General features: G+C 72.7%; 219 protein-coding genes, 2 tRNA genes and 2 riboswitches (2 of these 223 only partly in view). Of the genes, 121 read left to right on the top strand and 100 right to left on the bottom strand.

Features of this window, described 5'->3' with window-relative positions; all coding sequences use genetic code 11:
* Nucleotides 1-299, top strand: the 3' end of a protein-coding gene (locus tag L6241_RS07370) for an ABC transporter ATP-binding protein (protein WP_368245563.1). It extends 394 nt beyond the left edge of the window; 299 of the gene's 693 nt are visible here — the last part of the coding sequence; its start codon lies off the left edge, out of view; it ends in the stop codon at nucleotides 297-299.
* A gap of 11 nt (nucleotides 300-310) precedes the next feature.
* Here L6241_RS07370 and L6241_RS07365 read toward each other — a convergent pair whose 3' ends face one another.
* From L6241_RS07365 to L6241_RS07355, 3 genes are read right to left on the bottom strand one after another with little or no spacing between them, the layout of a single operon-like run.
* Entirely contained in the window at nucleotides 311-988 is a 678-nt protein-coding gene (locus tag L6241_RS07365) for a hypothetical protein (protein ID WP_368245562.1), read from the bottom strand.
* On the bottom strand, nucleotides 982-1461 hold the full coding sequence (locus L6241_RS07360) for a DUF427 domain-containing protein (RefSeq protein ID WP_368245561.1): 480 nt from the start codon (nucleotides 1459-1461) through the stop codon (nucleotides 982-984). The genes L6241_RS07365 and L6241_RS07360 overlap by 7 nt, the downstream gene beginning before the upstream one ends.
* Before the next feature lie 35 nt (nucleotides 1462-1496).
* The gene (locus L6241_RS07355) at nucleotides 1497-1949 is read right to left on the bottom strand and encodes a MarR family winged helix-turn-helix transcriptional regulator (protein WP_368245560.1); all 453 of its coding nucleotides are present in this window, start codon (nucleotides 1947-1949) and stop codon (nucleotides 1497-1499) included.
* Between the two features lie 48 nt (nucleotides 1950-1997).
* Here L6241_RS07355 and L6241_RS07350 point away from each other — a divergent pair, with 48 nt between their 5' ends.
* The gene (locus L6241_RS07350; RefSeq protein WP_368245559.1) at nucleotides 1998-4010 is read left to right on the top strand and encodes an MMPL family transporter; all 2013 of its coding nucleotides are present in this window, start codon (nucleotides 1998-2000) and stop codon (nucleotides 4008-4010) included.
* A gap of 254 nt (nucleotides 4011-4264) precedes the next feature.
* Here L6241_RS07350 and L6241_RS07345 read toward each other — a convergent pair whose 3' ends face one another.
* From L6241_RS07345 to L6241_RS07335, 3 genes are read right to left on the bottom strand one after another with little or no spacing between them, the layout of a single operon-like run.
* Nucleotides 4265-4948, bottom strand: coding sequence for a DNA-binding response regulator (locus L6241_RS07345; RefSeq protein WP_368245558.1), 684 nt, complete (start codon nucleotides 4946-4948; stop codon nucleotides 4265-4267).
* A complete protein-coding gene (locus tag L6241_RS07340) occupies nucleotides 4945-6201 on the bottom strand; it encodes a hypothetical protein (protein WP_368245557.1) in 1257 nt (418 codons plus the stop codon). The genes L6241_RS07345 and L6241_RS07340 overlap by 4 nt, the downstream gene beginning before the upstream one ends.
* 31 nt (nucleotides 6202-6232) lie before the next feature.
* Nucleotides 6233-6937 carry a GntR family transcriptional regulator gene (locus L6241_RS07335; RefSeq protein WP_251719697.1) on the bottom strand — a complete coding sequence of 235 codons (705 nt, stop codon included), beginning with the start codon at nucleotides 6935-6937 and terminating at the stop codon, nucleotides 6233-6235.
* 146 nt (nucleotides 6938-7083) lie between these two features.
* On the opposite strand from L6241_RS07335, the gene L6241_RS07330 reads away from it, so the two are divergent.
* The 11 genes from L6241_RS07330 to pknB all read left to right on the top strand — a co-directional run bounded on the left by L6241_RS07330 (nucleotide 7084) and on the right by pknB (nucleotide 19129).
* Complete coding sequence (locus L6241_RS07330; RefSeq protein ID WP_251719698.1) at nucleotides 7084-8322, top strand: NRAMP family divalent metal transporter; 1239 nt, start codon at nucleotides 7084-7086, stop codon at nucleotides 8320-8322.
* Nucleotides 8323-8330: 8 nt separating this feature from the next.
* Complete coding sequence (locus tag L6241_RS07325; RefSeq protein WP_368245556.1) at nucleotides 8331-9098, top strand: LamB/YcsF family protein; 768 nt, start codon at nucleotides 8331-8333, stop codon at nucleotides 9096-9098.
* A gap of 5 nt (nucleotides 9099-9103) precedes the next feature.
* Nucleotides 9104-9775: an allophanate hydrolase subunit 1 gene (locus L6241_RS07320; protein WP_368245555.1), complete on the top strand. Its 672-nt coding sequence runs from the start codon at nucleotides 9104-9106 to the stop codon at nucleotides 9773-9775.
* Nucleotides 9772-10641 (top strand): biotin-dependent carboxyltransferase family protein, encoded by an 870-nt coding sequence (locus tag L6241_RS07315; RefSeq protein ID WP_368245554.1) that lies wholly within the window; start codon nucleotides 9772-9774, stop codon nucleotides 10639-10641. Before L6241_RS07320 ends, L6241_RS07315 begins: the two co-directional genes overlap by 4 nt.
* A gap of 131 nt (nucleotides 10642-10772) precedes the next feature.
* Nucleotides 10773-11384 (top strand): transcriptional regulator, encoded by a 612-nt coding sequence (locus L6241_RS07310; protein ID WP_368245553.1) that lies wholly within the window; start codon nucleotides 10773-10775, stop codon nucleotides 11382-11384.
* Between the two features lie 126 nt (nucleotides 11385-11510).
* Entirely contained in the window at nucleotides 11511-12494 is a 984-nt protein-coding gene (locus L6241_RS07305; RefSeq protein ID WP_368245552.1) for an FhaA domain-containing protein, read from the top strand.
* A gap of 81 nt (nucleotides 12495-12575) precedes the next feature.
* Nucleotides 12576-13058, top strand: coding sequence for an FHA domain-containing protein (locus tag L6241_RS07300; RefSeq protein WP_251719704.1), 483 nt, complete (start codon nucleotides 12576-12578; stop codon nucleotides 13056-13058).
* Between the two features lie 3 nt (nucleotides 13059-13061).
* Nucleotides 13062-14306 carry a Stp1/IreP family PP2C-type Ser/Thr phosphatase gene (locus L6241_RS07295; RefSeq protein WP_251719705.1) on the top strand — a complete coding sequence of 415 codons (1245 nt, stop codon included), beginning with the start codon at nucleotides 13062-13064 and terminating at the stop codon, nucleotides 14304-14306.
* Nucleotides 14303-15679, top strand: a complete 1377-nt coding sequence (locus L6241_RS07290; RefSeq protein WP_368245608.1) for an FtsW/RodA/SpoVE family cell cycle protein — start codon at nucleotides 14303-14305, stop codon at nucleotides 15677-15679. Before L6241_RS07295 ends, L6241_RS07290 begins: the two co-directional genes overlap by 4 nt.
* Entirely contained in the window at nucleotides 15676-17130 is a 1455-nt protein-coding gene (locus L6241_RS07285) for a peptidoglycan D,D-transpeptidase FtsI family protein (protein WP_368245551.1), read from the top strand. The genes L6241_RS07290 and L6241_RS07285 overlap by 4 nt, the downstream gene beginning before the upstream one ends.
* 67 nt (nucleotides 17131-17197) lie before the next feature.
* Nucleotides 17198-19129: a Stk1 family PASTA domain-containing Ser/Thr kinase gene (gene pknB, locus L6241_RS07280; protein ID WP_368245550.1), complete on the top strand. Its 1932-nt coding sequence runs from the start codon at nucleotides 17198-17200 to the stop codon at nucleotides 19127-19129.
* A gap of 13 nt (nucleotides 19130-19142) precedes the next feature.
* On the opposite strand, the gene L6241_RS07275 is transcribed toward pknB, so the two are convergent.
* The 3 genes from L6241_RS07275 to L6241_RS07265 are packed head-to-tail and all read right to left on the bottom strand — an operon-like array spanning nucleotide 19143 to nucleotide 21699.
* Complete coding sequence (locus tag L6241_RS07275; protein ID WP_368245549.1) at nucleotides 19143-20222, bottom strand: YihY/virulence factor BrkB family protein; 1080 nt, start codon at nucleotides 20220-20222, stop codon at nucleotides 19143-19145.
* Nucleotides 20223-20234: 12 nt separating this feature from the next.
* Nucleotides 20235-20891 (bottom strand): aminodeoxychorismate/anthranilate synthase component II, encoded by a 657-nt coding sequence (locus tag L6241_RS07270; protein WP_252975589.1) that lies wholly within the window; start codon nucleotides 20889-20891, stop codon nucleotides 20235-20237.
* 19 nt (nucleotides 20892-20910) lie between these two features.
* Nucleotides 20911-21699, bottom strand: a complete 789-nt coding sequence (locus L6241_RS07265; protein WP_368245548.1) for a DUF881 domain-containing protein — start codon at nucleotides 21697-21699, stop codon at nucleotides 20911-20913.
* A 98-nt stretch (nucleotides 21700-21797) separates the two neighbouring features.
* Here L6241_RS07265 and L6241_RS07260 point away from each other — a divergent pair, with 98 nt between their 5' ends.
* Complete coding sequence (locus L6241_RS07260; RefSeq protein ID WP_368245547.1) at nucleotides 21798-22142, top strand: cell division protein CrgA; 345 nt, start codon at nucleotides 21798-21800, stop codon at nucleotides 22140-22142.
* Nucleotides 22143-22468: 326 nt separating this feature from the next.
* Here L6241_RS07260 and L6241_RS07255 read toward each other — a convergent pair whose 3' ends face one another.
* Nucleotides 22469-23203: a rhomboid family intramembrane serine protease gene (locus L6241_RS07255; protein ID WP_368245546.1), complete on the bottom strand. Its 735-nt coding sequence runs from the start codon at nucleotides 23201-23203 to the stop codon at nucleotides 22469-22471.
* Between the two features lie 153 nt (nucleotides 23204-23356).
* Nucleotides 23357-23875, bottom strand: a complete 519-nt coding sequence (locus L6241_RS07250) for a peptidylprolyl isomerase (RefSeq protein WP_191564195.1) — start codon at nucleotides 23873-23875, stop codon at nucleotides 23357-23359.
* A gap of 145 nt (nucleotides 23876-24020) precedes the next feature.
* On the opposite strand from L6241_RS07250, the gene L6241_RS07245 reads away from it, so the two are divergent.
* Entirely contained in the window at nucleotides 24021-25124 is a 1104-nt protein-coding gene (locus L6241_RS07245; RefSeq protein ID WP_368245545.1) for a hypothetical protein, read from the top strand.
* A 287-nt stretch (nucleotides 25125-25411) separates the two neighbouring features.
* On the opposite strand, the gene L6241_RS07240 is transcribed toward L6241_RS07245, so the two are convergent.
* Complete coding sequence (locus L6241_RS07240) at nucleotides 25412-25786, bottom strand: PH domain-containing protein (protein WP_368245544.1); 375 nt, start codon at nucleotides 25784-25786, stop codon at nucleotides 25412-25414.
* A gap of 175 nt (nucleotides 25787-25961) precedes the next feature.
* On the opposite strand from L6241_RS07240, the gene L6241_RS07235 reads away from it, so the two are divergent.
* From L6241_RS07235 to L6241_RS07220, 4 genes are all read left to right on the top strand, one after another.
* Nucleotides 25962-26762, top strand: coding sequence for a DUF4397 domain-containing protein (locus L6241_RS07235; protein WP_123093221.1), 801 nt, complete (start codon nucleotides 25962-25964; stop codon nucleotides 26760-26762).
* Between the two features lie 35 nt (nucleotides 26763-26797).
* Nucleotides 26798-27505 carry a class F sortase gene (locus tag L6241_RS07230; RefSeq protein WP_368245543.1) on the top strand — a complete coding sequence of 236 codons (708 nt, stop codon included), beginning with the start codon at nucleotides 26798-26800 and terminating at the stop codon, nucleotides 27503-27505.
* 64 nt (nucleotides 27506-27569) lie between these two features.
* Nucleotides 27570-28094, top strand: coding sequence for an RNA polymerase sigma factor (locus L6241_RS07225; protein WP_368245542.1), 525 nt, complete (start codon nucleotides 27570-27572; stop codon nucleotides 28092-28094).
* Nucleotides 28087-28908, top strand: coding sequence for an anti-sigma factor (locus tag L6241_RS07220; RefSeq protein ID WP_368245541.1), 822 nt, complete (start codon nucleotides 28087-28089; stop codon nucleotides 28906-28908). The genes L6241_RS07225 and L6241_RS07220 overlap by 8 nt, the downstream gene beginning before the upstream one ends.
* A gap of 13 nt (nucleotides 28909-28921) precedes the next feature.
* Here L6241_RS07220 and L6241_RS07215 read toward each other — a convergent pair whose 3' ends face one another.
* The 3 genes from L6241_RS07215 to L6241_RS07205 all read right to left on the bottom strand — a co-directional run bounded on the left by L6241_RS07215 (nucleotide 28922) and on the right by L6241_RS07205 (nucleotide 30947).
* Entirely contained in the window at nucleotides 28922-29284 is a 363-nt protein-coding gene (locus L6241_RS07215; protein WP_368245540.1) for a tRNA-binding protein, read from the bottom strand.
* 50 nt (nucleotides 29285-29334) lie between these two features.
* Entirely contained in the window at nucleotides 29335-30162 is an 828-nt protein-coding gene (locus tag L6241_RS07210) for an SGNH hydrolase domain-containing protein (protein WP_368245539.1), read from the bottom strand.
* Between the two features lie 89 nt (nucleotides 30163-30251).
* Nucleotides 30252-30947: a hypothetical protein gene (locus L6241_RS07205; protein ID WP_368245538.1), complete on the bottom strand. Its 696-nt coding sequence runs from the start codon at nucleotides 30945-30947 to the stop codon at nucleotides 30252-30254.
* A gap of 93 nt (nucleotides 30948-31040) precedes the next feature.
* Between L6241_RS07205 and L6241_RS07200 the strand changes: the two genes are divergently transcribed.
* From L6241_RS07200 to L6241_RS07170, 7 genes are all read left to right on the top strand, one after another.
* Nucleotides 31041-31346 (top strand): DUF6308 family protein, encoded by a 306-nt coding sequence (locus L6241_RS07200; protein WP_368245537.1) that lies wholly within the window; start codon nucleotides 31041-31043, stop codon nucleotides 31344-31346.
* Nucleotides 31255-31545, top strand: a complete 291-nt coding sequence (locus L6241_RS07195) for a DUF6308 family protein (protein WP_368245607.1) — start codon at nucleotides 31255-31257, stop codon at nucleotides 31543-31545. Before L6241_RS07200 ends, L6241_RS07195 begins: the two co-directional genes overlap by 92 nt.
* 143 nt (nucleotides 31546-31688) lie before the next feature.
* The gene (locus tag L6241_RS07190) at nucleotides 31689-32213 is read left to right on the top strand and encodes a PadR family transcriptional regulator (RefSeq protein ID WP_368245536.1); all 525 of its coding nucleotides are present in this window, start codon (nucleotides 31689-31691) and stop codon (nucleotides 32211-32213) included.
* Nucleotides 32206-33279: a BtrH N-terminal domain-containing protein gene (locus tag L6241_RS07185; RefSeq protein ID WP_368245535.1), complete on the top strand. Its 1074-nt coding sequence runs from the start codon at nucleotides 32206-32208 to the stop codon at nucleotides 33277-33279. The genes L6241_RS07190 and L6241_RS07185 overlap by 8 nt, the downstream gene beginning before the upstream one ends.
* Before the next feature lie 94 nt (nucleotides 33280-33373).
* On the top strand, nucleotides 33374-35017 hold the full coding sequence (istA, locus tag L6241_RS07180) for an IS21 family transposase (RefSeq protein ID WP_368245534.1): 1644 nt from the start codon (nucleotides 33374-33376) through the stop codon (nucleotides 35015-35017).
* Nucleotides 35014-35793, top strand: a complete 780-nt coding sequence (istB, locus tag L6241_RS07175; RefSeq protein ID WP_368245533.1) for an IS21-like element helper ATPase IstB — start codon at nucleotides 35014-35016, stop codon at nucleotides 35791-35793. Before istA ends, istB begins: the two co-directional genes overlap by 4 nt.
* A 91-nt stretch (nucleotides 35794-35884) precedes the next feature.
* Nucleotides 35885-36133: a DUF6308 family protein gene (locus L6241_RS07170; protein ID WP_368245532.1), complete on the top strand. Its 249-nt coding sequence runs from the start codon at nucleotides 35885-35887 to the stop codon at nucleotides 36131-36133.
* Between the two features lie 76 nt (nucleotides 36134-36209).
* Here the strand turns inward: L6241_RS07170 and L6241_RS07165 are convergent.
* The 15 genes from L6241_RS07165 to L6241_RS07095 form a co-directional block, all read right to left on the bottom strand.
* A tRNA-Ala gene (locus L6241_RS07165) sits at nucleotides 36210-36282 on the bottom strand.
* Between the two features lie 24 nt (nucleotides 36283-36306).
* Nucleotides 36307-36489 carry a DLW-39 family protein gene (locus L6241_RS07160; protein ID WP_068270957.1) on the bottom strand — a complete coding sequence of 61 codons (183 nt, stop codon included), beginning with the start codon at nucleotides 36487-36489 and terminating at the stop codon, nucleotides 36307-36309.
* 38 nt (nucleotides 36490-36527) lie between these two features.
* Nucleotides 36528-36601: transfer RNA gene (locus L6241_RS07155), tRNA-Ile, on the bottom strand.
* A gap of 141 nt (nucleotides 36602-36742) precedes the next feature.
* Nucleotides 36743-37204: a DUF3566 domain-containing protein gene (locus L6241_RS07150; protein ID WP_224766930.1), complete on the bottom strand. Its 462-nt coding sequence runs from the start codon at nucleotides 37202-37204 to the stop codon at nucleotides 36743-36745.
* Nucleotides 37201-39798 carry a DNA gyrase subunit A gene (gene gyrA / locus L6241_RS07145; protein ID WP_368245531.1) on the bottom strand — a complete coding sequence of 866 codons (2598 nt, stop codon included), beginning with the start codon at nucleotides 39796-39798 and terminating at the stop codon, nucleotides 37201-37203. Before gyrA ends, L6241_RS07150 begins: the two co-directional genes overlap by 4 nt.
* A gap of 50 nt (nucleotides 39799-39848) precedes the next feature.
* The gene (gyrB, locus tag L6241_RS07140) at nucleotides 39849-42062 is read right to left on the bottom strand and encodes a DNA topoisomerase (ATP-hydrolyzing) subunit B (RefSeq protein WP_368245530.1); all 2214 of its coding nucleotides are present in this window, start codon (nucleotides 42060-42062) and stop codon (nucleotides 39849-39851) included.
* A 115-nt stretch (nucleotides 42063-42177) separates the two neighbouring features.
* Nucleotides 42178-43077, bottom strand: a complete 900-nt coding sequence (locus tag L6241_RS07135) for a hypothetical protein (RefSeq protein WP_368245529.1) — start codon at nucleotides 43075-43077, stop codon at nucleotides 42178-42180.
* 7 nt (nucleotides 43078-43084) lie between these two features.
* The gene (locus L6241_RS07130; RefSeq protein WP_368245528.1) at nucleotides 43085-44041 is read right to left on the bottom strand and encodes a hypothetical protein; all 957 of its coding nucleotides are present in this window, start codon (nucleotides 44039-44041) and stop codon (nucleotides 43085-43087) included.
* 124 nt (nucleotides 44042-44165) lie between these two features.
* Nucleotides 44166-45614, bottom strand: coding sequence for an aldehyde dehydrogenase (locus L6241_RS07125; RefSeq protein ID WP_368245527.1), 1449 nt, complete (start codon nucleotides 45612-45614; stop codon nucleotides 44166-44168).
* Nucleotides 45611-45835 carry a tautomerase family protein gene (locus L6241_RS07120; RefSeq protein WP_191565088.1) on the bottom strand — a complete coding sequence of 75 codons (225 nt, stop codon included), beginning with the start codon at nucleotides 45833-45835 and terminating at the stop codon, nucleotides 45611-45613. Before L6241_RS07120 ends, L6241_RS07125 begins: the two co-directional genes overlap by 4 nt.
* Complete coding sequence (locus L6241_RS07115; protein ID WP_368245526.1) at nucleotides 45835-46638, bottom strand: 2-keto-4-pentenoate hydratase; 804 nt, start codon at nucleotides 46636-46638, stop codon at nucleotides 45835-45837. Before L6241_RS07115 ends, L6241_RS07120 begins: the two co-directional genes overlap by 1 nt.
* On the bottom strand, nucleotides 46638-47717 hold the full coding sequence (dmpG, locus tag L6241_RS07110) for a 4-hydroxy-2-oxovalerate aldolase (RefSeq protein WP_123093253.1): 1080 nt from the start codon (nucleotides 47715-47717) through the stop codon (nucleotides 46638-46640). Before dmpG ends, L6241_RS07115 begins: the two co-directional genes overlap by 1 nt.
* A 5-nt stretch (nucleotides 47718-47722) precedes the next feature.
* Nucleotides 47723-48721 carry an acetaldehyde dehydrogenase (acetylating) gene (locus L6241_RS07105; RefSeq protein WP_368245525.1) on the bottom strand — a complete coding sequence of 333 codons (999 nt, stop codon included), beginning with the start codon at nucleotides 48719-48721 and terminating at the stop codon, nucleotides 47723-47725.
* 14 nt (nucleotides 48722-48735) lie between these two features.
* On the bottom strand, nucleotides 48736-49530 hold the full coding sequence (locus L6241_RS07100; RefSeq protein ID WP_368245524.1) for a 2-keto-4-pentenoate hydratase: 795 nt from the start codon (nucleotides 49528-49530) through the stop codon (nucleotides 48736-48738).
* Between the two features lie 1021 nt (nucleotides 49531-50551).
* On the bottom strand, nucleotides 50552-51364 hold the full coding sequence (locus L6241_RS07095) for an IclR family transcriptional regulator (RefSeq protein WP_354588665.1): 813 nt from the start codon (nucleotides 51362-51364) through the stop codon (nucleotides 50552-50554).
* Between the two features lie 78 nt (nucleotides 51365-51442).
* Here L6241_RS07095 and L6241_RS07090 point away from each other — a divergent pair, with 78 nt between their 5' ends.
* Nucleotides 51443-52195 carry an IclR family transcriptional regulator gene (locus L6241_RS07090; RefSeq protein WP_368245523.1) on the top strand — a complete coding sequence of 251 codons (753 nt, stop codon included), beginning with the start codon at nucleotides 51443-51445 and terminating at the stop codon, nucleotides 52193-52195.
* Here the strand turns inward: L6241_RS07090 and L6241_RS07085 are convergent.
* Genes L6241_RS07085 through L6241_RS07055 form a run of 7 tightly spaced genes read right to left on the bottom strand, consistent with a single transcriptional unit; the run spans nucleotide 52192 to nucleotide 57897 of the window.
* A complete protein-coding gene (locus tag L6241_RS07085) occupies nucleotides 52192-53064 on the bottom strand; it encodes an alpha/beta fold hydrolase (protein ID WP_368245522.1) in 873 nt (290 codons plus the stop codon). The two genes, L6241_RS07090 and L6241_RS07085, sit on opposite strands and share 4 nt — an antisense overlap.
* An 8-nt stretch (nucleotides 53065-53072) precedes the next feature.
* Nucleotides 53073-54167 (bottom strand): NADH:ubiquinone reductase (Na(+)-transporting) subunit F, encoded by a 1095-nt coding sequence (locus L6241_RS07080; RefSeq protein WP_368245521.1) that lies wholly within the window; start codon nucleotides 54165-54167, stop codon nucleotides 53073-53075.
* Nucleotides 54168-54209: 42 nt separating this feature from the next.
* On the bottom strand, nucleotides 54210-54548 hold the full coding sequence (locus L6241_RS07075; RefSeq protein WP_123093632.1) for a phenol hydroxylase subunit P4: 339 nt from the start codon (nucleotides 54546-54548) through the stop codon (nucleotides 54210-54212).
* 1 nt (nucleotide 54549) lies between these two features.
* Complete coding sequence (locus L6241_RS07070; RefSeq protein ID WP_368245520.1) at nucleotides 54550-56148, bottom strand: YHS domain-containing protein; 1599 nt, start codon at nucleotides 56146-56148, stop codon at nucleotides 54550-54552.
* A 14-nt stretch (nucleotides 56149-56162) separates the two neighbouring features.
* Entirely contained in the window at nucleotides 56163-56453 is a 291-nt protein-coding gene (locus L6241_RS07065; RefSeq protein ID WP_252976056.1) for an MmoB/DmpM family protein, read from the bottom strand.
* A 10-nt stretch (nucleotides 56454-56463) separates the two neighbouring features.
* The gene (locus tag L6241_RS07060) at nucleotides 56464-57471 is read right to left on the bottom strand and encodes a hypothetical protein (protein ID WP_368245519.1); all 1008 of its coding nucleotides are present in this window, start codon (nucleotides 57469-57471) and stop codon (nucleotides 56464-56466) included.
* A gap of 24 nt (nucleotides 57472-57495) precedes the next feature.
* Nucleotides 57496-57897, bottom strand: a complete 402-nt coding sequence (locus tag L6241_RS07055) for a hypothetical protein (protein WP_251720055.1) — start codon at nucleotides 57895-57897, stop codon at nucleotides 57496-57498.
* 345 nt (nucleotides 57898-58242) lie between these two features.
* On the opposite strand from L6241_RS07055, the gene L6241_RS07050 reads away from it, so the two are divergent.
* Nucleotides 58243-59190, top strand: coding sequence for an AraC family transcriptional regulator (locus L6241_RS07050; RefSeq protein ID WP_368245518.1), 948 nt, complete (start codon nucleotides 58243-58245; stop codon nucleotides 59188-59190).
* Nucleotides 59191-59389: 199 nt separating this feature from the next.
* Here the strand turns inward: L6241_RS07050 and L6241_RS07045 are convergent, their stop codons facing one another.
* From L6241_RS07045 to dnaA, 8 genes are all read right to left on the bottom strand, one after another.
* Complete coding sequence (locus tag L6241_RS07045; RefSeq protein WP_123093627.1) at nucleotides 59390-59827, bottom strand: heme-binding protein; 438 nt, start codon at nucleotides 59825-59827, stop codon at nucleotides 59390-59392.
* The gene (locus L6241_RS07040; protein WP_368245517.1) at nucleotides 59824-60753 is read right to left on the bottom strand and encodes a catechol 2,3-dioxygenase; all 930 of its coding nucleotides are present in this window, start codon (nucleotides 60751-60753) and stop codon (nucleotides 59824-59826) included. The genes L6241_RS07045 and L6241_RS07040 overlap by 4 nt, the downstream gene beginning before the upstream one ends.
* A gap of 3 nt (nucleotides 60754-60756) precedes the next feature.
* The gene (locus L6241_RS07035) at nucleotides 60757-61125 is read right to left on the bottom strand and encodes a 2Fe-2S iron-sulfur cluster-binding protein (RefSeq protein ID WP_123093625.1); all 369 of its coding nucleotides are present in this window, start codon (nucleotides 61123-61125) and stop codon (nucleotides 60757-60759) included.
* A gap of 152 nt (nucleotides 61126-61277) precedes the next feature.
* Entirely contained in the window at nucleotides 61278-61901 is a 624-nt protein-coding gene (locus L6241_RS07030) for a DUF721 domain-containing protein (RefSeq protein WP_368245516.1), read from the bottom strand.
* Nucleotides 61898-63106, bottom strand: a complete 1209-nt coding sequence (gene recF / locus L6241_RS07025; RefSeq protein ID WP_191681612.1) for a DNA replication/repair protein RecF — start codon at nucleotides 63104-63106, stop codon at nucleotides 61898-61900. The genes L6241_RS07030 and recF overlap by 4 nt, the downstream gene beginning before the upstream one ends.
* A gap of 1 nt (nucleotide 63107) precedes the next feature.
* Complete coding sequence (gene gnd, locus L6241_RS07020; RefSeq protein WP_368245515.1) at nucleotides 63108-64208, bottom strand: phosphogluconate dehydrogenase (NAD(+)-dependent, decarboxylating); 1101 nt, start codon at nucleotides 64206-64208, stop codon at nucleotides 63108-63110.
* An 81-nt stretch (nucleotides 64209-64289) separates the two neighbouring features.
* On the bottom strand, nucleotides 64290-65423 hold the full coding sequence (gene dnaN / locus L6241_RS07015; protein WP_068270893.1) for a DNA polymerase III subunit beta: 1134 nt from the start codon (nucleotides 65421-65423) through the stop codon (nucleotides 64290-64292).
* Nucleotides 65424-66115: 692 nt separating this feature from the next.
* On the bottom strand, nucleotides 66116-67597 hold the full coding sequence (gene dnaA / locus L6241_RS07010) for a chromosomal replication initiator protein DnaA (RefSeq protein ID WP_123093622.1): 1482 nt from the start codon (nucleotides 67595-67597) through the stop codon (nucleotides 66116-66118).
* Between the two features lie 458 nt (nucleotides 67598-68055).
* On the opposite strand from dnaA, the gene rpmH reads away from it, so the two are divergent.
* The 8 genes from rpmH to L6241_RS06970 all read left to right on the top strand — a co-directional run bounded on the left by rpmH (nucleotide 68056) and on the right by L6241_RS06970 (nucleotide 74435).
* Entirely contained in the window at nucleotides 68056-68193 is a 138-nt protein-coding gene (gene rpmH / locus L6241_RS07005; RefSeq protein ID WP_068270888.1) for a 50S ribosomal protein L34, read from the top strand.
* A 12-nt stretch (nucleotides 68194-68205) separates the two neighbouring features.
* Nucleotides 68206-68583, top strand: coding sequence for a ribonuclease P protein component (gene rnpA / locus L6241_RS07000; RefSeq protein WP_368245514.1), 378 nt, complete (start codon nucleotides 68206-68208; stop codon nucleotides 68581-68583).
* A complete protein-coding gene (yidD, locus tag L6241_RS06995) occupies nucleotides 68580-68942 on the top strand; it encodes a membrane protein insertion efficiency factor YidD (RefSeq protein ID WP_368245513.1) in 363 nt (120 codons plus the stop codon). The genes rnpA and yidD overlap by 4 nt, the downstream gene beginning before the upstream one ends.
* Nucleotides 68939-69988, top strand: a complete 1050-nt coding sequence (gene yidC, locus L6241_RS06990; RefSeq protein ID WP_068270880.1) for a membrane protein insertase YidC — start codon at nucleotides 68939-68941, stop codon at nucleotides 69986-69988. Before yidD ends, yidC begins: the two co-directional genes overlap by 4 nt.
* Nucleotides 69989-70044: 56 nt before the next feature.
* On the top strand, nucleotides 70045-70638 hold the full coding sequence (locus L6241_RS06985; RefSeq protein ID WP_368245512.1) for a protein jag: 594 nt from the start codon (nucleotides 70045-70047) through the stop codon (nucleotides 70636-70638).
* 7 nt (nucleotides 70639-70645) lie between these two features.
* Nucleotides 70646-71311: a 16S rRNA (guanine(527)-N(7))-methyltransferase RsmG gene (gene rsmG, locus L6241_RS06980; RefSeq protein WP_368245511.1), complete on the top strand. Its 666-nt coding sequence runs from the start codon at nucleotides 70646-70648 to the stop codon at nucleotides 71309-71311.
* A gap of 962 nt (nucleotides 71312-72273) precedes the next feature.
* Nucleotides 72274-73332, top strand: coding sequence for a ParA family protein (locus tag L6241_RS06975; protein WP_368245510.1), 1059 nt, complete (start codon nucleotides 72274-72276; stop codon nucleotides 73330-73332).
* A complete protein-coding gene (locus L6241_RS06970) occupies nucleotides 73329-74435 on the top strand; it encodes a ParB/RepB/Spo0J family partition protein (RefSeq protein ID WP_368245509.1) in 1107 nt (368 codons plus the stop codon). The genes L6241_RS06975 and L6241_RS06970 overlap by 4 nt, the downstream gene beginning before the upstream one ends.
* A gap of 92 nt (nucleotides 74436-74527) precedes the next feature.
* Here the strand turns inward: L6241_RS06970 and trxA are convergent, their stop codons facing one another.
* From trxA to L6241_RS06930, 8 genes are all read right to left on the bottom strand, one after another.
* Entirely contained in the window at nucleotides 74528-74854 is a 327-nt protein-coding gene (gene trxA / locus L6241_RS06965; RefSeq protein WP_354588680.1) for a thioredoxin, read from the bottom strand.
* A 59-nt stretch (nucleotides 74855-74913) separates the two neighbouring features.
* Nucleotides 74914-75939 (bottom strand): thioredoxin-disulfide reductase, encoded by a 1026-nt coding sequence (gene trxB, locus L6241_RS06960; RefSeq protein ID WP_368245508.1) that lies wholly within the window; start codon nucleotides 75937-75939, stop codon nucleotides 74914-74916.
* 111 nt (nucleotides 75940-76050) lie between these two features.
* Complete coding sequence (locus L6241_RS06955; protein ID WP_368245507.1) at nucleotides 76051-76866, bottom strand: hypothetical protein; 816 nt, start codon at nucleotides 76864-76866, stop codon at nucleotides 76051-76053.
* Nucleotides 76863-77504 carry an RNA polymerase sigma factor SigM gene (sigM, locus tag L6241_RS06950; protein WP_368245506.1) on the bottom strand — a complete coding sequence of 214 codons (642 nt, stop codon included), beginning with the start codon at nucleotides 77502-77504 and terminating at the stop codon, nucleotides 76863-76865. Before sigM ends, L6241_RS06955 begins: the two co-directional genes overlap by 4 nt.
* A gap of 6 nt (nucleotides 77505-77510) precedes the next feature.
* Nucleotides 77511-79355, bottom strand: coding sequence for a hypothetical protein (locus L6241_RS06945; protein WP_368245505.1), 1845 nt, complete (start codon nucleotides 79353-79355; stop codon nucleotides 77511-77513).
* A gap of 165 nt (nucleotides 79356-79520) precedes the next feature.
* Complete coding sequence (gene murJ / locus L6241_RS06940; protein ID WP_368245504.1) at nucleotides 79521-81167, bottom strand: murein biosynthesis integral membrane protein MurJ; 1647 nt, start codon at nucleotides 81165-81167, stop codon at nucleotides 79521-79523.
* The gene (locus L6241_RS06935; RefSeq protein ID WP_368245503.1) at nucleotides 81164-83188 is read right to left on the bottom strand and encodes a DUF6049 family protein; all 2025 of its coding nucleotides are present in this window, start codon (nucleotides 83186-83188) and stop codon (nucleotides 81164-81166) included. The genes murJ and L6241_RS06935 overlap by 4 nt, the downstream gene beginning before the upstream one ends.
* On the bottom strand, nucleotides 83161-83643 hold the full coding sequence (locus L6241_RS06930; protein ID WP_068270844.1) for an NUDIX hydrolase: 483 nt from the start codon (nucleotides 83641-83643) through the stop codon (nucleotides 83161-83163). The genes L6241_RS06935 and L6241_RS06930 overlap by 28 nt, the downstream gene beginning before the upstream one ends.
* 246 nt (nucleotides 83644-83889) lie before the next feature.
* Here L6241_RS06930 and L6241_RS06925 point away from each other — a divergent pair, with 246 nt between their 5' ends.
* The 22 genes from L6241_RS06925 (at nucleotide 83890) to L6241_RS06820 (ending at nucleotide 110616) form a co-directional block, all read left to right on the top strand.
* Nucleotides 83890-85302 carry a hemolysin family protein gene (locus tag L6241_RS06925; protein WP_368245502.1) on the top strand — a complete coding sequence of 471 codons (1413 nt, stop codon included), beginning with the start codon at nucleotides 83890-83892 and terminating at the stop codon, nucleotides 85300-85302.
* Entirely contained in the window at nucleotides 85299-86306 is a 1008-nt protein-coding gene (locus tag L6241_RS06920; RefSeq protein WP_368245501.1) for a CNNM domain-containing protein, read from the top strand. The genes L6241_RS06925 and L6241_RS06920 overlap by 4 nt, the downstream gene beginning before the upstream one ends.
* 100 nt (nucleotides 86307-86406) lie before the next feature.
* On the top strand, nucleotides 86407-87987 hold the full coding sequence (locus L6241_RS06915; RefSeq protein WP_368245500.1) for a serine/threonine-protein kinase: 1581 nt from the start codon (nucleotides 86407-86409) through the stop codon (nucleotides 87985-87987).
* Between the two features lie 73 nt (nucleotides 87988-88060).
* Nucleotides 88061-89530: a CCA tRNA nucleotidyltransferase gene (locus L6241_RS06910; protein WP_368245499.1), complete on the top strand. Its 1470-nt coding sequence runs from the start codon at nucleotides 88061-88063 to the stop codon at nucleotides 89528-89530.
* A 123-nt stretch (nucleotides 89531-89653) separates the two neighbouring features.
* A complete protein-coding gene (locus L6241_RS06905) occupies nucleotides 89654-90943 on the top strand; it encodes a hypothetical protein (RefSeq protein WP_368245498.1) in 1290 nt (429 codons plus the stop codon).
* 93 nt (nucleotides 90944-91036) lie between these two features.
* Nucleotides 91037-91510: a hypothetical protein gene (locus L6241_RS06900; protein WP_123093606.1), complete on the top strand. Its 474-nt coding sequence runs from the start codon at nucleotides 91037-91039 to the stop codon at nucleotides 91508-91510.
* An 82-nt stretch (nucleotides 91511-91592) separates the two neighbouring features.
* Nucleotides 91593-92066 carry a hypothetical protein gene (locus L6241_RS06895; protein ID WP_068270822.1) on the top strand — a complete coding sequence of 158 codons (474 nt, stop codon included), beginning with the start codon at nucleotides 91593-91595 and terminating at the stop codon, nucleotides 92064-92066.
* Nucleotides 92063-92893, top strand: a complete 831-nt coding sequence (locus tag L6241_RS06890; RefSeq protein ID WP_224767067.1) for a PP2C family serine/threonine-protein phosphatase — start codon at nucleotides 92063-92065, stop codon at nucleotides 92891-92893. Before L6241_RS06895 ends, L6241_RS06890 begins: the two co-directional genes overlap by 4 nt.
* 1 nt (nucleotide 92894) lies before the next feature.
* Nucleotides 92895-95030: an FHA domain-containing protein gene (locus L6241_RS06885; protein WP_368245497.1), complete on the top strand. Its 2136-nt coding sequence runs from the start codon at nucleotides 92895-92897 to the stop codon at nucleotides 95028-95030.
* Nucleotides 95031-95037: 7 nt separating this feature from the next.
* The gene (locus L6241_RS06880) at nucleotides 95038-96723 is read left to right on the top strand and encodes a protein kinase (RefSeq protein ID WP_368245496.1); all 1686 of its coding nucleotides are present in this window, start codon (nucleotides 95038-95040) and stop codon (nucleotides 96721-96723) included.
* Between the two features lies 1 nt (nucleotide 96724).
* A complete protein-coding gene (locus tag L6241_RS06875) occupies nucleotides 96725-97273 on the top strand; it encodes a hypothetical protein (RefSeq protein WP_368245495.1) in 549 nt (182 codons plus the stop codon).
* Between the two features lie 26 nt (nucleotides 97274-97299).
* Nucleotides 97300-97992: a hypothetical protein gene (locus L6241_RS06870; protein WP_123093635.1), complete on the top strand. Its 693-nt coding sequence runs from the start codon at nucleotides 97300-97302 to the stop codon at nucleotides 97990-97992.
* A gap of 7 nt (nucleotides 97993-97999) precedes the next feature.
* A complete protein-coding gene (locus L6241_RS06865; RefSeq protein WP_368245494.1) occupies nucleotides 98000-99259 on the top strand; it encodes a hypothetical protein in 1260 nt (419 codons plus the stop codon).
* 2 nt (nucleotides 99260-99261) lie between these two features.
* Complete coding sequence (locus tag L6241_RS06860) at nucleotides 99262-100230, top strand: AAA family ATPase (RefSeq protein ID WP_368245493.1); 969 nt, start codon at nucleotides 99262-99264, stop codon at nucleotides 100228-100230.
* Nucleotides 100231-100234: 4 nt separating this feature from the next.
* A complete protein-coding gene (locus L6241_RS06855; protein WP_368245492.1) occupies nucleotides 100235-101755 on the top strand; it encodes a DUF58 domain-containing protein in 1521 nt (506 codons plus the stop codon).
* Nucleotides 101752-104133, top strand: a complete 2382-nt coding sequence (locus L6241_RS06850) for a transglutaminaseTgpA domain-containing protein (RefSeq protein ID WP_368245491.1) — start codon at nucleotides 101752-101754, stop codon at nucleotides 104131-104133. Before L6241_RS06855 ends, L6241_RS06850 begins: the two co-directional genes overlap by 4 nt.
* Entirely contained in the window at nucleotides 104130-108521 is a 4392-nt protein-coding gene (locus tag L6241_RS06845) for an FtsK/SpoIIIE domain-containing protein (RefSeq protein WP_191563094.1), read from the top strand. The genes L6241_RS06850 and L6241_RS06845 overlap by 4 nt, the downstream gene beginning before the upstream one ends.
* A gap of 139 nt (nucleotides 108522-108660) precedes the next feature.
* Entirely contained in the window at nucleotides 108661-108933 is a 273-nt protein-coding gene (locus tag L6241_RS06840) for a WXG100 family type VII secretion target (protein WP_368245490.1), read from the top strand.
* A gap of 100 nt (nucleotides 108934-109033) precedes the next feature.
* Nucleotides 109034-109291 (top strand): WXG100 family type VII secretion target, encoded by a 258-nt coding sequence (locus L6241_RS06835; protein WP_191563096.1) that lies wholly within the window; start codon nucleotides 109034-109036, stop codon nucleotides 109289-109291.
* Between the two features lie 274 nt (nucleotides 109292-109565).
* Complete coding sequence (locus tag L6241_RS06830; RefSeq protein WP_123093815.1) at nucleotides 109566-109787, top strand: biotin/lipoyl-binding carrier protein; 222 nt, start codon at nucleotides 109566-109568, stop codon at nucleotides 109785-109787.
* A 199-nt stretch (nucleotides 109788-109986) separates the two neighbouring features.
* Nucleotides 109987-110259, top strand: coding sequence for a WXG100 family type VII secretion target (locus L6241_RS06825; protein WP_368245490.1), 273 nt, complete (start codon nucleotides 109987-109989; stop codon nucleotides 110257-110259).
* Nucleotides 110260-110358: 99 nt separating this feature from the next.
* Nucleotides 110359-110616, top strand: coding sequence for a WXG100 family type VII secretion target (locus L6241_RS06820; RefSeq protein ID WP_191563096.1), 258 nt, complete (start codon nucleotides 110359-110361; stop codon nucleotides 110614-110616).
* A gap of 243 nt (nucleotides 110617-110859) precedes the next feature.
* Here the strand turns inward: L6241_RS06820 and L6241_RS06815 are convergent, their stop codons facing one another.
* Both L6241_RS06815 and L6241_RS06810 read right to left on the bottom strand, forming a co-directional pair.
* On the bottom strand, nucleotides 110860-111951 hold the full coding sequence (locus L6241_RS06815; RefSeq protein ID WP_068270794.1) for an inositol-3-phosphate synthase: 1092 nt from the start codon (nucleotides 111949-111951) through the stop codon (nucleotides 110860-110862).
* 46 nt (nucleotides 111952-111997) lie between these two features.
* Entirely contained in the window at nucleotides 111998-112543 is a 546-nt protein-coding gene (locus tag L6241_RS06810) for a PadR family transcriptional regulator (protein ID WP_368245489.1), read from the bottom strand.
* A gap of 214 nt (nucleotides 112544-112757) precedes the next feature.
* Here L6241_RS06810 and L6241_RS06805 point away from each other — a divergent pair, with 214 nt between their 5' ends.
* The 10 genes from L6241_RS06805 to L6241_RS06760 all read left to right on the top strand — a co-directional run bounded on the left by L6241_RS06805 (nucleotide 112758) and on the right by L6241_RS06760 (nucleotide 123415).
* The gene (locus tag L6241_RS06805) at nucleotides 112758-113339 is read left to right on the top strand and encodes a SigE family RNA polymerase sigma factor (RefSeq protein WP_368245488.1); all 582 of its coding nucleotides are present in this window, start codon (nucleotides 112758-112760) and stop codon (nucleotides 113337-113339) included.
* Nucleotides 113336-114286: a hypothetical protein gene (locus tag L6241_RS06800; RefSeq protein ID WP_368245487.1), complete on the top strand. Its 951-nt coding sequence runs from the start codon at nucleotides 113336-113338 to the stop codon at nucleotides 114284-114286. The genes L6241_RS06805 and L6241_RS06800 overlap by 4 nt, the downstream gene beginning before the upstream one ends.
* A 117-nt stretch (nucleotides 114287-114403) precedes the next feature.
* Complete coding sequence (locus L6241_RS06795) at nucleotides 114404-116770, top strand: transglycosylase domain-containing protein (protein ID WP_368245486.1); 2367 nt, start codon at nucleotides 114404-114406, stop codon at nucleotides 116768-116770.
* 1 nt (nucleotide 116771) lies between these two features.
* Nucleotides 116772-118091, top strand: coding sequence for a hypothetical protein (locus L6241_RS06790; protein WP_368245485.1), 1320 nt, complete (start codon nucleotides 116772-116774; stop codon nucleotides 118089-118091).
* 145 nt (nucleotides 118092-118236) lie between these two features.
* Entirely contained in the window at nucleotides 118237-118524 is a 288-nt protein-coding gene (gene rpsF / locus L6241_RS06785) for a 30S ribosomal protein S6 (RefSeq protein WP_068270775.1), read from the top strand.
* 79 nt (nucleotides 118525-118603) lie between these two features.
* Nucleotides 118604-119230 (top strand): single-stranded DNA-binding protein, encoded by a 627-nt coding sequence (locus L6241_RS06780; RefSeq protein ID WP_368245484.1) that lies wholly within the window; start codon nucleotides 118604-118606, stop codon nucleotides 119228-119230.
* Between the two features lie 81 nt (nucleotides 119231-119311).
* Complete coding sequence (rpsR, locus tag L6241_RS06775; protein WP_068270764.1) at nucleotides 119312-119548, top strand: 30S ribosomal protein S18; 237 nt, start codon at nucleotides 119312-119314, stop codon at nucleotides 119546-119548.
* Nucleotides 119549-119581: 33 nt separating this feature from the next.
* The gene (gene rplI, locus L6241_RS06770) at nucleotides 119582-120028 is read left to right on the top strand and encodes a 50S ribosomal protein L9 (RefSeq protein ID WP_123093497.1); all 447 of its coding nucleotides are present in this window, start codon (nucleotides 119582-119584) and stop codon (nucleotides 120026-120028) included.
* Nucleotides 120029-120170: 142 nt separating this feature from the next.
* Nucleotides 120171-121808, top strand: coding sequence for a hypothetical protein (locus tag L6241_RS06765; protein WP_368245483.1), 1638 nt, complete (start codon nucleotides 120171-120173; stop codon nucleotides 121806-121808).
* A gap of 74 nt (nucleotides 121809-121882) precedes the next feature.
* Complete coding sequence (locus L6241_RS06760; protein ID WP_368245482.1) at nucleotides 121883-123415, top strand: gamma-glutamyltransferase; 1533 nt, start codon at nucleotides 121883-121885, stop codon at nucleotides 123413-123415.
* A 76-nt stretch (nucleotides 123416-123491) separates the two neighbouring features.
* On the opposite strand, the gene L6241_RS06755 is transcribed toward L6241_RS06760, so the two are convergent.
* The 9 genes from L6241_RS06755 to L6241_RS06715 all read right to left on the bottom strand — a co-directional run bounded on the left by L6241_RS06755 (nucleotide 123492) and on the right by L6241_RS06715 (nucleotide 132783).
* Entirely contained in the window at nucleotides 123492-124394 is a 903-nt protein-coding gene (locus L6241_RS06755; RefSeq protein ID WP_368245481.1) for a TauD/TfdA dioxygenase family protein, read from the bottom strand.
* Nucleotides 124391-125749, bottom strand: coding sequence for an LLM class flavin-dependent oxidoreductase (locus tag L6241_RS06750; protein ID WP_368245480.1), 1359 nt, complete (start codon nucleotides 125747-125749; stop codon nucleotides 124391-124393). Before L6241_RS06750 ends, L6241_RS06755 begins: the two co-directional genes overlap by 4 nt.
* A gap of 29 nt (nucleotides 125750-125778) precedes the next feature.
* Nucleotides 125779-126645: an ABC transporter permease gene (locus tag L6241_RS06745; RefSeq protein ID WP_368245479.1), complete on the bottom strand. Its 867-nt coding sequence runs from the start codon at nucleotides 126643-126645 to the stop codon at nucleotides 125779-125781.
* Nucleotides 126645-127490: an ABC transporter ATP-binding protein gene (locus tag L6241_RS06740; protein WP_123093491.1), complete on the bottom strand. Its 846-nt coding sequence runs from the start codon at nucleotides 127488-127490 to the stop codon at nucleotides 126645-126647. Before L6241_RS06740 ends, L6241_RS06745 begins: the two co-directional genes overlap by 1 nt.
* A complete protein-coding gene (locus L6241_RS06735; protein WP_368245606.1) occupies nucleotides 127487-128530 on the bottom strand; it encodes an ABC transporter substrate-binding protein in 1044 nt (347 codons plus the stop codon). The genes L6241_RS06740 and L6241_RS06735 overlap by 4 nt, the downstream gene beginning before the upstream one ends.
* Nucleotides 128527-129108: an NADPH-dependent FMN reductase gene (ssuE, locus tag L6241_RS06730; RefSeq protein ID WP_368245478.1), complete on the bottom strand. Its 582-nt coding sequence runs from the start codon at nucleotides 129106-129108 to the stop codon at nucleotides 128527-128529. Before ssuE ends, L6241_RS06735 begins: the two co-directional genes overlap by 4 nt.
* Before the next feature lie 170 nt (nucleotides 129109-129278).
* Nucleotides 129279-129383 carry a putative leader peptide gene (locus tag L6241_RS06725; RefSeq protein ID WP_354588213.1) on the bottom strand — a complete coding sequence of 35 codons (105 nt, stop codon included), beginning with the start codon at nucleotides 129381-129383 and terminating at the stop codon, nucleotides 129279-129281.
* Nucleotides 129384-129414: 31 nt separating this feature from the next.
* Nucleotides 129415-129529, bottom strand: a riboswitch (SAM riboswitch).
* 140 nt (nucleotides 129530-129669) lie between these two features.
* Nucleotides 129670-131355 (bottom strand): sodium:alanine symporter family protein, encoded by a 1686-nt coding sequence (locus tag L6241_RS06720; protein ID WP_229299724.1) that lies wholly within the window; start codon nucleotides 131353-131355, stop codon nucleotides 129670-129672.
* 102 nt (nucleotides 131356-131457) lie between these two features.
* Nucleotides 131458-132783 carry an MATE family efflux transporter gene (locus L6241_RS06715; RefSeq protein WP_368245477.1) on the bottom strand — a complete coding sequence of 442 codons (1326 nt, stop codon included), beginning with the start codon at nucleotides 132781-132783 and terminating at the stop codon, nucleotides 131458-131460.
* Nucleotides 132784-133096: 313 nt separating this feature from the next.
* Here L6241_RS06715 and L6241_RS06710 point away from each other — a divergent pair, with 313 nt between their 5' ends.
* Genes L6241_RS06710 through L6241_RS06685 form a run of 6 tightly spaced genes read left to right on the top strand, consistent with a single transcriptional unit; the run spans nucleotide 133097 to nucleotide 138145 of the window.
* On the top strand, nucleotides 133097-134089 hold the full coding sequence (locus tag L6241_RS06710; RefSeq protein ID WP_123093486.1) for a MoxR family ATPase: 993 nt from the start codon (nucleotides 133097-133099) through the stop codon (nucleotides 134087-134089).
* A gap of 17 nt (nucleotides 134090-134106) precedes the next feature.
* Nucleotides 134107-134988: a DUF58 domain-containing protein gene (locus L6241_RS06705; protein ID WP_068270743.1), complete on the top strand. Its 882-nt coding sequence runs from the start codon at nucleotides 134107-134109 to the stop codon at nucleotides 134986-134988.
* Entirely contained in the window at nucleotides 134978-135448 is a 471-nt protein-coding gene (locus tag L6241_RS06700; RefSeq protein ID WP_368245476.1) for a hypothetical protein, read from the top strand. Before L6241_RS06705 ends, L6241_RS06700 begins: the two co-directional genes overlap by 11 nt.
* The gene (locus tag L6241_RS06695; RefSeq protein WP_368245475.1) at nucleotides 135439-136419 is read left to right on the top strand and encodes a VWA domain-containing protein; all 981 of its coding nucleotides are present in this window, start codon (nucleotides 135439-135441) and stop codon (nucleotides 136417-136419) included. Before L6241_RS06700 ends, L6241_RS06695 begins: the two co-directional genes overlap by 10 nt.
* Nucleotides 136416-137411, top strand: coding sequence for a VWA domain-containing protein (locus tag L6241_RS06690; protein WP_083968254.1), 996 nt, complete (start codon nucleotides 136416-136418; stop codon nucleotides 137409-137411). The genes L6241_RS06695 and L6241_RS06690 overlap by 4 nt, the downstream gene beginning before the upstream one ends.
* The gene (locus tag L6241_RS06685; RefSeq protein ID WP_368245474.1) at nucleotides 137408-138145 is read left to right on the top strand and encodes a hypothetical protein; all 738 of its coding nucleotides are present in this window, start codon (nucleotides 137408-137410) and stop codon (nucleotides 138143-138145) included. Before L6241_RS06690 ends, L6241_RS06685 begins: the two co-directional genes overlap by 4 nt.
* Before the next feature lie 20 nt (nucleotides 138146-138165).
* Here the strand turns inward: L6241_RS06685 and efeB are convergent, their stop codons facing one another.
* The 4 genes from efeB to L6241_RS06665 form a co-directional block, all read right to left on the bottom strand.
* On the bottom strand, nucleotides 138166-139437 hold the full coding sequence (efeB, locus tag L6241_RS06680) for an iron uptake transporter deferrochelatase/peroxidase subunit (RefSeq protein WP_368245473.1): 1272 nt from the start codon (nucleotides 139435-139437) through the stop codon (nucleotides 138166-138168).
* Nucleotides 139438-139451: 14 nt separating this feature from the next.
* Nucleotides 139452-140588 carry an iron uptake system protein EfeO gene (efeO, locus tag L6241_RS06675; RefSeq protein WP_368245472.1) on the bottom strand — a complete coding sequence of 379 codons (1137 nt, stop codon included), beginning with the start codon at nucleotides 140586-140588 and terminating at the stop codon, nucleotides 139452-139454.
* Between the two features lie 59 nt (nucleotides 140589-140647).
* A complete protein-coding gene (efeU, locus tag L6241_RS06670; protein ID WP_368245471.1) occupies nucleotides 140648-141493 on the bottom strand; it encodes an iron uptake transporter permease EfeU in 846 nt (281 codons plus the stop codon).
* Between the two features lie 424 nt (nucleotides 141494-141917).
* Nucleotides 141918-142658, bottom strand: coding sequence for a GntR family transcriptional regulator (locus L6241_RS06665; RefSeq protein WP_368245470.1), 741 nt, complete (start codon nucleotides 142656-142658; stop codon nucleotides 141918-141920).
* Nucleotides 142659-142792: 134 nt separating this feature from the next.
* Between L6241_RS06665 and L6241_RS06660 the strand changes: the two genes are divergently transcribed.
* The 10 genes from L6241_RS06660 to L6241_RS06615 are packed head-to-tail and all read left to right on the top strand — an operon-like array spanning nucleotide 142793 to nucleotide 153970.
* Nucleotides 142793-143836: a Gfo/Idh/MocA family oxidoreductase gene (locus L6241_RS06660; protein WP_368245469.1), complete on the top strand. Its 1044-nt coding sequence runs from the start codon at nucleotides 142793-142795 to the stop codon at nucleotides 143834-143836.
* An 8-nt stretch (nucleotides 143837-143844) separates the two neighbouring features.
* Nucleotides 143845-144741: a TIM barrel protein gene (locus tag L6241_RS06655; protein ID WP_368245468.1), complete on the top strand. Its 897-nt coding sequence runs from the start codon at nucleotides 143845-143847 to the stop codon at nucleotides 144739-144741.
* Between the two features lie 7 nt (nucleotides 144742-144748).
* Complete coding sequence (gene iolC, locus L6241_RS06650; protein ID WP_368245467.1) at nucleotides 144749-145714, top strand: 5-dehydro-2-deoxygluconokinase; 966 nt, start codon at nucleotides 144749-144751, stop codon at nucleotides 145712-145714.
* On the top strand, nucleotides 145711-146613 hold the full coding sequence (locus L6241_RS06645; protein WP_201468079.1) for a class I fructose-bisphosphate aldolase: 903 nt from the start codon (nucleotides 145711-145713) through the stop codon (nucleotides 146611-146613). Before iolC ends, L6241_RS06645 begins: the two co-directional genes overlap by 4 nt.
* Entirely contained in the window at nucleotides 146610-147569 is a 960-nt protein-coding gene (gene iolB / locus L6241_RS06640) for a 5-deoxy-glucuronate isomerase (RefSeq protein WP_368245466.1), read from the top strand. Before L6241_RS06645 ends, iolB begins: the two co-directional genes overlap by 4 nt.
* On the top strand, nucleotides 147566-149506 hold the full coding sequence (iolD, locus tag L6241_RS06635; protein ID WP_368245465.1) for a 3D-(3,5/4)-trihydroxycyclohexane-1,2-dione acylhydrolase (decyclizing): 1941 nt from the start codon (nucleotides 147566-147568) through the stop codon (nucleotides 149504-149506). The genes iolB and iolD overlap by 4 nt, the downstream gene beginning before the upstream one ends.
* A gap of 34 nt (nucleotides 149507-149540) precedes the next feature.
* On the top strand, nucleotides 149541-150521 hold the full coding sequence (locus L6241_RS06630; protein WP_198150281.1) for a sugar ABC transporter substrate-binding protein: 981 nt from the start codon (nucleotides 149541-149543) through the stop codon (nucleotides 150519-150521).
* Between the two features lies 1 nt (nucleotide 150522).
* Complete coding sequence (locus L6241_RS06625; RefSeq protein WP_068270704.1) at nucleotides 150523-151590, top strand: ABC transporter permease; 1068 nt, start codon at nucleotides 150523-150525, stop codon at nucleotides 151588-151590.
* Entirely contained in the window at nucleotides 151587-152474 is an 888-nt protein-coding gene (locus L6241_RS06620; RefSeq protein WP_368245464.1) for an ATP-binding cassette domain-containing protein, read from the top strand. The genes L6241_RS06625 and L6241_RS06620 overlap by 4 nt, the downstream gene beginning before the upstream one ends.
* Nucleotides 152471-153970: a CoA-acylating methylmalonate-semialdehyde dehydrogenase gene (locus L6241_RS06615; protein ID WP_368245463.1), complete on the top strand. Its 1500-nt coding sequence runs from the start codon at nucleotides 152471-152473 to the stop codon at nucleotides 153968-153970. The genes L6241_RS06620 and L6241_RS06615 overlap by 4 nt, the downstream gene beginning before the upstream one ends.
* Before the next feature lie 137 nt (nucleotides 153971-154107).
* Here L6241_RS06615 and L6241_RS06610 read toward each other — a convergent pair whose 3' ends face one another.
* The 3 genes from L6241_RS06610 to L6241_RS06600 all read right to left on the bottom strand — a co-directional run bounded on the left by L6241_RS06610 (nucleotide 154108) and on the right by L6241_RS06600 (nucleotide 157753).
* The gene (locus L6241_RS06610) at nucleotides 154108-155328 is read right to left on the bottom strand and encodes an NAD(P)/FAD-dependent oxidoreductase (RefSeq protein WP_368245462.1); all 1221 of its coding nucleotides are present in this window, start codon (nucleotides 155326-155328) and stop codon (nucleotides 154108-154110) included.
* Nucleotides 155329-155378: 50 nt separating this feature from the next.
* Entirely contained in the window at nucleotides 155379-156404 is a 1026-nt protein-coding gene (locus L6241_RS06605; protein WP_368245461.1) for a Gfo/Idh/MocA family oxidoreductase, read from the bottom strand.
* A gap of 164 nt (nucleotides 156405-156568) precedes the next feature.
* Entirely contained in the window at nucleotides 156569-157753 is a 1185-nt protein-coding gene (locus L6241_RS06600; RefSeq protein WP_368245460.1) for a phytanoyl-CoA dioxygenase family protein, read from the bottom strand.
* Between the two features lie 196 nt (nucleotides 157754-157949).
* Between L6241_RS06600 and L6241_RS06595 the strand changes: the two genes are divergently transcribed.
* Nucleotides 157950-158183, top strand: a complete 234-nt coding sequence (locus L6241_RS06595; RefSeq protein WP_123093464.1) for a hypothetical protein — start codon at nucleotides 157950-157952, stop codon at nucleotides 158181-158183.
* A gap of 47 nt (nucleotides 158184-158230) precedes the next feature.
* On the opposite strand, the gene L6241_RS06590 is transcribed toward L6241_RS06595, so the two are convergent.
* Nucleotides 158231-159982 carry an alkaline phosphatase D family protein gene (locus L6241_RS06590; RefSeq protein WP_368245459.1) on the bottom strand — a complete coding sequence of 584 codons (1752 nt, stop codon included), beginning with the start codon at nucleotides 159980-159982 and terminating at the stop codon, nucleotides 158231-158233.
* A 108-nt stretch (nucleotides 159983-160090) separates the two neighbouring features.
* Here L6241_RS06590 and L6241_RS06585 point away from each other — a divergent pair, with 108 nt between their 5' ends.
* Both L6241_RS06585 and dnaB read left to right on the top strand, forming a co-directional pair.
* The gene (locus L6241_RS06585) at nucleotides 160091-160366 is read left to right on the top strand and encodes a DUF2277 domain-containing protein (RefSeq protein ID WP_368245458.1); all 276 of its coding nucleotides are present in this window, start codon (nucleotides 160091-160093) and stop codon (nucleotides 160364-160366) included.
* Between the two features lie 282 nt (nucleotides 160367-160648).
* Complete coding sequence (gene dnaB, locus L6241_RS06580; RefSeq protein WP_224766855.1) at nucleotides 160649-162064, top strand: replicative DNA helicase; 1416 nt, start codon at nucleotides 160649-160651, stop codon at nucleotides 162062-162064.
* Between the two features lie 711 nt (nucleotides 162065-162775).
* Here dnaB and L6241_RS06575 read toward each other — a convergent pair.
* Complete coding sequence (locus L6241_RS06575) at nucleotides 162776-163717, bottom strand: GlxA family transcriptional regulator (protein ID WP_368245457.1); 942 nt, start codon at nucleotides 163715-163717, stop codon at nucleotides 162776-162778.
* A 106-nt stretch (nucleotides 163718-163823) separates the two neighbouring features.
* On the opposite strand from L6241_RS06575, the gene L6241_RS06570 reads away from it, so the two are divergent.
* Together L6241_RS06570 and L6241_RS06565 are read left to right on the top strand one after the other, a co-directional pair.
* On the top strand, nucleotides 163824-164135 hold the full coding sequence (locus L6241_RS06570; protein WP_007929439.1) for a putative quinol monooxygenase: 312 nt from the start codon (nucleotides 163824-163826) through the stop codon (nucleotides 164133-164135).
* A gap of 207 nt (nucleotides 164136-164342) precedes the next feature.
* The gene (locus tag L6241_RS06565; protein WP_368245456.1) at nucleotides 164343-165143 is read left to right on the top strand and encodes a serine hydrolase domain-containing protein; all 801 of its coding nucleotides are present in this window, start codon (nucleotides 164343-164345) and stop codon (nucleotides 165141-165143) included.
* 11 nt (nucleotides 165144-165154) lie between these two features.
* Here L6241_RS06565 and L6241_RS06560 read toward each other — a convergent pair whose 3' ends face one another.
* From L6241_RS06560 to L6241_RS06550, 3 genes are read right to left on the bottom strand one after another with little or no spacing between them, the layout of a single operon-like run.
* On the bottom strand, nucleotides 165155-165865 hold the full coding sequence (locus tag L6241_RS06560; protein WP_368245455.1) for a 4a-hydroxytetrahydrobiopterin dehydratase: 711 nt from the start codon (nucleotides 165863-165865) through the stop codon (nucleotides 165155-165157).
* Between the two features lie 45 nt (nucleotides 165866-165910).
* On the bottom strand, nucleotides 165911-166624 hold the full coding sequence (locus L6241_RS06555; protein ID WP_368245454.1) for a transporter substrate-binding domain-containing protein: 714 nt from the start codon (nucleotides 166622-166624) through the stop codon (nucleotides 165911-165913).
* Nucleotides 166621-167199, bottom strand: a complete 579-nt coding sequence (locus tag L6241_RS06550; RefSeq protein ID WP_368245453.1) for a TetR/AcrR family transcriptional regulator — start codon at nucleotides 167197-167199, stop codon at nucleotides 166621-166623. The genes L6241_RS06555 and L6241_RS06550 overlap by 4 nt, the downstream gene beginning before the upstream one ends.
* A gap of 68 nt (nucleotides 167200-167267) precedes the next feature.
* On the opposite strand from L6241_RS06550, the gene L6241_RS06545 reads away from it, so the two are divergent.
* Entirely contained in the window at nucleotides 167268-167939 is a 672-nt protein-coding gene (locus L6241_RS06545) for a CPBP family intramembrane glutamic endopeptidase (protein WP_368245452.1), read from the top strand.
* Between the two features lie 16 nt (nucleotides 167940-167955).
* On the opposite strand, the gene L6241_RS06540 is transcribed toward L6241_RS06545, so the two are convergent.
* Nucleotides 167956-168417, bottom strand: a complete 462-nt coding sequence (locus tag L6241_RS06540) for a GNAT family N-acetyltransferase (RefSeq protein WP_368245451.1) — start codon at nucleotides 168415-168417, stop codon at nucleotides 167956-167958.
* An 86-nt stretch (nucleotides 168418-168503) separates the two neighbouring features.
* On the opposite strand from L6241_RS06540, the gene L6241_RS06535 reads away from it, so the two are divergent.
* Both L6241_RS06535 and L6241_RS06530 read left to right on the top strand, forming a co-directional pair.
* On the top strand, nucleotides 168504-169193 hold the full coding sequence (locus L6241_RS06535) for an alpha/beta fold hydrolase (RefSeq protein WP_368245450.1): 690 nt from the start codon (nucleotides 168504-168506) through the stop codon (nucleotides 169191-169193).
* Nucleotides 169194-169198: 5 nt separating this feature from the next.
* Nucleotides 169199-169678, top strand: a complete 480-nt coding sequence (locus tag L6241_RS06530) for a phage tail protein (protein WP_368245449.1) — start codon at nucleotides 169199-169201, stop codon at nucleotides 169676-169678.
* Between the two features lie 25 nt (nucleotides 169679-169703).
* Here L6241_RS06530 and pdxH read toward each other — a convergent pair whose 3' ends face one another.
* Complete coding sequence (pdxH, locus tag L6241_RS06525) at nucleotides 169704-170384, bottom strand: pyridoxamine 5'-phosphate oxidase (RefSeq protein ID WP_368245448.1); 681 nt, start codon at nucleotides 170382-170384, stop codon at nucleotides 169704-169706.
* A gap of 52 nt (nucleotides 170385-170436) precedes the next feature.
* Between pdxH and L6241_RS06520 the strand changes: the two genes are divergently transcribed.
* Nucleotides 170437-170871 carry a cyclopropane-fatty-acyl-phospholipid synthase family protein gene (locus tag L6241_RS06520; RefSeq protein WP_368245447.1) on the top strand — a complete coding sequence of 145 codons (435 nt, stop codon included), beginning with the start codon at nucleotides 170437-170439 and terminating at the stop codon, nucleotides 170869-170871.
* A 126-nt stretch (nucleotides 170872-170997) separates the two neighbouring features.
* On the opposite strand, the gene L6241_RS06515 is transcribed toward L6241_RS06520, so the two are convergent.
* Both L6241_RS06515 and L6241_RS06510 read right to left on the bottom strand, forming a co-directional pair.
* Nucleotides 170998-171333 (bottom strand): YnfA family protein, encoded by a 336-nt coding sequence (locus L6241_RS06515; protein WP_354588246.1) that lies wholly within the window; start codon nucleotides 171331-171333, stop codon nucleotides 170998-171000.
* Nucleotides 171334-171477: 144 nt separating this feature from the next.
* Nucleotides 171478-172674, bottom strand: a complete 1197-nt coding sequence (locus L6241_RS06510; protein WP_368245446.1) for an NAD(P)/FAD-dependent oxidoreductase — start codon at nucleotides 172672-172674, stop codon at nucleotides 171478-171480.
* 147 nt (nucleotides 172675-172821) lie between these two features.
* Between L6241_RS06510 and L6241_RS06505 the strand changes: the two genes are divergently transcribed.
* Nucleotides 172822-173175: a hypothetical protein gene (locus L6241_RS06505; RefSeq protein WP_123093450.1), complete on the top strand. Its 354-nt coding sequence runs from the start codon at nucleotides 172822-172824 to the stop codon at nucleotides 173173-173175.
* A gap of 361 nt (nucleotides 173176-173536) precedes the next feature.
* On the top strand, nucleotides 173537-174613 hold the full coding sequence (locus tag L6241_RS06500) for an aspartate aminotransferase family protein (RefSeq protein WP_368245445.1): 1077 nt from the start codon (nucleotides 173537-173539) through the stop codon (nucleotides 174611-174613).
* Between the two features lie 27 nt (nucleotides 174614-174640).
* Here L6241_RS06500 and L6241_RS06495 read toward each other — a convergent pair whose 3' ends face one another.
* From L6241_RS06495 to L6241_RS06485, 3 genes are read right to left on the bottom strand one after another with little or no spacing between them, the layout of a single operon-like run.
* The gene (locus L6241_RS06495) at nucleotides 174641-175864 is read right to left on the bottom strand and encodes a glycosyltransferase family 2 protein (RefSeq protein ID WP_368245444.1); all 1224 of its coding nucleotides are present in this window, start codon (nucleotides 175862-175864) and stop codon (nucleotides 174641-174643) included.
* Nucleotides 175861-176847: a hypothetical protein gene (locus L6241_RS06490; RefSeq protein WP_368245443.1), complete on the bottom strand. Its 987-nt coding sequence runs from the start codon at nucleotides 176845-176847 to the stop codon at nucleotides 175861-175863. Before L6241_RS06490 ends, L6241_RS06495 begins: the two co-directional genes overlap by 4 nt.
* Nucleotides 176844-177929, bottom strand: a complete 1086-nt coding sequence (locus L6241_RS06485) for a glycosyltransferase family 1 protein (RefSeq protein WP_368245442.1) — start codon at nucleotides 177927-177929, stop codon at nucleotides 176844-176846. Before L6241_RS06485 ends, L6241_RS06490 begins: the two co-directional genes overlap by 4 nt.
* A gap of 125 nt (nucleotides 177930-178054) precedes the next feature.
* Between L6241_RS06485 and L6241_RS06480 the strand changes: the two genes are divergently transcribed.
* Entirely contained in the window at nucleotides 178055-178894 is an 840-nt protein-coding gene (locus L6241_RS06480; RefSeq protein ID WP_191565033.1) for an FkbM family methyltransferase, read from the top strand.
* Between the two features lies 1 nt (nucleotide 178895).
* On the opposite strand, the gene L6241_RS06475 is transcribed toward L6241_RS06480, so the two are convergent.
* Nucleotides 178896-179252, bottom strand: a complete 357-nt coding sequence (locus tag L6241_RS06475) for a hypothetical protein (RefSeq protein ID WP_123093444.1) — start codon at nucleotides 179250-179252, stop codon at nucleotides 178896-178898.
* 113 nt (nucleotides 179253-179365) lie between these two features.
* Nucleotides 179366-179956 (bottom strand): protein-L-isoaspartate O-methyltransferase, encoded by a 591-nt coding sequence (locus tag L6241_RS06470; protein WP_368245441.1) that lies wholly within the window; start codon nucleotides 179954-179956, stop codon nucleotides 179366-179368.
* 53 nt (nucleotides 179957-180009) lie between these two features.
* Here L6241_RS06470 and L6241_RS06465 point away from each other — a divergent pair, with 53 nt between their 5' ends.
* The 8 genes from L6241_RS06465 (at nucleotide 180010) to L6241_RS06430 (ending at nucleotide 187477) form a co-directional block, all read left to right on the top strand.
* Complete coding sequence (locus L6241_RS06465) at nucleotides 180010-180711, top strand: VOC family protein (protein WP_368245440.1); 702 nt, start codon at nucleotides 180010-180012, stop codon at nucleotides 180709-180711.
* A gap of 24 nt (nucleotides 180712-180735) precedes the next feature.
* Nucleotides 180736-181425, top strand: coding sequence for a response regulator transcription factor (locus L6241_RS06460; RefSeq protein ID WP_368245439.1), 690 nt, complete (start codon nucleotides 180736-180738; stop codon nucleotides 181423-181425).
* A gap of 40 nt (nucleotides 181426-181465) precedes the next feature.
* The gene (locus L6241_RS06455) at nucleotides 181466-182131 is read left to right on the top strand and encodes a type 1 glutamine amidotransferase domain-containing protein (RefSeq protein WP_123093440.1); all 666 of its coding nucleotides are present in this window, start codon (nucleotides 181466-181468) and stop codon (nucleotides 182129-182131) included.
* Nucleotides 182128-183102: a threo-3-hydroxy-L-aspartate ammonia-lyase gene (locus tag L6241_RS06450; RefSeq protein WP_368245438.1), complete on the top strand. Its 975-nt coding sequence runs from the start codon at nucleotides 182128-182130 to the stop codon at nucleotides 183100-183102. Before L6241_RS06455 ends, L6241_RS06450 begins: the two co-directional genes overlap by 4 nt.
* A 2-nt stretch (nucleotides 183103-183104) precedes the next feature.
* Nucleotides 183105-184313: an L-2-hydroxyglutarate oxidase gene (gene lhgO, locus L6241_RS06445; RefSeq protein WP_368245437.1), complete on the top strand. Its 1209-nt coding sequence runs from the start codon at nucleotides 183105-183107 to the stop codon at nucleotides 184311-184313.
* Nucleotides 184314-184378: 65 nt separating this feature from the next.
* Nucleotides 184379-185167, top strand: coding sequence for a siderophore-interacting protein (locus tag L6241_RS06440; RefSeq protein ID WP_368245436.1), 789 nt, complete (start codon nucleotides 184379-184381; stop codon nucleotides 185165-185167).
* A 49-nt stretch (nucleotides 185168-185216) separates the two neighbouring features.
* A complete protein-coding gene (locus L6241_RS06435) occupies nucleotides 185217-185918 on the top strand; it encodes a DsbA family oxidoreductase (RefSeq protein WP_368245435.1) in 702 nt (233 codons plus the stop codon).
* Between the two features lie 113 nt (nucleotides 185919-186031).
* Nucleotides 186032-187477, top strand: coding sequence for a peptide MFS transporter (locus tag L6241_RS06430; RefSeq protein WP_368245434.1), 1446 nt, complete (start codon nucleotides 186032-186034; stop codon nucleotides 187475-187477).
* A gap of 77 nt (nucleotides 187478-187554) precedes the next feature.
* On the opposite strand, the gene L6241_RS06425 is transcribed toward L6241_RS06430, so the two are convergent.
* Nucleotides 187555-188403, bottom strand: coding sequence for an HAD-IIA family hydrolase (locus L6241_RS06425; protein ID WP_229299775.1), 849 nt, complete (start codon nucleotides 188401-188403; stop codon nucleotides 187555-187557).
* Nucleotides 188404-188458: 55 nt separating this feature from the next.
* Between L6241_RS06425 and L6241_RS06420 the strand changes: the two genes are divergently transcribed.
* On the top strand, nucleotides 188459-188770 hold the full coding sequence (locus L6241_RS06420) for a hypothetical protein (RefSeq protein ID WP_368245433.1): 312 nt from the start codon (nucleotides 188459-188461) through the stop codon (nucleotides 188768-188770).
* 116 nt (nucleotides 188771-188886) lie between these two features.
* Here the strand turns inward: L6241_RS06420 and L6241_RS06415 are convergent, their stop codons facing one another.
* Nucleotides 188887-189207, bottom strand: coding sequence for a hypothetical protein (locus L6241_RS06415; RefSeq protein ID WP_368245432.1), 321 nt, complete (start codon nucleotides 189205-189207; stop codon nucleotides 188887-188889).
* 172 nt (nucleotides 189208-189379) lie between these two features.
* Between L6241_RS06415 and L6241_RS06410 the strand changes: the two genes are divergently transcribed.
* From L6241_RS06410 to L6241_RS06395, 4 genes are read left to right on the top strand one after another with little or no spacing between them, the layout of a single operon-like run.
* Complete coding sequence (locus L6241_RS06410; RefSeq protein WP_368245605.1) at nucleotides 189380-190804, top strand: magnesium chelatase; 1425 nt, start codon at nucleotides 189380-189382, stop codon at nucleotides 190802-190804.
* Between the two features lie 2 nt (nucleotides 190805-190806).
* The gene (locus L6241_RS06405) at nucleotides 190807-192873 is read left to right on the top strand and encodes a VWA domain-containing protein (protein ID WP_368245431.1); all 2067 of its coding nucleotides are present in this window, start codon (nucleotides 190807-190809) and stop codon (nucleotides 192871-192873) included.
* Nucleotides 192870-193652 carry a sulfite exporter TauE/SafE family protein gene (locus tag L6241_RS06400; protein ID WP_354588264.1) on the top strand — a complete coding sequence of 261 codons (783 nt, stop codon included), beginning with the start codon at nucleotides 192870-192872 and terminating at the stop codon, nucleotides 193650-193652. Before L6241_RS06405 ends, L6241_RS06400 begins: the two co-directional genes overlap by 4 nt.
* A gap of 44 nt (nucleotides 193653-193696) precedes the next feature.
* The gene (locus tag L6241_RS06395; protein ID WP_368245430.1) at nucleotides 193697-194020 is read left to right on the top strand and encodes a TfoX/Sxy family protein; all 324 of its coding nucleotides are present in this window, start codon (nucleotides 193697-193699) and stop codon (nucleotides 194018-194020) included.
* A 317-nt stretch (nucleotides 194021-194337) separates the two neighbouring features.
* Here L6241_RS06395 and L6241_RS06390 read toward each other — a convergent pair whose 3' ends face one another.
* From L6241_RS06390 to L6241_RS06380, 3 genes are all read right to left on the bottom strand, one after another.
* The gene (locus L6241_RS06390) at nucleotides 194338-195333 is read right to left on the bottom strand and encodes a GTP pyrophosphokinase family protein (protein WP_368245429.1); all 996 of its coding nucleotides are present in this window, start codon (nucleotides 195331-195333) and stop codon (nucleotides 194338-194340) included.
* A gap of 25 nt (nucleotides 195334-195358) precedes the next feature.
* On the bottom strand, nucleotides 195359-197182 hold the full coding sequence (locus tag L6241_RS06385) for a S8 family serine peptidase (RefSeq protein WP_368245428.1): 1824 nt from the start codon (nucleotides 197180-197182) through the stop codon (nucleotides 195359-195361).
* A 109-nt stretch (nucleotides 197183-197291) separates the two neighbouring features.
* A complete protein-coding gene (locus L6241_RS06380) occupies nucleotides 197292-198044 on the bottom strand; it encodes a C40 family peptidase (protein WP_368245427.1) in 753 nt (250 codons plus the stop codon).
* A riboswitch (cyclic di-AMP (ydaO/yuaA leader) is annotated at nucleotides 198040-198231 on the bottom strand. Its footprint overlaps the gene before it by 5 nt.
* Before the next feature lie 208 nt (nucleotides 198232-198439).
* Between L6241_RS06380 and L6241_RS06375 the strand changes: the two genes are divergently transcribed.
* The gene (locus L6241_RS06375) at nucleotides 198440-199858 is read left to right on the top strand and encodes an aminotransferase class III-fold pyridoxal phosphate-dependent enzyme (RefSeq protein ID WP_191682413.1); all 1419 of its coding nucleotides are present in this window, start codon (nucleotides 198440-198442) and stop codon (nucleotides 199856-199858) included.
* A 107-nt stretch (nucleotides 199859-199965) separates the two neighbouring features.
* On the opposite strand, the gene L6241_RS06370 is transcribed toward L6241_RS06375, so the two are convergent.
* On the bottom strand, nucleotides 199966-200463 hold the full coding sequence (locus L6241_RS06370) for a metallophosphoesterase family protein (protein WP_368245426.1): 498 nt from the start codon (nucleotides 200461-200463) through the stop codon (nucleotides 199966-199968).
* 79 nt (nucleotides 200464-200542) lie between these two features.
* Between L6241_RS06370 and L6241_RS06365 the strand changes: the two genes are divergently transcribed.
* Nucleotides 200543-200863, top strand: coding sequence for a putative quinol monooxygenase (locus L6241_RS06365; RefSeq protein ID WP_068270544.1), 321 nt, complete (start codon nucleotides 200543-200545; stop codon nucleotides 200861-200863).
* 50 nt (nucleotides 200864-200913) lie between these two features.
* Here the strand turns inward: L6241_RS06365 and L6241_RS06360 are convergent, their stop codons facing one another.
* Together L6241_RS06360 and L6241_RS06355 are read right to left on the bottom strand one after the other, a co-directional pair.
* The gene (locus L6241_RS06360; protein WP_368245425.1) at nucleotides 200914-201555 is read right to left on the bottom strand and encodes an isochorismatase family protein; all 642 of its coding nucleotides are present in this window, start codon (nucleotides 201553-201555) and stop codon (nucleotides 200914-200916) included.
* 43 nt (nucleotides 201556-201598) lie between these two features.
* On the bottom strand, nucleotides 201599-201901 hold the full coding sequence (locus tag L6241_RS06355; RefSeq protein WP_068270538.1) for a thiamine-binding protein: 303 nt from the start codon (nucleotides 201899-201901) through the stop codon (nucleotides 201599-201601).
* Nucleotides 201902-201970: 69 nt separating this feature from the next.
* Here L6241_RS06355 and L6241_RS06350 point away from each other — a divergent pair, with 69 nt between their 5' ends.
* Nucleotides 201971-202432: a VOC family protein gene (locus L6241_RS06350; RefSeq protein WP_368245424.1), complete on the top strand. Its 462-nt coding sequence runs from the start codon at nucleotides 201971-201973 to the stop codon at nucleotides 202430-202432.
* 196 nt (nucleotides 202433-202628) lie between these two features.
* Here the strand turns inward: L6241_RS06350 and L6241_RS06345 are convergent, their stop codons facing one another.
* Nucleotides 202629-202994, bottom strand: coding sequence for a hypothetical protein (locus L6241_RS06345; protein WP_068270532.1), 366 nt, complete (start codon nucleotides 202992-202994; stop codon nucleotides 202629-202631).
* Nucleotides 202995-203058: 64 nt separating this feature from the next.
* A complete protein-coding gene (locus L6241_RS06340) occupies nucleotides 203059-203859 on the bottom strand; it encodes a GTPase domain-containing protein (RefSeq protein WP_123093424.1) in 801 nt (266 codons plus the stop codon).
* A 154-nt stretch (nucleotides 203860-204013) separates the two neighbouring features.
* Here L6241_RS06340 and L6241_RS06335 point away from each other — a divergent pair, with 154 nt between their 5' ends.
* Complete coding sequence (locus L6241_RS06335; RefSeq protein WP_068270527.1) at nucleotides 204014-204199, top strand: hypothetical protein; 186 nt, start codon at nucleotides 204014-204016, stop codon at nucleotides 204197-204199.
* Between the two features lie 12 nt (nucleotides 204200-204211).
* On the opposite strand, the gene L6241_RS06330 is transcribed toward L6241_RS06335, so the two are convergent.
* Nucleotides 204212-205039, bottom strand: a complete 828-nt coding sequence (locus tag L6241_RS06330; RefSeq protein WP_368245423.1) for a GNAT family N-acetyltransferase — start codon at nucleotides 205037-205039, stop codon at nucleotides 204212-204214.
* Nucleotides 205040-205153: 114 nt separating this feature from the next.
* Between L6241_RS06330 and L6241_RS06325 the strand changes: the two genes are divergently transcribed.
* The 3 genes from L6241_RS06325 (at nucleotide 205154) to L6241_RS06315 (ending at nucleotide 207742) form a co-directional block, all read left to right on the top strand.
* Complete coding sequence (locus L6241_RS06325) at nucleotides 205154-205981, top strand: peptidoglycan-binding protein (RefSeq protein ID WP_368245422.1); 828 nt, start codon at nucleotides 205154-205156, stop codon at nucleotides 205979-205981.
* Between the two features lie 67 nt (nucleotides 205982-206048).
* Nucleotides 206049-206915, top strand: coding sequence for a peptidoglycan DD-metalloendopeptidase family protein (locus L6241_RS06320; protein ID WP_368245421.1), 867 nt, complete (start codon nucleotides 206049-206051; stop codon nucleotides 206913-206915).
* A complete protein-coding gene (locus L6241_RS06315; RefSeq protein ID WP_368245420.1) occupies nucleotides 206912-207742 on the top strand; it encodes a CHAP domain-containing protein in 831 nt (276 codons plus the stop codon). Before L6241_RS06320 ends, L6241_RS06315 begins: the two co-directional genes overlap by 4 nt.
* A 133-nt stretch (nucleotides 207743-207875) precedes the next feature.
* On the opposite strand, the gene L6241_RS06310 is transcribed toward L6241_RS06315, so the two are convergent.
* Nucleotides 207876-210812 (bottom strand): BTAD domain-containing putative transcriptional regulator, encoded by a 2937-nt coding sequence (locus L6241_RS06310; RefSeq protein ID WP_368245419.1) that lies wholly within the window; start codon nucleotides 210810-210812, stop codon nucleotides 207876-207878.
* A gap of 140 nt (nucleotides 210813-210952) precedes the next feature.
* Nucleotides 210953-212407 (bottom strand): YdiU family protein, encoded by a 1455-nt coding sequence (locus L6241_RS06305; RefSeq protein ID WP_368245418.1) that lies wholly within the window; start codon nucleotides 212405-212407, stop codon nucleotides 210953-210955.
* 226 nt (nucleotides 212408-212633) lie between these two features.
* Here L6241_RS06305 and L6241_RS06300 point away from each other — a divergent pair, with 226 nt between their 5' ends.
* Nucleotides 212634-217433, top strand: a complete 4800-nt coding sequence (locus L6241_RS06300) for a DUF4082 domain-containing protein (RefSeq protein ID WP_368245417.1) — start codon at nucleotides 212634-212636, stop codon at nucleotides 217431-217433.
* A 4-nt stretch (nucleotides 217434-217437) separates the two neighbouring features.
* A complete protein-coding gene (locus L6241_RS06295; RefSeq protein WP_368245416.1) occupies nucleotides 217438-218004 on the top strand; it encodes an acyltransferase in 567 nt (188 codons plus the stop codon).
* A 162-nt stretch (nucleotides 218005-218166) separates the two neighbouring features.
* Here L6241_RS06295 and L6241_RS06290 read toward each other — a convergent pair whose 3' ends face one another.
* Both L6241_RS06290 and L6241_RS06285 read right to left on the bottom strand, forming a co-directional pair.
* A complete protein-coding gene (locus tag L6241_RS06290) occupies nucleotides 218167-219018 on the bottom strand; it encodes a glycosyltransferase family 2 protein (protein WP_368245415.1) in 852 nt (283 codons plus the stop codon).
* On the bottom strand, nucleotides 219015-220217 hold the full coding sequence (locus L6241_RS06285) for a glycosyltransferase family 4 protein (RefSeq protein ID WP_368245414.1): 1203 nt from the start codon (nucleotides 220215-220217) through the stop codon (nucleotides 219015-219017). The genes L6241_RS06290 and L6241_RS06285 overlap by 4 nt, the downstream gene beginning before the upstream one ends.
* Nucleotides 220218-220269: 52 nt before the next feature.
* Between L6241_RS06285 and L6241_RS06280 the strand changes: the two genes are divergently transcribed.
* The 3 genes in view from L6241_RS06280 to L6241_RS06270 are tightly spaced (at most 55 nt apart) and all read left to right on the top strand, a layout consistent with a single transcriptional unit that may run on beyond the window.
* Complete coding sequence (locus tag L6241_RS06280; protein ID WP_368245413.1) at nucleotides 220270-221178, top strand: glycosyltransferase family 2 protein; 909 nt, start codon at nucleotides 220270-220272, stop codon at nucleotides 221176-221178.
* A 55-nt stretch (nucleotides 221179-221233) separates the two neighbouring features.
* Nucleotides 221234-223624, top strand: a complete 2391-nt coding sequence (locus tag L6241_RS06275) for a glycosyltransferase (protein ID WP_368245412.1) — start codon at nucleotides 221234-221236, stop codon at nucleotides 223622-223624.
* Nucleotides 223621-224211, top strand: partial view of a hypothetical protein gene (locus tag L6241_RS06270; RefSeq protein ID WP_368245411.1) — the 5' portion only. It continues 351 nt past the right edge of the window; the window shows 591 of its 942 coding nt (coding positions 1-591); the start codon lies at nucleotides 223621-223623; its stop codon lies off the right edge, out of view. The genes L6241_RS06275 and L6241_RS06270 overlap by 4 nt, the downstream gene beginning before the upstream one ends.

Genomic DNA, 224211 nt, shown 5'->3' with positions numbered 1-224211 from the left:
TCGGGCTGGCCGATCAGGCGCACAAGCGGCCCGCCCAGCTCTCCGGCGGTCAACGTCAGCGGGTCTCGATCGCCCGGGCGCTCGTCACCGACCCCTCCGTGCTGCTCGTCGACGAGCCGACGAGCGCCCTCGACCAGGAGCGCGGCGCCGACATCATGGACCTCGTCGCCCGCCTCACCCACGAGCGAGGCACGGCGACCCTGCTCGTCACCCACGACCTCGTCCACCGCGACACGCTCGACGCCCTCGTCACCGTCGTCGACGGCAGGGTCGTCGAGCCCGCCCTCCGCCCCGCGTGATCCGAGATGAGTCAGTCCGCAGGGACGAAGGGGGCGGCGAGGGCGACCACCGCGGCGGCCACCTCGTCGGGGGCCTGGAGGTGGTGCAGGTGCTCGCCGTCGAGGACGCGCACGGGCCAGCCCCACGACCGGGCCGCGGCGATCTCCTCGGCGTAGGTCTGCCCGAAGGCGAGATACGCGCAGGGCCGCGTCGCCCACCCCTTCGGCGCCTCGAAAGTCACGTCGACGTAAGCGACGGGCAGCCTCGGGCAGGCGGCGTCGAGCTCGGCGAGACGGTCGGCGGGCACGACGTCGTCGAGCGCGCCGGAGGGCCACCAGCGGGTCCAGGGCGGCAGCAGCCCGTCGGCGTCCGCGAGCGCGGTGAGCATGTCGCGCAGCGCCGGCGGGGCGAGCGCGTACCGGCCCTCGGCCGGCGGCAGCGCGGCGTCCATCGCGACGAGGGGCACGTCGAGGCCGGTGGTCTCGCGCACGAGCGGGGCGAGGTAGCCGGCGTTGCTGTGGGCGACGAGCACGTCGCTCAGGCCGACCTCGCCGGCCCAGCGCTCGACGAGGTCACCGGCACCCTCCCCTTCGCCGAGGTCCGGCGCGGCCACGCGGGCCGACCAGCCCGCCCGCGTCAGCGCGTCCGCGAGCTCGATATAGGCGAGCGCCGGCAGCAGCGGGCTCGGCAGGACGAGAGCCCTCACCACCCGCGCGTCCCCGGTCCGCCCTTGAAGGGGCCGGTGATCCACGACGTCACCCAGCCGCCGTAGAAGTCGCCCTCCTGCGCGACGACGACCTCGCCGTCGACCCGGCACTCGTCCATGAGCCCCGGCATGAGGGAGACGTGGCCCCGCAGCTCGGCGAAGGCGGGCATCGGGTCGGGATAGGTCCACACCGCGCGGGAGATGACGCGGTCACCGACGACGACGTCGAAGTAGCTCGCGACGCCCTTGAACTCGCAGATCGTGCGCCCGCCGTCGACGGGTCGCAGCAGCGAGGTGTCGACGTCGGCGAGCGGCAGGTAGTACGTCGGCGGGTGGCTCGTCTCGAGCACCCGCAGCGCGGAGGTCGTGCGGGCCAGGCTCTGACCGGCGACGTCGACCTCGACGAGACCGGCGAAGGGGACGAGCGCGGGCGGGCGCGGGTAGTCCCAGACCGACTCGACGGGGTGCTCGCTCATCTGGCGATCGTCGCACCGCGGGGCGGCCGGTGGGCTCAGAGCAGGCGGCGGATGGCCTGGGTGGCGCCGTCGAGGTAGCGCTGCACGGCGGCCCGGTCGGCGTCGGTCATCGCGTCGTCGAGGGCCTGGAGCGGGCCGAGCATCGGCAGCAGGTGGCCGAGCATCTCGGTGCGACCGGCGTCGGAGATCTCGACGAGCGTGCGCCGCCCGTCCTCGGGGTGCGGGGTGCGCACGGCGTAGCCGCGGGCGACGAGCCGGTCGACGATGCCCGAGGCGGCGGCCGAGCTCACCGAGAGGGCGCGCGCGATCTCCGCCGGTCCCTGCGGTGCGTCGCTCAGCAGGTCGAGGACCGCCATCTCGTTGTGCGAGAAGCCGGCACGACGCGCCATCGCCCCCGGCACGCCGGCCGCGACCTGGACGAGGGTGCGCAGGGAGCGGGCTGGACTAGAAGTGGACGGACCACCTCGCCCCGTCGTACCTTCGTTCACGATATAACTCACTTAGTTAGCAATCTTCTTCGACACCAGGAGTCTACGGTGCGTCATCGCGTCGCCGCCCTCATCACGGGCAAGCGGTCCGCCTGGGCCGTCATCGTCCTCGGCCTCGTGCTCATCGGCTTCGTCATGTCGCTCGGGGCCGGCGAGCGACAGGCCACCCCCACCGACTCCCTGCCCCGCGGCTACGACTCGACGGCCGCGGCCGAGCTGCGCGAGCAGCTGCCCGAGCAGGACGGCACCCAGGCGCTCGTCCTCTTCACCGCTGACGAGGGCACGATCGACAAGGCCGAGCTGCCCGAGCTCGCGAAGGCCGCCGGTCTCGGCGAGGACGCGACCGTCGTCCCGAGCGAGGACGGCACCGCGGCGATCACCTTCGTGCCGATCGAGACGACGGACAGCCCGAAGATCCGTGACGCCGTGCGCGACCTGCGCGCCGAGCTCGACGAGCGCACCCCGGACGGCATCACCGCCGAGGTGACGGGGCCCGCGGGCATCACCGCCGATCTCGCCGCGGTCTTCGACGGGGCCGACACCCGCCTGCTGCTCTCGACCGCCTCGGTCGTCGCCGTCCTGCTCATCCTCACCTACCGCAGCCCGGTCCTGTGGATCATCCCGCTGACCGTCATCGGCGTCGGCGACCGCACCGCGACGGTCGCCGCGACCCAGGTCCTCGAGCGTCTCGGGATGACGTGGGACGACTCGACGACCGGCATCCTCTCGGTCCTCGTCTTCGGCGCGGGGACGAACTACGCCCTGCTCCTCATGTCGCGCTATCGCGACGCGCTGCGGGTGACCGAAGACCGCCGCGAGGCCCTCACCGAGGCCCTCGCGAAGACCTTCGAGCCCGTCCTCGCGAGCGCGACGACGGTCGTCGTCGGCGTGCTCTGCCTCCTGCTCTCGCTCACCCCGGGCACCCGTGGCCTCGGCCTGGCGAGCGCGATCGGCATCGTCATCGCCGTCCTGTCGGCGCTCGTCCTGCTGCCCGCGGTGCTCTCGCTCTTCGGGCGCTGGGTCTTCTGGCCGAAGGTCCCCCACGCCGGCGAGACCACCCTCAGCGACGGCCGCTCGCTGTGGCGCCGCATCGGCGACGCGGTCGCCCGCCGCCCCTCCGTCTTCGTCGGCGGTGCCGTCGTGCTCCTCGCGGTGATGTCGGCCGGTGTCGTCTCGGTGCGCCTCGGCCTGCCGCAGTCCGAGCAGTTCCTCGACAAGCCCGAGGCGATCGTCGCCGCCGAGCGCCTCGCCGAGTCCTTCCCCGCCGGCTCCTCCGACCCTGCGGTCATCGTCACGAGGGCCGACCCGGCGGAGGTGTCGAAGGTCGCCGAAGGGGTCGACGGCATCGAGTCGGTCCGCCCCGGGGCCTCGGGTGACGGGGTGAGCGAGCTCCAGGCGGTGCTGCCCGGTCAGCCCGACAGCCAGGAGGCCGAGGACGCGGTCGTCGCGCTGCGGGCGGCCATCGCGGACGCCGACCTCGCCGACACGCACGTCGGCGGGACGACGGCCGAGGCGGTCGACGTCGGCGACGGGGCGCAGCGCGACCGGCTGCTCATCCTGCCGCTCATCCTCGGGCTCGTCCTCGTCGCGCTCATCGCCCTGCTGCGCAGCCTCGTCGCGCCGCTCGTGCTCATCGCGACGGTCATGGCGACGAACTTCGCGGCGATCGGCGTCTCGTGGTGGATCTTCACGAAGGTCTTCGGCTTCACCGCGCTCGACCAGATCACGGTGCTGTACGCCTTCCTCTTCCTCGTGGCGCTCGGCGTCGACTACAACATCTTCCTCGTCACCCGCGCGAAGGAGGAGACCCGCGAGCACGGGACCCGCGAGGGGATGCTGCGTGCGCTGGCCGCCACCGGTGGGGTCATCACGAGCGCGGGCATCCTGCTCGCCGCGGTCTTCGCCGTCCTCGGCGTCCTGCCGCTCGTCGTCCTCGCGCAGATCGGCGTCATCATCTGCATCGGCGTGCTCCTCGACACCCTGCTCGTGCGCACCGTCGTCGTGCCGGCGATCACCCTCATGCTCGGAGACCGCTTCTGGTGGCCGCGCAGGGTGAGCTGACCCGCCCACCTCTTCGCGGTGGACGACGGCCCCGGGTCGCCTGCCGGAGATGCCGCTGATGTGGTGACTAGCACTTGATGGGGCAGCGTCCTAGTCACCGGACGAGCACTTCATGGGGCGCGGGACCGTGGAGAGGGGGCGCGACACCGCCACCACCTCGAATTTCCCTAGGTTTCTGCCATCCGCTCGCGAACGTTCGCGGGCGGATGGCAGAAACCTAGGGAAATGTGGGTCTCCACCAGGACGCGAAGGGGTCAGCGGGGGCGGGCGGGGGACTCGGGCCAGAACTCGAGCAGGTCACCCGGGCCGAGACCGAGCGCACGCTCGATCTCGGCGGGGGTCGTCTGCTGGAGGTGGGTCGAGACGTTCGTCGTGAGGTCGCGCCAGTAGCCGCGCAGGGTCGACTCCGAGAGGTAGAGCTGGGTGCTCAGCTCGGCGTAGGTGAGCCCGCGGGCGCGGCCGGCGAGCACCTGGCGCTGGCGCTGCGAGAGGATCGTCAGGCTCTTGCGACGCACGAGCACCTCGATGAGCCCGATGATCGCCTGCGGCACGACGACCCGACCGGCCGCCGCGTCGACGAAGGCCTCCTGGGCCTCGGCCGTGGGCGACGACTTCGAGACGATGCCCGTCGCCCCCGCCGCCATGCACGCCGCGAGCACGAAGCGGCGCTCCTCCTGGCTGTACACGCACACCCGGTAACCGGCGTCGACGAGCATCCGCACCGCCGCGACGCCCTGGCGCGCCGAGGGCTGAGTGCTGTTGACGAGGTGCAGGTCGAGCACGACGACGTCGGCGACCGGCCGGTCCTCGAGCAGCGTCTCGACCCTCGAGTACTGCCCCACGAAGTCGATCCCCGGCATGAGCGCCGGTATCGACTCGCGGATCACCGTCGCGTCGTCGACGACGAGCGCGCGCACCCGTGGCTGGTCCTGCGTCATCCCTGCTCCACCCCGATCTCCATGGTGCCCATGCGCACCGTCGTCCCGATCCCGGGCTCGGAGTCGATGTCGACCCCGATCCCACGGCTGGCGAGCTCGCCGACGACGACGTCGCCGAGCCCCACCCCCATGTCCGTCACCTGGGGGTCAAAGCCGACCCCGTCGTCGTGCACCGAGAGCACCCAGCGAAGGGGGGTCCCCTCACCCCCGTGGGCACTCCCGTCATGCACGTCGTCGTCTCCCTCGTCCGAGTCGAGGTGGACGACGACGAGCGAGGCCGCCGCGTGCTGACGCACGTTGAGCAGCACGCTCGCGAGCGCCTGCTCGACCGCCTCGGTGTCCTCGGCGGCCAGGCGCACCTGCGCCCCGAGGTCGAGCGAGGTCTCCAGGCGCAGGTCGACGAAGCGCTCGCACACGGCCTGGACACGACCGGCGAGGGCGACCTCGCCCTGCGCCGGGCTCGCACCTGGCGCCGGCCCCTGGAGATAGGCGCGCATCCGGCGGGACTCGACGAGGGCCTGCTGGCGCAGCCGCTCGCGCGTGCTGTCGTCGACGTCGTCGTCGGTGAGCAGGCGCATCACCGCGGCGCCGTTGTGGATCGCCACCCGGGCGCGGTGCTCCTCCTCGCGCCGGCCGAGCTCGGCGGCGAGCGCGCGGGCACGGTCGGCGTCCTGCGCCAGACGCAGGTTGTAGCCGACGAGCAGACGGCCGACGATGCCGAGGGCGATGTAGGTGAGCAGGTTGCCCAGGACCGTGCTCGGGTGGGTGCGCGTGCCGTCGGCCATGTAGACCGAGGCGGAGGCGACGACCGCGGTCATCGCCCCGAGCCACAGGACGTGGCTGCGCAGGGCGCTCGCGGTGAGCAGCACCCCCAGGGCGTACCCGGGCTGGAAGCCCACCCACGTCCCGACGCGGAAGTCGTCGGGCACGGTGAGCGGCCCGAGGACGAGCAGCACGCAGGCGACGGCGAGGTCGACGGCGGTCCACGCCGTCGACAGCGGCCCGCGGGTGGCGATCATCCGCACGCACACCGCGACGGTCATGACGAGAGCGGCCAGCCACGTGAGCGCGGCGGCCCGCTCGTCGGGAGCCACCCGCAGCGCGGAGGTGAAGGACGGCGCCATCTGCACCAGCGTGCCGACGCGCGCGCCCATGACGAGCAGGGCGATGCCCCACAGCGCCCCGGCCTGCGTCGTCGGCAGCGAGCCCGGCCACCACCACCGGCGGTTCGGGGCAGCGCTGTCGTCGGTCACGCGTCGATGATCCCCGACGGCCCGCCCGGGGTCACCCCGCGGAAAGCGCGGAGCCCAGGGCACCGAGGAGGTGGTCGCGGGCGTCGCCGAGGTAGCAGCGAAGGGCGGTCGCGGCCACCCCTCGCCCCTGCACCTCGAGGAGGTCGACGATCTCGACGTTGCGGTCGAGGTAGGGGGTGTGGAAGCCGGGGTCGTCGCCCATGAGGTGGAAGACGAGACGCATCTCGGCGAGCACGCTCTCCATGAGGACGTCGACCCGTCGGCTGCCGGAGAGCCGGACGATCGTGCGGTGGAACTCTTGGTTGCCCTGCGCGACCCCGCTCGTCCGGCCGTCGGCGCGGGCGGCGAGCGCCCCGTCCACGATCGCGCGCAGCCGGCCCGGGGTGTCGTCGGCGTACCCGGGCCCGTGCTCGAGCGCGGCCGGCTCGAGGACGAGGCGGGCGTGGTAGAGGTCGCGGACGTCGGCGATCGTCGGCGTCGCGACGAAGACCCCGCGGTGTGGCTCGCGGACGACGAGACGCTCGGCGGTGAGCAGGGCGAAGGCCTCGCGGATGGTGTTGCGGGAGAAGCCGAGCGAGCTGCTGATCGTCTCCTCGGTGAGGCGCGTCCCGGAGCGCAGCGCCCCGTCGACGATCTGCTCGCGCAGCAGGTCGCTGACCCGCTCCGCCGCGGAGGGCAGCGCCGTGCGTCCCCGGGGGATCCGGCCGAGGGCGTCGGCGAGCGCGCTGTCCGTCACCCGTTCACTGTAAGCGGCGAAGGGCGACCGTTCGTCGGATCGACCCATTGCCGGATTGTTGAACAATCGCTACGTTGTCAGTCGCAGCCCCGACGACGCGGCTGTCCCGCGCCAGGGTCGATGGCGCACGAGAGGCCGGAGCCCCCATGGACGCCAGGACCCCCACCCCCGCCGAGCCGGTCGAGGGAGACACCGCACGGAGCAGCACCGGGCGCAGCGCCCTCCTCGGCGCGATGTTCCTCATGGCCACCTCGGCCATCGGCCCCGGCTTCATCACCCAGACGACGAACTTCACCGTCCAGCTCGGCGCGGCCTTCGCCTTCGCCATCGTCGTCTCGATCCTCGTCGACGTCGCCGTGCAGATGAACGTCTGGCGCGTCATCGGCGTCTCGGGGCTGCGCGCCAACGAGCTGGCCAACCGCATCGCACCGGGTCTGGGCTGGGCGCTCGCCGCACTCATCCTCGTCGGCGGGCTCATCTTCAACATCGGCAACATCGCCGGCACCGGCCTGGGCACGGACGCGATGATCGGCCTGGACCCGAAGGCCGGCGCCGTCGTCTCCGCCGTCCTGGCCGTCGCGATCTTCCTCGTCAAGCGAGCCGGCGCCGCGCTCGACAAGACCGTCGTCGTCCTCGGCCTGGTGATGATCGCGCTCACGGCCTACATCGCCGTCACGAGCGGCCCGCCGGTCGGCCTCGCCCTGAAGAACGCCGCGCTCCCCGAGCAGGTCGACGTCCTCGCCATCACCACCCTCATCGGCGGCACCGTCGGCGGCTACATCACCTACGCCGGTGCCCACCGGCTCATCGAGTCGGGCAGCACCGGCCCGGAGCACGCCGGCGACATCGCCCGCGGCTCGGTCCTCGGCATCATCGTGACCGGCGTGATGCGCTCGATCCTCTTCCTCGCCGTCCTCGGCGTCGTCCACGGCGGGGCGAAGCTCGCCGAGGACAACCCGGCCGCGAGCGCCTTCCAGCAGGCCGCCGGCGACTTCGGGCTGCGGGCCTTCGGCATCATCTTCTGGGCCGCGGCGATCACCTCGGTCATCGGGGCCAGCTACACGACCGTCTCCTTCCTCACGACGCAGGCGACCTCGCCGCGCACCCGCAACCTGGCCACCGTCGCCTTCATCGTCGTGTGCACGGTCCTCTTCCTCGTCCTCGGCAAGGCCCCGGTCAAGCTGCTCGTCTTCGCCGGCGGCTTCAACGGGCTCATCCTGCCGATCGGCTTCACCGTCATCCTCTGGGTCGCCTGGCGCCGCCGCGACCTGCTCCGGGGCTACGCCTACCCGAGGTGGCTGCTCGGGGTCGGCGTCCTCGCCTGGCTGCTCACGCTGTGGCTGGGCTGGCAGTCGATCACCGGCCTCCAGGCGCTGTGGGCCTGAGGAGCGCCATGACGACAGCGACCATCGACCTCAACTCCGACCTCGGCGAGTCCCTCGGCACGTGGCAGCTCGGCGACGACGCCGCGATGCTCGACCTCGTGACGAGCGCGAACGTCGCCTGCGGATTCCACGCCGGCGACAGCCTCACCCTCGCTCGGACCTGCGAGCAGGCCGTCGAGCGCGGCGTCGTCATCGGCGCGCAGGTCGGCTACCGCGACCTCGTCGGCTTCGGCCGCCGCTTCGTCGACATGGACCCCGCCGAGCTCACCGCGGACGTCGTCTACCAGGTCGGCGCGCTGGAGCTGCTCGCGCGGGTCGCCGGCGGGCGGGTCGCGTACCTCAAGCCCCACGGCGCGCTCTACAACGCGATCGTCCACCACGAGGAGCAGGCGGCCGCGGTCGTGCGGGCCGTCGTCGCCGTCGACCCCACGCTGCCGGTCCTCGGCCTGCCGGGCTCGGCCTTCCTGCGGCACGCGGAGCAGGCCGGTCTCACCACCGTCGCCGAGGCCTTCGCCGACCGGGCCTACACGCCCGAGGGCACCCTCGTCTCCCGGCGCGAGCCCGGCGCCGTCCTGCACGACCCGCAGGAGGTCGCGGCCCGGATGGTCCGGCTCGTCACGGACGGGGTGATCACCGCCGTCGACGGCACCGACGTGCCCGTCCACGCCGGCTCGATCTGCACCCACGGCGACTCCCCGGGCGCGGTCACCATGGCGCGCGCCGTGCGCACCGCCCTCGCCGACGCGGGCGTGGGCATCGCCCCCTTCGCCGGGTGATCGCGATGCCCGGTCAGACCTCGGCGAGCGGCGTCCCGGTGCGCTTCCTGCCCATGGGAGAGGCGGCGTGGCTCGTCGAGACCGACGACATCGACGCCGTCCTCGCCCTCGACGCGGTGCTGGCCCCGCTCGCCGAGGCGGGAGAGGGGGTGTGGGCCGAGGTCGACGACCTCGTGCCCGCCGCCCGGACCCTGCTCGTCCTCGCCCGCCGCACGACGAACCTCGCCGACCTCGCCACGCAGATCCGGGCCGCGGCGCACCACGCCGACCGGTCGAGCGCGAGCGAGGCGACGGGGGTCGTGGAGATCGCGGTGCGCTACGACGGCCCAGACCTCGCCGACGTCGCCGAGCACACGGGACTGACCCCGGCCGAGGTCGTCGCCGCGCACACCGGCACGCCGTGGCGCGTCGGCTTCGGCGGCTTCGCCCCCGGCTTCGCCTACCTCGTCGGCGGCGACCCCCGGCTCGAGGTGCCGCGGCGCAGCGAGCCCCGCACGAAGGTGCCCGTCGGCGCCGTCGGCCTCGCCGGCGAGTTCAGCGGCATCTACCCCCGCGAGTCGCCCGGCGGGTGGCAGCTCGTCGGCTCGACCGACGTCGTCCTGTGGGACGCCGACCGTGACCCGCCCGCCCTCCTCGCACCCGGCACGACCGTGCGCTTCACCGAGGTCGGGTCATGAGCACGCGTGCCGTCGAGATCCTCGCGACCGGTCCGCTCGCGCTCGTCCAGGACCTCGGCCGGGTCGGCCACCTCGCCGTCGGGGTCGGCCGGGCGGGCGCCGCCGACATCGGCGCCCACCTCCTCGGCGGGCGGCTCCTCGGCAACCTCCCCGACGCCGCGTCCCTCGAGGTCACCTTCGGTGGTCTGCAGCTGCGGGCGAAGGGGGATCTCCTCGCCTGCCTCACCGGGGCCACCACTCCGGCGACGGTCGACGGGCGAGCGGTGCCGATGGCCTCCCCCTTCGCGATCCGCGACGGCCAGGAGCTCGCCCTCCAGCCGCCGACCGCGGGGCTGCGCACCTATGTGGGCGTGCGTGGCGGGATCGACGTCCAGCCGGTCCTCGGCTCGCTCTCGAGCGACACGATGTCCGGCCTGGGCCCTGCGCCGGTGCGTCCCGGCCAGGTCTTGCCGGTGGGCCGGGTCACCGCTCGCTTCCCGCACGTCGACGTCGCCGGCGTGCCCGGTCCCGACCCCGGCACGGTGACCCTCGACGTGCTGCCCGGGCCGCGGCTGGACTGGTTCGCCGCCCCCGAGCGCCTCGCGAGCACGCCGTGGCGCGTCACGTCGCACAGCGATCGCGTGGGCATCCGCCTCGAGGGCGAGCCGCTGGAGCGTCACCCCGAGCTGCGCGACGCCGAGCTGCCCAGCGAGGGGATGGTCCGGGGCGCGATCCAGGTCCCGCCGAGCGGTCTGCCCGTCCTCTTCCTCAACGACCACCCGGTGACCGGCGGCTACCCGGTCCTCGGCGTGCTGCGCGCGGCCGCGGTCGACCTCGCCGCCCAGCTCGTGCCGGGTCAGGACGTGCGCCTGCGCTGGGACCAGTGACGCCCGACCCACGAGGTCCGCGATTTCGTGGGGTACGCCGGGAGCGGACCTCGCCGACACTGGCAGCGGTGTGCACCGCTGCAGGGGGCGGTGCACCCATCGACGAGAGGGACACCGTGCACATCCGGACCATGACCGCGACGGCCGCCGTCGCGCTGCTGCTCACCGCGTGCGGCGGCGAGGAGAGCGCCGAGACCGACGCGGCGAGCACCGCGAGCGCCAGCGAGACCTCGAGCGCCACCGAGGCGAGCGCCTCGGAGAGCAGCTCGAGCGAGACGAGCGCCTCCGAGACGAGCGCGCCCGCCGGCGAGCTGGAAGAGGTCGAGGTCGGCGAGAGCGTCGAGGACCCCGAGCTCGGCAACACCGTCGAGGTGACGAAGATCGTGCGCGACTTCGCCTCGGAGGACTTCGCCAACATCGCCGAGGACGGCGGCGAGATCGTCCTCGTCGAGATCGACGCGAAGGCCGGCGACGAGTTCAGCGGCGGCGTCAACGGCCCCTTCACGCTCCGCGCCGACGGCACCGACTCCTCCTCGACGAGCATCGTCGACGACGAGCTCGAGGCCGCGGGCATGACCCCCTTCGACGGCCCGAGCCGTGGCGAGGAGGCCACGGGCTGGCTCGCCTTCCAGGTCAACACCCGCGCGGACTCCTACGAGTTCGTCTACACCCGCCTCGCGGCGAAGGTCATCGGCTCCGACAAGACCTTCCCCAAGGAGGAGTGGACCATCGAGCTCCCGTGAGCGAGCGGTGACGAAGGGGGACCACCGCGAGGTGGTCCCCCTTCGCCCGTCCCAGGCTGCGCCCAGGCTGGTGGTTAGGATCGATGACGCACCCAGCCCGCACGCAGACGAAGGGAGGGCCTCGGCATGAGTCTCTTCGAGCGCATGGAGCGCAAGCTCGAGCGCACGGTCAACGGCGTCTTCGCCAAGGCCTTCCGCTCCGAGGTCCAGCCCCTCGAGCTGGCCTCCGCCGTCCGGCGCGCCATGGACGACCGCGCGACCCTCATCGGGCGCGGCCGCACCGCGGTGCCCAACCTCTTCACCATCGAGCTCTCCCCTGGTGACTACGACCGGCTCACGGAGTACGACGAGGAGCTCGAGGACGAGCTCATCGCCGCGGCCCAGGAGCACGCCGAGACCCAGCGCTACCGCCCCGGCGGGCCGCTGCAGGTGATCTTCGAGTCCGACGACGAGCTCGAGACGGGCGTCTTCCGGGTGCGCCCGGCGACCGCCCGGCAGCGCGTCGAGGACCCCTCGGCGGTGCGGGAGTACCGCGAGGAGTACGTCGAGACCGAGGGCGAGGACTACGACGAGTACTCCGCGCCGGTGCCGCAGGGCCGGTCCCAGGCCCCGGCCGCCCCCACCCACGCGCCCGCCCCGGCGCCGGCCGCGCCCTCGGCCGACGAGTGGTGGGACGACGACGTCGAGGACGACGAGTGGGAGGTGCCGACCTCCGCGCGCGGTGCGGCCGCCGCCCCGGCGCCGGCTCCCGTGCCCGCACCTCAGCCCCGCACCCCGGAGCCCGCTCGTGCGGCCGCCCGCCGGCCGCGGGTGCAGGACCTGCCCTGGCTCGAGGTCGACGGCGAGCGTTACCCGCTCATGAGCGCCATGACCGTGCTCGGCCGCGACGAGAGCGCCGACGTCGTCCTCGACGACCCGGGCATCTCACGCCGCCACGCCGAGGTCCGCGTCACGAACGACGGACCGCACCAGGTCGCCCACCTGCGCGACCTCGGCAGCACCAACGGCTCCTACGTCAACGGCGAGCAGGTCGACGCCTGCCCCCTCCACGACGGCGACCGCATCACCGTCGGGCGCACGAGCGTGATCTTCCGGCTGGCGCGTCGCTGAGGTTCGACGACTACCCTGCCCACCTGCGGCCACCCGCGCCGCGGCCATCCCGTCCGACCGCGACATCTCGAGAGGAGCCCCATGAGCGAGCTGACCGTCACCGTGCTGCGCCTCGGCCTGCTCATCCTGCTGTGGGCCTTCGTCCTCTCCCTCGCGGGCGTGCTGCGCTCCGACCTCTACGGCACGCGCGTCATCGCGCGGCAGGGCTCGGCCTCGAGCCGGCGCTCGCGCAAGGAGAAGCGGGCGGCCGACACGCCGCGCCGCAACCCCCGCACCCCGACCCACCTCGTCATCACCGGCGGCGCGCTCGCCGGCACCTCGCTGCCGCTGCGCGACAAGGGCGTGCTCATCGGGCGCAACCCCGAGTGCACCCTCGTCCTCGACGACGACTTCGCCTCGGGGCGTCACGCCCGGATCATCCGCGGTGACGACGGCTGGTACGTCGAGGACCTCGGCAGCACGAACGGCACCTTCATCGGCGAGTTCCGCGTCGGTGAGGCGGTCCCCGTCGAGGCCGGCACGACCGTGCGCATCGGCAAGACCCGCCTCGAGCTGCGGAGCTGACGCATGGCCATCGGACTGAGGTACGCAGCGCGCTCCGACGTCGGGCTGGTCCGCTCGGACAACCAGGACTCGGGCTACGCCGGGCCCCACCTGCTCGTCGTCGCCGACGGCATGGGCGGGCACGCCGGGGGCGACATCGCGAGCGCCACGGTGATCACCGAGCTCGTCGAGCTCGACCACGACTCGCTCGGCGCGTCCGAGGCGAGCGCCCAGCTCGGCAAGGCCATCCGCCGGGCCAACCGAGAGATCGCGCGCATCGCCGAGGAGCGCAAGGAGCTCTCGGGCATGGGCACGACGACGACCGCGCTCATGCGGGCCCGCAACAAGCTCATCCTCGCCCACATCGGCGACTCCCGCGCCTACCTCCTGCGCGACGGCACCGTCACCCAGATCACGACGGACCACTCCTTCGTCCAGACCCTCATCGACGAGGGCCGGATCACCGAGGAGGAGGCCTCGACCCACCCCCAGCGCTCGGTCGTCACCCGCGTCCTCACCGGAGACGAGGACGACGACCCGGACGTCGGCGCCCGCGAGGCCCGTCTCGGCGACCGCTACCTGCTGTGCTCCGACGGCCTGTCCGGCTTCGTCGCCCGCGACACCATCGCCGAGCAGCTCTCCTCGGGACGCACCCCCGCCGAGACCGCCGACGACCTCGTCGCCCTCGCCCTGCGCGCGGGCGCACCCGACAACGTCACCGTCATCGTCGCCGACGTCGTCGACAGCGCCGACGGGACCCCGCCCTCGACCCAGCCGCAGGTCGTCGGGTCGGCCTCGATGCGCTCGAGCTCGACGCGCGCCATCCCGACCACCCCGGCCGAGAAGGCTGCCGCCCTCGTGCGGCCCGAGACCCCCGAGCCCGACCTCGAGCTCGCCGAAGAGGGCTCGACCCGGCGGGGCCGCTGGCTGCGGCGGGTCGCCGCGCTCGGCGTCGTCGCGCTCGTCCTCGGCGCGATCCTCTACGGCGCGTGGGCCTGGACGCAGCAGCAGTACTACATCGCCGGTCAGGACGGCCGCGTGACGATCTACCGCGGGATCGCCTCCGACCTCGGCCCCATCCCGCTGTCATCCGCGGTCGAGCAGACCGACGTCATGCTCTCCGACCTGCCCGACTTCTACCGCGGCAGCATCGAGGAGAGCGTGAGCGTCGACTCCGAGCGCGATGCCCAGAAGAAGGTCGACGACCTGCGCGTCGCCGCGAAGCGGTGCGCCGAGCTGCGCAGCGAGGGCGAGCCGTGCGGTCGCTGAAGACGATCACGACGATCGCCCCGAAGCGCGGCCGCAACGTCGAGCTGCTGCTCGTCGCGCTCGCGATCGGCGTCGTCGTCCTCGCGTACATCAACGTCGAGGTGGCGGCCAACGGCTCCGTGCCGCCGGATCTGCTGGCCCACACCGGCATGCTCGCGGCCATCGCGCTCGTCTTCCACGTCGTGCTGCGCTGGCGCGCGTCGTACGCCGATCCGCTCGTGCTGCCGATCCTCACCCTGCTCAACGGCATCGGCCTGGTGATGATCCACCGCCTCGACCTGGCTGCCGGCCGGGACTTCAGCGAGGGCTACGCCCTCAAGCAGCTGCAGTGGACGGCGCTGGGCGTGGCCCTCGCCCTCACCGTGCTCGTCGCCCTGCGCGACCACCGCGTCCTGCGCCGCTACACCTACACCGCCGGCCTGCTCGGCCTCGTGCTGCTCCTGCTGCCGCTGCTGCCGATCATCGGTCACGACGTCTACGGCGCGAACATCTGGATCAAGATCGGGCCCTTCACCTTCCAGCCCGCCGAGGTGGCGAAGATCTGCTTCGCCGTCTTCTTCGCCGGCTACCTCGTGCAGACCCGTGACGTGCTCGCCCTCGCCGGCCGCAAGGTCCTCGGGCTCACCCTGCCGCGCGGCCGTGACCTCGGGCCCATCCTGGTCGCCTGGGTCGCCTCGGTCCTCGTCCTCGTCCTCGAGACCGACCTCGGCACCTCGCTGCTCCTCTTCGGCCTCTTCGTCTCGATGCTCTACGTCGCGACCGAGCGCGTCAGCTGGATCGCGATCGGCCTGAGCCTGGCGGGCTTCGGCGCCTTCGTCGCCTACCGCCTCTTCCCCCACCTGCAGACGCGCGTCCTGTGCTGGGTCGACCCCTTCAGCGAGGAGGGCACCCGCCAGTGCGGCCAGCTCGTGAGCGGTCTCATGGGGCTGTCCGCGGGCGGGCTGCTCGGCACGGGGCTCGGGCGCGGCCGGCCGTGGTCGACGCCGCTGCCGGAGACCGACTTCATCTTCAACAGCCTCGGCGAGGAGCTCGGGCTCGTCGGGATCATGGCGATCATCGCCCTGTACGCGATCCTCGTCGAGCGCGGTCTGCGCTCGGCCATCGGCCTGCGCGACGGCTTCGGCAAGCTGCTCGCGACGGGTCTGGCCTTCACCGTCGCGCTCCAGGTCTTCGTCGTCGTCGGCGGGGTCACCCGGGTCATCCCGCTCACCGGTCTCACCCTCCCCTTCGTCGCGTACGGCGGCTCCTCGCTCCTCGCGAACTGGACCCTCGCCGCGATCCTCCTGCGCATCAGCGACCACGCGCGCCGTCCCGAGCCCGAGCTGGACCCGGCGTCGATGGACGCCCCGACCGAGGTGGTGAGCACCCGATGAACGAGCCCATCCGACGCCTCTCGATGCTCGCGGCGCTGCTCTTCACCGCGCTGCTCGTCTCCTCGACCTGGCTCCAGGTCGTCGGGGCCGAGGCGATCAACGACCGCCCCGACAACCGCCGCACCGCGCTGAAGAACTACGGCCAGGAGCGCGGCCAGATCCTCCTCGGCGGTCAGCCGATCGCGCGCTCGGTGCCCTCCGATGACGAGCTGCAGTGGCAGCGCGTCTACGCCTCGCCCGAGACCTACGCGCACATCACCGGCTACTACTCCTTCGAGTACGGCGCCGGCGGCGGGCTCGAGGGCGCCGCGAACTCCCTGCTCAGCGGCACCGACGACACGCTCTTCTACGGCCGGGTCTCCGACATCCTCTCCGGCAAGGCCTCGAAGGGGGCCTCGCTCGAGCTGACCATCGACCCGCAGGCCCAGCGGGCCGCGAAGGAGGCGCTCGGCGACCAGCGCGGCGCCGTCGTCGCCATGGACCCGCGCACCGGGGCGATCCTCGCGATGTACTCCTCGCCGACGTACAGCCCGACCCCGCTCGTCAGCCACGAGCAGGGCACGGCGGCCAAGGCGTGGGAGAGCCTCAACGCCGACTCCTCCCGCCCGCTCGTCAACCGCGCCATCGGCGGCAACCTCTACCCGCCGGGGTCCGTCTTCAAGGTCGTCACCGCGGCCGCCGCCATCGAGTCCGGCGACTACGACGAGAGCTCGTCGATCCCCGGGCCCGCGGTCCTCGACCTGCCCCAGACCGACGTCGGCCTCCCCAACAGCCACCCCGGCGCGTGCGGCCCGAACGACCGCGTCACCCTCGCCGTGGCGATGCAGGACTCGTGCAACACCGCCTTCGGCTGGCTCGGCATGGAGCTCGGCGGCGACACCGTCGGCGACCAGGCGAGCAAGTTCGGCTTCGGCGACAAGCTCGAGATCCCCATGGACGTCACGCCCTCGACCTTCCCCACCGGGCTCAACCCGCCGCAGGAGGCGCAGTCGGCCATCGGCCAGTACGACGTGCGCGTCACGCCCCTGCAGGTCGCGATGATGAGCTCCGCGGTCGCCAACGACGGGGTCGTCATGCGGCCCTACGTCGTCGAGCGGGTGCAGGGCGACGACCTGTCGGTCATCTCCGACACCAAGCCCGAGCAGCTCTCGCGGGCGATCGACCCCGAGACTGCCGCCGAGCTCACCGACATGATGAAGCTCGTCGTCGAGCGCGGCACCGGCACCCAGGCCGCGGTCCCCGGCACGAGCGTCGCCGGCAAGACCGGGACCGCCGAGCACGCCGAGGGCGCGGCCCCGCACGCGTGGTTCACCGGCTTCGCCCCGGCGGACAACCCCAAGGTCGCGGTCGCGGTCGTCGTCGAGGACGGCGGCCGGGCGGGCAACGAGGCGTACGGCGGCTCGGTCGCCGGGCCGATCAGCGCCGCGGTGATGAAGGCGGTGCTCGAGTGAGCACTGGACCCCTGACCAGGTCAGACGTCGTGTCGGCCACAATGGCGGCACAGGAAGAGAGGACGTCGTGACGACAAGCACCCCCCGGCTGCTCGGAGGACGGTACGAGCTCGGCGAGCTCATCGGTCGAGGCGGCATGGCCGAGGTCCACCGTGGCTACGACACCCGTCTCGGACGACCCGTGGCGGTGAAGATCCTGCGCAGCGACCACGCGCGCGACACCTCCTTCCTCCACCGCTTCCGCCGTGAGGCCCAGTCGGTCGCGGGGCTCAACCACCGCTCGATCGTCGCGGTCTACGACTCCGGCGAGGACCGCACGACCGAGTCCGGCGGCGCCGGCCTGTCCGTGCCGTACATCGTCATGGAGCTCGTCGAGGGCCAGACCCTGCGCGAGGTCCTCAACGACCAGGGCCCGCTCGCGCCCGCCGAGGCCGCACGGATCTGCGAGGGCGTCCTCGACGCGCTGTCGTACAGCCACCGCATGGGCATCGTCCACCGCGACATCAAGCCCGGCAACGTCATGCTCACCGCCGACGGCACGGTCAAGGTCATGGACTTCGGCATCGCCCGCGCGGTCGCCGACACCCAGGCCACGATGACGCAGACCGCAGCCGTCATCGGCACGGCGCAGTACGTCTCGCCCGAGCAGGCCCGGGGCGAGACCGTCGACAACCGTAGTGACGTCTACTCCGTCGGCTGCCTGCTCTTCGAGCTCATGACCGGCACGACGCCGTACACCGGCGAGCCGATCAGCCTCACCTACCAGCACGTCAACGCGCCGATCCCGCTGCCGAGCTCGCTGGAGCCCACGGTCTCGAGCGACCTCGACGCCGTCGTCGCCGCCGCGCTCACCAAGGACCGCGACGAGCGCTACCAGGACGCCTCGGACATGGCCGACGACCTGCGCGCCGTCCGCGCCGGCCGTCCGGTGAGCGAGCTCGCGCAGGGTGCCCTCGCGACCGTCGCGGGCGCCGGCGCGCTCGAGGCCGACCCCACGGTCGCCCTCGCCGCGGCCGCCCCGGCGCAGCACCTCGGTGACACCTCGACCTTCCGCCCGATCCAGGACCCGCCCACCCCGCTCGAGCCCGAGCGTCGCCGGCGCGGTGGCCTGGGCTGGCTGCTGGCGCTCCTGCTCCTCATCCCCGTCGCCGCCCTCGGGTGGTACGTCTGGGACTCCAACCAGCCGCCGGAGGTCGTCCGGGTCGCCGCGCCGCAGCTCGTCGGGCTCGACGAGGACGCGGCCGAGGCGAAGCTCGCCGACCTCGGTCTCGACGGTGACCGGTCCGAGGCCAACAACGCGGCCCCCGAGGGCCAGGTCTTCGAGCAGAGCGTGCCCGAGGGCCGGATGGTCGACGAGGGGTCGACGATCGCCTACACCGTGTCGCAGGGCCCGGAGCAGGCCACCGTCCCCCAGGTCGTGGGCCAGAGCCGATCGGACGCCGAGAAGGCGATCCGCGACGCCGGCCTGAAGGTCGGCGACGTCACCTTCGAGGACAGCAACGAGCAGAAGAAGAACCGCGTCATCTCGGTGAGCCCCGGCCAGTCCGAGCAGGTCGAGGCCGGCAGCACCGTCGACCTCGTCGTGGCCAGCGGTGACGTCCAGCTCCCCAACTTCGTCGGTCAGCCGATCAGCGAAGCACGCCCCGAGATCTTCGCCCTCGGTCTGCTGACCGAGGAGGTCACCGTCCCCTCCGACGAGCCGGCCGGTCAGATCCTCAGCCAGGACCCGGGCGCCGGGAAGATCGCCCAGGGCCGCACGGTGAAGATCGAGATCGCCGGGCCCCAGGACAAGACGGAGACGACGACGGTCACCCCGCCGCCGCCCTCGACCTCCGAGACGACACCTCCGGAGACGAGCGACCCGAGCACGACGAGCCCGCCGGAGACGACGACGGACCCGAGCGACGGCGAGGAGGGCGACCAGGGCAACGGGACCCCGGGCGGCCCGGCCAGCCCGTCGACGCCGAACCCGCGCTCGACGACGGCGCAGACGCCGTAGCCGGACCCGCCCGTCAGGACGCGGTCGAAGGGGGAGCGTCGGCTCCCCCTTCGTCGTCCTCCGGGACCTCGGGGCGGGGTCGCTCGAAGCTCACGGAGATCTTCTCGAAGCCCTTGAGCCGCTGCGCCCGGGCCTGCCCGCGGTAGGCGCGGCGGTCGGCGTCGGTGAGCTCGACGTCGTCGGTGAAGATCGTGAGGAGCGCGCGCGGCCACAGCCGCTCGGCGAGCACGACGTTGACCTCGACGCACAGCAGGATGACCACGGCGTTGCTGTAGATGAAGATCAGCAGGCCGAGGACGATGGCGAAGACCGAGCTGACGTTGCTCGCGCGGCTGACGACCGTGCCGACGTAGAGCACGCCGACGTTCTGCAGCAGCAGGAAGAGGATCGAGGCGATGACCGCGCCCGGCAGCACCTGGCGCGGCGTGGGGGCGCGGGTCGTCGAGATGATGAAGAGGAAGGTGAAGACGCCGGCGTTGAGCACGACCGACCCGAGGTCGACCGCCAGGCTCTGCCAGGCACCGACGACGAGCCTGTTCGCCACCTGGGTGAGCACGCTCGTCGCGACGACCGCCAGGCCGGCGGTGAGGATGATCATCAGGCCGCGGGCGCGCGAGACGAAGGGGTTGGGCCGCGAGTTGCGCGGGACCATCCACGCGGTGTTCATCGCGTACTGGAGCGCCTGCGCCACACCGAGCCCGCCGTAGATCGCGGCGACCGAGCCGATGATGACGCCGAGGGTGCCACCACCGAGGGTCCCGGTCTGGCGCAGCTCGTCGCCGACGATGGGGAACTCCGACAACGCCGAGTCGAGGATGCGCTGCTGCCACTGCGGGTGCCCCTCGAGGACGATGCCGAGCAGGGTCGACAGGAGCAGCAGCAGGGGGAAGAGCGAGAGGAAGCCGTAGTAGGTGATGAGCGCGGCGAGGTAGCCGCCGAAGTCGTCGAAGAACTTGTAGACGACGGCGATCGGCATGCCGAGGACCGGGTGCTCGCGCTGGAAGCGGTCGACCGGGCCGACCCGGGGCCGCGCGTCCTCTCCCCCGCCCTGCCCGCTGTCGTTGCCCTGCTGCGTCGTCGCCCCCGCGCTCACGGTCGGTGCGCCCTAGCCCGCGGCGACCATGCGGGCGACGCCCTCGGCGTCGCGCACGAGGGGGCTCAGCCCCTCGGAGCGGGCGACCGCGCCGTCGTCGCCGAGCAGCTCGAGCCAGTTGGCGAGGATCCGGTGACCGCCCTGGGTGAGGACGGACTCGGGGTGGAACTGCACGCCGTGCAGGGGCAGGTCGCGGTGGTGCGCGGCCATGACGATGCCGCTCGCGGTGCGCCCGTTGGGCACGAGGGTGTCCGGTATCGTCTCGGGCTCGATCGTCAGCGAGTGGTAGCGGGTTGCGGTAAAGGGCTCGGGCAGCCCGGCGAGGACGCCGGTGCCGTCGTGCTCGACCTGGCTGGTCTTGCCGTGGAGCAGCTCGGGCGCGCGACCGACGGTCGCGCCGCACACGACGCCGAGGGCCTGGTGGCCCAGGCACACGCCGAGCATCGGCTGGGCGCGCTCGGCGCAAGCCTCGATCATCGCCATCGAGACGCCGGCCTGCTCGGGGGTGCCCGGCCCCGGCGAGACGAGCACGCCGTCGAAGTCGGCGCCGTCGGCGGGGCTCACGGCGTCGTTGCGGACGACGGTCGTCTGCGCGCCGAGCTGCTGGAGGTAGCCGACGATGGTGAAGACGAAGCTGTCGTAGTTGTCGACGACGAGGACGGTGCTCACACGTGCAGTATGCCTGCGATCAGCGCGCGGCCCGGGCGTGCGCCAGCTGGCTCTGCCCGGCGTAGGCGGGCAGCGTCGTCTCGTCGCTCGACGTGACCTCGTAGCCCAGACCGATCTGGTCGACGTACTCGCGGTAGATGCTCACCGTCGGGTCCTCGTCGAGCGAGGCCTGCAGGGCGTCGCGGTCGCCGATCGCGGTGATGACGAAGGGGGGCGAGTACACCCGGCCCTGGAGGATGAGGGTGTTGCCGACGCAGCGCACGGCGCTCGTGGAGGTGATCCGCTGGTCCTGGATCATCATCGCCTCAGCCCCGCCGCGCCACAGCGCGTTGACCACGCCCTGCACGTCCTGCTGGTGCACGACGACGTCGTCGACGTCGAAGCCCTCGGGGATCTGGTCGGCGTCCAGCGGCGCGTCGTCGAGGCTCACCGAGACCGAGGGCCCGCGGACCTCCTCGAAGCCGGCCTTCGGCGAGATGTTGGTCGTGTCGCGGCTGATGCGGTCGATCTCCTGGTTGCCCGGCGAGCGCTCCTTCGTGAGCGCGGTGACCGTCGTGCGCAGCTCCTCGGCGCGCCGGGCCTTCACGGCGTTGTCGTGGGTGCGCTCACGGATCAGCGCGGGCAGCGTCGTCACCTCCGAGCGCAGGTCTCCCCCGCGCGCAGTCGTGCCCGAGACGGAGAAGAGCAGGCCGGCGCACAGGGCGATGACGGGCACTCCCGCCGACCACCGGGTGGGCCGGTGGTCGAGGTACCAGCGCACCAGTCGGCGCGGTCCGTGCGGACGGCTCGGGGCCTCGTGCTCCCCCATCGCGGGCACCTCCCTTCGTCACCGGTGCTCAGACCTCTACGCTAAGGCACTGACCCGGCGCGTCCGCGCGCCTCCCCGTGACGAGGAGCACTGACGACGTGGCGCCGTCGAAGAAGAACGAGGACGAGCTCGAGCAGACCGAGAAGGTCGCGAGCACGAGCGCGGGCAAGCGCTCGGGCGACCCCCGGCGCCGTGCGGAGGCGGAGGCCGAGGCCGACAAGCCCGTCAAGGCCAAGCGCGAGAAGGTCAAGGCGCAGAAGATCGGCAACCCCAGCTGGTACGTGCCGGTGATGCTCGGCCTGATGCTCCTCGGGCTCATCTGGGTCGTCACCTTCTACATCACCCAGCAGGAGTACCCCGTCGCCGCGTGGGGCCAGTGGAACCTCGGCGCCGGCTTCGCGCTGATGATGGCCGGCTTCGTCATGACGACCCGCTGGAAGTAGCCCCGGCCGCCTCAGCTTTCCCGCCCAGGGCGGGAACATTCGACCTCGGGCAAGAACATTTCTTTCCCGAGGTCGAACTTTCCCGCCCAGGGCGGGAAAGTTGGGACTGGACCGCCCGATCGTCTTGTCTGGCCCTCTCTAGCGATCGCGCTAGAGGGGGTCAGATGCGTTCATCGACAGGTCACGAAGGGCCCGTCACCCACAGACCTGTGGACAACTTCGCCCGGCCTGTGTGTGGATATCGGGGTTTGTCCACAGGCTTGTGCACACCTGGGGATGAATGACACCCGTGTAAGACGGGCGAAGGGGGACCCGGCCCGCCGGCGTCAGGCGATGGGGATGACGACGGCCGGCGCGAGGATGACGTACTTGACGACGAAGAGCGCGATCGTCAGGCCAGCGACGGCGCCGAGGGTGCCCCACGCGATGGCCGGTGCGCGGCGCTGACGGGCGAGCGCGAAGCCGGCCGCGATGGCGGCACCGGCGACGAGCCCGCCGAGGTGGGCCTGCCAGGCGACGTTGGGGATGACGAAACCGAGGACGGCGTTGATGGCGATCGTGCCGACCATCGCCGAGCTGTCCCGGCCGAGGTGGCGCTGCAGCACGACGAGCGCGCCGAAGAGGCCGAAGACCGCGCCGGAGGCGCCGACGACGCCCTGGGTGGAGCCGACCGGCTGGAAGAGCAGGTAGGTCACCGAGCCCGCGAGCGCGGAGACGAGGTAGAGCCCGAGGAAGCGGGCGCGCCCGAGCAGGCCCTCGAGGTAGGGCCCGACGAACCACAGCGCCATCATGTTGAAGACGATGTGGAAGATCTGCGAGGGCGAGTGCAGGAAGGCCGAGGTCAGCAGGCGCCACGGCTGGTCGACGGCGAGGAAGGCCGCGAGGGCCCCTTCGCCGTAGACCTGCGGGGTCGCGAGCTCGCCGAGGTAGACGAGCACGCAGATGGCGACGATCGCCCGGGTGAGGTAGGGCGTGTCGCTGCGCGAGGCCCGGCCGCCGAGCGGCGTGAGCGTCGGTCGGTCGGCGCGGGCGGCCTCGCGCACGCAGTCGACGCACTGCACGCCGACCGCTGCGGGGCGCTGGCAGTCCGAGCACGCCGGCCTGCCGCACCGCTGGCAGCGGACATAACTGACCCGGTCAGGGTGACGGGGGCAGGTCGGCGGGGGCCCGGAGATGGGCGGCTCGGACATGCGCAGCGCGAAGGGGGAGAGTCGTCAGTCGACGATCTCGACGGACTCCATGACGACCGGCTCGGCCGGCTTGTCGTTGGCGCCCGTGCGGACCGCGGCGATCTTGTCGACGACCTCGCGGCTCGGGCCGTCGGCGACCTCGCCGAAGACCGTGTGCTTGCCGTAGAGGAACTGGGTCGGCGCGACGGTGATGAAGAACTGGCTGCCGTTGGTGCCCTTGCCCATGCGCTTGCCGGCGTTGGCCATGGCGAGCTGGTAGGGCTTGTCGAAGGTGTGCTCGGGGTGGGGCTCGTCGTCGAAGGTGTAGCCCGGGCCGCCGAAGCCCTCGCCGAGGGGGTCGCCGCCCTGGATCATGAAGCCGGAGATGATCCGGTGGAAGACCAGGCCGTCGTAGAAGGGCGTCGGGTTGGTGCGGCCCGCGTCGTCCTTGTACTCCTTCGTGCCCTTCGCGAGGCCGACGAAGCTGTCGACGGTCTTCGGAGCGACGTCCGGGAAGAGCTCGATGGTGATGTCGCCGTGGTTGGTGTGGAGGATCGCCTGCATGTGGCGAGTTTGGCACAGCGACCCGTGCGTGCGGTGAGAGCCCCGGATTCCCTGGACGCCGACGGCGTATCGCCAGGCGATCCGGGGCAGGATGGGTCGTAAGCACCACGCACGAAGCACCACCCACGACATTCGAGGAGGACCGGTGTTCCGCACGGAGAGCAAGGTCGAGAAGGGCCGCGTCGCCGCCCACGAGGGCGCCGAGTCGGGTGTGGCCAAGATCCACACCCTCATCGACAAGGTCGCCGAGGGCGCCGAGACCGGCTCGGACCGGGCGGCCGGGCTCGGCGCAGCAGCGAGCGCGAAGAGCGCCGACCTGCGTGCCCAGGCCGCCGACGCGAGCAAGGACGTCCGCAAGGACGCGAAGAAGACCGGCAAGCAGCTGCGCAAGGATGCCTCGAAGAGCACCAAGCAGCTGCGCAAGGACGCGAAGAAGGCCGGCAAGCGCGCCGGTGACGGCGCCCACGACCTGCGCGACACGATCGTCGACGACGTCCTGCCGAAGGTCGTCGCCACCGCGACCGGCCTGGCCGCCACCGGCGCCGCGACGACGAAGTCGGTCGCGGACGAGGCGGGCAAGCGCGCCCCGGAGGCCTTCCACGCGCTCAAGGACGACCACGACACCCACGCCGCGCTCGCCGCGATCAAGGGCGAGACCCGCCGCTCGGGCCGCAGCTGGAAGGTCCTGCTGCTGGCGCTCGTCGCCGGTGGTGTCGCCTTCTACGTCGCGAAGAAGCAGCAGAAGCCGAAGAAGGACCCGTGGGCAGTGCCCGCCGGTGACCCCTACAAGGCGCCCGACACCGGTCGCGCCTCGAGCGTCACCCCGGCCGCCCCGGTGACCGACGGCGCCGCGGCGACGAGTCAGACCCCGATCGCCGACGAGGTCGTCGCGGACGAGGTCGTCTCGACCGACGACGTGCCGGTCGCGGGCTCCGCGGCCCCCTCGCTCGACGCCGGTGACGGCCCCGTCCTCGGCGAGGGCGACACGACCCACGCCGCGATGACCGGCCACCCGGACGGCGTCGGCGACCAGGGCGCTCCCTCCACGGGCTCGGGCGACACCGGTCTCGGCGAGACCCGCCCGCTGTCCAACGAGGAGATCGACGAGCTCGCCTCCGACGACCCGACCCAGGCCCACGTCGGCTCCCCCGACGAGACCGCTCAGACCAACGGCGAGGGCGGCGACGCCTGGAGCAGCGCCCGCGACTGGGCCGACGACGGCCAGAACCCCGACGACAAGCGGGGCTGACCCAGCACGACCAATGACGAAGGGGTGGCCACGGCATCAGCCGTGACACCCCTTCGTCGTGTCTTGGGGTGGGTTGAGACACGAGCGCCAGCCCCATGGCTGGTCGAATACGAGCGCCAGCCCCATCGCTGGTCGAGGTGCGAGCGCCAGCGAGCCTCGAGACCACCGCACCCAGACTCACCGGGTCTCGAGGCCCAGGCCCTGGGGGGCCTTCGCACCTCGACCACCAACAGCCGCTGGTCGAGGTGCGAGCGCCAGCGAGCCTCGAGACCGCAGAGCCGCATCAATCAGCTCGCGCCGAGCACCGCCCAGGCGATCAGCTGGTCGAGGCGACGGATGTCGATCTTCTTGTCCAGCTTGATCTTGATGTGTCCTGCACGCGTCCACATCTCCAGCTCGGAGTTGAAGTCGAACATGCCCCCGGCGTTCTCGGAGGACCACATGTCGATGCGGCTGTAGGGCAGCGAGTAGACCTCGACCTTCTTCCCCTTCAGACCCTGCGCATCTCGGACGATGAGTCGCTTCGTCGTGAAGATCGCCGAGTCGCGGAAGGTCTTGTAGGCAGCGACTGCCTGCTCACCTTCGACGAGGAGCGACAGGACGTCCTGCGGGATGGGGATCTCTTCGATGAGCGTCCACGAGGTGATGGCTGTGGTTTCCATGGTCCGCACCCTCCCACCTGAACCATGCCCACGACCCCGGATCGTAAAATCTTCAAAAAAGTCTTCGGACAGCTGCATCCGACAGCGCCTCCCCGCGGGAAGTACGAGATGACAGGACGCACAGGGCGTCCTCACTCGAAGGAGAGGTAATCCAATGTCTGCCACCACTCGCGCCATGGGAGTCACCGCAGCGATGGCCCTCGTCGGGCTCTCCGCCGCCGCGCCGGCACACGCCGCCGACGACGCGCACGTCTCGATCCTCCACGCCGTGCCCGGCGCCACCGTCGACGTCTACGTCAACGGCGACGCCCTGCTCACCGACTTCAAGCCCGGCACCCTCACGGACCCGCAGGCCCTGCCCGAGGGTCAGTACGACCTCAAGGTGACCGCCGCGGGCGCCGGTGCCGACGGCGACGCCATCGTCGAGGCCAACGACGTCGACGTCCCCGCCGGTGCGAACATCACCGTCGTCGCCCACCTCGACGCCGACGACCAGCCGGCGCTCACCCCCTTCGTCAACGACACCAGCGCGATCGACGCCGGCAAGGCCCGCCTCACGGTGCGCCACACGGCCGCCGCCCCCGCGGTGGACGTCCGCGCGAACGAGGAGGTCGTCTTCTCGAACCTCACCAACCCCAACGAGGAGAGCGCTGACGTCGCGGCCGGCACGGTCTCGGCGGACGTCGTCCTCGCGGGCACGGACACCGTGGCGATCGGCCCGGCGGACCTGAACCTCGGTGAGGGCACGAACACCATCGTCTACGCGTGGGGCAGCGCGAAGGACAAGAACCTCAAGCTGGCCACCCAGTCGATCTCGGGCATGCACTCCTCCCCCAACGGGGTCCCGAGCGGTTCGGGCGGTCAGGTCGCGGCGGCTGACGAGACCGGTCGCTACGCGATGGCCACCCTGGGCGCACTCGCGGCCGGCGGTCTGGTCTTCTTCGCGGGTCGCCGCAAGTCCCGGGTCCAGGCCTGATCCTGATGACCCGGGCGCGGCACCCACGAGGGCGCGTGATCGGTCTCGCCGCCGTCACCGCGCTCCTCGTGGGTGCCGTCCTGCTCTTCCTCACCCGCCCGTCGGCCGACGACGCCGGCACCGTGGACGCGGCCCTGTCGGGGCCGTCGACGACGGGCGGGTCGAGCAGCACCTCGAGCGCCGCTCCCTCACCGACGTCCTCCGGGACGTCGCCCTCGCCGGGCTCGACGAAGGCTGCGAAGGCTCCCCGGACCGCCGTCGCCACGGCGCCCGCCACCCCTTCGGCCGCCCCTCCCGCACCCACCTCGGTGAGCGTGCCCGAGCTCGACGCGACGCTCCCGGTCCGCCCGGTCGGCGTCGACACGACCGGGGCGATGAGCATCCCCGAGGACCCGAGGCAGGCGGGCTGGTACAAGTTCGGGTCCGCCCCCGGGCAGGACGGGGCGACGGTCATCACCGCGCACGTCGACACCAAGGAGCTCGGTCCCGGGCCGTTGGCCCGTCTCGACACCCTCTCGAAGGGGGATGCCGTCACCGTCAGGACGTCGGCCGGGACGACCACCTACCGCGTGCGCGAGGTCGTGCTCGCCCGCAAGACCGAGCTCGACCTCGACGCCCTCTTCCGCCGCTCCGGACGGCCCGCGCTACACCTCGTGACGTGCGGCGGGGCCTTCGACCCGAAGACCGGGCACTACGAGGACAACGTCGTCGCGATCGCCGAACCCGTCGCAGGGCGTGAATAGGATCGGCGATGTGCCCCCGACGACGCCCCCGCACCGGGACCTCGCTCCCGAGGAACGTGAAGCCATGGCTGTGCAGCTGAGCGAGGGCCAGCCGTCGGCGATCGAGGCGGCCTACCGGCACTACTCGCACCTCGTCTACACGATCGCGCTGCGCGCGCTGGGTGACCGGCAGGACGCCGAGGACGTGACGCAGCAGGTCTTCCTCGCCGCGTGGCGCGGGGCGGAGAACCTCCGCCCGTCGCCCACCGCCCTGCCCGGCTGGCTCGTCGGCATCGCCCGGCACAAGATCGCCGACGTGCTCCAGGCCCGGGGGCAGGAGTCGCGGCGGCTGCGTGCCGTCGCCGACGAGACGGGGCGGATCGGGCCGGAGACCTCGCGCGACCACGCGCTCGAGATCGCCGTCATCGCCGAGCTCGAGGCGATGGGCGACCCGCGCGGCCAGATCCTGCGGATGACGATCATGGAGGGGCTGAGCCACAGCGACGTCGCCGACCGGCTGGACCTGCCGCTCGGCACCGTGAAGAGTCACGCCCGGCGCGGGCTGATCCACCTACGACAGGTGCTCAAGGAGGTGCGAGACGATGACTGAGACCCCCCGCTGGCCCGACGGCCACCCGGACGAGGACGCGCTGGCGGACCACGCCTTCGACGTGAGGGACGGCCTGCCGGGTGACCCGGACGTCGTCGCGCACGTCGCCGGGTGCGCGCAGTGCTCCGCCGACCTCGCCGAGCTGAGCGACCTGGCCCGTGGCCGGGTGCCCGGCGAAGGGGGACCCCTCGCCCGCGCGGTCGACGACCGGGGCGAGATCGCCTGGCAGTACCCCAACGAACGGGTGTGGGACGCGATCGCCGCCGAGATGGGCAGGCCCGCGCTCACGGTGGTCGGCGAGGAGCGGCCGGCCCGTGCCGTGCCGGCCCCGGCCGACCGGGCGGGCGACGGCCCGACCCCTGCTGCGGAGCGGTCCGCCGGCGGCTTCAGCCTGCGGCGCACGGTGCCCTGGCTCGCCGGTGTCGCCGCGCTCGTCGTCGGCCTCGCCCTCGGGCGCGGCATCGGCGACCCCAGCCCCGAGGTCACCGAGGTGGCCCGGCTCAGCACGGTCGACGACGCGAAGGACGCGCGCGGCCAGGCCGAGCTCGTGCGCGCCGGCGACGGCCTGCAGCTGCGGGTGCAGCCGCAGTCGCTGCCGAAGGGGCCCGGCTACCTCGAGGTGTGGCTGCTCAACACCGACGGGTCCCGGATGGTGTCGGTCGGTGTCCTCGACGGTGACTCGCCCCAGGACTACACGGTGACGCAGGACCTCATCGACGAGGGCTACACGGTCGTTGACATCTCGCGCGAAGCCTTCGACGACAAGCCGGAGCACTCCGGCGACTCGCTGGCCCGGGGGACGCTCGGGGCCTGAGAGGCTGCCGGCGTCAGGCGAGCCGGCTGCCGTCGGGCACGGTGCTGGCGGTCGTCGCGAGGACGATATGCCCTTGGTCGTCGGGCGCCCCGGTCACGAGGACCTCAGAGACCACCCCCGCGATGCGCTTCGGCGGGAAGTTGACCACGCACAGCACCTGCCGGCCGACGAGGTCCTCGGGCTCGTAGAGGTCGGTGATCTGCGCGCTGGAGGTCTTGATGCCCAGCGGTCCCAGGTCGACCTGGAGGACGTAGGCCGGCTTGCGGGCCCGGGCGTTCGGCTCGGCCGCCGTGACGGTGCCGACCCGCAGGTCGACTCGCTCGAAGGTCGCCCAGTCGAGGGGCTCCGTGGTCTGTGCGTCCTGGGCCTCGTCCACGGGGGTGATGCTCGCACGCCGGTGACTGGATGGGGCGTCCCGTGCGTGCGTCAGCGGGTGAGGGTCGCGAGCCGGCCGGCGAGGACCTCCCGGGACCAGGTGGCGGTGAGGTGGTTGGAGACGCCCCGGTAGACCTGGACCGGCCCGTCGGTCCCGGTGTGGACGGGCGAGTAGGTCGGGCCCGACCCGCGGGCGGCGATGGGCGTGAGGTCGAGGACGGAGATGCGTGGGCTGGCCTGCCGGGCGGCGGTGAGCGTCGCGGACCGTCCGGCGTCCGCGTCGGTGAGGCGGAAGCGGCAGCGAGTCGTCGGGCTGCTCGACGCGACGACGCACGAAGGGAGCGTCGCGACGTCTGCGGGCAGCGGCGACGCCGTCACGAGGTGGACCGTGGCGCCGTCGGCTCGCAAGCGCCACACGGTCGACCGGATCTGGGTGCTCGTGCCGAGCCCTCGTCCGGCGAGCACGACGATCGGCCGACGGCCGTCGCGGGCCTCGGCCCGGATCTGGCTGCGGACCCGGGCGGACCACCGGCCCGAAGGGGAGTCGCCTGCCGGCAGTCGGAAGATCCCGCCGGACTTCGTACGGGGGAGCAGGGCGCGGTGCTGGCCCGCGGTCGACCGACGCAGGCCATCCGCCAGCTGGCCGGCCATCGAGTCACCGACGAGGAAGACCGGTCGCCCGTACCCGTAACGACGCGTCGTCGGGACCTCGCGCGCGCCTGTCAGGTGATCGCCGGTGGCGTAGTGGAAGGGCTCGTCGAGCTGCGTGGCGCGCACGGTCGACGGGTCGACACCGTCGGCCGACGCTGCGGGTGGAGCAACGACAAGGAGCGAGGCCGCGATGAGTGCGGGCGCGACGAGCAGACGGGCGGCAGGCATGCTCAGCATGGTCCTCCCACCCGGCCGATCCCTCCACCAATGATCGTCGGGCGTCTCCCTTCGTCACGGCCGGCATGGACTCTCGACCGCTACAAACCCGGCGGCAGACGCACTGGGTCGTGGCCATCCCCCAGGACAGCCCGCCCGTCCTCGTCAACGCCGACCTCCACGACAGCGTCGGCCTCCCTCTCCCACCGCCACCGCTGCGTCAGCCGCCAGTCGACGGTGGCGACGACCGCGCACATCTTCTGGCGACTCAGCCGTCGCAGGCCCATCGGCGAGACGTCGAGGGTCAGAGCCTGGTCAACACCCGTCGCTTCCTCGACACCCGCGACGTCGTCGACCAGCCACAGGTCGACCACCCTGGCCGGGTGAGGGACGCCAGAGGCAGGGAGATCATCGAGCCCACGGACCACCAGCGACCCGCCCGCACTCGCCATCTCGCCCAACATCTTGCTTGCGTCGACCTCACGGTCGCTGGGGAGGCGCGTCGCCACCCGACGGCCGACCATCGCTGACGCGCGGGCCACCCCGGTCCACTCGCGGCCGCTGGTGAGCTCGACCGACCGTCCGGATCGCAGCGCCGTCCGGGCGAGCTCGTCGACGACAGTCGACACCTGACCGGGACGCACACCGTCGCCGTACCCGACGACCGTCAACGAGGGCGTCGGGAGATCACCAAGCACGCTCTCGAGACCGGACGCGCGCAGGTCTACGCGTCGCGAGAGGTAGAACTCGATCGCCTCGACGTCGGCCGCGAGCTGTCCTGCGAGCGTCCGATTCATGTCCAACTACTACCGTCGACCCCCGACAGCGAGCTCCTGGAGAGATGTGCTGAAGAGCAGACGGGTACCGCCGTCGCGATCAATACTCACGTGATGACATCACTAGAACCGATCACCGTGACCCCACACCTCCACGAAGACCAGCGGGCGGGGGCGGTCGCGCTGCTGCAGGGATACTTCGCCGGACTGCTGGACAAGGGCCGTGGGTTCGAAGGAGGGTGGTGGGACACCTTCGACCCGAGCGGCACCAGGTCGTCATCACAAGATCGCTTCACCGCAGACGACGTCCTCTCGGCTTCGCTGCTCTCTGCGGACATCCACCCCACCGCCCGTCCAGATCCTTTTCACCTATGCGGACCACTTGAATGCACAGCTCGGCGGTCTGGGAGCGGATCGTGAGCTCGCGTCGCTGTCGGCAGCTGAGGCCCGCGACCTTGAAGAGCAGAACCGTCCGCTGTGGTCGGCCGTCAGAAAACTCCACGATGTGGGCGTGACCCGGACGAGCAAGCTGCTTGCTCGTAAGCGCCCGAACCTGATCCCGATCTACGACTCGGTGATTCTGTCGGTCTCATCGGACACCGATTGTCGGCGGCCGTGAGCACCATTTGGCACCGCCGTCGGGTCGAGTGTCGACGAGATCTGACACCACCGTCCCGGGGGCCTCAGCTGGGGGCGAATGCGCCCGGCCCGGTCTCCAGATGGGTCTCCGATGGGCAACTATCCTAGTGCTAGAATAGTTGAGTGGAATTGACTTCTGCCGAACTGACCGTGCTGGGCCTGATCGTTGAGCACCCCCGGCACGGCTACGACCTGGAACAGGTGATCGAGCAGCGCGGCATCCGACAGTGGACGGACATCGGCTTCTCATCGATCTACTACGTGCTCGCCAAGCTGGAGAAGCGCGGCCTCATCGAGGCCGCCGAGGGCCGTTCTGGCGTGAAGTCTCGGCGGGTGTTCCAGGCCACTGCGGAGGGGCGGCAGATCGCCGCAGATGAAGCCGTTGCGTTCATCGCCGATCTTCGGGCGGTCCCATATCCGGTCCTCGTCGGACTGGCCAACTTGCCGCTGGTCTCGGAGCGCGCCTACGACGAGGCGCTGCGCAGCAGGCTGATTCAGCTCGAGGCCAGGATCGCATCAGTCATGGAAGCCGAGCGGTCGCAAGCTCCCCTCCCACGCCCCGCACGGGAGGTCTTCTCCTACTCCCTCAGCCTCCTGGAGGCGGAAAGGTCGTGGCTCGCCGAACGAGTCCAGGTATCCGATGAGTGACAAGGCCGAGCTCAAACCGCCCGACAGGACGATCATCGACGGAGTCTCCACGGCCGGCGGCTCGCACTGCGAGACGACGGCGCTCGGCGTGCTCCTGCGACATGCCGGACTCGACCTCTCCGAACCGATGCTCTTTGGGTTGGGGAGCGGGCTGTCCTTCATCTACTGGGACTCGAAGCAACAGGAGCTGCCTTTCCTGGGCGGCAGGGTGAAGCCCTTCGTGCTCGCCCAGAACCTGACCCAACGGCTGGGGCTCGAGCTGCGCGTGCAGGAGACCACCTCCGCACGTAAGGCCTGGGACCAGGTCCGCTCCTCGATCGACGATGGGATCCCCGTAGGGCTACAGCTCGACAGCCATGACCTGGAGTACTTCGGATCCCGCGTGCACTTCGCCGGTCACGTCGTCGCCATGTACGGCTACGACGCCGAGCGGGCCTATTTGGTCGACACCGCGCAGCAGGGCGGAGCCGTGTCCACGAGCCTGGAGAGCCTGGCCAGAGCGCGAGCCGCACGCGGGCCGATGTCGGCCCGCCACCGGTCCTTCACCGTGAGGGTGGCGGTGCCGAACATGGATGGCGGGCACCTCATCCCAGCGATCATCTCCGCGATCACCGCGTGCGCTGAGGACCTCCTGACGCCGGCGATCGCCAACCTCGGCAACCGAGGAATCCGCACAGCAGTTAAGCGCGTGCACTCGTGGTTCGATCGAGTCGAGGACCCCGGCCGCAACCTCACAGTCATCGCCACCCTGATGGAACGCGCGGGCACCGGAGGCGCACTGTTTCGCAACCTGTACCGAGACTTCCTGACCGAGTGCCACGGACTACTCGAAGGCAGGCCGGGCGCGGACCTCGTAGAGCAGGGAAGGGATCTCTTCGCCGAATCCGCGCTGCTCTGGACGAGCGTTGCCGAACTCATCGAGAAGGCAGGTGCCTCGGGTAGCCCGGACCATCTCGCCAAGGCGAGTCAACTGCTCGATGACATCGCGACGATCGAGACCTCCGCGATGACTGCACTCGGCTCCCTGACGAAGTCCGGGCCAGACCACTCCCCACGGCGCTCCTAAGCGGGTCGGTCGTGCACGGTCGCCTGCGCCTCCTCGGAGCGATCGCGGTCCCGGCCGCGCGAAAGGCACCTCGTCTGAGGATCGGATCCGCCTGATGGCAGGAAGCCGGGTGGATCTGTATGCCGCGATCCGGCGTGACGCCAGGACGGGCATGTCGAATCGTGCCCTGCAGCGCAAGCACGGGGTCGGGTACCGCACGGTCGCTGCTGCGTTGGAGTCGGCGTGGCCGAAGGCCAGGAAGCCGCCGCCCAAGCGCGGGTCACGGCTCGATCCGTACCGAGACGTGATCGACGGCTGGTTGCGCGACGATCTCGACGCGCCGCGGAAGCAGCGGCATACCGCCAAGCGGATCTTCGACCGGCTGCTGGACGAGCACGAGGCCACAGGCGTCGTCTCTTACGGGATGGTCCGCGACTACGTCGCCACCCGCCGCCGCGAGATCCGCATCGAGGCCGGTCGAGAACCCGCGAACACCTTCATCCCGCAGGAACACCTCCCCGGTCGGGAGGCCGAGGTCGACTTCGGCGAGGTCGCGATCCGGCTGCGCGGCGAGCTGGTCACATGCGCGCTGTTCAGTCTACGGCTCTCCTACTCCGGCAAGGCTGTGCACCGAATCAGCTCCTCGGCTGGGCAGGAAGCCTTCTTCGAGGGCCACGCACACGCCTTCAATGTGCTCGGAGGGGTCCCGACCGGGAAGATCCGCTACGACAACCTCAAGGCCGCCGTCGCGAGCGTGATCGGCTTCTCCCGCCAGCGGGTCGAGGCCGACCGATGGACTGCGTTCCGATCCCACTACGGCATCGAGGCCTTCTACTGTCAGCCTGGCATCCAGGGGGCGCATGAGAAGGGCGGCGTCGATGGGCAGATCGGCTGGTTCCGCCGTAACCACCTCGTCCCCGTCCCCGAGGTCGACTCCCTCGCGGAACTCAACGCCCTCATCGACGTCTGGGACATCCACGATGACTCTCGTCGGATCGGTTCGCGCGCCCACACGGTCGGCGAGCACTTCTCCACCGAGGAACCGCTCCTCGCGCCGCTTCCGACCGAGCCATTCGAGACCGGCCGCTGGTTCACGCCCCGGGTCGACCGGTACGCCCAGATAGCGGTGCGGATGAACAAGTACTCCGTGCCCGCCCGCATGGTCGGACGCCAGGTCCGAGTGCTGCTCCACGCCAGCAACCTGGTCGTGTTCGATGGCAAGACCGAGATCGCCCGCCACGAGCGGCTGATGACCAAAGGCGGCACACGCGTTGATCTCGACCACTACCTCGAAGTCCTGCTCCGCAAGCCTGGCGCACTGCCCGGCGCGACCGCGCTGGAGCAAGCGCGCGCGGCAGGCCGGTTCACGCCGGTCCACGACTCCTGGTGGGCCGCCGCCTGTAAGGCGCACGGTGATGCCGAAGGCACCCGCGCGCTGATCGAGGTGCTGATGCTGCACCGTCATCTGCCCCACGACCAGGTCGTCGCCGGCCTTGCCGCAGCGCTGAATGCTGGCGCGCTCACCGCCGACGCCGTCGCGCTGGAAGCCCGCAAACACGACAACTCGACGGAAGAGGCCGTCATCGAGATCAGCGGCGAGCCATTGGCGTCGCAGGAGGCACCCGCAGTCAGGTCGTTGACCGAGCGCCGGCTCCGTGCCCACCTGCCCGCAGACGATCGGCCGCTGCCGAGCGTGGAGAAGTACGACCAGCTGTTGGCCAGCCGCCGCGAGAACCCGAACGAAGGAGCCGCACCATGACCCCCAAACGCCGTGGAATGACCGAGGAAGCAGCCGACGCCGCGATCGACCAGGCCTGCCGGATGCTCCGGATGCCCACCATCCGCAACTCCTTCACCGACTACGCCGACCGGGCCAGCCGGGAGCAGATGTCCTACCGCGGCTTCCTCGCCGAACTACTGCTCGCCGAATGCGACGACCGCGCCCGACGCCGGTCCGAGCGCCGAATCAAGGCCGCCAAGTTCCCCCGCGAGAAGTCCCTGCGAGCCTTTGACTTCGACGCCAACCCCAACATCGACCCCGCCGTGATCCACACCCTCGCCAAGTGCGAATGGGTCCAGAAGGGCCAGCCACTCTGCCTCATCGGGGACTCCGGCACCGGCAAGTCCCATCTGCTCATCGCACTCGGCACCGAGGCCGCCATGGCCGGCTACCGGGTCAAGTGCACCCTGGCCACCCAACTCGCCAACGAGCTCGTCGAGGCCGCCGACGAGATGACGCTGGCGAAGACCATCGCCCGCTACGGCCGCGTCGACCTGCTGTGCATCGACGAACTCGGCTACATGCAACTCGACCGCCGCGGCGCGGAACTGCTCTTCCAGGTCCTCACCGAACGCGAGGAGAAGGCTTCCGTCGCCATCGCCTCGAACGAGTCCTTCGGCGGCTGGACCAAGACCTTCACCGACCCCCGGCTATGCGCCGCCATCGTCGACCGGCTCACCTTCGGCGGCACCATCCTCGAGACCGGCACCGACTCCTACCGCCTGGCCCAAGCCGCCAAGCAGCGGACGACCTGACCGCTGCCCATGCGCGGGAAGTGATGTCGACCCAGACCTACATCACCAGCACGAATCCGGCCCCAGCGGTGTCAGAACTCACCGACAAGCGGTGTCGGACGAAACCGGCGAAGCCAACTCGGTCATCGGTGACGCTGTGTACGGACGGTCTGCCACGGTCGCCCAGTGGCAGCGGATGCACGCAGCTCTTACAGCCGACGGCGGCCGCTTGCAAGAGCACCTGCTGAGCCTTCGGCAAGATGGCGGATTGCCGGAAAAAGTCAGTGCACTGCGAGTCTTCGACGTCATTGCCTGGCTCGACGGGAGCGGTAAAGCACAGAAAATTCTCGCTCGGCACTAGGCCTTGCTCACGCCGTGCACGCGGCGACACATCACAGCCCTCGCGGGAGACCGCGAGGGCTGTTGGCGTGTTCGGGTGGAGCCAAGGGGACTCGAACCCCTAACCCCCTGCTTGCAAAGCAGGTGCGCTACCAATTGCGCCATGGCCCCTGGATGTGAAGTTGTGCGACCCCGTCAGGCGCGGGAGTCGGTGGCCGCGGCCCACACGTCGCGCGGCGGGGCGGACGCGGTGCCTCCGCGCTGGCCGCCGGCGGCAGCTGCGGCGTAGAGGTCCTTCTCCGAGCGCTGCGCCTCGATCTTGCGGCGGGCGTACGCGGCTCCTGCGGCGACGGCAGCGAGGGCGAGGATCTTCTTCATCGGCTGCTCCGTGGTCGGGCATCGAAGGGGGGATCGGGTGGGCCTAAGAGGACTTGAACCTCTGACCTCTTCCTTATCAGGGAAGCGCTCTAACCGTCTGAGCTATAGGCCCGTGTGCGACCAGATGCGTGGTTTCGAGGCTCAGGCCCTGAGGGCCTTCGCACCTCAACCACCGTGGCTGACGCGACGCCCGAGGTTACCTCACGGCTGGCGTCGCGGCCAAAACGCGGGGGTCCCTGGGGTCGTGCAGCGCTCAGTCGTCGGTGAGGGTGAGGTGGAGGCCGCCGACGAGGCTGGCGACGATGTTGTAGAGGAAGGCGCCCAGGGTGGCCAGGGCGGTCAGCAGGACGACGTCGACGACCGCGACGACGACCGACAGCGAGACGACGCGGCCGAAGCCGAGGAAGTCCATGATGTCGAAGGTCTGGCCCGAGCCGTCACCGATGATCTGGCTGGCCAGGGAGTTGATGGAGTCGAAGACCCCCATCGCCGACATCAGGCTCCACAGCACCGCGCTCATGACGACCATCGCGATGCCCAGGGCCACGGAGAGGAGGAAGCCGACCTTCATCGCCGACCACGGGTCCACCCGCGAGACCATGAGCTTGACCCGACGACCGCCTCGAGCGGGTCGGGATGCCGCGGGACGGGGGGCGCCCGCCCCCTTCGCGCCCTCGCTGCCGCGAGAGGCCTGCATCACCGTCGTGTCGCTCACTGGTCACCTCCGGGGGCCTGGTCCCCGCTGTCAGTCGTGGCATCCGTGGCCGGCTCAGAGCCGTCCTCGGACGCAGGTACAGGCTCCGACGCTACCGCGTCGTCCTCCACCTCTGCTGCGACACCCCGGTCGACGTTGCGCGCGACCGCCACGATGGCGTCGCCCTTGCGGGGGGTGGCGAAGGAGACGCCCATGGTGTTCCGGCCGGTGCGGGAGACCTCGGTGACCGCCGAGCGCACGATGTTGCCGCGCTCCATGACGACCATGACCTCGTCGTCCTCGCTCACGGTGAGCGCCCCGACGAGCTGGCCGCCCTTGCCGGACTTGGCCGCCATGACGCCGAGCGTGCCGCGCCCCTTCGCCGTCCACTCCGAGGCCGGCGTGCGCTTGGCGACGCCGTTCTCGAAGACGACGAAGACGTCGGGGTCGGTGCCCTCCTCGATGACCTGCATCGACAGCAGCGAGTCGCCGTCGCGGAACTTCATGCCCGTCACACCGCTCGTGCCGCGCCCCATCGGGCGCAGCTGCTCGTCGGTGGCGTGGAAGCGCACCGACATCGCGTTGCGCGAGACGAGGAGCAGGTCGTCGGCGGCGGAGGCGAGACCCGCGGTGACGAGCTCGTCGCCGTCGCGCAGGTTGATCGCGATGAGACCGCCGGAGCGGGGGGAGTCGTACTCGGTGAGGCGCGTCTTCTTCGTCAGGCCGTTGCGCGTGGCCAGGACGAGGTAGGGCGCCGCCTGGTAGTCCTTGATCGCCAGGACGGCCGCGATCTGCTCCTCGGGCTGGAAGGCGAGGAGGTTCGCCACGTGCTGGCCCTTGCCGTCGCGCGACGCCTCGGGCAGCTCGTAGGCCTTCGCGCGATAGACCCGCCCGAAGTTGGTGAAGAAGAGCAGCCAGTGGTGCGAGGTCGTCGTGCCGAAGTGCTCGACGACGTCCTCGCCGCGCAGCGTCGCGCCGCGCACGCCCTTGCCGCCACGTTTCTGGCTGCGGTACTCGCTGACCTTGACCCGCTTGGCGTAGCCGCCGCGGGTGATCGTCACGACGACGTCCTCCTCGGGGATGAGGTCCTCCATCGCGACGTCGCCGTCGTAGGGCAGGATCCGCGTGCGCCGGTCGTCGCCGTACTTGTCGACGATCGCCTGCAGCTCCTCGGAGACGATGCTGCGCTGGCGCTCGGGCGTGGCGAGGATGTCCTGGTAGTCGAGGATCTGGGCCTCGAGCTCGTCGTGCTCGTCGATGATCTTCTGACGCTCCAGCGCGGCGAGCCGGCGCAGCTGCATCTCGAGGATGGCGCGGGCCTGCTCCTCGTCGATCTCGAGCAGGTTGATCAGCCCGTCACGGGCCGCCTCGACGGTGCGCGACGCGCGGATGAGGGCGATGACCTCGTCGAGCGCGTCGAGCGCCTTGAGCAGGCCGCGCAGGATGTGGATCGCGGCCTCGGCCTTGGCCAGGCGGTACTTCGTGCGCCGGACGATGACCTCGATCTGGTGCTCCACCCAGTGCCGGATGAAGGCCGAGATCGGCAGCGTGCGCGGCACCCCGTCGACGAGGGCGAGCATGTTCGCGCCGAAGTTCGTCTGCAGCTGGGTGTGCTTGTAGAGGTTGTTGAGCACGACCTTGGCGACCGCGTCGCGCTTGAGCACGATGACGAGCCGCTGGCCGGACCGCCCGGAGGTGTGGTCCTGGATGTCGGCGATGCCCTGGACCCGGCCCTCCTTGACGAGGTCGGCGATCTTCAGCGCCAGGGTGTCGGGGTTGACCTGGTAGGGCAGCTCGGAGACGACGAGGCAGGTGCGCCCCTGCAGCTCCTCGACCTCGACGACCGCGCGCATGATGATCGAGCCGCGACCGGTGCGGTACGCCTCGTCGATGCCCCGGGTGCCCATGACGAGCGCGCCGGTGGGGAAGTCCGGACCGGTGATCCGCTTCATCACCGCCTCGAGGGCCTCCTCGCGGCTGGCCTCGGGGTTCTGCAGCATCCACTGGGCCGCGTCGGCGACCTCGCGCAGGTTGTGCGGCGGGATCTGGGTGGCCATGCCGACGGCGATGCCGGCCGAGCCGTTGACGAGCAGGTTGGGGAAGCGCGAGGGCAGGACGTCGGGCTGCAGCGTCTTGCCGTCGTAGTTCGGCACGAAGTCGACGGTGTCCTGGTCGATGTCGCGCACGAGCTCGAGGGCGATCGGCGCCATCTTGCACTCGGTGTACCGGGGGGCGGCCGCGCCGTCGTTGCCGGCCGAGCCGAAGTTGCCCTGCCCGTCGATGAGCGGGTAGCGCAGCGACCACGCCTGCACGAGGCGCACCATGGCGTCGTAGATCGCGCTGTCGCCGTGCGGGTGGTACTGACCCATGACGTCGCCGACGACGCGCGAGCACTTGTTGTAGCCGCGGTCGGGGCGGTAGCCGCCGTCGTACATGGCGTAGACGATGCGGCGGTGCACCGGCTTGAGGCCGTCGCGCACGTCGGGCAGCGCACGGCTGACGATGACGCTCATCGCGTACTCGATGTAGCTGCGCTGCATCTCCGCGTTGAGGTCGATCGGGTCGATCCGGTCGGTGGTGACCTCGGTGCCGGTGCCGTCGGGGGTGTCAGTCATGTCGTCCTCTAGCTCGCAAGTTCGGGCGAAGGGGGGTGCTCGGGCCCCGGTCAGATGTCGAGGAAGCGCACGTCGCGTGCGTTCTTCTGGATGAAGGAGCGGCGGGACTCGACGTCCTCGCCCATGAGCACGGAGAACATCTCGTCGGCCGCGGCGGCGTCGTCGAGGGTCACCTGGAGCAGCACCCGCGAGTCGGGGTCCATCGTGGTCTCCCACAGCTCCTGGTAGTTCATCTCGCCCAGACCCTTGTAGCGCTGGACGCCGTTCTCCTTCGGCAGGCGCCAGCCCTGGCTCTGGCCGTGGGCGATCATCGCGTCGCGCTCACGGTCGGAGAAGGAGAACTCGTGCTCGTGGTTGCTCCACTTGAGCCGGTACAGCGGCGGCTGGGCGAGGTAGACGTACCCGGCCTCGATGAGCGGCTTCATGAAGCGGAAGAGCAGCGTGAGCAGCAGCGTGCGGATGTGCATGCCGTCGACGTCGGCGTCGGCCATGAGGACGATCTTGTGGTACCTCGCCTTGGCGATGTCGAAGTCCTCGCCGATGCCGGTGCCGAAGGCGGAGATGAGCGCCTGGACCTCGGTGTTGGCCATGACCCGGTCGATGCGGGCCTTCTCGACGTTGAGGATCTTGCCGCGGATGGGCAGGATCGCCTGGTTCTCGGGGTTGCGGCCCGCCTTCGCCGAGCCGCCGGCCGAGTCGCCCTCGACGATGAAGACCTCGGAGATCGTCGGGTCCTTGCTCTGGCAGTCCGAGAGCTTGCCGGGCAGGCCGCCGGACTCGAGCAGGCCCTTGCGGCGGGTGGCGTCGCGCGCCTTGCGCGCCGCGATCCGGGCGGTCGCCGCCTGGACCGACTTGCGCACGATGTCCTTGCCCTTGGTGGGGTTGGCCTCGAGCCAGTGCCCGAACTCGTCGGTCATCGCGCGCTGAACGAAGCCCTTGACCTCGGAGTTGCCGAGCTTGGTCTTCGTCTGGCCCTCGAACTGCGGCTCGCCGAGCTTGACCGAGATGACCGCGGTGAGGCCCTCGCGGATGTCGTCGCCGGTGAGGTTGTCGTCCTTGTCCTTGAGCAGGCCCTGCTTGCGCGCGAAGTCGTTGATCATCTTCGTCAGCGCCGCGCGGAAGCCCTCCTCGTGGGTGCCGCCCTCGTGGGTGTTGATGTTGTTCGCGTACGTGTGGACGGACTCGCTGTACGCCGTCGTCCACTGCATGGCGATCTCGAGGGAGAGCGAGCGCTCGGTGTCCTCGGTCTCGATGTCGATGATCGTGTCGATGACCGGCTCGGCCTTCTTGCTGCCGACGAGGTGGGTCACGTAGTCGACGAGACCGTTCTCGTAGCGGTAGGTGACGGTGCGCGCCGTCTTCGTCGTCGCCTGGCCGCCGTCACCGGCGTCGTCGTCGTGCTCGACCTCGGTGATGTCGGCGTCGACGGCGTCGAGGTCCTCGTCGGCGTCCTGGTCCCGCTCGACCCGCTCGTCGATGAGGGTGACCGTCAGGCCCTTGTTGAGGAAGGCGGTCTGCTGGAAGCGCGCCCGGATCGTCTCGTAGTCGTACTCGACGGAGTCGAAGATCGCGGCGTCGGCCCAGAAGGTGATCGTCGTGCCGGTCTCCTGCGTCTCCTCCATCCGCTCCAGGGGAGCGGTGGCGACGCCGTAGTCGAAGGACATCCGGTGGGCGTAGCCCTTCTGGCGCACGCAGACGTCGAGGCGCGTCGACAGCGCGTTGACGACCGAGGAGCCGACGCCGTGCAGACCGCCGGAGACCTTGTACCCGCCGCCGCCGAACTTGCCGCCCGCGTGGAGCTGGGTGAGCACGAGCTCGACCGCGCTCACGCCCTCGCCCGCGTGCATGTCGGTGGGGATGCCGCGGCCGTCGTCCTTGACCCGGACGGCGCCGTCGGCCATGAGCGTGACGGTGATCGAGGTGGCGTAGCCGGCCAAGGCCTCGTCGACCGAGTTGTCGACGATCTCCCACACGAGGTGGTGCAGGCCGCGCTCACCGGTGCTGCCGATGTACATGCCCGGACGCTTGCGGACGGCCTCGAGACCCTCGAGCACCGTGATCGCGCTCGCGTCGTACGCGGCGGGGTCGTCGCCGGCGGCGACGAGGGCGGCCTCGGCCGCCGCCTCGTGCTCGGCGCGGGCCTGCTCGGCCTCCGCGGGGGTGAAGATCTCGTCGGTGCCTGGGGTGTCGTCCTGCTCGGCCACAGGTCTCCTCGTCGTCATGCCGACGGCGCGCCGTGAGCGCGCCGTCCGACGTATGTCCATGATGTGCCCTCAGTCTACCGCCCGAGCGCGACAACGCATGCACGTGCGCGCCCGTGGCGGCCGATCTGAGCGCCAGAACTCCCCGTCGAGGACTCCCGGTATGGCTCCTACCCCCTCAGCGGCTGTGAGAGGCCTTCTCGCAGCGCCCGCCCGGGAGGTCCCCCGCGTGCTCATCGAGCACCTCCGCCAGCTCGTCCCCCAGCGCGCTGCCGCGCTCGTAGCTGCTCGTCCGGATCGTCATCGTCACGACGACGTGCTCCCCCTTCGCACCCCTCATCACCCCGAGCTGACGGGCGACGTAGCCGTCGTCGGTCGGCCCCCACCCGCCCTTGACGAGGGAGCCGTCGAGCCGGCCGACGCCCCACGCCTGCCAGTCGAGGACCCGACCCATGGGGTCGGTGACGGTCTCCGCGTCGCGCAGGCAGACCGCGCCGGCGACGAAGCGCGCCTGGTCCGAGGCGCGCCACCGCGTCTGCCCGAAGGGGGAGAAGCCCGCCACGGTCGAGCGGCGCTGGACCGTCGTGCGCCGGTCGCCGCCGTCTGCGAGGACGTCCTCGACCGCCCGCTGCGCCCGGCTCGGCGAGCCCAGCCCCTGCCACAGCCGCAGCGCGGCGTCGTTGTCCGAGGCGGTGAGGGCGAGCTCGACGTCCGCCTCGACCGAGCCGTCGTCCGGGGCCGCGCGGGTCGCGGCGAGCGCGAGCGGCACCTTGATCGTCGACCAGGCGGGCAGGGCCTCGTCGCGACCCATGACAGCGGGGGCGCCCGAGCCCCCGACCGGGGCGACGGCCACGCTCACCTGCTCGTCGGGGTGGCGGGAGATGACGGCCCGCAGGTCACGCCGGGTGGCCGTGTCGAGCGTCGCCCGTTCGGGGGCGGGCGACGCGGACCGCGTCGCGGTCGGGCTCGGTGAGGCGGAGGTCGTCGTCGGCCCGGGGTCGGCGGGGCTCGCTGTGCACCCCGCGAGGGCGAGCGCGGCGACGGCCGGGACGAGCGCCCGGCGGGCGCCGCGGCTCACCAGCGGCCTAGTAGAGGACGACCGAGGCGTCGTTGCCCCCGGTGCACGTCGTCACCGTCGCGCCGGAGCAGCGCATCGTGTACGTCTGGTCGGTCACCGGGCTCTTGACGAGCAGGGTGGCCGAGCCGTCGCTGCCGGGCGTGTCGGCGAGGTAGGCGTCGCGGACCGCCTCGGCGAAGGGGCACGACGTCACCTCGGTCGCGGTGCCGGCCCGAAGGCCCTGCTTCGCGGTGCCGCACGCGGTCGCGCCCTCGGGCAGCACGCCCGCGCGGGTCGGCGAGGAGGAGCTGCTCGAGCTGCTGCTCGAGCTGCTGCTGGAGCTGGAGCTGGACGACGAGGAGGACGGCTGGCCGCCGTCCGCGGACGAGGAGGTCGGCGCGGGCGAGCTCGCGGTGCTGCTCGGCTCGTCGTCACCGAGCAGACGCAGCCCGGCGACGGCCAGGAGCGCACCGGCGACGAGGGCGCCGACGAGCAGCAGGACGAGCCCGGCCGTGCGGCCGCCGCCGGAGCGCTGCGGCGACCGGGGCAGCGGCGCGGGGGCCGCGCTCTGCGGGTGGTGCTGGGGGCCGGGCTGGGGCGCGGGCGTCCGGTGGGCTGCCGCGCCGGCCGCAGCACCCGCCCCGAGGCCGGCCGCGGGGGAGACCCCGGTGCTCGGGTCGTCGGGGTGGCGCTCGTAGCCGGGGCGGTAGGCCGCCCACTGCTGCGGGGTCTGCTCAGGGGTCTGCGGGGTGGCCGCCGACCGGCCGGCGGGGGTCTCGGACCCCCCTTCGTCCTCGGTCCACCAGTGCGTCGGGACCGCGTCGGAGGTCGCCTGCGGGGGGCGGGCCATGACCTGCGTCGGGGTGTCCTCGCGGTCCTCGACGCGCGGCAGCTCGGTCGTCGCGTCCGCGCCGTCCTGGGCGCGCTCGGGGTCGCCGAAGAGGACGTCGCCCAGGGGTGTGGGCTCCTCGCCGTCGCGGCTCATCGTCGCCCTCCTCTCGTCTCGGGCAGTCGTCCAGCCTGCCAAGGATCGCCGGAGTTGTCACAACGCAGACGTCCCGGGCACGCATGACGTGTGCCCGGGACGACCCCTGAGGAGGGCTGCTGCGTCAGGCGCTCGTGCGGTCGATCTGCATGACGACGGCCTTGGGCTCGGTGAAGAACTCACGGCTGAAGTCCCCGCCCTCGCGGCCGACGCCGGAGTCGCCGACACCGCCGAAGGGGGTGCGCAGGTCGCGGATGAAGAAGCAGTTGACCCACACGGTGCCCGCCTTGAGCCGGGAGGAGACCCGGTGGGCCCGCGAGAGGCCCTCGGTGAAGAGCATCGCGTTGAGCCCGTAGCGCGTGTCGTTGGCGAGGTGGACGACCTCGTCCTCGGTCGAGAAGCGGTTGACGACGCACACCGGCCCGAAGATCTCCTCGCAGTACGCGGGGGCGTCGAGGGGCAGGTCCTCGATGATCGTCGGTCGCACGAGCCAGCGGCCCTCGCCGTCGACGCCGCCGGTGCGGATCGTGCCGCCCGTGGCCTCGACCCCCTCGACGTAGCCGACGACCTTGTCGTAGTGGCGCTTGGAGGCCAGGACGGAGAACTTCGTCTCGGGGTCGAAGGGGTCGCCGATCGGCAGCGCCTCGGCCGCGGCCTGGAAGCGCTCCATGAACTCGTCGTAGATGCCGTCCTGGACGAAGAGGCGCGAGCCGGCCAGGCAGATCTGCCCGGAGTTGCGGAAGATCGCCTCGACCGCCCAGTGGACGGCGTTGTCGAGATCGGCGTCGTCGAAGACGACGTTCGCGCCCTTGCCGCCGAGCTCGAGGGAGACCGGGGCGAGGTGGGTCGAGGCCGAGGCCATGACCGCCTTGCCGGTCGTCGAGGAGCCGGTGAAGGTCACGCGGTCGACGCGGTCGTCACCGGTGAGGGCGGCGCCGGCGGGCGCCCCGTGGCCGTTGAGCACGTTGAGGACACCGGGCGGGAAGCCGGCCTCGACCGCGAGCCGACCGAGGAGGGTCACCGAGGCGGGGGTGTCCTCGCTCGGCTTGATGATGCACGTGTTGCCCCACGCGATGGCGGGCGCGATCTTCCACGTCGCCATCATCAGCGGGAAGTTCCACGGCGAGATCGCCGCGACGACCCCGACGGGGCCGAACTCGCTGTACGTGTGGTGGCCGCTGTCCATGGGGAAGACCGAGCCGACGTGGTCGCGCTGGTGGTCGGCGAAGAAGCGGAAGTTGTCGGCGGAGCGGGCGACGTCGTGCTTGGCCTGGGCGAGGGGCTTGCCCATGTTCGTGCTGTCGAGGGTCGCCAGCTCGTCGGTGCGCTCCTCCATGAGGTCGGCGAGGCGGTGGATGAGCCTTGCGCGCTCGACGCGGCCCATGCGGGGCCACGGGCCCTCGTCGAAGGCCGTGCGGGCGCTCGCGATCGCGCGGTCGGCGTCGGCCTCGCCGCCCTCGGCGGCCTGGGCCCAGACCTCCTGCGTCCACGGGTTGTAGACGTCGAAACGGCCGCCGTCGAGCGACTCGACCTCGACGCCGTCGATGATGTGACCGAAAAGGGTGTCGCTCATGACGAGCTCCTCTCTGCGGAGGCGTCCTGCGACGCCAGCCGCTCGGCGATCGTCACGTCGCCCGCCGCGAAGTGCTCGCGGGGGATCTCGGTGACGAGCACGCGGATGGTGGGCTTGGGGGCGACCTCGGCCTCGACGATCGCGTCGGTGACCTTCGAGATCATCGAGCGGATCGCCTGCGGCGAGCGGCCCTGGGTGAGGGTGATCTGGACGACGGGCATCAGGCGTCCCCCTTCGTCCCACCGCTGATGAAGACCGAGCCGAGGTTGCTGAAGTGGCAGGCCACGCTCGACCCGGGCGGCGCGAAGACCGCGTCGGTCATGCCGCCGGTGAGCACGACCCAGCCGGCCTCGATGGCGTGGCCGCGGGTCGCGAGGTCGTTCGCGGCGAGCGCGAGCGCCTCGCCGGGGTGACCCTGGACCGCGGCGCCGGTCGCCGAGTCGACGACCTCGCCGTCGACCTCGACGAGGACGGCCTCGAGGGAGAGGTCGACCTCGCTCGGGACGAGCCCGAGACCACCGGTGACGAAGGCGCCCGAGCTCGCGTTGTCGGCGATGACGTCGCCGGCGGCGAACGTGAAGTCCTTGTACCGGCTGTCGATGACCTCGGCGCCGCCGTGCACGGCGGCAACGGCCGCCATGGCCTGCGCACCGGTGACGCCGGGGCCCTCGAGCCGCTCGCCCATGACGAAGACGAGCTCGGGCTCGATGCGGGGGTGGATGAGCGCGTCCTGGGGCACGGGGTCGCCGGCCGGCAGGATCATCGCGTCGGTGAGCCAGGCGACGAAGGGGGTGTCGACCCCCATCCGCTGCTGCTTGGCGCGCGAGGTGAGGCCGAGCTTGACCCCGATGAGCTTCTCGCCGCGCTCGAGGCGCGTGGCGAGGGTGAGGTCCTGGATCTCGTAGCCGGTCGCGACGTCGAGCTCGGGCCACTCGTCGGTGAACTTCACCCGGTCACGACGCTCGTCCTCGCAGGCGAGCAGCTCGGCGGCGACGGACTCGACGTCCCACTGCTGGGCGGCCATCAGGAGGTCGCCCCGAGCGCCTGGAGGTCGCCCATGTCGATCTCGTGCTGCTTCTGCAGCTCCAGCGCCACGTCGATGATCATGTCCTCCTGGCCGCCGACGTAGCCGTACTCGCCGACCTTCGACAAGATCGCGTGGGCCGGCACGCCGTAGCGCTCCGAGGCCCGCTCCGCGTGGATGAGGAAGGAGCTGTAGACGCCCGCGTAGCCCTGGGTGATCGAGGAGCGGTCCATCCACGGCAGCCGGCGGATGTAGGGCCGCACGACGTCCTGGGCCGCGCCGAGGATGCCGTCCATGTCGACCCCGGTGGAGATGCCGAGGCGCTCGAAGGCCACGGCGAGGACCTCGGTGGGGGAGTTGCCCGCCCCGGCGCCGAGCGCGCACAGCGAGCCGTCGATCTGACGGGCGCCGGCGCGGTAGGCGAGCACGGAGTTCGCGACGCCGAAGGACATGTTCTGGTGGCCGTGGTAGCCGACCTGGGCCTGCGAGCCGATCTCGGAGACGAGGGCGCTCACGCGCTCGGAGACGTCCTCGAGGATGAGGGCGCCGGCGCTGTCGACGACGTAGACGCACTGGCAGCCGGCGTCGACCATGATGCGCGCCTGCTTGGCGAGCTCCTCGGGCGTGACCATGTGGCTGAGCATGAGGAAGCCGACGGTCTCCATGCCGAGGTCGCGGGCGGCGCCGAAGTGCTGGATCGAGACGTCGGCCTCGGTGCAGTGCGTGGCGATGCGGGCGATGTCGGCGCCGTTGTCGCGGGCCTGGTGTAGGTCGTGGACGCGGCCGAGACCGGGCAGGAGGAGGACGGCGATCTTGGCCCGCTCGGCCTCGGCCCGGGCGGCCTTGATGAGAGACATCTCGTCGACGGCGGAGAAGCCGTAGTTGAAGCTCGAGCCGCCGAGGCCGTCGCCGTGGGTCACCTCGATGACCTGGACGCCGGCCTGGTCGAGGGCGCGGACCGTCGTGCGGACCTGCTCCTCGGTGAACTGGTGCGACATCGCGTGCGAGCCGTCGCGCAGCGTCGTGTCGGTGAGGCGCACGTCGACGCCGCCGGAGAACTCCGGGATGGGGTGGGTCATCTCGCTCACGCCGAGACCTCCTGCTGCTTCGTGTCGGGCGAAGGGGTGGTGGCGTCGGCGTCGGCGGGGACCCAGCCGGTGTCGACGCCGAGGCGGTGGGCGACCATCATGTCGCCGACGCGAGCGGCGGCCGCGGTGATGATGTCGAGGTTGCCCGCGTAGTCGGGCAGGTAGTCGCCGCGGCCCTTGACCTCGACGGGGACGGTGACGCGCGCCATGCCGTTCCACAGCTCACGGGCGTGGTCGAACTGCGGCTCGGCGCGCAGGTGGTAGCCGGGGACGTACTCCTGGACGCGCTCGACCATGGCGGCGATGGACTCGCGGACCCGGTCGTTGAGCTCGCCGGCCTCGGCGGCCTCCTCGGGGATGGCGCAGAAGACGGTGTTGCGCATCATCAGCGGGGGCTCGACGGGGTTGAGGATGATGATCGCCTTGCCCTTCGTCGCGCCGCCGACGACCTCGAGGGCCTCTGAGGTGGTCTCGGTGAACTCGTCGATGTTGGCGCGGGTGCCGGGGCCGGCGGACTTGCTCGAGATCGAGGCGACGATCTCGGCGTAGGGGACCGGGACGACGGAGGAGACGGCCGCGACGATCGGCGTCGTCGCCTGACCACCGCAGGTGATCATGTTGACGTTCGTCGCGTCGAGGTTGAAGTCGAGGTTGACCGGCGGGCACAGGTAGGGGCCGACGGCGGCCGGGGTGAGGTCGACGGCGAGGATGCCGGCTTCGGCGTAACGCGGGGCGTTGGCCTGGTGCGCCTTGGCCGAGGTGCACTCGAAGACGACGTCGGGCAGCTCGTCCTGCGCGAGGAGCCAGTCGACCCCTTCGTGGCTGGCCTCGAGACCCAGGCTCGCGGCGCGGCGCAGGCCGTCGGAGGCCGGGTCGACGCCGATCATGTAGCGCGGCTCGATGACCTCGGAACGGCGCATGAGCTTGAACATCAGGTCGGTGCCGATGTTGCCGGGGCCGACGATCGCGGCGGTCCCCTTCGTGCGTGCAGTCATGTCTGTCTCGTCTCTCAGCTGTGGGCGAAGCGGGCCGTGACGCTGCCGAGCCCGGCGAAGGTGGCGGTGAAGGTGTCGCCCGGCGCGACCGGGCTCATGGCGGTGACGGAGCCGGGGAGGATGACCTCGCCCGCCTCGAGGGTCGTGCCGAGCGCGCCGAGGGTGTTGGCGAGCCAGACGAGCGAGGTGATCGGCGAGCCGAGGACGGCGCCGCCGGCCCCAGTCCCGATGACCTGGGCGTTGCGGTGGAAGACGCAGCCGACGAGGCGCAGGTCGACCTCGTGCAGGGGGGTCGGCGTCGAGCCGAGGACGTAGCCGCCCGAGCTCGCGTTGTCGGCGATGGTGTCGGCGAGGGTGATCTTCCAGTCCGCGACGCGGCTGTCGACGACCTCGAGGGCCGGGAGCACGTAGTCGACCGCGGCGATCGCCTGGGTCACGGTGACGCCCGGGCCGGCCAGCGGAGACTTGAGGACGAAGGCGATCTCCGGCTCGACCCGCGGCTGCAGGAAGCGGTCGGCGGGGAGCGGCTCGTGCTCGGCGTAGACGAAGTCGGCGAAGAGGTGGCCGAAGTCGGGCTCGGTGACCCCGAGCTGCTTCTGCATCGCGGCGGAGGTCAGCCCGACCTTGTGCCCGACGACCGTGCGCCCGTCCTCGGTCCAGCGGCGCACCTGCTCGAGCTGGATGCCGTAGGCGTCCTCGACCGTGAGCTCGGGGAAGTCCGCGGTGAGCGGCGGGATCGGGGTGTGGGTCTCGTAGGCCCGCAGCAGGCGCTGCGCTGCCTCCTGCTGGACCTGGCTCGGCTCGCCCATGGGTCTCCTTCGACGGTGCGGACTTCGATCAAAACTAGGGATGTCGGGGGCGCGGTGGTCGGCTCGTTCCCTTCGGTGGAACGTGCGCCGGGTGCGTCCCGCAGCGACCTCACGAGGCTCCCGCACCCACCCCGGCCAGGGCTACGAAACCGTCCCGATCAGCGGGACACCCCAGTCAGCGGATGGTCGACGGCCCCTGCTGGTCGAGGTGCGACGAAGGAGCCTCGAGACCAGGCCCCAGCCGTTTGCTGGTCAAGGTGCGACGAAGGAGCCTCGAGACCAGGCCCAGCCGTTTGCTGGTCGAGGTGCGACGAAGGAGCCTCGAGACCAGGCCCAGCCGTTTGCTGGTCGAGGTGCGACGGAGGAGCCTCGAGACCACCCCCCCAACTGCTCGAGAAGCTGGCAGCCGCGCGGGTTGCAGCCCGAGCACGCGCCAACATCTCGAGGAGGCTGGATCCCCCTTCGCCCGGGCCGAGGTGATCCCACGACCCCCAGCACACCCAGATACCTCGACCCGCGCCGCACCCCTCGATGGTCGAGGTGCGACGAAAGAGCCTCGAGACCAGGCCCAGCCGTTTGCTGGTCGAGGTGCGACGGAGGAGCCTCGAGACCACACCCCCCAACTGCTCGAGAAGCTGGCAGCCGCGCGGGTTGCAACCCGAGCACGCGCCAACATCTCGGGAGAGGCGGGATCCCCCTCCGCCGGTCGAGGTATCCCCACGACCCCCAGCACACCCAGGTACCTCGACCCGCGCCGCACCCCTCGATGGTCGAGGTGCGACGGAGGAGCCTCGAGACCACACCGCCCGAGAAGCTGGCAGCCGCGCCGGTTGCAACCCGCGCGGTTGCCAACATCTCGAGGAGGCGGGGTCCCCCTTCGCCCGGGTCGAGGTGCCGCCGCGACCCCCAGCACGCCCGGACACCTCGACCAGCGCATCCCCGTCGCCCGACGAGCAGCCCACGACAGGGGAGACCCCCGCCACCTCACGAGGTGACGGGGGTCCCGGGGGGGGTGGCGGGGTCAGTGGGTCTGGCGGCCGATCCGGCGGGCGGCGGCTCGCAGCAGGGGGACGATGCGGTCCTCGCGGGCGACGACGGACTCGCTCGGCCCGAAGACCGAGATCGAGGCGACGGCGAGCTCGCCGCGCAGGACGGGCACGGCGATCGAGCCCACCCCGTCGAAGGACTCGTCGACGGCCATGGCGTACCCCTTCGAGCGCACCCCGGCGAGCTCGTGCGCCCAGTCCTGCTCGGTGCGCACGGTGCCGCGCACCCGCGGCGGGAAGCCGGCCTCGCGGCGGGCCCGGTCGACGGTGAGGCTGAAGGCGGCGATCGCCTTGCCGGAACTCGTCACGTGGGCGGGGAAGCGTCGTCCGGCGTGACCGAGGATGTGCTCGCCGGCACCGAGCGCGATGCGCTCGAGGAAGACGACATCGGCGCCGTCGGGGACCCCGAAGTTCACGGTGAGCCCGGTCTGGGTGGCCACCTGGCGAAGGGTGGGCAGCGCCCGGTGGCGCAGCTCGTGGCGCCCGATGGTCAGCTCGCCGAGCTCGTAGAGGTGCAGACCGAGACGGTAGAGCCCGGTCTCCGGATCCTGCTCGATGAAGCCACGGCCGGCGAGCGTCGTGAGGACGCGGTGCACGGTGCTCTTGGCGATGCCGAGCCGGCGGGCGATGTCGGAGACGCCGAGCTCGCCGTCGGCCGCGAAGCACTCGAGCACGTCGAGAGCCGTCGTCACCGAGCGCAGGCCACCGCCGTCGGACGGCTTGCGGCGCAACGGGGTCGACGCGCACCAGGCGGTCTCGACGGGCTGGATGACGGGCTGTGCTGACATGGTGCTCTCCTCGGCAACGACGGTGTCGTGAGGTCTGTTGTGTCGACGATCCCGCCGCGTGTGCGGCATGATCAAGGAATGCGTCCCGATGAGCGGAACACCGCTGACGACGGCGTCATCGCCCGTGCCAGCGCGATCCTCGACGCCGTCGCGAAGGGGGCGTCGGGGGTCCGGGCTATCGCCCGCGCGACCGATCTCCCGGTGAGCTCGGTGCACCGGCTCGTCGCCCAGCTCGTCGAGGTCCAGGTGCTCGAGCGTCTCGACGACCGCATCCGCCTGGGGCCCAAGCTCTTCGAGCTCGGCACCCAGGTGCCGGCCCATCGCGACCTGCGCGACGCCGCCGACCCCGTCATGGAGGACCTGCGTCAGGCGACCCACCACCGCGTGCACCTCGCGATGCTCGACGGCGTCGACGTCGTCTACCTCAAGATCCTCGGCCCGAATCTCGGCCTGGACTCCCGGCTCGGCGGTCGCCTGCCGGCCCACGCGACGGGGGTGGGCAAGGTGATGCTCGCGTACTCGCCGATGGCGACCGTGCGGGCCCGCGTCGAGGCCGGGCTGCCGCGCTTCACCCCGCGGACGATCACCACGCCGGGCCAGCTCACCCAGGAGCTGCGCAAGATCCGCAGCGTCGGCATGGCGCTCGACCTCGAGGAGTCGACGGTCGGCGTCTCGTGCGTCGCGGCACCGGTCTTCGGCTCCGACCGCAAGATCCGCGCGGGCCTGTCGGTGACCGGGCCGACCCGCTCGATCGACCCGGCTCATCTGGGCATCGCCGTGCGCACCGCGGCCTTCACCCTCAGCCGGACCCTGCGCGACTCGGGGCTCTAGCCCGGCTGCTGGTCGAGGAAGTCCAGGACCAGCTCGTTGAAGGCGGCGGCGTGCTCGATCTGCGTCCAGTGCCCACACCTGCCGAAGACGTGCAGCCGCGCGTCGTCGATCCACTCGAGCATCGTCAGCGAGGTCGACAGCGGGATGACCTTGTCGTCGCGCCCGTGGACGAGCAGCACCGGGGCCTCGATCCCGCGGATCGAGCCCTCCGGGTGGGCCATCGCGTCGACCCACCGCTGGCGGGGCGCGGGGAACATCGAGGAGAAGGCCTCCATCGTCCCGCTGCGCGTCGAGGCGGCGTACCGGCTCGCGACGAGCTCGTCGGTGATGAGCGAGCTGTCGTAGGCGAAGGTCTCGCGCATGAGCCGGCCCATCGTCTCGACGTCGGGCTCGTAGCCCCACACCGCGTCGAGCCCCTCGGTGATGGCGAAGGGGACGCCGACGCTGCCCATGAGGACGACCGAGCGCACCCGCTCCGGGTGGTGGATCGCGAGCGCGAGGGCCATCGACCCGCCGAAGGAGTTGCCGACGAGGTCGACCCGGTCGACCTCGAGGGCGTCGAGGAGGTCGACGACCTGGCGCAGCCACACCTCGCGGCTGTACTCCTGCCCCTCCGGCACGTCGGTGAATCCGAAGCCGGCGAGGTCCGGCGCGATGACGCGGTGCCGCGCGCCCAGGGCGGGGATCTGCAGGCGCCAGTTCGCGAAGGCGCTCACCCCCGGTCCGGACCCGTGGAGGAGGAGGACGGTCCCCCCTTCGCCCCCCGACGGGGGACCGCTGTCGTGGTAGTTGGTCCGCAGCTGCCCGGTCCGGACGGACAGGCCGATCTCGGGGTTGGTCTGCGCGGTCTGGGTCGTCGTGCTCGTCACTGCTCGGATCACCTCTTGATCAGGGGGGACTTGAGGCCGCCGTCGACCTTGTCGGCCTCGTTGAAGAAGTCCTCGCGGTAGATGTCGCGGGGGAAGAGCCGCTTGGACATGAGGACCTTGAGCGCCGACTCGACCATGAGCGGCGGGCCGCACAGGTACCCGGCGCAGCCGGAGAGCTTGTCGTGGTCGGCGGCGATGACGTCCGTCACCAGCCCGTAGCCGTAGCGGTCGGGGTCGTCGCCCGAGGCGGCGACCTCCTCGGGGGTCTCGTCGGACAGGCACGGGCGGAAGGTGAAGCCCTCGTGCTCCTCCTCGAGCGCCCGGAAGACGTCGACGTCGTAGAGCCAGGCGCGGGAGCGGCCACCGGCGTAGAGGGTCAGCTCGCCCTCGTACTCGCCGTTCTCCAGGGCGTGGCGCACCATCGACTTCATCGGGGCCATCCCGGTGCCGCCGCCGACCATGATCCCGTGGCGGTCGTCGCCGGTCTTGAGCACGAAGCGCCCGTACGGCCCGGAGAGCTTGATCTGCTGGCCGACGGCGAGGTCCTTGAAGACCCAGCCGTCCGACCCGCGCCCGCCCTCGACCTTGCGGATGTGGAACTCGAGGGTCCTCGTCTGCGTGGGCGGGTTGGCCATCGAGTACGTGCGGTCGACCTCGGGGCCGTCCGCGCACGCGGGGACGAGCAGCTTCATGTACTGCCCGGCGTTGAAGCCCATCTCGCGGTCGAGCTCGACGACGAGGCGGCGGGTGTCGGTCGCGATGTCCTCGAGCACGGTGACCGTGCCCGTGTAGTCGTCGACGGGGAAGACCTCGAGGTCCTCGTCGACGTCGAGGTCGGCCTCGATCGTCACGTCGGAGCGAGGCTTGGCGCAGCAGGTGAGCAGCTTCTCCTCGCGCTCGAAGTCCATGAGCGCGAAGGAGCTGGCCTGGCCGTGGTCCACCTCACCGTCGAGCCACTCGCTCTTGCACGTGGCACAGGTGCCGTGGGTGCACGAGTGGGGCAGCCACACGCCGTTGCGCAGGCAGGCCTCCAGGATGGTCTGGTCCTCGTCGCACTCGATCTCGCGACCGAGCGGCTCGACGGTGATGGTGTACCGCGTCATGACAGTCCTCGCTCTTCGTGGGTACCGCCGGGGCGGCCGCGCTCAGGCGGCCGCGCCCCGCATGGACAGCGTGGCCTTGTGGGCGATGCCGAGGTCGGCGAGCGACTTCTGCGGGTCGGGGGCGAAGGGCTCGCCCCCGAGGGTCCACTCGAAGTCGCTCCAGTCCTTGCCCTCGGCGAGCTCCGGGTCGGTGCCCGCCCACGGCACGATGAGCTGCGACCAGAAGTCGCCGAAGGTCATCGAGCGCGGGGCCCGCTGCGTCACCGCGGAGCACAGCCACGGGTTGTCGCGCCACCACACGTGGACCATCTGGTCCTCGCCGTAGAGCTCCTGGCGCGAGCGCGACGGGAAGTCGTACGCACCGATCGTCTTCAGAGCCATCTCAGCTCCTCCCCTCGGCGGCCACGGCGGCCGCGTCGTCGTTGGCGGCAGCTGTGGCGTCGGCGGCGGTGCCGTCGTCGGCGGCGGTGCCGCGGCCGTGCCACTTCTCCCAGTTCTGGTGGTCGACGGAGCCGATGTACTCGCCACCGTCGCCCTCCTGCAGGCCGTACCAGTCGAGGACCTCGGGCACGCTCGGACCGCCGCACGCGCCCTGGAAGATCTGGTGCACGGGCAGCCAGGCCTGGACGTACTTCTCGGGCTCGCGCTCGAAGATCCACTGGCAGCCGTCGGAGCAGGTGTTGTACAGCTCGCCCTCGTGCTCGGACTCGCGCTGGACGATCTCGTCCGAGCCGTCGGTGGCGCGGAAGAGCATCGGCACCTGGCAGACCTGGCACAGCTGGGGCAGCCCGCGGTAGAAGGTGCGCCCGCCCTCGGCGACGATCTTCTTCTCCTTCTCCCACAGCGGGAGGAAGTCCTTGGTGAAGGCCTCGCCGTAGTTGTCGGAGAGCCACTGCAGGTGCTCGTCGTCGGGGACGGTCGTCGTGAAGGACGCGGCGAAGGCGAACTGGTAGAGCGTCCAGTAGACCTCGTGGCTGAGGATGTCCTTCTCGGCGATCGCGTCGTCGACGTGCTTCGGCGGGCGGATCCCGTAGAACTCGAGGTCCTTGAAGAGACCGCCCAGCATCTGCTCCTCGAAGTAGAGCTCGAAGCTCTCCTTCCAGCTCATGACCTTGCGCGGGAGCATGTAGTCGAGCATCTGGGCGATGAGCGCCGTGACGCGGTAGCCCCGCCAGAACCACTTGTCGACCCACGCCTGGACGATCGGGACGTTGTCCTCGTCCTGCTCGAGGATGAACTTGATCGCCTCGAGGCCGAGCGTCATGTGCCGCGACTCGTCGGACTGCGCCGAGAAGCCGAAGGTCATCGTCGGCAGGTCGCCGTTGAAGGACGCCCCCGACATGAAGGGCACGAAGAGCAGGTTGGTCAGCAGGTACTCGAAGGAGAAGCCGACGGCGATGAGGAACTCGAAGGGGCCGGCGGTGAGGGCGTCGTCGAAGAAGGACTTCGGGACGGAGAGGTACCAGACGCGGTCGTACATCTGCACGTAGTTGTGGAAGCCGCCGTAGTACTTGTTGTAGTTGCTCAGCGTGTGCGTCTCGGTCTGGAAGTGACGCATCTCGTCGATCGACTGGCACATCGCCGCGAAGCGGGGGCCAGGACCGGCGAGGTGACGCGCGAGGAAGGCGAAGTGGCGGTGGGCCGCGTACTCCAGCGGCGTGACACCCTGGATGAAGAGCTTCATCGCGTTGAGGTAGTTCGCGTCGGTGAGGGAGAGGTGGCCCTGCCCCTGGGCGAAGCCGTCGAGGACGGCGTAGAGGCGCTTGTCCTTCTCGGCCTGGTACTTGCAGTATGCGTCGATCGTCAGGCGGAAGGGGTCCTCCCAGGCCGCCCAGTCGTGGATCTTGATCCCCTCGAACTCGAGGTAGGGGAACATCTCGTCCTTCTCGACGTAGCTCGGCTCCCAGTCCAGGTCACGGGTGAGCGCCTGGTAGCGCGACTTCATCGAGAGCTTGCGGGTCTTCTTCGGGGCGATGGTCATGATGATCGGTCCTCTCAGTGGTCCCAGGCGATGACGATCTCGTCGTCATCCCATTCCTGGATGTGTCCGAAGTAGCTGACGATGGCCACCTGGAACTCGTGGGTCTCCCACGGGCGGCCGAGCTTTTCCTCGACCGTGGCCTGCCGGATGACGAGGCGGCCGGGGGCGGCGATGCGCACGAGGCCGGGCGAATGGGTGAGCTCGGCCTCGGGGTTGTCGGCCTCGATCGCCTCGATGACCCCGCGGTTGTTCTCCGACTCCTGGATGTCGACGCCGACCTTGCGCGTCTGGGTGGTCTCGCTCATGGGTGCCTCCTCAGGCGGTCGTGGGGACGACGTGGGCGGCGCGCAGCTGCTCGGCCTTGGCCGCAAGCGCCTCGACGGCGCCGGCGTCGAGCAGGCGGTCGATCTTCTCGGCGACGGGGCGAAGGGCGATCTCGGCCGAGCCGAGGGCCTCCTCGACGGTCGAGGCGAGCAGCTCGGTGTTCTTCGCACCGGTCTGCGGGTCCTCGCGCCACGTGACGAAGAGCTTCTCGATCCACGTGCGCTGCTCGGCGAGCCAGCCGGCGAGGTGCTGCATCGCCAGCGAGTACGCCGCTGCGCCTCCGGTGACGGCCTTGTCCTCGAGGTGCACGTAGAGCAGGTCGTAGAGCATCTCGTCGAGGACGTAGAGGGTGACGAGCCCGACGCCCCAGTCGTCGACGCAGATCGTCTTCTCCATGTGCTCGCGCAGCGGCTGCAGCGCATCGTCCTCGAGCCACGTCGTCTTCGCCGTCGCGAGCTGGTCGGCCGTGCCGCCGCCCAGTGCGATGCCGATCCGGGAGATGACCTGGGCGTTGCCGGTGCGGTCGAAGCCGGCGTAGCTGAGGCACTGGGCCAGGGCCGAGCCGTTGCTGAAGCGGGCCGCCGCCGTGAGGATCAGCTGCGCGCCGCTCTCGTAGTGGCGCATCGGGATGACGACCTCGGAGACGACGTCCTTCCAGTCCTGGGGCAGCCGGCCGAGCAGGTCGCGGTCCTCGATGTAGTCCAGCGAGGTCTTGAAGCTGTCGTAGGCCTCGGCGCGGTTGGCGACGTACGGCGCGTAGTAGTACTGCCGCGGGTCGAGGAAGGCGTTGGGGTCGCTGAGGGCGAAGGCGCTGAAGTCGTCGCCGAACAGCTGGGCCTGCGGCGCCCACATCGGGGCGTAGTGGAAGTTCTCCTTGGGCTGGATGTTGACCGAGCCCTCCTGGTACCGGGTGGCCGGCCGGTCGCCGAAGATCGCGGCGACGTGGTCGAAGGTGTGGCGCTGGGTCTCGATGACCTGCGTCTTCAGCTCGTACTGCACGGTGTCCTCCTGGGTGGGCGTGGGTCAGGAGGCGACGGGGCGGTGCGCCCCGGCCTCGACGATGAGTCGGACGAGCAGGTCGGGCAGGGCGTCCGCGCTGTCGAGCTCCTGCGGGAGCTCGCTGTCGAAGCCCTGGCCGACGAGGCGCCCGTAGGCGATGCCGTCCTCGAAGGTGGTGGAGATGCGGGCGGCCCGCTCGTCCATGCGCACCTCGAAGGCGAGCTCGCTGGGCAGCGTCTCGTCGACGAGGGAGAGGTGGTGGCGCTGCGGGCCGAGCACCGCGTTGGCCTCGCACAGCAGCTGCTCGGCGAGGGAGCGGATGGCGACGTGCCGGTCGGCGCCGGTGCCCGTGGAGATCCGCTGGCTGATGCGGGTGGTCGGCATCGGCGCGATCGCGCCCACGTCGGGCTGGTCGTCGGCGTCCACGCCGACCACGTCTGCCACTCGGAGCATGAAGGGGGTCATCGTGCTGACTCCTCGGTCCGTTGCGTTGCGTGGCTCCCGGCGAAGGGAGGGCACGTCGCCGGCGTCGTTGCACGGCGTGAGAGGGACGTTAGGAGCGGGTGGGCGCGGGCACGATCCGCTGAGCGCAGCCGCTGTCCGGGGAGCGCACCCACCCTCACGGGCGGGCTTCCCGCCCCCTTCGCGCCGGCGTCCCGCGTCGGTCCTGGCGTCCCGATGACGTTCCCCGGTGCGGAACGCGTCTCGGTGATCGCTTCCCCGGGTACCCCCCGGGTGCTCATACTCACGAGACGAAGGAGGTGAGGTGCGATGCGGCACCTCCACGAGAGCACGCCCACCTTCTCCGACTGGGAGGGCGTGCACGACGCGGTCGCCAACGCCTACTTCCCCCATGCCCTGCGGCCGCGGGCGGCGGGGTCCGCGGACCTGCCGGCCCGCACCGAGCTCGAGGTCGTCGACCTCTCCCTCGTGCGCCTCGCGCACATGCGCTTCGGCGGCACGGTCGAGATCGTCAGCGAGCACCCGGGCGGCATCGCCATCAACCTCCAGGTGCGCGGGTCGATGGAATCGGTGCTCGGCTCCTCCCGGGTGACGACGACCCCCGGGCAGGCCGCGACCTTCCCCGCCGACACCCCGGCCCGGCTGCCGTCGTGGACCCCCGACAGCGTGATCCTCGGGCTGCGCGTCGACGAGGACTACCTCGCCCGCGAGGCCGAGCGGGTCCTCGCGCGCAAGGGCCTGGCCCTGCCCCGCGTCGTCGACCTCACCGGGCCCGAGGGGCGGGCGTGGGTGGGGATGGCGCGCTCGACCCTGCGCAACGCCCGCGACTGCGGCGGCGTGCTCTACCAGGACCCGCGGGTCGCCGAGTCGGTCGCAAGCATGCTCGTCACCGGCCTGCTCCTCGCGGCCGTCCCCGAGGAGGCGGCGGCGAGCACCCGCCCGCGTCCGGTCCACCGTGTCATCGAGGCGATGGAGGCCGACCCCGCCCGGCCGTGGTCGCCGGCCGACCTCGCCGAGATCGCCGGGTGCAGCGTGCGCCGGCTGCAGCAGGCCTTCCGCGAGCACGTCGGCACCTCGCCGCTGGCCTACCTGCACGACCTGCGCCTCGACCGGGTGCGCGTCGACCTCGCCGCCGGCGCCCGCCCGGTCACGGATGTCGCGATGCGCTGGGGCCTGCACCACATGGGCCGCTTCGCCGCCGACTACAAGCGCCGCTTCGGCGAGCTGCCGAGCCAGACCGCCGCCCGCGCCGCCTGACCCCTTCGCCCCCTCCGTCCCTTCGCCCGCCCCACCCCTTCGCGCAGCCCACCCCGGGCATGCCGAAGGGGACCCACCACCTGGTGGGTCCCCCTTCGTACGTCCTGGGTCGCGATGCCCCCCGCTCTGCCGCGGGCTACCACGCAGTACTGGTCGTGATCGCGACCAGTACTGCGCCGTAGCGCGGGGGCGAAGGGGGTCAGCGCACGGCGTCGGCGCCGGCCTGGGCGACCTGCTTGTCCTGCGCTGCGCTCCCGCCCGAGGCACCGACGGCGCCGACGAGCTCGCCGTCGACGACCACCGGGACGCCGCCGCCGAAGGCCGCGACGCCCTCACGACCGGCGATGCCGTCGCGGACCGCGGGCTCGCCCTCGATCGCCGCGTACAGCTCGTCGGTCGGGGCCCCGCCGAAGCAGACGACGGTGCGCGCCTTGTCCCTCGCGATGTCGCCGGATCCGGCGAAGGCCCCGTCCATCCGGGCGAAGGCGAGCAGGGCGCCGCCGGGGTCGACGACCGCGACGTTCATCGACGCCCCGATCGCGGCGGCCTGCGTCAGCGCGGCGTCGACCGCGGCCCGGGCGCCGGCGAGCGTGAGCGTCGCCGACGTCCGGGTGTGCGCGTCGTGCGCCCCGCTCACGTCAGGACGGTGGTGAAGCGCTCGTTGAGCTCGCGGGAGTGGTAGAAGATCCCCCTGCCGATCTGGTCGACCGTCCACACCGTCGTCGGGCGGTCCGGGAAGGCGAGGTAGCCGCCGGAGAAGACCTCGTTGCGGTTGCCCGACGGGTCGAAGAAGTAGACCGTCTGGCCGCGGGTGATCCCGTGGCGGGTCGGGGTGACGTCGATCGGCACGTCGTCCATCGTCATGAGGTCCGCCGCACGGCCGACGTCGTTCCAGCTGTCGAGGCGGAAGGCGAAGTGGTGCAGCTTGCCCTGCGGTCCGCCGATGACCGCCAGCTGGTGGATCTGGTTGTTCGACGTCATCCACGTGCCGACGAGGTCGTGGTCCTCGTCGAGGCTGGTCTGCACCCGCTCGGTCGCGTAGAAGCCGAAGACGTCCCCCAGCATGCGCTCCATGAGCTTCGGGTCCTCGGTCGTGATGAGCGAGTGGTCGAGCGCGGGGGCGCCGATACCGACGAGGTGACGGGGGAAGGCGTCGGGGTTGTGCGAGCCGACCTCGGTGCCGTACGCCGTGGCCTGGTGGTAGACCTCGAAGACGTGCTCGCTCGGGGTGGTGAAGCGGATGCCGTCGCCGATCTCGGGGTTCTCCCCCTTCGCCATCCGCTCGACGGTCAGGCCGAAGGCCTTCGCCTTGGACTCGATGTCGTCGATGTCGGACTCGTGCTCGACCTTCCAGCCGTACTTGACGACGCCGACGCCGCCCTCCTCGAGGACGAGGGAGTGGTGGTCCCACTCGTCCCAGCCCTTGTAAAAGGTGCGCTTGGCACCGTCGGCGGCCGTGTCCGAGTGGGTCTCGTACAGGCCGAGCGTGCTCGCGTAGTGGTCCTTGGCCTCGGCCATGTCGGTGACGCGCACGTGCGCGTACCCCAGACGCATGATTCCCATGGGTTACTCCTTCTCGGTGCCGGCCGCCAGCGCCTGGGCGCGCTCGCGCGCCTTGGCGTTGATCTGGCGGAGGATCGGGTTGACCAGGCGCAGCTCGCTCGTGCGCATCTGGATGGTGATGTCCGAGTCCGGGACGGCTCGGCAGCTCAGGCAGGTCCCGTCGGTGCGCTCGTCCGCGCTCACGACGGAGTCGGCGACCGGCCGGTTGTAGGTGAAGTCGCCCTCGAGGACGTCGAGCTTGCAGATGCCGCAGCCCCCGCGCTTGCACCCCACGGTGTAGGCGTACCCGGCCTTGTACAGGCCGGACAGCACCGTCTCATCCGGCTCGAGGTACACGACCTCGTCCAGCGCGGGGATGGACACGTGGGGCACCGGCGCTCCTTCGCGGTCGGTCGACGGCGGCACCAGCGCCGCTCTCCCCGTGAGAGTGCCCGGGCGAAGGGGGGAGCCTCCACGCGCGTTCGCGCGTGCGGAACGTCGGGCCAGGACCGCCTCCGTGGGCGGCGACCGGCGGCTCGCCCGGCTCAGCCGTAGGTGTCGCGCGGGCCGCGCATGCCCGGGGCCCGGCGCGGGCCCTTCTTCCACGACGGTGCGCTCGGCCCGACGACCCGCAGCTCGACCACCGTCTCGGGGCCGACCTCCTCCGCGAGCCGGCCGAGGATGCTCGAGGTGAGCAGCCGCAGCTGGGTGGCCCACGCCGTCGAGTCCGCGCGCACCGTGAGGACGCCGTCCTCGAAGGACACCGGAGCGCTGTGCTCGGCGACCTGCGACCCGACGAGATCCGGCCAGCGCGACATCACCGAGCCCGCCGCGACGTCGGTGCGCCACCCGCGGTCGGCGATCATCCGCTCGATCTGGTCGCCGAGCAGCTCGGGGTCGCGCCCGGTGGGGATCGCCGACCCCTCCGGCTCCATCCCCCGACGCACCCGGCGTCGGCGCGGCTTCATGCCCGGGCGCAGCCCGCGGCCCGCGGCGACGGCCCGCGCCCGCCACAGGGCCGTGGCCGCGGCGTCCTCGACCTCGCCGAGCGCCTCGTCCTGCGCGGCACCCTCGTCCTGCGCGGCACCCTCGTCCTGCGCGGCGTGGTCGTGACCGGCGCCGAGACCTCCGTGCGCCCCGGTCCCGGGCTCCTCGCTCGACCCGCTCATGCCGGGCTGACCTCGCCCTTCGTCACCGCGAAGCGGGCACCGCTGAGCTCCTCCGGCACGTCGGCCCCGACGGCGGCGGTGATGAGCACCTGCTCGGAGCCGGCGACGAGACCCGCGAGGCGGGTCCGGCGGCCCGAGTCGAGCTCGGCGAAGACGTCGTCGAGGACGAGGACGGGGTCGTCGTCGAGGTCGTGCTGGAGCAGGCGGTAGGCGGCGAGGCGCAGCCCGAGGGCGAAGGACCACGACTCGCCGTGGCTCGCGTACCCCTTCGCCGGCATCTCTCCCAGCGCCAGGGTGATGTCGTCGCGGTGCGGCCCGACGAGGCTCACGCCGCGGTCGAGCTCCTGATCACGGACCTGGGCCATCCCCTCGAGCAGCTCCTCACGCAGCCGTTCGACCGGCGGCACGTCCTGCGCGCTCTCGAAGCCCTCGGCGAGCGCCTCGCCGACCGGGCCGGGGATCGAGGAGCGGTAGCGGGCGGTCGCCTCGCTGACGCTGGCGCTCACCTCGCCGTAGGTCTGGGTGAGGTGGGGGACGAGGTCGGTGAGCAGACGCAGGCGGGCGTAGAGCAGCTGTGCGCCGACGGTGGCGAGCCGGTCGTCCCAGATGTCGAGGGTGCGCATCGCCTCCTCCCGGGCGGCGCCCGGGTCGACGCCCTCGGGCACCCGGGCCCGACGGCCACGGCCGCGCTTGTCGGCGCCGGCCTGCTTGAGCAGCGCCGAGCGCTGGCGCACGACCTTGTCGTAGTCGCCCCGGACCCCGGCCCAGCGCGGCTGGCGCTGGACGAGCAGGTCGTCGAGGAAGCGGCGGCGCTGGTCGGGGTCGCCCTTGACGAGCGCGAGGTCCTCGGGGGCGAAGAGCACGGAGCGCACGGTGCCCAGGACGTCCCGGGTGCGGGGGAGCGGCGAGCGCCCGAGCTTGGCCCGGTTGGCCCGGCCCGGGTTGATCTCGAGCTCGACGACCTGCTCGCGACCGTCGCGCACCACCGCGGCACGGATGATGGCCCGCTCGGCACCGACCCGCACGAGCGGCTGGTCGGTGCTCACCCGGTGGCTCGAGAGGGTCGCGAGGTACCCGATCGCCTCGACGAGGTTGGTCTTGCCCTGGCCGTTGAGCCCGACGAGGGTCGTGATGCCCGGCTCCAGGGCGAGATCGGCCGCCGCGTAGCTGCGGAAGTCCCCGACCGTGAGGTGCCGGACGTGCACCTCAGCTGGAGCTGCGGGTGGAGCGGGTGCCCGACGTCGGGCCCTTCGAGCCGCCGGTGCTGCCGCTGCCCGAGGAGGGCCCGGCCGAGGCGGCCTTGCGCCCCTTCGCCTGCGCGGTGCCGGCGTCCTTCGTCGGCTTCTCCTTCTTCGCGGCCTTGCGCTGAGTGGTCTTCGCGTCCTTCGGACCGGTCGCGGCCTCGGCGCGCAGCTGCTCGCCCTCGGCGGTCGTCATCACCTGGTGCCCGCCGAACTGGCCGCGCAGCGCGGCGACGGCCTGCATCGTCGGGCTGGAGTCCTGGCGCGAGGCGAAGCGGGCGAAGAGCGAGGCAGAGATGACGGGCATGGGCACGGAGTTGGCGATGGCCTCCTCGACGGTCCAGCGGCCCTCGCCCGAGTCGGCGGTGTAGTCGGAGACGTCGTCGAGCGTGGGGTTCTCCTCGAGCGCCTTGACCATGAGGTCCAGCAGCCAGGAGCGCACGACGGTGCCACGGCTCCACGCCTTGAAGGCACCGGGCACGTCGGTGACGATGTCCTTCTTCTCGAGCAGCTCGTAGCCCTCGGCGTAGGCGTGCATGAGGCCGTACTCGATGCCGTTGTGGACCATCTTCACGTAGTGGCCGGCGCCGACGGCACCGGCGTGCACGAAGCCCTCGTCGCGCGGGCCCTCGGGGCGCAGCGCGTCGAAGATCGGCATCGCCCGGGTGACATGCTTCTTCAGCCCGCCGACCATGAGGCCGTAGCCGTTCTCGAGACCCCAGATGCCGCCGGACACCCCGCAGTCGAGGTACCCGACACCCTGCGCCTTGAGCATCTCGGCGTGCACGGCGTCGTCGCTGAAGCGGGAGTTGCCGCCGTCGATGACGAGGTCGCCCTCGTCGAGGCGTTCGGCGAGGTCGGCGACGACGGAGCGGGTGATGTCACCAGCCGGCACCATGACCCACACGACCCGGGGCGGCTCGAGCTGGTCGATCATGTCCTGGACGCTCGTGCTGTCCGAGATGGACTGGTCGCGGTCGTACCCGACGACCTCGTGACCGGCGCGGCGGATGCGCTCGCGCATGTTGCCGCCCATCTTGCCCAGGCCGATGAGTCCCAGCTGCATGAGGTGCTCCTTGGTGTGTCGACGTTCGGGTCGGGGGTGCGGGGTGCCCCGCCCGCGCGCGGCGGGCCGGGCGAAGGGGGGTCAGCCGGCGAGTCGCACGGGCTGCAGGACGTAGCGGTAGGTCGTGTCGAGCTCGCCGTCCTGGCTCGTCTGACCCGTGATCATCGCGGCCTTGAGCGCGCCGGTGAAGGACATCCGGGTCCACTCGGTGCCGAGCACCCCGAGCCCGTCGAGGAGGTAGCCGGGGTTGAAGGCCACGGCGATGTCCGGGCCGGTGACGCTCGCCTCGAGCGCCTCGGAGGCCTGGGCGTCCTCGCCGGTACCGGCCTCGATGGCCAGCTGGCCCTCGGAGAAGCGCAGGCGCACCGGGGTGGTCCGCTCGGCGACGAGGGCGACGCGCTTGACCGCCTCGATGAGATCCGCGGTCGCGATGACGGCCTCGGTCTCGCTGCTCGTCGGGAAGATCTTGGCGACCTTCGGGTACTCGCCGTCGAGCAGCCGAGAGGTCGTGCGGCGCTGCCCTGCCTCGAAGCCGACGAGCCCGTCACCGCCTGCCGCGCTGCCGAGGGCGACGTCGATCGTGCCGACGGCACCGAGCGAGCGGGCGGTCTCGGAGAGGGTCCGTGCCGGGATGAGGGCGACGTGGCTGGCGTCGGAGGTCCGCGGCGACCACGTGATCTCGCGCATCGCGAGGCGGTAGCGGTCGGTGGCGAGCAGGGTCATCCGGTCGCGGTCGACCTCGACGCGCACACCGGTGAGGATCGGCAGCGAGTCGCCGCGGTCGGCGGCGATGGAGACCTGGGCGACGGCCTGGGTGAAGACGCTGCCGTCGATCGAGCCCGAGCCCTCGGGCGCGGTGGGCAGCGTGGGGTACTCGTCGGCAGGCATCTGCAGGAGGGCGAAGCGCGAGCTGCCGCACGTCACCTGGACCTTCGTGCCCTCGGTGGAGACGTCGACGGGTCGGCCCGGGAGGTTGCGGGAGATGTCGGCGAGCAGACGGCCGAGCACGAGCACGGTGCCGGACTCCTCGACGTCGGCGGCGACGGTGATCCGGGCGGAGACCTCGTAGTCGAAGGCCGAGAGGGTGACCGTCCCCCCTTCGTCGGCGGAGACGAGGACACCGGCGAGGACGGGGACCGGCGGGCGGGCCGGCAGACCACGAGCAACCCAGGTGACCGCCTCGGCGAGGACGTCACGCTCGACGCGGAACTTCACGAGTACCTACCCATTTCCCGCGCGGAGCCTCCGCGCGTGTGCGATGACAAGTGTGTCACCCGTCTCGGCTCGCATGATCACCGCACGGGAGCCCAACCCTAGATCCACAGCAGGTCGGTCCGCCATGCGTGGGGACGAGAGATGAGGTGGAGAGGACTCATCGTTGTCATAGGTCGTGTGGACAGTGGGGACAACCCGCTGCGAGGGGCCTGCAACCCGCTCGTGGGGCCGATCTGCGTCCGCCGTGGGGTGTGGACGACCTGTCGACGCAGATGTGCACGAACGCGTGGGGGATGTGGACGACGACGGGGCGTCCTCATGCCCTCTCGGTCCGTCCACATCTGTCCACAGGCTCGTCCGCAGGGATGTGCACCGATCTTGTGGTGTCCGGGGCGCGTGACCGTGGTGGCCGCTGTCCACAGGTGTGTGGACACGTGCGGCTCGTGGGGATGTTGTGGACGGGACCGGGCGTGTTGCCCGCGTCCGCACCGCGATCGCTGGGTGCACAGAGTTGTCCACAGCCTGTGGATCTGTGGACAACTCGGGGGACAACGTGCCTCGACCCGGTCGCCGGCGGTGGGGACGGCAGAGGAAGGGCACTCTTCACACAGGTGTGGACAACTGCCGTGGACAGGGTCGCCAGGACGGCCGCGACCCGTCGTCGGGTCTCGCGGCGGCGCCGGCACGGCGGTCTAGCTGTTCGCCTGCTGCTTGATGCGGTTGGTCAGCTCGGTGACCTGGTTGTAGATCGCGCGCCGCTCGGCCATGAGCTCGCCGATCTTGCGGTTCGCGTGCATGACGGTCGTGTGGTCGCGCCCGCCGAAGAGCTTGCCGATCTGGGGCAGCGAGGCATCGGTGAGCTCGCGGCACAGGTACATGGCGATCTGCCGGGCGGTCACGAGCACGCGGCTGCGCGAGGCGCCCTGAAGGTCCTCGATCGTCAGGCCGAAGTAGGCCGCGGTCTGCGCCATGATCGTCGCGGCATCGATCTCGTTGGGCGCCTCGTGGGGGATGAGGTCCTTGAGCACGATCTGGGCCAGACCGAGGTCGACCGGCTGCCGGTTGAGGCTGGCGAAGGCGGTGACGCGGATGAGCGCGCCCTCGAGCTCGCGGATGTTCGTCGAGATCCGGCTGGCGATGAACTCGAGGACCTCGTCGGGCACCGACAGGCGCTCCTGGATGGCCTTCTTGCGCAGGATCGCGATCCGCGTCTCGAGGTCGGGCGGCTGGACGTCGGTGAGCAGCCCCCACTCGAAGCGGCTGCGCATGCGCTCCTCGAAGCCCTGGAGCAGCTTGGGCTTGACGTCGCTGGTGATGACGACCTGCTTGTTGGCGTTGTGCAGCGTGTTGAAGGTGTGGAAGAACTCCTCCTGCGTCTGCATCTTCCCCGACAAGAACTGGATGTCGTCGATGAGCAGCACGTCGACGTCGCGGTAGCGGGCCTGGAAGGCGGCCGCCTTGTCGTCGCGGATGCTGTTGATGAAGTCGTTGGTGAACTCCTCGGAGTTCACGTAGCGCACCTTGACGTGCGGGTAGAGGTTGCGCGCGTAGTGACCGATCGCGTGGAGCAGGTGGGTCTTGCCCAGCCCGGACTCGCCGTAGATGAAGAGCGGGTTGTACGCCTTGGCCGGCGCCTCGGCGACCGCGACGGCGGCGGCGTGGGCGAAGCGGTTGCTCGATCCGATGACGAAGGTGTCGAAGAGGTACTTCGGGTTGAGCCGGGTCAGCTCGACGCTCTCGGGCTGGGTCGTCCCGCGCCCGGCGCGGCCCGCGTTGGCGGCCGCCGTCTCGCGCGTCGTCATCGGGTCGCCGACCGGCAGCGGGTCCTGCGTGGCCAGACCCTGGCGAAGGGGGAGGACGTCCGCCTCGTCGCGCGGCGACCCGTCGGCGGAGGACTCCGGCAGGTGGTCCTCGCCGTCCTGGTGCAGGTCCGGGTCGACGGTCACCGCGATCCGCACCTCCTGCCCGAGCTGGGCGGACAGGGCCTGGGTCAGCTGCATCCGCAGGCGCTGCTCGACGAACTCCTTGCTGAAGTCGTCGGGCACGGCGATGAGGGCGGTGCTGTCGAGGAGGCCGACGAGCTGGGCGTGGGTGAGGAAGGCGCGGCGGCCCACGGGCACGCCGTCGGCGTCGAGGGAGTCGAGGGTGGAGCGCCAGACCTGTGCGAAGTCCATGTCGGCGTCAGCCACGCTCTACCACCTCGGTCGGTCCGGCCGGTCTCGCCGCGGGGGCGACGGACATGTCGTCGTCATCCTCGCGTCCACGGCAGACCGGTGTCCACACGCTTGTCCACAGGCTGTGGGTACCGAGGGGGATGAAGGGCGACGCTAACAACTCGGCGTCCCCCCGGCAAGCCGGTCGGCACAACTGCGAGATGTCGTCGGCGTGTCGCGGGTGCGGCCGAAGCCGGTGCTGGCACCCTGGGGTGTTTGTCGCGCCCGCGCGTGCTCCCTCGCGTGGTTTGACCGGGTCGAGCGGGCTGCCGTAACCTGGCAGACGGCCTGATCGGCCGCTTTCGCATGCCCATGATCGCGCGCCCCCCGCGGACGAGCCACGTGGGCCTCCGATCGCGGCTGATCCACGAACCCCACCCGGACGTGCCCGATCGTCCGACGACACATGGAGTACCGCGATGAGCAAGCGCACCTTCCAGCCGAACAACCGTCGCCGCGCCAAGACGCACGGCTTCCGTCTGCGCATGCGCACCCGCGCCGGCCGCGCCATCCTGGCCAACCGCCGCGCCAAGGGGCGCGCCAAGCTCTCCGCCTGAGCAGACCCTCCCGTGTTGCCCGCGCAACACCGGCTGACGGAGCGCGGGGAGTTCACGGCGACGGTCCGTGGCTCCGGCGCTCGACGCCAGGGCTCGCGGCTGCTCGTGGTCCACGCCCGTCACACCGACGCGCGGTCGGCACTGCCACCGCGCGTCGGTGTCGTCGTGTCCAAGGCCGTGGGCAACGCGGTCGTGCGCAACCGGGTCAAGCGTCGGCTGCGCGCCCAGGTGGCGCCCCTCCTGCCGGCCGTGCCGAGCGGGACCGATCTCGTGCTGCGGGCCAACCCCGCCTCCGGGAGCGCCACCTCCGCGCAGATCGGCCGCACCCTCGGCTCGGCCCTGGCCTCCTTGGGCCTGACCGAGCCCTCTCCCACGGAGCCCACGCCATGAGCGGGAGCCGGGCTGCGGCCCCCTTCGTCCTGCTCGTCCGGGGCTACCAGCGCTACCTCTCCCCGCTCCTGCCGGCCCGGTGCCGGTACTACCCGACGTGCTCGGCGTACGCCGTCACCGCGCTGCGCCGCTTCGGGCCGGTGCGTGGTGGGTACCTCGCGGCGCACCGGATCGGACGCTGCCACCCGTGGTCGCACGGAGGTGTCGACTTCGTGCCCGACACGTGGGCCGAGCGCGGCTCGCCCGAGCTGACCCGGCCGCGGCTGGGTGACGACACCCCGGCCCTCAGCGAGGCCGATCTCCAGACCTCCCGGCGCCGCCTCGGCGCACCCCGACAGCGAAGGATCACCTCCCCGTGAGCTTCAGCGACATCATGTATCCCTTCGAGTGGCTGGTCGCCTGGATCATCGTCCTGTGGCACAAGCTGCTCGTCGTCATCGGTCTGCCGAGCGACAACGGCTGGACGTGGACGCTGTCCATCGTCGGTCTCGTGCTCGTCATGCGTGCGGCGCTCATCCCGCTCTTCGTCAAGCAGATCCACGCCTCGCGCAAGATGCAGCTCATCCAGCCCGAGATGCAGAAGATCCAGAAGAAGTACAAGGGCAAGAAGGACCCCGAGTCCCAGCAGAAGATGCAGCAGGAGATGATGTCTCTCTACCGGGAGACAGGCACCAACCCGCTCGCGTCATGCTTGCCGATCCTCGTGCAGTCGCCCTTCTTCTTCGGCCTCTTCCGCGTCCTCAACGGCCTCGACGAGATCGCCAGCGGCGAGCGTCAGCCCATCGGACCGCTGACCAAGGCCCTGGCTGCCGAGGCCGAGAAGTCGACGATCTTCGGGGCCCAGCTCTCCGACATCTTCCTGGGCGCGAACACGCTCAACGTCCAGATCGTCACGGTCGTCCTCATCATCCTCATGTCGGCGACGACCTTCACCACCCAGCACCAGCTGATGCGCAAGAACATGCCGACCGCTGCGCTCGAGGGCCCCTTCGCCCAGCAGCAGAAGATCATGCTCTACCTCTTCCCGATCATCTTCGCCGTCTCCGGCATCAACTTCCCGATCGGTGTCCTCATCTACTGGTTCACGACGAACCTGTGGACGATGCTCCAGCAGTTCTACGTCATCCGCCGCATGCCCGCGCCGGGCTCGGCCGCGGAGAAGGCGATGCACGAGCGTCGCCGCAAGGCCGGCAAGCCGCTGGACACCCCCGAGGAGGAGCGCGAGCGGGAGCACGACGCCGAGATGGCCGAGGAGCTCCGCGAGAAGGGCGTCATCTCCGGGCAGCGGGTGCAGCCCAAGAGCAAGAAGCGCTCGAAGAAGGACGGGACGAAGAAGAAGCCCGGCCCGCCCCCTGGCTCGTCGTCGACGGCGACCGCCACGAAGAACCCACGCAACGACAGCTGATCCCCCTTCGTCCCCCGGGCGCTGCGCCCGACTTGCCTGCGACAGGAGCACCACCCATGACCGAGACCACGACCCCCGAGACGACGACCGAGGAGGCCTCGAGCCAGGCGCCCGCGGGTACGCGTCAGTCCGCACTGGTGCGCGAAGGGGAGGTCGCCGCCGACTTCCTCGAGACGCTGCTCGACATCTGCGACCTCGACGGCGACATCGACCTCGACATCGACGGCGACCGGGCCGCGGTGGCCATCGTCGACTCCGAGGACGGCCGCGTGCCGCGTCGCCTCATCGGCAGCGACGGCAAGGTCCTCGACTCGCTCCAGGAGCTGACGCGCCTCGCCGTGCAGTCGGCCACCGGTGAGCGCAGCCGCCTCATGCTCGACATCGCCGGTCACCGCGCCGGCCGTCGCGCCGAGCTCGTCGAGATCGCCCGCGACGCTGTGCGCCGCTCGCGGGAGTCCGGCGAGGAGATCTCGCTCGAGCCGATGTCGGCCTTCGAGCGCAAGGTCGTCCACGACGAGGTCCTCGCCTCCGGTCTGAGCTCGGAGTCCTCGGGCACCGAGCCGCGGCGCTACGTCGTCGTCATCCCCGAGGCCGGCACCCAGGCCGAGGCCGACGACGAGCAGGACGCGTCGGCCGACGCCGACGCCTGAGCTGCTCGTGGACCACGCCCCTGAGGCCACGGAAGGCGCTCACCGGTTCTTCGGTGAGCGCCTTCCGCGCGCCACGGCCTTCGCCGACATCCTCGCCGACACCGGGGTGAGCCACGGGCTCATCGGTCCGCGCGAGGTGCCGATCCTGTGGGAGCGGCACATCCTCAACTGCGCGGTGATCGAGGACGCCTTCCCCAGCGGGGCCCGGGTCGTCGACGTCGGCAGCGGTGCTGGTCTGCCCGGCGTCGCGATGGCGATCGCCCGTCCCGATCTCGAGATCCACCTCGTCGAGCCGATGATGCGGCGGACCGAGTGGCTCGACGGTGTCGTCGCGGACCTGGCTCTGGAGAACGTCACGGTGCACCGTGCGCGGGCCGAGGAGATGCACGGGGTGCTCAGCGGCCCCTTCGTCACCGCGCGCGCCGTGGCCCGGCTCGACAAGCTCGCCCGCTGGTGCTTCCCGCTGCTCGACGACGGCGGGCAGCTCGTCGCGATGAAGGGCCGCTCCGCGCAAGAGGAGCTCGACGCCGTGATGCCGACCCTGCGCAGGCTCGGCATGACCGCCGCCGCGGTGAGCGAGCACGGCGCCGCGGTGCTCCCCGAGCCCACGACGACGGTCGACTGCACCGTCACCCCCCGCAAGCCCGGGACGAAGCGCCCCCGCCGCCGCTGACCCCCCTCCGCACCGACGGCCCGTGTTTCACGTGAAACACGGGCCGTCCCGCGTCTGGGGCGGGGTGAGGGCTGGTGGTGATTGAGGTGCGCGGAAGAAGTCCGTGGTGGTTGAGGTGCGACGAAGGAGCCTCGAAACCACCCGACCCAGTCGCGACGGCTTACGGTCGTCGCGGTCTCACCCGCGATCCTCTGGATGGCGCCTGACGTCGGCACGTGCACCTGGCACGCGGTATATCCCGTGTCAGGTGGACGTATCGACGTCAGGTCGAAGTCGGCCGTGGTCGAGGTGCGGCGGAAGGGTCTCGAGCCACTGTCCGCAGGGGCCGGCCCGGTGGTCTCGAGGCTCGGGCGCTGGGCGCCCTTCGCACCTCGACCAGCAACGGTGTTGGTGGTCGAGGTGCGACGAAGGAGCCTCGAAACCACCCGGGACGGTCGCGATGGGCTCACGGTCGACGTGCTGAGCTCCGAAGCCGCGACGGATGGTCAACACGACGCCTGTGGTCCGGTGGTCTCGAGGCTAGGGCGCGGGGCGCCCTTCGCACCTCGACCAGCAACCGTCTTCGTGATCGAGGTTGGGGCGTGTCGTGCTCTGTGCGATGCCAGCGAGAAGATCCAGGCCCGGGAGACGCCAGGAGAGCTCTGGCACGCTGATGTTTCACGGGAAACATGATGCGCCTACCTCGTAAGCCCGGACCGCACGCGCGAGATGGGTTGTACGCCAGGCGTCGTGTTTCACGTGAAACACACGCACACCGGCCTGACGCACGAGCCCATCTACCCGCTTTGGCGTGTCGTCGCCCGGTGACGTTGAATGGAACGGCTTCATCGAGGAACGGAGAGAGCGTGCACGACGCCGCACCCACTGATCGACCCACCGGTCGTCAGGTCGTCCCAGGGATGGGGTGGCCCGCACTGCCGGCCCCCTCGGAGTCCGAGCCCATCGGCTGGCAGGGAGAGCGGGTGACGCCGCGCACGCCGGACACATCGGTTGCACCGAGCGGCGCGTCGCCCGAGCAGGCCGCCGCGAGTCCTGTTTCACGTGAAACGTCGGCGCCGAGCGACGAGGTGGACGCCGAGGACGTGCCCAAGGGCGCGGCCGTGGACGACGCGGCAGAGGACGAGTCACCGGTCCTCGCCGCGGTGAACGCCGACAAACGCGCCCGCGCCCGTCTGGCGTCGAAGACCTTCCCCACGCCGGACCGCACCCGCGTCATCACCGTCTCCAACCAGAAGGGCGGGGTCGGCAAGACGACGACCGCCGTCAACCTCGCCGCCGCCCTCGCGCAGAACGGCCTGACGGTCCTGCTCGTCGACACCGACCCGCAGGGCAACGCGAGCACGGCGCTCAACATCGACCACCACGCCGAGGTCCCGAGCATCTACGACGTGCTCATCGAAGGCACGCCGATGGCCGACGTCATGCAGCCCTGCCCCGACGTCGACGGCCTGTGGTGCGTGCCCGCGACGATCGACCTCGCGGGGGCCGAGATCGAGCTCGTCTCCCTCGTGGCCCGGGAGTCGCGGATGCGCGGCGCCCTCGACCAGCTCGCCCGCACCCGGGCCGCGCGTGGTGAGCGACGCATCGACTACGTCGTCGTCGACTGCCCGCCGAGCCTCGGCCTGCTGACGGTCAACGCCTTCGTCGCCGCGCAGGAGGTGCTCATCCCCATCCAGTGCGAGTACTACGCGCTCGAAGGCCTCTCGCAGCTGCTCAAGAACATCGACCTCATCCAGACGCATCTCAACCCCGAGCTGCACGTCTCGACGATCCTGCTGACGATGTACGACGGCCGCACGAACCTCTCGCGCCAGGTCGCCGAGGAGGTCCGCACCCACTTCCCCGACGAGGTGATCGGGGCGACGATCCCGCGCTCCGTCCGGGTCTCCGAGGCCCCGAGCTTCGGTCAGACGGTCATCACGTACGACCCCCAGAGCTCTGGGGCCCTGGCCTACCTCGAGGCCGCAGCTGAGATCGCCGACCGCGGGGTCGGCACCGACGGACAGGACGGCCAGGCATGAGCGAGAAGCGACGCGGACTCGGACGTGGGCTCGGCGCCCTCATCCCCGACGCCAGCACGGCGCGCAGCCGGCCGGTCGACGTCTTCTTCGCCGAGCGGGACGCGAGTCCCGCCGCAGGCGCACCCACGGACGGCTCGAGCGCCCCGAACACCGCTGCGGGCATGCTCGCCGCCGCGCAGAAGGCCCCGATGGGCGAGCCCACCGCGGCGCACGACGCCCCGCACCACGTGGAGCACCCCGAGCCGGCCCCGACGCAGGACGGTCTCGCGCCCGTCCCCGGTGCCCACTACGCCGAGATCCCCGTCGACGCCATCCGGCCCAACCCGCGTCAGCCGCGCACCGTCTTCGACGAGGACGACATGGCCGAGCTGGTGCACTCGATCCGCGAGATCGGTGTCCTGCAGCCGGTCGTCGTGCGTCCCCTCCCCGAGGGCGCGGACGCGCAGGACGGCGTGCGCTTCGAGCTCATCATGGGCGAGCGTCGCTGGCGGGCGACCCGCGCTGCGGACCGCGAGAGCATCCCCGCGATCGTCAAGGCTACCGAGGACGACGACCTCCTGCGCGACGCGCTGCTGGAGAACCTCCACCGCTCCGAGCTCAACGCGCTCGAGGAGGCGGCCGCCTACCAGCAGCTGCTCGACGACTTCGGCTGCACCCAGGACGAGCTGGCCACCCGCATCGGCCGCTCCCGCCCGCAGATCAGCAACACGCTGCGCCTGCTGCGCCTGCCCCCGCTCGTCGCCCGCCGCGTCGCCGCCGGCGTGCTCTCGGCCGGGCACGCCCGCGCTCTGCTCTCCCTGCCCGACGGCGCGAGCATGGAGCGCCTGGCGCAGCGCATCGTCGCCGAGGGCCTGTCCGTGCGCACCGTCGAGGAGATCGTCGCGCTCGGCATGGAACCCGAGCGCGAGGCGCGCCGCTCCTCCCCGCGCCTGCCCGCCCCCGAGCTCGACGACCTCGGCGCCGCGGTGAGCGACCACCTCGACACCCGCGCGAAGATCTCGATGGGCGCCAAGAAGGGCCGGATGACGATCGAGTTCGCCTCGATGGACGACCTCACGCGCATCCTCGAGCGGATCGGCATGGACAGCACGCACATCGTCTGACGACGCGAGATCCGTTGCAGCGCAACGGTTCTCGGCATGACGAAGGGGGACCCACCAGGCGGTGGGTCCCCCTTCGTCAGGTGGTCCTGAGGTCAGCCGATGAAGGGCTCGAGCTCCTTGACGAGCTTCGGCTTCGGCATCGCGCCGACGAGCGTCTTGACGATCTCGCCGTTCTTGTACACGTGCATCGTGGGGATCGAGGTGATCCCGTAGCGCGAAGTGATCTCGGGGTTCTCGTCGGTGTTGAGCTTGACGATCGACAGCTTGCCGTCGTACTGCCCGGCGAGCTCCTCGAGCACCGGCGCGACCGCGCGGCACGGGCCGCACCAGGGCGCCCAGAAGTCGACGAGGACGGGGGTCTCGCTGCCCAGGACGTCCTGCTCGAACGTCGCGTCGGTGGTGGGCTTGGTGCCAGCCATGGTGATCCTTCCGGTCGGGGTGTGCGTCGGGGTGACGAAGGGGGAGGGAGTGGAGGATGTCAGCGGACGCCGACAGTGCCCTCGACCGGGTCCTCCTGAGAGATGAGCGACTGGTCGGCGGCCGGTGCCCCGGCCTCCTCGCGCTCGGCGAGCCACCGCTCGGCGTCCAGAGCTGCGGAGCAGCCGGACCCGGCGGCCGTGATGGCCTGGCGGTAGGTGTGGTCGACGAGGTCGCCGCAGGCGAAGACCCCGTCGAGGTTCGTGCGGGTCGAGCGACCCTCGGCGAGGACGTAGCCCTCGGTGTCGAGGGCGACCTTCGTCGCGTCGGCGGTCTGCGTGAGCAGCTCGTTGCGGGGGTCGTGACCGATGGCGACGAAGAGGCCGGTGACCTCGAGGTCGCGCTCCGCCCCGGTCTGGGTGTCGCGAAGGGTGATCGAGGAGACCTTGTCCTGCCCGTGGATCGCCGAGACCTCGGAGTTCCACGCGAAACGGATCTTGTCGTTGCCCAGGGCGCGGTCGGCCATGATCTTGCTCGCGCGCAGCTCCTCGCGGCGGTGGACGATCGTCACCGAGCGGGCGAACTTCGTGAGGAAGGTCGCCTCCTCGATCGCGGAGTCGCCACCACCGACGACCGCGATGTCCTGGTCGCGGAAGAAGAAGCCGTCGCACGTGGCGCACCAGCTGACGCCGTGGCCGGACAGGCGCTTCTCGTCAGGCACACCGAGCTCGCGGTAGGCCGAGCCCATCGCGAGGATCACCGCGTGGGCGCGGTGCTCGGTGCCCTCGGAGTCGGTGACGACCTTGATCTCGCCGTCGAGACGCACGGAGGCGACGTCGTCGGTGACGATCTCGGTCCCGAAGCGCTCGGCCTGGCCGCGCATCGACATCATGAGGTCGGGGCCCATGATCCCGTCGGTGAAGCCGGGGAAGTTCTCGACCTCGGTGGTGTTCATCAGCGCGCCACCAGCCGTGACCGCACCCTCGAAGAGCAGGGGTGCGAGGTTGGCTCGGGCGGCGTACACGGCCGCGGTGTAGCCGGCCGGACCGGACCCGATGATGATGACGTTACGGACGTCGGCAGTCACAGATGTAGTCCTCGGATGGTGGGTGCAGGGGTAGATCTTGGGGTCTGTCGTGCTCAACACCCATCGTAGGCGAGCGATTCCCGACCGCCCGCCAGCATGTCCAGGGGGCGCTCAGCGCACCGGCACGCTCGTGTCGTAGATCGGCTCGCAGCCCGCGGCGACGGCCCAGGCACGGGTGCCGTCGTCACCGACCGCGACGAGGAGGAAGCCGGCCCGCCCGTCGAAGGTCCCTACGTCGGCCTGGACGGGGTGCACCTCGCCCGCCCCGATCTGACGCAGGCAGTCCCGCGCCCCGCGCTCGGTCGTCAGCGGGCCGAGCGTCGGCGAGCTCGACGAGTAGGCCACGGCGCCCCGGTGCTCCCGGGTCCACGCGGACGTCGTCCGGGCGGCCCCGTCCTCGAGCGTCGCCTCGGTGTAGCGCCGCTCGGTCATCGTCAGCACGAAGGGGGATGAGCTCTGGAAGGGGGAGCGACCGGAGTTCCCCGAGAAGGCCTTGGTCGAGCTCTCCGCGGACTGCGAGGGCGCGTCCTCGACCCCTTCGTCCCCGTCCGTCAGACCACCGTCTTCGGAGCGGGTCGACGCGGGGCCCGACTCGTCGCCGGCGCTTCCGCCCGCGCCGGAGCCTGCCGAGCTGTCCGCTCCGCCGCGCAGCGTCGTGCTCGCGACGTACCCGGTGCCGGTGACGAGGACGACGGCGGCCGCCGCCCCGAGGAGCCACGACCCGGCCCGACGCCGGTGGGTCGCGAGCGGCGTGACGGTGGCGCCGGCACGTCGTCGTCGGCGCTCCTCGTGCAGCGAGGCCTCGATGCGGGCGACGAGCTCGGGCGGCATCGCCGGGTGCTCGTCACCGGACGGCAGGTCGGCGAGCAGGGCGCGGACGTGCTCGTCGTCGCGCTCCTCGTCGGGGCGCTGCGGGTCCTGCGTCATGCCTCACCTCCTGCGCTCGCTGCGGGGCCCGTGCGGCCCGGGGGCGCGATGCCCCCTTCGTCATCTGACGTGCGGGCACCGTCTGGGGTTCCCGCACGCAGGACGGCGGCCAGGGCGGCGCGGCCACGACTGCCCCGCGACTTCACCGTGCCCTCGGCGACACCGAGCATGCGCGCGGCCTCGGCGACCGGCACGCCGTGCATGTCGACGAGCACGAGGACGAGGCGCTGCGGCTCGGGCAGCGCGGCGAGGGCGTCCTGGACGAGCAGCCGGGTGTCGACCTGCGCGGTCCCGTCGGGACGCGAGGGCAGGCGCGTCGACGCCCGCTCGTCGAGCTCGTCGAGGGAGTCCGTCGGCCGCGCTCGGCGCAGACGGTCCAGGCACGCGTTGACGACGACGCGGTGCAGCCAGGTCGTCACGGCTGCGTCGCCGCGATATCCCTCCGCGCGGCGGAAGGCGGCGAGGAAGCCGTCCTGGACGGCATCAGCCGCCAGCTCGGGGTCGCGGCACACCGAGAGGGCGACGCCCCACATGCGGTCGCGGTGACGGGCGAAGAGCTCGCCGAAGGCGTCCGGGTCACCGGCGACGTGCCGCCGCACGAGCTCGCGGTCGTCGACCTCGTCCAGCGCCCCCCGCACGTCGGCCTAGCGCAGGACGACCTCGGCCAGCGAAGCGCGGTGCCGGCCGTCGTCGCTCTGGACCGTCGTCGTGAACCAGATCGTCACGTACTGCCCGCGGGCTGCGGAGCGGCCGGTGATCGTCACCGAGCCGTTCTTGCCCTCGCTGCGACCCAGCTCCGTGCCGGCGATGCCCGCCTCGTCGCCGACGAAGACCTGGACGGTCGTCGCCTGCGGCAGCTGGAGGGTCGCGCTGCGGACCTGGCGGGCCTGACCGAGATCGAGGACGATGCCGACCCCGCCCTTGTTGCCGAAGTTCGGGGACTCGTAGCCCTCCGTGGTCCACGAGGTCGACAGGTCGTCGTCGTAGACGCGCTGGGCCTCGGAGTTGTGCTCCGCGCCGTCGCCGTTCGGGTCGTAGCCGATGGCACCGATGACCGGGATGGGCTCGCTGGTGCGGGCGCCGTTGCCACCGCCCGAGGGTCGTGAGGTGCTCGAGGACTGCGTGGGGCGCACCGGGTCAGCACCCTGGGCGTCCGAGCCGAAGATCGCGCTGAGGTCGGTGTTGTCGCCGATCTTCGAGACCCCGACCGCGCCGACGACGAGGGCGACGACGACGAAGAGGGCCATGATCGCGATGACGACCCGCGACTGCTCGCGGCTCGGCGGCTCGCCCGCGTCAGCGGGCAGGAGCGGGGCCGGGGGCTCGAGGTCGTCCTGGCTGCCCGCGCTGCCCAGGCTCACCCGGTCGCGGCTCTCGGAGCTGCGGATCGCCTCACGCTGCGCCCGTCGGTCCGCGGCAGCCTCCTCGGCGCGCTCGCGGGTGCGCCGGGCGGCCCGTCCGACGCGCTCGCCGAGGACCTTCCCACCGCCGGCGAGAGCGCCGGCGACCGAGACGGCGGCGGCACCCGCCGCGGCACCGCGGCCGGTCCGGGCGGCGCCGGGCTCGTCGGAGCCCTCCGCCGAGACCACCTGGGTGGGCTCGTCCGAGGGAGCCGTGGCGCCTCGCGAGATCGCCTGCGTGGGCTCGTCGTCGTCGGAGTCGACGGCGGTGCTCCGGTGCTCCTGGGCCGCGAGACCGGCGGCCGGGGTGACCCCGATGACCTGCGTGTCGTCCGGCCCGGGAGAGGCGGGGGCATCGGCGAAGGGGGCCTCGGCCCCGTCGTCCGCCGCGGCCTCGTCGAGGGGCTGGGCCGCGCCGTCGTCGACGGGCGTGCGCGACCACGGGGAGACCGAGGCGGCGTAGTCGCCGGGCGAGGAGGGGCCGGCGTCGTCGGCGAGGGTCTCGCGGCAGATCGTGTCGAGGTCGCTCGGCACGCCGACCGCGAGGTGCGACGGGGGCAGCACGCCGGTGGCGTCGCGCGGTGCCGGCGGCAGCGAGGTGGAGGTCTGGAGCGGCCAGCTGCCGGTGAGACCGGCGTAGGCCAGGGCGACGACACCGGCGCCGTCGAGCGCCGCGGCCTCGTCACCCTCCTCGTCGACGCCCGCCAGCGCGGCGTCGACGGCGAGGCCGCGCACGCGCACGGACCCGTCCGGGCCGACGAAGACGCTGTCGGGGCTGATCGCGAGGTGGTGCAGCCCACGGCTGCGCGCGGCCTCGAGCACGAGGGCGACCTCACCGGTGATCCGGCGGACCTCCTCGGCGGGCAGCCCGTGCGTCGCGAGCTCGGCGAGGGAGCGGTCGTCGCCGCGGAAGGACTCGGTGACCCAGGCGCGCTCGTCGTCGTGGTCGACGTCGAGGATGCGGGTGAGACCGGGGTGACCGACCCCGCTGGCTCGTCGGGCCGCGTCGAGGGCGGCGTCGGTGTGCGGGTCGTCGAGCGGCAGGACGAGGAGCACGACGTCGCGCTCGAGGTCGCTGTCGCGGGCCACCCACCGCTGCCCCGACGAGGGGTCGCCGGTGACGGGCTCCTGGGCACGGCGAGCGATCGCGTACCTGCCGAGCGTGGTACCCGGGTGCACTTCGTGCACGTCAGGGCCCCTTCCGTGTCGAGGTCGTTGCCGCGCCATCCTAGGCGGTCCGGCCGGGCCCTCCTGCTACGCGCGCCGCAGTCGGCGGGTCACCGGCTGGAGCACCGCCGTGACCTCGGTGACGCGCAGCCGGGCCGCGACGAGGAGGGCGACGACGAGCAGGACGACACCGCACACGCCGGTGACGAGGACCGCGGAGAGCCAGCCCTCGTCGAGGACGCGGGTCATGCCGAGGAGGAGGGCACCGGCGACGAAGGTCGCGAGGAGGGTGGAGAGCAGCAGCCGCACGTTCTGCTGGACGACCGAGGCCAGCCCGAGAGAGCCCAGACGGCGGCGCAGCAGGACAAAGCCGAGGATCGCGCCGACGAGGTTGCCGACCGTCTGCCCGACGCCGACCCAGGTCGCCGTGTGCTCGAAGCCGCTGGCCGCCCCGACGAGGGTGAAGGCGACGGAGATGACGGTGACGACGAGCTGGAGGACGAAGGGGGTGCGCCCGTCCTCGTAGGCGTAGCAGGCGCGCTGGACGAGGTAGAACCAGCCGTAGGGGACGAGCCCGAGGCACATCGCGACGAGGACGCCGGTGGCGGCGCGGGCGTCGGCGGCGGGGGTGGAGAAGAGCAGGGCCTGCAGCGCCCACGGGGCGAGCAGGACCATCGCGGCGGTCCCGGGGAAGAGGACGACGGCAGGCATCCGCATGCCCTGGCGCAGGTCGGCAGCCACGGCCTCGGTGTCGCCGTCCTGCGCGTTGCCGCTCAGCCGCGTGAAGATCGCCGTGACGAGCGAGACGGTGATGATCGAGTGCGGCAGCATGAAGATGAGGAAGGCGAAGCCGTACGAGGTGAGCCCGGCGGCGGGGGCACCGGCGCGCTCCGCGTCGAAGGCCGCCCCGGTGAGGACCGGGGTGGTGACGAAAAGGAAGGCGACCTGACCGACGGCCACGGCGCCGAAGGCCCAGGTCGCCATCTTCGAGGCGCTGCCCAGGCCGTAGCCGCGGAAGCCCCACACCGGGCGGTAGCGGAAGCCGATCCGGCGCAGCGCGGGGATGAGCACGAGTGCCTGGACGACGATCGACAGCGTCGCCGACCCCGCGAGGACCCAGATCATCGTGCTGTCCCACAGCCCGACGTCCTGGACGTCCTGACGCCCGGAGAGCATGAACCAGCCCAGACCGGCGATGGCGACGACGTTGGCGAGCGCGGGGGCCCACATGAAGGCCCCGAAGCGGTTGTTGGCCGTGAGCACCTGGCCGAGCAGGGTGTAGAGGCCGTAGAAGAACATCTGCGGCAGGCAGATGAGGGCGAAGGCGACGGCCAGGCCCCGGGCGTCGTCTCCCCAGTCCTTGCTGACGACGAGCCAGACCAGGGCCGGGGCGGCCAGGGTGAGCAGCACCGTCGCCGCGCCCATGATCGTCATCGCGAGGGTGAGCAGCCGGTTGACGTACTCGTCGCCGTCCGCCCGGCGGCTGGCCTTGACGATCTGCGGCACGATGACGGCGTTGAGCACGCCGCCGGCGAGCAGCAGGTGGAAGTTGTTGGGCAGCGTGTTGGCGGCGTTCCACGCATCAGCGGCCAGACCGACGGCGCCGACGACGCCGATCGTCATCGTCTGGCGCAGCAGCCCCAGGACCCGGCTGACGAGGGTCCCGGAGGCCATGAGAGCGCTGGACCGCGCGACGGACGGTGCTGCCGCGGGGGTCTGGGCGCGCTCGGTCATGAGTCCTCGGGGTCTGCGGGTGCTGCGGGGGTGGGCCGACGACGCACGGTACGCCAGGTGCCGAAGGCGACGGAAGCGAGCGCCACGAGAGCGACACCCCAGTAGATCCAGCCCCCGGTGGGGCTCACCCGGACGCGCAGCTCGGCGGGCTCGGCGAGCGCACGCCCCTTCGGGTCGGTCACCTCGACCTCGATCGGGACCCGACCGGGCGCCAGGGCGCTCGCCTGGACCGTCACCGTGCGCCGCGACTGCGGGCCGACGGTGATGGGCTCGGGGTCACCGTCGATGCGCAGGATCGGCGAGCCCGGGTCGAGCCGGACCTGGAGGTCGTGCAGCTCGACGTCGCTCGTGTTGCGCACCGTGATCTGCAGCCGCCCGGTGTCGGCGAAGAAGTTCACCTCGCCCGAGGCGACCTCGAGCTGGCGTCCTGTCGCGGTGACGTCCCGGTGCAGCCGCGAGGCGAGGACGCGGAAGTGCCACTGCGAGGAGCGCCAGCGCGCCGAGGTCAGCTGCGCCTGCGACGCCGCGACGGCACGCTGCCACTGCGGGCCGTCGGCGCGCACGGTCGCGACCGAGCGCCGGGTGGCGATGTCGGCCACGACCCGCCGCGCGCGGGCGTCGGTGAGGACCGGCTCCGGCGGGTCCTCGAGCGTGTCGGGGATGTCGATCTCCTGCTCGGGCGACTCCGGCGCCGTCGCCCGGGGGCTCGCGAGCGTCCCGCGTGCCGTCCACGGGATGTCGGCGACGGCCTCGCGCATCGCCCGGTAGGCCTGCGGGTTGGGGCGGGCCGAGCGCGGGGGCACGACGAGCAGGGTCCGTGAGGTGCCTGGCAGGTCCCCGAGCACCGAGGCGGAGTCGGCGACGAGGCGCTGGGTGGCCAGGACCGCGTCGTCGTCCTCGCGCAGCGAGCCCACGACCGCCGAGAGCTCGGGGTCGCTGACGAGCAGCGGCGTGCCGCCCCGGCTGGTCTGGAAGGCGTCGGGCGTGAAGGCGGTGTCCGTGAGCGCCGTGCGGGGCACGAGGACCGTGGGCTGGCTGCCGTAGACCCGCTCGAGCGCGGCCGAGCGGTCGCCCGCGATCAGGTCGTCGGCGGGCCAGGCGATGTCGCTGCGCGCCCCGAGCGCCTCGGCGGCCTCCTGACCCCCGGTGACGCGGGGTCGCACGAGGGTGCGGGCGGCATCGGACTCCGCGGCGGCGGCGACGTCGGCGTCGGCCTCGGGCAGCACGGCCGTGCGGTCGGGGTCGAGCTCGGCGGCGAGGTCGCGCGCGAGGTCCTCGCGGACCTCGAGCTCGCCGCGGGACAGGCCGGTGTCGTCGTCGGGCACGGCGTCGGGCAGCAGGAGGGGGTCGAGGAGCCACAGGTCACCGGGGCGCGGGGCGCTCGAGGCGATCTGGGCGAGGTCGGACCCCGGCCCGGCGGCGGCCTGCCAGGCCCGCGTGCGCGAGTCGCCCGGCGCCGCCCACAGCTGGTTGGAGGAGGGGAGCGTCACGGGCACGCCCCACAGCATCTTCAGCGGCTCGTACTCCTTGGCCCGGTGGATCCCGAGGAAGGTGTGCACCTGGTCCTGCCCGGACTGGACGCTGATCGGCGCGGCACCCCAGGACCGGCCGGGCAGCAGGTCCGCCCCGTCGACCTCCAGCTCGAAGGTCGTGCTCTGGCCCGGGACGAGCCGGCTGGTCGCGATCTCGCGGTCGAGCGCCGACCCGGTGACCCGGGCGTCCCCCTTCGCCCAGTCGTCGATGCCCTCGCGGGTCATCTCCGCCTCGCCGAGGAGGACGGAGACCGCGGGGTTCTCCAGGGTCGTCGACCCGTCGTTGGTGAGCCGCCCGCGGATCGTCGCCGACCCGCTGCTCGCACCCGTCGCGTCGACGACCGGGGTGATCGAGGTGAGGGTGAGGCTGCTGGAGGCGTCGGACGCTGAGGCGCGGGCGGGCAGGGCAGGGGCGAGCAGGCCGACGAGGGCTGCGGCGACGCACGCGCCCCGCAGCGACCTCAGGCGTCGCCCGCGAGCCGCTGCCACGCCTCCCTCGCGATGCGCCGCTCGTTGGGGAAGGTGAGGTGCCGGTGCGCGTCGCGCAGGAGCAGCCAGGCGACGTCGACGGCCTCGTGGTCGGGGTCGTTGTCGATCGTCAGGTACCCGCCGATGGCCTCGAGCAGGTAGTGGTGGACGAACTTGTGGATCCGGCGGTCGCTCGTGGCGAACCAGTAGTCGATCGTCCCGAGCTCGACGAGGACCCGCGCCTCGATGCCGGTCTCCTCGGCGACCTCGCGGGCCGCGGTCTCGACGAGGGTCTCCTCGCCCTCGATGTGGCCCTTCGGCAGGCACCACTCGAGGCGGCCGGCGCGGTTGCGCCGCGCGATGACGGCGATCCTCGCCTGGCCCTCGTGGACGTCGACGACGACCCCGCCGGCGCTGCGCTCCTCGACCGCGGGCAGGCGCCGCGGGGATCGAGGGGCGTGGGCCGGGTGTGCCATGTGGTCACTGTAGCCAGAGGGTCCTGGGAGGGCCCTGGGGCGACGACGGGGTCAGATCCCCTGCTCCCGTCCAGCCCACGTCCAGGCTTCGCCGACATACTGGGGCTCCCCCGGGGAGACGCCCCGCTCACGAGGAGACCAGCCGCACCCGATGGAGACCGACAGTCCCCGTTCCTGTGCCCCTGACCACCGCGCTCGACCCGGGTCCGCCCGTGTCGTGACCTCCCAGCGGGCGGTGATGCGCTGATGTGGGCCCTCTCCCTCCTCCTCGGCGTCCTCGTCGTGCTGGCGATCACCGCCGCCACCGGCTGGTTCGTCGCCCAGGAGTTCGCCTACATGTCGGTGGACCGCTCCCGGCTCAAGGCCCGCGCCCAGGCCGGTGACGCCGCGGCCGAGCGTGCCCTCGCGGTCACCCGGCGCACGTCCTTCATGCTCTCGGGCGCCCAGCTCGGCATCACCGTCACCGCGCTGCTCGTCGGCTACGTCGCCGAACCCCTCATCGGGCAGTCGCTCGGCGAGGCCCTCGGCGGGGTCGGCGTGCCCACCGCGGTCGGGGTCGGGGTCGGCACCGTGCTCGCCCTGCTGCTGTCGACCTTCGTGCAGATGATCTTCGGCGAGCTCTTCCCGAAGAACCTCGCGATCGCCCGCCCCGAGATGCTCGCGGTGCGCCTCGCGACGTCGACGACGCTCTACCTGCGCCTCTTCGGCTGGCTCATCACCTTCTTCGATAAGGCGTCCAACGCCCTGCTCCGCGCCGCCGGCATGGAGCCGGTCCACGACGTCGAGCACGCGGCGACGCCGCGCGACCTCGAGCACATCGTCGCCGACTCCCGCGAGAGCGGGGACCTGCCGGCCGAGCTGTCGGTGCTCCTCGACCGGGTCCTCGACTTCCCCGACGACGACGTCGAGCACGCGATGATCCCGCGGTCCCGCGTCGACGTCGTGCGTCCCGACGACGCGGTCGACACCCTCTGGGGCCTCATGGCCGCCGGTCACTCGCGCTACCCGGTGCTCGACGAGCACGACGAGGTCGTCGGCGTCGTGCACCTCCAGGACGTCCTCGGCGCGGGCCGCGGGGGTGGCGGCACCGCCGCCGACCTCATGCGCGACGCCGTGCGGGTGCCCACGCTCATGCGTCTGCCCGACGCCCTGCGCACGATGGCCCAGGAGCGCGCGCAGCTGCTCTGCGTCCTCGACGAGTACGGCGGCTTCGCCGGGGTCGTCACGGCCGAGGACCTCGCCGAGGAGATCGTCGGCGAGATCGAGGACGAGCACGACCCCGAGCCGCCGACGACGCAGGAGGGCGAGCCCGGCAGCTGGACCGTGCCCGGCGACCTCCACGTCGACGAGGTCGAGCGGCTCGTCGAGCGCGATCTCGCGCAGAGCGAGGCCGAGACCGTCGGCGGTCTGCTCATCGAGGCCCACGGCTCCCTGCCGGAGGTGGGCACGACGGTCGCCGTCGCCCTCCCGCCGGACCCCGTCGCGGCCCTCGAGGACGACGAGCCGGGGCTGGAGCACATCCGGCTCGAGGTGCTCGAGGTCGAGCGGCACGTGCCGTCGGTCGTCCGGGTGAGCCTCGAGGAGGGGCCACCCCCCGAGCCCGATCCCGATCACGACACCGATGACCACGCCAGCCCGACGCAGGAGGACCCCCGATGAGCCCGCTCGTCGTCGTCGCCGTCACCGTCCTGCTCATCGTCCTCAGCGCCTTCTTCGTCGCCGCGGAGTTCGCGCTCCTCGCCGTCAAGCGGCACCGCCTGCAGGACAACGCCGGCTCGAGCCGGTCCGCCCGCGCCGCGCTGCGCAGCTTCGACGAGCTCACCGTGCTCCTCGCCGGCTGCCAGCTCGGCATCACCGCCGCGGCCCTGGGCCTGGGTGCGGTGACCAAGCCCGCGCTCGACTACGCGCTGACGCCGGTCTTCGAGTCGTGGGGCCTGCCGGCCTGGCTGGCCGGCACCCTCGGCTTCGTCCTCGCCCTGCTCGTCGTCACCTTCCTCCACCTCGTCATCGGCGAGATGGCACCGAAGTCGTGGGCGATCGCGCACCCCGAGACCGCGGCCACCGCGCTCGCGCTGCCGATGCGCGGCTTCATGTTCGTCACCCGTCCGCTGCTCGTCGCCCTCAACGAGGCGGCCAACTGGTGCCTGCGCCGGGTCGGCGTCGAGCCCCAGGACAGCCCCCACAGCGGCCAGAGCGCGGCCGACCTGCGTCAGCTCGTCGAGCACTCCGCGGGCGCCGGCACCCTCGACGAGGACCGCTCGCGCCAGCTGACCTCGGCGCTCGAGCTCGAGACGCTCACCGTCGGCGACCTCGTCCGCGAGGGCGCCCGGGCGACGGCCGTGACGACCGAGCAGGACGTCGCCGCCGTGCGCGCCGCGACCGTGACGTCGGGCCACCTGCGGGTGCTCGTGCGCTCCGGCGGCCGGGTCGTCGGCGTCGTCCACGTGCGCGACACCATGCTCGAGCCGGACGACCGACCGGCAGGCGAGGTCATGCGCCCCGTCCTGCACCTCGACGCGGGCACCGCTCCGCACGAGGCGCTGACGACGATGCGCGACACGCGCTCGCACCTCGCGGTCGTCGAGCGCGACGGCGTGCCGGTCGGGGTCGTCACCCTCACCGACATCGTCCAGCGCCTCTTCCCCGTCGAGCGCGCCGCCTGACCGCGGCACCGGGCGAAGGGGGCGTCTCGTCCCCTTCGTCCGCAGCGGACCTCGGCCCCGCGCCCGGGTCCGGGACGTCCGCGCCGCTAGCCTCGGGCGCGTGAGCACCCCGTCGCCGCCCGCTCCCCGGATCCCCGGGCTCGAGCACGTGCGCCGGCTGGGGGCCGGCGGCTTCGCCGACGTGCACCTCTACCGCCAGGAGCTGCCGCGCATGCTCGTCGCGGTCAAGGTGCTGCGCACCGCGGCCGGTGACCTGCGCGAGCAGCTCGTCGCCGAGGCCAACACCATGGCCGAGCTCGCCGAGCACCCCTACATCGTCACGGTGCTGCGCGCCGACGTCACCGACGACGGCCGGCCCTACCTCGTCATGGCCTACTACCCGGGCACCTCGCTGGCGGCCCGGGCCCGTCGCTCGCCGCTGTCCGTCGCCGAGACCCTGCGCGCCGGCGTCCAGCTCGCCTCCGCCGTGGAGACCGCGCACCGCGCCGGGGTGCTCCACCGCGACATCAAGCCGGCCAACGTCCTGCTCACCTCCTACGGCACCCCCGTCCTCGCCGACTTCGGCATCGCCGGGCGCACCGCCGAGGTCGACGACGAGGACGACGTCGGCGTCTCTGTCGCGTGGGCACCGCCCGAGGTGCTGCGCGGGCGCTCGAACGGCTCCGTCGCCGCCGACGTCTACTCGCTGAGCGCGACCCTGTCCTACCTGCTCACCGGGCGCACCCCCTTCGAGGACCCGGGCGGCGACAACTCCGCCGACGCGCTCCTCGTGCGCACCACCCGGGAGCCGCCGCGCCGTACCGGGCGCGAGGACGTGCCCGAGGCGCTCGAACGCCTCCTCCAGCACGGCATGGCCAAGGACCCCGCCCATCGCCCCGGCTCCGCGCTCGCCCTCGCGCTGGACCTCCAGCGGGTCGAGGCGCAGCTGCGCCTCCCCCGCACGGAGACCGTGGTCCTCGACCACGACGACGACGGGCTGCACACGGTCACCGGTGACGCGACGAGTGTGCGCTCCGTGCTCGCCGACACCCCGGACCTGCCGCCGGTCTCGACCCCGCAGGACCCGCGGTCCACCCCCAACGCCTCGACCCCTGGGCCCTCGCCGTCTCCTCGACCCCGCTGGCCGTGGGTCGCGGCCGCCGCTGCCGCCGCCGTGCTCCTCGTCGGGGGAGCGGTCGGTGGCGCGGTCCTCCTGCTGCCCGAGGACGAGCAGAGCACCGCCGGCACGACCTCGGCCACCTCCTCGGGCACGGAGGGGTCGAGCACGCAGGGGTCGAGCACGCAGAGCTCGAGCACCGGGGGGCAGACGGACGCGGCGGTCGACCCCTGCCTCGTCGGGACGTGGGAGACCTCGAGCTACGAGGAGACCGTCCCCCTGCTGGGCACGCTCACCGATCTCGAGCGGACGATGACCTTCGGCACCGACGGCCGTCTCACGACGACCTACGACGACGCCCGGCCGAAGGGGGCCGGCGCCGGCTGGGTCTTCGACGGCACGGTCGTCTACGACGTGACGACCTCGGGCGGCACCATGTCCTTCGAGCTCGTCCGCGACGGGCTCACCGTCACCGGGGGGCCCGGCGACCTGCCGCCGGGCACCGGCGACGTGCGGTACACGTGCTCGGGAGACACCTTCACCGAGACCGCGACGGGGCTCGACGCGACCTTCACCCGTCGCTGACCGGCCGGCCGCGCGGGTCCCCCGGCGGCACGCAGGCGCACCGCTCGCGCCGTCGCACCTATCCTTGGTCCCCGTGCCCACCCCGTCGACCCCGCCCCAGATCCCCCGCGAGGTGCTCGAGGACGCCGTCGCCCACCTCGCGCCCGTGCTCCCCCTCCTGCGCGAGCTCGGCGAGCGGTTCAGCGCGAAGGGGCACGACCTCGCCCTCGTCGGCGGTCCCGTCCGCGACGCCTTCCTCGGCCGCGAGAGCCTCGACCTGGACCTCACGACGAGCGCCGGCCCCGAGGTCACCGAGGAGATCCTCGCCGCCTGGGGCGACGCGCACTGGGACATGGGGCGTGACTTCGGCACCATCGGCGCCCGCCGAGGAGAGCACGTCGTCGAGGTGACGACCTACCGCGCCGACGAGTACGACGGCACGACCCGCAAGCCCGTCGTCGCCTTCGGCGACACGCTCGAGGGGGACCTCGTGCGGCGCGACTTCACCGTCAACGCGATGGCCCTGCGCCTGCCCGACCTCGAGCTCGTCGACCCCCACGGCGGTCTCGTCGACCTCGCCGCCTACCGGCTGCGCACACCCTCGGCCCCCGAGGTCTCCTTCGCCGACGACCCGCTGCGGATGATGCGCGCGGCCCGCTTCGTCGCCCAGCTCGGTCTCGTGCCGGTCCCCGAGGTCGTCACGGCGATGGAGCAGGCCGCGACGACCCTGCAGATCGTCTCGGCCGAGCGGGTGCGCGACGAGCTCGTCAAGCTCCTCCTCGCCCCGGACCCCGTCACCGGCCTGCGGCTGCTCGTCGACACCGGGCTCGCCGAGCAGGTGTTGCCCGAGCTGCCCGCCCTGCAGCTCGAGATCGACGAGCACCACCGCCACAAGGACGTCTACGAGCACTCCCTCACCGTCCTCGAGCAGGCGATCGACCTCGAGACCGGCCCGGACGGCGACGTGCCCGCGCCCGACCTCGTCCTGCGCCTGGCCGCGCTGCTCCACGACATCGGCAAGCCGCCGACCCGGCGCTTCGAGACCGGGGGTGGCGTCTCCTTCCACCACCACGACGTCGTCGGCGCCAAGCTCACGGCGAAGCGGATGCGCGCGCTGCGCTTCGACAAGGACACGACGAAGGCGGTCGCCCGGCTCGTCGAGCTGCACCTGCGCTTCCACGGGTACGGCGACGGGCAGTGGACCGACTCGGCCGTGCGCCGCTACGTCACCGACGCCGGCCCTCTCCTCACCCGGCTGCACCGGCTCACCCGGGCCGACTGCACGACGCGCAACCAGCGCAAGGCCCGCCGCCTCTCGCACGCCTACGACGACCTCGAGCTCCGCATCGAGCGCCTCCTCGAGGCCGAGGAGCTCGGCAAGGTCCGCCCAGAGCTCGACGGTCACGAGATCGGCGAGCTGCTCGGCATCCGCCCGGGACCGGTCCTCGGCCGCGCCTACTCCTACCTGCTCTCCGTGCGCCTCGACGACGGCCCGATCGGCAAGGAGGCCGCCGCCGACCGGCTGCGGCAGTGGTGGGCCCAGCAGCCCGAGCACGAGGGCTGAGCGACCCGGGGCGAAGGGGGGAGTCCTCCCCATTCCGCAGAGGCTGCGCGCCATCTAGGTTCGACTCCGAGCACCGGCCCCTGGGGTCGGCCGACGCCACAGCCGACGGAGCAGGGAGAGACGATGAGCGTCCAGCAGGGCATGGACACCGCTCGCATCCGCGAGATCGCCGAACAGCTGCGCAGCCAGCGCGAGAAGATCGAGGGCGTGCGCCAGAGCGGGAGCACCAGCGCGAAGGTCCTGCGCGACAGCTGGGCCGGCGCCGACCTCTCCGGCTTCACCGAGCGCTGGGACGGGCCCGTCGTCAAGCAGCTCATGGACGCGGCCACCCAGATCGGCGCGGCCGCGGACCTCATGGTCCAGCAGGCCACCGACCAGGACGACACGAGCAGCCTGGGCGGCGGCAGCGGCCCCGGCGCCGGCGGCCCGGGTGGCGGCCCGGGCGGGGGGCCCGGCGGCCAGGGACCCGGGGGCGGGGGCGACGGCTCCCAGCCCGGCGACATGAAGGGTACGTGGTCCCCCTTCGACCGGGACCAGGACTCGCCCTTCATCCGCACGAACACGGACGAGGACGGCAACCTCCACCACTACGACCCCCTCACCGGCAAGCGCTGGGTCGAGGACGCCGAGGGTCGGTGGACCAACGAGACGGACGGCCGCGGGCACACGTCCTTCACCGAGACCGAGACGACCGACCGGGGCAACGGCTGGGAGAGCGAGCGCGAGTCGACCCGCGGCGAGGGCGGCGGGCGTCGGGAGTACGGCGAGTCCTGGAGCACCGAGCGCGACTTCGACGAGAACGTCGGCTCGCGCGCCAAGGACGTCCTCGACCAGGTGCAGAGCGAGCCCTTCGTCGAGTCGAAGGCCGAGACCGAGGTGAGCGCTGCCGTCCTGCGCGGCGAGGCGGGCGACGAGAGCCTCGGCGCGAGCGGCGAGCTGCTGTCCGCCGAGGCGGGCGCGGACGCCGCGGCCGGCATCGACGCCACCCGGGGCGCGTACGCCGAGGCCAACGCCCACGCCGGTGCCTACCTCGGCAAGGGCGAGGCCCACTTCGCGACCGACAGCGGCACCGCCGGCGAGGTCTCCGCCTACCTCGGCGGCGAGGCCAACGCCGAGGCCCAGGCCCAGATCGGCCCGGGCGGCGCGTCGATCAGCGCCGGCGCCGACGCCTTCGTCGGCGGCAAGGCCGAGGCCGGCATCAGCCAGGACATCGGCGACTACGGCTCGGTCGGAGTCGGCGGGTCCGTCTCGTACGGCATCGGCGCCGAGGCCAACGTCGACGCCGAGGCCTCCTGGGACCGCATCGGCTTCAGCGGCGAGGTCGGGCTGACCCTGGGTCTGGGCGCCTCGCTCGACTTCGACGTCTCGATCTCCCCGAAGGAGATCATCGGCTCGCTCAACCCCTTCGACTGACCCGGTCGCGACCGGCCCCGAGCACCACCTGCCCCGGCACCTGCCAGGGTGGGCACCAGACCACCGCAGCAGCGACGTGAAGGAGCACCTCCGATGCCCACCGTGACCTACCCCAGCGACGTCGTCCCCGGTCCCCCGCGGATCGCCCTGGAGATCCCCGAGGGCTGGGAGCAGGTGTGGACCCCCGAGACCCTCGTCGCGGTCCGCGAGGCCGGGGTGACCGACCACTTCGCGCCCAACGCCGTCGTGCGCTTCTTCCAGCGGGTCGGCACCTTCGGCCCCGACGACATCGAGCGCGAGATGCGCGAGTACGCCGGGCGTCAGCGCGACGGCGAGGTCGGCCCGGTGAAGAGCCAGACCATCAACGGCCGCGAGTGGATCGGCATCGACGTCGCCTTCGTCGACGAGCAGGCGGGCACCATCGCGCAGCTGCACTGGTTCACCGCGCAGCAGCAGAACGACGTCGTCGACGTGCTTCAGGCGACCGCGTCCTTCGCGGCCTCGCGCAAGGAGAGCGACTACCCCGTCCTCGACGCCCTCGTCGACTCGATCCGGGTCAACCCCTGACACCCATCACCCCGAGGGCCCAGACCGGCCGCGCGTCGGTCATGATGGCCCCCGACATCACGAGGACCAGGGGAGAGACGAGATGCCGCAGCTGAGCTACCCGAGCGACACCTTCCCGGGGCCGCCGGGGGTGACCCTCGACGTGCCGCAGACGTGGGCGCCGGTGCGCGTCGGCGGCACTCTCATGGCGTGCCGCAAGATCGACAGCGACCACGGCTTCGCGCCGAACGTCGTCGTCCGCGGCTTCCAGCGCACCGCCGACTTCACGATCCGCGCGGCCCTGGCCGAGCTGCGGGCCTTCGTCGCCGAGCGTGGCGAAGGGAGGGTCGACGAGCCCTTCGAGCTCGAGCTGGGGGGCGTGCCCTTCCTCGGGGTCAACGTCTCGTGGACCGACGACGAGATCGGCACCGTCGTGCAGATCCACCTCTTCGCCGGGTCTCGGCGGGGGCGCATCGTCGACATCGTCCAGGCCACGGGCTCGGTCGGCGGCGACGACATGGAGCGCTCCTACGGAGAGGTCCAGGGCATCCTGCAGTCCGTGCGGGTCACGGCGTGAGCCCCTCCGACCTGCCCGGGAGCCGCCTCGTCCTCACCGCCGGGGCGGCGACCGACGTCGGGCGGGTGCGCACGCACAACGAGGACTCCGGGCTGGCCGAGGGCGGGCTCTTCCTCGTCGCCGACGGCATGGGCGGGCACGCGGCGGGCGAGGTGGCCAGCGGCATCGCGGTCGACACGATGCGCGAGCTCGTCGGTCGGCACGACCTCACGGCGGAGGCGGTGGGCGAGCAGATCGGGCTGGCCAACCGCCGCATCCTCGACGAGATGGCGGCCGACCCCGACAAGCAGGGCATGGGCACGACGGTCAGCGGCATCGCTCTCGTCGTCACCGGGGGAACCGACCACTGGGCGGTCTTCAACGTCGGCGACTCCCGTGTCTACCGGCTCATCGACGGCGCGCTCATGGCGATGACCGTCGACCACTCCGAGGTCCGAGAGCTTGTCGACGCCGGTGTCATCACCGCCGAGGAGGCCCGCACCCACCCCAAGCGCAACGTCGTGACCCGCTCGCTCGGCACGACCTACGCGGCCACGCCCGACGTCCGCGTCGTGCCGCCGCACGCCGGCGAGCGCTTCCTCGTGTGCTCCGACGGGCTCACCGGCGAGCTCACCGACGACCAGGTCCGCGACCTCCTCGTGCGCCACGCCGACCCGCAGCGGGCGGCCGAGGCGCTCGTGCGCGCGGCGGTCGAGGCGGGCGGCCGGGACAACGTCACCGTCGTTGTCGTCGATCTGGGCGAAGCCGGGGCAGACTCGTCCCAGACAGTCACCTCGCCCCGGGCGCACGTCGACACGGCGCCCCGGTCGAGCCACGAAGGGAGCTGACATGGAGCTGCGGATCGCGGCCCTGGACGACGTGCCGGGCTGGAGCGTCCTGCGTCGCCCTGAGGTGAGCCTGCTCCTGCACGGGGCCGACGAGATCACCGCACGGGTCGCGGCCGCTCTCGACGAGCGCCGCGGCGAGGACGTCGTCGACGTCGTCGTCGACACGCTCACCGCTGACGGCTTCCGCTCCACCCCCGACTTCGCCCTCGCCACCCCCGACGGGCGTCTCGTCGCCCGGGGTGCCGGCGAGGTGCGGCTCGGCGACGACCGGTCGGTCGTCGCCGGCCCCCGCATGCCGTGGCGCGACGAGGACGCCCCCGACGGGGTCGGCGAGGTCACGCTCGCCGTCGTCGGCGTCGAGGCCGCCCCGGCGCTCGAGGCGTCGGGTGCTGACGCGCCGGCGGTCGAGGAGAGCCCTGCTCCCGCGGAGCCGGCTGCCGTCGAGCAGGACGGGCCCGAGGGGTCCCCGGTCGCCGACCAGCTCGCCCCCGTGCCCGGCGCGACCGACGACGGCGCAGACGACGACAGCGTGCTCGTGCAGGCCCCGGACGAGCCGGTCGCCGACCAGCTCGCGCAGGAGCAGCCCGTCGCCGATGACCAGCCCGTCGAGCCCGTCGCCGGTGACGAGCCCGTCGAGCAGGTCGAGCAGGACCAGCAGGACCGGCCGGCTCCCGACGGTCCCGTCGAGGAGCCCGCTGACCCCTCGACCGAGGAGCCCTCCGGTCCGTCGGCCGACGTCCCGGCCGCCGCCCCGGAGACCGAGTCGGCCGCCGTACCCCCGCCCCCGCCGTCCGGCTGGGCCATGCCGTCGGTCTTCGGCGCCGCGAGCCCGCCTCCGCCCGCCCCGCCGTCACCGGTGCCCCCGCAGGACGGCGACGTCGCCCGACCCACCCTCACCGTCGTCCCCGAGCCGGAGCCCGAGCCCGTCTCCGAGCAGCCGGTCGTCACCGAGCCCGCGCACGAGCCGCGCCCGCAGACCGGGGACCAGCAGCAGGACGCGGCCCTGGCCGCCGGGTCCGCCCCGACCGACGAGGAGGAGGACGAGCTGCCCTCCTTCGACTTCCTCTTCGGCGCGACGAGCCACCACCGCAGCTCGCTCGTCGCCCAGGCCGAGGAGGAGGACCAGATCGACTCCGGTCCGGTCGCCGCGGCCGGTGGCTACCAGGCCCCCGAGGACGCCGCCCACGCGACGCTCGCGCCCCCGGAGGAGGAGCACGACGAGCCCGAGCCGGTCGTCGAGACGCCCGCCGAGCCGTCGCCGCCGGCACCTCCCGCGCCGGTCGGTGGCCCCTTCGACCCGCCGCCGGCCACACCCGAGGGCACGCCGCCCCCGCCGCCTCCTGCCGGCGAGGACGGCCTGATCTCCGCGGTCCCGTGGGGAGCAGGTGCCGCGTCCGCCGCACCCCAGCCCACCGCACCCGAGCCCGCCGCGCCGGAGCCGGCCGGGCAGGAGCCGACCGCGCCCGAGCCGTCGGCGCCCGCCGAGCACGAGGCCCCCGCGGCCCAGGCACCCGAGCCGGTGGCCCCGGGAGCGGTCCCGCCGCCCCCGGTCGCTCCCTTCGGCATCGGTCTGCCCAGTGCCATGCCGAGCTTCGGCACCCCCACCGAGTCCGGGCCGCGTCCGCTCGAGCCGGCCCAGGAGCACGACCCCTACGCCGTGCCCGAGTCGACCGGCCCGATGGTCCTCGCCGTGCGCTGCCCGAGCGGCCACGCGAGCGCCCCCCACGCCGTGAGCTGCCGCGTGTGCGGTGCGGCGCTGCCCTCGCAGCAGCCCGAGCCGACGCCCCGTCCGGCCCTGGGCCTGCTGCGGCTGTCGACCGGCGACGTCGTCACCCTCGACCGCGGGGTGCTCATCGGCCGCGCGCCGAAGTCGGCGCCCGAGCTGCCCGCCGCGCAGGCACCGCACCTCGTGCGGGTGCCGAGCCCGGACAACGAGATCTCGCGCAACCACGTCGAGGTCATCCTCGACGGCTGGCACGTGCTCGTGCGCGACCTCGGCTCGACGAACGGCACGACCATCACGCTGCCGCAGGACCACCCCGTGCGGCTGCGCCCCGGCGACCAGCAGAGCATCGAGCCCGGCACGACGATCACCCTCGCCGACCAGGTGAGCGCGGTCTTCGAGGTGACCGGGTGATGCGTCGGTGAGTCAGGCCGTCCCCCCCGTCCTCGACGGGCTGGACTACATCCAGCCGCTGGGCTCCGGCGGCTATGCCGACGTGTACCTGTACGAGCAGCAGATGCCGCGGATGAAGGTCGCGGTCAAGGTGCTCAAGAGCGAGGGCCTCACGGTCGGCATCAAGCAGCAGTTCATCGACGAGGCCAACACGATGGCCCAGCTCGCCGACCACCCCTACATCGTCCAGGTCTTCCGGGCCGGCACGAGCGAGGACGGCCGGCCCTTCCTCGTCATGAAGTACTACCCGCCGCCGAACCTCGCGCAGCGGGCCCGTCGAGAGCGCTTCTCCGTCGAGGAGGTGCTGCGCACCGGCATCCAGCTCGCCTCGGCCGTCGAGACCGCCCACCGCGCCGGCGTCATCCACCGCGACATCAAGCCGGCGAACGTCCTCGTCAGCCAGTACGGCTCGCCGGGCCTGACCGACTTCGGCATCGCCGGCATCGGCGGGGCTCTCGAGGACCTCGACGACGACATCGGCGTCTCCGTGCCGTGGGCACCCCCCGAGGTGCTCTACGGGCAGAGCAACGGCGACGCGCGCGCCGACGTCTACGCGCTCGCGGCCACCCTGTGGCAGCTGCTCGTCGGGCGTTCCCCCTTCGAGGTGCCGGGCGGCGACAACTCCGCGTACGCCCTCATGCCCCGCATCCGGTCCAACCCGCCGCCCGAGACCGAGCGGGCCGACGTCCCGGCCTCGCTCGAGCGGCTCCTCGCCCAGGCGATGAGCAAGAACCCCCTCGCGCGGCCCGCGACGGCCCTCGAGCTCGCCCGATCGCTGCAGCACATCGAGCAGCAGGAGCGCTTCTCGCGCACCGCGATCGTCGTCCTCGACGAGGAGGGCCACACGGCGAGCCGACCTGCCGCCCAGGCACCCGACCCGACCCGGCTGCGGCACGCCACCCCCGCTCCGGGCTCCGGGCGCACCCTGCCGCCCCCGCCCCTCGGCCAGCCCGTCATCGGCGGCGAGCTGAGCGGCGGCCGGGGGATCCCCGGCAGCCCGGCCGTCTCCTTCACCACGGGTGCCCAGGGCCCCGCCTCGAGCACCGTCACCGGGCCCCAGCCCGGGTACCAGTCGGGTCCGAGCGGTGCCCGTTCGGACCACGCGTCCGGTCCGTCCCCCTTCGCGCCGGTCACCTCCGGACCGCGCCCTGCGACGACCGGTGGGTCCGGACCGGGGCAGACGTCCGGTCGGCACGGCAGCGGCGGGCCCGACCGTCGTCTCCTCGTGCCGGCGATCGCCGCCGGTGCCCTCGCCCTGCTGCTCCTCGTCGGGGGCGGCATCTACCTCTCGACGCGTGGCGGCGACGAGCCCGGGCCCGGGACGACCACCGAGGCCGGGGGCGAGCTCGCGGGCACGCCCGTCATCGCGTCGATCGCCAACGGCGAGGGCGACAAGGTGACCATCGACATGACGATGGACGGCGCCCAGGAGGGCGACACCTTCCAGGTCAAGGCCGTGCAGACCGAGTCGCAGGACCCCGAGCCCTCGGAGTTCGAGTCCTCCGTCGAGGTGAGCGCCCCGAGCACCGAGGTAGGCAAGGCGACCTTCCCGACGAACGCGTCACCGGGCACCCGGGTCTGCGCGATCGCGCGCGTCGCCCGTGGCGAGCAGACGACGCAGTGGAGCGCGCCCGAGTGCGTGGACGTGAAGTGACGTGACCACCCCGCCCCCCGCGCCGCCGAGCCGTGGCCGCGTCCGTCGGGACGACCCGCCGGCCCCCGCCCCGTCTGACGAGCCCGAGGCCCCGCGCCGCGGGCTCACCGTCGGTCTGCTCCCCTTCGTGCTCGGCGTGCTCGGGCTCGTCCTCGTCAGCCTGGTCGTGCTCCTCGTCTACCTCTCCGGGCGCGACGAGCCCGAGCCCGCGGCGACGTACACCTCGGCCGCGACGGACGTCGACGCGATCACCGGTGCTCCGACGGTGACCCTCACCCCCGCCTCGTCGGGGCACGTGATGACCGTCGAGATCGCGTACGACGGTGCGGCAGAGGACGACCGGTACCGGGTGGTCGTCATGAGCGGCAGGCCGCAGGGCGACCCCGACGCGACGGAGTTCGACTTCTCCCGAGGCGTTACCCTCGCGCCAGGGGTGTCCCAGTACCGGGTGAGCATCACGTCCGGTGTGCGGCTGTGCGCTCAGGCACGCGTCGTGCGGGGAGCCGCCGAGTCCGCGTGGTCGTCGACGAAGTGCGAGGTGCAGAGGTGAGCGAGCAGGGGCAGCCGGCAGGCGGCGTGAGCGTCGACTTCTGCGGCGAGATCTACCCGGCCGACCCGACGCGGCCGTTGACCATCGGGCGCGAGGGCGACGTCGAGATCGACGACAACCCCTTCTTGCACCGCTCCTTCCTCCAGATCACCCACGAGGGCGGCTTCTGGTGGCTCACCAACGTCGGCTCGACGCTCACGGCGACGGTGGCCGACAAGAAGGGCCTGCTCCAGGCCTGGCTGAGCCCCGGCGCGCGGATCCCGCTCGCCTTCGAGCGCGTCACGGTGTGGTTCACCGCGGGCCCCACGACCTACGACTTCGACGTCGTCGCCGACACCCCGTCCTTCCAGATGGTGGACAACGAGGCCCTCGAGCCCGACGCGACCGGCGAGACGACGGTCGGGCGGGTGTCCTTCACCCCGGACCAGAAGCTCCTCGTCATCGCGCTGTGCGAGGACTTCCTGCGCCGGGACACCGCGGGCACCGGCTCGATCCCCAGCTCGGCCGACGCCGCCCGACGCCTCGGGTGGACCGTGACGAAGTTCAACCGCAAGCTCGACAACGTCTGCTCGAAGCTCGCCGACGCCGGCACGCGAGGGCTGCACGGCGGACCGGGCAAGCTCGCGAGCAACCGCAAGACGCGGCTCGTCGAGCACGCGCTGTCGACGCGTCTGGTGACCGTCCAGGACCTCGCGCTGCTCGACCACCCGACCGAGTGACCTGACCATGCCGCGCACGCGCCGTCGTGGGCTCGCCGTCGTCTCGGGGACCCTCTTCACCCTCGCCGTGGGGGTGAGCGCCGTCTTCGCCGCGCGCAGCACCGGCGAGCCCGTGCACGAGATCGCGCTCGGCGACGGCGGCGTGTGGGTCACCTCGGGCGAGAGCGGCATGTGGGGGCGGGTCGACCGAGGCGCGAACCAGCTCGGCACCGTCGTGCCGGGCGGCGCCTCGCAGGAGACGTCCTCGACCCGGCGCGCCGACGTGCTCCAGGACGGCCGGCTCGTCGTCGGGGTGAGCGCCGACGGCGCGCTCGTGCCCCTCGACGCGGCGACGGGCCAGGCAGGAGAGAGCCGCGGCCAGCTCCCGAAGGCCACCTACAGCAGCGGCGACCGCCTCTACCGCCCGCCGCTCGTCGACCTGCGCGGCCGGACGATCGCGATGGTCGAGCCCGGCACCGGTCGGGTCTGGGCGCAGCGCCTCGACGCCGACGGCGTCGGTGACCTCTCCGCGATGACGACCTCGTCGCCCCCGCTCGCCACCGTCGACCAGGGCGACGCCGCCGTCGCGGTCGACGTCGACGGCAACGTCAAGGTCGTCTCGGCGACCACCGGGACGGTGCTCGACATCCCGGCCGAGGGCGACGGCTTCGGCGAGCCGGAGCGGGAGACCCTCGAGCTCGGCGGCAACGGCGTCGACATCACCGCCGTCGGCGACCGGTGGGTCGTCCTCGACCCGACGAACGGCCGGGTGTGGGTCGAGGGGCAGGACGACCCGCAGCACGTCGACGGAGCGCCGAGCGGCGGTGACGGCCCGCCGCTCTACGCCGCGCTCCAGGTGCCGGGGGTCGAGGCCGACTCCGTCGCGGTGACGACCGACCTCAAGACGGTCCTCGTCGGCACCCAGGGCTCGGGCACGAGCCGTCGCGGCATCGACTTCGGCGAGAGCACCCAGGCGGTGTCGATCCGCAGCCACTTCGTCGCCCGCCCGGTCGTCAACGGCCCGTGCCTGCTCGGCGTGCGCTCGCAGGGCACCCGGGTGCGCTACCAGGTGGTCTGCAGCGACGAGACCCTCCCCGCCACCGAGGTCGTGCTCCCGGGCAACCTCGCCCGCTCCACCCCGGTCGTCCTGCGGCTCAACCGCGGGCAGGTCCTCGTCAACGACCTCGACACGGGGCGCGTCCTCGACCTCTCGCTCGACCGCGAGCTGCGCATCGACACCTGGCCCACGGCCGATCAGCTGACCACCCTCAAGAGCAGGAGTTCGTGACCATGAGCGTGACCCAGGAGCAGGCCGGCTGGTTCGCCCAGACCTTCGCGCAGATGGTCGGCAACGTCGACCGGGCCGTGCTCGGCAAGCAGCACGTCGTGCGGCTCGCGCTCACCTGCCTGCTCTCCGAGGGCCACCTGCTCCTCGAGGACTACCCGGGCACGGGCAAGACCCAGCTCGCCCGCGCCATCGCGGCCACCGTCCAGGGCAGCAACAGCCGGATCCAGTTCACCCCCGACCTGCTGCCGAGCGACGTCACCGGCGTGACGATCTACGACCAGAGCACGAAGCGCTTCGACTTCCACAAGGGCCCGGTCTTCGCGACGATCGTCCTCGCCGACGAGATCAACCGCGCCTCGCCGAAGACGCAGTCCGCCCTGCTGGAGGTCATGGAGGAGGGTCGGGTCACGGCCGACGGCACGACCCACGAGGTCGGCCGCCCCTTCATGGTCATCGCGACGCAGAACCCCATCGAGCAGGCCGGCACCTACCGCCTGCCCGAGGCCCAGCTCGACCGCTTCCTCATGAAGACGTCGTTGGGCTACCCCGATCACGAGGCCACCGTGGCGGTCCTGGCCGACGCGGCCCGCCGCGACCGCACCGCCGGTCTGCGCCCGGTCCTCGCCGCGCAGGTCGTCTCCGACATGGGCGGGCTGGCCGACCAGGTGCACGTCGACGCGGCGATCCTCGCCTACGTCGCCCGCATCGCCGAGGAGACCCGGCGTCACCGCAACGTGCGGCTCGGGCTGTCGGTGCGCGGGTGCCTGGCCTTCGTGCGCTGCGCGAAGACCTGGGCGGTCAGCCAGGGCCGCACCCACGTCGTCCCGGACGACATCAAGATCATCGCGGAGCCGATCATGGCCCACCGCCTCCTGCTCACCTCCGAGGCGGAGTTCGCCGGTGTCCAGGTCGGCGACGTCGTCGGCCAGGTCCTCGGCGAGGTCGCCCCGCCGACCGAGCGGAGCCGCTGAGCCGATGACGACGCCCCCGTCCGGTCCGAGCCGGCGCGGCCCCGAGCCGTCGCGCGGCCGCGGTCGGGTGCGCCCGCAGCCCGTCGAGGAGGACGCGCCCACCCTTCGCCCGGGGCAGCTCGACCGCTCGGGCGGGCCGGGCCAGGTCCCGCCCGCCCCCGCCCCGACCCGTCCTGAGCAGCGCGCCGCCCCGACGCCGATGGAGGTGCGTCAGGAGCGGATGGCGGAGGGTCAGCGGCTGCGCGCGACCGGCCAGCGCCGCACGGTCACCCTCCCCGTGCCCGTCCAGGCGGTCCGGAGCACGAAGGGGGGCGCGGCCGCCGCCCTGCGCGCCTCGGCCCGCGGGGGCGAGCGGGTCCGCACGACGTGGTTCGGCGGGCTGCTGTCGTGGGTCTCGCCGCTCGGCTGGTCCGTCCTCGCCCTCGGGACGGCGGCCGTCGTCGTCGGCCTCCTGCTCGCGTGGGTCGAGGTCGTCACCCTCGGGGTCGCCCTGCTCGTCGCCTGCGCACTGTGCTTCGCGCTCGCCGTCGGGCGCACCCACCCCCGCGTCGAGCTCACCGCCCGTCCCTCACGGGTGCGGGTCGGGGAGCGCGCGGCGGCCGAGGTCGTCCTGCACAACCCCGGGCACCGTCGGATCCTGCCCTCGCGCGTCGAGATCGCCGTCGGCGAGGACGTGCGCACCATCGACCTGCCCGCGCTGCGCCGCGGCGAGCAGGTCCGCCACGAGCTGCCGGTGCCCACCGACCGGCGCGGGGTCGTCGAGGTCGGTCCCGTGCGCACCGTCCAGGAGGACCCGCTGCGCCTCACCAACCGCACCCGCGTCTTCGGCGAGGTCAAGCAGCTCTTCGTCCACCCGAGCACCCGGCCGCTGGAGTCGGGCGCCCACGGCCTGCTGCGCGACCTCGAGGGCGAGGTCACCCCCGAGCTGTCGATGGCCGACATCAACTTCCACGCGCTGCGCGAGTACGAGCCCGGCGACGACCGGCGCTACGTCCACTGGCGCAGCTCGGCCAAGCACGACCGGCTCCTCGTGCGGCAGTTCCAGGAGACGCGTCGCGCGCACCTCACCGTCATCGTCGACGTCGACCCCTCCGGGTACCGCGCCGAGGAGGACGTCGAGGCCGCGATGGACATCGCCGCCTCGCTCGTCGTCCAGTCCATCCGCGACGAGCAGGAGGCGACCGTCGTCGCCGGCGACCGGGTCGCCTCGCGGACGACGATCCCGCTCACCCTCGACACCATCGCCCAGGCCGGTGTCGGCCGCGCCGACCTGCTGAGCTCGGCGCGCCGCGCGGTCGCCCTGGCCCCCGACAGCTCGGTCGTCGTCCTCGTCACCGGGCCGCGGCGCGCCTTCCTCGAGCTGCAGCAGGTGCTCTTCCAGTTCGACGTCGAGGTGCACCACGTCGCCCTCCTCGTCGACGGCGGGGCGAGCGCCTCCCTTCGCCGGCAGCGCGGCATGACGATCGCCACCGTCGGCGGTCTGGACGAGCTGCACCACGTCCTGTCCGGGCTGAGCACCGCATGAGCGTCGTCGGCGCCCCTCGCGAGGGGATGATCAAGCCCCAGCTCACCGGCGGGCAGCGGGTCCGGGCGACGCTCGGGCGGATGCGCCCCGGCCCGGAGCACCTCGTCGACGCGGGCTTCGCCGTGCTCGTCGTCGCGCTCGTCCTCGTCGGGCTGCGCACCTCGGTCTTCGGCACGCACTCGCTCCTCGCCGGGGTCGTCGGCGTGCTGCTCGGGCTCGTCCTCGGGCACGTCCAGGCCACCTACCGGTGGCCGCTCGTCGCCATCAGCGCCCTCACCGTCGTGCTCTACCTGCTCGTCGGGGCTCTCGTCGTCGTCCGCGACGACCTGCGCTTCGGCGTGCTGCCGACCCTGCGCACCTTCACCGACCTCGCCGGCGCGCCGATCCACGGGTGGAAGCGCTGGCTGACCCTCGTGCCACCGGTCGACGCCGGCGGTCAGATGCTCGCCCTCGTCTTCTTCGTCGCCGTCGTGGGGACCCTCGTCGTCTACGCGACCGCCCGCCGTCACCGCTCGGCGCTCCTCGTCGCCGCCCCGGTCCTCGTGCTCCTGTGCGTCGTGCTCCTGATGGGCACGCAGGCGCCGGCGTCCCCGCTCGTCCACGGGGTCGCCCTGCCCGTCGCCCTCCTCGCGTGGTTCGCCCTGCGGGCCCGGCGCGGCCAGGAGCGGCGCGGGCGGCCCGCCCTCTCCCGGCTCGCCCTCGGGGGCGGGATCCTCGCGATCTCCGCCCTCGTCGCCGGTCTGCTCGGCCCGCTGCTCGGGGATGCCGACCCGTCGGAGCGCTCGACGCTGCGCGCCGAGGTCTCACCGGTGCACGACCTCAGCTATCTCACGAGCCCGCTCGGCGAGTTCCGCAGCTACACCGAGCAGTCGCCCACCCGGTTGTGGGACACCGAGCTCTTCCGCGTCGGCGGGGTGCCCGTCGGCGCACCGCTGCGCCTGGCGACGCTCGACTCGTGGGACGGCACGACGTGGGGGGTCACCGGGCTCGACGAGGCCGGGGGCGACCCGCGCCGGGCCTTCCAGCTCTTCGGTCAGCGGGTGGGCGTCTCCGACAGCGCCGGCCGGACCCCGAGCGAGATCACCGTCGAGGTGCCCGAGGAGGGCTACGACGGCCCGTGGGTGCCGACGACCGGCAGCGTCCAGGGCATCACCCTCGACGAGCCGACCGCCGAGCGCGTCGACGGCAAGGCCTGGCTCAACCTCTCGACCGACGCGGTCCTCGTGCCCTCGGGGCTGCAGGCCGGCGACCGCTACACGCTGCGCACGGTGCTCACCGAGTCGCTCGGCGAGGAGCTGCCGCAGAGCCTGCCCGTGGCTCGGGGGTCGCTGCCGATGGGGGCGAGCACCGACTTCGTCGAGCCCCGTCTGCGCGCGTGGGCGGCGGACGAGAGCGACCCGTGGCGGCGCTTCGTCGCCGTGGCGACCGCGATGCGCGAGGAGGGCACGTACACCGACGGCCTGCCCGCGATCTCCGCCGAGGGCTCGACCTCGGCCGCGTACCGGCAGCGGGCGGCCGAGGCGCTGCTCGTCCACGGCCCCGGCCACGGCACCGCCCGCCTCACCGACTTCCTCGGGCACGACCCGCTCGCCGGCGACGACGAGCAGTACGCCGCGGCGCTCGCCCTCATGGGCAACCGGCTGGGCATCCCGACCCGCGTCGTCCTCGGCGCCGTGGCCACCCAGGACGGCGTCGTGCGCGGGCGCGACGTCCACGCGTGGGTCGAGGTGCAGCGCGCCGACCGGTCCTGGTACCCCGTCATGCCGCAGACCTTCATGCCCGACCGCGAGACCGCGCCGCCGGAGCAGATGAAGGCCTGGGACGCGCCGGCGTCCGAGCCGCTCCCGCCGCCGCCCCCGCCCCCCGTCGTCCAGAGCGACCCCACGGACTGGTCCTCGCCGCGCACCTGGCCGCTGTGGGCCAAGGCCCTGGCCGTCCTCGTCGTCCTGCCCCTGCTCCTCCTCGCGATCGCCCCCCTCGTCGGGGGCGTGCGCCGCGTCCTGCGCTCGCGCACCGGCGACCCCGACCAGCGCGTCGGCCGGGCCTGGGCCGATCTCGTCGACGAGGCCCGCTCGATGGGTCTCGACGTCCCCCTTCGCGCGACGCGTCCCGAGCAGGCGATGGCCCTCGGCCCGCCGGTCGACGCGATGCCCGTCGCGGTGGCCGCCGACGCCCTCGTCTTCGGGGAGCGACCGGCCGACCCTGCCGCCGTCGGGGCCTGGCTGCGCGACCTGCGCGCCGTGCGCCGTCGGGCCCGTCGCTCGGCCGGTCTCCCGGCCGCTCTCGTCGCCCGCACCGACCCCCGGCGCGTCGTCACCCACGACGTGCCCGCTGACCACGCCCCGCGCCGATCCCGTCGGAAGGCTGACCGGACATGAAGCTCATGCTCACCCTGCGAGGGTCGAACGACAAGGACGTCGACCTCGTCGCCACCGTCGACGGTCGCACGACCGTCGGCGACCTCGCCGAGCACCTCGTCCTGTCCGACCCGGACCGCCAGTCCGGAGGCGACTACTACGCGCGCTCCGACCTCGGCACGCACACCCTCGCCCTCGTCGACGAGAACTACCGCGCCGTCGACCCCGGCACGACGGTCGCCGAGTCCGGTCTGCGCAGCGGCGTCCACGTCGCCGTCACCCGTCGCTCCAGCGGGTACGAGGACAAGGCGGCGCCGCTGGCGACCGCCGTCGTCGTCGGCGGCCCGGACGAAGGGAGGGAGTTCCCTCTCCAGCGCGGCACCTCCCACGTCGGTCGCGGGCGCGACTGCGAGATCCAGGTCAACGACGGGTCAGTGAGCCGGCGGCACGCGAAGCTCCTCGTCGCCGACGTCGTCGAGGTCACCGACCTCGGCTCGAGCAACGGCGTCGTCGTCGACGACGAGCGGATCGACCGCGCGATCCTGCGCGAGGGCGAGGCCTTCACCGTCGGCGACACGACGATCGAGATCCGCCAGGCGCGCGCCGCCGCGGGGGTGACGATGGGTGACAGCGGCACCGTCGCCTTCTCCCGCAGCCCGCGCATCGCACCGGTCTACCAGGGGCTCGTCTTCGAGGTCCCCGACCTGCCCGAGCGCGGCAAGCCCCAGCGCATGCCGCTGGCGATGATGCTCGTCCCGCTCTTCATGGGTGCGACGCTCTTCGCGGTCACGCGCAGCCCGTACACGATCATGTTCATGCTCATGATGCCGGCGATGATGATGGCCAACGCCTACGAGTCGCGGCGCCGCGTCCGCCTCGACTTCGAGGACGCGATGAACGACTTCCGCGAGGACATCGGCTACCTCGTCGAGGACATCGAGGCCGAGCTCGACCGCGAGCACGACATGCGCCGGCTCGAGCACCCCGCCGTCGCCGAGACCGGTGAGGCCGTGCGCCGGCACCACCCGCTCATGTGGACCCGGCGCCCCGGTGAGCCCGGGTACCTCGAGTACCGCCTCGGTCTCGGCGTGCGTCCCAGCCGCTCCGAGATCAAGCTGCCGAAGATGGGTCGGACCCGCGCGGAGGCCTGGCTCGAGGTCTCGCAGACGATGCAGGGCCTGGGCCACGTCGCCGACGTGCCCGTCACCGCCCACCCGCTCATCGACGGTGCCATCGGCATCTCCGGCCCCCGTGACGAGGCGCTGGCGATGGCCCGCTCGCTCGTCGTGCAGACCGCGGCGCTGCACTCGCCGGCCGAGGTCGTCCTGTGCGCCCTCGCCTCGACGAAGTCCGCCCGCGACTGGGACTGGGTGAAGTGGCTGCCCCACACGGCGTCGCCGCAGAGCCCGATCGACGCGCAGCACACGGCGAGCTCGGGCCCGGGCTGCTCGGCGCTCATGGAGCAGCTCGAGGGCTATGCGAGCCGCACGATCGAGAAGGGCAAGCCGACGGGGGTCAACGTCGTCGTCCTCGTCGAGAACGACGCGCCCGTCGACCGGGCCCGCCTCGTCCAGCTCGCCGAGCGCGGCTGGCGCTCCGGGGTCGTCGTCGTGTGGGTCGCGCCCGTCACCGAGCAGCTGCCGGCGGCGTGCCGCACCTTCGTCGAGGTCGAGACCGGCGGTCGGGCCCGCGTCGGCTACGTCGCGCCCGCCGAGGTCGCCCAGGACGTCACCGCCGACGTGCTCTCCTACGAGCAGGCCGTCGTCGCCGCCCGGCGGCTCGCCCCCGTCACCGACTCCGGCGCGCTGTCCGAGGACGACTCGGACATCCCGCGCTCGGTCTCCTTCCTCGCCCTCGTCGGCACCGAGCTCGCGAGCTCGCAGATGGCCGTCATCGAGCGGTGGAACGAGAACCGCTCGATCCTCACCGGCCGGCACGCCCCAGCCACCCCGAGCCGCAAGCCGGGCTCCCTTCGCGCCGTCCTCGGCCAGAGCGCGCTCGGGACGTACAGCGTCGACCTGCGCACCGACGGGCCCCACGCCCTCGTCGGCGGCACGACCGGTGCCGGCAAGTCCGAGCTGCTCCAGGCCTGGATCCTCGGCATGGCCACCGCCCACAGCCCGCAGCGGGTGACCTTCCTGCTCGTCGACTACAAGGGCGGGTCGGCCTTCCGCGACTGCGTCAACCTGCCGCACACCGTCGGCATGGTCACCGACCTCTCGCCGCACCTCGTGCGGCGCGCGCTCGAGAGCCTGTCGGCCGAGCTGCACTACCGCGAGCACCTGCTCGCGCGCTTCAAGGCCAAGGACCTCGTCGAGCTCGAGCGGCGCGGCGAGGTCGAGGCCCCGCCGAGCCTCATCATCGTCGTCGACGAGTTCGCGGCCCTCGTCCAGGAGGTCCCGGACTTCGTCGACGGCGTCGTCAACATCGCCCAGCGCGGCCGCTCCCTCGGCATCCACCTCATCCTCGCCACCCAGCGCCCCGCGGGCGTCATCCGCGACAACCTGCGCGCGAACACCAACCTGCGCATGGCGCTGCGCATGGCCGACACCGACGACTCGACCGACGTCCTCGGCACGCCCGAGGCGGCGTACTTCGACCCGGGCCTGCCCGGTCGCGCGATGGCGAAGTCCGGCCCCGGGCGGCTCGTCCCCTTCCAGACCGGGTACGCCGGCGGGTGGACGAGCGACACCCCGCCGCCGCCGGACATGCTCGTCGAGACGCTGAGCTTCGGCGCCCCCGTGCGCTGGGAGCTGCCCGCGACGCCGAAGACGCAGGAGGACGACGAGCTCGGCCCCAACGACATCCAGCGCGTCGTCGAGGTCGTCGAGGCGGCCCGGGTCGAGGCCGAGATACCGGTGCCCCGCAAGCCCTGGCTGCCCGAGCTCGAGCCCGTGTACGACCTCGCGAAGCTGCCGACCGACCGGCGCGACGACGAGCTCGTCATCGGCATCTCCGACAACCCCGCACTGCAGTCGCAGCCGACGATCTCCTTCCGCCCCGACGCCGAGGGCAACCTCGCCGTCTACGGCGCGTCCGGGTCGGGCAAGAGCGCCTTCCTGCGCACCATCGCCATCGCCGCCGGCTTCACGGTGCGCGGCGGGCCGTGCCACGTCTACGGGCTCGACTTCGGCAACCGCGGGCTGTCGATGCTCGAGACGCTCCCGCACGTCGGCAGCATCATCTCGGGCCAGGACGAGGAGCGCGTCAAGCGCCTCATCAACCACCTGCGCGAGGTCATCGAGGAGCGCGCCGTGCGCTACAGCAAGGCGAACGCCTCGACGATCACCGCCTATCGCCAGCTCACCGGCCGGCACGACGAGCCGCGGATCTTCGTCCTCGTCGACGGCCTGACCTCTTTCCGCAGCGCCTACGAGTCGACCGGTGCGCTCATGAAGTGGCTCGACGCCTTCACCTCGCTGCTCGGCGACGGCCGGCCCGTCGGCGTGCACTTCGTGCTCTCCGTCGACGCGCGCAACGGCCTGCCCGTCTCGATGGGCTCCTCGGTGCAGTCGCGCTTCGTGCTGCGGATGGCGACGGAGGACGACTACTCCTTCCTCGGCGTCCCCGCCGACGTCCTCACCGCCGAGTCCGCTCCGGGGCGTGGCATCTTCAAGAAGCGCGAGGTCCAGGTGGCCGTCCTCGGCGGCACGCAGGACGCCTCGGAGCAGTCGCGGATGGTGCAGGGCTTCGCCGACGCGATGCGCAAGAGCGGCACGGCACCGGCGCCGGAGATCGAGTCGCTGCCGGAGGTCGTGCACGCGGCCGACCTGCCCCGGGTCGTCGACGGCCTGCCCGTCCTCGGCATGGACTCCGAGCAGCTCGCGCCGTGCACCTTCGAGCCGCGCGGCGGCTTCGTCGTCACCGGTCCTCCCGGCAGCGGTCGCACGACGACGCTCGTGCAGCTGCTGCGCTCGATCTGCGCTGCGGACCCGAGCACGGAGATCTACGTCGTCAGCCTGCGGCGCAACAGCGAGCTGCTCCACCTGCCCGAGGTCACCGGCACGGCGACGAAGGAGGAGGAGATCACCGCGCTGTCGGCGACCCTCAAGGAGAAGGCGCTCGCCGAGGGCGGGCCCCACGTCGTGCTCGTCCTCGAGAAGCTCGACGACCTCGCCCAGATGCCGTACCAGAACCCCCTCCAGGAGTGCGTCAAGCCGCTCGTCGACAACGACCACTTCGTCATCGCCGAGGCCGACCCGTCGGCCATGACGACGAGCATGGGTCTGCAGGGCCTGGTCAAGGGGTCGCGCTCGGGCATCGCGCTCGTCCCGGACGGGTCGGAGAGCTCGATGATCTTCAAGACGACTTTCCCGCCGCTGCAGCGCGTCTTCATGCCCGAGGGCCGCGGTGTCCTCGTGCGCCGCGGGCGTGCGCAGATCGTCCAGGTCGCGCTGCCGCAGCGCTGAGCAGGCGCCCGGGACAGGGGGAGTGCTCCCCATGGTCCGGGCGCCTACCTCTTAGTAGGTTCGTCGCACACGGACCGCAGGGGCGAGAGCACGGCCGGTCCGGTGCACGAAGCACATATCTCGAGCAGGAGGATTCGACATGGCTTGGCTGGGTATGAACCTGGAGACGGTCTCGGGTGAGATCCCGAAGTGGAGCAGCCTCTCTGAGGAGGTGGGCTCGATCATCACCAACACGAACACGCAGGTGCAGGCGGCGAACGAGGCGTGGAACGGCACGGACTCGGATCAGTTCGTGGGTGACTGGAATGACAAGTACCGCCCGGCGCTGGAGCAGATCAAGCAGATGATCGATCAGCTGGTGGATCAGCTGACGCAGGACGTGAACCAGCAGCGGGAGACCTCGGGGGCCTGACCCTTTGTGGGTTGGTCGTCGCAGCGGTCTTTTCTGACGAGCTTTCTTTTTCTTCGACACGAGTAGGAGCAGTGCTATGGGTGGGAATCTGACCGAGGGTATGGACACCGATCGGATCCGTGAGGTTGCGGGTCAGCTGCAGACGCAGGCGGGCAAGATCGGTGAGGTGCAGCAGAACGGGACCTCGCAGCAGGGGACGCTGGCGGAGAACTGGTTGGGGTCTGACTCGGAGGCGTTCGGGCAGGCGTGGCAGCAGGCGGCGAAGGCGTTGCAGCAGGCCTCGGATGCGATCACGGCGTACTCGAAGGCTGCGCTGGATCAGGCCACGCAGCAGGACGAGGCGTCCAAGGGTCGCTGAGCCCGACACGGGCACGGGCGAAGGGGTGGTGGCCAGTGGCCACCACCCCTTCGTCATCCCCCGTCCGCGTCCTCGAAGCGAGTCACAGGGGCCACGAGTTTCTCGGGTCACCCGATAAACCCCCGCTCTGCATGAGTACCGGACTCGTGCGAAGCGGGGGTAAGTCATGCGAAGGGGGAGCGAGGCCTCCTCGTCACGGCCCCGGGGTGCGACGGGGGAGCGAGGGCGAAGGGGTGGTCAGGGCGCGCCTCGCCCTGCCCTAGGCTGGTGTGCCATGGATCACGTCGTCGAGTCTGAGCTGGTCGCCAACGTCATCGCGGTGCACGTCGCGCCCGATCAGGACGTCGCGCAGGGCGACGAGCTCGTGCTGCTCGAGTCGATGAAGATGGAGATCCCCGTCCTCGCTGAGCACGCCGGCCGCGTGCGCTCGGTCAAGGTCGACGTCGGCGACGTCGTCCAGGAGGGCGAGACCCTCGTCGTCCTGTCCGTCGACTGACGGGCCGCACACCGGGCAGCGGTCGTCTGCCCGTCCTCGCCCACCCTCGCTCAGCCGTGAGAACCGTTGTGCCACAACGGCATTCGTCGTACCTCCCCGCGGGGGAGTCCTCCCCATTCTCAACGCGCCTCGTCCTGCCTAGTGTTGTCACCAGTCGGGCGGGGAAGCCGCTCGAGCATCTCGAGCAGGAGGATTCGACATGGCTTGGCTGGGTATGAACCTGGAGACGGTCTCGGGTGAGATCCCGAAGTGGAGCAGCCTCTCTGAGGAGGTGGGCTCGATCATCACCAACACGAACACGCAGGTGCAGGCGGCGAACGAGGCGTGGAACGGCACGGACTCGGATCAGTTCGTGGGTGACTGGAATGACAAGTACCGCCCGGCGCTGGAGCAGATCAAGCAGATGATCGATCAGCTGGTGGATCAGCTGACGCAGGACGTGAACCAGCAGCGGGAGACCTCGGGGGCCTGACCCTTTCGGGTTGGTCGTCGCAGCGGTCTTTTCTGACGAGCTTTCTTTTTCTTCGACACGAGTAGGAGCAGTGCTATGGGTGGGAATCTGACCGAGGGTATGGACACTGATCGGATCCGTGAGGTTGCGGGTCAGCTGCAGACGCAGGCGGGCAAGATCGGTGAGGTGCAGCAGAACGGGACCTCGCAGCAGGGGACGCTGGCGGAGAACTGGTTGGGGTCTGACTCGGAGGCGTTCGGGCAGGCGTGGCAGCAGGCGGCGAAGGCGTTGCAGCAGGCCTCGGATGCGATCACGGCGTACTCGAAGGCTGCGCTGGATCAGGCCACGCAGCAGGACGAGGCGTCCAAGGGTCGCTGAGGTCCTGGTTCGGGACAGCGCGAAGGGGTGGTGGCCAGTGGCCACCACCCCTTCGTCATGCGCGGGGAGCCGGGTCAGAGCGAGGCGCCGGTGGTCTCGAGGCTCGGGCGCTGGGCGCCCGTCGCACCTCGACCATCGATGTCACCGCTGCGGCTCAGCGCTCCTGCCATCTGAGGAGCGCTGAGTCCTCGCTCCCCCGGGCGGGCGGCTCCTTCGTCGCCGACCACCCTCCTCCGCTGCGGCTCAGCGCTCCTCGGTGCCGGCGATGAAGGCCTCGAGCTTCGCGCGGCCCTCGGTGTCCTCGCGCTGCTCGGGCGGGGACTTCATGAGGTAGGAGCTCGCGGAGAGCAGGGCGCCGCCGATGCCGCGGTCCTTGGCGATCTTCGCCGCACGGATCGCGTCGATGATGATGCCGGCGCTGTTGGGGGAGTCCCACACCTCGAGCTTGTACTCGAGGTTGAGCGGGACGTCGCCGAAGGCGCGACCCTCGAGGCGCACGTAGGCCCACTTGCGGTCGTCGAGCCACGCGACGTAGTCCGACGGGCCGATGTGGACGTTCTTGTCGTCGATCTTGCCGGCGAGCGGGCCCTCGAGGTTGCTCGTCACGGCCTGGGTCTTGGAGACCTTCTTGGACTCCAGGCGCTCGCGCTCGAGCATGTTCTTGAAGTCCATGTTGCCGCCGACGTTGAGCTGGTAGGTGCGGTCGAGGACGACACCACGCTGCTCGAAGAGCTTGGCCATGACGCGGTGCGTGATCGTCGCGCCGACCTGGCTCTTGATGTCGTCGCCGATGACCGGCACGCCCGCGGCCTCGAACTTCGCCGACCACTCCGGGTCGGAGGCGATGAAGACCGGCAGGGCGTTGACGAAGGCGACGCCCGCGTCGATGGCGCACTGCGCGTAGAACTTGTCGGCCTGCTCCGAGCCCACCGGCAGGTAGGAGACGAGCACGTCGACCTCGCGGTCCTTGAGGACCTGCACGACGTCGACGGGCTCGGCCGGCGACTCGTCGATCGTCATCGCGTAGTACTTGCCGATGCCGTCGAGGGTGTGGCCGCGCTGGACCTCGACACCGCTCGTGGGGACGTCGGCGATCTTGATGGTGTTGTTCTCGCTGGCGCCGATCGCCTCGGCGAGGTCCTTGCCGACCTTCTTGTCGTCGACGTCGAAGGCGGCGACGAACTCGACGTCGCTCACGTGGTACTCGCCGAACTGGACGTGCATGAGGCCGGGGACGTGACCGTCCGCGGGCGCGTCCTTGTAGTACTCGACACCCTGGACCAGCGAGCTGGCGCAGTTGCCGACGCCGACGATCGCGACGCGGATGGAACTCATGTGGTGCTCCTCGGTTGTGGTGATGGTGGTCGAAGGGGGACGAGGGTCAGGCCGGTGGACCGGGACGGTGCTCGGCGTCGATGAGCTCGGTGAGCCATCGCACCTCGCGCTCGGTGGAGTCCTCGGCGTGGCGCTGCAGGGCCGCGGTCCACGAGTCCATGCGGTCACGGGAGCGCTGGGCGCTCGAGCGCATCGTGTCGAGGCGCTCCTCGAGGCGGCTGCGCCGGCCCTCGAGGATGCGCAGCCGGGTGTCGCGGTCGGTGCGCGAGAAGAAGGCGACGCGCAGCTCGAAGCCGTCGTCCTCCCAGGCGCCCGGGTCGATCCGGGCCGCCTGCCGGGCGAACTCCTCGCGGCCGGCCTCGGTGAGGGCGTAGGTGATCCGGGGGCGCTTGCCCGTCGGTGCCACCTGCGCGTCCTCGACGATGAGCCCGGCCTGCATCAGAGCCTTGAGGCAGGGATAGAGCGTGCCGAAGGAGAGCGCCCGGAAGGCCCCGAGCGCGGCGTTGAGCCGACGACGCAGCTCGTAGCCGTGCATCGGGGACTCGTGGAGCAGCCCGAGGACGGCGAAGTCGAGCAGCGCTCGACGTCGCATCCGTCCCCCCTTCGCCTCTGGCACCCGTGGACTGTAACGCAGATATATCGCTTCGATAGGTCGGCGACGTGCGACCGGGGTGTCGCGACACGGCGGCGGGGGCCTCGTCCCCGGGCCGGAGGAGCCTGGCGGGGGAGGATGGAGGAGCAGCAGGGTGAGCGACGCAGCGGGAGAGGACCCGGTCGGCGTCTAGAGGGATGTGACAGCAGTGGCGGTGCGACGCAGGGCGGGGATCTCGACCCCCCGTGCCGCCGTCGTGCCCTTGCGGCCCGCGACGGCCGAGCGCGTCTCGCCCCAGGATCGGGCCGAGACCGCGAGCGTCGAGGCCTTCGTCGCCGCCCGGGGCGAGCAGCTCCTGCGCCTGGCCTACCTCGTCACCGGCAGCCACGCCGACGCCGAGGACCTCCTCCAGGACACCCTCGCCGACGTGCACCGCAAGTGGGACCGCGTGCAGGCCAGCGACCACCCCTACGCCTACGTCCGCACGATGCTCAACCACCGCCACATCTCCGGGCGCCGTCGCAAGTGGCACGGCGAGCACCCCACCGACCCCGCCGACGTCGTCGCGCTGGACCGACGGGCGAGCGACCCGACGAGCGCCGTCGACGAGCACGACGAGCTGTGGCGCCTCCTGGCCACCCTGCCCCCGCGCATGCGCACGGTCCTCGTGCTGCGCTACTTCGAGGACCTCGACGACGACGAGATCGCCCAGACCCTCGGCATCGCGGTCTCGAGCGTGCGCGCGAGCGCGAGCCGGGCGCTCTCCGCCCTGCGCACGAAGGGGGTGTCGCGATGACCTGGTCGGACGACGAGCTCGACGCGCTGCTGCGCTCGACCCTCGCCCGGCGGGCCGAGGACGTCGACTTCGAGCCCGGGCGGTGGGTCGAGGACCGGTCGGCCGCCCGGCCGACACGTGCCGAGGTCTGGCGCTCCCGGGCCCTGCTCGCCGGGGCCGGCCTCGCCGGCGCGGCCGCGGCCGCCGTCATCGTCATCGGGGCCCTCGACGCCGCGAGCACCTCGCCCGCCCCCGGGCCTCCGACCCAGGCGATCCCGGCCCCGACCTCGACGCGTGACACCTCGATCACCTCGTCGCCGACGACGGCGCGGGTGCCCTCCGCCTCGCTCACCCTCGACCCGGGCACGCCCACCGGTACCGGTGCGCCGCAGCCTCGCCCGGCGCCCGCCGTCCCCGCGCCGAGCAGCAGCCCGCAGGACCTGACGGCGACCCCGCCCACCTCGTCCTCGACGAGCTCGGGCGGGAGCGGGCCGAGCTCGACCCGCCCGCCGGTCGTCGCCGACCCTCGTACCCCCGACGACCCGCCGGTCTTCCGCACCTCGCCGCCCGTCGACACCCCGCCGACGACGTGGGAGCCGCCACCGCCCACCTCCGACCCGGCGCCGTCCCCTTCGCCGACCTCCACGACCGTCGAGGACCCGGTGACCCCGGTCGTCACCGTCGTCGCGAGCACGGGCGGGTCGCCCGTGCTGTGCGGCCCGGTGCACACCTGCCCCGAGCTCCTCGCGACGACCCAGGACCTGCCGACCGGGGTCTACACGCTGCGCTGCACGGGGTGGAGCACGCCGGCGGGGACACCGCTCGGCGAGGTGACGACCACCCTCGGCCCGGAGCCGACGACGACGGCGACCGGGTGCTACGCGAGCACCGCGATCCCCCAGGTCGAGGTCGCCGTCCTCGACGACGAGGGCGTCGTCGTCGCCACGACCGGCCGGGTCGACTGGTAGCGCCCGGCCCACGAGCGGGCTCTTGCTGAGCCCGGTCTCAGGCTCAGCCGTCATACTTGGCGTGCCCGGCGCGCCGCTGACGCGCGCCCGAAGACCCTCACGACCCAGGAAGACCAGATGCCGCAGACCCCCCGCTCCCGAGCCGAGGCCAAGGCCACCCGCTCGCGCTCCGGACGGTCCCGCCGTCGACCCGACGGCCGCCGTCGCCGCCGCGGAGGATGGTTGCGCAAGATCGGCCTGGGGGTCCTCACCCTCGCCCTGCTCGGGGTCATCGGCATCGGCATCGCCTACGCGATGACCGACGTGCCCAAGCCCAACGAGCGCGCGACCCAGCAGGCCTCTGTCCTGTACTACTCGGACGGCAAGACCGTGCTCGACCGCGTCGCGCAGGTCAACCGCGAGTCGGTCGACATCGCGAAGGTGCCCCGCGACGTCCAGGAGGCCTTCCTCGCGGCGGAGGACCGCTCCTTCTACGAGAACGACGGCATCTCGCCCAAGGGCATCGGCCGCGCCGTGTGGGTCACCCTGCGCGGTGGCGAGCAGCAGGGTGGGTCGACGATCACCCAGCAGTACGTGAAGAACTACTACCTCACGCAGGACCGCACCCTCAGCCGCAAGGCCAAGGAGCTGCTCATCTCCGTCAAGATCGACAACGAGCTGAGCAAGGAGCAGATCCTCCAGGACTACCTCAACACCATCTACTTCGGCCGCAACGCCGACGGCATCCAGACCGCCGCCCGGGCCTACTTCGGCAAGGACATCAGCAAGCTCGACGTCTCCCAGGGCGCGCTCCTGGCCACCGTCATCCGCGGTCCCTCCCTCTACGACCCGCGCCTGGGTGCCGAGCAGCGCGAGGTGGCCAAGGACCGCTGGGCCTACGTGCTCGACGGGATGCTCGACGAGGGCTGGATCACCCAGGAGGAGCGCGACGACGCGACCTTCCCCTGGACCCGGCCCATCGCGACCGAGCAGGGCGCCAGCGACGACCTCGGCTTCGTCACCGAGGAGGTGCGCGACGAGCTGCGCACCCGCCTCAAGCTCACCGACGCGCAGATCTCCCAGGGCGGCTTCAAGATCGTCACGACGATCGACAAGCGCGCGCAGGACTCGGCGCGACGGGCGGTCGAGGAGAACTACCCCGAGGGCGACCGCGCGAAGAACCTCCACATCGGCCTGGTCTCCATCGCCCCCGGCGACGGTGCCGTGCGCGCGATGTACGGCGGCGAGCGCTTCGGCAAGGGCAGCTACTTCAACGACGCGCTCGACGGCAAGATGCAGGCCGGCTCGACGATGAAGCCCTTCACGATGCTCGCCGCGCTCGACAAGGGCATCCCGCTGTCGACCGTCTACTCGGGCTCGAGCCCCTTCTACAGCGAGGACTTCGCCTACGACGGGCCGGACGCGACGGACATCCAGCGCGCGGGCGGCGTCGTCAACTACGGCAACGCGAGCTACGGCCCGGTCGACATGCGCACCGCGACGCAGAAGTCGATCAACACCTACTACGCGCAGCTCAACCTCGCGGCGACGCCGAAGAGCAGCGCCGCCGCGGCCAAGGCGGCCGGTGTGCAGGGGTACGACGGGGGCAAGAAGATCCCGTTGTCGACCTCGCCGTCGAACGTCTTCGGCACCGACTCGGTCCGCGTCTTCGACATGGCGAACGCGTACGCGACGATCGCGGCTCAGGGCAACCGCGCTCGCCCGTACTTCATCGCCTCCGTCAAGGGCAACGGCGCGTACGAGATCGACTACGAGGTCAAGAAGGACGTCCGCAAGGCCTTCCCCCAGGACGTCAGCCGGGACGCGATCCAGGCGATGAGCCAGGTCGGCGCCCCGGGAGGCACCGGGTACCCGACGGTCGCCAACCTCGGTCGCCCGGTCGCCGGCAAGACGGGCACGACGTCGAACAACTACGCGGCGTGGTTCAACGGCTTCACCCCCGGTCAGCTCGCGACCGCCGTCGGCATCTATAAGGGTGACGGCAGCCTCGTCGAGAAGAACCAGCTCGTGAACATCGGCCAGTACTCCGAGGTCACCGGCGGCACCCTGCCTGCGACCATCTGGACCGACTTCATGATCGGCGCGCTCAAGGGCGAGCCGGTCAAGCAGCTGCCCCCGGCGGGCAACGTCCAGTACCGGCCCCAGCCGGGCGTGACGACCTCGACCCAGCCGCCGGCCCCGACGACGACCCAGCCGCCGGCGCCGACGACGACCCAGCCGCCGAGCACGACCACCTCGTCGAGCACGACGACGGAGAGCAGCACGTCGAGCTCGACCTCGAGCAGCAGCACGTCGAGCACGTCGAGCAGCACCTCATCGACGTCGACGACGTCGCCGTCGTCCACCTCGACGCCGCCGCCGACCTCGACCCCGCCGCCGACCTCGACCCCGCCGCCGTCGACGACGCCACCCCCGTCGCCGCCCTCGCTGCCGGTGACCCCGCCGACCGCCGGGGCGTCCACGACGAGCGGCACCCAGGACTGACGTGCGGCAGGACCTCCTGCCCGCCCCGGTGAGCGCGATCATCGGCGGGCCCCTCGGCCGGCGCGCGAGCGAGCGCGCCTCGTCGCTGGCCCAGCTGCTCTCGCTCGTCACGGCGATGACGGCGATCCCGCTCGTCCTCGGCGTGGCCCGGCAGGGCCACTGCGTGGCGAAGGGGTGGTCCGGCGACGAGCAGTTCTGGCGGGGCTGCTTCTCCGACCTGCCCGCGCAGTACCAGATCGCCGGCCTCGACCGCGGCGTCGGCGCGTGGGTGCGCGGTGACGTGCCGCTCGAGCCGCTCCCGGTGCTCTCGGGCGCCATGGCGGCGGTCGCGACGCTCGTGCCGGACGGCTCGTGGCTCGCCCAGACCCGGTGGTACTTCGCGCTGTGGGCGGTGCTCGTCGCCGTCCTCGCGATGTCGTGCGTTGTCGCGGTGGGGCTGACCCGTCCGCACCGCCTCGACCTCGCGACCCAGCTCGCCCTCAGCCCGGTCTACGTCGTCGCCGCCTTCCTCAGCCCCGACCTGCTCGCCGTCGCCCTCGTCCTGTGGGCGATGTGGGCCTGGGAGCACGACCGACCGCGTGCCACCGGGGTCCTCCTCGGCGTCGCGCTCCTCGCGCACGGCTACGTCCTCGCGGTGCTGCTCGCGCTCGTGGGCACGGCGCTCGCCCAGCAGCGACGCGCCGAGCTGCGTCGGGCGCTCGTCCCGGCCGCGGTCGTCGTGCTCGTCCTCGGGCTCGCCAGCGCGCTGCTCGCGCCGGGCGTGTGGCGTCGCCCGCTCGAGGTGCTCACCGGCAACGGGTCCGGCTACGGGTCGCCGTGGCACGTGCCGGCGCTGCTCGGGCACCCGCTGCCCGTGTGGTCCGTCCTCGTGCTCGTGGCCCTCGGCTGGCTCGCGGCCCTCGCGCTCGGCCTGTGGTTCCTCAGCGCGGCCTGGCGCACCCCGACGTGGGCCCAGCTGAGCGCCTTCGTCGTGCCGGTCGTCGCCATCACCTCCCGCGCGACGCCTGTCCAGGCGGCCCTGTGGGTCGTGTCGCTGGCGATCCTCGCGGGCGTCTCGTGGCGCACGCACCTCGGGCTCGTCGCCGTCGAGGTGGTCCACGCGAGCGCGCTGTGGCTCTACATCGGCGGGCTGTCCGACGCGGCGAAGGGGTTGCCCGCCGCCTGGTACGTCGTCATCACCCTCGGCCGGGCCCTCACCTGGGGCTTCCTCATGTGGTCGGTCTGGTACACCCCGAACGACACCCGCGGCGAGCGGCACGGGCCGCCCCCGGGCCAGCCGGCCCCGCCCCGCGCCGTGCCGGAGCCGCACCCGGCCCGATGATTTCGGGGCGGATCCCCCTTCGGGCTACCCTGGGGTGTCCCTCGTGCGATCTCGACGTCTCGTCGCGCCCGCACGCGGGTACGCAGCAACCCTCCTGTCACGGAGAGACCGTGACCGTCAAGACCGAAGGAGGCGGGTTATCAGCATGCGTCAGTACGAACTCATGATCATCCTCGACCCGGAGCTCGACGAGCGGGCCGTCACGCCCACGCTCGAGAAGTTCCTCACCGTCGTCACCAAGGACGGCGGCACCGTCGACAACGTCGACGCCTGGGGCCGTCGCCGCCTGGCGTACGAGATCGAGAAGAAGTCCGAGGGCCTCTACGCCGTCGCGACCTTCACCTGCGAGCCGGCCACGAGCAAGGAGCTCGACCGCCAGCTCGGTCTGAACGAGCAGGTCCTGCGGACCAAGCTCATGCGCGTCGAGGCCTGAGCCCCGACTCTCACCAGCGCTGTCGGTGCGAACCGGCACGCTCATCGGACACGATCACCACCAGGGACAAGGGACAGGCATGGCAGGCGACACCGTCATCACGATCATCGGCAACCTCACCGGCGACCCCGAGCTGCGCTTCACGCCCAGCGGTGCGGCCGTCGCGAACTTCACCGTGGCGAGCACGCCGCGGCAGTTCGACCGCCAGAGCAACGAGTGGAAGGACGGGGAGACCCTCTTCATGCGGTGCTCGGTGTGGCGTGAGGCCGCCGAGAACGTCGCGGAGTCGCTGACCCGTGGGTCCCGCGTCGTCGTCCAGGGCCGCCTGGTCTCCCGCTCGTGGGAGGACAAGGAGAGCGGCCAGAAGCGCTCCGTCATGGAGATGCAGGTCGACGAGGTCGGTCCCTCGCTGCGCTACGCCACCGCGAAGGTCACCAAGACCCAGCGCGGCGGCGGTGGCGGCGGCGGCTCCTGGGGCGGCGGGCAGCAGGGCGGCGGCGCTCAGGGTGGCCAGGGCGGCGGCTTCGGCGGCCAGTCCGAGGACCCCTGGGCCACCGGCGGCCAGCAGTCCGGTCAGGGCGGTCAGGGGGGCAACCAGGGCGGCTTCGGCGGCCAGGGCGGCTCCCAGGGCGGTGCCCCGAGCGGCGGTCAGGGCGGCGGCGGTGGCTGGGGCAACGCCCCCAGCTACGACGAGCCCCCCTTCTGACCGGTCGCGTCCACACCCACTGAAACACCCCATCCCGAGGATCACCCTCGGGCTCACCTCAGCTAGAAGGAGAGCACCACGATGGCCAAGCCCGTTGTGCGCAAGCCCAAGAAGAAGGCCAACCCGCTGAAGGCGGCGAAGGTCGAGAACATCGACTACAAGGACGCTGCGCTGCTGCGCAAGTTCATCTCCGACCGCGGCAAGATCCGTGCGCGTCGGGTCACCGGCGTCTCCGTCCAGGAGCAGCGCCTCATCGCCAAGGCGGTCAAGAACGCCCGCGAGATGGCTCTGCTGCCCTACTCGTCCAGCTCGCGCTGAGCCGGCTGCACGAGAACTTCGAAGGAGAACGACATGAAGGTGATCCTCACCCACGAGGTCAGCAACCTCGGTACCGCTGGTGACGTCGTCGACGTCAAGCCGGGCTACGCCCGCAACTTCCTCTTCCGTCGCGGTCTGGCCACCCAGTGGACCAAGGGCGCGCAGAAGCAGGTCGACGCGATCGCGGCCGGTCGCGCAGCCCGCGCCGTGAAGTCGCTCGAGGAGGCCCAGTCGATCAAGGGCAACCTCGAGGCCAACCCGGTGACCGTCACCGCGCACGCCGGTACCGGTGGCCGCCTCTTCGGCGCCATCACGAGCACCGAGGTCGCGCAGGCCGTCGCCGACGGCGGTGGCCCGTCCATCGACCGTCGCACGATCGAGATCCCGACGCCGATCAAGGCCGTCGGTCCGGCGCAGGCGCTCGTGCGTCTGCACCCGGAGGTCCAGGCGACCGTCACGCTCGACGTCGTCGCCGGCTGAGCACGACCCAGCAGCACCCCTCGAGGGGCCGACCACCACGGTGGTCGGCCCCTCGTCGTCTGGGTACTCCTCCCCATACCGGCGCGGTCGCATTGCGACCTACCCTGGGCGGCAACGCACTCGTCTAGCAGGGGGTCTCCTGATGTCGTACCCGCCCAACGGTCAGCCCGCCCCGCCCCCCGGTCACGGGGGGCCCGCCGGTGGTGGCTTCGGCCCGCCGCCGCCCCAGGGCTACGGCCCGCCCGCCCCGCAGGGCTACCCCGGGCCGCAGGGCTACCAGGGTCACCCTGCCGGCCCGGCGTACAGCCCCGGCTACGGCCAGCCCCCGGTGCCCCCGCGGCGCACGGGCCGCGGCGCGAAGATCGCCGCCTTCGGGGCGGCCGGCGTGCTCGGGCTCGGTCTGCTCGGCGGCGGTGCGGTCTTCGCGTACTCGAAGGTCAACGGCTCGGGCCCCCAGCCCGAGGAGGCCCTGCCGGGCAACGCCGTCGCCTTCGCCAAGGTCGACCTCGACCCCAGCGCCGACCAGAAGATCGACGCCTACCGCTTCCTGCGCAAGTTCCCCGACGCCAAGGACGCCGTGGGCAACCCGGCCGACGACGCCGACCTGCGCAAGGTGATCTTCGAGGGCATCCAGAAGGAGGGCGGCCTCGATGGTCTGAGCTATGACTCCGACGTCGAGCCCTGGCTCGGCGACCGCTTCGGCGTGGCGATGCTCGCCGGTGGCGAGGGGGAGGAGCCCACGGGCGTCGTCGCGCTCGCGGTCACCGACACCGACAAGGCCAAGGCGGGCCTGGCCAAGGCCACCGGCGCCGAGGGCGGGTACTGCAGCGTCGGCGACGCCTTCGCCATCTGCGGTCAGGACCAGGCCGTCGTCGACAAGGCCGTGAACGACGCCGCCTCGGGCAGCCTGGCCGACTCCGCGAACTTCTCCGACGACATGAAGGCCCTCGGCGAGGACGGCCTGATGACCGCCTGGGTCGACGGCGACGCCGCCTCGAAGATCGCCGGCGCGGCGATGATGGGCGGCGGCGGCTCGACCGGCCAGTCCTCGGGCCGCGTCGCGATGGCGCTGCGCTTCGACGGCCCGACCCTCGAGCTCGCCGGCACGGCATCGGGCCAGCAGGCCGGGATGCTCTCCGACGACGACGTCTCCGTCGACTCGCTGCCGTCCGACGCGACGGGTGTGCTCAGCGTGCGCGGTCTCGGCCCGGCGGTGAAGACGATGTGGAGCGACCTCGAGAAGCAGGCGAAGGGGGTCGTCGGCGACGACCAGTGGCAGTCGGGCCTGGACGAGGCCCGCACCGCCACTGGGCTGTCCCTGCCGGACGACCTCGCGGCGCTTCTCGGCGACGACACCTCGGTCGTCATGGGCGGCCCCGCCGCCGACGGCGTGCCGAAGATCGCGCTGCGCAGCAACGGCGAGAAGGCGAAGGCTGACACGCTCGTCTCGACGCTCAGCGGCCAGAGCGGCTCCCCGCTCCCGCTCGTCACCAAGGACGGCAGCGACGGCACGTACGTCCTGGCGACCGAGGGCGGGTACGCCTCGCACGTGGCGACCGGCTCCGGCCTCGGTGACTCCGACGCCTTCACGGACGCGGTGCCCGACGCCGACGACGCGAACGCCGTCGCCTACGTCGACATCGAGCAGGTCGTCGCCCAGTACGGGCAGGACATGGACGACGAGGCCAAGCGCAACCTCGGCGGCCTCAAGGCCCTCGGGATGAGCGCCAGCAGCGACGGGGACCGCTCCGACTTCCGGGTGCGCCTGACGACCCGCTGACCTGCGGTCGCGACGGGGGAGACCACGGCTCGCCGCCGGTCTCCCCCGTCGCGCGTCCTCCTACGATGAGCGTCATGACCGTCCCCGCCGCCATCGCGGCCCCCAACCTGGCCGCGGCGCATGCCGGACGTGCGGTCGCGCACGCCGGGGGGAACGCGGTCGACATCGCGCTCGCCGCGATGCTCACGGCGATGACGAACGAGCCGGGTCTCGTCAGCTCGATGGGCAGCGCCTTCATCACCGTGTGGACGGCCGGCGAGGAGCCGGAGGTCATCGACGGCAACGTCGTCATGGCGGGCCTGGGCCGGCCGCGCTCGGCCTTCGGCGGAGGTCTGCACGAGGTCACCTCGACGTACGGCGGGGGCGTGAGGCTCATGGCCGGTCACGGCTCGGTCGCCGTGCCCGGGGCGTGGTCGGGCATGGGCACCGCCCATGAGCGCCACGGGCGCGTCGACTGGTCCGAGGTGCTGGCCCCCGCGATCGCGCAGGCGCGCGAGGGCTACCGGCTCGGGCCGGCCGCCGCGACCTACCTCGCGCTCGTCGGGCACGACATCTACGGGTGGTGCGAGGACAGCGCCGCCCTGCTCGTGCCCGGGGGCCGGGTCGTCGAGGCGGGCGAGCTCATCCGCGACGAGCCGCTCGCGCAGACCTACGAGCACATCGCGCGGGTCGGCTGGCGCGACGTCTACACCGGGGAGATCGGGCGGCGGATGGTCGCCGACATGGACGCCCACGGCGGCCTCGTCTCGACGCAGGACCTCGAGCGCTTCGCGGCCCAGGTGCGCGACCCCCTTCGCCTCGACGTCGGCGCGTGGGACCTCGCGACGAACCCGCCGCCCTCCGTCGGCGGGCCGATGCTGGCCCTCATGCTCGGCGCGCTCACGCGGCGCTCGCGGGCGGACTGGTCGGACATCATCGACATCCAGCGTCGCGTCCTCGGCTACCGCGTCGGGCATCACGACGTGAGCCCCGACCTCGAGGAGGCGGGGTGGCGGGCCCTCGAGGCCGCTCAGCGCTACGGGCTGGCCGGGCTGCCGACCTCACCGAGCACCGCCCACGTCTCGGTCGTCGACGCCGAGGGCAACGCCTGCGCCTTCACCGCGTCGTCGGGCTACGGCTCCGGGGCGGTCGTGCCGGGCACCGGTCTGCAGCTGAACAACTCGCTCGGCGAGCTCGAGCTCAACCGGCTCGGGGTGCACGCCCTGCCCCCGGGCGCCCCGCTCGCCTCGAACATGGCGCCGACGGTCGGTCGGACCCCCGACGGCCGGGTGCTCGCCATCGGGTCGCCCGGCGCCGACCGGATCACGACCGCGCTCATGCAGGTGCTCGGCCAGGGCTGCCTGCACGAGGCGCCGCTGCAGCAGGCCGTCGACGCCCCCCGCGTGCACGTGCAGGTCGGCGGGGCGCTCGGCGGCACGGTCGTCGTCGACCACGAGAGCGACCCGGGCATCGAGGCCGCGATCGCCGCGAGCGGTCTGCCCGGTCACGACCACGGCCCGCGCTCGATGTACTTCGGCGGGGTGGGCGCCGCCTACCGTCGCGAGGACGGCGCGCTCGAGGCCGCCGGGGACCCCCGGCGCGCGGGCGCCGCGCTCGTCACCGGCTGACCCCCCTTCGCCGCGCACGGGGAGCCGGGTCCCTGGTCGGCCCCGGCTCCCCGTCCGCCGTCTCGGCGGCGTGCCCTCAGTGCTGCGGCACGTAGTGCGACGCGTCGCCGACCAGTGCCCGGCTGGTCGAGCCGTCGACGCCGACCGGCACGTCGCCGGCGACCGTGACCCGGTGGAGGCGACGGGGCAGACCGTCGAAGTTGTCGGGTGCGTAGTGCTGGGTGATCCGGTTGTCGAAGATGACGACCTGGTCGGGCTCCCACGCGACGCGCACGACGTTCTCCGGGCGGGTGACGTAGGCCTGGAGCAGGCGCAGGACGTCACGGCTCTCCGTGGTCGTCAGACCGACGAAGCGTCGGACGAAGCCGCCGAGGTAGAGCCCGCGCTCGCCCGTGTCGGGGTGGACGCGCACGACGGGGTGCTCGGTCTCGAAGGAGATCGACTCGAACTGCGCACGCCGCTCGGCGTCCTTGTCGTCCTGCTGCTCCGGAGGGGTCGCGTAGTCGTAGGCGTTCGTGTGCACCGCGCGCAGCCCGTCGGCGAGCCGGCGAAGGGGCTCGGGCAGGTCGCGGTAGGCCGCCCCGGTGTTCGCGATGAGGGTCTCGCCGCCGTGCGGGGGGACGACCTTGCTCGCGAGGGTCGTCGCCCTGGGCGGGGTGAGCACGAAGGTGACGTCGGTGTGCCAGTGGTTGGCGACACCGCCGTCGACGTCGACGGGCAGCACCCGCGGCGCGCCCTCGACGGAGCGCACCGTCGGGTGGGCCGTCGTCAGCTCGCCGAAGTGCGCCGCGAAGCGCTCCTGGCCCTCGTCGTCGAGCGGCGCCCCGCGGAAGACGAGCGCCTTGTGCTCGGCGAGCGCGGCGCGCAGGAAGCCGACGGTCTCCTCGTCGAGGGGTCCGGTGATGTCGACGCCGGCGATCTCGGCGCCGATGCGGCCGGTGATCTTGCGGATGTCTCGGTCGGTCGCGACGGTGCTCATGCTGCGTGCTCCTTCTCGGTGAGGGTCGTCGTACGGGGTGCGGTCCGGGCGGCGCGGCCCGCGGGACGGGCCAGGCCGTAGTGCTCGCGCAGGGTGGCGCCGGTGTACTCGGTGCGGAAGAGGCCCCGGCGCTGCAGCTCGGGGACGACGGTGTCGACGAAGACCTCGAGCCCGCCGGGCAGGGTCGCCGGCATGACGTTGAAGCCGTCCGCCGCGCCGTGGGTGAACCACCGCTCGAGGTCGTCGGCGATCTCGTCGGGCGTGCCCGCGAGGACACGGTGCCCGCGGCCGCCGGCGAGGCGGGTGATGAGCTCGCGCACGGTGAGGTCCTCGCGGCGGGCGAGCTGGGTGACGAGCTCGAAGCGGCTGCGGTTGCCCTCGGTGACGTGGTCGACGTCGGGCAGCCGGTGGTCCAGGTCGGCCTCGGTGAGCTCGACGTCGAGCATCGCGCTCAGCTGGGCCAGCCCGTATGCCGGGACGACGAGCTCGGCGAGCTCGGCCTCGAGGGCACGGGCCTCGGCCCGGGTCGAGCCGATGACCGGGCTGATGCCGGGCAGCACGAGCAGCTCGTCGGGCCCACGGCCGTACCGTGCGAGCCGCGCCTTGAGGTCGGCGTAGAAGGCCTGCCCGTCGGCGAGGGTCTGCTGCGCGGTGAAGACCGCCTCGGCGAAGCGTGCGGCGTACTCCTTGCCGTCCTCGGAGGACCCCGCCTGGACGAGCAGCGGGTAGCCCTGCACCGGTCGGGGCACGTTGAGCGGGCCCTGGACGCTGTAGAACTCGCCCTCGTGCTCGACCGGCGCGATCCGGTCGGTGTCCGCGTAGATGCCGGCGGACCGGTCGGTGACGATCGCGCCGTCGTCGACGCTGTCCCACAGGGCCGTCGCCAGCTCGACGAACTCGGTGGCCCGCTCGTAACGACGTGCGTGGTCCGGACGGTCGGCCAGGCCGAAGTTGCGGGCCTCGTCGCGCCCCGCCGAGGTGACGATGTTCCACCCGGCCCGTCCACCGCTGACGTGGTCGAGCGAGGCGAAGGCGCGGGCCAGGCTGTACGGGTGGTTGTACGTCGTCGACGCCGTGGCGATGAGCCCGACGTGCTCGGTCGACGCCGCGAGCGCGGAGAGCAGCGTCAGCGGCTCGAAGGCGTTGTGCGAGCTGTGCCGCACGGCACCGGACAGGGCGACGTTGTCGGCGAGGAAGACCGAGTCGAGCAGACCCCGCTCAGCGGTGCGGGCGATGTCGACGTAGTGCTGCAGGGTGAGCGCCTGCTCGGGCCGGGTGGAGGGGTGGCGCCATGCGGCCTCGTGGTGCCCGTTGGGCATGAGGAAGGCGTTGAGGTGGAGCTGTCGTGAGGTCATGGGTGGGTCCTGTCGGTCGAAGGGGGAGGTCAGCTGCCCTGGGGGGCGACGCGCCACCGCGAGAAGCGGCGCTCGAGGCGCACCAGCGCGGTGTTGACGACGAGCCCGAAGACGGAGACGGTGAGGATGCCGGCGTACATCTGCGGGATCTGGAAGCTGCTCTGCGCGTTGACGATGAGGTAGCCCAGTCCCGCCTTCGCCCCGACCATCTCGGCGGCGATGAGCACGAGGATCGAGGCCGTGCCGGCCATCCGGATGCCGGTGAAGATCGTCGGCACGGCCGAGGGCAGGACGACCTTGGCGAAGAGCTGGAGGTTGGACAGGCCGAGGGTGCGCGCGGCCCGCACGAGGAGAGGGTCGACGGTGCGCACGCCCGCCACCGTGTTGAGCAGCACGGGGAAGAAGGCCGCGTAGGCGACGACCGAGACCTTGCTCAGCTCGCCGATGCCGAGGAGCAGGGTGAAGACCGGCAGCAGCGCGAGCGCGGCGGTGTTGCGGAAGAGCTCGAGCAGGGGGGTGAGCAGCTCGCGCAGGCCCTCGTACCAGGCGACCGCGATGCCGACGGTGACGCCGACGACCACCGCGAGCCCGAAGCCGATCGCCGAGCGGGTCAGGCTCGCCGTGAGGTGCTCCTGGAGCTGGCCGGTCCGCACGAGGTCCCACAGCGCCTCGAGCACGACGTGCAGCGGCGGGAGGAAGACCGCCCGGCTCGACTCGAGGAGGTACTGGGGACCGAGCTCCCAGAGCAGGAGGAAGGCCACGACGGCGGCAGAGCGTCGGATGCCCGTGCGGCCGATGCCGGCCGCCCGACCTGCCGCTGACGGCGCCCGGGGCACCGGGGCGACCGCGGGGGCGTCGTCCGTCGTCGTGGGGGTGGTCAGGGTCGCGGTGCTCATCAGGCCGCCCTCTCGGTGCCGTCGGGCTGGATCTTGCGGTGGCCGGCGCGCTGGGCACGCTCGACCTCGTCGTGGAGCAGGCCCCAGATCTCGTGCCGGTAGGCGACGAAGGCGGGGTCGGAACGCAGGTCGACGGCGCCGGCCCGGTCGCCGAGGTCGACGTCGACGACCTCGGTGAGACGCCCGGGACGTGAGGAGAGGACGGCGACCCGCTGGCCGAGGTAGACCGCCTCCTCGATGCCGTGGGTGATGAAGACCGCGGTCGTGCCGGTGGTTCGCCAGATCCGCAGCAGCTCGTCCTGCAGCTGCTCGCGGGTCTGCGCGTCCAGGGCGGCGAAGGGCTCGTCCATGAGGAGGATCCCGGGCTCGTAGGCCAGGCTCCGGGCGATGGCCACCCGCTGCTTCATCCCCCCGGACAGCTCGTGCGGGAGCCGGTCCTCGAAGCCGGAGAGCCCGACGAGGTCGAGGTGGTGACGAGCCCGCTCGGTGCGCTCGGCGCGGCTGATCGGCAGCTGCTCGAGCCCGAAGGTGACGTTGGCCAGCGCGGTGCGCCATGGGAAGAGGGCGTACTGCTGGAAGACGATGCCTCGGTCCAGGCCCGGACCGGTGACCTCCTCGCCGTCGACGAGGACGCTGCCGCTCGTCGGCGTGCTCAGACCGCCGAGCAGGTCGAGCAGGGTCGTCTTGCCCGACCCGCTCGGGCCGACGAGGGTGAGGAACTCGCCGGCGGGCACGGTGAGGCTGATGTCGTCGAGCGCCCGCAGGACGCTCGCGCGGGGCTGCTCCTTCGTGGGCCGCACGACGAACTCCTTCGTCACGTGGCGCAGCTCGATGCTCGAGGTCACGACGACCCCTCCTTCGCGAGGTCGTTGTACTCGTTGGTGTAGATCTGCGAGGGGTCGAGCTCGCCCGCCGCGACGATGCCGCTGCTCTCCAGCCAGTCCGACCACTGGGTGAAGTCGGTGTCGCTGATGACCCCGCCGCGGGCGGGGATGCCCGTGCTCTTCCAGTACCGCAGGGTGGCGGTCGTCTCGTTGCGGTCGCGCGCCTCGACGATCTGGGTGAAGCGGGCGATGACGTCGGCGCGGGGCGTCGTGCGGGCCCACTCGATGGCCTTGGCGACCCCGGTCGTCAGCTCTCGGGTGGCCTGGGGGTGCTGCGCGATGAAGTCGTCGCGCAGCACGTACTGCCCGCCGTTGATCGGTCCGACGACCTCGGTGTCGCGGAAGAGCTCACGGATGTCGCCCTGGGCCTTCGCGTGGTCCTGGAAGATCCCGCCGAGCGCACCGGCGTCGACCTGCCCGCGTCGGACGGCCTCCTCGGTGTCGTTGGGCGGCAGGACGATGAGCTGGACCTGGTCGATCTCGCTCTGCGACAGCCCGGACGTCGTCAGCCACGTGTCGATCGCCGCCTCTGCGTGGGCGCCCAGCGTGTTGACCGCGATCTTCTTGCCGACGAGGTCACGGGGCCGGCGGATGGCGCTGTCCTTGCGGACGTAGACCCCCTGGTAGGACTTCGCGTCCGAGCCGTAGTAGTTGACGACGGCGGTGATCGGGGAGCCCGCCTCGACGAGCTTGACGATGGCGCCCGAGAAGGCGCCGCCGATGTCGGTCTGGCCGGTCGCGACGGACTGGATGTCCTGCGGGCCGCTGGTCGTCGCGCCGACGTACTCGAGCTGGACGCGATCGAGGTAGCCGAGGTCGTCGGCGAGCTCGGGCCAGGTGACGGCGTTGGCGCTGCCCTGGTAGCGCACGGTCGTGTGCGCCCCCTCCTCCTGCGACTGCGCGTCGCTCGTGGGCAGGGCGCAGCCGGTGGCCAGGCTCGTCGTCAGGGCGAGGAGCGCGCCGGCGGACAGGACGGAGCGGCGGGTCGTGGTGCGCATCAGGCCACCCGCTCCACGCCGTGCGCGCGGTCGGCGGCTGCGACGAGCGATCGCCCGGCGACGCCGTCGAGGAAGACCCGGGTGACCTCGCGAAGGGGGGCGGCGGCGGACTCGTCGAGGAGGATCTCACCGCCGTCGAGCAGGTGCACCTCGTCGGCCCGCACGAACCACCCGGGGGTGATCGCGCTCGGCGCCAGGCTGGCCAGCACCGGCCGCAGCGCGTAGTCGACGGACAGGACGTGCGCGGGGCTGCCTCCGGTGGCCACGGGCAGGACGACCTTGCCGCGCAGCGCGTCCTGGGGCAGCAGGTCGAGGAAGGTCTTGAGCAGACCGCTGTAGGCCGCCTTGTAGACCGGGGTGCTCACGACGACGGCGTCGGCGCTCGCGATCGTCGCGACCGCGGCGGCGACGTCGGGGTGGGCGGTGTCGGCTCGCAGGAGCGGCCCGGCGGGCAGGTCGCGCAGGACGACGGGCAGGGTGAGGTGGCCGGCGCGCTGGACCCAGCGCGAGAGGTGGGTGAGCACGCCGTCGGTGCGCGATGTCGTCGACGGACTGCTCGAGATGGTGGCGACGAGAGCCATGGGGATGCCTTCCTGGGCATGGGGGGTCGTCGGACGTCGGCGGGTGCCGGACGGCCGTGGTGCGGTGAGGGTGGGGCGACCCAGGGGCGCTGGGTCAGGGGTGACGGGCACGCCACGCTGACCGGGCCGCGGGGCGACCGGTCGGTGGTGGGGGTGCTACGTCTGCTGCGTCAGCGGCGACAGAGCGCGCTGCTGACGCGGAGCAGGTCGACGTGCCGTCGCTCGACGTGCCGGCAGCTGCGCCGGCCCGTGGTGCGGGTCGTGTCGGTGCTCATGTGGTGCCCGTCCTCGTCTCGAGGCCGTGGGGCCTCGCGCTTGCCCCTGCCAGTCGGCAGGGGCCAGGTCCTCACCCGGAGCACCCCACTGCGAGATGGAGGGTTGCTGTCCAGCGAGCCGGGGCTTGGCGCTGGAGCTCATGACCTGCGAGGAACCTAGCGCGCGGTCAAGTCCTATCGCAACAGTAGGGATTGGTGTCTCGCATCTCGGACCGCCTACGGACGCAGGACGACCCGCCGGCGGTGTGCCGGCGGGTCGTCCTCGTCATGACGTGGGTCGGGCGTGTCAGTCCTCGTCGGCCCGGGCCCCGCCGCGGGCGCGCTCCTCCATGCTCAGCCCACTGTCGTGAGCCGAGTCGGTGCGCATCTGGGGCAGGTCGCCGGTGTTGCCCTGCTCCTCGCGGATGGCGCTCAGCTCGGCCTCGTCGGCGGCGCCGAGCTCGTAGAGACGTCCGCTGCGCCAGTCGGCCAGGTAGTCGCGCATCTCGCTCTTGAGCTCGGGCAGGAGGAAGTACAGCCCGAGGAGGTTGATGAAGCCGCACATGAAGAGGAAGGCGTCGGTGAGGGTGAGCACCGAGCCGAAGGTGAGCACCGTGCCGATGACCGTGAAGGAGACGAAGATCAGCTTGTAGGTGAGCAGGCTCGGCCGCGACGGGCCGAAGAAGTACTCCCAGGCCTTCTCGCCGTAGTAGCTCCACGTGATGAGCGTGGAGAAGGCGAAGAGCGCCACCATGACGGCGAGGATCACCGGGAACTGCGGCAGGAAGGTGGCGAAGGCGTCGCTGGTGAGGAGCACGCCGTCGGGCGCGCCGCCACCCGCCTTGACCTGGTCGATGCCCTCGCGCCACGACGGCGGGTTCGCGATGACGATGGTCAGGGCGGTCATCGTGCACACGATGACCGTGTCGATGAAGGGCTCGAGGAGGGCGACGAAGCCCTCGGAGACGGGGCGGGTGGTCTTCACGGCCGAGTGCGCGATCGGGGCCGAGCCCAGACCGGCCTCGTTGGAGAAGGCCGCGCGCTGGAAGCCGACGATGAGGACGCCGACGAGGCCGCCGAGCCCGGCCTCCGGGGTGAAGGCGCCGCTGACGATGTCGCCGAGGGCGCCGGGGACCTGGCTGATGTTCGAGCCGATGACGAGCAGGCACGCCGCGACGTAGCCGATGCCCATGACCGGGACGAGCTTCGAGGTCACCGCGGCGATCGAGGTGATGCCGCCGAGGATCACCGCGCCGATGAGCGCGGCCAGGGCCAGGCCGAAGACGAGCGCGGACCCGTCGGAGCCGAGGAAGCCGTCGGCGCCACCGGTCACCTCGCGAGCCTGGGCGAAGGTCTGGTTGGCCTGGAACATGTTGCCGCCGCCGACCCCGAAGAAGAAGATCGCGATGGCGAAGGCGCCGGTCATGATCGCGGCGGGGACCCGGCCGAACCGGCCGTACGCGACCGGCAGGTACTTGAAGGGGCCGCCGGAGATCGAGCCGTCGGGGTTGACGGTGCGGTACTTCACGCCGAGCGTGCACTCCGCGAACTTCGTCGCCATGCCGAGCAGACCGCAGACGACCATCCAGAAGGTCGCACCCGCCCCACCGAGGGCGAGAGCCGCGCCGACGCCGGCGATGTTGCCGAGGCCGACGGTGCCGGACAGCGCGGAGGACAGGGCCTGGAAGTGCGTGATCTCACCGGGGTCGTCCGGGCGCGAGAACTTGCCGCGGACCACCTCGAGCGACAGCCGCGCGCCGCGCACCTGCACGACGCCGAGGTAGGCCGTGATGATGACGCCCGCGGCGACGAGCCAGAGGACGACGAGGGGCAGCTCGGAGCCCCCGGGGAGGGGTACGGCGTAGAAGACGACGGAGGACAACCAGTCGGCGAAGGGGCCGACGACGTCGTTGACCGCCTCCTCGAATCCTCGCAGGCCACCGCTGTCAGCGGCAGGGACGGGCAGGACGGACGACGCTTGTGGCGGGGTCATGCCGATCCACGCAACCGCAGTCGTGGCGGCAGATCAACGGGTGAGACCGAGACGTTGTCCGGCTGTGACCCGCGGTGCCGGACGTGCCGCGACCGTGGGCGGTCAGCGGCGGGCGCCGGTGACGAGCCAGGCGTCGCTGCGCAGACGCCACCACAACGTCGCCCAGCGCACGAGCATGAAGCCGCTGAAGGCGACCCAGAGGACGACCATCGCCGAGGTCGCCGTGTGCCCCTGGCCCAGGTGGCGGGCGAGCAGGACGAGCGGCACGTAGGCGAGCAGGACGACCGTCGAGGCCCCGGCGAGCCAGCGCCCGTCGCCGGCCCCGATGAGGATCCCGTCGGCGGTGAAGACGAGGCCGGCGAGCGGCTGGTCGATCGCGACGACGAGCAGGCCCGAGGCGATGGCGGCGCGCACCCCGGCGTCCGTCGTGAAGAGGGCGGGGAGCACCTGGTGCCCGGCAAGGACGAGCAGCCCGAGGACGACGCCGGTCCACCAGCCCCACCGCATCATGATCGCGCTCGCGTCGCGGACCGCCCGGCGGTCGCCGGCCCCGAGGGCCTGACCGGTGAGGGCCTGGGCGGCGATGGCGATCGCGTCGAGGGCGAAGGCGAGGGCTGACCAGATCGTCATCGTCACCTGGTGCGCCGCGAGGGGCACGTCGCCGAAGCTCGCGGCGGTCCACACGGTGAGGAGGAGGATGGCGCGCAGCGCGAGCGTGCGCACGAGCAGCGGCACCCCCTCGACGGCCGACCGGAGCACCCGGGCGACGTGCGGCCGGGGGGACGCGTCATGCGCACGTCCGTGGCGGGCGACGACGGTGACGAGCGCTAGAGCCATGCCCGCCTGGGCGACGACCGTGCCCCAGGCGGACCCCGCGATGCCCATGCCCAGCCCGTGGACGAGGACGACGTTGAGCACGGCGTTGACGGTGAAACCCACCCCGGCGACGACGAGCGGTGTGCGGGTGTCGAGAAGCCCACGCAGGATGCCCGTGGCCGCGAGGACGACGAGCATCGCCGGGAGCCCGAGCGCGCTGATGCGCAGGTAGGTCTCGCCCTGGAGGAGCACCTCTGGCGAGCCCCCGACGGCGGCGACGAGCGGGTGGGCGAAGACCGCGGTGACGACCGCCGCGAGGGCGCCGATGACGAGCGCGAGCCACACCCCGGACCAGCCGCTCTCGATGGCGTCGCGGTGCAGCCCGGCGCCGACCTGGCGCGAGACCGCCGCGGTCGTGCCGTAGGCGAGGAAGACGAAGACGCCGGCCATCGTCAGCAGCACGGCGCTCGCCGCCCCGAGACCGGCGAGCGACACGACGCCGAGCCGGCCGACGACGGCGGAGTCGACGAGCAGGAAGAGCGGCTCGGCGACAAGGGCGAGGAATGCTGGCACGGCCAGGGAGAGGATCTGGCGGGCTCCGACGGTGCTCATCGGGGGACAGTCTCCCCCTTCGCCCCGGTCGCCCAGCGCGTGGTCTCGCGGAAATGCGCAAACCGGCGCCCGCCGAAGTTACCCCGGCGTACTCTGCAGACGCAGCACTCGCCGGGGGGAGATCGGCGGTGCCGCACGGGACCCTCTTCGCCCCTGAAGAAGGGGGAGGCGCGCCGGGACCACCCGTGGTCCCGGCGCTGTCTCGTCCCGGCGCGCGGGTACCGCTCCCCATGGGGGACACCGGTGCTGGGCCATACGATGGCCGCGTCGAGCCGGGGCACGGGTCCCGGAGCAGAGCCACGAAGGGGGCGCCATGACGGCTGCCGCGAGGATCACCACGGACCAGGTCAGCCGGGCCCGGGACCTGGTCAAGGCGGTGGACCGCGGCTTCGAGTCCAAGGTCGTCGGCCAGCGCCGGCTGCGCGAGAGCCTCCTCATCGGTCTGCTCACCGGCGGTCACGTCCTGCTCGAGTCCGTGCCCGGTCTGGCCAAGACGACTGCGGCGCACGCGCTCGCGACGGCGATCGGCGGCTCCTTCAAGCGCATCCAGTGCACCCCCGACCTCCTGCCGAGCGACATCGTCGGCACGCAGATCTACGACGCGAGCCAGGGCGCCTTCGTCACCCAGCTCGGGCCGGTGCACGCGAACTTCGTCCTGCTCGACGAGATCAACCGCTCCTCGGCCAAGACCCAGTCGGCGATGCTCGAGGCGATGCAGGAGCGCCAGACCTCGATCGGCGGCAAGGTCTACAAGGTCCCCGAGCCCTTCCTCGTCCTGGCCACCCAGAACCCCATCGAGCAGGAGGGCACCTACCAGCTGCCCGAGGCCCAGCTCGACCGCTTCATGCTCAAGGACCTGCTCGACTACCCCTCGCCCGGCGAGGAGGCCGAGGTCGTGCGGCGCATCGACTCGGGCATCTTCGAGCGGCCCAACCAGGCGATGATCGACATCGCCGACGCCCGCGAGCTGCAGCGCATCGCCGGCTCGGTCTACCTCGACAAGGCCGTCCTCGACTACATCACCTTCATCGTCGCGGCGACGCGGCGGGCGCGCGACGTGCTGCCCCCCGAGCTCGCCCGCTACGTCGAGATCGGCGCCTCGCCGCGTGCGTCCATCGCCTTCGCCAAGGCCGCCCGGGCGAGCGCCCTGCTCCAGGGCCGGGACCACGTCATCCCCGAGGACGTGCGCCACCTCGCGCACCGCGTGCTGCGCCACCGCGTGCTCCTCACCTACGAGGCCACCGCCGACGACGTGCGGGTCGAGACGATCATCGACGCCGTCGTGCGCTCCGTGCGCACCCCGTAGGGCGCCCCGGCACCGACATGTCCTCACTCGTCCAGCAGGTCAAGGGACGGCTCTCGATCCACGTGCGCCGTCGCTCGCTCGCGCTCCTCGAGGGCGGGTACGCCTCGATCCACAAGGGTCGCTCGATGGACTTCGACGACCTGCGCGAGTACACCGCCGGCGACGACGTCCGCGACATCGACTGGCGGGCCTCGGCCCGGCACGGCTCGATGCTCATCAAGCGCTACGTCGCCGAGCGGCACTTCGGGCTCGTCCTCGTCGTGCCCGGCGGGCGTGAGATGGCCGCCGCGACGACCTCGGGGGAGAGCAAGCGCGACGTCGCGGTGCTCGCCGCCGGCGTCATCGGCTGGCTCGCGGTCCGCCACGGCGACGAGGTCGCGATGGTGAGCGGGCGGCCGGGGGCGATCCACCCCACCCGCGCCCGGGCCAGCGAGGGCCATCTCGAGCGCCTGCTCCAGGAGATGCTCGCCCGCAGCGGCGAGACGACGCCCTCGGGCGACCTCCCGGGGCTGCTCCACCACGTCGCCCGTCATGTCACGGGCCGCAAGATCGTCCTCGTCGTCGCCGACGACGGCGTGCACGCCGCCGAGGTCGAGGCGGTGCTGCGCACGCTGCGGCTGCGCCACGAGATCCTCTGGGTCACCGTCGCCGACCTCGACGTCGTCGGGGTCCCCGCCTCGACCCGGGTGCGCGACGTGAGCAGCGGTCGGACCCTGCCCGCGCTGCTCGAGCTCGCGCCGGAGATCGGGGCGGTCTACGCCGAGCAGGAACGGGTGCGCCGCGCCGAGCTCGAGACGACCTTCCGCCGGGTCGACGTCGGCGAGGTCCGGGTCGGCTCGCGCGACGAGGTCGTCCCCGCCGTCATCGGCCTGCTCGAGCGGAGGCGTCGTGGACGCTGACCCGAGCTTCCTGCCCCCGGGCAGCTACGGCGTCGTGTGGCCGCTCCTCGGCGGGCTGCTCCTGCTGCTCCTGCTCGTGTGGGCCGGGGTCGTGTGGCTCATGACGCGGCCCCCGCAGGACGAGAGCCACGCGCCCCTGCCGCCGAGCGCGCTCGTGAAGCTGCGCGGCGAGACGCTCGCGCAGATCGACGAGGTCGAGCGCTCCGTGCGCGAGGGCGAGCGCACCGCGCGCGCCGGCCATCACGAGCTGTCGAAGGTCGTGCGCCGCTTCGTCGCCGACGTGAGCGGCCTGGACGCCGAGAAGATGACCGCCCGCGACCTGCGCAAGCGCGGGCCCGAGCACCTCGCGCGCCTCATCGCCGCGTACTACCCGAGCCAGTTCGGCGCCGCCGAGAGCGCCCCTCCGAGCATCGCCAAGGCCGCGAGCGCGGCCCGGGAGGTGGTCGGCGGATGGAGCTGACCTGGTGGTGGCTCGGGGTGCTCGTGCTCCTCGCCGCGGTGCTCGTCGCCGCGACGTCGTGGTGGCGTGCCCGCCAGGAGCGCGTCGGCGAGGTCGTCCTCGCGGCGCACACGCGACGGATGACCGACCTGCCCGTCTACCGGCGGGCCCTGACCCGGCTGCGCGGTCACCTGCTCGTGCTCACCGCGGTGCTGGCCCTCGTCTTCGTGCCGGCGGCCTGGGCCGCCTCGCGCCCGGCCGACGGCTACCTCGTCGAGCCGGAGAAGCGCAACCGCGACATCATGCTCTGCCTCGACGTCTCGGGCTCGATGTTCGTCACCGACCAGGCGATCCTGCGCTCCTTCGCCGACGTCGTGAAGGGCTTCGAGGGCGAGCGGATCGGTCTCGTCCTCTTCGACAGCCAGGCGGTCACCGCCTTCCCGCTCACCGACGACTACGACCTCGTGACCACCCAGCTCGAGGAGTACGCCAACGGCTTCTCCTCGATCGGCGGCGACGGGCTCGACCCGCAGGCCGGCACGTGGAACCCCAACAGCTCGGGCACCTCGCTCATCCCCGACGGGCTCGCGAGCTGCACCTACGGCTTCGACCGGCGCGAGGAGGACCGTCCCCGGGCGATCATCCTCGGCACCGACAACATGGTCGCCGGGCGGGGCGTGTACACGCAGGAAGAGGCCTTCCGCGCGGCGGAGGACCTCGGCGCGCGGGTCTACGCCATCGACCCCAACGACAGCGGCCGCGCCCACGAGGAGCTCGTCGACGCCACCGAGGGCACCGGCGGCAAGACCTACCCGCTCACCGACGAGGAGGCCGTCACGGGCATCACCGACGAGATCGAGCGGCTCGAGGCGGCCCGTCTGCCCGACACCAAGCCGCAGTTCCTGCGCACGGACAAGCCCCGCTGGCCGGTGCTCCTCCTCGTGCTCGGTCTCTTCGCGTACCTGCCCCTGGCCTGGAGGTGGCGTCGATGAACGGTCTCGGTCTGCACCCCGTCCTGCCCTGGCCGGTCGCGGTCCTGCTCGGGCTCGTGCTCGTCGGCCTGTGCGTCGCCGCCCTGCTCACCCGGCCCGCCCAGCGCCGTCGCTGGGCGCTGCGCACCGGGGCCGCCGCCGCCGTCGCGCTCGCCCTGCTCGGTCCCGGCGTCGCCGGCGCCCAGGCCCCCCAGGCGAGCCGGGCGATCAACGTGTGGTTCGTCGCCGACACGACGAGCTCGGCGATGGCGCGTGACTACCCGGGTGGCAAGCCGCGCCTCGACGGCTACCGCGAGGACATCCCGAAGATCGCCGAGGCGCTGCCCGGCGCGCGCTTCTCGCTCGTCACCTTCGACTCCTCGGCGCGGGCGACGATGCCCCTGACGACCGACACGAACGCCCTGCAGACGGCGGTCGACACGATGTCGCAGGAGATCACGCTCTACTCGGCGGGCTCCTCGATCACCGTCGCGGACGAGTACCTGCGCGGCGCGCTGACGAAGAGCAAGGAGCGCTACCCCGAGCGGGCCCGCGTCGTCTTCTACCTCGGCGACGGGGAGCAGACCAACGGCCAGGCCCCGACCCCCTTCGACCTCGGTGACCTCGTCGACGGCGGCGCGGTCCTCGGCTACGGCACGGCGAAGGGGGCACCGATGGCCAACCTCACCTCGATCGGCGAGAGCGACGGCGACATCACGACGACCGACGGCCAGACCGCGATCTCGAAGGCCAGCGAGGACGACCTGAAGAAGGTCGCCGAGCAGCTCGGGGTGCCCTACGTGCACCGCGAGGGCGGCGACATCGCGCCGGCGCTCGCCCAGGCCGAGCCGGGCGAGCTCGTCGAGGACGCCTCCGCGTCGACCCCGACCCACGTCTCGCTCGTGTGGGTGCTCGCCACCCTCGCCGCCGCGCTGCTCCTCGTCGACCTGTGGCTCGTGTCGCGCGACGTCTCGCGCATCACCCGGGCGGCCCGTGAGATGGAGGCGTCATGAGCACGGCACCGTGGGTGCGTCGTCGACGCCGGCTGCTCCTCGTCTCCGCGCTGCCCGTCCTGCTCGTGCTGCTCCTCGCGCTCAAGCTGCTCAGCCTGCCGGTGCTCACGAGCAGCGCCGGAGGGGCGCACGAGAGCGGCGACGGCGCGGGCGTGCGCACCGCGGGCGAGCGGCTCGGCGTCGTCGACATCGTGCAGCGCTGGCGCGCGCCGTACGTCGAGGGCACCGGGCGGGCGATGGAGGGCGACCTCGAGGGCGGGCGGCGCGACCTCGAGCTCGCGCTCGGGCGCACCGGCACCCCGCAGGACGACTGCACCGTGCGCACCAACCTCGTGCTGACGATCGAGCGCCAGTCCGACGCCGCGGGTGAGGCCGGCGACACCGAGGGCGAGAAGAAGATCGCCGAGGAGGCCCTCGCCCTCATCGAGGCCGGCCCGGAGGGCTGTCTCGACGGGTCCGCCGACGGCAACGGCGGCGAGGCCGGGCAGAAGCAGCAGGAGTCCAAGCAGCGCCTCGAGGAGAAGACCCAGCCCGAGGAGGGCGACGGCGAGGACGAGGAGAAGGACCCCTCGAAGGACGACTCCGAGGGCGAGGGCGAGGACCCCCAGAAGGACGAGAAGCAGAAGCAGCTCGAGGAGAAGAACAAGGCCGGGCAGGGCGACGCCGAGACGAAGAAGAAGATCGACGAGGCCGAGGAGAGCAACGGCGGGGACTACGCCGAGAAGCCCTGGTGACCCGCGCGGTGCGCTGAGGCTCAGTCGAGCAGCTGCGTGCCCCAGTCCTCCTCCGGCGCCAGCCCGGGCGGGACGACGAAGAGCGCGCTGCCCGTGTGCTCGATGTACTCGTTGAGCAGGTCTGCCCGCGCCAGCGCCCGCTGCATCGGCACGAACTGCCGGTGCGCGTCGCGGCAGAAGGCGACGAAGAAGAGGCCGGCGTCGAGGTGGCCCAGCCCGTCGGTGCCGTCGGTGAAGTTGTAGCCGCGGCGCAGGATGCGCACCCCGTCGAGGTTGTCGGCGTGCGCCAGCCGCACATGGGCGGCGACGTCGATCGCCGGGGCGCCGTCCGCCCCCTTCGCCGCGAAGTCCGGCTCGTCCATCTCGGCCGAGCGGCCGAGGGGCGCGCCGACCCCCTTGTCCCGGCCGATGACGGTCTGCTGCTCCTGCAGGTGGGTGCGGTCCCACACCTCGACGTGCATCCGGATCCGTCGGGCGACGAGGTAGGAGCCGCCCGCCAGCCACGCGGCCTCGCCCGGCACGTCCTGCGGGTCGATCCACACGTGCTCGGCGAGGGCCTGCGGGTCCTCGGCCTTGATGTTGGCCGTGCCGTCCTTGAAGCCGAAGAGGTTGCGCGGGGTGGCCTGGCTCGTCGACGTCGACGAGGTACGCCCGAAGCCGAGCTGGCTCCAGCGCACCGAGACGGTGCCGAAGCCGAGGCGCACGAGGTTGCGCACGGCGTGCACGGCGACCTGCGGGTCGTCTGCGCACGCCTGGATGCAGATGTCGCCGCCCGAGCGCGCCTCGTCGAGGTCGTCGCCGGCGAAGGGGGGCAGCTCGTGCAGCGCCTCCGGGCGGCGGTCCTCGATGCCGAGCCGCTCGAAGAGGCTCGGGCCGTAGCCGATGGTGATCGTCAGGCTCGACGGCGGCAGGTCCATCGCCTCGCCGGTGTCCTCGGGGACCTTCCACGGCCCGCCGCCGACCACGCCGCCGGGGGCGGCCTCGGCGCCGACCGTCATCCGCTCGGCGGCGCGGGTCCACGCGGTGAGCATCGCGCGCAGCTCGTCGACGTCGTCGGTCGTCACGTCGAGCGCGACGAAGTGCATGCGGTCCTGGGCGGCGGTGGTGATGCCGGCCTGGTGCTCGCCGCGGAATGGGACGACACCCTCCTCCGGGTCGGCCGCGGGAGCGGCCGGGGGAGCGCTCGCGTGCGCCGCCCGGGAGGTGCCGACCGCGAGACCGGTCGCGAGGACCGCGCCCGCGGCCGACCCGACGAGGGCGCGACGGCCCACCCCTTCGCCCGTGCTGCTCATCTCGTGCTCCCTGCTCACTGCCCGTCGGCGACGACGCCGGCGACCTTCGCGACGTCCTCGCTCAGCGCGTCGAGGGCGTCGGAGAGCTCCTTGACCTCGGCGTCGGACAGGTCGGTGTAGAGGGCCCAGCCGTCGGCGGTCGCGTGCTGCTGCAGGACGGTGTCGAGGGCCTTGGTCTTCTTGTCGATGGAGGTGACGAGGTCGGCGTCGGCCTTCTTGAGGTACGGGCGCAGGCTGCTGATCGCCGACTTGCTGCCCTCGAAGTTCGCGGCGAAGTCGTAGAGGTCGGTGTGGCTGTACCGCTCCTCCTCGCCGGTGATCTTGCCGGTGGCCATCTCGTCGAGGAGAGCCTTGGAGCCGTTGGCGAGCTGGAGTGGGTCGAGCTCGACGGCCTTGGCCTTCGTCACGAGCTCGGCGACATCGCTCTTCAGCTGGTCGGCGATCGCGTCGGAGTCGTCCTGGAGGCCGGTCTTCCACAGGTCGCGCTCGAGGCGGTGGTAGCCGGTGAACTTCATGCCCTCGTCGAGGACGTCGGCGCGCCCGTCGATCTTCGGGTCGAGGTCGCCGAAGGACTCGGCGACGGGCTCGATGCGCTCCCAGTACGAGCGGGCGGTCGGGTAGAGGCGCTTGGCCTGGGCGACGTCGCCCTTCTTCACGGCGGCGACGAACTTGCCGGTCTCGGTCTCGAAGGCGTCGGCCTGGCTCGCGACGTAGCGCTCGTAGCCGTCGGTGGCGGCGACGAGCTGCTCGTCCTGCGACTTCGGGGCAGCAGAGGCGCCGGTGATGGTGAAGTCCGAGCGGATGCCGGCCCCGACCATGCCCGGCTTGCACGCGGTGACGTAGGTGCCCGGCTCGGAGACGTTGACGTGGAAGGTGCGGCTGAGGCCGGGGGCGATGTTCTCGACCTCGCCGACGATGCGGTCGCCCTCGGCGTAGACGTAGAACTCGTTGACCTTCGAGCCGGTGTTCTTCACCTCGAACTCGACGGTGCCGGCCGGTGCCTCGGCCCGGGCGAGCGAGCACTCGGTGTCGCTGGCGGTGACGGCGATCGGGCCGCCGCCCGCGCTCGCGTCCTTCGCGTCCCCGCCGCAGGCGGCGAGGGCGAGGGCCGCGGACAGGCCGAGGGCGGTGGTGGTGACGGTGCGGCGCATCGGGGTCCTTCGGGTCATGACGGTGCGGGTCGAGGTGGGTGGTGCGGGTGTGACTCTGGTCAGGCGGACTGCGCGGCCGCGGGACGCGGGGCGCTGCTCACGCCGCTGGTGGGGCGCAGGAAGAGGGGCAGGACGATCGCGACGTACGCGGTCCAGGCGATGGCCTGCAGCCAGGTCGTCGCGGGGGTGAAGTTGAAGAAGCCCTTGAGCAGGGTGCCGAGCCAGCCGTCGGGGGCGATGACGTCCGAGACGTCGAAGGCGAGGGCGTTGAGGCCGGGCAGGAAGCCGGCCTCCTGCAGGTCGTGGATACCGTAGGCGAGGATCCCGGCGGCGACGACGACGAGGAAGACGCCGGTCCAGCGGAAGAAGACGGAGAGGTTGATCCGGATCGCGCCGCGGTAGATGAGCACGCCGAGCGCGACGGCGGAGAGCAGGCCGATCGCCCATCCGACGAGGGGCTGGTAGGTGCCCGCACCGGCGGCCTCGGTCGTCGCGTAGAAGAAGATCGCGGTCTCCAGGCCCTCGCGGCCGACGCCGAGGAAGCCGACGAGCGCGATCGCGAGCGGGCCGAGGTCGAGGGCGCGGTCGAGACGGCCCTTGAGCTCGCCGGAGATCGTCCGGGCGGCCGTGCGCATCCAGAAGACCATGACGGTGACGAAGCCGACCGCGAGGATCGAGGCGCTGCCACCGATGAGCTCCTGGGTCTCGAAGCTCAGCTGGCGGGTGCCGAAGGTGAGGACCGCGCCGAGGACGACGGACAGCACGACCGCGGTCGCGACGCCGGCCCAGACCCACTTCATCGCCCAGGTCCGGCCGGTCTTGGCGAGGAAGGCGATGAGGATGACGACGACGAGCGCGGCCTCGAGGCCTTCGCGCAGGCCGATGAGGGCGTTGCTGACGAGCATGGTGGTCTCTCTCGACGTACTCAGGACGACCTACCAACTTAGGTCAACCTTAGTAAGCACCCGCGGGGGCTCGCCCGTCAAGTGAGTCCCCCACCGCGGGACGCGCGTTGACCGCGGGGAGGGCACGGTCGGGTGATCTCGAGGCTCGGGCGCGGGGCGCCCTTCGCACCTCGACCAGCGAGAGGCCCTTGGTGGTTGAGGTGCGAGCGCCAGCGAGCCTCGAGACCACCTCCCTCGCCGCACTCGGCAGGACCTGACGTCGATCCGTGCGCCTGGCACGCGACATACCCCGTGCCAGGTGCACATATCGCCGTCAGGCCGATCCCCTTCGGTGGTCTCGAGGCTCGGGCGCTGAGCGCCCGTCGCACCTCGACCAGCCAGAGCGGCGCCCTTCACACCTCGGCCGGCGAAGGCGGCGAGGGGGTCAGCGCTCGTCGACCATGAGGTCGATCGTGTAGTCCTCGGCGCGGTAGGCGTGCTCGCCGAGCTCGATGGCGGTGCCGCCGGCGTCGAAGGCGACGCGGGTCATCGTGAGGACGGGCTGGCCGGCGCGCATGTGCAGCGCCTTGCGCTCGGCGGCGGTGGGCATCCGGGCGCCGATCGACTGGCGGGCCACGCTCGGGCGCACGCCCCGGCCGCGCAGCGCCGCGTACAGCCCCGCCCGCTCGAGCTCGTCGCGGCCGATCTCGCCCGAGCTCGGGGGCAGCCAGTTCTGCAGCAGGGCGAGCGGCTCGTCGCCGGCGAAGCGCACGCGGGTGAGCGAGAGCACCTCGGTCTCGGGCGGCAGGTCGAGCATCGCGGCAGCGCGAGGGTCGACGGTGCGCTCGAGGTCGAGCACCTCGGTGCGCGGCGAGCGGCCGGCCGCGTCGAGATCGTCCCACAGCGAGGACAGGACGGCCTCGCGGTGCACCTTGCGGTTGGCGACGTGCGTGCCGAGCCCGCGCCGACGCACGAGCAGACCGCGGTCGACCATCTCCTGGATCGCGCGCCGGATCGTCGGTCGCGACACGGAGAGCCGCGTGGCCAGGGCGATCTCCTTCTCGAAGGCGTCGCCCGATTCGAGCCGCCCGTCGTGGATCGCCGCGCTCAGCTGCTCGGCGATCTGGTGGTAGAGCGGCACCGGTGAGTCCCGGTCGAGGGCGACGTCGAGCTCGGTGGCGGCCATGAGACGGATGATAGCGACCTGGCGAATGACATCCCGACGTCAGAATGTCCTGACAAATGCTTGACAGGTCTGCGCGGATCCGGCCAGAGTTGACCCCGCGAGGGCCGACGGGGCCCGACGGACGTCACGAAGGAGTGGCCGGGGTGCGGATCGGCTGTGTCGGGCTCGGACGGATCGGGACCTCCCACGTGCAGACGCTGCGCGCGGTCCCGGGGGTGAGCGAGGTCGTCGTCGCCGACGTCGACGGCGCCCGAGCCGAAGGTCTGACCTCCCCGGCAGCCGAGGGGCTCGCCGCGGTGAGCGCCGTGCCCGTCGAGGCGCTCCTCACCGCCGACCTCGACGGTCTCGTCGTCACCACCGGCTCGGCCGCCCACGGCACGTGGGTGCGTGCGGCCGTCGACGCCGGGCTGCCGACCTTCTGCGAGAAGCCGCTCGCGACGAGCCTCACCGAGATCCTCGAGGTCGCCGAGCACGTCCGCCGCAGCGGGGTCCCCGTCCACGTCGGCTTCCAGCGGCGCTTCGACGCCGGCTACCGCGCGGCGGCCGAGGCCGTGCGCTCCGGCGAGCTCGGCTTCGTCCACACCTTGCGCGGCGTCGCGAGCGACATGCTCCCCCCGGCCGCGGAGTTCATCCCCGGCAGCGGCGGCATCTTCCGCGACTGCCTCGTGCACGACGCCGACGTCATCCGCTTCGTCACCGGCCGTGAGGTCGTGAGCGTGTACGCGGTCGGCGGCACGAAGGGGGCGGACTTCTTCCCCGCCGCGGGCGACGTCGACACCGGGGCCGCCCTGCTCACCCTCGACGACGGCACCATCGCGATGCTCACGACGAGCCGTTACAACGGCCAGGGCCAGGACGTGCGCCTCGAGGTGCACGGTGAGCACGGCACCGTCGCCGTCGGGCTCGACGACTCCCTCGCCCTGCGCAGTGTCGAGCCGGGCGCGAGCCAGCCGGCCGGCCCGGTCCACACCGACTTCTACTCCCGCTTCCGCCCCGCCTTCGCCGACGAGCTCGCCGGCTTCGTCGCGATGGTGGGCGGGTCCCCTTCGCCCTGCACCGTCGACGACGCCCTCGAGGCCTCGCGCGTCGTCGAGGCCTGCGACCTCTCCCGCCACGAGGGCCGCCCCGTCCTCATGAGCGAGATCCCCTCCGCCCTGCCCGCCCCCGCCACCTCGTGAGGACGACCATGACCACCCCCGTGCCCGACCGCATCGCCGCCGCCCCCATCTCGTGGGGGGTGTGCGAGGTCCCCGGATGGGGCTGGCAGCACCAGCCGCCGACCGTCCTGGCGCAGATGCGCGAGCTGGGCATCAGCGCCACCGAGTTCGGCCCCGACGGCTTCCTCCCCGACGCCCCGCAGGCCAAGGCCGACACCCTCGCGGGCTACGGCCTGGCCGCGGTCGGGCAGTTCGTCCCCGTCGTCCTGCACGACCCGGCCCACGACCCGCTGCCGGTCGTCGAGAGCGCGATGGAGGGCCTCGTCGCGGCGTCCGCGAGCACCGTCGTCATCGCCGCGGCGACCGGGGTCGACGGCTACGACGACCGCCCGGCGCTCGACGAGCTCGGCTGGAGCACCCTGCTCGCCAACCTCGACCGGATCGACGACGCCGCCCGCGCGCACGGCCTCGTCGCGACGATCCACCCCCACGTCGGCACGATGGTCGAGTCCGGCGAGGAGACCCAGCGGGTCCTCGACGGCTCGCGGATCGGGCTGTGCCTCGACACCGGCCACCTCCTCATCGGCGGCGGTGACCCGGTCGCGGTCGCCACCGAGCACCCCGGCAGGATCGCCCACATGCACCTCAAGGACGTCGACCTCGCCTGGGCCCGCAAGGTCCAGGCCGGCGACGCGACGTACACCGAGGCGGTCGCCGCCGGGATGTACGTGCCGCTCGGCGCCGGCGACGTCGACATCGCCGCGATCGTCACCGCCCTCGAGGCCGACGGATACCAGGGCTGGTACGTCCTCGAGCAGGACACGATCCTCACCGGGGACCCTGCCGACGGCGGCGAGGGTCCCGACCCGGTCGCCGACGTGCGCGCCTCGGTCGCCCACCTGCTCTCCGTCGCGAAGGGGGCGTGAGCGCGCCGTGGTCTTCGACGTCGTCGCCATCGGCCGCACCGGGGTCGACATCTACCCCCTCGACCACGGGGTCGGGCTGGAGGAGGTGCGCACCTTCGAGAAGTTCCTCGGCGGCAGCGCGACGAACGTCGCCGTCGCCGCGGCCCGCCACGGCCACGACGTCGCCCTCGTCAGCAAGGTCGGCCCGGACGCCTTCGGCCGCTTCGTGCGCGCCGAGGCAGCCCGGCTCGGCGTCGACGCCCGCTACGTCAGCACCCTCGACGGGGAGCCCGGCCGGGTGCCGCCGACGCCGGTGACCTTCTGCGAGGTGCACCCGCCGGACGACTTCCCGCTCTCCTTCTACCGCTACCCGACCGCCCCCGACCTCATGATCGAGCCCGACGAGCTGCCGCTCGAGGCGATCCGCGAGGCGAAGATCTTCTGGGCCACCGTCACCGGGCTGTCGCAGGAGCCCTCGCGCGCCGCGCACCACGCGGCGCTCGCGGCCCGCGACGGCCGCCGCCCGAGCGTGCTCGACCTCGACTACCGCCCGATGTTCTGGGAGGACCCGCGGGACGCGGGCGTCGAGATCGCCCGTGCGCTCGAGCACGTGAGCGTGGCCGTCGGCAACCGAGAGGAGTGCGAGGTGGCGGTCGGCGAGAGCGACCCGCACCGCGCGGCCGACGCGCTCCTCGAGCGCGGTCTCGAGCTCGCCGTCGTCAAGCAGGGCCCGAAGGGGGTCCTCGCGGCCACCCGTGACGAGCGCGTCGAGGTCCCCACCCACCCCGTCGACGTCGTCAACGGCCTCGGGGCCGGCGACGCCTTCGGCGGTGCGCTGTGCCACGGGCTGCTCCTCGGCTGGGAGCTCGAGCGCGTCCTGCGCTTCGCCAACGTCGCGGGTGCGATCGTCGCCTCACGGCTCGAGTGCTCGACCGCCATGCCCACCGAGGACGAGGTCCTCGCCGCGCTGCAGACCCAGGAGGTGGCCCGATGACGACGAGCGAGCGCGTCGGCCTCGGCCCCGCCCAGATCACCGACCTGCGGGTCACCGACCCCGGCCTCGTCGCGCGGATGTGGGCGGGGCGCCGGCGCCGCCCGCTCGTCGGCGAGGACGGGCGGATGCTCGTCGTCGCGGCCGATCACCCCGCCCGCGGTGCCCTCGGCGTGCGCGGCGACGCGATGGCCATGGGCAGCCGCAGCGACCTGCTCGAGCGCCTCGCGACCGCTCTCTCGCGCCCCGGCGTCGACGGCGTCCTCGGCACGCCCGACGTCCTCGACGACCTGCTGCTCATGGGCGCGCTCGACGACAAGGTCGTCATCGGCTCGATGAACCGCGGCGGTCTGCAGGGCTCGGTCTTCGAGCTCGACGACCGCTTCACCGGCTACACCGCCGACGAGATCGCCGCGCGCGGCCTCGACGGCGGCAAGATGCTCACGCGGATCGCCCTCGACGACCCCGGCACGGTCGCCACCCTCGAGGCGAGCGCGCAGGCCGTCACCGAGCTCGCCCGGCACGAGGTCATGGCCATGGTCGAGCCCTTCCTCTCCCGGCGCCGCGACGGCAAGGTCGAGAACCTCCTCGACCCCGACAGCACGATCCGCTCGATCCACGTCGCCTCCGGCCTCGGCGCGAGCAGCGCGTACACCTGGCTCAAGCTCCCGGTCGTCGACGACCTCGAGCGGGTCATGGACGCGACGACGATGCCGACCCTCCTGCTCGGCGGGGACCCGAAGGGGGACCCCCAGGACAGCTACGACGCGTGGGGCCGCTCGCTCGGGCTGCCCTCGGTGCGCGGTCTCGTCGTCGGGCGCGCCCTGCTCTACCCGCCGGACGGCGACGTCGGCGCGGCCGTCGACATCGCGGCCGGCCTCGTGCACGGGGGCGCGCGGTGAGCGCCCCGCGCACCGGCGCCGACAACGACCGGTGGTTCCACCCCTTCGCCGCCGGTGAGCCCTGGGCGGTCGAGATCACCGACGCCGTCGACGGCTGGCAGCACACGTCGCTGCGCGTGGCCACGCTGCCCGCGGGCGGCGAGGTGGGCCACGACCTCGATGGCGAGGAGGTCGTCGTCGTGCCGCTCGCCGGGGCGGTCGACGTCGTCGTCGACGGCCAGACCCTCGGCCTGCGCGGTCGGGCGAGCGTCTTCGCCGGTCCGAGCGACGTCGCCTACGTGCCCGCAGGACGCTCCCTGCTCCTGCGTGCCGGTGCCGAGGGCGCCCGTGTCGCCGTCTGCGGCGCGCGGGTCACCGACCCCGCCGGCGGCGGACGGACCCCTCGGGTCGTCACGGCCGACGAGACACCCGTCGAGCTGCGCGGCGCCGGCAGCTGCAGCCGCGAGGTGCGCGGTCACGGCATGCCCGACACCCTGCCCGAGGCGGAGCAGATCCTCGTCTGCGAGGTCGTCACGCCGGCCGCGGGGTGGTCGTCCTACCCGCCGCACAAGCACGACAGCGACCGCCCCGGCGAGGAGAGCGTGCTCGAGGAGATCTACTACTTCGAGACCCAGGCCGTCGGCGACGCCGACGCCGGGAGGGCGCCCGTCACCCGGGGCACCGAGCGCGGCGACGGCCTCGACCCGGTCGGCTACCAGCAGGTCTACGGCACCGACGAGCGTGCGATCGACGTGCTCGTCGAGGTGAGCACCGGCGACGTCGTCCTCGTGCCATACGGCTGGCACGGCCCGGCGATGGCCGCGCCCGACGCCGACCTGTACTACCTCAACGTCATGGCCGGTCCCGGCGCCGAGCGGGCCTGGCTCATCTGCGACGACCCCGCGCACGGCCAGGTCCGCGAGAGCTGGACCGGGCAGCGCGTCGACCCCCGACTGCCGATGGGAGCCACCCGATGAGCCAGACCGTCCGTCTCACCGTCGCCCAGGCGGTCGTGCGATTCCTCGCCGCCCAGCGCAGCGAGCGCGACGGCGAGCAGCAGCGCCTCCTCGAGGGCTGCCTGGGCATCTTCGGGCACGGCAACGTCGCGGGTCTGGGCCAGGCCCTGCTCCAGGACGAGCTCGCCGCGACGCAGGCGGGGGAGCGGCCCGGTCTGCCCTACGTCCTCGCCCGCAACGAGCAGGCGATGGTGCACACCGCCGTCGCCTTCGCCAAGCAGCGCGACCGGCTGCAGACCTGGGCGTGCACCGCCTCCGTCGGCCCCGGCAGCACGAACATGCTCACCGGCGCCGCGCTCGCGACGATCAACCGGCTGCCCGTGCTGCTCCTGCCGTCCTCGACCTTCGCCACCCGCTCGGCCGGACCGCTCCTGCAGGAGCTCGAGCACCCGGTGAGCGCCGACGTCACCGTCAACGACGCCTTCCGACCGCTCTCGCGCTTCTACGACGAGGTGCGCCGCCCCGAGCAGCTGACCGCGATCCTGCTCCAGGCGATGCGCGTGCTCACCGACCCCGCCGACACCGGCGCCGTGACGATCTCGCTGCCCCAGGACGTGCAGGCGCAGGCCCACGACTGGCCGGTCGAGCTCTTCGACGAGCGGGTCTGGCACGTGCGCCGGCCCCCGGCCGAGCCCGCGGCGATCGCCCGCGCCGCGCAGGTCATCCGCTCCGCGCGGCGGCCCATGGTCGTCGCCGGCGGCGGCGTGCACTACTCCCGTGCCGAGGAGGCCCTCGCCGCGCTGTGCGCGGCCACGGGGATGCCCGTCGGCGAGACCCAGGCGGGCAAGGGCTCGCTGCTGCACGGCGACCCCCGGCTGCTCGGCGCCGTCGGGTCGACCGGCACGACCGCGGCCAACGCGGTCGCCGCGCAGGCCGACGTCGTCATCGGCGTCGGCACACGGTGGCAGGACTTCACGACGGCCTCGCGGACCGCCTTCGCCGCCGAGGGGGTGCGCTTCGTCAACCTCAACGTCGCCCCGGTCGACGCGGTGAAGCACTCCGGCGTCATGGTCGTCGGGGACGCCCGCGAGTCCCTCGTCGCGCTCGCGCAGGCCCTCGAGGGCTGGTCGGTCGAGGACGGCTACCGCGAGGAGCAGGAGCGGCTCTGGTCGAGCTGGGACGCCGAGGTCGAGGCCGCCCACCACCCGTCCGCCGAGGTCACCGCCGCCCTCGCGCCCGGTCTGCTCACCCAGGGCGAGGTCCTCGGGCTCGTCAACGAGCTGAGCGACCCGCGCGACGTCGTCCTGTGCGCCGCCGGCTCGATGCCCGGCGACCTCCACAAGTCGTGGCGCGTGCGCGACCGACGCGGGTACCACGTCGAGTACGGCTACTCCTGCATGGGCTACGAGGTGCCCGCCGCCATCGGCGTGCGCCTGGCCGACGAGACCCGCGACGTCTTCGCGATGGTCGGCGACGGCGGCTACCTCATGATGCCGACCGAGCTCGTCACCGCCGTGCAGGAGCGGGTCAAGGTCGTCGTCGTCCTCGTGCAGAACCACGGCTTCCACTCCATCGGCTCGCTCTCGCAGTCGCTCGGCAGCCAGCGCTTCGGCACCTCCTACCGCGCCCGGGGGGCGGACGGGCGTCTCGACGGGCAGACCCTGCCCGTCGACCTCGCCGCCAACGCCCGCTCCCTCGGCGCCCACGTCGTCGAGGTGGAGGACCGTGACGGCCTCGTCGCCGCGATCCACGAGGCGAAGGGGTGGCCCGCCGACGGCGGTCCCTTCGTCATCCACGTCCAGACCGACCCGCTCGTCCACGGCCCCGACTCCGCGTCGTGGTGGGACGTGCCGGTGAGCGAGGTCTCCGAGCTCACCTCGACCCGCGAGGCGTTCGACGCATATCGCGAGCGCAAGACCGGCCAACGGGCCTACCTTCGACCCGGCGACCCGCAGTAGCACCACCCTCACCGTGATGGAAAGAGAGACAACGATGTCCCGACCTCGCCGCACCACCCTCGTCGCCGGCGCCGCCGTGCTCGCCCTCGGCCTCGCCGCCTGCTCCTCCAGCGGGGGCAAGCAGGAGAGCGACGACAGCAGCGGGGCTGCCGGCAACGCCGGCACCCCGACGATGACCGTCGCCCTCATCACCCACTCCGGTCCCGGCGACACCTTCTGGGACCAGGTCCGCGCCGGCGCCGAGGACGCCGCGAAGAAGGACAACGTCAAGCTCGAGTACAGCGCCGACCCCGAGGGATCGGCCCAGGCCAACCTCGTCCAGCAGGCGATCGACAAGAAGGTCGACGCCATCGCGGTCACCCTCGCCAAGCCCGAGGCGATGAAGTCGACGGTCGAGGCCGCGACCGAGGCCGGCATCCCCGTCGTCGCCCTCAACGGCGGCATGGACGACTGGAAGCAGATGGGCGCGCTGTCCTTCTTCGGCCAGGACGACGAGCTCGCCGGCGAGGCCGCCGGGACCCGGCTCAAGGACGAGGGCGCCGGCAAGACCCTGTGCGTCATCCACGAGCAGGGCAACGTCGGTCTCGAGGCCCGCTGCGACGGCGTCGCCAAGACCTTCGGCGACTCCGAGAAGATCTACGTCACCGGCACCGACACGGCGAACGTCCAGTCGACGATCACCGCGAAGCTGCAGCAGGACTCCTCGATCACCAACGTCCTCACCCTCGGCGCCCCCTTCGCCCTCATCGCCGACAAGTCGGTCGACGAGGCCGGGAGCAAGGCGACGATCTCCACCTTCGACCTCAACGACGACGCCCTCAAGGCGATCAAGGAGGGGACGATCACCTGGGCCGTCGACCAGCAGCCCTACGTCCAGGGCTACATGGCCGTCGACTCGCTGTGGCTCAAGGTGCAGCAGGGTGCCGAGGTCGGTGGCGGCCAGCCCGTCTACACCGGTCCCGCCTTCATCGACAAGGACAACGTCGACGCGCTGCTGAAGTCCGAGGGCGAGTAAGATGAGCGCACCCGTCACCGACCAGCAGGCGGGCGGCAGCACGAGCGCCGCTGCCGTCGACGACCGCGTCGCGGCGAAGGGGGGCCTCGGCCTGCTCTTCTCACGGCCCGAGATCGGGGCGCTCGTCGGGGCCGTCGCCATCGCGGTGATCTTCATCGCGGTGGCGCCGGGCTTCCGGTCGATCGGCAACACCGGGACGATCCTGTACGGGGCTGCCGCCATCGGCGTCATGGCCGTCGGGGTCTCGCTGCTCATGGTCGGTGGCGAGTTCGACCTCTCCACCGGTGTCGCCGCGATCTCCTCGGGGATCTGCGCGTCCCTCACGGCGTGGAACTTCGGGCTCAACGTGTGGATCGGGGTCCTCGCGGCCCTCGTCTTCTCGTTGCTCGTCGGCGCCTTCAACGGGTGGCTGCTCACCAAGACCGGGCTGCCGAGCTTCCTGGTCACCCTCGGCACCTTCTTCGTGCTCCAGGGCGCGAACCTCGCCGTGACACGTCTCGTCGGCGGCTCGGTCGCGACCCCGCGGATCTCGGACATGGCCGGCTTCGAGTCGGCCCGCTCGGTCTTCGCGTGGAGCGTGCAGATCGGACCGGTGACGATCAAGGCGCTCGTCGCGTACTGGGCCGTCCTCGTCGTCATCGGTGCGCTCGTGCTCACCCGGACGCGGGTCGGCAACTGGATCTACGCGGCCGGCGGCGACGCCGACGCGGCACGGGCCGTCGGCGTGCCGGTGACCCGGGTGAAGATCGGTCTCTTCATGGCGGTCGGCTTCTGCGCCTGGGTCCTCGGGATGCACCTGCTCTTCGAGTACTCGGTCATGCAGTCCGGCGAGGGCGTGGGGCAGGAGTTCATCTACATCATCGCGGCGGTCGTCGGCGGGTGCCTGCTCACCGGCGGGTACGGCTCGGTCGTCGGCGCCGCGCTCGGCGCCCTCATCTACGGCATGACCCAGGCCGGCATCAGCTACGCCGGGTGGAACGTCGACTGGCTCAAGACCTTCCTCGGCGTGATGCTCCTCCTGGCCACCCTCCTCAACGTCTACGTCAAGAAGAAGGCGGACGCACGATGAGCACTGCAACCGAGCCCACCGCAGCTGCGACCCCCGGGAGCCGCGAGCCCCTCGTCGCGATGGCCGACGTGGGCAAGTCCTACGGCAACGTCCACGCGCTGCGCGGGGTCTCGCTCGAGGTCTACCCCGGCGAGGTGACGTGCGTGCTCGGTGACAACGGCGCCGGCAAGTCCACGCTCATCAAGATCATGGCCGGTCTGCACGAGCACAGCGAGGGGACCTTCTCGGTCAACGGCATCTCGCGCAACCTCGCCTCGCCGCGGGCCGCGCAGCAGCTCGGGATCGCGACGGTCTACCAGGACCTCGCGCTCGCGCCGCTCATGTCGGTGTGGCGGAACTTCTTCATGGGCAACGAGATCCGCCGCGGGCTCTTCCTCGACAGCGCGACGATGCGTCGCATCGCCGACGAGGAGCTGCAGAAGATGGGCATCCACATCGGTGACCTCGACCGCCCGGTCGGCGGGCTCTCCGGTGGTCAGAAGCAGTGCATCGCCATCGCGCGGGCCATCTACTTCGGGGCCAAGGTCATCATCCTCGACGAGCCGACGGCGGCGCTCGGCGTCCGCCAGTCCGGTGTCGTGCTCAAGTACATCGCCAAGGCCCGCGACGCCGGCCTCGGCGTCGTCTTCATCACCCACAACCCGCACCACGCCTACCTCGTGGGCAACCACTTCGCCGTCCTCAAGCTCGGCCGGGTCGTCCTCGACGCGCACCGCGACGAGATCACCCTCGACGAGCTGACGGCGGAGATGGCCGGCGGGCAGGAGCTCGCCGAGCTGCAGCACGAGCTGCGCGACGTCGACCCCGACGCGACCGTCGCGCCCGACCGCCCCGAGACCGCACCTGCCACACCAGCACGAAGCACCGATGAGAGGCGTCCATGAGCACCCCCACCCGCATCACCCACCTCGTCTCCGGATCCCCGTGGGAGGGGACCGCCGAGCGCACGAGCGAGGTCTACGACCCGGCGACCGGTGAGGTCACCGGCGCGCTCGACCTCGCCTCGGCCGATCTCGTCGGCGAGGTCGTCGAGGGCGCGCACGCCGCGTGGCTGGAGTGGCGCGACACCTCGCTGACCCGCCGCGCGCAGGTCCTCTTCCGCTTCCGCGAGCTGCTCAACGAGGACAAGGAGCGCATCGCCGCGCTCATCACCGCCGAGCACGGCAAGGTCCTCTCCGACGCCCTCGGCGAGGTCGTGCGCGGTCTCGAGGTCGCCGAGTACGCGTGCGGCATCCCCAACCTGCTGCGCGGGGGCTTCTCCGAGAACGCCTCGACCGCGGTCGACGTGTACTCGATGCGTCAGCCGCTCGGCGTCGCGGCGATCATCTCGCCCTTCAACTTCCCCGCGATGGTGCCGCTGTGGTTCGTCCCCATCGCCATCGCGTGTGGCAACGCCGTGGTGCTCAAGCCGAGCGAGAAGGACCCGTCGGCGGCCAACGCCGTCGCCGAGCTGTGGCAGCGCGCCGGTCTGCCGGACGGCGTGATGAACGTCGTCCACGGCGACAAGGAGGCCGTCGACGCGCTGCTCACCCATGACAAGGTGCGCTCGGTCTCCTTCGTCGGCTCGACCCCGATCGCGCGGTACGTCTACGAGACGGGGACCGCCGCCGGCAAGCGCGTCCAGGCGCTCGGCGGCGCGAAGAACCACATGCTCGTCCTGCCCGACGCCGATCTCGACCTCGCCGCGGACGCCGCGATCAACGCCGGCTTCGGCTCGGCCGGTGAGCGCTGCATGGCGATCTCCGCGCTCGTCGTCGTCGAGCCGGTCGCCGACGAGCTCGTGAGCAAGATCGTCGACCGCATGGGCAAGCTGCGCACCGGCGACGGGCGCCGCGGCTGCGACATGGGCCCGCTCGTCACCGCCGCCCACCGCGACAAGGTCGCGTCGTACGTCGACGCCGGTGCCCAGGCCGGCGCGAAGGTCGTCGTCGACGGGCGCGACGGGGACTTCGACGCCGACGGAGACGGCTTCTTCGTCGCCCCGACACTCATCGACGAGGTGCGTCCGGGGATGAGCGTCTACGACGACGAGATCTTCGGTCCGGTGCTCTCGGTCGTCCGCGTCGCCAGCTACGACGAGGGCCTCGAGCTCATCAACGCCAACCCCTACGGCAACGGCACGGCGATCTTCACCAACGACGGCGGTGCCGCCCGGCGCTTCCAGCACGAGGTCGAGGTCGGCATGGTCGGCATCAACGTGCCGATCCCCGTCCCGGTGTCGTACTACTCCTTCGGCGGGTGGAAGAACAGCCTCTTCGGCGACACCCACGCCCACGGCATGGAGGGCGTGCACTTCTTCACCCGCGGCAAGGTCGTCACGCAGCGCTGGCTCGACCCGAGCCACGGCGGCATCAACCTCGGCTTCCCCCAGACCGACTGACCCGCGCTCTCGTCGGCGAAGGGGGGCGAGGCGCGAGCGCCCGCCCCCCTCGCTGGTCGAGGCGCGAGCGCGGCGGCATGGCTGGTCGAGGTGCGAGCGTCAGCGAGCCTCGGGACAACGTCCCTCGACGGACCGGCTCAGGACAAGAGGCTGCGGAGCTGCACGGCGGGGTCGGCGAGCTGGTCGGGGTCGGGGCGGACGCCTCCGGCGACGAGGCGCTCCGCCATGCGGACGTCCTTGGCCACGGCGGCCCGTCCGGCACCGGCGGCGCACACGAGCGCTCCGTCGTCGTCGAGCCCGAGGTGCACGACGGTGCCGTCGGGCCGGGGGCGCTCGACCCACCGCCTGGCCGCCGCCGCCATGCCCGAGACCTGCAGGCTGAGGTCGTACTGGTCGGACCAGAACCACGGGACGGCGGTGATCGAGGCGTCCTCGCCGCGCACCGACGCCGCGGCGACGGCCGCCTGGTCGTGCGCCATCCGCCACGACTCGAGCCGCTGACGCCGCCCGAGCACCGCGACCGGCCCGGCGCAGCAGTCACCCGCGGCCCAGACGCCCGGGGCGCTCGTGCGCATCGCCGCGTCGACGACCACCCCGTCGTCGACCTCGATGCCGGCTGCTCGGGCGAGCCCGGTCTCCGGCACGGAGCCCACCGCCTGGAGCACGACGTCGGGGGAGACGACGCTGCCGTCGGAGAGCTCGACGTGCCACCCGCTGCTCCCGGCGACTGCGGACGCGACGGTCGTGCCCAGGCGCAGGTCCACCCCTTCTGCCTCGTGACGCTCGACGAGCACCCGCGCGACGGGCTCGGGGACCGCGCGCCCGAGGGCGCGCTCAGCGGCCTCGACGACCGTGACCCGCGTGCCGCGCGTGCGAGCGCTCGCGGCCACCTCGAGCCCGACGAGCCCCGCGCCGACGACGAGCAGGTGGGCGCCCGGCCGCAGGGCGTCGCGCAGCAGGAGGGCGTCATCGAACGTCCGCAACGTGAGCGCGGCAGCCGGCAGCCCGGGCAGGCGGCGCGGCTGCGAGCCCGTCGCGAGCACGAGCCGGTCGAAGCCCAGGCGCGTGCCGTCGTCGAGCTCGACCGTGCGCCCCTCAAGGTCGAGCGAGGTCGCCGCGCGTCCGGCGACGACCTCGAGCCCCTCGACGTCGAGCCGCCCGTCGCGGTACGGCTCGACCGGCCGCGGGTCGTCGTCGACGAGGACGGACTTCGACAGCGGCGGTCGCTCGTAGGGCGGTCGCGCCTCGCGCCCGACGAGGACCACCCGGGCGTCGAGGTCGCTCGTCGCGAGGTCGTGGGCGACGCGGGCGCCGCACTCGCCGGCGCCGACGACGACGACGCGGGGCTGAGAGGTCATGCCTCGATCCAACGCCTCGCGCCGGTCGGAGGCAAACCTCGCATCACGGCTCAGACGAGCGCCCGGTCCTGCACCTCGGCGATGGTGACCGGACGACCCTCGATCGCGGAGAGCGACGCGGCCTCGGCGGCCCAGGCGGTGCCCATCGCGTCGTCGACGGTGCACGGCGAGGCGATCTCGCCCGCCGCCACCCTGCAGAAGGTCGCGAGCTCGACGCGGAAGGCCTCGGCGAGACGGTCCATGAAGAAGGTGTGCGGGGGGCCGGCCGGCCAGGCGACGCCCGGCTGCGTCGGACGAAGGGGGAGGCCGTCGTCGAGCCCGGCGGCGACCGCGTCGGAGACGCCGTGCACCTCGAGACGCACGTCGTAGCCGCGGGCGTTGGTCCGGGTGTTCGACACGACGCCGATCGCCCCGTCGCTCATCGTGAGCAGCGTCGAGACGCTCGTGTGGTCGCCGTGGTCGCGGTACATCTCCGCGGCCGCGTCGGGGTCGGTCGCCCCGACCCCGTAGACGGAGACGACCTCCTGCCCGGTCACCCAGCGCACCGCGTCGAAGTCGTGGACGGCGCAGTCGCGGAAGATGCCCCCGGACACGGCGAGGTAGGCCGCGGGCGGCGGGGCCGGGTCGAGCGTCGTCGAGCGCACGGTGTGCACCCGGCCCAGCGAGCCGTCCCGCACGGCGTCCCGGGCGGCGACGAAGGCGGGGTCGAAGCGGCGGGGGTAGCCGATCTGCACCGGTGCGCCGGCCTGGGCGGCGAGCTCCTGCATGCGCACGGCCTCGCCGATCGTGCCGGCGACCGGCTTCTCGCAGAAGGTCGTCACACCCCGGGCGAGGGCGGCCTCGAGCAGCTCGGCGTGGACGTTCGTCGCCGCGGCGATGACGACGCCGTCGACGCCGGCGTCGAGCAGGGCCTGGGGGGAGTCGACGGCGCGAGCCTTCGAGTTGCGCCCGGTGACGGCGTCGGCGGCTGCACGCACCGGGTCGGTGACGACGACCTCCTCGACGACGTCGAGGGCGGCGAGGGTGTCGGCGTGGACGGCGCCGATGCGCCCCAGCCCGATGAGTCCGATACGCATGTGTCGTGTGCTCCTGCGAGGGTCTGGTCCAGGTCGGGGCGCGACGGCACGGCCCCGTACGTGATGTCCGTATGTCAGGACAAATGGACTGTAGCGGAGGTGAGGCGGGGAGGGAAGGCCGGGTCGCCCCCTTCGCTCACCCGGGACGAAGGGCGAGCCGCACCTCACGACGTGCGGCGGCGCTCCTCGTGCTCGGCCAGGCGACGGCCGAGCTCGGCCGGTGCGGCGCGCTCGGCGAGAGCGGCACGCACGACCTCAGCCTGGGTGGCCGGTGACATGCCGTCGACGGGCGGGTCGCGGTCGAGGTTGGTCGGGAAGGCGTAGCCCTCGGCGCTCGCCGCGACCGCGTGGTGGAGCAGCCGCTCGTCGTGACCACCCGCGCCCGCCTCGAGGAGGGCCGGGTAGACCGCCTCGACGACCCGCCGGCGATCGGTGGACTCCATCGCCCGGCCGAAGGCCGAGGAGATCTGCAGCAGGTTCGCCATCCGCCGGGTGCTCCGGGTGCTGTTGCTCCCCGCGGCGTGGAAGAGGCCGGGGTTGAAGAAGACGGCGTCGCCCAGGCGAAGGGGCAGCTGTACGTGGTGCGCGGCGAAGTGCTCCTGGAAGTCGGGCAGCCAGTAGGCGAGGAAGCCGTGCGGGTACTTCTGCGAGTGCGGCAGGTAGAGCGTCGGGCCGGACTCGACGGGCATGTCGCCGTGGGCGACCGCGCCCTGGAGGGTGAGCTGCGGCGAGAGCGCGTGCACGTGCGCCGGGTAGGCGGCCGAGACCTCCGGCGAGGTGAAGCCGAGGTGGTAGTCGCGGTGCACGGTCTGGCCCGCCCCGCCCGGACCGACGACGTTGACCTGGCTCGTCACCTGGTAGACCTGGCCGAGCCAGGCCCGGGCGGCGAGGGCGATCACGGGCGAGGAGTAGTAGTCGACGAAGGCGTGCGGGTCCGCGACGGCGAGCTTCTCCAGCGCCCCCCACACCCGGTCGTTGGCCCCCGGCGCGGCGAAGTGGTCACCGGCCGTCCGTCCCTCGGCGCGCTGCTGGGTGATGAGCTCCTCGAAGCGCACGGTGACCCGGTCGACGACCTCGGCGTCGAGAGCGCCCTCGACGACGACGATGCCCGGCCCGTGCAGCCAGGCGTGCGCGAGCTCGCCCTCGAGCGCCAGACGCTCTTCGCGGCGGCCCGCGTCGGCGTCGAGGACGGTGCTCGCCGCGTAGACGAGGACCCCCTGCTCGACGCGCTCGGCGTGCGGGTACGCGCCGACGTCGGTGCGCTCGCGCTCGAGCAGCCCGACGAGGTCGGCCACGCGGCAGTCCTCGGTGCGCAGGTGGGGGGTGGCGGACCCGGCGATGTCGGTCATGGCCCCACGATGCCGTGCGACGGCACGTGGCGCGCTCGCATGCGCCAGGTGGCGTCGAGCGCCCCCGCCCGAGTCCGTCACGCCGGGGACGGGGAGTGCTCCCCCCTCTCCCAGCAGGCGGGAGGAGGCGGGCGCCGGTAGCGTCGCTCGAGACCGGTCCGGACGGGCCGGGCGCAGACGCGAGGGAGCGGTCGAGATGGGCAGGTCACGGGCGGCGACGCACGAGACGCCGTACAGCCAGGTCATCATCAGCAGCGTCCTCGCCGGGGCGGTGGCGCTCGTCGTCTCGATCGTCACCCTCGTCGGGCGCGGCGAGACGATGGTCGACGCCATGGCCACGGGGATGGCCGCCGGGGCCGGTGCCGTCGCGATCAGCGCCGTGCTGCTCCTCGCGATGTACCAGCTGCTCTCCTACGTCCGCCAGCGCTGACCTGACCCGAGCCGGTCCGACCGGTGGGCGGCGAGCCCGCCTCCGGATCAGGTCGCGGCCACCTCGCGGCGCGGCTGAGAGGGTGCGGTCGCGGGCGGGTCCACCGTGATGTCGGCGACCTCGACGAGCGAGGGCAGGTCGTGGTGGCCGTCGACGACCTCGCCCCGGGCCCACCACATGCGCAGCCCACGCCCCTGGACCTCGAGCGTCGCGAGGTTGTTGTCGAACCACGGGCCCTCGACGTAGCCCCAGCGCAGCGGTGCCGGGGGCACCCCGATCGCCAGCGACGCGGCCCGGCCGATGGGTGCGGCCACCCGCCGGGAGAGGAAGGCGGTGCCGACCCGGACGCCGCGCGGGAGGGGGTTGCGGATCGGCGAGCAGACGGCCTGCAGGAGGCGGCTGCGCAGAGCGGGGGCACCCTCGCGCTCCCGGGCACGGGTCGAGAAGGCCTCGGCGACGTAGCTGTGGTGGACGTCGCCGGACAGGAAGGTCACCGTGCCCGGCGCCTCGCCGCGCTGACCCGCGGCGACCTCGATGACCATGTCGGACACCCGGCGGAAGCCCTCCTGGAAGGCCGCCCAGTGCTCCATGTCGACGGCCCGGCGCAGCCGCTCGCCGACCCGGCCGGCCCGCCGGCCCCACCGGCCCGAGGCCAGGGCCTCGTTGAAGGCCTCGAGGTGGTGCAGCCCGGAGGCGAGGAAGAAGGGCAGCGTGGTGCCGATGAGCAGGTGGTCGACATCGCCCCGCAGCCGCTCGTCGAGCCAGGCCAGCTCGCCGTCGTCGACGATCGAGCGCCGCTCGGGCTGCAGGACGCGCGCCGCGCGCGAGTCGACGACGACGAGGCGGGCCTGCGTGCCGAAGGTGCGCGAGTAGCTGTACCGGTAGGCCGTCGGGTCGCCCTGGACGCGCTCGGAGAGGGCGTCCAGGACGGCCGTGAGGTCGAGCTCGTCCGGTCCGTCGTGCCGCACGACGTGCTGCCACACCGGGTCGTCGTCACGCTCCTCGCGACCGAGGTTGCCGAGGTGCTGGTAGACCCAGTACGACGTGAGCCCGGAGACGATCCGCTCGTGCCACCACGACGTCGCCTGCATGTCGCGCAGCCACGACAACGAGGTGTTCCAGTCGTCGCGCACGTCGTGGTCGTCGAAGATCATCGCGCTCGGCAGGGTCGACAGCAGCCACCGCGTCGCCGGGTCGCTCCACGCGAGCCGGTAGAGGTGGGCGTACTCCTCGTAGTCCTTGAGCTCGGTGCCCGGCGGCTCGTCGAGCGAGCGGCGAGAGGCGATGAACTCGCGCATCTGCGGCGAGGTCTCGTCGGCGTAGACCTGGTCGCCGAGGAAGAGCACGAGGTCCGGCCAGCGGATCTCGCCCTCCTCGGGGTCGTCGGCGGAGCGGGCGACCCCGGCCATCCGCAGCCCGTAGGCGCGCAGCGCGTCGATGCCGTGGGTGGAGTTGCCCTCCTCGTCGTGCGGCACGCTCGTGCGGCACGAGCCGAAGGCCATGCGCAGCGGCGTCTCGGGGTCGATCGTCGGCAGGACGGGGGCGGGGTAGGGCGAGTCGGCCAGCGGCCACACGACGGTGTCGTCGAGGCTGAGCTCGTAGGGCGTCGGCTCGCCGACCGGCAGTCCGTCGACCACGACGAGGGCGTAGTGGTGGCCGTGGACGGCGAAGGTGGGGACGCTCGCCTCGACGTCGCCGGCCCGGACGGTGACGTGGGTGTGCACGTCGGTCTCGACCCAGACGGCGACGGAGGTCGCCTCGGCGCAGCGGACGAGCGGGCCGAGCACGAGTTCAGGCATGGCCTCACTCTGGCACGGCGGGTGGTCCCCCTTCGTCCCCGCGTCCGACCTGTCGAGGGTGACGGCGAAGGGGTGGCCGCGTGCCGCCGCCCGGAGGACGATGGGGGCATGTGCCGAAACATCCGACAGCTGCACAACTTCGAGCCCCCGGCCACGTCCGAGGAGGTGCGGTCCGCGGCGCTGCAGTACGTGCGCAAGATCAGCGGCGCGAGCAAGCCGTCGCGGGCCAACGAGGAGGCCTTCGCCCAAGCCGTGCAGGAGGTGGCCGTCGCCACCCAGCACCTGCTCGACCACCTGACGACGAGCGCGGCCCCGAAGGACCGCGAGGTCGAGGCGGCCAAGGCCCGGGAGCGGGCTCGCACGCGGTACGCGGCCACCGGCTGAGCCCTTCGGCGGGCGGTGCGGTCCACGGCGGGTGTGGATCGTCGCCGCGGACGCCCGACTTTGTGCTGTGCACATGGTGTGGGTGACGCGCGGCCCGCTCCTGCGGGGGATGTCAGGCTTCGTCGAGGGTCGACGGATCTCGTCCTCCACAGCGTTGTCCACCGCCTGTGCACAACGTCGTGGCGTGTCCTCCACAGCCCGTCCCCAGGTCGGTCCACAGGCGCATTAGGGGGTTGTCCCCGGCCGGTGCGACAGTGGGCAGATCATGGATGGAGGACGCAGTTGAGCAGTGACCTGGAGTCGATGTTCGCCTCGATGCCCGACGCCGAGCTGTCCTCCGGGGCGCCCGGCGGGGGCCAGCGGGCGGCTGGGTTCCTCGACCGCACCCCGCCGCAGGACCTCGTCGCCGAGCAGTCCGTCATCGGCGGCATGCTGCTCAGCAAGGACGCCATCGCCGACGTCATCGAGACGGTGCGCAGCCCCGACTTCTACAAGCCGGCGCACGAGTCGATCTACGACGCGATCATCGACCTCTACAGCCGCGGCGAGCCGGCCGACGCGATCACCGTCGCCGACGAGCTGAGCAAGCGCGGCGACCTCCAGCGCGTCGGCGGCCAGGCCTACATCCACGACCTCATCCAGTCGGTGCCGACGGCGGCGAACGCCGGCTTCTACGCCCAGATCGTCGCCGAGCGGGCCGTGCTGCGCCGCCTCGTCGACGCGGGCACCCGCATCGCGCAGATGGGCTACGCCCAGGGCGGCGGCGACGTCGAGGAGATCGTCAACGCCGCGCAGGCTGAGGTGTACGGCGTCGCGGAGAAGCGCGGTGGCGAGGACTACGTGCCGCTGTGGAACACGCTCAACGAGACGATGGCCGAGATCGAGGTCGCGGCCGGTCGCACCGACGAGCTCATCGGCGTGCCGACCGGCTTCACCGAGCTCGACGAGCTCACCCACGGCCTCCACCCCGGACAGATGATCGTCCTCGCGGCCCGACCGGCCGTCGGCAAGTCGACGATGGGCATGGACATCGCCCGGGCCGCCGCGATCCACCACAAGATGGCCACCGCCGTCTTCTCGCTCGAGATGAGCCGCACCGAGATCACCATGCGCATCCTCTCGGCCGAGGCGGCGATCCAGCTGCAGTCGCTGCGCCGTGGTCGCCTGCGCGACGAGGAGTGGGCCAAGCTCAGCCGCGTCATGGGCAAGATCAGCGACAGCCCGCTCTACATCGACGACAGCCCCAACCTCGCGCTCATGGAGATCCGGGCCAAGGCGCGTCGGATGAAGCAGCAGCACAACCTGCGGCTCATCGTCATCGACTACCTCCAGCTGATGACGAGCGGCAAGAAGGTCGAGTCGCGCCAGCAGGAGGTCTCGGAGTTCTCCCGAGCGCTCAAGCTGCTCGCCAAGGAGCTCGAGGTCCCGGTCATCGCGATCAGCCAGCTCAACCGTGGCCCGGAGCAGCGCACCGACAAGCGTCCCGCGATGAGCGACCTGCGTGAGTCCGGCTCGATCGAGCAGGACGCCGACCTCGTCATCCTCCTGCACCGCGACCGCGACCCCAGCTCCGAGCGCGAGGGCGAGGCCGACGTCATCGTCGCCAAGCACCGCAACGGCCCCACCGCCGACATCGTCCTGGGCTTCCAGGGCCACTACGCCCGCTTCTCCAACCTCGAGAAGGACTCGGGCTTCTAGCCCGGTGTCGAGAAGCGCCCTGAATTAGAGCAAGTCGACTTCTATCGAAGATGCGAGGATCCGGGGGCACTAGGACGCCAGACTTCTGGTGCTCGGACGCCGCGCGGGCAGGGGCTACTGCCGATCGCGCCTCCCTCGGTCTGCTTGCGGTACTGAAGCTCGAGTGGGGGGAGCGCCTGGCTGGCCGTAGTTGGGCGGCTGTTAGTCACCGCTGGGTGCGGCTGGGTCGTCGTCGACTTGGCGGTCTGTCGCGTTCACGGCTTGAGATTCGTCGCTCGGCCGACCCTCATCGAAATGGCGTTCAACTGGGGTTTCGGGGCTCTTCCCAGATGAGGGTGTAGGTCGGCCGGGCGCGTCGGTCCGCAGATAGACGTCGAGATCTCCCGACGATGGAGGTTCCTACGCCATCCATCCGAAAGACCTCGACGTGACCGACGCTACCCCGCCGGCCGGCTTCGGCCGCCCTGACCTGACCGCCTTCGCGTCTTATCCCAATCGGCTCTGATCGGGTCTGCTGATCCTCTCGACGAGAACGCAGCGACATCACAGCCACCCAACCCCGACCGTCCGGGAAGCCGGGACACGTCACATGGCCTGTGCGGCGGGCGTGTCGAGTGGGTCGTCCAGGGGCGACGCAGGAGCGTCGACGCGACGTGCTGAGAGGTGGTTCCAGTCGAGCACTAGCACACCGGCTACAGGCATGGCGATAGGTCAGGAACGGCGTCGCTCCCTACGCAGGAGGGAGCGCAGAGTCTCGGCGTTCGCGTAGCCGACTCGTAGCGCGATCTCGGCGGAGGTGAGGTCCGTGGTTGCTGAGAGGTGCCGAGCTCGTTCGATGCGAAGCCGTTGGACGAAGCCGAGCGGAGTGAGGTTGAGCGCCGCACGGACTCGTCGTTCGAGGGTGCGCCGGCTGGTGCCAAGTGACTGCGCGACGAAGGCGACGTTGAACGGTTCGTCCAGGCGGGCGCGCACGAAGCGTTCGAACTCGACGACGATCGGGTCCTCGTGCCGGAGATGTTCGTAGGCGACGAAGGCCGCCTGCGACGGGCGCTCGTCGATGATGAGGAGCTTGGCGACATGTTGGGCCAGGTCGGGGCTGATCGATCGCACGAGTGAGAGGGCGAGGTCGATGTGGGCGAACGCGGCGCCGGCGGTGACGAGGTTCCCGTCGGCCACGACCATGGTGTCGAGATCGAGGGCGACGGTCGGATAGCGCTTCAGGAACTCCGGCCCCAGGAACCAGCTGGTCGTCGCCCGCCGATGATGCATCCGTCCGGTCTCGGCGACAGCGAACACGCCGGTGCACGCCGCGGCGATCCGGGTGGTCGCCTCGTCGAGGCGCCCGAGCGAGGCGATGACCGAACGAGCATCTCGGCTCTGGAGGGCGTCGTTAGTAGCGGCGGCCGTAAGGGTTCCAAGCGCAGGGACGACGACCACGTCGAACTCTCCGGACTCCGACAGCGGGTGGTCCACCGACAGGGTCATCGATGCCGTCGTGGTCACTCGCCGTTTCGGTCCGAGGATGGCGAGTTCGATCGGGTCGATCCGCGGGTCGACATCGCCGCGGGCTCCGTTGGCCACCCGCACGATGTCGATGATCGACGCGATAGCCGAACCGAAGCAGCCGTCGATCGCGATCAGTCCGATACGCATGACGTAAACAATAGCAATACTGCCGTATACGCCACTCCCCACCGGCCCTCGCTCGTCATACGCTGAACTCGTCCCACGAAGAACCCCGATTCATGGAGAGTCCCTCATGTCCACACCCGCATCACTTCCGTATGCCTTCGTCGCCAAGATCGTCGCGGCCGATGGACAGCACGACGCGCTCGCCGATCTGCTCGCTGGCGCTGTCGCACTCGCCAACGAAGAAGTAGGAACGATTGTCTGGTTCGCGGTCAGGACCGACGCCGACACCTTCTGGATCTTCGACGCATTCCCCGACGAGGCCGCTCGCGACGCCCACGCCAACGGCGACATCGTCGCAGCCCTGATGGCCAACCAGCACCTCCTCGGCGCAGCACCCGAGATCCTGGCGGCCGACGTCCTCGCGTCCAAGCTCCCTTAGTCCGCCAACGCACGGGACGATCGCGCCCCGCCGAGCCGTCGCCAGGTCGCGACGCAACGCCATGCTGCGTTGCCGAGCGGTGCGAGGCCTATCGGCACACGGACAGGATGCCGGCCGCGAGCGCTCAGCCGGCGAGGGGTCCGTCGCAGAGGAGCCGGCGAGGGGTCCGTCGCAGAGGAGAGCGAGGAGGGCTTCGGGGCGCACGCCGTGCACGTGCTCGTCGGCGAGGACTCGGCGGTGCACCACTGGTCACCGGACGTGCGTCGAGACATCCACTCCGTCGCGAAGGGCGTGTGCGTCCTCGCCGCGGGGATGGCCGACGACGAGGGGGTCTTCGAGGTCGACGCCCCGGTGCGCCGCTACCTCCCCGAGCTCGGCGACGACGAGCTCGGCGCGGGGGTCGAGTCCGTCACGACCCGCCACCTGCTGAGCATGACGAGCGGCATCGACCTGCCGTGGACCCCCACGTGGATGACCGACTGGCCCGACCTCGCCCACGAGTACCTGTCGCGCCCGTCAGCGGGCCGGGTCTTCCAGTACTCGACCGCGAGCACGTACACGGCGATGCGGGCGCTCGCCGCGGCCGTCGGCGACGTGCAGGCCTGGCTGACCCCACGGCTCTTCGAGCCGCTCGGCATCGAGAACCCGGCGTGGGTGCGCTGCCCGAAGGGGGCGATCGCTGCGGCCGACGGCTTGCTGCTCACCGTCGACGAGCTCGCCCGTATCAGCCGGCTGATCCGCGACGACGGGCGGTGGCAGGGTCGCGGGCTCGTCGCGCCGCGGTGGCCGCGGGCGATGCGCTCCGACTGGGTCGAGCGCGACGCCTCGCCGGCGTACTCGCGCTACTCGCTCGCCGGGTGGGGCGGCCCGGGCGACGCGTGGCGCCTGCACGGCGCCTACGGCCAGATGCTCATCTTCCGCGGTGACGCGGTCGTCACGGTGACGGCGGACGACCACGCCGGAGCCGACCCCTTCGCCGAGCGCGTCGTCGAGGTGCTCTCCGCCTGACCGGCGGCGGGTCAGCCCAGGCGAGCGGCGGACGTGTCCGCGACGACGACGCCGCGGTTGCCCTCCTGGTCGGCGATGACGGTCAGGCCGGGCGACTGGCTGTCGTCGACGACCGTGCCGCCGGCGGCCACCGCGGCGTCGACCCGGGCCTGCACCACCTCGGGGGCGACATAGACCTCGACGTGGACGCGCTGCGCGGGGGTTCCCCCTTCGTCGAGGTCGCCGAACCACAGGTTGGGCACCCGCACGGTCGCGTCGCGGATCTCGTCGCCGGGGGTGCCACGGCCCTGCGCACCGGGGTCGCCGGTGAGCAGGGCGGCCCACACCGGGGCGACGACGTCGGAGGCGGCGACGTCGAGACCGAGCTCGACCTCGCTCACCGCGCTCGGGTCGGCCCGCAGGCCCTGCTCGGCGGCCAGGCGCTCGATCTCGCGGGCCAGGTCGACGTCCTGCTGCGTCACCCACTCGACGACGAGCTCGCTGCCGTCGTCCTCGTCGCGGTAGACCGCATCCGTCGTGACGAGCTCGAGGTCGATGTGACCGTCACCGATCCGGACTCGGGGGTGGTGGCCCGCGGCGTCGCCGGCCTCGGCGATCGTGGTGACGAGCCTCGCGGCGGCAGCGAAGTCCGGCACGAGGTACCGGGCGTGCAGCCCCTGCGCGAGCTTGCGCCAGTCGGTGAGTGCGGCCTCGGCGATCTGCTCGCCCCTGAGCATGTCCATGCCCGCGAACCTAGACCCGCCGCGCCGTCGGCGCAGCGTGATGCGTCAGGCGGGCGGCGCGACGGTGAGGTCCCCGCGCCCGGACCGCTCGAGCGCCTCGGCGACGAAGCCGCCGGCCTTGAGCTCCTCGACGACCCCGCTCAGCCAGGCGACGGTCTCGGGGCGACGCCCCTTCGTCGTGCCGACCGCCTGCTGGATCTGCATGAAGCGCTCGGGCACCAGACGCGTCTGCGGGTGCGCCTCGACGAAGGCGGTCATCGGCTGGCGGATGCCGGCGGCGACGTCGAGGCCCTCGTCGACGAAGGCCTGCACGCCGTCCTCGCCGCGCACGAGCGTCGCGTGCTCGATCGTGCGGGTGAGGTAGAGGTCGTAGGCGGAGCCCTGCTTGACCCCGATGCGCACCCCGGGCCGGTCGACGTCCACGGGGGTTGTGACGGGGGAGTCGACGGGGACGGCGAAGACCCCTTCGATGACGACGTAGGGCGCGGTGAAGGCGACCTCGTCCGCCCGGGCGGGCTCGACGGCCATGAAGCAGATGTCGGCAGCGTCGCTCGTCAGCGCCTCGAAGGACTTGCGGGCGGCGTCGAAGCAGACCAGCTCGACGGGCAGGTCGAGACGCGCGCCGATCTCGCGGGCGATGTCGACGGTGACCCCGCACGGATCGGTCGGCGTGCCCTGCGCGAGCACCGAGTTGCCGAGATTGATCGAGGCGCGCAGGACGCCGGTCGGTGCGAGGTCGCTGGCCACGTCGGAGGTCATGGCGCGAGCGTAGCCAGGGTCAGCCGGGCCATCTCGTGCAGCGTGCGACCGAGCGCGCGCGCGTCGACCTCGCTCGTCGCGACGAGCGACTCGTAGCCCGCGACGAGCAGCTCGACGCGGCGCACCTGCTCCTCGAGGGCGACGGCGGTGCCGGCCCGCCCGGCCGCCCGCTCGGTCATGAGCGCGGCGACGAGACGTGCCCGGCGCCCGGTCTCCTCCGCCTCGAGCACCTCCGCCAGCCCGGGGACGTCCGCCAGGGTCGACACCTCGCGCACGAAGGCGCGCACGACCGGGTCGGCGGCCTCGGCGACGACCTCGTCGAGGAACGCTCGCAGGTCCGGTGCGGCGGGCTGGTCCTCGCCCCGGTCGAGCAGGGCGAGCAGGAGGTCGGCCTTCGTCGGGAAGTAGTGGAAGAAGGTGCCGCTCGACACCCCCGCCCGCCGGCAGATCTCGCGGGTCGTGGCGTGCCGGTAGCCCCGGTCGCCGATCGTCGTCAGGCCAGCCCGCAGGATCGCCTCGCGCATCACCCCGGGCGCGCCTCGGGCAGTGCGAGGGGTGGGTCGGTCGGAGGTCACGAGACCCATACTAGAGCAAATATTGTGATCTGCTCTAGTGTGGACTGCCGAGGACGAAGGGGGACGACGTGACCACCAGCCGTGCCGACCGGGCCACCCGCCCGGTGGTCTCCCTGCCCGTGCTCGCGTGCGGGCTGCTCCTGGCCTACCTGCCCACCTACCTGCCGGCCCTCGCCCGTCTCGTCGGTCTCGAGGTCCCCCTGCCCGGCCCCTCGCGGGTGCTCGTGTGGAACTGGCTAGCGGTCGCCGCCCTGCTGCTCTACGTCGCGCGGGTCGAGCGCCTCGACCTCACCTCCCTTCGCCTGACGCGGCCGACCGAGCAGGACCTGTCGTGGGCGGGCTACCTCGGCGGCGCCGCCCTCGCGTGGCAGTGGGTCGCGTCGCTCCTGCTGCCCGCAGATCAGGCCGCGAGCGCCGAGGGCGAGCTCGTGCGGCTCGCCGTCGGGCTCTCGCTGGCCCTCGTCGTCACCGTGGCGATCACCGAGGAGGTGCTGTGGCGCGGCTACGTCGTCGAGCGGCTCGGCGCGCGGGTCGACCCGCGCCTGGCGGCGGCGGTCGGTCTCGCGGTCTTCGCCCTCCCGCACGTCGTCCACTTCGGCCCGACGTGGCTCGTCACGGGCCTGCCCGGCGCCGCCGTCCTATACGCCCTCCTGCTGTGGCGGCGCACGCTGTGGGCGTGCGTCCTGTGCCACGCGGTCCTCGACATCCCGGTCGTCGTGCTCGCCGTCGCGCAGGCCTGAGACCAGGCGAAGGGGGTCAGCGCAGGGTGGTCTTCATGAAGACGCTGTGCGGGTCCTCGACGTAGGAGGCGAAGGGGGCGCACTCGACGAACCCGGCCCGGCGGTAGAGCGCTCGGGCCGGCGCGAAGAAGTCGGCGCTGCCCGTCTCGAGCGAGACCCGCCCGACCCCGCGCTCCCGCGCGTCGTCGAGCGCGTGCCCGAGGAGGAGGCGGCCGATCCCCGAGCCGCGGCGGTGCGGGGCGGTGCGCATGCTCTTCAGCTCGTCGTGCCCGAGGGCGAGCTCGGCGAGGGCGATCGTGCCGACGACGCCGCCGCCGTCGTGCGCGACCCACATGCGCACCCCGGGTCCACGCAGCCCGTCGACGTCGAGGGCGTGCCGGCTCTCGGGCGGCGCGGTCGGGGCGAGGTCGTCGAGGTGCTCCTGGAGGAAGGTGAGCAGGCGGACGTCGTCGAGGTCCGCGCGGGTGATGACGGGCACGGGACCATCCAACACGGGCGGGCGGTCCGACCCGAGGTCGACCTGGACCGACGGGCAGAGGCCACCACCCGTCGTAGGGTCGCGAGATGGCGCACAGGAGCGCGTACCGCGTCGGCGAGGTCGAGATCTCCGTGGTGAGCCGGGGAGAGCCCGGCGACCTCCCTTCGCTCGTCCTGCTGCCCGGCACCGGGTTCACGGCGCAGGACTGGGGCGTCGTCGCCGACGACCTCGCCGGTGACCGGGTCGTCCACGCGGTCGACCTGCGCGGCCACGGTCGCAGCAGCTGGCCCGGCCGCTACTCGGTCGACCTCATGGCGCAGGACGTGCGCCGGCTCCTGCCCGCTCTCGGTGCGCCCGTCGACCTCGTCGGGCACTCGCTCGGGGGCCTCGTCGCCTGCCGGGTCGCTGCCGGCGACCCCGCCCTCGTGCGCCGGCTCGTCCTCGAGGACGTCGGTCTGCTGCGACCCCGCGAGCCGGCGACCCCGCAGCGCCCGGAGGGTGTGCTGGACTTCGACTGGCGGGTCGTCGAGCAGGTCCGCCCCGAGATCGACTCGCCCGCCGCGCACTGGCCGGCCACGGTCGCGGCGATCACCGCGCCGACTCTCGTCGTCGCGGGCGGCGCGGCGAGCTTCGTCCCCCAGGACAGCATCACCGATCTCGTCGAGCTGCTGCCCGACGGCCGGGTCGTGACGATCGACGCCGGTCACGAGGTCCACGCCGCCCGGCCCGCCGACTTCGTGAGCACGCTCCGCGCCTTCCTCGCGGGTCTCGCCTGACCTGCATGAGCTACGTCGTGGACTTCTCGGACGTCTCCACGGTCGGCCTGGAGTCCTCGCCGGTCGCCGACGCTCTCGCCGGGCTGAGGGCCAACGAGGCCCGGTACTTCTCGACCAAGTACGGCCACACCTTCGTCACGGTGCCCGCCGCGCAGGCCCCCGAGGTCCTCGCCTGGGTCACCCAGCTGCTCGCCCTGCGCGACGTCGTCGTGTCCTCGCCCGCCCTCGAGGTGAGCGACCTCGAGGTCGAGGGCGTGCGTTGGGCGCACGTCTTCTACGAGAGCGGGCTCGCGGTGAACGCCCTGTGGACGCTGGCCGAGGGCGGCAAGCGCGCCGTCGGTCTCAAGCTCTCCGACGGCATGGAGGTGCCCGCCGAGCTCGGCGCCTTCAAGTTCGCCCGCCAGCGCTCGAAGCTCGCGGGGACGATCCGCGGCTCCTACTACGTCGTCAAGGGCGACCACCCGCCGCCGGCGCTCGGCACCTAGGTGCCCGAGCCGGCGACGTGGGCGATCACGGCTGGCGGCGGTGCAGACGCCAGGCCGCGGCGTCGTCGAGCGAGCCCTCGGCGACGCGGGTGAGGACGAGGCGGTCGTGCAGCCGGTCTCGGCGCCCGCCCCACAGCTCGACCTCGTCGCACCGGATGCGGTACCCGCCCCAGAAGTCCGGGACCGGCACGTCGTCGCGGCTGCCCGTGTCGGGCCACCGTGCCGCCGCCTCGTCGTAGGCGCGCTGCAGCTCGGCACGCGAGGCGGCGGGCTGCGACTGGTGCGAGGCCCACGCGGAGATGCGCGACCCCCAGGGGCGGCTGGTGAAGTAGTCCTCGACGAGGTCGCGCTCGAGCAGCTCGGCCCGGCCGCGGAAGCGGATCGCGCGGAACATCGCCGGCCAGACGAGCGAGGCGGCGACGTGCGGGTTGGCCGCGAGATGAGCTCCCTTCGTCGAGGTCGTGCCGGTGTAGAAGCCCGGCCCTCGCTCGTCGAGGACGCGCATGAGGACGGTGCGCACGTCAGGCACGCCGTCGGCGTCGACCGTGGCGACGGACAGCGCGTGCGGCTCGGGGACGTCCGGCTGCGCCCGGGAGCGCTCGACGGCCTCGTCGACCCAGCGGCGCACCTGCTGCAGCGGAGTCCGGGCGAGCTCGTCCTCGCTGATGCCGGTGCCGGTGTAGTCGGTGCGCGTCACGTCGTCCACGTCGGCGAGCCTATGCGGCGGGGGTGTCACCGCAGGGGCCTACGGTCCTCATATGACCTCCTCGGTCTCGCCCCGGCTGCGCGCGGTCGTCGACGCGTTGCCGCTGCACGCCGGGATGCGCGTGCTCGAGATCGGGGGTGCTCCCGGTGCGGCCGCCCGGCTCGTCGCGCAGCGGGTGGGCCCGCAGGGCCACGTCCTCGTCGTCGACCGGTCGGCGCGCGGGGTCGAGCTCACCCGTCGGGCCTGCGCGGAGCAGATCGCCGACGGACGGGTGGGGGTCCTGCGGGCCGCGGTCGAGGAGCTCGAGCTGCCCCCGGGCACCGCCCCCTTCGACCTCGCCCTTGCCTGCCGGGTGGGCGTGCTCGACGGTCGCCACCCGAGGGGCCGCGACCGGGCGCTCGCCAGGCTCGCCGAGGCCCTCGTGCCCGGCGCTCGGCTCTACCTCGACACCGGTGACCCGCTCGACGAGGTGGTCCTCGGCGGGTGAGCCGGGCGCGGCCGACGCCAGGTCAGGCCGTCTCGTCCCCCGGGCCACGGCGTGCAGGTCGATGGTCACCTCATCAGGGGACGGCACCTCACGCCTCAGCCACCCACCGCTCGTGTCGTGTCCCGCTCAGGCCCCGCGGGGCGCGTACATGATGAGCCCCACTCCGATGAGGCAGACGATCGCGCCCGCGACGTCGAAGCGGTCCGGGCGGAAGCCGTCGACCACCATGCCCCACAGCAGCGAGCCGGCGACGAAGATGCCGCCGTAGGCCGCGAGCACGCGTCCGAAGCTCGCATCGGGCTGCAGCGTCGCGACGAGCCCGTAGATCCCGAGCGCGACGAACCCCGCGCCGACCCACAGCAGCCCGCGGTGCTCGCGGATGCCCTGCCAGACGAGCCAGGCGCCACCGATCTCGGCGATCGCGGCGAGGACGAAGAGCAGGATCGAGCGCGCGACGGTCATGGGGTCATCCTCGCGCGCGGCCGACGTCCCTACTTTCCCGCCCAGGGCGGGAACATTCGACGTCGGGAAGGAAATGTTCTTTCCCGACGTCGTACTTTCCCGCCCTGGGCGGGAAAGCTGTGGTGGGTGGGACGAAGGGGGAGATCAGCCTTCGCCCTCCTCGTCGCCCTCGACCTCGGGCTGGTCGCCCCGGGGACCTGCGGCGAAGGGGGCGGCCTGAGCGACGAGCTGCTCGCCGCGTTCGTAGTCGTCGTCGGCGTTGTAGGTGAGGACGCCGACGAGGGTGCCCTCGCGGCCGTACCAGACGGTGAGCCCGCCGGGCCGCTCGACGGCCTCGAGCTCGTCGTGCCCGTCGCCCCAGGCCGCGTACTTGAGCCAGTGGTCGCCCACCTGGCTCCAGAAGCCCGGCACCGCGTCCCACACCGCGTCCTCCCCGGCCGCGGAGCGCCCGGCGATGCCGCCCATGGTCTCGGCGTCGAACCAGTGCTCGACGGGGATCGGCCGTCCGGCGGTCGCGTTGAGGGCGTGCGCGGCGTCGCCTGCGGCCCACACCCCGTCCTCGGCGCGCAGGTGCTCGTCGACGACGACACGGCCCTCGTGCAGCTGCAGCCCGGAACCCTCGAGCCAGGCGGTGGAGGGCTCGACGCCGACGGCGAGGAGGACGAGATCGGGCTCGAGTGTCGTGCCGTCGTCGAGGTGCACGGTGCGCGGGGCGCGGATCCCGCTGATCTGGACCCCGCCGCGCAGCGTGATGCCGTGCCCGACGAGCAGGTCCTCGACGAGCGCGCCCGCACGCTCGCCGAGCCGGTCGGCCTGGGGCGTCGCCTCGCTCGAGACGACGGTGACGTCGAGACCTCGCAGCGCGAGGGAGACCGCTGCCTCGCAGCCGATGAAGCCCGACCCGACGACGAGCGCGGTGCGGGCGTGACCGGCCGACTCGGCGAGCCGCTCGAGGTCGGCGTAGGTGCGCAGCACGCGTACCTCCGCGTCGGCGTCCACCCCGTCGAGGACCCGGGGGTGCGCGCCGGGCGCGAGCACGAGCGAGGCGAAGGGGATCTCCTCGCCCCCGGCCCGCACGGCACGGGCGTCGAGGTCGACGGCGTCGACGGTCGTGCCGAGACGGATCTCGACCCCGTCGAGCCCGTCGGCCGAGGCGTTGGGGGTGAGCTCGGGCTCCCCGCCGCGCAGCGACTCCTTGCTCAGCGGAGGACGCTCGTAGGGCGGGTGCTCGTCGGCGGTGAGGAGCAGCACGGGCCCCTCGCCGTCGGCCTCGAGGTAGGACGCAGCGGCGGCGACCCCCGCCGGTCCGCTGCCGATGACGATGAGTCCGTAGGTGGTCATGAGCCCACTGTGGCGCACGGTGCGGTGCGGGGGACCCGATCGCGCCGGCCTCGTCCAGGGTCTGGTGGATCACCCCCCTTCGAAGGTCGTCGCGGCCCCCTCCGACCTGTAATCGTGGGGACCTCCCCAACCCCATGGAGGCATCTCATGGCCCGCATCTCCTTCCTCGCCGGTGTCGGCGTCGGATACGTCCTCGGTGCCCGCGCCGGGCGCCAGCGCTACGAGCAGATCAAGACCCAGGCCGGCCAGCTGTGGTCGAGTCCGAAGGTGCAGCGCACCGTCGACCAGGCCAAGGACACGGCGAAGACCCAGGCACCGGTCGTCGCCGACAAGGTGACCGGTGCGGCGAAGGACGCCGCCGGCACCGTCAAGGACAAGGCCGGCAGCGCTCACCTGCCCGGTCGCGGCGAGGACCTGCCCGACACGATCCACCGCGGCGACGACGGCGAGCTGCACGCCGACACGAGCGGCTTCGGCCCGGGCGGCGACAAGCTGCCGTGACCCCGGCCCACGGTCCTCTTGCGCGGTGACGCCCCGCAGGAGGACCGTGGGTGGGTGGCGCCCGAGCGCACGCCCGAGCTGACCGCGGCCCTGGCTGCGGCCCGACGCTGGCGCGCAGATCTCGCGACCCGGCCGATCCCGGCGACCCAGCCGGTCGGCGCGGGTCGCGCTCGTCTGCCCCAGTCCCTGCCCGAGCAGGGGATGCCCGCCGTCGACGTCGTCGAGGAGCTCGTCGACGTCGTCGAGCCGGGTCTGCTGACGATCGGCTCGCCCCGCTTCTTCGGGTGGGTCATGGGGGGGCACCCTCCCCGCCGCGCTCGGGGCCGACTGGCTCGTCAGCGCGTGGGACCAGAACGCCGGCATGCGCGACGCGACCCCGGGCGTCGTCGCCGTCGAGGAGGTCGCGGGGCAGTGGCTCCTCGAGGCTCTCGACCTGCCGTCCTCGAGTGCCGTCGGCTTCGTCACCGGGTGCACGACGGCCAACCTCGCCGGGCTCGCCGCCGCCCGGGACGCGCTGCTCGCCGCCCGTGGGTGGGACGTGGCGACGCAGGGCATCCAGGGGGCACCTCGCCTGCGGGCCCTCGTCGGCGCCGAGCGGCACGGCTCGGTCGACCTCGCCCTGCGTTACCTCGGGCTCGGGGCGCCGACCCCGGTCGCCGCCGACGCCCAGGGCCGGATGGACCCCGACGCCCTGCGCGCGGCCCTCGGGCAGGACGACGCCCCGACGGTCGTCTGCGCCCAGGCCGGAAACATCCACTCCGGGGGCTTCGACCCCTTCGCCCCGATCTGCGCGGCGGCGCACGACGCCGGCGCCTGGGTGCACGTCGACGGCGCCTTCGGCCTGTGGGCCGCGGCCTCGCCCGCCCTGCGCCACCTCGTCGTCGGGCTGGCCGACGCCGACTCCTGGGCGACCGACGCCCACAAGACCCTGAGCACGCCCTACGACAGCGGCGTCGCCGTCGTCCGTGACGCGGGTGCGCTGCGCCGCGCCTTCGGCCACTCCGCCGACTACCTCCTGCACTCGCAGGAGCCCGACCCCCACGAGCTCGTCCCCGAGATGTCCCGCCGGGCCCGCGGCGTGCCCGTGTGGGCGGCCCTGCGCTCGCTCGGCAGGTCCGGTCTCGTCGACCTCGTCGACCGTCTCGTGCGCTCCTCGCGCGGGCTGGCGATGGGTCTGGCCGAGGTGCCGGGTCTCACCGTGCTCAACGACGTCGTCTACACCCAGGTCACCGTCGCGGCGGTCGACGACGAGACGACCCTGGCGGTCCTCGCCCGGCTGCACGAGGACGGGCTCGTCTACCCCAGCGCGAGCCGGTGGCACGACCGGGCGGTCATGCGCTTCTCGGTGAGCGGCTACGCGACCGACGACGTCGCGGTCGCGCAGACCATCCGCACCGTGTGGGAGGCCGTCGAGGCGGTGACCCTCGGCGAGGGCTGACGACCGGCGACGCGAGCCGGCTCGGGGTCACGGGGCGCTCGGGTCGCCCCATCCCCACAGGCCCTCGAGGCTGACCCTCGTGGGCAGGTCGCGGAGCACCCCCGCGCCCGACCGGGCCGGCGGCGGGGGGAGGCCGAGGGCGCGGCTGCGGGTCTCGGTGACGACGAGCGCGTCGTCGTAGGCTGCCTCGCCGCGCGCGCACAGCGCGTGCACGTCGACGTCGAGCAGGACCGGGCGCGTCACCTGCACGTGCCAGGCCCGGCGCTCGGCTGTCGCCGCCGGCTCCGGGCCGATCACGACGCGGGGGTCCGAGATCGGCCACCCGGGGGTGGTGGTGCACTCGCCGGAGCGCAGGTGCACCCGGACGTCGGGCACGGCGAGCAGGTCGGCGCAGCAGGCGAGGACGGCGGCCGGGTCGCACCCGGTGTCGTCGAGCTCGACGCTCACGGCGGGGTGGGGCCACACGAGACCGGGGTGGCGCGCACCGGGCGCGGCGACCCGGGAGGCCACCCGCAGGGTCTCGACGGTCTTCGCGAGGTGGTCGGGGGCGCGGCCGCCGGCGTCGGGGCCGTCGTGCCAGGCGACGGCGCCGGGCACGTGCCGCAGGGCGGCGCCGGCGAGCCAGGCCCGGTGGCCCAGCTCCCAGTCCTCGCCGCCGTAGCCGACGAAGTCCTCGTCGAAGCCGCCGACCCGGGCGAAGAGCTCCGCGTCGCAGGCGAGGACCGCGGAGATGACGAGCCGGAAGCCGCCGGCATCCGCGCTCGCGAGGTCGTCGGTCTCGGCGTAGCCCCGGGTCAGCCACTGCGGGTCCGGCAGCGTCGTCACGTCGACCGGCTCGCCTGCTAGCCAGCGCACGACGTCCTCGGGGGCGTGGCCGGAGAGCTCGGCGTGCCGGCGTCGCCCGACGGCGAGCACACCGCGCTCGTCACCGGCCGCGACGACCGCGGCGAGCGCACCGAGGTAGCCCGGCGTCGGCAGGGTGTCGCCGTCGAGGAAGCACAGGACCGGGGCGTCGGTGTGCGCGGCGCCGAGGTTGCGCGCGGCGGCCGCGCGGAAGCCGGCGTCGGCCTGGCGCACGACGCGGACGGCGAAGGGGTGCTCGCCCACCGTCGGGGCGACGGGCGACCCGTCGTCGGCGACGACGACCTCGAAGCGGCCGGCGCAGTCCTGCTGGTCGAGGGCGGCGAGGAGCAGGTCGAGCCCGCGCTGGTCGTCGTAGTACGGCACGACGACCCCGATGTCGGGGCTCATCGCGCCCAGCCGGCGAGCACGTCGGCGTAGGTCTGCGCGGCCTCGGCGGTGCTGGGGCCGATCGTCACCGAGGGCTCGAGCCAGGTCGAGGAGGGGTCGGCGAGGGCGCGCGCGATCGCGGCGGGCAGGTCGTCGCGCTCGACGAGCGTCACCGAGCCGGGGCAGCGCCGGGCGAGCTCGACGACGTAGGGGTTCGTCGTCGCGAGCGGACGGCGACCGGCCGCGATCCAGGACCCGACCGAGCCGGAGGCGGAGACGTGCACCGGGGCGACGACGGGCACCGCGACCCGGCGGGCCTCCTCGTGCATCGCTGCGTCGGCGAGCCAGCCGGTGACGCGGGCGACGCGACCCTGGGCGCGGGCGGTGGCCACGACGGCGCCGACGAGGTCGTCATGACCGCGGGAGTGCGCGCCGAGCGCGGCGAAGCCGGTGCTCGGCGGCAGGCCCGCCATCGCGTCGAGGACGTCGAGATGCCCCTTGCCGGGGTAGAGGTAGCCGAGGACGGCGACCTCGCCGCTGCCGGGCGGCCGCGAGGGGCTGAGGTCCGGCGCGTCGAGCGGCAGCGGCACGACCTCGACCGGAGGCACCGGCCCGCCGTCGAGGCAGGCGAGGAGGAGCTCGCGCTCGTGCTCGGAGGCGACGACGACGCCGCGGGCAGCCGCGACCATCCGCCGGTACCCCGCCGCCCGGCGGGCGCGGCGCTCTGCCCCTTCGCCCTCCTGGGGCAGGTCGTGCAGGGTCAGGGAGACCGGGCAGCGCTGCGCCACCCGCTCGACCGCCGCCGCGGCGGCGTCGGGGCTCTCGCCCCAGAGGTGGTCGGTGACGTGGAGGTGCGCCAGGCGGGGGTGCAGACCGGGCGGCGAGCCGAGGTGCCGCCCGCGCACGACGGGGCTGCCGGTCAGGGGCGGCTGGGCGAGGAGGGTGAGCGCGTGCCGGACGACGCCGTGAGACCCCGGGCCGGGCACGAGGTGGACGACGCTCATGCCCCGCGCACGACGCGGTCCTCGGCGACGCCCAGGTAGACCTCGCGGTGCGCGGCCCGGGCGCTCTCGAGCTCCGCCGCGAGGACGCGGGCGTCGCCTCCCGGGGCCGGCTCGCCCTGCGCCCACCGGGCGTGGGCCTCGTGCACGGCGCGCTCGACGCTGGCGGTGAGGTCGTCGTGACGGTAGGTGAGGACGGGACGCTGCTGGGCGTAGAAGCCGAGGTCGGGCGCGAGCACCCGGGTGCCGAGGTCGTGGCACATCTCGAGCCAGCCCGAGTGGGTGCCGTCGGTGTAGGGCAGCACGGCGAGCGAGGTCTGGGCGAGGTCGCGCCACAGCTGGGCGTCGTCGAGCGGGGCGTGCACGCGCACGTCGGCACCGTCCGCGCGGGCCCGGGCGAGCCGCCGCAGCACCTCCGGGTCGTGGCGCGGGTGGTCGGCCCGGGTGACGTCCTCGTGGAGGTGGACGCGCAGCTGCGCGTCGTCGAGCCCGGCGACGGCGTCGGCGCACGCGTCGAGGACCGGCAGCGCGGCGACGTTGGCGCGCAACGACTTCAGGTGCAGACCGACGACGAAGGGGGACCCGGTCCGGCGGGCCGGGAGCACCCCGGCGGGCACGAGCGGCGGGTGCGAGATGACCTGGGGCCGCCGGCCGAAGCGGCGCTCGACCTCGGCGGCCGCGCCCGGGGTGAGGGTCGTCAGGGCGTCGGCGGAGCCGACGAGCTCGCCGAGGACGCGCCCGTAGCGCTCGCCGGTGCCGTGCGGGTCGACGAGGTCGTGCACGGTGAGGACCAGCCGGATGTCGTGGGCGCGCAGGCTCGCGACGAGATGACGGACGTCGTCGACCCCGAGGTGCTCGAAGCCGAAGTGGACGTGCAGGACGTCGATCTCGTGCGCGTGGTCGGCGACCCAGCGCGGGGTGAGCGCCGGGTGGGGCCACCACTGACCGGCCGGGGCGCCGGGCACGGGCGGGTCCGCGGGGTGGAGGTGAGCGGGCTCGGCGCCGACGAGGGCGTCGACGTAGGCATGGCCCCGCGGCACGTGCCGCACGACCGGGCCGGTGGCGCGCAGCCGGTGGCTGCGCACCTCGCTCAGGACGATCTCGCTGATGACGTCGCCGCCTTCCGTGCGGGCGCCCCCGGGCGCCGGGTCGATGTGGGGCTGGTCCTAGGGTGAGTCGCGCCGACTCCGAGACGACAGGGGACCTGATCGTGGACCGACCGATGCTGCCCGAGAGCGTGCTCGAGCACGCGCCCGTGCACGTCCTCGACGTGGGGGCCAACCCCCTCGACGACGAGGTGCCGTACGTCGACCTGCTCGACGCGGGACTGGCGCGGGTCACCGGCTTCGAGCCGCTGCCCGAGGCCATGGAGCGGCTGCGCGGGCTGGCCGGTCCGCACGAGCGCTACCTGCCGCACGCCGTCGGCGACGGAGGTCGGCACGTGCTCCACGTGTGCGAGGAGCAGGGCTTCTCGAGCCTGCTGCGCCCCGACCCGATGCGGCTCGCGCACCTCGTCGACTTCGAGCGGCTGGGCCGCGTCGTCGACGAGGTCGAGATCGACACGGTGCGCCTCGACGACGTGCCCGACCTCGGGCCGGTCGACCTGCTCAAGGTCGACGTGCAGGGCAGCGAGCTCGCCGTGCTGCGCAGCGGCGAGCACGCCCTCGAGCGGGTCCTCGCGGTGCAGCTCGAGATGGGCTTCTGGCCGCTGTACGAGGGCCAGCCGACCGCCGGCGAGCTCGACGCCCAGCTGCGCTCGATGGGGCTGATGCCCCTGCAGGTCGTCCAGCACCGGACCTGGCCGCTCGCCCCGACCCAGTGGGCCGACCCGTGGGAGCACGACTCGCGCCAGATCGTCGAGTCCGACGTGCTCTACGTGCGAGACCCCGCCGGTCTGGCCGTGCGCGACCTCGCGGTGCTCGCGCTCGTCGCCGACATCGGCTACCGGCACCGGGGGCTGGCCCGGCGCTGCCTGCGTCTGCTCGACGAGTGCGGTCGTGGTGATCTCGAGGCGCAGTACGTCTCGCGGCTGGGTCGGCACTACGGCTGAGTCAGCGGCGACGGGTGTCGGCTGCGTAGGCGAGGGCGTTGAGGGCGGCCCACCCGAGGGTGACTGCGAGGACCTTCGTGCGGATCGACCCCTTCGTGCTCGCCCCGAGGACCAGGGCGTCGCCGACGTCGGAGGCCACCCGGCCGCCGACGGCCCACGGCAGGGCGGCGGGCGGGCCGGCGAGGGCGAGCGCGGCGATGGGGATGTCGCGGACGGCGAAGGTGCGGGCGAGCCGGTCGAGCGCGCGCTGGTTGCGCGGCTCGCGCAGGGCGCTCGCGAGGTGCGACGGCTTGGCCAGGCAGTACAGCCCGTAGCCGGCGCTCGCCGCCTGCATGGTCTTGGTCAGCTCGAAGCTCATCTGGCGACAGTAACCGCCGGACCAGCACCGACAGCCGGGGAGCGGGACCACCCCTTGGGGGGTACCGCGGGGGGTCTGAAAGGGGCGTCAGGTGGGGGGGCTCAGGTGGGGGCTCAGGTGACGAGCGGGACGAAGCGGTAGCGCCCGTGGGTCGTCACGAGAGGGTCGTCCTCGCCCCGCCGCTGCACGCGGAGCATCTCACCTGCCACCGGCACGACCATGACGCCGTCCGGCGTCAGCTGCGCGACCAGCTCCTCGGGCAGCCGCCCCGCCATCGCGGAGACGAGGACGCGCTCGAAGGGGGCGTCGCCGGGTGCCCCGAGGTGACGGGGGTCAGCCAGCCGCGCCCGGGCCTGCGGCAGGTCGGCGCGCGCGAGGGCGGCCCGTCCGAGCGCGAGCACCTCGGGCAGGCGCTCGACGCCGAGGACCCGGCCGTCGGGGCCGACGAGACGGGCGAGGATCGCCGTCGTCCAGCACGACCCCGCGCCGACGTCGAGGACGCGCTGGCCCGCACGGACGTCGAGGAGCACGAGCATGTCGCGCACGGTGCGCGGCTGAGAGCTCGTCTGCCCCGACCCGATGGCGAGCGGCGCGTCCACCGCGGCCCGGTCCCGCTCCGCCGGCCGCAGGTGAGCCGCCCGCGGGCTGGCCGCCATCGCCGCGTCGACCCGTCGGACGACCTCGTGCTCGCTCTCCTCGTCCACCCCACGAGGCTAGGCGGCGGTCCTAGGCTGGCGGGACGACGAAGGAGTGGGCGATGACGGCACATCTGCAGGCCCTGAGCATCGACGCGGCCGACCCCGAGCGGCTGGCCGCCTTCTGGGGCGCGGTCCTCGAGCGCGAGGTGCGCGGCGACCTGCTGCCCGCCGCCGGCCCGGGCGATCTCGCGATCCGCTTCCGGCGCAGCACCGAGCCCCGGCGCGGCCTCGACCGTACGCACCTCGACCTCACGAGCGACGTGGCCGGCGGGCAGGCCCATGTTGTCGAGCTCGCCCTGTCGCTCGGCGCGACCTATCTCGACGTCGGGCAGGGCGACGACGCGACGCACGTCGTGCTCGCCGACCCCGAAGGGGGCGAGCTGTGCGTCGTCGAGGAGGGCAACCGCTTCCTCGCCGGCACCGGCCGGGTGGGGGCGCTCTCCGGAGACGGTCGCCGGGTGACCGGGGTCTTCTGGAGCGAGGCGCTCGGCTGGCCGCTCGTGTGGGACGAGGACGACGAGACCGCCGTCCAGTCACCGCACGGCGGGCCGAAGATCACGTGGGGCGGGGCCCCGGTCGCCCCGAAGCGCGGGCGCAACCGCCTGCGTCTCGACCTCGTCGCCGACGGCCCCCTCGAGGAGGAGGTCGAGCGGCTCGTGGGTCTCGGCGCCACTCGCACCGGGGTCGCCGACGACCCCGAGGGGGTCGCCCTGACCGATCCCGACGACAACGAGCTGCAGCTGCTCCCGGGCCCGGGCTGACCCCTTCGCCGCTACGGTCGAGAGATGCCCGACCCCGACGCACGCCAGCCGATCCGTCTCGCCGTCCTCAACGACTTCGAGGTGGTCGCCCGCGGTGTCGCGGCGATGCTCGCCCCCTTCGCCGACCGCGTGCGCGTCGTCGAGGTCGACTGCGGGGTCCTCGTCTCCCAACCCGTCGACGTCGCGCTGTACGACGCCTACGCGATCACCAGCTCGGGCCACCGCGACCTCGACCTGCTCACCGCCGACGACATGGTCGGGCACACCGTGCTCTACACGTGGGAGGTCGGGCCCTGGGTCGACGAGGTCGCACAGGACGCGCGGCTGTCGGGCGTCGTGCGCAAGTCCGCGTCGGCGCGCGAGCTCGTCGACGCGGTCGAGCGGGTGCAGGCCGGCGAGCGGGTCGTCCTCACCGCCGAGACCGAGCCCGTCGACGACCAGTCCCGGCCGGCCGACTGGCCGGGACGCGCCGAGGGCCTCACCCCGCGCCAGTCGGAGGTCGTCGCACTCATCACCGAGGGGCTGAGCAACCAGGAGATCGCCCGCGCCTGCTACCTCAGCATCAACTCGGTGAAGTCCTACATCCGCGCGGCCTACGCGACGATGGGGGTGACGTCGCGCAGCCAGGCCGTGCTCTGGGGCGTCGACCACGGCTTCCGCCGCGGCGGGCGGATGCGCGTGCTCGCCGACCGCGTGCCCCACGACGGGTCGTAAGGTCGGGGGGACGTCCCCGACCGAGCACGCAGGAGTCCCCATGGCCACCGTCCTCTTCGTCGTCACCGGCGCCCGCAGCTGGACCCTCGCCGACGGGTCGAGCGTGCCCACCGGCTACTGGGCCGAGGAGCTCGTCGCCCCCTTCGAGGTCCTCGCCGACGCCGGGCACACCGTCCGCTTCGCCACCCCGGGCGGGGTGCGACCGGTCGCCGACGAGCGCAGCCTCACCCCCGAGGCCACGGGCGGGCGCGACCTGCGCGAGGTCCTCGACGACCTCGAGGAGCTGAGCGCCCCCCTTCGCCTCGAGGACGTCGACCTCGCCGACTACGACGCGGTCTTCTACCCCGGCGGCCACGGGCCGATGGAGGACCTCGCCGTCGACGAGACCTCGGGCACCCTCATCACCGCCGCCGTCGAGCGCGACGTGCCGCTCGCCATCGTGTGCCACGGGCCGGCCGCGCTGCTCGCCAGCGACGTCACCGGGCGCACCGTCACCGGCTTCACCAACGAGGAGGAGCGCGCCGGAGGCAAGGCCGACCAGGCGAGGTGGCTGCTCGAGGACCGGCTGCGCGAGGCCGGCTTCGAGGTCGAGACCGGGCCCGCCTTCGAGCCGAAGGTCGTCGTCGACGGCATGCTGCTCACCGGTCAGAACCCCGCCTCCTCACGCCCACTCGCGCAGCGGCTGCTCGAGGTCCTGCCCTCGTGACCACCGCCCCGCCCACGGTCGAGGACGTCCGCGCGGCCGCCGCCCTCCTCGATGGCGTGGCCCACCGCACCCCCGTCCTGCGCTCGCACCGGCTCGACGCGCTCGCCGGGTGCGAGGTGCACCTGAAGTCCGAGCACCTCCAGCGCATCGGCGCCTTCAAGTTCCGGGGCGCGTACACCGCGCTCAGCGCCGTCGACCCCGGCCGCCGCGCGGCCGGCGTCGTCGCCTACTCCTCGGGCAACCACGCCCAGGCCGTCGCCCTCGCCGGGCGCGAGCTCGGCATGCCGGTGACGATCGTCATGCCCCACGACGCCCCGCAGACGAAGGTCGAGGCGACGAAGGGGTACGGCGCCACCGTCGTCGGGTACGACCGCTACACCGAGGACCGCGAGGCCATCGGGGTGGCCATCGCCGAGCGCACCGGCGCCGCCGTCGTCCCGCCCTACGACCACCGGCACGTCATCGCCGGTCAGGGCACTGCCGTGCGCGAGCTGCTCGAGGAGGTGCCCGACCTCGACGTCGTCGTCACCCCGCTCGGCGGCGGCGGCATGCTCGCGGGCTCGATCCTCGCCGCCCAGGAGCTCGCGCCGACGGCGGCCGTCTGGGGCGTCGAGCCCGAGGCGGGCGACGACGGCCGGCGCTCGCTCGAGGCCGGAGAGGTCGTGCGCATCGAGCCTCCACGCACCATCGCCGACGGGGCGCAGACCGCCTACCTGGGGTCGCTGACCTTCCCGATCATCCGCGAGCACGTCGCCGGCATCGCGACCGTGAGCGACGCCGCGCTCGTCGACGCGATGCGGCACGTGGCCGGGACGCTCAAGCAGGTCGTCGAGCCCACCGGTGTCCTCGGCCTGGCCGCGGTCCTCACCGGCGCCGTGCCGGTCTCGCCCGGGCAACGGGTCGGGGTGGTCCTCACCGGGGGCAACGTCGACCTCGCCCGGTACGCCGAGCTCCTCGCGACGGGGGTGTGATCGTGGCCCAGCGCACCGTCGGGGTCATCGGGGGCGGGATCGTCGGCCTGGCCGTCGCCCGCGAGCTGACCCGCCGCCGGCCCGACGACCGCGTCGTCGTGCTCGAGAAGGAGGAGCGGATCGCCGCTCACCAGACCGGGCACAACTCCGGGGTCGTCCACGCCGGTATCTACTATGCCCCCGGCTCGCTCAAGGCCCGCCTGTGCACGCGCGGTCGTCAGCTGCTCAAGGACTACTGCGCCGAGCACGGCATCGCCTACGACGAGTGCGGCAAGCTCGTCGTCGCCGTCGAGCCCGACGAGGTCGCGCGTCTCGACGCGCTCGAGCGCACGGCGAGCGCCAACGCCGTCCCGGGTCTGCGCCGGGTCGACGCCGCCGGCATCCGTGACGTCGAGCCGCACGCCCAGGGCCTGGCGGCCCTGCACTCGCCGGCCACCGCGATCACCGACTACGTCGGCATGGCCGAGGCGATGGCCGCCGAGGTCCGTGCGGCCGGCGGCGAGGTGCGCCTGGGTGCCGAGGTGTCTGACATCCGCCGCGAGCGGGGCCGCGTGCGTCTCGTCCTCGGGTCCGCTCAGAGCGCCGACGAGGTCGTCGTCGACGAGCTCGTCGTCTGCGCAGGGCTGCACGGCGACCGGCTCGCGCAGCGGGTCGACGGGCAGCGCGAGCTGCGGATCATCCCCTTCCGCGGCGAGTACATGGAGGTCACGCCCGCGAAGGCCGATCTCGTGCGCGGCATGGTCTACCCGGTGCCCGACCCCCGCTACCCCTTCCTCGGCGTGCACTTCACCCGCCGGGTCGGCGGCGGTCTCGAGGTCGGCCCCAACGCCGTCCTCGCGCTGCGGCGCGAGGGCTACGGGTGGCGGCAGGTCTCCCTTCGCGATCTCGCCGAGACGGCCACCTGGCCGGGCTTCTGGCAGCTGGCGCGGGCCAACTGGCGCACGGGGATCCAGGAGGTCCGCGGGTCCCTGTCGACGAGGGCCTACATGGCCGGGGCTCAGCGCTACGTGCCCGAGATCGGCGTCGACGACGTCGAGCGCGGGGGTGCGGGGGTGCGGGCGCAGGCGATCGAGCGCGACGGCTCGCTCGTCGACGACTTCCGGATCACGACGGTCGGCGAGGTGACGTGCGTGCTCAACGCGCCCTCGCCCGCGGCGACGTCGAGTCTGGCGATCGCCGAGCACGTCGTCGACGCGATGACCGCGGCCTGACGCCCCACGAGATCCACGAAGGGGGCGCAGTTAGGCTGGCCTAACACCGTCACCGAGGAGCGCTCGTGCCCACCCATCTCACCGTCACCCGCACCGAGGACCTCACCGCGCACCTGCGCCGCGTGCACTTCCGCAGCGACGACCTGTCTGCCTTCGAGGGCAGCGTCCACACGGACCGCTACGTCAAGCTGATCTTCCCGAGGCCGGGCACGACCCTGCCGGCCGACTTCGACATACGTGCAGCCCGCGCGAGCGCGGACCCGCAGGACATGCCGGTCGTGCGCACGTACACGGCGCTGGAGCCCGACGTCGCCGCCGGCACGCTCGCCATCGACTTCGTCGTCCACGGCGACGAGGGCGTCGCCGGCCCGTGGGCCACCCGGGCCGAGCCCGGCGACACGCTGCTCGCCAACGGGCCCGGCGGGGCCTACGCACCCGACCCCGACGCCGACTGGCACTTGATCGCCGGCGACGAGTCCGCCGTGCCGGCGATCTCCGCGGCGCTCGCGGCCCTGCCCGACGACGCGACGGGCGAGTGCGTCGTCGTCGTCGAGGGACCCGACGCCCCACCGCACCTCGAGGCGCCCGAGCACGTCCGGGTCACCGTCGTGCACCGGCAGGGGCCGGGCGAGCCCTTCGCCGAGGCGGTGCGCGCGCTGCCCTGGCGCGAGGGGCGCGTCCAGGTCTTCGTCCACGGCGAGGCGCACGAGGTCATGCACGGCATCCGGCCCTATCTCGTGCGTGAGCGCGAGGTGCCCCGCGCCGACCTGTCGATCTCCGGGTACTGGCGCCGGGGGCGCACCGAGGAGGGCTTCCGCGAGTGGAAGTCCGAGCTCGCGGCCAGGGAGGGCTGACCCCCCCTTCGCCCGGAACATCCGGGGGCCGGGCCGGGTTGACCCCGGCATGGCCCTGCACATCGACATCTGGTCCGACATCGCCTGCCCGTGGTGCTACATCGGCAAGCGCCGCTTCGAGAGCGCGCTCGCCGGCTTCGCCCACAAGGACGACGTCACCGTCACCTGGCACAGCTATCAGCTCGACCCGAGCCTGCCGCGCCACTACGACGGCACCGAGGTCGACTACCTCGTGCAGCGCAAGGGCATGGCGGCCGACCAGGTGCGCCAGATGACCGCGCACGTCGCCGAGCAGGCGGCCGGTGAGGGACTGACCTACGACTTCGACTCCCTCGTCGTGGTCAACAGCCTGCGTGCCCACCACCTGCTGCACGTCGCCGCGCGCGCCGGTGTGCAGGACGAGGTCAAGGAGGCGCTGCTCGACGCCCACTTCGTGCGCGGTCTCGACATCGGTGACGACGACGTGCTCGTCGCGATCGGCGGCGCCGCGGGCGTCGACGAGGCGACCGTGCGGGCCGGCCTCGAGGACCCCGAGATCGGTCGCGAGGTGCAGGGCGACTTCGACACGGCGCGCTCGCTGGGCATCCAGGGCGTGCCCTTCTTCGTCCTCGACATGAAGTACGCGGTGTCCGGTGCCCAGCCCGCCGAGGTCTTCACCCAGGCCCTCGAGCAGGCCTGGCGCGAGGGCAACCCGCTGCAGCCGATCGGCGGCGACGCCGCTGCCTGCGGCCCCGACGGCTGCGCGATCTGACCCCTTCACGCCCCTGTCGTCAGGCCGCGGCCGACGACCGGGGGTGACCCCCCGACTTCGCAGATCGAGCCGGTGGTGGCATCGTGGAGAGAGTGCCAAGTCAGCAAGCAACCGTGACGGACCACCCCCGGGACACCCGCTTCTTCGGTCAGCCGGGAGTGCTGGCCAACCTCTTCGGGGTCGAGCTGTGGGAGCGCTTCAGCTTCTACGGCATGCAGGGCATCCTGCTCATCTACCTGTACTACTCGGCCGCCCAGGGCGGGCTCGGCATCGACGAGGGCACCGCGGCGCAGATCGTCGGCGCCTACGGCGGCGCGGTCTACCTCTCGACCGTCCTTGCCGCGTGGCTCGCCGACCGCGTCCTCGGGCCGGAGCGCACGCTCTTCTACTCGGCCGTCGTCGTCATGCTCGGCCACATCGCGCTGTCGCTGCTGCCCGGTCTGCTCGGCGTCGGGGTGGGCCTCGTGCTCATCGCCATCGGCTCGGGCGGGGTCAAGGCCAATGCGAGCTCGCTCGTCGGGACCCTCTACGACGAGGGCGACACGCGCCGTGACGCCGGCTTCTCGCTCTTCTACATGGGCATCAACATCGGTGCGCTCATCGGGCCGCTGCTCACCGGCGTGCTGCAGAAGGAGTGGGGCTTCCACGCAGGCTTCCTCGCGGCCGCGGTCGGCATGGCGCTCGGTCTCGTGCAGTACACCATCGGCCGCCGTGGGCTGCCCGAGCACTCGCACCACGTCGCCAACCCCCTGCCCGCCGCCAAGCGGCGCGGCTACGTCGTCGGGGGCGTCGTCGCGCTCGTCGTCGTCGCCGCGCTCGTCGCGCTGGGCGTCATCTCCGCCGAGCGCCTCGCGAACATCGTCATCGGCGCCGTCGTCGTGGCGACGGTCGCCTACTTCGCGATCATCCTGCGCGACAAGGACGTCACCGGGGTCGCGCGCACCCGTGTGCTCGCCTTCATCCCGCTCTTCGTGTGCAACGCGGTCTTCTGGTCGCTGTACCAGCAGCAGTTCACCGTCGTGACGATCTACTCGGACAAGCGGCTCGACCGCGACCTCTTCGGGTGGGAGATGCCGGTGTCGTGGGTCCAGTCGATCAACCCGGTCTTCATCATCGCGCTCGCGGGTGTCTTCGCCGCGCTGTGGACCCGGCTCGGCCGGCGCCAGCCGTCGACGCCGCTGAAGTTCGGCGTCGCCACGGTCGTCATGGGTCTGGCCTTCTTCCTCTTCCTGCTCATGCCCGCGGGTGCCGGCTCGGCCCCGCTGCTCGGCCTCGTCGGGATCCTGCTCGTCTTCACCATCGCCGAGCTGCTCATCTCGCCGGTGGGCCTGTCGATGACGACGAAGCTCGCGCCGCCGAAGTACACGACGCAGATGATGGCGCTCTTCTTCCTCTCGATCTCGCTGGGCACCGCGATGGCGGGCACGCTCGCCGGGTACTACGACGAGAGCTCGGAGGGACCCTTCTTCTTCTGGGTCGGGCTCGTCGCGGTCATCACCGGGCTCGTCGTCGTCGCGATCAGCAAGCCGATCAAGCGGCTCATGGCCGGGGTCGACTGACCCCGTCGTCCCTCGTCCACGCGCAGCGGCGCCGTCCGGGTCATCTGGGCGGCGCCGCTCGTGCGTGCGTGGGCGGGTCAGTCCTCGCGGCGGAGCCGTTCGTGCTGGTCGGAGCGGCGGAGCCGCTCGGTGACGAGGGGGACGAGGTCGGCGATGGAGTCGGCGACGCGGGTGGGGCGGTAGGGGAAGGTCTCGACCTGGTCGCGGCTCGTGGACCCGGTGAGGACGAGCACCGTGCGCATCCCGGCCTCCTGGCCGCCGATGACGTCGGTGTCCATGCGGTCGCCGACCATGACGGTGTGCTCGGAGTGCGCCTCGATCCGGTTGAGCGCGGTGCGCATCATCAGCGGGTTGGGCTTGCCGACGTAGTACGGCTGGCGGCCGGTAGCCGCGGTGATGAGCGCGGCGACGGAGCCGGTCGCGGGGAGGGTGCCCTGGGGCGAGGGCCCGGAGACGTCGGGGTTGGTCGCGATGAAACGGGCACCGCGCTCGACGAGCCGGATCGCCGCGGTGATCGCCTCGAAGGAGTACGTGCGGGTCTCGCCGAGGACGACGTAGTCCGGGTCGCGCGGCGTCATCGTGTAGCCGGCCTCGTGCAGGGCCGTCGTCAGCCCCGCCTCGCCGACGACGAAGGCGGACCCGTGCGGGCGCTGCTCGGCGAGGAAGGTGGCCGTCGCGAGCGCCGAGGTCCAGATCGCCTCCTCGGGCACGTCGATGCCGCTGTGCAGCAGCCGCGCGCGCAGGTCGCGCGGGGTGTAGATCGAGTTGTTCGTCAGCACCTGGTAGCGCACGCCGCTGTCGCGCAGCGCGGCGATGAAGTCGGCCGCGCCGGGGATCGCCTGCTCCTCGTGGACGAGCACGCCGTCCATGTCGGTCAGCCAGGCGTCGACGAAGGGGGCATCGGCCGGGGGCTCGGAGATCGCCATGGGCCCAGTGTGCCCACCCCGGGCGGGGCGCGGGGCGAGGCATACGCTGGCGGGCATGCCCGACCTGCGCAGCCTGCCCACCGCACCCTTCCTCGCCGCCGGCCTCGCCGGGGGCTTCACGCTCGCCCAGCGCACCGGCGTGCGCCCGCTCGGCGGAGCCGTCATGGCGGCCGCGAACGTGCTCTCGGTCCCCGCCTGGCGGTCTGCCGGGGGCACCCCGCTCGCCGCCGGGCTGACCGCGGGCTACTGGGCCTCGATGGGCGTCTCGCACCCGCTCGCGAAGAAGATCGGCACCTGGCCCTCCGTCGCCGCCGTCTCGCTCGGCGCTGCCGCCACCGCCTACCTCCTCGCCGACCGGCGCCGCTGAGGCGCCGCCCCTCCTCGGTGGTCGAGGGGCCGAGGTCTGGTGGTCGAGGTGCGAAGGCCCCCTGGGCCTGAGCCTCGAGACCACCGCACCTACCCCCGCGCCCCGCTCGCGTCGCGCTACTCCAGCACCTCGGTCGTCAGCACTCCGGAGGACGAGGTCGTGGCGCTGCCGCCCCGGCCGGGGTCGCTCCCGCCTCCCGCGCCCTGCCCGCCGACGTCGTGGCCCGGCTCGGGGATGGCCAGGGTGACGTCGCCGACCGCGACCCAGTCACCGACCATCTCGCAGTCCACGACGTCGACGCCGTCGGCGTCCTGCGCCGCGTAGACCTGTCGCGAGCCATCGACCGAGACCGGCTCGGGGCAGGGCCTGGAGCTGCCGCAGGCCGTGAGGAGCGGCAGCGCGAGGGCGACGGCGAGGACCGTCCGCGTCCACGTCATGCCATCACCCCGTCCCCGACGACCCGGTGGGGAGACGCTAGCGGGTGGGGCGGCCCGCCGGGACCCCTTCGTCGCACTCCAGACGAGGTCCGGACCCTGGACAGACCACCCGGCGCTCTCGGCGCTGTCGGATCCGCGGAGTAGCGTTCAAGAAGTGACGGACCCGCTCGAGATCGCGACGCCCCACCCCTTCGAGTCCGCCGGCACGACCCGGCCGGCACCCACGACCCTCGGCGAGCTGCGCCGCAGCGGGCACACGCTGCGCCCCCTTCGCCAGGAGATGCGGGACAACCTGCTCTCCGCGCTGCGCGAGGGGTGTGACCCCTGGCCCGGCATGCACGGCCTGCAGGACACGGTCATCCCCCAGCTCGAGCGCGCGGTCCTCGCCGGCCACGACGTCGTCCTCCTCGGCGAGCGCGGCCAGGGCAAGACCCGGCTGCTGCGCAGTCTCGTCGGGCTGCTCGACGAGTGGAGCCCCGTCGTCGAGGGCTCCGAGATCGGCGAGCACCCGTATGAGCCGATCGCCGTCGAGACCCAGCGCCGAGCCGCCGAGCTCGGCGACGACCTGCCCGTCGTGTGGCGCCACCGTGACGAGCGGTACGCGGAGAAGCTCGCGACGCCCGACACCTCCGTCGGCGACCTCATCGGTGACGTCGACCCGATGCGGGTGGCCGAGGGGCGCCGGCTCGGCGACCCCGAGACCATCCACTTCGGGCTCATCCCGCGCAGCCACCGCGGCATCGTCGCGATCAACGAGCTGCCCGACCTCGCCGAGCGCATCCAGGTCGCGATGCTCAACGTCATGGAGGAGCGCGACATCCAGATCCGCGGCTACCTCCTGCGGCTGCCGCTCGACGTCCTCGTCGTCGCCTCGGCCAACCCCGAGGACTACACGAACCGTGGGCGCATCATCACCCCGCTCAAGGACCGCTTCGGCGCCGAGATCCGCACGCACTACCCCGTCGAGCTCGAGGACGAGATGGCGGTCGTGCGCCAGGAGGCCGACCTCGTCGCGAGCGTCCCCGACGTCCTCGTCGAGATCCTCGCCCGCTTCACCCGCGCCCTGCGCGAGTCCTCGTCGGTCGACCAGCGCTCCGGCGTCTCGGCCCGCTTCTCCATCGCCGGCGCCGAGACCGTCGCGGCCGCGGCGCTGCACCGGGCGAGCGTGCGCGGCGAAGGGGAGCCGGTCGCCCGTCTCGTCGACATCGAGACCGCCGTCGACGTCCTCGGCGGCAAGATCGAGTTCGAGGCCGGTGAGGAGGGCCGCGAGGACGCGATCCTCACCCACCTGCTGCGCAGCGCGACCGTCGACGCCGTGCGCGAGCGGCTGCGCGGGGTCGACCTCGCCGCCCTCGTCGAGGCCATCGCCGATGGCGCGTCCGTGACCACGGGCGACCGGGTGACCGCGGACGAGCTGCTCTCCTCGCTGCCCGACCTCGACGACGACGACGCGCTCTACGACGAGATCGCCGACCGCTTCGCCGCCACCGACGCGGGGGAGCGCGCCGGTGCCGTCGAGCTCGCCCTCGAAGGGCTCTACCTCGCGCGCAAGGTCGACAAGGACAGCGACGGCTCGAGCGTCGTCTACGGGGCCTGACCGTGGCACGCCGGCACCGCTCTCGTTACGGCCGCTACACCGGCGGCCCGGACCCGCTCGCACCGCCGGTCGACCTCGGCGACGCGCTGCAGGCCATCGGCGAGGACGTCATGGCCGGCTCCTCGCCCGAGCGGGCGATGCGCGAGTACCTGCGTCGCGGCAGCGTCGACCAGCGAGGTCTCGACGACCTCGCCCGCCGGGTCGCCGAGCGCCGCCGCGAGCTGCTCGGGGAGACCGATGTCGGCGGCACCCTCGCCGAGATCTCCAAGCTGCTCGAGTCCGCGGTGCTCGCCGAGCGCGGGCAGCTCGCCCGCGACGTCGACATGGACGACACGGACCGGGCCTTCGCGCAGATGCGCCTCGACGGCCTGCCCGACTCGCCGGCCGCGGCCGTCAGCGAGCTCTCCGACTACGAGTGGCGCTCGCCGCAGGCGCGCGCCGACTTCGAGCGGATCAAGGACCTCCTCGGCCGCGAGATGCTCGACCAGCGCTTCGCCGGGATGAAGCAGGCGCTCGAGGGGGCGACCGAGCAGGACCGCCAGCAGGTCCAGGAGATGCTCGACGACCTCGGCGAGCTGCTCGACAAGCACGCGCAGGGTGCGGACACCGAGCAGGACTTCGCCGACTTCATGGCCAAGCACGGCGACTTCTTCCCCGAGGACCCGCAGGACGTCGACGAGCTGATCGACGCCCTCGCGGCGCGCTCCGCGGCGGCCGCCCGGATGATGGCGTCGATGACGCAGGAGCAGCGTGACGAGCTCATGCAGCTCTCCGCCCAGGCCTTCGGGTCGCCGCAGCTCGCGGAGAGCCTGCAGCGCATCGACGGGGCGCTGCAGTCGCTGCGACCGGGCGAGGACTGGTCGGGCTCGGAGCGCTTCCGCGGTGACCAGGGGGTCGGGCTCGGCGACGGCACCGGGGTGCTGCAGGACCTCGCCGACCTCGACGCCCTCGCCGACCAGCTGGCCCAGGCCCACGAGGGCGCCCGCCTCGACGACGTCGACCTCGACGCCCTCCAGCGCCAGCTCGGCGACGACTCCGTCGTCGACGCCCGGACCCTCGCCGAGCTCGAGCGCGCGCTGCGCGACAGCGGCTACCTGCGGCGTGGCGCCGACGGCGAGCTGCGCCTGTCGCCGACCGCGATGCGCCGGCTCGGGCAGAGCCTGCTCAAGGACGCGACCGAGCGGCTCTCGCGCCGCACGGGGCAGCACGACAACCGCACGTCCGGCGCGGCCGGCGAGCGCACCGGCGGCACCCGTGAGTGGCAGTTCGGCGACACCGAGCCGTGGGACGTCACCGCGACGGTGGGCAACGCGGTGCGGCGCACCGCGGGCGAAGGGGGTGACCTCACCTCCCTTCGCATCGACATCCGCGACGTCGAGGTCACCGAGACCGAGGCACGGACCCGCTCGGCCGTGGCCCTGCTCGTCGACACGTCCTTCTCGATGGCGATGGACGGGCGCTGGGTGCCGATGAAGCGGACCGCGCTCGCGCTGCACCAGCTGGTGAGCACGCGCTTCCGCGGCGACGACCTGCAGCTCATCGGCTTCGGGCGGTACGCGCGCTCGATGGAGATCGAGGAGCTCACCGGTCTCGACGCGATGTACGACAAGGGCACGAACCTCCACCACGGGCTGCTCCTGGCGAATCGCTTCTTCCGCAAGCACCCGGCGAGCCAGCCGGTGCTGCTGGTCGTCACCGACGGCGAGCCCACCGCGCACCTGATGCCCCAGGGCGAGCCCTTCTTCGACTACCCGCCGCACCCGCTGACCCTGTCGCTGACGGTGACCGAGCTCGAGACGTCGCGCCGCCTCGGTGCGCAGACGACCTTCTTCCGCCTCGGCGAGGACCCGGGCCTGGCACGCTTCGTCGACTCCATGGCCCGGCGGGTCGACGGCTCGGTCGTCGCCCCCGAGCTCGACGACCTCGGCGCGGCCGTCGTCGGGTCCTACCTGCGCTCGCGCACCGGCTTCTCGAACCTCGGCCCGGAGGACGACGGGTACGGCAGGTTCGGCGGCGGACGCTTCGGCGGCTGGTACGGCGACCGCGGCTCCTGGGCCACGGGGGAGTGAGCGCCGACCTCCTGTGGCTCGTCCTGGCCGGCGTCGGTGCCGGTCTCGTCGGGTCCATGACCGGGCTGGCCTCGCTCATCAGCTATCCCGCCCTGCTCGCCGCCGGGCTGCCGCCGCTCGTCGCCAACGTGACGAACACGGTCTCGCTCTTCGGCATCACCGTCGGGTCGGTCGCCGGGTCGCAGCGCGAGCTCGCCGGGCAGGGCGCCCGGCTCGTCCGGCTCATCCCGGTGACGGCGGTCGGTGGGGCGATCGGGGCAGCCCTGCTGCTCTCGGCGCCGGCGGGGGTCTTCGAGCTCGTCGTGCCGTGGATGGTGCTCCTCGGCGCGGTGCTGCTGCTCCTTCGAGACCGGATCCGGGTGTGGTCGGCCCGACACTCCGACCCGCACTCGCTGCAGCCCGACCCGCACGCGCGGCGTCGCCGCGGCGCGTGGTTCGTCGCCCTGCTCGCGATGGGGATCTACGGGGGGTACTTCGGGGCGGGTGCCGGGGTCATCGCGCTCGCGCTGCTCTCGCTCGAGCGGGTCGAGCCGCTCGCGGTGACCAACGCGGTGAAGAACGTCGCGACCGGTGCCGCCAACGCCGCCGGGTCCATCGGCTACGTCTTGCTCGCCCCCGTCGACTACCGCGCGGCCGTCGCCGTCATGGTCGGCTCGGTCGTCGGGGCTTTCATCGGGCCGGCGGTCGTCCGGGTCGTGCCGGAGACGCCGATGCGGTGGGCCGTCGGCGTGTGCGGCATCGGCCTCGCGCTCTACCTGGCCGCCGGCGCGCTGGGCTGAGGCGGACCCTGGCGGGGACGAAGCCCCCTCGGCAGACTGGTCCCGTGGCCTACGACGAGGTGCTCGCGCGACGGATCAGACAGCTGCTCGCGGACCAGCCGGGCGCGACCGAGCGGGCGATGTTCGGGGGTCTCGGCTTCATGGTCGACGGGCACATGGCGGTCGCCGCCGGCAGCCGCGGGGCGCTCATGGTGCGGGCCGACGAGACCGACGGCGCCCACCCGCTGCTCGCCCCGATGCAGATGCGTGGGCGCACGACGAGCGGCTGGTACGAGACCGCCCCCGATGCCGAGCTCACCGACGAGGACCTCGCCGAGCTCGTCGAGATGGGCCTGCGTCGGGTGGCCACCCTCCCGCCGAAGGGGTGACGGGCTCCCCCTTCGCCTGCTCAGCAAGAGTTACCCCGGCTTCGCACCAGTACCGGACTCATGCGAAGCCGGGGTTTATCGGGTGACCCGAGAAACGTGGGACCGGTGGGGTGAGACGGCGGGGCGCAGGGGATCTGGACTCGGTGGGAGGGGTGCCCGCGCTCCCGGCGAAGGGGTGACGAGCTCCCCCTTCGCCTGCTCAGCAAGAGTTACCCCGGCTTCGCACGAGTACCTGACTCATGCGAAGTGGGGGTTTATCGGGTGACCCGAGAAACCTGGGGCGGGTGAGGCGAGACGGCGGGGCGGGGCGAAGGGGGTCAGGCCTCGGGGGGTGGGGGCGTCGTGAGCTTGGCCATCCGGGCGGACAGGGCGTCGCGGCGGTGGGCGTTGCCGGGCAGGTCGAGGTAGAGCCGGCCGAAGTGGTGGAGCAGGTCGTCGTCGAGACGGCGGACGGCGCCGGGCGGGTAGCGGTAGCCCATCTGCGCGGTGACGTCGTCGCTGTCGATGCCCTGGAGCAGCTCGCTCAGCTCGTCGAGCGAGGTGATGCCGAGCTCGAGGAGCAGTCCGCCGATCCACGCGTAGCGGTCGGTGCGCGACCAGCCGGCGGTCGAGTACCGGCCGGCGAGGAAGGCGGTGAGCTCGCTGGCGCCGATGCGCGGGTCGTCGGTGACGGCCTCGGCCGGCTGCGAGCCGAGCTGGAGCTGGAGGCGGTCGCGGATCGTCGAGAACTCCTTGTCGGCGAGCTCGATGAGCCCGGCGGCGAGGGTGAAGCGGCGGTCGAGGTCGGCGACGAGCTGCTCGGGGACGCTGCCCTTGTAGCGGATGTCGTGCTCGAACTCTGCCCACGCGTGCTGCAGGACGGTGCGCAGCTGCACCGAGGCGCAGCGGGTCCGGTCGTAGCTCACGCCCTCGCCGGTGTCACGGGTGACGAGGACGTGCCGGCTCGCGTAGCCGAAGCGGCCCTCGCCGGCCGTCTCGAGACCGAGGTCGCGGTCGTCGAGGACGGTCAGCTGGTCGGCGAGCAGCTCGGCCACCGCGACGACGTCGCTCGCGACGTAGGTGATGACCCGCACCCCGACCTGGTCGGTGATGTCGACGAGCGGGTCGTCGTAGACGAGCTCGCCGTCCAGGCGCCGGGCCGCCTTGGCCGAGAAAGACGCCACGGCCTTCGCCCGACCGCTCACCGTGAGGTAGTTGATCCCGGCCTCGTCGAGCATCGCCGTCACGCGCGCGACCCACTCACCGGTGAGCACCTCGAGCTCGGGGTAGGTCTCGGCGTATCGGGTCACTGCTCGGCGGACGCTGTCGCTCATGCCCGAACCCTCCCACGCACGACCGTCAGCCTGCCTGCTTCTCGGCGGCGTCCACCGCCGCCTCGGCGTCGACGAGCCCCCGACCGAAGTAGCCGTTGAGGTCACGGTCGCCGACGCACGGACCGGCCGCGCTCGGGGTCGCCGGGCAGCGCTGGGAGCGGGCGGTCTCGCCGAGCACCTCGGCCACCTCGTCGGGGGTGAGGTCGGGGTCGGCGCTGATGACGAGGGCCGCGGCGCCCGCGACGTGCGGGCTCGCCATCGAGGTGCCGACGAGTCCCTGGTAGTAGCCGCACCGGGCGGAGGGGTCGGCGTCGTCGGCGCCGGTGCCGCGCGGGCAGGAGCGCTCGACGCCCATCTGGGCCCCGGCGTCGGTCACCCGGCCCTCGCCGTCGACGAGACCGCCGTCGCGCAGCGCGGCTGCCGGGTAGGTCGACAGCACCGCGTCCGGCCCGCCGGTGGCGGGACCGCCCGGGGCGGCGAGGTCGAGGGTGCCGCTGCTCGGGTCGCTCGTGATGTCGGAGTACTCGGCGAGCTCGCGGTCGGGGCCGACGGAGCTCACGGCGATGACGTGCTCGCCCTCCGTGGGCAGGCTGAGGCAGTCGTCGGCGTCGATGGTGCGCTCGCGCGCCTCGGCGCCGTAGTTCGGGCTCGTCGTGTCCGTGCCCGGGTCGCCGTGGTCGCCGCGCCCGTTGCCGGCCGCCGCGACGAGGGTGACGCCCCGGTCGTGGGCGTCGGCGAGGGCACGCCCGACGAGCTCGATCGTCAGGTCCTGCATCGCGGCCTGCGCGGGGGTGTCGCCCGGGGCACCACCGGCGCACGCGTAGCGCCACGGGTCGACGTAGAAGCTCATGTTCGCCACGTCGACGTCGAGGTCGGCCGCGGCCGTGATCGCGTTGACGGTGGGCGCGAGGTAGAACATGCCGGTGTCGGACCCGGCGCGCAGGTTGACCAGCCGCACCCCGGGCGCGACACCCGTGACGCCGAGCCCGTTGCGCGCGGCCGCGATGGTGCCGGCGACGTGGGTGCCGTGACCGCTCGGGTCCTCCTCGACAGGGTCGACGCACGAGTCCTGCTCGCAGTCGCCGTCGATCTCCGGTCGCTCGACGACGAAGTTGCGGGACCGATCGACGTCGACGACGCCGGACAGGTCGGGGTGGGTGACGTCGACGCCCGAGTCGATGACGGCGACCGTCACGCCCTCGTCGCCGTCGCCCGCGGCGGCCTGGGCCTGCGGCGCCCCGATGAGGCTCATGCCCCACAACCGGTCGTCGAGGGGGTCGGCCTTCGGCGCGGCCGACGCGGCCGACGGCCGGGCCGGGGCGATGGTCGCGCGCCGGACGGCGGGCACGGAGGTGGTGGCGGGGAGCGACATCGCGCCCGAGCCGTCCTCCTCGGGTCCTTGCCATGCCGGGTCGCGGTCGGTCGCGACCGCGCTCACGCCGTCGACCTGCGCGGCCCGCTCCTCGAAGTCCTCGTCGCTCGTGCGCACCGCGACCATGCCGACGGCGGTGTTGACCGAGATGACCGGCTCACCGGCGCCGAGCAGACGGCCGGCGACCGCACGGGTCTGGGCGGGGTCGTCGACGAGCACCACCCACTCGAGCCCCTCGGGCTCGGTCACCGGGTAGGTCGTCACCGACGACGTGCTCTGGGTGCCCTGCGGCAGGGCCGCGGAGCTCGTCGGGCTCGACGAGCCGCTCGAGCTCGCCGATTCGCCCGAGGCCTCGGGCTCCTCACGTCCGATCGAGACCATCGAGCACGCCGACAGGCTCACCCCGACGACCACCCCGAGCGCCCCTGCCCGGCGCAGCGCGCCCCCCGCACCTGCACGTCTCGTCGACCGTCCCACGGTGACACCCCTTCGCTCGCTGACGGGACCACGATGCCTCACCGGGGCCCAGACGACGAAGGGGGACCCGCGGCGCTCGCCACGGGTCCCCCTTCGTCGGTGGGTCGGCTCAGAAGCGGCCGTAGCTCACCTGGTTGGTCCAGATGGCGCGCTTGCTCACGCTCGTGCCGCTGCGGCCCGAGTCGATGATCTTGCCGGCGCCGGCGTAGATGCCGACGTGGTAGGCGGGGGCGCCGAAGAAGACGAGGTCGCCGGGCTGGGGGTTGCTCGTCTTCCACGCGGCGCGGCGCTGGGCCTCGGCGGTGCGCGGCAGCGACTTGCCGTGCTGCTTGAGGACATAGCCGGTGAAGCCGGAGCAGTCGAAGCCGGTCGACGGCGAGGTGCCGCCGTAGCGGTAGGGGGTGCCGTAGTAGCGCGCGGCGGTCGCGACGATGCTCGAGGTGCGGCTGCTCGTGCGCGACGCGGTCTTCTTCTTCGCGGTCGTGGCGCGCAGACCCATCTTCGCGGCGGTGCGCGGGCCGACGACGCCGTCGGCGGTGAGGCCGTGACGCTTCTGCCAGCTCTTGACGGCGGACTTCGTGCGGGGGCCGAAGACGCCGTCGGCGCTCACGCCGACCTTGCGCTGGACCTGCTTGACGAGGCCGCCGCGGTGGCCCTGCCACAGCGTGCGGATGGTGGCGGTGCTCGTGCTCGACGCGGCGGTGGCGGCCGGGGTGGCGACGCTCGCGGGGGCGGCGGACGCGGCGCCCGCGGCGGGCACCGCGACGGCGACGGCGGCCAGGGAGGTGGCGGCGGTGGCGCCCGCACGGGCGATGGACGGGGTGCTCTTGGGCGCGCGGTGGCGGCCGGCATATGCGGTCATGTGTCTCCAGCGCCTTCGAGGTGAGCTGTCGGATTAGGGTGGAGATGCACCCCGCCGGTCGTCACGGTGGACGACCCGGCTTCACCCCGAGACCGGCTGACCGGTCGGTAGAAGTTGGGTCCCCCGCTCCCGCCATGTCGCAAATCAGGGGGACCTCCGAGCTGGCGGGACTCGGCGTGCCTGGAGGCCTTCCTCCCGTCGTCAGGAGGTGCCTGAAGAGTAGGCCAGAGACGCCGCCTTTACCAGCCCGTGACCTTCTTTTCTCGCCCGCCGACGGCGGGACGGCCCGCGGCGACCGCGCAGGGCGCGCTCGATCCCCCTTCGCCGCCGTCCTCGCGTGCGTCATGATGAGCCCACCACGGCGGCCGTCGGCCGCCCCGTCAGGAGGCGATGACATGTCCGACGCGACCCCGACCCCGAGCTGGCCGGCCGCGGACCCGGCGGCTCGACGGGTGCTCCCGTCCAGCTCCACCCCGCTCGACCAGGACCGGGTCCAGGCCCTCCTCGTCCAGGAGTGGGAGCGCTTCACCAAGGACACCCCGGGGTCCGGTGAGCACAACGCCCGCGCGAGCAAGTCGCTCCCGCTCGGCGTCACCTCGTCCTTCCAGCACTGGGAGCCCTACCCGATCTCCATCACCTCGGCGCGCGGGGCGCACCTCACCGACGTCGACGGTCGTCAGCTGCTCGACCTGTCGATGGGCTTCGGCGCGATGCTCGTCGGCCACCTCAACCCCGTCGTCGTCGAGCGCGTCCAGCACGCCCTCGCCGAGGTCGGCACGCTCTTCGTCACCCCGTCGCCGACGGCGACGCGGGTCGCCGAGCGCTACCAGGAGCGCTTCGGTCTCGACATGCTGCGCTTCACGCAGTCGGGCACCGAGTCACTCATGTACGCCGTCCGCGCGGCCCGCGCGTACACCGAGCGCAAGGCGATCATCAAGATCGAAGGGGGGTACCACGGCGGGTACGACGCCCTCCAGGTCTCCGTCAAGCCCGACCTCGCCGACGCCGGTCCCGCCGAGGCGCCGACGCCCGAGGTCCCCTTCGACGTCGAGGCCGGCACCGTCCACGTCGTGCCCTACAACGATCTGCCCTACCTGCAGCGCATCCTCGAGCAGCACGGCTCCCAGGTCGCGGCCGTCGTCATGGAGCCGGTTGTCGAGAACCTCGCGATCGTCCTGCCCGACGAGGGCTACCTCGCCGGCGTGCGCGCCGCGTGCGACGCGGCCGGCACCCTGCTGATCTTCGACGAGGTCAAGACCGGGCTCACCGCCGGTTACGGCGGCGCCTCGCAGCGCATCGGGGTCAAGCCCGACCTCGTCACCCTCGCCAAGAGCATCGGCGGCGGGCTCCCGCTCGCGGCCTTCGGCGGCACCGCGGAGGTCATGCAGGTCGTCGTCGACGGCCGGATGGCCCACTTCGGCACGTACAACGGCAACCCGCTCGTCATGGCGGCCGCCGAGGCCGTCGACGAGGTGTGCACCCACGAGGCGCTGCAGGCCGCCGAGGACATCAACCTCGGCACGCTCGGCCGGATCGACGACGTCATCCGCGAGCTCGAGCTGCCCGCGCACACCGTCGGCATGGGCCTCAAGGGCTGCGTCACGTGGTCGAGCGGGCCGGTGCGCAACTACCGCGACTACAAGGCGACCGACTTCGGCGTCGCCGAGCTGTCCTGGTTGTGGGGCGTCAACCGCGGCGTCCTCACCCCGCCCGGGCTCGACGAGCAGTGGCTCGTCTCGCTCGCGCACACGCAGGCCGACATGGACGGGCTCGTCGAGCAGTACACCGAGCTCGGGCGCGCGCTGCGCGGCTGAGCTCCACCCGCCCGGCTCTCCCGCGAGCTACCACGCAGTACTGGTCGTGATCACGACCAGTACTGCGTGGTAGCTGGGGTCGCGGCGAGGGGGGCGCGGGGTCCGGGTCAGATCTCGACGACCTCGTGGCCGACCAGCCGCCCGTCCTCGACGCGCAGCCACCCGTAGGTGGGGCGGGGCTGGCGGCGCTTGTCCGTCGGCGAGCCGGGGTTGAAGAGGTGCACCGCGCCGGTGTCGTCGTCCATCGGGATGTGCGAGTGCCCGAAGACGACGAGGTCGGCGTGCTCGAAGCGGCGCCGCATCCGGCGGTCGCGACCCCCCTTCGCCCCCGAGTCGTGGATCATCGCGACCCGTAAGCCGTCGAGGTCGAGCTCGAGGGTCTCGGGCACCCCGCCGCCCCACGCGGCGACCTCGGGCCTGTCGTTGTTGCCGAGGACGACGTGCACCGGGGCGTGCTCGGCGAGGGTGTCGAGGACGTCCGGTGTGCACACGTCACCCGCGTGCAGGACGAGGTCGGCCCGCTCGAGCGGCGCGCGAAGGGGGCCTGGCAGCGCCTTCCAGAAGCGGGGGGCGTGGGTGTCGGAGACGACGAGGACGTCGAGCATGGGGCCAGCGTGCCATCGTCGGGACGAGACCCCCGGGCCGCGGCCTCCCGGGCCTGCGCGCTCTGACATCGTGGGATCCATGATCCTCATCAACGTCAAGTTCGCGATCAAGCCCGAGCACGCCGACGAGTGGCCGCAGATCAGCCGCGAGTTCACCGAGGCGACCCGCGCGGAGCCGGGCAACAAGTGGTTCGAGTGGTCCCGCAGCGTCGAGGACCCGACGACCTACGTCCTGCTCGAGGCCTTCGACGACGACGGCGCCGAGCCGCATGTGCGCTCCGAGCACTTCGCGAGGATGCGCGAGGTCTTCCCCCAGTACCTCGTCTCGACCCCGCTCATCGTCTCGCGGCAGGTCGACGGCGACGGCTGGGAGCCGATGGGCGAGATCAGCGTCGACTGACCGCGCGGGCGAAGGGGGGACCGGACCGGTCCCCCCTTCGCCGCCTCCGGCTACGCCTGCGCCGGGCGGGGCCCGCGCCCGCGTGCGGCCGACTCGACGAGGTTGTCCGCCGGCAGGGCGGCGCCGGCGCGGACCGCGTCGACCCACTCCTGCGTCGTGGCCACGGCAGCCCAGCTCGAGGCGAGCAGCGCCATGAGGGTGTCGTGCACCTGGCGCGCCGGTGCCGACCCGGCGGCGTTGACGATGTCGATCGCGCCGGTGGCGTCCGAGAGCACCTCGACGGTCAGGCCGAGCGGCTCGGCCGCGGCCGCCGACCCGAGGACGCAGTTGTTCGTCATGTAGCCGACGAGGGTGACGGTGTCGACGTCGCGCTCGCGCAGCCACTCCTCGAGCCCGGTGCCCGCGAAGACGCTGGCGAAGGACTTCGTGATCTCGAGCGTCGCGCCCTCCGCGAGGGCGGCGACGTCGGGGTGGAGCTCGAAGGTGGGCGTCGCGGGGTCGAAGACCGGCGAGCCAGCTGGTGCCGCGTGCCGCACGACGACGACGGGCACGTCGGCGTCCGCGGCGGCGGTCATCGCCTCGACGACGCGGGCGCGCGACTCCTCGCGCGGCGGGTGCTGGATCTGCAGCAGACCCTCGAAGTACTCCTGCTGGACGTCGATGACGACGAGAGCGCGGCGGGGTGCGGCCATGGGGGATCTCCTCGGGTGGGGCTGTCAGCGGGTCCGGGTCGGGTCAGTCCCGCAGGTGCTCCTCGACGCGCTGGACCTTCGCGTCGAGCATGCCGGTGTGGCCCTCGCGGATGTCGGCCTTGAGGACGAGCGAGACGCGGGGGCTGTGCGCCTGGACGGCCTCGCACGCGCGGCGCACGACGTCCATGCACTCCTGCCACTCGCCCTCGACTGTCGTGAACATCGCGTCGGTGCGGTGCGGCAGGCCCGAGTCGCGGACGACCCGGACGGCGGCGGCGACGGCCTCGCTCACCGAGCCCTCGGGGTCGGTCGTGGTGGACGGGGCGACGGAGAAGGCGACGAGCATGCCGCCACCGTAGCCAGGTCTGCTCGCCCAGGTCTGGTCAGCGTGCGGGCGTCGTGCCAGGCTCGGTCGATGGCCACGACGATCCAGGTGACGATCGACGCCGACGACCCCGAGACGCTGAGCCGCTTCTGGGCGCAGGCCCTCGGCTACCGGATCCCGCCGCCACCCGGGCATGAGCTCGCAGAGGGCGAGGACCCGCTCGAGGCGTGGCACGCCTTCCTCGCGGCGCGCGGGGTGCCGCAGGCTCGCTGGGGTGGCGCGTCGGCGGTCGAGGACCCCGACGGGGTCGGTCCGCGGGTCTTCTTCCAGCGGGTCCCCGAGGCGAAGACGGTGAAGAACCGCGTGCACCTCGACGTCCGGGCCGCGCCGGGGCTCGAGGGGGCGGAGCGGATGGCGGCTCTCGAGGCCGAGTGCGAGCGGCTCGTCGCGCTCGGGGCGACCCGCGTGCGCCGCGAGGAGCCCGCCCCGCCGATGTCGGCCGGCTTCGTCGTCATGCAGGACCCCGAGGGCAACGAGTTCTGCCTCGACTGAGGGGCTGCGGTGGTCTCGAGGCTCGCTGGCGCTCGCACCTCGACCAGCGAAAGTGGCTGGCCGGCGCTCGCACCTCGACCAGCGAAAGGGGCTGGCCGGCGCTCGCACCTCGACCAGCGAAAGGGGCTGGCCGGTGCTCGCACCTCGACCAGCGAAAGGGGCTGGCCGGCGCTCGCACCTCGACCAGCGAGTTCGCCTACTCGTGGTCGCCGATGCCGGCGACCTCGTCGAGGTGCTGGAGGAGGTCGTGGGCGGCGAGCTCGACGGACTTGTGGTGCCACTCCGAGGCCCGGTAGACGCACGCGATGAGCGCCGAGCGGTGCACCCGACGCAGGTCGCCGTACGCGAAGGCGTACCTCCCCTTCGTCTCCTCGCCCGCGCCCTCGCACAGCCCGAGGTGCCACTGCGCGTACTCCTGCCACGAGTGCCGCTCGAGATAGGCGTTGCGGCGCTCCGCACCCGGCTGGACCTCCGTCCAGGTGCTGTCGAGGACGTACTGGCGGGCCTCGATGCGCTCGTGAGCGCGTGCGACCCCCGCCTCGTGGACGCGGTACTTCGCCATGAGGTCAGTCAACCGCTCGCGGACCGCGCGTGGGGCCGCACGGCCCCCACCCCTGCGGGTGTGCTCAGACGTGCCCGCTCAGCTGCGCCATCCGGGTCTCGAGAGCGCTCAGCTGGCGCTCGGCGGCCGAGCCCTTGCCGAGCTTCGTCCCGTCGGGCGCGGCCATCGGCAGCACGTCGATCGACAGCTTCGCCCCGCCCGCGAGCGAGCGCAGCTCGTCGAGCCGCCGGGCGAAGGGGGACCCGCTGCCGGGGGAGTAGTAGCGCACCGCCTCGTCGAGCTCGTCCTCGAAGAGGTCGGTCTTCGTCACGACGACGACGAGCCAGATCGGGCGGTCGCGGCGCACGGCCATCGAGGCGATGCGGTGCGCGGTGATCGACCAGTCCTCGAGCTCGTCGGCGAGCAGCTCCTCACGCGTCGCCTGCGCGACACCGGTGGTGCCGCCGGTGCGCCGCGGGGTCGCGTGGCCGTAGGCGACGACGTGGAGCACCCCGTCGACGGGGTCGTCGTGGAAGACCTCGTCGAGCGCGCTGAGCCGGGTCGCCGCGTTGTCGCCGGGCACGACGCGGAAGCGGAAGCCACGCCCCTTCGCCGTCTTGCGGGTGCGCCGCTCCATCGTCGCCGACCCGACGTCGTCGCTGCCCAGGGTCGGGCTGCGCCGGGCGAGGGTGTCGGCGAGGCGGGTCTTGCCGACACCGGTCATCCCGGTGACGGCGACGGTGGGGAAGCGGCCGCGGAAGAGGTGGGTGAGGTGGCCCGGCCCGTTGGTCAGCGCGCCGAGCGCACCGCCGGCGATGCTCGTGCCGATGGCGGTGCGGGCCGGGCCGCTGAGGCTGGAGCGCACGGATCGGCTCGAAGGGGTCATCGTCGTCACCTCGGGTGGTGGGGCGGGTCGGTCAGGACCCCAGCCCATCACACCCGCGGGGGTTCTCCGGCCTCCGACCTGGGCGGTCATCACGCAACACCCGCGAAACACGTTCTCTCACAACGGGAAACACCGAGGGTGTGAGATCCCGTGCATGGCCAGGACACGCTCCGCACGATCGCTCCGCACCGCCCGCGCCGTCGCCTACCGCTGCCGGCGGCACACGACCTTCCGCGTCATCTGGCCGGAGGTCGACGCCCCGCTCGTCCACCCGTGCCCGTCGTGCGGCATGGCCTCGCTGCGGCTCATCGGCACCCGCCCGGACTCCGTCAGCGCCTGACGGCTGTCCCGGTCAGCGCTCGAGGAGCAGGAGCAGCAGCGGTGCCAGGTCGTCGGGCAGGGGCTCTCGCGGGTCGAGCCACCTGACCTGCTCGATCTCGGCCGCCGGGTGCACGACCGGGGCGCTGTGCCCCTCGAGCGCCGGGTGCTCGAAGACCGTCGCGAGCAGCTCCTGACCCGCCTCGTTGGCGGCGGCGGTCCGGTGCACGCCGACGAGCCGCAGCAGCGCCGGGTCGAGCCGCAGCCCGAGCTCCTCCTCGACCTCGCGCACGGCGCACGCGTGCGCGCTCTCGCCCGGCTCGGGCTTGCCGCCGGGCTGCATGAAGAGGGAGGTGCCGCGCTTGCGCACCGTGAGGACCTGGCCGTCCGCGTCGCGCAGGGTCACCGCGCTGACGACGATCGCACCGGCCCGCCGCGGCGCGTCGGCGCCGAGCGCCGCGTGGACGACGCTGTCGTGCCACCGCCCGCCGGCCCACCGGTCGTGACGGGCCACCCCTTCGCGCCTCAGGCCGACCGCCTCGGCGACGCGGCCCGCCCGCTCGTCGCGCGGGTCGGTCCGCGCGACGACGCGGTGCAGCCCGTGGTGGTCCAGGGCGAGGGAGAGCACGTCCGCGACGGCGCCGGTCACCTCGGTCTCGTCGACCCCGTCCGCGAAGGCCCAGGCCAGCTCGCCGGTCGCGCGGGCCTCGTCGAGGGCGAGCGCGAGCGACCCGACGACCTCGCCGGCACGCTCGGCCACGAGGTCGTACCGGGCGGCGAAGGGGGCGACCCATCCGTCCTCGTCGGGGCGGCGGTCACGCACGACGAGCGCGCCGACGCGCGAGGGGAGGGGGAGGGGCACGGCGCCAGTGTGTCGCACGGCTGCACGCGGGTGTAGCCAGGCTTCAGCCCGGTGATAGCCCCACCGGGCAGCGTCGTCCCCACGAGCACCGCCGGACCCCGGGGAGGACCACCCATGGAGCACATCGCACGCCGCACCGTCCTGAGCACGACGCTCGTCGGGGCCCTCGGCACGCTCGCCGTCGGGCCCGCCGCGGCCGCCGGCACCGTCGACATGGAGGCGCTCGTCCTCGCCGCGCAGCTCGACCCGGTGAAGACCGGGACGGGGTTGACACCCGGCGCCGCGACGAGCGTGCGACTCGTCGAGCAGGCGCTCGTCGCGAAGGGGATGCTTGCCGCGAGCTACGCCGACGGGCACTTCGGCACCGCGACCCGCACTGCCTACGCCCGGTGGCAGCGCTCGCTGGGTCACTCAGGTCTCGGCGCCAACGGACTGCCCGGCCGCTCCTCGCTCGTGGCCCTCGGGTCCGGCCGCTTCACGGTGACCCGGCACATCTCGCCCGGCGCCCGCACGAGGTACGACGGCCACCCCTTCGCCACGCGCACCGTCGCGATGCTCGTCGAGGCCAGCCGGCTCTCCGGGGTCGAGCCGCGTGTCGAGCAGGGCTCGTACTCGCCCGGCACCGACCCGACGTCGGCGGGCACCCACGACGGCGGCGGTGCCGTCGACCTCGACGCCGAGGCGCTCACCGCGACCCAGCGCACCCGGCACGTGCGCAGCCTGCGCCGCGTGGGCTTCGCCGCCTGGCTGCGCACCCCGTCGCAGGGCGACTGGCCGCTGCACATCCACGCGGTCGCGATCAACGACACCGACCTCTCGACGCCCGCCCAGACCCAGGTCGGCCGGTACTACCTCGGCCGCAACGGGCTGGCGAGCAACGCCCCCGACGACGGCCCGGCCGTCACGAAGGTCACCTGGGAGCAGTACCGACGCACCCGGTGACACCACGCACCTCCTCGCCGGGACAGGCCCGGCGGCGGACCACCGAAGACGCAGGGAAGGCAGCACGATGAGACGACCACGCACCCGACACCTCTCGGTCCTCGCCGCGACGGGAGCCCTCGTGGCCCCGACGGCGCTCGCCCTCCAGCCGGCGCAGGCCGCGGGGCGTGACGGCACCTGCCAGAGCGGGGAGTTCTGCTACTACTACAACTCGGGCCAGGCCGGGTCGGTGTCGGACTTCACGACCTCGGTCGGTGACTACGGCACGAGCCAGCCGGGCTGCTACGACTTCAAGGGCGCCGGGGCGGGCAAGGGCGTGTGCGTGAAGAACAACGCCGCGAGCGTGTGGAACCGCACGAGCAAGACGGTGACGGTCTACTACAACTCCAGCTACGGCGGTGCGACGCAGAAGATCGCCGCGGGCGGCAAGGCCAACCTCAACGCGACCCTGAAGAACAACAACGCCTCGCACCGCATCGGCTCCCCGCCGGCGGGCACCGGCAGCTTCCTGTTGCCCTTCCCCTGCGGCGAGACGTGGGCGGCCGGCACCCGGACCAACCACAGCCCCCAGCTGTCGGTCGACTTCAACCACTACCCCGACGACCTGGGCTGGAAGGTCTACTCCTCCGCCCCGGGCACCGTCTCGACGGTGCGCGACCTCGGCGGCAGCTCGTACGGCAAGTACGTCGTCATCACCCACTCCGGTGGCTGGCAGACGCTCTACGCCCACCTGCAGTCCTTCAACGTCACGGTCGGCCAGAGCGTCTCGGCGAAGACGATGATCGGGCGCGTCGGGAGCACCGGTGGCTCCACGGGACCTCACCTGCACTACGAGCAGAAGCAGAACGGCGTCGTGAAGAAGGCGACCTTTAAGGACGGCAACCCGGTGTACTACGGGAGCAAGAACCTCGCGCGGAAGAGCTCGTGCCCGTGAGCGCCGTGACCCGTCGGGCCGGGGTGAGCGCCGCCGCCCTCGGGCTGCTCCTCGCGCCGGTCGTCGCCGCCCCGACGGCGCAGGCGGCGGGGCGTGACGGCACCTGCCAGAGCGGGGAGTTCTGCTACTACTACAACTCGGGCCAGGCCGGGTCGGTGTCGGACTTCACGACCTCGGTCGGTGACTACGGCACGAGCCAGCCGGGCTGCTACGACTTCAAGGGCGCCGGGGCGGGCAAGGGCGTGTGCGTGAAGAACAACGCCGCGAGCGTGTGGAACCGCACGAGCAAGACGGTGACGGTCTACTACAACTCCAGCTACGGCGGTGCGACGCAGAAGATCGCCGCGGGCGGCAAGGCCAACCTCAACGCGACCCTGAAGAACAACAACGCCTCGCACCGCATCGGCAGCACGGGTGGGGTCAAGGCCGGCGACGACTACCCGTACAAGGGTCAGTCCAGCGGCATCGACCGGTGGAACTTCTACAAGGGCGAGTGCACGAGCTTCGCCGCGTGGGCGCTCAACTCCCGGATGGGCGTGAACTTCACCAACCAGTACAAGGGCGCCAGCCGCTGGGGCAACGCGAAGAACTGGGACAACACCGCCCGTGCGGTCGGGGTGCCGGTCTACTCCCGGCCGAAGGCGGGTGACGTCGCCGTGCGCGAGGGCGGCACCTTCGGTCACGTCGCCTTCGTCACGAAGGTCAACGCGAACGGCACCTTCGAGGTCGACGAGTACAACTACGGCGGCGGCTCGCGCTACAGCCACCGCACGACCTCGGTGGGGACGGCGAACAGCCAGTTCAGCTCCTTCATCCGCTTCCGCTGACGGCTCACGGCCACGGGCGTCCCGGCATCGCCGGGGCGCCCGTCGTCGTGAGTGGGGGGGCGAAGGGGAGAGGCGACGGGGTGGGAGAGGCGAAGGGGACGACGGGGGATGCGTGCGGCGCAGGCCGCCGCGGTCAGGCGCTCCGCGCGTCCAGCTCGTCGGCCCGCGCCTGCAGGGCCCGGGCCGCGGCGACCGACCCGCGGGCCAGCTCGACCCGGGCCAGCCCGCGCAGGCACTCGGCGGCGTCGGGCCGGGTCGACCCGCGGTCGAAGATGCTCGCCGCCCGCCCGAGCGCGAAGGCCGCGTGCTCGAGGTCCTCGCTGTCGCGGTCGGCGCGCTCGGAGAGGATCTGGCCCCGGACCCGGCTCACGTGCGCGAGGCAGCGCTCGTCGCCGAGCCCCTCGAAGACCTGCTCGGCCTCGCCCAGCGCCGCGAGCGCCCGAGCCGGGCGCCCCTGCCGGCCGTGCACGACGGCCAGCTCGCGCAGCACGACCGCCTCTCGGTGGCTGTCGTCGACCTCGCGGGCCAGGCGTCGGGCGCGCTCGAGCTCGGCGACCGCGGCGTCGAGCTCGCCGAGATCGGCCAGCGCCCGGGCGATGCCCCACCGCAGGTGCGCGGCGGCGGCCGGCGCGGTCGGGGTGACGATGCGCACCGCGCGCCGCAGGAGGGGCAGCGCGAGATCGGGTCGTCCGGTGAGGCGGTGGCACACGGCCCGGGCGCCGAGGGCCATCGCGACCCCCCGCTCGTGCCCGACGGACTCGAAGAGCTCGAGCGCCTCGTCCGCGCAGCGCGCCGCCTCGGGCATCCGCGAGTGGTAGAGGTGCAGCTGGGCCCGCGAGCGCAGCAGAGCGGCCCGGCCGAGCGGCTCGTCGGTGACACCGTCGGCGACGTCGTGGCACTGCGCCCAGTCGACGAGGTGGGCCCGGGCGTCGAGATAGGGCACGAGCGCGACGGCGAGCTGCCAGCACGTGCTCCGGCGGTCGTGCCGGGCCGCGGTGCGCACGGCGGAAAGTAGCCCGGCCCGCTCGGCGTCGAACCACCCGAGCGCACCCGCGGCGACCTGCTCCATGGCCTCGGCGGGCGCGCTGACCTCGGCGAGGTCCTCGCCTCTCGGCGGGGCGAAGGGGTTCGGCGGCAGCGCGTGCGTCGCCTGGCGGGCGAGCTCGAGCCAGGTCGCGAGGAGCCGGTCGAGGGCCGGGTCGACGACCGTGGCGCCCAGACCGGCGCACCGCTGCGCCGCGTCGGGGAGCAGCACGTCGTCGAGGCGGAAGCGCGGCCGGCCCTCGGCGCACGAGGTGGTGAGCAGGTGGGCGTCGACGAGCTCGTCGAGATGCCCGTCCGCCACGGCCGGCGCGACGTCGAGGAGCGCGGCAGCCGCCCAGGCCGGCAGGTCGGCCGGCCCGGCGAGGGCGAGCAGGGCGTGCAGCCGGCGGGCGCCCGGTGTCAGGGGTCTCAGGGCCCGCTCCACGCACGCGCTGAGGTCGAGCGAGCCCAGCCGCATCCCCTCGACGAGCCGGTCGTCGTCGACGAGCCGGTCGAGCGCGGTCTGCACCGACCACCCGGGACGGGCCGCGAGCCGGCCACCGACCGCCCGCACGGCGAGGGGCAGCCGGCCGCAGCGCTCGACGAGGTCGGCCGCCGCTCCCGGTTCGGCGCCGACGCGCCCGTCGCCGACGACCCGGTCGAGCAGCTCGACGGCGTCAGCGCGGCGCAGTGCCGACAGCGCGACCCGCGCGGTGCCCGGCGCGTCGGACAGGTGGTGCCGGGCGGTGACGAGGAGCGCGCTCGCGCCACCGGTGGGTGCGACGGCCCGGACCTGGTCGCCGTCCACCGCGTCGTCGAGGACGACGAGGACCCGACGCTCGTGGAGGTGGGCGCGCAGCAGGGCCGCTCGCGCGGGGGCCGACCCGGGCGGGTCGGTGACGCCGAGCTGGTCGAGCAGCTCGGCGACGAGCTCGGCCGGGGGCCGGGGGGTGCCGTCGGCGTCGCCGCCGGGCAGGTAGGCCTGGCCGTCGGGGTGGCGATCGGCCACGGCAGACGCGGCGCGCAGGACGAGGGCGGTGCGTCCGGTCCCCGGGCCGCCGTGGACGACGACCACCGGGGCGGGTGCGCACACGCCGCGGGGCCGCAGCCGGCGCACGACCTCGGCGAGCTCCTCCTCGCGCCCGACGAGCGCCTCCGGTGCGCACGGGACCCGGGGCCGCGGGCGCGAGGTCGGGGGAGTGGGGGCGTCCGGGGGAGGGGCCGCCGGAGCAGCGGCGGACGGGGCAGGGGCAGCCGCGGCCCGCCTGGGCGAGGGCCGGGCGGCCCGGGTCGCGCCCCGCAGGATCTCGTGGTGGAGCGCCTGCACCTCGGCGCACGGCTCGACCCCGAGCTCCTCGACGAGCACCCGGCGCAGCCGACGGTAGACCTGGAGTGCCTCGGCCTGCCGCCCGGTGCGGTGCAGGGCGGTCATGAGCTGCGCGCACACGTGCTCCCGCACGGGGTGGGCCGCGAGATGACGGGTCAACGGTCCGACCGCCTCGGCGTGCAGGCCCTGGGCGAGCAGCGCCGCGAAGCCGGTCTCCTCGACCTCCCTTCGCAGCTCGGCGAGGCGCTCGACCCGGGCCCGCACGACAGGGGTGGCCACGACGTCCTCGAAGGGGTCGCCGCGCCACAGCCCGCGCGCCCTGTCGACCACCTGGGCCGCCCCCACGGGGTCACTCGCGGCGAGGGCCGCCCGGGCGACGACGAGACCTCGCTCGGCCCGGTCGGCGTCGGTCCCGAGCGTCGCGACGTCGAGGGCGTAGCCCGTGGTCGTCGTCGTCAGCGCGTCGGCAGCGCAGGCTGGCAGGGCGCGACGCAGGTGCAGGACGTAGCCGTGGACCTGGGTGCGCGCCGAGGCGGGCGGGGCGTCGCCCCACACCTCGCGGACGAGGGTCTCGACGCTCACCGGGTGCGGTGCGCGGGCGACGAGGGCGGCGAGCACGGCCCGGCGCTTCGGCGAGCCGATGGTGCGCCAGGCGCTCCCGTCGTGGACCTGCAGCGGCCCGAGCACGCCGAGATGAGGTCGTGGGTCGTCGTCCGGCATGCATGCACTCCCCTGCGCGTGGCACCGAAGGCCCAGGATCCCAGCCCCACCACCGCGCGGGTCTACCTCGTCCCGGTCAAGAGATGACCAGCGCTTCGCAACCGGGCGGCCCGCCTGCAGCAGCGTGGTGGGGGGAGAGGTCAGGTGCCGCAGTAGGTGACGTAGTCGCGGGTGAAGCGGGGGGCGGGCTCGGCGAGGCGCTCGCGGCCCGGCCGCTCGACGAAGGGGTCGCGCAGGGCTGCGTCGAGGGCGGCGAAGGGGGCGAGGTCTCCCCCTTCGGCCGCGGCGAGGGCCTCCTCGACGAGGTGGTTGCGCGGGATGTAGACGGGGGTGACACGGTCCATCGCCTCCGCCGCCTCGTGCGGGGTCCGGCCGGTGCTCGCGACCCGCTCGCGCCAGGTCCGCTCCCAGGCCGCCCAGCGCTCGCGGTCCTCCACCTCGTCGAGGTGGCGGGCCTGCTCGCCGCGCAGGAGCCGGGCGAGGTCGCGGTGCAGGCCGGTGTGGTCGAGCTCCTCGTCGCGGGCGATGCCCTGCAGCTCGGCGACGAGCTCGCCGTCGCGGTCGTCGGTGGAGCCCGTGAGGCCCAGCGCCGCGCGGGCGCGGTCCAGCCGGCTCGCCTGGTAGCGCGCGTCGAAGCCGTCGAGCAGGGACTGGGCCCGGGTGACCGCGTCGTCCGGGCTCTCCTGCGCGAGCGGCACGAGCGCCTCGGCGAGGCGGGCGAGGCCCCACGCCGCCATCGTCGGCTGCTGCGAGTACCGGTACCGACCGGTGTGGTCGATGCTGCTGAACCACTGCTCGGGGGCGTAGGTGTCGAGGAAGGCGCACGGCCCGTAGTCGATGGTCTCGCCGGACAGCGTCATGTTGTCGGTGTTCATCACGCCGTGGACGAAGCCGAGTGACATCCACGCCGCGACGAGATCGGCGTGGCGCTCGAGCACGGAGGCGAAGAGGTCGAGGACGTCGCCCTCGGCGACGTGCGGGTGGTGCCGGGCCCGGACGTGCTCGACGAGCGCGCCGAGCTGCTCGCGGCTGCCCTGGGTGGCGAGCAGGACGACGGTCCCGATGCGCAGGTGCGACGACGCGACCCGGGTGAGCACCGCGCCGGGCAGCGGGCGCTCGCGGCGGACCTGCTCGCCGGTCGCGACCGCCGCGAGGGAGCGGGTCGTCGGCACGCCGACCGCGTGCATGAAGCCGCTCACGAGGTACTCGCGCAGCACCGGGCCGATCGCGGCGCGGCCGTCGCCGCCGCGGGAGAAGGGGGTGCGCCCGGATCCCTTGAGAGCCACGTCCCGCCGTCGCCCGGAGACGTCGACGACCTCGCCGAGCAGGTGCGCCCGGCCGTCGCCGAGGAGCGGGCTCAGCTGCCCGAACTGGTGGCCCGCGTACGCCTGGGCGATCGGCTGCGACCCCGTCGCCACGCGGTTGCCGGCGAGGACCTCGACGCCCTCGACGGAGCGCAGCTGCTCGGGGTCGGCGCCGAGCTCGCGGGCGAGGTCCTCGTCGAGGGCGAGCAGGCGCGGGTCGGCGACGGGGGCCGGGTCGACCCGGGCGCCGAGCCAGCCGAGGTCGCGGACGAAGCTGTTGTCCCACTGCATGTCCTCCAGCGTCGCACGCAGGCCCCGGGGCGGGGCACCGCCCGCCAGGGGGTGACGCCTGGACGGCGACAGGTCCTGTCCCGAGATCACGCACCACTTCTGCGGATTCGCCTCCCGGTTGCCGGCCCGGTCCCTACGATGTACAAGCCGGCCGGGGGATCCGTCGGCGGGGGCGAGCGTGTCGGGGACCCAGGGGTCTGCGGTGCGCCGGCATCGGGGAGATGACATGCACGAGGACGACGTTCGGCCGCCGAGCGACACCGACACCGCAGGACGCAGCGGCTTCAGCCGTCGGCGCTTCTTCGCCTTCTCCGGGGCCGCCGGCGCCGCCGCCGCGCTCGTGCCCGACGTGGCCGCCGCGGCGACGAGCCCGACGATCTCGCAGGAGAACGCCCAGACCGGCGCACTCCCGGAGCAGTGGGAGTCCGACGACAGCACGTCCATCGTCGGCTTCACCACCGAGTACAGCGTGCTGCCCGGGCAGCGGGTCGACTTCAAGATCAAGACCGACTCCCGCGACTACGTCGTGCGGATCTACCGGCTCGGCTGGTACGGCGGGCGCGGCGCGCGCTGGCTGCAGGACGTCAGCCCGACGGCGACCCTGCCGCAGAGCCAGCCCGAGCCGAAGACGGAGGCGTCGAGCGGTCTCGTCGACTGCGGCAACTGGGCGGTCTCGGCGAGCTGGACGGTGCCCACCGGCGCGGTCTCGGGGGTCTACTACGCGAAGATGCAGCGCCGCGACGGCGACGCCTCGAGCAGCCACACGATCTTCGTCGTCCGCCGCCAGGGCCCCTCCGACGTCCTCGTGCAGACCTCCGAGATGACGATGCACGCGTACAACCGCTACGGCGGCAACAGCCTGTACTTCGGCCAGCCCGTCGGCCGCTCCTTCAAGGTCAGCTACAACCGCCCCTTCGGCGAGGGCGACGGCCTCGACAACGACTTCTTCAACGCCGAGTACCCGCTCGTGCGCTTCCTCGAGCGCAACGGCTACGACGTCGCCTACTGCGGCGGCATCGACGTGCACCGCGACGCCTCGGTCCTGCAGGGGCGCAAGATCTTCGTCTCCTCCGGGCACGACGAGTACGTCACCGGGGCCCAGCGGACCAACGTCACCGCGGCCCGCGACGCCGGCACGCACCTGATCTTCATGACCGGCAACGAGTACTTCTGGCGGGTGCGCACCGCCCCGTCGATCGACGGCGCGAGCACCCCCGACCGCACGATCGTCTGCTACAAGGAGACGCTCGACGGGGCGAAGACCGACCCGAGCTCGGAGTGGACGGGCACGTGGCGCGACCCGCGCTTCACGACGAAGCCGAACGGCAACTTCCCCGAGAACGAGCTCACCGGACAGCTCTTCGTCGGCATCCTCCCCGGCGGCGAGGCGCCCAACCTCGCGCTGCGCGTCCCCCGGGACTACGCGCCGCTGCGCTTCTGGCGCGGCACCGACGTCGCCGCCCTCCAGGCCGGCCAGAGCGCGACCCTGGCCCAGGACAGCCTGGGCTACGAGTTCGACGTCGACGCGGACAACGGCTTCCGCCCCGGCGGCATCATCCACCTCTCGGAGACCTCGGCCAGCGCCCCGCAGATCCTGCGCGACCACGGCAAGACGTACACGGAGGGCGTCGTCGTGCACACGATGACGCTCTACCGGGCGCCGTCGAAGGCGCTCGTGTGGGGCACGGGCACCGTCCAGTGGGCCTACGGCCTCGACGAGTACCACGTCGCGCACACCGGCACCGCGACGAACAAGGCGATGCAGCAGGCGACGGTCAACGTCCTCGCCGACATGGGCGCCCAGCCGGTCACCCTCATGACCGGTCTCGTCCGCGCCGTCGAGTCCACCGACTCGGTGCCGCCGACGGTGACGATCACCGCCCCGACGTCGGGCAGCCACGCCCCCGTCGGCTCGCCCGTGACGATCACCGGCACGGCCGTCGACTCCGGCGGCGGCGTCGTCGCGGCCGTCGAGTACTCGACGGACGGCGGCACGACGTGGCGCCCGGCGACGGGCCGCGCGAGCTGGAGCGCCGTCGTCACCCCGATGGCGCTGGGCTCGTACGCGATCAAGGTCCGCGCGGTCGACGACAGCTGCAACATCGGCCAGCCGGCCACCGTGACCATCCAGGGCGTCGCGCGCGCCTACCCGTGCTCGATCTGGCCCGAGGGCACCGTGCCCGCGACACCGGCGACGAACGAGACGACACCGCTCGAGGTCGGGGTGAAGTTCCGCGCGAGCGAGCCGGGCTTCGTGCGCGGCATCCGCTTCTACAAGGGCGCGGGCAACACCGGCACCCACGTCGGCCACCTGTGGACCGTCGACGGGCGCCAGCTCGCCGAGGTGACCTTCACCGGCGAGACCGCGTCGGGCTGGCAGACCGCCCCCATCACCCCCGTCGCCATCGAGGCCGACCAGACCTACGTCGTCTCGGTCTTCATGCCCAACGGCCACCCCGCCGGTGACACCGGGTACTTCTCCTCCCCCTTCGCACTCCCGCCGTTGCGGGCGCTCGGCACGGGAGAGGACGGGGCGAACGGCGTCTTCCGCGACGGCCAGGGCATGCCCAACCAGACCTACGGCGCGTCGAACTACTGGGTCGACATCTCCTTCAGCGACGACGACGCGACCGCTCCGACCGTCATCTCGACGACGCCCTCGGACCAGGTGCAGGCCGTCGGCCTCGGGCAGCCGGTGCAGGCGCGCTTCAGCGAGGGGATGACCGGCTCGTCGGTGAAGATCAGCCTGCGCGACGCGGACGGGCAGGTGATCACGGGGACGATGTCCTACGACGCGACGACCCGCACCGCGAGCCTCGCGCCGAGCCAGCCGCTGCGCCGGCGCACGTGGTACACCGCGCGCGTCGACGAGGCGAAGGACCGCTCCGGCGCGTCGATCGCCGCGCCCGCGAGCTGGCGCTTCCAGACGGTGGCGGCCGACGACGACTCGCCGGCGACGCTGTGGGACTCCTCGGCCACGCCCGACCGCTTCGTCACCGAGCGCAGCGCGGTCGAGGTCGGCACGAAGATCACGACCTCCGCCGACGGCACGATCTCCTCGATCCGCTTCTACAAGGCGCCGGGCAGCGAGGGCACGCACGTCGGTCACCTGTGGACCCTCGACGGCCAGCTGCTCGGCTCCGCGAGCTTCGACCCGAGCCTGCCGAGCGGCTGGCAGCAGGCCCCGCTCACCGCGCCGGTGGCCGTGCGCGCCGGCACGACCCTCGTGGCCTCGGTCTTCGCGCCGCAGGGCGTCTACGCGGCGAGCGGCGGGTACTTCGCGACCGCGCGCACCCGCGGACCGCTCACCGCCCCCGTCGCCGGCAACGGCGTGTACCGCTACGGCGGCGGTGCCGTGCCGACCTCGACGTGGAACCAGACCTCGTACTGGGTCGACGTCGTCCTCGACCTGCCGGACGACACGACGGCGCCGAAGGTCGTCTCGGTCGAGCCGGCGAAGGGGGTCCACGCGGTCACCCCGGGGTCGGGCCTCGCGGCGACCTTCGACGAGGCGGTCGTCGAGAGCACGGTGCAGTGGAGCGTGCGGACCGCCGCCGGCGCGATCGCCGGGACGACGAGCTACGACACGGCGACCCGCACCACGCGCTTCGCGCCGTCGTCGACCCTGCCCCGCGGGGCGACGGTGACGGCGAGCGTGCGCGGGGCCGACCGGGCGGGCAACCTCGGCGAGGCGCGGCAGTGGAGCTTCGTCGTCGACAGCGAGGTCGGGCGCACCCCGGCGACGCTGTGGACGAGCGCCGACGTGCCGACGACCCCGTCCGTCTCCGACACCGGCGCCATCGAGGTCGGGGTGCGCTTCCGCCCCGACGGCGACGGCACGATCACCTCGATCCGCTTCTACAAGGGGCCGGGCAACGGCGGCACGCACGTCGGGCACCTGTGGCGCACCGACGGCACCCTGCTCGCGACGGCGGTCTTCGCCGACGAGAGCGCGACCGGCTGGCAGGAGGCGGACTTCGCCACCCCGGTGCCCGTCACCGGCGGCACGGAGTACGTCGCGTCCTACCAGGCGCCCCAGGGCCGGTACGCGGCGAGCAGCGGCGCGCTGAAGACGGCGCGCACCCGCGGCCCGCTCACCGCGCCCGCCTCGGCGACCGGTCGCCCGAACGGCGTCTTCGCCGCGGGCGCCGCGACCTACCCGACGCAGACGTGGAACGCGACGAGCTACGGCGTCGACGTCGTCTTCGTCGACGCGACCGCGCCGGAGGTCTCCGGGCGCACCCCGGCGCCGGGCGACGAGGCGATCCCCGTAGCCGCGACCGTCACGGCGACCTTCTCCGAGCCGGTCGTCCAGAGCAGCATCGTCTTCGGGCTGCGCGACCCGGGCGGCGCGGCCGTGCCGGCGAGCGTGACGTACGACGCGACGGAGCGCACGGCGACCCTCACCCCGAGCTCGCCGCTCGCGTCGGCGACGCGGTACACGGCGACGGTGAGCGGGGCGAAGGACGCGGACGGCAACGCGATGACGGCCCCGTCGACGTGGTCCTTCACGACGGCGACGGCCGGGGAGCAGACCGTCTGGCCCGACTCCGTCGTCCCGGCCAAGCTCGACTCCGGCGACACCGGCAGCGTCGAGCTCGGCATGAAGTTCCGCGTCACCGCCGCCGGCTCGGTCACCGCGCTGCGCTTCTACAAGGGCGGGTCGGGCAACGCCGGGCCGCACGTCGTCAACCTGTGGGGCCCCGACGGCACGCGGCTGGCGACGGCGACCTCGAGCGCGGAGAGCGCCCGCGGGTGGCAGCGGGTCAAGCTCAGCACACCCGTGACGCTCACCCCTGGGACGATCTACGTCGTGTCGTACTTCGCCCCGAGCGGCCGGTACAGCGTCGACGGCGGGTACTTCAACGCCGGCACGCGCACGAGCGGGGCGATCGAGGCGCTCGGCAACGGCGTGAGCGGCGGCAACGGCCTCTACCGCTACGGCACGTCGAGCTCAGCGATGCCGACGGGCAGCTACAACGGCGCCAACTACTGGGTCGACGTCGTCTTCGTCGTGGGAGCGTGAGCCGGTGAGCAGCGACGGGGTCTTCGTCCACCCGGACGGGCGCTGCCTGTCCGACCGCGTCGGTGACGGCACCCGGGTGTGGGGCTTCGCCCAGGTGCTCGACGGCGCGGTGGTCGGGCGGGACTGCAACATCTGCGGCGGAGCCTTCGTCGAGGGCGGGGTCGTCATCGGCGACCGCGTCACGGTGAAGAACTCGGTGCTCCTCTTCGAGGGGGTGAGCGTCGGCGACGACGTCTTCCTCGGCCCGGGGGTCGTCTTCACCAACGACATGCGCCCCCGCGCCCACGTCAAGCGCTCCGGCGACGCGCTCCTGCCGACGACGGTCGAGCAGGGCGCGACCCTGGGCGCCGGGGTCGTCGTCGTGTGCGGCACCGTCATCGGCCACGACGCCTTCGTCGGCGCCGGCGCGGTCGTCACCGCCGACGTCGCGCCCCACGCCTTCGTCGTCGGCAGCCCCGCCCGGCAGATCGGCTGGGTCTGCCGCTGCGGCGAGCGCCTCCCCGCCGACCTCACCTGCCCCTGCGGCCGCTCCTACGAGCAGGCCGGGGTCGGCCTGCGCGAACTGCCCTGACCCCCCTTCGCCCCGAACCTCACCCGTCACTGGTTTATCGGGTCACCCGATAAACCCCTGGTGAGCACGAGTTTCTTACTCATGCTGAGCCGGGGTTTCTCGGGTGACCCGAGAAACTTGGGGCTCGTGGGGCTCGTGGGGTTCGCGAAGGGGGAGAGGGGGTCAGTCCTGGCGGCTGCTCTCGTCGCGCAGCCAGTGGTCGTGGCCCTTGCGGGCGCGGCGGCGCACGAGGAGGCGGGCGGCGAGGGTGACGGCGACGAAGACGCCGACGTCGGGGATGCGGCGCAGGTCGCCGCGGGCGATCGTCACGAGGTCTGCCGGGGTGGTGCGGGCGGCCGCGGTGCGCAGACCGCGCTCGTCGGCCTCGGTGTTGCCCTCGACGACCCGCGCGCGACGGCGCAGCAGGTCGGCGACGGTGCGGGGGACGCGGACGACGACCTCAGCGGCGACCACGAGCCGCTCGTGCTCGGCGAAGGCCTCGGACAGCGCGAGGTCGTCGGAGAGCATCGCCTCCATCGCCCGGAAGCGGCGCATGCCCTCGGGGCCGAGCGCGATGACCCCGCGCCCGAAGAGCCCGCTGCGCACGCTCGGCAACGCCTCCCAGACGCGGTAGTAGGCCCGGACGAGCCCCGAGCACCCCGTGGTCTCGAGGACCCGCCGGGGTGCCGTCGCGAGCACCTCGCCGGCGAGGATCGGGGCGACGAGGGCGTCGATCATGCCCTCGCCGAGCTCGAGGTCGGCGTCGCAGATGATCCGCGGGTGGTGCGAGGCGATGTCGTCGGCGGCGAGGACCGCGCCGTGCTTCGAGGGGGTGGCCAGCTCGAGGACGTGGTGGGCCAGGCCGCTGCTCCGGGCGCCCTCAGCCGTGGAGTCGCTGCACCCGTTGGCCGCGACGACGACCTCGACCGCGGTCGTGCGGGCCGCGCGGGCCACCGACGCGAGGAGGCGGGGCAGCACCCGCTCCTCGTCGTGCGCCGGCACGAGCAGGCTGGCGACCGCGGCCGGCCCCGTCATCGTCGGTCCGCGGCGAGCTCGGCGCCCAGGGCGAGGAGACGGTCGACCTTCGCCGGCCAGGTGGCGGTCGCGGCGACGTGACGTCGCCCGGCCTCGCCCATGGCCCGGCGCAGGGCGGCGTCGCCGCCGAGCCGGTCGAGCGCGGCCGTGATGTCGGTGTGGAAGCGCTCGGGCGAGATCACCGGGAGCCGGATCGCGCACTCGTCGGTCGTGAAGGCGCCGGGTCCGCCACGGGCGGCGACGACGAGCGGCAGCCCCCAGGACATCGCCTCGAGCGGGGCGTTGCCACCCGGCTCGCGATAGCTCGGGAAGGCGAAGATGTCGGCCCGCCGGTAGAGCTCGGCCATCGCCGGCCGCTCCACCCAGCCGTGGAAGGTCACGCGGTCCTCGAGACCGAGGGCGGCCACCTGGCGTCGCAAGGACTCGTCCTCCGGACCGACCCCGGCGATCTCGAGGTCGACCGGCGCCGTCGTGGCGGCGAGCGCGTCGACGAGCTCGTGCACCCCCTTCGAGCGCACGAGACGACCGGCGAAGAGGGCGCGCACCCGCGGCCCGGCGACCCGCTCGACGGGGTCGGGGATCTGCGCGACCGCGGTCTCCGGCATCGTCTCGAAGCGCTTGAGCGTCAGCCCGGACAGCGCGTCGGCGACGTAGTCGGCGATCCCGAGCACGCAGTCGGCCTCCTCGAAGGTGCGTCGCAGCAGCCGGTCGCGCCGCAGCCGCATCCCGTCGAGCTCGCGCAGCCGGTAGTACCAGGGCTCGCTCGTGCCGTCGGCGCTGAATCCGGGCGGGTCGGCCAGGCCACCGCCCACCGGGCCGACGATCGTCGGGATCCCGAGCCCGACGACGGGGCTCGGGTAGCGCATCGCGACCGGGGTGGGCTGGAAGGCGAGGTCGAAGTGCTCGCCCGCGGCGAGGGCGTCGGCGACCCAGCGCCGCGCGCGCCGGTAGAAGGCGACGTAGCCCGGCTTGGCGATGCTGTTGAGCCGCTCGGCCCGGCCGAGCAGCGGGGGCTCGACCCACTCGACGACCCGCAGCCCGTCGAGCTGCTCGGCCGCCGGGGTCGCGGTGCGCTTGTGGTAGGTCACGAGCGTCGTGTCGCACCGCTGCGCGAGGTGTCGGGCCCACTGGGCAGACACCCAGGACTCGCCGACGTCCTGGCCGTCGCACGTCGGGGCGATGAGGAGCACTCGGGGCACAGCGTCAGCAAACCACGCACGGGCGGTGCCGCGTGGCCGCTACGGTGAAGCCGTGCCAGCCCGGGTCGGCCTCGTCGTCGTCAACTACAACAGCGCGCACCTCACCCGTGCGCTCCTCGACGGTGTGCCCGCCGCGCTCGCCGGGCTCGAGGGCGAGGTCGTCGTCGTCGACAACGGCTCGCAGGACGACTCGCTCGAGGTCCTCGCGACCCTCACCGGCGTCACCGTCGTGCCCTCGACGAACGAGGGCTACGCGGCCGGCCTCAACCGCGGGATCGCCGCGCTGGAGCGCGTCGACGCCTACGTCGCGCTCAACCCCGACCTGCGCCTCGCACCGGGCAGCCTGCGCCGCCTCGTCGAGCGCCTCGGCGAGGGCCCGGACGGCGCCCGGGTCGGGATCACCGCACCCCTCGTGCGCGACGCGGACGGCTCGACGTCGTGGTCGCTGCGCCGCGACCCGAGCCTGCTGCGCTCGTGCGGGCTGGGCTCGACCGGCCGTCCCGCGCTCAGCGAGTACGTCCGGGACCCGCAGGCCTACAGCCACGCCCACGCGGTCGACTGGGCCCTCGGCGCCTGCCTCGCCGTCTCGTGGGAGTGCGCGCAGGACATCGGGCCGTGGGACGAGTCGTACTTCCTGTACTCCGAGGAGACCGACTACTGCATGCGCGCCCGCGACCTCGGCTGGCAGGTGTGGTTCGAGCCGGCGGCGGAGGTCATTCACGAGGGCGGCGGCTCCGGCGTGAGCGACGCGCTGCACGAGATGCAGGTCCTCAACCGGGTCCGCCTCGTGCGCCGCCGACGCGGCACCGCGTACGGGTGGGCCTACCTCGGCGCGTCGACCGCGCAGGAGCTGTGGTGGGCGGCGAAGGGGAACCGGCGCAACCGTCGCGCGGCGCTCGCCCTCGTCATGCCCTCCCGCAGATCGGCCAAGTCCTCCCGGGGGAGCGTGCTCCCGCAGTAGCCTCGTGGGTGCGCGTCCGGGGGGTCGGACGACGCACCGTCACGAAGGGGGCGCGATGCGCGTACTCGTCTACCCGCACGACCTCGCCATCGGCGGGAGCCAGCTCAACGCCATCGAGATCGCGGCCGCGATGCGCCCGGCCGGTGTCGAGCCGCTCGTCGTCGGGCGCACCGGCGCCCTCGTCGAGCGGATCGAGGAGCTCGGCCTGGACTTCCTCGAGACGCCCGACCCGGGCCGCCGTCCGTCCGTGCGGGTCGCGGCGAGCGTGAGCCGGCTGGTCGACGAGCGCGGGCTGGACCTCCTCCACGGGTACGAGTGGCCCCCGACCCTCGAGCTCGTTGCCGCCGGCGGTCTGCGCGGCCGGCCCCCGGTCGTCTCGACGGTGATGTCGATGGCGGTCGCCCCCTTCGTCCCGCACGACGTGCACCTCGTCGTCGGCACCGAGCAGATCGCGGCGACCGAGCGCGCCCGCGGTCGTGACCGGGTGCACGTCATCGAGCCGCCCGTCGACCTCGCGCACAACGTGCACCCGGGTCACGAGGCGGTCGCCGCCCTGCGCGCCCGGCACGGCCTGACCGGCGACCGCCCGCTCGTCGTCGTCGTCAGCCGGCTCGCCGACCAGCTCAAGCTCGAGGGGCTGCTCCACGCGACGACCCTCGCCGCCGATCTCGCGGCGACCGACGACGCCTTCGACCTCCTCGTCGTCGGCGACGGCCCGGCCCGTGACCGTGTCGCCGTGAGGGCCGAGGCCGCCAACCGCCGGGCCGAGCGCCGCGTCGTCGTGCTCGCGGGCGAGCTGCGCGACCCGCGCCCGGCGTACGCTGCGGCCGACGTCTGCATCGGCATGGGCGGGTCGGCGCTGCGGGCGCTCGCCTTCGCCAAGCCCCTCGTCGTCCAGGGCGAGTCCGGCTTCTTCCTGCCGCTCAGCGAGGAGACGGCCGACGTCTTCTCCTGGCAGGGCTGGTACGGGACGGGGGCCGACCCCGAGCTCGGCGTCGCCGCCCTGCGCGAGGCGCTCGTGCCGCTGCTGCGCGACCCGGCGCTGCGCGAGCGCCGCGCCGCCCTCGGCCGCCGGCTCGTCGAGCGCTGCTCGGTCGAGGCGGCCGCCCGCGACCAGCTGCGGATCTACGAGGAGGCGCTCACCTCGGCTCCCGCGCGGACCCGGCATCTCACCGACTCGGCTCGCGCCGCCGGCCAGCTGGCCCGCTACAAGGTCGCCCGCAAGTCCGCGCGACTGCTGCGGCGGGGCTCGACCGACGACTTCAACGCGGCGCCGGTCGCCGGCCGCGCGGCCGGACGGCGGATGCCCGGCGACGCGGAGTGCGGTCGTCGTGACCCCGTGCTCTGGTACGCCGGCGTGGCCTGGGACGCGGTCCAGGGCACCGACCGGCGCCTCGCGGAACGCGTCGCGGGGGACCGCGACGTCCTGTGGGTGGACCCGCCGGAGCCGAGCGGTCGGCCGTGGCGGCCCGGCAGCCTGCGGGCCAGGGTCGAGCACCCACGCCCCGGTCTGACCCGCGTGACGACCCCGGTGCTCCCCGGCGTGACGCGCCCGGTGCTTCGGGGGCTCGCGCTCACCTGGTCGGGACGGTCGGTGCAGCGGGCGCTGCGCGAGCTGGGCGTCGTGCCCCAGGTGGTCCTCGCCTCGTGCACCGAGCCGGTGCTGCGCCGGCACCGCGACCTGCCGAGCGTCTACTACGCCACGGACGACGTCGTCGCCGCTGCCGACCTGTGGGGCATCTCGCCGCGGCTGCTCCACGAGTGGCGTGAGTCGAACCTGCGCTGCGCCGGCCGGGTCCTCGCCGTCTCCGAGCACCTCGCGCGGCTCCTGCGCCGCGACGGCGTGTCACCCGTCGTCCTGCCCAACGGCCACGCCGGGGCACCGACGTCGACGTCCGCCGCGTCCGTCGAGCTGGACCTGCCCCAGCCGGTCGCCGCCGTCGTCGGCCAGCTCAACGAGCGCATCGACCTCGCGTGCCTGGAGCAGGTGCGTGACCTCGGTCTGGGCCTGCTCGTCGTGGGGCCGGCGGTCTTCGCGACACCCGCCGCCCGGGCTCGATTCGAGCGGCTCGTCGCCTCTCCCGGCGTGCGCTGGACCGGACGCGTGCCGAGCGAGGAGCTCGCGGGCTACCTCGCCGCCTCCCATGTCGGGCTCAGCCCCTACACCGACACCGCCTTCAACCGCAGCTGCTCGCCACTGAAGACCCTCGAGTACCTCGCGGCGGGTCTGCCCGTCGCGACGACCGCCGTCGCCACCGACCCCGTGGGGTCCCCCTTCGTCCTCCCGGCGCACGACGCGCCGGGCCTGGCCCTGCGCGCGGCCGAGCTCGCGCACGCGGGGACCGGACCGGACGAGATCCGCCGCAGTGTCGCGGGCCACGACTGGGCCAGCCGTGCCCGGGCGCTGCTCGTCGAGCTCGACCGCGCAGACAAGGGGACGTCATGAGACGTCGACGCACGACCTTCGCCCTGGGAGGGGTGGCAGTCGCGGCTGCCCTCGCCCTGTCCGTCCGTGGGGGCCTGGGTCCCTCGACCTCCCCGACGACCCAGTCTCCAGGTGCCTCGGCCGCCGTCGCCGGGCCCACGGAGACGGACTGCGTCGACGCGCCCAGCCGGTGCGGGTACCCCGACGAGACGACGACCGGGGTGAGCGACGGGGTGACCTTGAAGAAGTCCGGGTCGGTCATGGCCGACGAGGACGGCCAGGTGGTCGAGGGCCTCGACATCACCGGCGAGATCAGCGTCAGCGCCGCTGACGTGACGATCCGCGACGTGCGGGTCACCGGCGGCCGCGGTGCCGGGGCGTCGGACTGGGTCGTCGTCATGCGGCCCGGCGCAGAACGGCTCGTCATCGAGGACTCCGAGCTGCGCACCCCTGCGGGGTCCGAGCAGGACCTCGCGTGCGTGCTCAACATCGGCGACGGTGAGCCGACCGTGCGCCGCGTCGACATGCAGGGCTGCAGCATCGGTGTGTCCACCGGAGGGGGCGTCGTCGAGGACAGCTACATCCACGACCTCGCGATGGTGCCGGGA

This window comes from Janibacter sp. Y6, assembly GCF_040900765.1.
Lineage (GTDB): Bacteria > Actinomycetota > Actinomycetes > Actinomycetales > Dermatophilaceae > Marihabitans > Marihabitans melonis.
The sequence above is the reverse complement of the archived record's forward strand: the minus strand, read 5'-3'. Positions and strand labels throughout refer to the sequence as shown.

What these genes read in the sequence shown, in the direction of transcription:
- L6241_RS06750 (WP_368245480.1), bottom strand. Translation starts at nt 125,749, where the DNA reads ATGACCTCACGACAGCTCCACCTCAACGCCTTCCTCATGCCCAACGGG.
- L6241_RS06275 (WP_368245412.1), top strand. Translation starts at nt 221,234, where the DNA reads ATGCGCGTACTCGTCTACCCGCACGACCTCGCCATCGGCGGGAGCCAG.
- L6241_RS06590 (WP_368245459.1), bottom strand. Translation starts at nt 159,982, where the DNA reads ATGCCTGAACTCGTGCTCGGCCCGCTCGTCCGCTGCGCCGAGGCGACC.
- L6241_RS06455 (WP_123093440.1), top strand. Translation starts at nt 181,466, where the DNA reads ATGGCCACCGTCCTCTTCGTCGTCACCGGCGCCCGCAGCTGGACCCTC.
- L6241_RS06925 (WP_368245502.1), top strand. Translation starts at nt 83,890, where the DNA reads ATGTGGGCCCTCTCCCTCCTCCTCGGCGTCCTCGTCGTGCTGGCGATC.
- L6241_RS07120 (WP_191565088.1), bottom strand. Translation starts at nt 45,835, where the DNA reads ATGCCCGTCGTCCAGATCACCCTCACCCAGGGCCGCTCGCCGCAGGCG.
- L6241_RS06820 (WP_191563096.1), top strand. Translation starts at nt 110,359, where the DNA reads ATGGACACTGATCGGATCCGTGAGGTTGCGGGTCAGCTGCAGACGCAG.
- L6241_RS07320 (WP_368245555.1), top strand. Translation starts at nt 9,104, where the DNA reads ATGCCCGGTCAGACCTCGGCGAGCGGCGTCCCGGTGCGCTTCCTGCCC.
- L6241_RS06855 (WP_368245492.1), top strand. Translation starts at nt 100,235, where the DNA reads ATGACGACGCCCCCGTCCGGTCCGAGCCGGCGCGGCCCCGAGCCGTCG.
- L6241_RS07295 (WP_251719705.1), top strand. Translation starts at nt 13,062, where the DNA reads ATGGCCATCGGACTGAGGTACGCAGCGCGCTCCGACGTCGGGCTGGTC.
- L6241_RS06600 (WP_368245460.1), bottom strand. Translation starts at nt 157,753, where the DNA reads ATGACCGACATCGCCGGGTCCGCCACCCCCCACCTGCGCACCGAGGAC.
- efeB (WP_368245473.1), bottom strand. Translation starts at nt 139,437, where the DNA reads ATGAGCAGCACGGGCGAAGGGGTGGGCCGTCGCGCCCTCGTCGGGTCG.
- gnd (WP_368245515.1), bottom strand. Translation starts at nt 64,208, where the DNA reads ATGCAGCTGGGACTCATCGGCCTGGGCAAGATGGGCGGCAACATGCGC.
- L6241_RS07040 (WP_368245517.1), bottom strand. Translation starts at nt 60,753, where the DNA reads ATGGGAATCATGCGTCTGGGGTACGCGCACGTGCGCGTCACCGACATG.
- L6241_RS06695 (WP_368245475.1), top strand. Translation starts at nt 135,439, where the DNA reads ATGGAGCTGACCTGGTGGTGGCTCGGGGTGCTCGTGCTCCTCGCCGCG.
- L6241_RS06795 (WP_368245486.1), top strand. Translation starts at nt 114,404, where the DNA reads ATGCCGCAGACCCCCCGCTCCCGAGCCGAGGCCAAGGCCACCCGCTCG.
- L6241_RS06840 (WP_368245490.1), top strand. Translation starts at nt 108,661, where the DNA reads ATGGCTTGGCTGGGTATGAACCTGGAGACGGTCTCGGGTGAGATCCCG.
- L6241_RS07325 (WP_368245556.1), top strand. Translation starts at nt 8,331, where the DNA reads ATGACGACAGCGACCATCGACCTCAACTCCGACCTCGGCGAGTCCCTC.
- L6241_RS06850 (WP_368245491.1), top strand. Translation starts at nt 101,752, where the DNA reads ATGAGCGTCGTCGGCGCCCCTCGCGAGGGGATGATCAAGCCCCAGCTC.
- L6241_RS06535 (WP_368245450.1), top strand. Translation starts at nt 168,504, where the DNA reads ATGGCGCACAGGAGCGCGTACCGCGTCGGCGAGGTCGAGATCTCCGTG.
- L6241_RS06585 (WP_368245458.1), top strand. Translation starts at nt 160,091, where the DNA reads ATGTGCCGAAACATCCGACAGCTGCACAACTTCGAGCCCCCGGCCACG.
- L6241_RS06520 (WP_368245447.1), top strand. Translation starts at nt 170,437, where the DNA reads ATGACCTCCTCGGTCTCGCCCCGGCTGCGCGCGGTCGTCGACGCGTTG.
- L6241_RS06825 (WP_368245490.1), top strand. Translation starts at nt 109,987, where the DNA reads ATGGCTTGGCTGGGTATGAACCTGGAGACGGTCTCGGGTGAGATCCCG.
- L6241_RS06720 (WP_229299724.1), bottom strand. Translation starts at nt 131,355, where the DNA reads ATGACCCCGCCACAAGCGTCGTCCGTCCTGCCCGTCCCTGCCGCTGAC.
- L6241_RS07200 (WP_368245537.1), top strand. Translation starts at nt 31,041, where the DNA reads ATGACATCACTAGAACCGATCACCGTGACCCCACACCTCCACGAAGAC.
- L6241_RS06510 (WP_368245446.1), bottom strand. Translation starts at nt 172,674, where the DNA reads ATGACCACCTACGGACTCATCGTCATCGGCAGCGGACCGGCGGGGGTC.
- L6241_RS07310 (WP_368245553.1), top strand. Translation starts at nt 10,773, where the DNA reads ATGACCGCGACGGCCGCCGTCGCGCTGCTGCTCACCGCGTGCGGCGGC.
- L6241_RS06815 (WP_068270794.1), bottom strand. Translation starts at nt 111,951, where the DNA reads ATGAGTTCCATCCGCGTCGCGATCGTCGGCGTCGGCAACTGCGCCAGC.
- L6241_RS07160 (WP_068270957.1), bottom strand. Translation starts at nt 36,489, where the DNA reads ATGAAGAAGATCCTCGCCCTCGCTGCCGTCGCCGCAGGAGCCGCGTAC.
- L6241_RS07050 (WP_368245518.1), top strand. Translation starts at nt 58,243, where the DNA reads ATGCGGCACCTCCACGAGAGCACGCCCACCTTCTCCGACTGGGAGGGC.
- L6241_RS06615 (WP_368245463.1), top strand. Translation starts at nt 152,471, where the DNA reads ATGAGCACCCCCACCCGCATCACCCACCTCGTCTCCGGATCCCCGTGG.
- L6241_RS06475 (WP_123093444.1), bottom strand. Translation starts at nt 179,252, where the DNA reads ATGAGCTTCGAGCTGACCAAGACCATGCAGGCGGCGAGCGCCGGCTAC.
- L6241_RS06610 (WP_368245462.1), bottom strand. Translation starts at nt 155,328, where the DNA reads ATGACCTCTCAGCCCCGCGTCGTCGTCGTCGGCGCCGGCGAGTGCGGC.
- L6241_RS06425 (WP_229299775.1), bottom strand. Translation starts at nt 188,403, where the DNA reads ATGGCGATCTCCGAGCCCCCGGCCGATGCCCCCTTCGTCGACGCCTGG.
- L6241_RS07115 (WP_368245526.1), bottom strand. Translation starts at nt 46,638, where the DNA reads ATGGCCGCCCAGCAGTGGGACGTCGAGTCCGTCGCCGCCGAGCTGCTC.
- L6241_RS06300 (WP_368245417.1), top strand. Translation starts at nt 212,634, where the DNA reads ATGCACGAGGACGACGTTCGGCCGCCGAGCGACACCGACACCGCAGGA.
- L6241_RS07125 (WP_368245527.1), bottom strand. Translation starts at nt 45,614, where the DNA reads ATGAGCGACACCCTTTTCGGTCACATCATCGACGGCGTCGAGGTCGAG.
- rplI (WP_123093497.1), top strand. Translation starts at nt 119,582, where the DNA reads ATGAAGGTGATCCTCACCCACGAGGTCAGCAACCTCGGTACCGCTGGT.
- L6241_RS06845 (WP_191563094.1), top strand. Translation starts at nt 104,130, where the DNA reads ATGAAGCTCATGCTCACCCTGCGAGGGTCGAACGACAAGGACGTCGAC.
- L6241_RS06500 (WP_368245445.1), top strand. Translation starts at nt 173,537, where the DNA reads ATGCGCGACGCGACCCCGGGCGTCGTCGCCGTCGAGGAGGTCGCGGGG.
- L6241_RS06835 (WP_191563096.1), top strand. Translation starts at nt 109,034, where the DNA reads ATGGACACCGATCGGATCCGTGAGGTTGCGGGTCAGCTGCAGACGCAG.
- istA (WP_368245534.1), top strand. Translation starts at nt 33,374, where the DNA reads ATGGCAGGAAGCCGGGTGGATCTGTATGCCGCGATCCGGCGTGACGCC.
- rpsF (WP_068270775.1), top strand. Translation starts at nt 118,237, where the DNA reads ATGCGTCAGTACGAACTCATGATCATCCTCGACCCGGAGCTCGACGAG.
- ssuE (WP_368245478.1), bottom strand. Translation starts at nt 129,108, where the DNA reads ATGGCTCTCGTCGCCACCATCTCGAGCAGTCCGTCGACGACATCGCGC.
- L6241_RS07065 (WP_252976056.1), bottom strand. Translation starts at nt 56,453, where the DNA reads ATGAGCGAGACCACCCAGACGCGCAAGGTCGGCGTCGACATCCAGGAG.
- yidD (WP_368245513.1), top strand. Translation starts at nt 68,580, where the DNA reads ATGAGCGGGAGCCGGGCTGCGGCCCCCTTCGTCCTGCTCGTCCGGGGC.
- L6241_RS06495 (WP_368245444.1), bottom strand. Translation starts at nt 175,864, where the DNA reads ATGAGCCCCGACATCGGGGTCGTCGTGCCGTACTACGACGACCAGCGC.
- L6241_RS06365 (WP_068270544.1), top strand. Translation starts at nt 200,543, where the DNA reads ATGATCCTCATCAACGTCAAGTTCGCGATCAAGCCCGAGCACGCCGAC.
- efeU (WP_368245471.1), bottom strand. Translation starts at nt 141,493, where the DNA reads ATGCTCGTCAGCAACGCCCTCATCGGCCTGCGCGAAGGCCTCGAGGCC.
- gyrA (WP_368245531.1), bottom strand. Translation starts at nt 39,798, where the DNA reads ATGACTGACACCCCCGACGGCACCGGCACCGAGGTCACCACCGACCGG.
- L6241_RS07090 (WP_368245523.1), top strand. Translation starts at nt 51,443, where the DNA reads ATGCGTCCCGATGAGCGGAACACCGCTGACGACGGCGTCATCGCCCGT.
- L6241_RS06290 (WP_368245415.1), bottom strand. Translation starts at nt 219,018, where the DNA reads ATGACGGGGCCGGCCGCGGTCGCCAGCCTGCTCGTGCCGGCGCACGAC.
- L6241_RS06325 (WP_368245422.1), top strand. Translation starts at nt 205,154, where the DNA reads ATGGAGCACATCGCACGCCGCACCGTCCTGAGCACGACGCTCGTCGGG.
- L6241_RS06620 (WP_368245464.1), top strand. Translation starts at nt 151,587, where the DNA reads ATGAGCACTGCAACCGAGCCCACCGCAGCTGCGACCCCCGGGAGCCGC.
- L6241_RS07265 (WP_368245548.1), bottom strand. Translation starts at nt 21,699, where the DNA reads ATGGGGGAGCACGAGGCCCCGAGCCGTCCGCACGGACCGCGCCGACTG.
- L6241_RS06415 (WP_368245432.1), bottom strand. Translation starts at nt 189,207, where the DNA reads ATGACGTGGACGCGGACGGTCCTCGCCGTCGCCCTCGCGCTGCCGCTC.
- dnaA (WP_123093622.1), bottom strand. Translation starts at nt 67,597, where the DNA reads ATGGACTTCGCACAGGTCTGGCGCTCCACCCTCGACTCCCTCGACGCC.
- L6241_RS06360 (WP_368245425.1), bottom strand. Translation starts at nt 201,555, where the DNA reads ATGGCCGCACCCCGCCGCGCTCTCGTCGTCATCGACGTCCAGCAGGAG.
- L6241_RS07075 (WP_123093632.1), bottom strand. Translation starts at nt 54,548, where the DNA reads ATGGCTCTGAAGACGATCGGTGCGTACGACTTCCCGTCGCGCTCGCGC.
- L6241_RS07095 (WP_354588665.1), bottom strand. Translation starts at nt 51,364, where the DNA reads ATGTCAGCACAGCCCGTCATCCAGCCCGTCGAGACCGCCTGGTGCGCG.
- L6241_RS07315 (WP_368245554.1), top strand. Translation starts at nt 9,772, where the DNA reads ATGAGCACGCGTGCCGTCGAGATCCTCGCGACCGGTCCGCTCGCGCTC.
- L6241_RS06375 (WP_191682413.1), top strand. Translation starts at nt 198,440, where the DNA reads ATGTCCGACGCGACCCCGACCCCGAGCTGGCCGGCCGCGGACCCGGCG.
- L6241_RS06320 (WP_368245421.1), top strand. Translation starts at nt 206,049, where the DNA reads ATGAGACGACCACGCACCCGACACCTCTCGGTCCTCGCCGCGACGGGA.
- L6241_RS06970 (WP_368245509.1), top strand. Translation starts at nt 73,329, where the DNA reads ATGAGCGAGAAGCGACGCGGACTCGGACGTGGGCTCGGCGCCCTCATC.
- L6241_RS06570 (WP_007929439.1), top strand. Translation starts at nt 163,824, where the DNA reads ATGTCCACACCCGCATCACTTCCGTATGCCTTCGTCGCCAAGATCGTC.
- L6241_RS06490 (WP_368245443.1), bottom strand. Translation starts at nt 176,847, where the DNA reads ATGAGCGTCGTCCACCTCGTGCCCGGCCCGGGGTCTCACGGCGTCGTC.
- dmpG (WP_123093253.1), bottom strand. Translation starts at nt 47,717, where the DNA reads ATGACCCACCCCATCCCGGAGTTCTCCGGCGGCGTCGACGTGCGCCTC.
- L6241_RS06900 (WP_123093606.1), top strand. Translation starts at nt 91,037, where the DNA reads ATGCCCACCGTGACCTACCCCAGCGACGTCGTCCCCGGTCCCCCGCGG.
- L6241_RS06505 (WP_123093450.1), top strand. Translation starts at nt 172,822, where the DNA reads ATGGCCCGCATCTCCTTCCTCGCCGGTGTCGGCGTCGGATACGTCCTC.
- L6241_RS06705 (WP_068270743.1), top strand. Translation starts at nt 134,107, where the DNA reads ATGTCCTCACTCGTCCAGCAGGTCAAGGGACGGCTCTCGATCCACGTG.
- rpmH (WP_068270888.1), top strand. Translation starts at nt 68,056, where the DNA reads ATGAGCAAGCGCACCTTCCAGCCGAACAACCGTCGCCGCGCCAAGACG.
- L6241_RS06905 (WP_368245498.1), top strand. Translation starts at nt 89,654, where the DNA reads ATGAGCGTCCAGCAGGGCATGGACACCGCTCGCATCCGCGAGATCGCC.
- L6241_RS07345 (WP_368245558.1), bottom strand. Translation starts at nt 4,948, where the DNA reads ATGACGCAGGACCAGCCACGGGTGCGCGCGCTCGTCGTCGACGACGCG.
- L6241_RS06605 (WP_368245461.1), bottom strand. Translation starts at nt 156,404, where the DNA reads ATGCGTATCGGACTCATCGGGCTGGGGCGCATCGGCGCCGTCCACGCC.
- L6241_RS06955 (WP_368245507.1), bottom strand. Translation starts at nt 76,866, where the DNA reads ATGACGCAGGACCCGCAGCGCCCCGACGAGGAGCGCGACGACGAGCAC.
- L6241_RS07100 (WP_368245524.1), bottom strand. Translation starts at nt 49,530, where the DNA reads ATGGGCGAGCCGAGCCAGGTCCAGCAGGAGGCAGCGCAGCGCCTGCTG.
- L6241_RS06725 (WP_354588213.1), bottom strand. Translation starts at nt 129,383, where the DNA reads ATGAGCACCGACACGACCCGCACCACGGGCCGGCGCAGCTGCCGGCAC.
- L6241_RS07130 (WP_368245528.1), bottom strand. Translation starts at nt 44,041, where the DNA reads ATGAGCCGCGACGGCGAGGAGCCCACACCCCTGGGCGACGTCCTCTTC.
- L6241_RS06370 (WP_368245426.1), bottom strand. Translation starts at nt 200,463, where the DNA reads ATGCTCGACGTCCTCGTCGTCTCCGACACCCACGCCCCCCGCTTCTGG.
- L6241_RS06755 (WP_368245481.1), bottom strand. Translation starts at nt 124,394, where the DNA reads ATGAGCACCGTCGCGACCGACCGAGACATCCGCAAGATCACCGGCCGC.
- L6241_RS07030 (WP_368245516.1), bottom strand. Translation starts at nt 61,901, where the DNA reads ATGAGCGGGTCGAGCGAGGAGCCCGGGACCGGGGCGCACGGAGGTCTC.
- L6241_RS06630 (WP_198150281.1), top strand. Translation starts at nt 149,541, where the DNA reads ATGTCCCGACCTCGCCGCACCACCCTCGTCGCCGGCGCCGCCGTGCTC.
- L6241_RS06555 (WP_368245454.1), bottom strand. Translation starts at nt 166,624, where the DNA reads ATGACCTCCGACGTGGCCAGCGACCTCGCACCGACCGGCGTCCTGCGC.
- L6241_RS06885 (WP_368245497.1), top strand. Translation starts at nt 92,895, where the DNA reads ATGGAGCTGCGGATCGCGGCCCTGGACGACGTGCCGGGCTGGAGCGTC.
- istB (WP_368245533.1), top strand. Translation starts at nt 35,014, where the DNA reads ATGACCCCCAAACGCCGTGGAATGACCGAGGAAGCAGCCGACGCCGCG.
- L6241_RS06390 (WP_368245429.1), bottom strand. Translation starts at nt 195,333, where the DNA reads ATGAGCGACAGCGTCCGCCGAGCAGTGACCCGATACGCCGAGACCTAC.
- L6241_RS06780 (WP_368245484.1), top strand. Translation starts at nt 118,604, where the DNA reads ATGGCAGGCGACACCGTCATCACGATCATCGGCAACCTCACCGGCGAC.
- L6241_RS06420 (WP_368245433.1), top strand. Translation starts at nt 188,459, where the DNA reads ATGCCCGACCTGCGCAGCCTGCCCACCGCACCCTTCCTCGCCGCCGGC.
- L6241_RS07235 (WP_123093221.1), top strand. Translation starts at nt 25,962, where the DNA reads ATGGGAGTCACCGCAGCGATGGCCCTCGTCGGGCTCTCCGCCGCCGCG.
- L6241_RS07205 (WP_368245538.1), bottom strand. Translation starts at nt 30,947, where the DNA reads ATGAATCGGACGCTCGCAGGACAGCTCGCGGCCGACGTCGAGGCGATC.
- L6241_RS06515 (WP_354588246.1), bottom strand. Translation starts at nt 171,333, where the DNA reads ATGACCGTCGCGCGCTCGATCCTGCTCTTCGTCCTCGCCGCGATCGCC.
- L6241_RS07185 (WP_368245535.1), top strand. Translation starts at nt 32,206, where the DNA reads ATGAGTGACAAGGCCGAGCTCAAACCGCCCGACAGGACGATCATCGAC.
- L6241_RS06625 (WP_068270704.1), top strand. Translation starts at nt 150,523, where the DNA reads ATGAGCGCACCCGTCACCGACCAGCAGGCGGGCGGCAGCACGAGCGCC.
- gyrB (WP_368245530.1), bottom strand. Translation starts at nt 42,062, where the DNA reads ATGGACATACGTCGGACGGCGCGCTCACGGCGCGCCGTCGGCATGACG.
- L6241_RS06380 (WP_368245427.1), bottom strand. Translation starts at nt 198,044, where the DNA reads ATGACCGCATATGCCGGCCGCCACCGCGCGCCCAAGAGCACCCCGTCC.
- L6241_RS06830 (WP_123093815.1), top strand. Translation starts at nt 109,566, where the DNA reads ATGGATCACGTCGTCGAGTCTGAGCTGGTCGCCAACGTCATCGCGGTG.
- L6241_RS06685 (WP_368245474.1), top strand. Translation starts at nt 137,408, where the DNA reads ATGAGCACGGCACCGTGGGTGCGTCGTCGACGCCGGCTGCTCCTCGTC.
- L6241_RS07305 (WP_368245552.1), top strand. Translation starts at nt 11,511, where the DNA reads ATGAGTCTCTTCGAGCGCATGGAGCGCAAGCTCGAGCGCACGGTCAAC.
- L6241_RS06810 (WP_368245489.1), bottom strand. Translation starts at nt 112,543, where the DNA reads ATGCGACGTCGAGCGCTGCTCGACTTCGCCGTCCTCGGGCTGCTCCAC.
- L6241_RS06860 (WP_368245493.1), top strand. Translation starts at nt 99,262, where the DNA reads ATGAGCGTGACCCAGGAGCAGGCCGGCTGGTTCGCCCAGACCTTCGCG.
- L6241_RS06345 (WP_068270532.1), bottom strand. Translation starts at nt 202,994, where the DNA reads ATGGCGAAGTACCGCGTCCACGAGGCGGGGGTCGCACGCGCTCACGAG.
- L6241_RS07250 (WP_191564195.1), bottom strand. Translation starts at nt 23,875, where the DNA reads ATGCAGGCGATCCTCCACACCAACCACGGCGACATCACCATCGAGCTC.
- L6241_RS06920 (WP_368245501.1), top strand. Translation starts at nt 85,299, where the DNA reads ATGAGCCCGCTCGTCGTCGTCGCCGTCACCGTCCTGCTCATCGTCCTC.
- L6241_RS06665 (WP_368245470.1), bottom strand. Translation starts at nt 142,658, where the DNA reads ATGGCCGCCACCGAGCTCGACGTCGCCCTCGACCGGGACTCACCGGTG.
- rpsR (WP_068270764.1), top strand. Translation starts at nt 119,312, where the DNA reads ATGGCCAAGCCCGTTGTGCGCAAGCCCAAGAAGAAGGCCAACCCGCTG.
- L6241_RS06575 (WP_368245457.1), bottom strand. Translation starts at nt 163,717, where the DNA reads ATGCGTATCGGACTGATCGCGATCGACGGCTGCTTCGGTTCGGCTATC.
- L6241_RS06715 (WP_368245477.1), bottom strand. Translation starts at nt 132,783, where the DNA reads ATGAGCACCGTCGGAGCCCGCCAGATCCTCTCCCTGGCCGTGCCAGCA.
- murJ (WP_368245504.1), bottom strand. Translation starts at nt 81,167, where the DNA reads ATGACCGAGCGCGCCCAGACCCCCGCGGCAGCACCGTCCGTCGCGCGG.
- L6241_RS07285 (WP_368245551.1), top strand. Translation starts at nt 15,676, where the DNA reads ATGAACGAGCCCATCCGACGCCTCTCGATGCTCGCGGCGCTGCTCTTC.
- L6241_RS06895 (WP_068270822.1), top strand. Translation starts at nt 91,593, where the DNA reads ATGCCGCAGCTGAGCTACCCGAGCGACACCTTCCCGGGGCCGCCGGGG.
- L6241_RS06985 (WP_368245512.1), top strand. Translation starts at nt 70,045, where the DNA reads ATGACCGAGACCACGACCCCCGAGACGACGACCGAGGAGGCCTCGAGC.
- L6241_RS07210 (WP_368245539.1), bottom strand. Translation starts at nt 30,162, where the DNA reads ATGCCTGCCGCCCGTCTGCTCGTCGCGCCCGCACTCATCGCGGCCTCG.
- L6241_RS06765 (WP_368245483.1), top strand. Translation starts at nt 120,171, where the DNA reads ATGTCGTACCCGCCCAACGGTCAGCCCGCCCCGCCCCCCGGTCACGGG.
- L6241_RS06930 (WP_068270844.1), bottom strand. Translation starts at nt 83,643, where the DNA reads ATGGCACACCCGGCCCACGCCCCTCGATCCCCGCGGCGCCTGCCCGCG.
- L6241_RS06690 (WP_083968254.1), top strand. Translation starts at nt 136,416, where the DNA reads ATGAACGGTCTCGGTCTGCACCCCGTCCTGCCCTGGCCGGTCGCGGTC.
- L6241_RS07070 (WP_368245520.1), bottom strand. Translation starts at nt 56,148, where the DNA reads ATGACCATCGCCCCGAAGAAGACCCGCAAGCTCTCGATGAAGTCGCGC.
- L6241_RS06760 (WP_368245482.1), top strand. Translation starts at nt 121,883, where the DNA reads ATGACCGTCCCCGCCGCCATCGCGGCCCCCAACCTGGCCGCGGCGCAT.
- L6241_RS07105 (WP_368245525.1), bottom strand. Translation starts at nt 48,721, where the DNA reads ATGACTGCACGCACGAAGGGGACCGCCGCGATCGTCGGCCCCGGCAAC.
- L6241_RS06435 (WP_368245435.1), top strand. Translation starts at nt 185,217, where the DNA reads ATGGCCCTGCACATCGACATCTGGTCCGACATCGCCTGCCCGTGGTGC.
- L6241_RS07220 (WP_368245541.1), top strand. Translation starts at nt 28,087, where the DNA reads ATGACTGAGACCCCCCGCTGGCCCGACGGCCACCCGGACGAGGACGCG.
- L6241_RS06305 (WP_368245418.1), bottom strand. Translation starts at nt 212,407, where the DNA reads ATGCAGTGGGACAACAGCTTCGTCCGCGACCTCGGCTGGCTCGGCGCC.
- L6241_RS06800 (WP_368245487.1), top strand. Translation starts at nt 113,336, where the DNA reads ATGACCTGGTCGGACGACGAGCTCGACGCGCTGCTGCGCTCGACCCTC.
- iolD (WP_368245465.1), top strand. Translation starts at nt 147,566, where the DNA reads ATGAGCCAGACCGTCCGTCTCACCGTCGCCCAGGCGGTCGTGCGATTC.
- L6241_RS07080 (WP_368245521.1), bottom strand. Translation starts at nt 54,167, where the DNA reads ATGACGCGGTACACCATCACCGTCGAGCCGCTCGGTCGCGAGATCGAG.
- L6241_RS06465 (WP_368245440.1), top strand. Translation starts at nt 180,010, where the DNA reads ATGACGGCACATCTGCAGGCCCTGAGCATCGACGCGGCCGACCCCGAG.
- L6241_RS06595 (WP_123093464.1), top strand. Translation starts at nt 157,950, where the DNA reads ATGGGCAGGTCACGGGCGGCGACGCACGAGACGCCGTACAGCCAGGTC.
- L6241_RS06460 (WP_368245439.1), top strand. Translation starts at nt 180,736, where the DNA reads ATGCCCGACCCCGACGCACGCCAGCCGATCCGTCTCGCCGTCCTCAAC.
- L6241_RS06530 (WP_368245449.1), top strand. Translation starts at nt 169,199, where the DNA reads ATGAGCTACGTCGTGGACTTCTCGGACGTCTCCACGGTCGGCCTGGAG.
- L6241_RS06335 (WP_068270527.1), top strand. Translation starts at nt 204,014, where the DNA reads ATGGCCAGGACACGCTCCGCACGATCGCTCCGCACCGCCCGCGCCGTC.
- efeO (WP_368245472.1), bottom strand. Translation starts at nt 140,588, where the DNA reads ATGCGCCGCACCGTCACCACCACCGCCCTCGGCCTGTCCGCGGCCCTC.
- L6241_RS06560 (WP_368245455.1), bottom strand. Translation starts at nt 165,865, where the DNA reads ATGGACATGCTCAGGGGCGAGCAGATCGCCGAGGCCGCACTCACCGAC.
- trxA (WP_354588680.1), bottom strand. Translation starts at nt 74,854, where the DNA reads ATGGCTGGCACCAAGCCCACCACCGACGCGACGTTCGAGCAGGACGTC.
- L6241_RS07225 (WP_368245542.1), top strand. Translation starts at nt 27,570, where the DNA reads ATGGCTGTGCAGCTGAGCGAGGGCCAGCCGTCGGCGATCGAGGCGGCC.
- L6241_RS06340 (WP_123093424.1), bottom strand. Translation starts at nt 203,859, where the DNA reads ATGACCCCTTCGAGCCGATCCGTGCGCTCCAGCCTCAGCGGCCCGGCC.
- L6241_RS07300 (WP_251719704.1), top strand. Translation starts at nt 12,576, where the DNA reads ATGAGCGAGCTGACCGTCACCGTGCTGCGCCTCGGCCTGCTCATCCTG.
- L6241_RS06645 (WP_201468079.1), top strand. Translation starts at nt 145,711, where the DNA reads ATGACGACGAGCGAGCGCGTCGGCCTCGGCCCCGCCCAGATCACCGAC.
- L6241_RS07330 (WP_251719698.1), top strand. Translation starts at nt 7,084, where the DNA reads ATGGACGCCAGGACCCCCACCCCCGCCGAGCCGGTCGAGGGAGACACC.
- L6241_RS06355 (WP_068270538.1), bottom strand. Translation starts at nt 201,901, where the DNA reads ATGCTCGTCGCCTTCTCCGTCGCCCCGTCCACCACGACCGACCCCGAG.
- L6241_RS06350 (WP_368245424.1), top strand. Translation starts at nt 201,971, where the DNA reads ATGGCCACGACGATCCAGGTGACGATCGACGCCGACGACCCCGAGACG.
- L6241_RS06710 (WP_123093486.1), top strand. Translation starts at nt 133,097, where the DNA reads ATGACGGCTGCCGCGAGGATCACCACGGACCAGGTCAGCCGGGCCCGG.
- L6241_RS06310 (WP_368245419.1), bottom strand. Translation starts at nt 210,812, where the DNA reads ATGCCGGACGACGACCCACGACCTCATCTCGGCGTGCTCGGGCCGCTG.
- L6241_RS07240 (WP_368245544.1), bottom strand. Translation starts at nt 25,786, where the DNA reads ATGGAAACCACAGCCATCACCTCGTGGACGCTCATCGAAGAGATCCCC.
- L6241_RS06655 (WP_368245468.1), top strand. Translation starts at nt 143,845, where the DNA reads ATGACCACCCCCGTGCCCGACCGCATCGCCGCCGCCCCCATCTCGTGG.
- L6241_RS06745 (WP_368245479.1), bottom strand. Translation starts at nt 126,645, where the DNA reads ATGAGCACCGCGACCCTGACCACCCCCACGACGACGGACGACGCCCCC.
- L6241_RS06865 (WP_368245494.1), top strand. Translation starts at nt 98,000, where the DNA reads ATGCCGCGCACGCGCCGTCGTGGGCTCGCCGTCGTCTCGGGGACCCTC.
- L6241_RS07360 (WP_368245561.1), bottom strand. Translation starts at nt 1,461, where the DNA reads ATGAGCGAGCACCCCGTCGAGTCGGTCTGGGACTACCCGCGCCCGCCC.